General features: G+C 63.6%; 197 protein-coding genes (1 of these 197 running past the window's edge). 101 read left to right on the top strand and 96 right to left on the bottom strand.

Features of this window, described 5'->3' with window-relative positions; all coding sequences use genetic code 11:
• The 7 genes from HUK72_RS16865 to HUK72_RS16895 all read left to right on the top strand — a co-directional run.
• Positions 1–43: the 3' portion of a ShlB/FhaC/HecB family hemolysin secretion/activation protein gene (locus HUK72_RS16865; protein ID WP_176597976.1), read on the top strand. 1,730 nt of this gene lie to the left of the window's left edge; only the last 43 of its 1,773 coding nucleotides appear in the window; the start codon falls outside the window, past its left edge; the stop codon is at positions 41–43.
• The gene (locus tag HUK72_RS16870) at positions 43–7,524 is read left to right on the top strand and encodes a histidine kinase (protein ID WP_176597977.1); all 7,482 of its coding nucleotides are present in this window, start codon (positions 43–45) and stop codon (positions 7,522–7,524) included. The genes HUK72_RS16865 and HUK72_RS16870 overlap by 1 nt, the downstream gene beginning before the upstream one ends.
• Before the next feature lie 112 nt (positions 7,525–7,636).
• Positions 7,637–9,019: a multiheme c-type cytochrome gene (locus HUK72_RS16875; RefSeq protein WP_176597978.1), complete on the top strand. Its 1,383-nt coding sequence runs from the start codon at positions 7,637–7,639 to the stop codon at positions 9,017–9,019.
• The gene (locus HUK72_RS16880) at positions 9,016–10,986 is read left to right on the top strand and encodes a heme-binding protein (protein ID WP_176597979.1); all 1,971 of its coding nucleotides are present in this window, start codon (positions 9,016–9,018) and stop codon (positions 10,984–10,986) included. Before HUK72_RS16875 ends, HUK72_RS16880 begins: the two co-directional genes overlap by 4 nt.
• A 3-nt stretch (positions 10,987–10,989) precedes the next feature.
• Positions 10,990–12,813, top strand: a complete 1,824-nt coding sequence (locus tag HUK72_RS16885; protein ID WP_176597980.1) for a hypothetical protein — start codon at positions 10,990–10,992, stop codon at positions 12,811–12,813.
• A gap of 128 nt (positions 12,814–12,941) precedes the next feature.
• Positions 12,942–16,904, top strand: a complete 3,963-nt coding sequence (locus HUK72_RS16890) for a multiheme c-type cytochrome (protein WP_369806002.1) — start codon at positions 12,942–12,944, stop codon at positions 16,902–16,904.
• A gap of 411 nt (positions 16,905–17,315) precedes the next feature.
• Positions 17,316–17,723 carry a hypothetical protein gene (locus HUK72_RS16895; protein ID WP_176597981.1) on the top strand — a complete coding sequence of 136 codons (408 nt, stop codon included), beginning with the start codon at positions 17,316–17,318 and terminating at the stop codon, positions 17,721–17,723.
• A gap of 581 nt (positions 17,724–18,304) precedes the next feature.
• On the opposite strand, the gene HUK72_RS16900 is transcribed toward HUK72_RS16895, so the two are convergent.
• The 4 genes from HUK72_RS16900 to HUK72_RS16915 form a co-directional block, all read right to left on the bottom strand.
• Positions 18,305–19,153 (bottom strand): phosphodiesterase, encoded by an 849-nt coding sequence (locus HUK72_RS16900; RefSeq protein WP_176597982.1) that lies wholly within the window; start codon positions 19,151–19,153, stop codon positions 18,305–18,307.
• A gap of 86 nt (positions 19,154–19,239) precedes the next feature.
• Positions 19,240–21,096, bottom strand: coding sequence for a cytochrome c3 family protein (locus tag HUK72_RS16905; RefSeq protein ID WP_176597983.1), 1,857 nt, complete (start codon positions 21,094–21,096; stop codon positions 19,240–19,242).
• A gap of 8 nt (positions 21,097–21,104) precedes the next feature.
• Positions 21,105–21,992, bottom strand: a complete 888-nt coding sequence (locus tag HUK72_RS16910) for a hypothetical protein (protein ID WP_176597984.1) — start codon at positions 21,990–21,992, stop codon at positions 21,105–21,107.
• Positions 21,992–24,505, bottom strand: coding sequence for a cyclic nucleotide-binding domain-containing protein (locus HUK72_RS16915; protein ID WP_176598848.1), 2,514 nt, complete (start codon positions 24,503–24,505; stop codon positions 21,992–21,994). Before HUK72_RS16915 ends, HUK72_RS16910 begins: the two co-directional genes overlap by 1 nt.
• A 169-nt stretch (positions 24,506–24,674) precedes the next feature.
• On the opposite strand from HUK72_RS16915, the gene HUK72_RS16920 reads away from it, so the two are divergent.
• Positions 24,675–25,580: a tetratricopeptide repeat protein gene (locus HUK72_RS16920; protein WP_176598849.1), complete on the top strand. Its 906-nt coding sequence runs from the start codon at positions 24,675–24,677 to the stop codon at positions 25,578–25,580.
• Between the two features lie 123 nt (positions 25,581–25,703).
• Here HUK72_RS16920 and HUK72_RS16925 read toward each other — a convergent pair whose 3' ends face one another.
• The gene (locus HUK72_RS16925) at positions 25,704–28,136 is read right to left on the bottom strand and encodes a TonB-dependent receptor (RefSeq protein ID WP_255325838.1); all 2,433 of its coding nucleotides are present in this window, start codon (positions 28,134–28,136) and stop codon (positions 25,704–25,706) included.
• A gap of 629 nt (positions 28,137–28,765) precedes the next feature.
• Between HUK72_RS16925 and HUK72_RS16930 the strand changes: the two genes are divergently transcribed.
• The 4 genes from HUK72_RS16930 to HUK72_RS16945 all read left to right on the top strand — a co-directional run bounded on the left by HUK72_RS16930 (position 28,766) and on the right by HUK72_RS16945 (position 31,042).
• Positions 28,766–29,377: an SDR family NAD(P)-dependent oxidoreductase gene (locus HUK72_RS16930; protein WP_176597986.1), complete on the top strand. Its 612-nt coding sequence runs from the start codon at positions 28,766–28,768 to the stop codon at positions 29,375–29,377.
• 10 nt (positions 29,378–29,387) lie between these two features.
• A complete protein-coding gene (locus HUK72_RS16935; protein WP_176597987.1) occupies positions 29,388–29,525 on the top strand; it encodes an SDR family oxidoreductase in 138 nt (45 codons plus the stop codon).
• Between the two features lie 69 nt (positions 29,526–29,594).
• Positions 29,595–30,017, top strand: coding sequence for a nuclear transport factor 2 family protein (locus tag HUK72_RS16940; protein ID WP_176597988.1), 423 nt, complete (start codon positions 29,595–29,597; stop codon positions 30,015–30,017).
• Between the two features lie 137 nt (positions 30,018–30,154).
• Positions 30,155–31,042: an alpha/beta fold hydrolase gene (locus HUK72_RS16945; protein ID WP_218036155.1), complete on the top strand. Its 888-nt coding sequence runs from the start codon at positions 30,155–30,157 to the stop codon at positions 31,040–31,042.
• A 98-nt stretch (positions 31,043–31,140) separates the two neighbouring features.
• Here the strand turns inward: HUK72_RS16945 and HUK72_RS16950 are convergent, their stop codons facing one another.
• Entirely contained in the window at positions 31,141–31,647 is a 507-nt protein-coding gene (locus HUK72_RS16950; RefSeq protein ID WP_176597989.1) for a VOC family protein, read from the bottom strand.
• A gap of 367 nt (positions 31,648–32,014) precedes the next feature.
• On the opposite strand from HUK72_RS16950, the gene HUK72_RS16955 reads away from it, so the two are divergent.
• From HUK72_RS16955 to HUK72_RS16995, 9 genes are all read left to right on the top strand, one after another.
• Positions 32,015–33,007: an EthD domain-containing protein gene (locus HUK72_RS16955; RefSeq protein WP_176597990.1), complete on the top strand. Its 993-nt coding sequence runs from the start codon at positions 32,015–32,017 to the stop codon at positions 33,005–33,007.
• A 39-nt stretch (positions 33,008–33,046) separates the two neighbouring features.
• Positions 33,047–33,778, top strand: a complete 732-nt coding sequence (locus HUK72_RS16960; protein ID WP_176597991.1) for an SDR family NAD(P)-dependent oxidoreductase — start codon at positions 33,047–33,049, stop codon at positions 33,776–33,778.
• A gap of 112 nt (positions 33,779–33,890) precedes the next feature.
• On the top strand, positions 33,891–34,715 hold the full coding sequence (locus HUK72_RS16965; RefSeq protein ID WP_176597992.1) for an IclR family transcriptional regulator: 825 nt from the start codon (positions 33,891–33,893) through the stop codon (positions 34,713–34,715).
• 3 nt (positions 34,716–34,718) lie between these two features.
• Positions 34,719–36,227: a class I adenylate-forming enzyme family protein gene (locus HUK72_RS16970; protein ID WP_176597993.1), complete on the top strand. Its 1,509-nt coding sequence runs from the start codon at positions 34,719–34,721 to the stop codon at positions 36,225–36,227.
• Positions 36,224–36,979: a citryl-CoA lyase gene (locus HUK72_RS16975; protein WP_176597994.1), complete on the top strand. Its 756-nt coding sequence runs from the start codon at positions 36,224–36,226 to the stop codon at positions 36,977–36,979. Before HUK72_RS16970 ends, HUK72_RS16975 begins: the two co-directional genes overlap by 4 nt.
• A 23-nt stretch (positions 36,980–37,002) precedes the next feature.
• On the top strand, positions 37,003–37,869 hold the full coding sequence (locus tag HUK72_RS16980; RefSeq protein WP_176597995.1) for a dioxygenase: 867 nt from the start codon (positions 37,003–37,005) through the stop codon (positions 37,867–37,869).
• A gap of 5 nt (positions 37,870–37,874) precedes the next feature.
• Positions 37,875–38,168: a YciI family protein gene (locus tag HUK72_RS16985; protein ID WP_176597996.1), complete on the top strand. Its 294-nt coding sequence runs from the start codon at positions 37,875–37,877 to the stop codon at positions 38,166–38,168.
• Positions 38,169–38,200: 32 nt separating this feature from the next.
• Complete coding sequence (locus tag HUK72_RS16990; protein WP_176597997.1) at positions 38,201–38,587, top strand: nuclear transport factor 2 family protein; 387 nt, start codon at positions 38,201–38,203, stop codon at positions 38,585–38,587.
• A 1-nt stretch (position 38,588) separates the two neighbouring features.
• The gene (locus HUK72_RS16995) at positions 38,589–39,668 is read left to right on the top strand and encodes a maleylacetate reductase (protein ID WP_176597998.1); all 1,080 of its coding nucleotides are present in this window, start codon (positions 38,589–38,591) and stop codon (positions 39,666–39,668) included.
• 62 nt (positions 39,669–39,730) lie between these two features.
• Here HUK72_RS16995 and HUK72_RS17000 read toward each other — a convergent pair whose 3' ends face one another.
• Positions 39,731–40,672, bottom strand: coding sequence for a helix-turn-helix domain-containing protein (locus HUK72_RS17000; protein WP_255325840.1), 942 nt, complete (start codon positions 40,670–40,672; stop codon positions 39,731–39,733).
• Between the two features lie 530 nt (positions 40,673–41,202).
• On the opposite strand from HUK72_RS17000, the gene HUK72_RS17005 reads away from it, so the two are divergent.
• The 9 genes from HUK72_RS17005 (at position 41,203) to HUK72_RS17045 (ending at position 52,616) form a co-directional block, all read left to right on the top strand.
• Positions 41,203–43,653: a TonB-dependent receptor gene (locus tag HUK72_RS17005; protein WP_176598000.1), complete on the top strand. Its 2,451-nt coding sequence runs from the start codon at positions 41,203–41,205 to the stop codon at positions 43,651–43,653.
• 63 nt (positions 43,654–43,716) lie between these two features.
• Positions 43,717–45,447, top strand: coding sequence for an FAD-dependent oxidoreductase (locus tag HUK72_RS17010; protein WP_218036156.1), 1,731 nt, complete (start codon positions 43,717–43,719; stop codon positions 45,445–45,447).
• Positions 45,444–45,830 carry a c-type cytochrome gene (locus HUK72_RS17015; RefSeq protein ID WP_176598001.1) on the top strand — a complete coding sequence of 129 codons (387 nt, stop codon included), beginning with the start codon at positions 45,444–45,446 and terminating at the stop codon, positions 45,828–45,830. The genes HUK72_RS17010 and HUK72_RS17015 overlap by 4 nt, the downstream gene beginning before the upstream one ends.
• A 126-nt stretch (positions 45,831–45,956) precedes the next feature.
• The gene (locus HUK72_RS17020; RefSeq protein WP_176598002.1) at positions 45,957–46,688 is read left to right on the top strand and encodes an SDR family NAD(P)-dependent oxidoreductase; all 732 of its coding nucleotides are present in this window, start codon (positions 45,957–45,959) and stop codon (positions 46,686–46,688) included.
• Positions 46,689–46,723: 35 nt separating this feature from the next.
• Positions 46,724–47,200: a nuclear transport factor 2 family protein gene (locus HUK72_RS17025; protein ID WP_218036157.1), complete on the top strand. Its 477-nt coding sequence runs from the start codon at positions 46,724–46,726 to the stop codon at positions 47,198–47,200.
• Between the two features lie 53 nt (positions 47,201–47,253).
• Entirely contained in the window at positions 47,254–49,032 is a 1,779-nt protein-coding gene (locus HUK72_RS17030; RefSeq protein WP_218036158.1) for an FAD-dependent monooxygenase, read from the top strand.
• Positions 49,033–49,153: 121 nt separating this feature from the next.
• Complete coding sequence (locus HUK72_RS17035; protein WP_176596369.1) at positions 49,154–50,785, top strand: transposase; 1,632 nt, start codon at positions 49,154–49,156, stop codon at positions 50,783–50,785.
• On the top strand, positions 50,749–51,696 hold the full coding sequence (locus HUK72_RS17040; RefSeq protein WP_176598004.1) for a fumarylacetoacetate hydrolase family protein: 948 nt from the start codon (positions 50,749–50,751) through the stop codon (positions 51,694–51,696). The genes HUK72_RS17035 and HUK72_RS17040 overlap by 37 nt, the downstream gene beginning before the upstream one ends.
• Complete coding sequence (locus HUK72_RS17045; RefSeq protein ID WP_176598005.1) at positions 51,693–52,616, top strand: VOC family protein; 924 nt, start codon at positions 51,693–51,695, stop codon at positions 52,614–52,616. Before HUK72_RS17040 ends, HUK72_RS17045 begins: the two co-directional genes overlap by 4 nt.
• Before the next feature lie 211 nt (positions 52,617–52,827).
• Here the strand turns inward: HUK72_RS17045 and HUK72_RS17050 are convergent, their stop codons facing one another.
• Both HUK72_RS17050 and HUK72_RS17055 read right to left on the bottom strand, forming a co-directional pair.
• Entirely contained in the window at positions 52,828–53,805 is a 978-nt protein-coding gene (locus HUK72_RS17050) for an NADPH:quinone oxidoreductase family protein (protein WP_176598006.1), read from the bottom strand.
• Positions 53,806–53,882: 77 nt separating this feature from the next.
• Positions 53,883–54,743: an amidohydrolase family protein gene (locus HUK72_RS17055; protein ID WP_218036159.1), complete on the bottom strand. Its 861-nt coding sequence runs from the start codon at positions 54,741–54,743 to the stop codon at positions 53,883–53,885.
• A 156-nt stretch (positions 54,744–54,899) separates the two neighbouring features.
• Here HUK72_RS17055 and HUK72_RS17060 point away from each other — a divergent pair, with 156 nt between their 5' ends.
• Together HUK72_RS17060 and HUK72_RS17065 are read left to right on the top strand one after the other, a co-directional pair.
• Positions 54,900–55,853, top strand: a complete 954-nt coding sequence (locus tag HUK72_RS17060; RefSeq protein ID WP_176598008.1) for a fumarylacetoacetate hydrolase family protein — start codon at positions 54,900–54,902, stop codon at positions 55,851–55,853.
• A 129-nt stretch (positions 55,854–55,982) separates the two neighbouring features.
• Positions 55,983–56,888, top strand: a complete 906-nt coding sequence (locus HUK72_RS17065) for a VOC family protein (RefSeq protein WP_176598009.1) — start codon at positions 55,983–55,985, stop codon at positions 56,886–56,888.
• Between the two features lie 54 nt (positions 56,889–56,942).
• Here the strand turns inward: HUK72_RS17065 and HUK72_RS17070 are convergent, their stop codons facing one another.
• Positions 56,943–57,347: a nuclear transport factor 2 family protein gene (locus HUK72_RS17070; RefSeq protein ID WP_176598010.1), complete on the bottom strand. Its 405-nt coding sequence runs from the start codon at positions 57,345–57,347 to the stop codon at positions 56,943–56,945.
• 254 nt (positions 57,348–57,601) lie between these two features.
• Here HUK72_RS17070 and HUK72_RS17075 point away from each other — a divergent pair, with 254 nt between their 5' ends.
• A complete protein-coding gene (locus tag HUK72_RS17075) occupies positions 57,602–58,339 on the top strand; it encodes a GntR family transcriptional regulator (RefSeq protein ID WP_176598011.1) in 738 nt (245 codons plus the stop codon).
• Positions 58,340–58,359: 20 nt separating this feature from the next.
• Here the strand turns inward: HUK72_RS17075 and HUK72_RS17080 are convergent, their stop codons facing one another.
• Genes HUK72_RS17080 through HUK72_RS17100 form a run of 5 tightly spaced genes read right to left on the bottom strand, consistent with a single transcriptional unit; the run spans position 58,360 to position 61,590 of the window.
• Positions 58,360–59,112 (bottom strand): SDR family NAD(P)-dependent oxidoreductase, encoded by a 753-nt coding sequence (locus HUK72_RS17080; RefSeq protein ID WP_218036160.1) that lies wholly within the window; start codon positions 59,110–59,112, stop codon positions 58,360–58,362.
• 35 nt (positions 59,113–59,147) lie between these two features.
• On the bottom strand, positions 59,148–59,678 hold the full coding sequence (locus tag HUK72_RS17085; RefSeq protein WP_176598013.1) for an ester cyclase: 531 nt from the start codon (positions 59,676–59,678) through the stop codon (positions 59,148–59,150).
• Position 59,679: 1 nt separating this feature from the next.
• Complete coding sequence (locus HUK72_RS17090; RefSeq protein WP_176598014.1) at positions 59,680–60,108, bottom strand: heme-binding protein; 429 nt, start codon at positions 60,106–60,108, stop codon at positions 59,680–59,682.
• Positions 60,109–60,125: 17 nt separating this feature from the next.
• Positions 60,126–61,136 carry an alpha/beta fold hydrolase gene (locus HUK72_RS17095; protein ID WP_176598015.1) on the bottom strand — a complete coding sequence of 337 codons (1,011 nt, stop codon included), beginning with the start codon at positions 61,134–61,136 and terminating at the stop codon, positions 60,126–60,128.
• A 34-nt stretch (positions 61,137–61,170) separates the two neighbouring features.
• Complete coding sequence (locus HUK72_RS17100; protein WP_176598016.1) at positions 61,171–61,590, bottom strand: nuclear transport factor 2 family protein; 420 nt, start codon at positions 61,588–61,590, stop codon at positions 61,171–61,173.
• A gap of 276 nt (positions 61,591–61,866) precedes the next feature.
• Here HUK72_RS17100 and HUK72_RS17105 point away from each other — a divergent pair, with 276 nt between their 5' ends.
• The 7 genes from HUK72_RS17105 (at position 61,867) to HUK72_RS17135 (ending at position 73,673) form a co-directional block, all read left to right on the top strand.
• Positions 61,867–62,784 carry a fumarylacetoacetate hydrolase family protein gene (locus tag HUK72_RS17105; protein WP_176598017.1) on the top strand — a complete coding sequence of 306 codons (918 nt, stop codon included), beginning with the start codon at positions 61,867–61,869 and terminating at the stop codon, positions 62,782–62,784.
• 353 nt (positions 62,785–63,137) lie between these two features.
• Positions 63,138–65,618, top strand: coding sequence for a TonB-dependent receptor (locus HUK72_RS17110; protein WP_176598018.1), 2,481 nt, complete (start codon positions 63,138–63,140; stop codon positions 65,616–65,618).
• A gap of 90 nt (positions 65,619–65,708) precedes the next feature.
• The gene (locus HUK72_RS17115) at positions 65,709–66,857 is read left to right on the top strand and encodes a hypothetical protein (RefSeq protein WP_176598019.1); all 1,149 of its coding nucleotides are present in this window, start codon (positions 65,709–65,711) and stop codon (positions 66,855–66,857) included.
• Between the two features lie 126 nt (positions 66,858–66,983).
• Entirely contained in the window at positions 66,984–68,921 is a 1,938-nt protein-coding gene (locus tag HUK72_RS17120) for an AMP-binding protein (RefSeq protein WP_176598020.1), read from the top strand.
• 41 nt (positions 68,922–68,962) lie between these two features.
• On the top strand, positions 68,963–71,374 hold the full coding sequence (locus tag HUK72_RS17125) for a membrane-bound PQQ-dependent dehydrogenase, glucose/quinate/shikimate family (RefSeq protein WP_336950629.1): 2,412 nt from the start codon (positions 68,963–68,965) through the stop codon (positions 71,372–71,374).
• 68 nt (positions 71,375–71,442) lie between these two features.
• Positions 71,443–72,615 carry an acyl-CoA dehydrogenase family protein gene (locus tag HUK72_RS17130; protein WP_176598021.1) on the top strand — a complete coding sequence of 391 codons (1,173 nt, stop codon included), beginning with the start codon at positions 71,443–71,445 and terminating at the stop codon, positions 72,613–72,615.
• Positions 72,612–73,673, top strand: coding sequence for a phosphotransferase (locus HUK72_RS17135; protein ID WP_176598022.1), 1,062 nt, complete (start codon positions 72,612–72,614; stop codon positions 73,671–73,673). Before HUK72_RS17130 ends, HUK72_RS17135 begins: the two co-directional genes overlap by 4 nt.
• 21 nt (positions 73,674–73,694) lie before the next feature.
• On the opposite strand, the gene HUK72_RS27025 is transcribed toward HUK72_RS17135, so the two are convergent.
• The 6 genes from HUK72_RS27025 to HUK72_RS17160 all read right to left on the bottom strand — a co-directional run bounded on the left by HUK72_RS27025 (position 73,695) and on the right by HUK72_RS17160 (position 77,163).
• Positions 73,695–73,982, bottom strand: a complete 288-nt coding sequence (locus tag HUK72_RS27025; RefSeq protein ID WP_218036161.1) for a hypothetical protein — start codon at positions 73,980–73,982, stop codon at positions 73,695–73,697.
• A 45-nt stretch (positions 73,983–74,027) separates the two neighbouring features.
• Positions 74,028–74,348, bottom strand: a complete 321-nt coding sequence (locus HUK72_RS27030) for an NAD(P)-binding domain-containing protein (RefSeq protein ID WP_218036162.1) — start codon at positions 74,346–74,348, stop codon at positions 74,028–74,030.
• Entirely contained in the window at positions 74,345–74,548 is a 204-nt protein-coding gene (locus HUK72_RS17145) for a hypothetical protein (RefSeq protein WP_176598023.1), read from the bottom strand. The genes HUK72_RS27030 and HUK72_RS17145 overlap by 4 nt, the downstream gene beginning before the upstream one ends.
• Positions 74,545–75,210 (bottom strand): DsbA family oxidoreductase, encoded by a 666-nt coding sequence (locus HUK72_RS17150; protein ID WP_176598024.1) that lies wholly within the window; start codon positions 75,208–75,210, stop codon positions 74,545–74,547. Before HUK72_RS17150 ends, HUK72_RS17145 begins: the two co-directional genes overlap by 4 nt.
• Before the next feature lie 138 nt (positions 75,211–75,348).
• The gene (locus HUK72_RS17155) at positions 75,349–76,311 is read right to left on the bottom strand and encodes an SDR family NAD(P)-dependent oxidoreductase (RefSeq protein WP_176598025.1); all 963 of its coding nucleotides are present in this window, start codon (positions 76,309–76,311) and stop codon (positions 75,349–75,351) included.
• Positions 76,312–76,401: 90 nt separating this feature from the next.
• Entirely contained in the window at positions 76,402–77,163 is a 762-nt protein-coding gene (locus HUK72_RS17160; RefSeq protein ID WP_176598026.1) for an SDR family NAD(P)-dependent oxidoreductase, read from the bottom strand.
• A 146-nt stretch (positions 77,164–77,309) separates the two neighbouring features.
• Here HUK72_RS17160 and HUK72_RS17165 point away from each other — a divergent pair, with 146 nt between their 5' ends.
• Together HUK72_RS17165 and HUK72_RS17170 are read left to right on the top strand one after the other, a co-directional pair.
• Positions 77,310–77,912, top strand: a complete 603-nt coding sequence (locus tag HUK72_RS17165; protein ID WP_176598027.1) for a TetR/AcrR family transcriptional regulator — start codon at positions 77,310–77,312, stop codon at positions 77,910–77,912.
• A 423-nt stretch (positions 77,913–78,335) separates the two neighbouring features.
• Positions 78,336–80,795, top strand: a complete 2,460-nt coding sequence (locus HUK72_RS17170; protein ID WP_176598028.1) for a TonB-dependent receptor — start codon at positions 78,336–78,338, stop codon at positions 80,793–80,795.
• Between the two features lie 108 nt (positions 80,796–80,903).
• Here HUK72_RS17170 and HUK72_RS17175 read toward each other — a convergent pair whose 3' ends face one another.
• The 5 genes from HUK72_RS17175 to HUK72_RS17195 all read right to left on the bottom strand — a co-directional run bounded on the left by HUK72_RS17175 (position 80,904) and on the right by HUK72_RS17195 (position 88,353).
• Positions 80,904–81,305, bottom strand: coding sequence for a cytochrome c (locus HUK72_RS17175; protein ID WP_255325841.1), 402 nt, complete (start codon positions 81,303–81,305; stop codon positions 80,904–80,906).
• Between the two features lie 2 nt (positions 81,306–81,307).
• Positions 81,308–82,894: a flavin monoamine oxidase family protein gene (locus tag HUK72_RS17180; protein WP_176598030.1), complete on the bottom strand. Its 1,587-nt coding sequence runs from the start codon at positions 82,892–82,894 to the stop codon at positions 81,308–81,310.
• 30 nt (positions 82,895–82,924) lie between these two features.
• Entirely contained in the window at positions 82,925–83,428 is a 504-nt protein-coding gene (locus tag HUK72_RS17185; RefSeq protein ID WP_176598031.1) for a RidA family protein, read from the bottom strand.
• A gap of 83 nt (positions 83,429–83,511) precedes the next feature.
• A complete protein-coding gene (locus tag HUK72_RS17190; protein WP_176598032.1) occupies positions 83,512–86,460 on the bottom strand; it encodes an amidohydrolase family protein in 2,949 nt (982 codons plus the stop codon).
• Positions 86,461–86,472: 12 nt separating this feature from the next.
• On the bottom strand, positions 86,473–88,353 hold the full coding sequence (locus HUK72_RS17195) for a gamma-glutamyltransferase family protein (RefSeq protein ID WP_176598033.1): 1,881 nt from the start codon (positions 88,351–88,353) through the stop codon (positions 86,473–86,475).
• A gap of 454 nt (positions 88,354–88,807) precedes the next feature.
• On the opposite strand from HUK72_RS17195, the gene HUK72_RS17200 reads away from it, so the two are divergent.
• Together HUK72_RS17200 and HUK72_RS17205 are read left to right on the top strand one after the other, a co-directional pair.
• The gene (locus HUK72_RS17200) at positions 88,808–91,933 is read left to right on the top strand and encodes a TonB-dependent receptor domain-containing protein (protein ID WP_255325842.1); all 3,126 of its coding nucleotides are present in this window, start codon (positions 88,808–88,810) and stop codon (positions 91,931–91,933) included.
• Between the two features lie 69 nt (positions 91,934–92,002).
• Complete coding sequence (locus HUK72_RS17205) at positions 92,003–93,880, top strand: gamma-glutamyltransferase family protein (RefSeq protein ID WP_176598034.1); 1,878 nt, start codon at positions 92,003–92,005, stop codon at positions 93,878–93,880.
• A 6-nt stretch (positions 93,881–93,886) separates the two neighbouring features.
• Here HUK72_RS17205 and HUK72_RS17210 read toward each other — a convergent pair whose 3' ends face one another.
• On the bottom strand, positions 93,887–95,305 hold the full coding sequence (locus tag HUK72_RS17210) for a M20/M25/M40 family metallo-hydrolase (RefSeq protein WP_176598035.1): 1,419 nt from the start codon (positions 95,303–95,305) through the stop codon (positions 93,887–93,889).
• 250 nt (positions 95,306–95,555) lie between these two features.
• On the opposite strand from HUK72_RS17210, the gene HUK72_RS17215 reads away from it, so the two are divergent.
• The 3 genes from HUK72_RS17215 to HUK72_RS17225 are packed head-to-tail and all read left to right on the top strand — an operon-like array spanning position 95,556 to position 101,028.
• On the top strand, positions 95,556–98,447 hold the full coding sequence (locus HUK72_RS17215; protein ID WP_176598036.1) for a TonB-dependent receptor domain-containing protein: 2,892 nt from the start codon (positions 95,556–95,558) through the stop codon (positions 98,445–98,447).
• 56 nt (positions 98,448–98,503) lie between these two features.
• Positions 98,504–100,030, top strand: a complete 1,527-nt coding sequence (locus HUK72_RS17220) for a carboxylesterase family protein (RefSeq protein WP_336950624.1) — start codon at positions 98,504–98,506, stop codon at positions 100,028–100,030.
• 14 nt (positions 100,031–100,044) lie between these two features.
• Positions 100,045–101,028, top strand: a complete 984-nt coding sequence (locus HUK72_RS17225; RefSeq protein ID WP_176598037.1) for an alpha/beta hydrolase — start codon at positions 100,045–100,047, stop codon at positions 101,026–101,028.
• An 82-nt stretch (positions 101,029–101,110) separates the two neighbouring features.
• On the opposite strand, the gene HUK72_RS17230 is transcribed toward HUK72_RS17225, so the two are convergent.
• Positions 101,111–101,590: a pyridoxamine 5'-phosphate oxidase family protein gene (locus tag HUK72_RS17230; RefSeq protein WP_176598038.1), complete on the bottom strand. Its 480-nt coding sequence runs from the start codon at positions 101,588–101,590 to the stop codon at positions 101,111–101,113.
• 135 nt (positions 101,591–101,725) lie between these two features.
• Between HUK72_RS17230 and HUK72_RS17235 the strand changes: the two genes are divergently transcribed.
• From HUK72_RS17235 to HUK72_RS17300, 14 genes are all read left to right on the top strand, one after another.
• Positions 101,726–102,490, top strand: coding sequence for a histidine phosphatase family protein (locus HUK72_RS17235; protein ID WP_176598039.1), 765 nt, complete (start codon positions 101,726–101,728; stop codon positions 102,488–102,490).
• Positions 102,487–103,383 carry an NAD(P)H-hydrate dehydratase gene (locus HUK72_RS17240; protein WP_176598040.1) on the top strand — a complete coding sequence of 299 codons (897 nt, stop codon included), beginning with the start codon at positions 102,487–102,489 and terminating at the stop codon, positions 103,381–103,383. The genes HUK72_RS17235 and HUK72_RS17240 overlap by 4 nt, the downstream gene beginning before the upstream one ends.
• Positions 103,384–103,540: 157 nt before the next feature.
• The gene (locus HUK72_RS17245; protein ID WP_176598041.1) at positions 103,541–104,251 is read left to right on the top strand and encodes a Crp/Fnr family transcriptional regulator; all 711 of its coding nucleotides are present in this window, start codon (positions 103,541–103,543) and stop codon (positions 104,249–104,251) included.
• 56 nt (positions 104,252–104,307) lie between these two features.
• On the top strand, positions 104,308–104,505 hold the full coding sequence (locus HUK72_RS17250) for a hypothetical protein (protein ID WP_176598042.1): 198 nt from the start codon (positions 104,308–104,310) through the stop codon (positions 104,503–104,505).
• A 108-nt stretch (positions 104,506–104,613) separates the two neighbouring features.
• Positions 104,614–106,107 carry an ATPase domain-containing protein gene (locus tag HUK72_RS17255; protein ID WP_176598043.1) on the top strand — a complete coding sequence of 498 codons (1,494 nt, stop codon included), beginning with the start codon at positions 104,614–104,616 and terminating at the stop codon, positions 106,105–106,107.
• Positions 106,104–108,116 (top strand): ATP-binding protein, encoded by a 2,013-nt coding sequence (locus HUK72_RS17260; protein WP_176598044.1) that lies wholly within the window; start codon positions 106,104–106,106, stop codon positions 108,114–108,116. The genes HUK72_RS17255 and HUK72_RS17260 overlap by 4 nt, the downstream gene beginning before the upstream one ends.
• Positions 108,117–108,389: 273 nt before the next feature.
• The gene (locus tag HUK72_RS17265; protein WP_255325843.1) at positions 108,390–110,264 is read left to right on the top strand and encodes a TonB-dependent siderophore receptor; all 1,875 of its coding nucleotides are present in this window, start codon (positions 108,390–108,392) and stop codon (positions 110,262–110,264) included.
• The gene (locus tag HUK72_RS17270) at positions 110,252–110,833 is read left to right on the top strand and encodes a YfiR family protein (protein WP_176598046.1); all 582 of its coding nucleotides are present in this window, start codon (positions 110,252–110,254) and stop codon (positions 110,831–110,833) included. The genes HUK72_RS17265 and HUK72_RS17270 overlap by 13 nt, the downstream gene beginning before the upstream one ends.
• Positions 110,830–112,557, top strand: a complete 1,728-nt coding sequence (locus HUK72_RS17275) for an ATP-binding protein (RefSeq protein WP_176598047.1) — start codon at positions 110,830–110,832, stop codon at positions 112,555–112,557. Before HUK72_RS17270 ends, HUK72_RS17275 begins: the two co-directional genes overlap by 4 nt.
• Before the next feature lie 106 nt (positions 112,558–112,663).
• A complete protein-coding gene (locus tag HUK72_RS17280; protein WP_176598048.1) occupies positions 112,664–112,963 on the top strand; it encodes a hypothetical protein in 300 nt (99 codons plus the stop codon).
• Between the two features lie 52 nt (positions 112,964–113,015).
• On the top strand, positions 113,016–113,510 hold the full coding sequence (locus HUK72_RS17285) for an Hsp20/alpha crystallin family protein (protein ID WP_176598049.1): 495 nt from the start codon (positions 113,016–113,018) through the stop codon (positions 113,508–113,510).
• Between the two features lie 34 nt (positions 113,511–113,544).
• Positions 113,545–114,543: an efflux RND transporter periplasmic adaptor subunit gene (locus HUK72_RS17290; RefSeq protein ID WP_176598050.1), complete on the top strand. Its 999-nt coding sequence runs from the start codon at positions 113,545–113,547 to the stop codon at positions 114,541–114,543.
• Positions 114,540–115,790, top strand: a complete 1,251-nt coding sequence (locus tag HUK72_RS17295) for an ABC transporter permease (protein WP_176598051.1) — start codon at positions 114,540–114,542, stop codon at positions 115,788–115,790. The genes HUK72_RS17290 and HUK72_RS17295 overlap by 4 nt, the downstream gene beginning before the upstream one ends.
• Positions 115,787–116,479 carry an ABC transporter ATP-binding protein gene (locus HUK72_RS17300; RefSeq protein WP_176598052.1) on the top strand — a complete coding sequence of 231 codons (693 nt, stop codon included), beginning with the start codon at positions 115,787–115,789 and terminating at the stop codon, positions 116,477–116,479. The genes HUK72_RS17295 and HUK72_RS17300 overlap by 4 nt, the downstream gene beginning before the upstream one ends.
• Before the next feature lie 176 nt (positions 116,480–116,655).
• On the opposite strand, the gene HUK72_RS17305 is transcribed toward HUK72_RS17300, so the two are convergent.
• The 10 genes from HUK72_RS17305 to HUK72_RS17350 all read right to left on the bottom strand — a co-directional run bounded on the left by HUK72_RS17305 (position 116,656) and on the right by HUK72_RS17350 (position 125,086).
• Positions 116,656–116,946, bottom strand: a complete 291-nt coding sequence (locus tag HUK72_RS17305; RefSeq protein WP_176598053.1) for a hypothetical protein — start codon at positions 116,944–116,946, stop codon at positions 116,656–116,658.
• A gap of 83 nt (positions 116,947–117,029) precedes the next feature.
• Entirely contained in the window at positions 117,030–117,815 is a 786-nt protein-coding gene (locus HUK72_RS17310; protein WP_176598054.1) for a 2-keto-4-pentenoate hydratase, read from the bottom strand.
• Positions 117,816–117,851: 36 nt separating this feature from the next.
• A complete protein-coding gene (locus HUK72_RS17315; protein WP_176598055.1) occupies positions 117,852–118,586 on the bottom strand; it encodes an electron transfer flavoprotein subunit alpha/FixB family protein in 735 nt (244 codons plus the stop codon).
• Positions 118,583–119,263 (bottom strand): electron transfer flavoprotein subunit beta, encoded by a 681-nt coding sequence (locus HUK72_RS17320; RefSeq protein ID WP_176598056.1) that lies wholly within the window; start codon positions 119,261–119,263, stop codon positions 118,583–118,585. Before HUK72_RS17320 ends, HUK72_RS17315 begins: the two co-directional genes overlap by 4 nt.
• Positions 119,264–119,328: 65 nt before the next feature.
• Positions 119,329–120,678 (bottom strand): flavocytochrome c, encoded by a 1,350-nt coding sequence (locus tag HUK72_RS17325; protein ID WP_304413930.1) that lies wholly within the window; start codon positions 120,676–120,678, stop codon positions 119,329–119,331.
• Positions 120,675–121,475 carry an aspartate/glutamate racemase family protein gene (locus HUK72_RS17330; RefSeq protein WP_176598057.1) on the bottom strand — a complete coding sequence of 267 codons (801 nt, stop codon included), beginning with the start codon at positions 121,473–121,475 and terminating at the stop codon, positions 120,675–120,677. Before HUK72_RS17330 ends, HUK72_RS17325 begins: the two co-directional genes overlap by 4 nt.
• A 1-nt stretch (position 121,476) precedes the next feature.
• Positions 121,477–122,679 (bottom strand): acyl-CoA dehydrogenase family protein, encoded by a 1,203-nt coding sequence (locus tag HUK72_RS17335; RefSeq protein WP_176598058.1) that lies wholly within the window; start codon positions 122,677–122,679, stop codon positions 121,477–121,479.
• A gap of 42 nt (positions 122,680–122,721) precedes the next feature.
• Entirely contained in the window at positions 122,722–123,264 is a 543-nt protein-coding gene (locus tag HUK72_RS17340; RefSeq protein WP_176598059.1) for a flavin reductase, read from the bottom strand.
• Positions 123,265–123,269: 5 nt separating this feature from the next.
• Complete coding sequence (locus tag HUK72_RS17345; protein WP_176598060.1) at positions 123,270–124,157, bottom strand: alpha/beta fold hydrolase; 888 nt, start codon at positions 124,155–124,157, stop codon at positions 123,270–123,272.
• A 29-nt stretch (positions 124,158–124,186) separates the two neighbouring features.
• Positions 124,187–125,086, bottom strand: a complete 900-nt coding sequence (locus HUK72_RS17350; protein WP_176598061.1) for a VOC family protein — start codon at positions 125,084–125,086, stop codon at positions 124,187–124,189.
• A gap of 123 nt (positions 125,087–125,209) precedes the next feature.
• Here HUK72_RS17350 and HUK72_RS17355 point away from each other — a divergent pair, with 123 nt between their 5' ends.
• On the top strand, positions 125,210–126,112 hold the full coding sequence (locus HUK72_RS17355) for a LysR family transcriptional regulator (RefSeq protein WP_066559036.1): 903 nt from the start codon (positions 125,210–125,212) through the stop codon (positions 126,110–126,112).
• A 7-nt stretch (positions 126,113–126,119) separates the two neighbouring features.
• Here the strand turns inward: HUK72_RS17355 and tcuA are convergent, their stop codons facing one another.
• Entirely contained in the window at positions 126,120–127,571 is a 1,452-nt protein-coding gene (gene tcuA / locus HUK72_RS17360; protein WP_176598062.1) for an FAD-dependent tricarballylate dehydrogenase TcuA, read from the bottom strand.
• A gap of 141 nt (positions 127,572–127,712) precedes the next feature.
• Here tcuA and HUK72_RS17365 point away from each other — a divergent pair, with 141 nt between their 5' ends.
• The 7 genes from HUK72_RS17365 (at position 127,713) to HUK72_RS17395 (ending at position 134,447) form a co-directional block, all read left to right on the top strand.
• Positions 127,713–130,022, top strand: a complete 2,310-nt coding sequence (locus HUK72_RS17365; protein ID WP_176598063.1) for a TonB-dependent receptor — start codon at positions 127,713–127,715, stop codon at positions 130,020–130,022.
• 62 nt (positions 130,023–130,084) lie between these two features.
• Positions 130,085–130,678 (top strand): cysteine hydrolase family protein, encoded by a 594-nt coding sequence (locus HUK72_RS17370; protein WP_176598064.1) that lies wholly within the window; start codon positions 130,085–130,087, stop codon positions 130,676–130,678.
• 4 nt (positions 130,679–130,682) lie between these two features.
• On the top strand, positions 130,683–131,531 hold the full coding sequence (locus HUK72_RS17375; protein ID WP_176598065.1) for an oxaloacetate decarboxylase: 849 nt from the start codon (positions 130,683–130,685) through the stop codon (positions 131,529–131,531).
• A 4-nt stretch (positions 131,532–131,535) separates the two neighbouring features.
• Positions 131,536–132,951, top strand: coding sequence for an FAD-dependent oxidoreductase (locus HUK72_RS17380; protein ID WP_176598066.1), 1,416 nt, complete (start codon positions 131,536–131,538; stop codon positions 132,949–132,951).
• Entirely contained in the window at positions 132,948–133,700 is a 753-nt protein-coding gene (locus tag HUK72_RS17385; protein WP_218036164.1) for an SDR family NAD(P)-dependent oxidoreductase, read from the top strand. The genes HUK72_RS17380 and HUK72_RS17385 overlap by 4 nt, the downstream gene beginning before the upstream one ends.
• A 101-nt stretch (positions 133,701–133,801) precedes the next feature.
• Positions 133,802–134,044, top strand: a complete 243-nt coding sequence (locus HUK72_RS17390; protein WP_176598067.1) for a YdcH family protein — start codon at positions 133,802–133,804, stop codon at positions 134,042–134,044.
• Positions 134,045–134,069: 25 nt separating this feature from the next.
• The gene (locus HUK72_RS17395) at positions 134,070–134,447 is read left to right on the top strand and encodes a cytochrome c (RefSeq protein ID WP_176598068.1); all 378 of its coding nucleotides are present in this window, start codon (positions 134,070–134,072) and stop codon (positions 134,445–134,447) included.
• Between the two features lie 7 nt (positions 134,448–134,454).
• Here HUK72_RS17395 and HUK72_RS17400 read toward each other — a convergent pair whose 3' ends face one another.
• Both HUK72_RS17400 and HUK72_RS17405 read right to left on the bottom strand, forming a co-directional pair.
• A complete protein-coding gene (locus HUK72_RS17400) occupies positions 134,455–136,983 on the bottom strand; it encodes an FtsX-like permease family protein (protein ID WP_176598069.1) in 2,529 nt (842 codons plus the stop codon).
• Positions 136,980–137,699, bottom strand: coding sequence for an ABC transporter ATP-binding protein (locus tag HUK72_RS17405; protein WP_255325844.1), 720 nt, complete (start codon positions 137,697–137,699; stop codon positions 136,980–136,982). Before HUK72_RS17405 ends, HUK72_RS17400 begins: the two co-directional genes overlap by 4 nt.
• Here HUK72_RS17405 and HUK72_RS17410 point away from each other — a divergent pair.
• A complete protein-coding gene (locus HUK72_RS17410; RefSeq protein WP_176598071.1) occupies positions 137,698–138,399 on the top strand; it encodes an arylesterase in 702 nt (233 codons plus the stop codon). The genes HUK72_RS17405 and HUK72_RS17410 overlap by 2 nt on opposite strands.
• Before the next feature lie 89 nt (positions 138,400–138,488).
• Here the strand turns inward: HUK72_RS17410 and putA are convergent, their stop codons facing one another.
• From putA to HUK72_RS17500, 18 genes are all read right to left on the bottom strand, one after another.
• Complete coding sequence (gene putA, locus HUK72_RS17415) at positions 138,489–142,091, bottom strand: trifunctional transcriptional regulator/proline dehydrogenase/L-glutamate gamma-semialdehyde dehydrogenase (protein WP_176598858.1); 3,603 nt, start codon at positions 142,089–142,091, stop codon at positions 138,489–138,491.
• A 139-nt stretch (positions 142,092–142,230) separates the two neighbouring features.
• On the bottom strand, positions 142,231–142,371 hold the full coding sequence (ccoS, locus tag HUK72_RS17420; RefSeq protein WP_007688161.1) for a cbb3-type cytochrome oxidase assembly protein CcoS: 141 nt from the start codon (positions 142,369–142,371) through the stop codon (positions 142,231–142,233).
• Positions 142,368–144,500 carry a cation-translocating P-type ATPase gene (locus HUK72_RS17425; RefSeq protein WP_176598072.1) on the bottom strand — a complete coding sequence of 711 codons (2,133 nt, stop codon included), beginning with the start codon at positions 144,498–144,500 and terminating at the stop codon, positions 142,368–142,370. Before HUK72_RS17425 ends, ccoS begins: the two co-directional genes overlap by 4 nt.
• Complete coding sequence (locus HUK72_RS17430; RefSeq protein WP_176598073.1) at positions 144,500–144,976, bottom strand: FixH family protein; 477 nt, start codon at positions 144,974–144,976, stop codon at positions 144,500–144,502. Before HUK72_RS17430 ends, HUK72_RS17425 begins: the two co-directional genes overlap by 1 nt.
• 3 nt (positions 144,977–144,979) lie before the next feature.
• Complete coding sequence (ccoG, locus tag HUK72_RS17435; RefSeq protein WP_176598074.1) at positions 144,980–146,410, bottom strand: cytochrome c oxidase accessory protein CcoG; 1,431 nt, start codon at positions 146,408–146,410, stop codon at positions 144,980–144,982.
• Positions 146,411–146,413: 3 nt separating this feature from the next.
• On the bottom strand, positions 146,414–147,319 hold the full coding sequence (gene ccoP, locus HUK72_RS17440) for a cytochrome-c oxidase, cbb3-type subunit III (RefSeq protein ID WP_176598075.1): 906 nt from the start codon (positions 147,317–147,319) through the stop codon (positions 146,414–146,416).
• Entirely contained in the window at positions 147,312–147,479 is a 168-nt protein-coding gene (locus tag HUK72_RS17445; RefSeq protein WP_066562242.1) for a cbb3-type cytochrome c oxidase subunit 3, read from the bottom strand. Before HUK72_RS17445 ends, ccoP begins: the two co-directional genes overlap by 8 nt.
• Positions 147,476–148,222 carry a cytochrome-c oxidase, cbb3-type subunit II gene (gene ccoO / locus HUK72_RS17450; protein ID WP_176598076.1) on the bottom strand — a complete coding sequence of 249 codons (747 nt, stop codon included), beginning with the start codon at positions 148,220–148,222 and terminating at the stop codon, positions 147,476–147,478. The genes HUK72_RS17445 and ccoO overlap by 4 nt, the downstream gene beginning before the upstream one ends.
• A 14-nt stretch (positions 148,223–148,236) precedes the next feature.
• Positions 148,237–149,895: a cytochrome-c oxidase, cbb3-type subunit I gene (ccoN, locus tag HUK72_RS17455; RefSeq protein WP_176598077.1), complete on the bottom strand. Its 1,659-nt coding sequence runs from the start codon at positions 149,893–149,895 to the stop codon at positions 148,237–148,239.
• Positions 149,896–150,155: 260 nt separating this feature from the next.
• Complete coding sequence (locus tag HUK72_RS17460; protein WP_176598078.1) at positions 150,156–150,923, bottom strand: Crp/Fnr family transcriptional regulator; 768 nt, start codon at positions 150,921–150,923, stop codon at positions 150,156–150,158.
• 232 nt (positions 150,924–151,155) lie between these two features.
• Complete coding sequence (locus HUK72_RS17465) at positions 151,156–151,818, bottom strand: OmpW family protein (RefSeq protein ID WP_176598079.1); 663 nt, start codon at positions 151,816–151,818, stop codon at positions 151,156–151,158.
• A gap of 258 nt (positions 151,819–152,076) precedes the next feature.
• Positions 152,077–152,901 (bottom strand): SMP-30/gluconolactonase/LRE family protein, encoded by an 825-nt coding sequence (locus tag HUK72_RS17470; RefSeq protein WP_176598080.1) that lies wholly within the window; start codon positions 152,899–152,901, stop codon positions 152,077–152,079.
• 11 nt (positions 152,902–152,912) lie between these two features.
• Positions 152,913–154,409 (bottom strand): FAD-dependent monooxygenase, encoded by a 1,497-nt coding sequence (locus HUK72_RS17475; protein ID WP_176598081.1) that lies wholly within the window; start codon positions 154,407–154,409, stop codon positions 152,913–152,915.
• 45 nt (positions 154,410–154,454) lie between these two features.
• On the bottom strand, positions 154,455–155,396 hold the full coding sequence (locus tag HUK72_RS17480) for a VOC family protein (protein ID WP_176598082.1): 942 nt from the start codon (positions 155,394–155,396) through the stop codon (positions 154,455–154,457).
• 107 nt (positions 155,397–155,503) lie between these two features.
• Positions 155,504–156,463, bottom strand: coding sequence for a fumarylacetoacetate hydrolase family protein (locus HUK72_RS17485; protein WP_176598083.1), 960 nt, complete (start codon positions 156,461–156,463; stop codon positions 155,504–155,506).
• Between the two features lie 61 nt (positions 156,464–156,524).
• Complete coding sequence (locus HUK72_RS17490; RefSeq protein WP_176598084.1) at positions 156,525–158,807, bottom strand: TonB-dependent receptor; 2,283 nt, start codon at positions 158,805–158,807, stop codon at positions 156,525–156,527.
• A 90-nt stretch (positions 158,808–158,897) separates the two neighbouring features.
• Positions 158,898–159,926, bottom strand: coding sequence for an aromatic ring-hydroxylating dioxygenase subunit alpha (locus HUK72_RS17495; protein ID WP_176598085.1), 1,029 nt, complete (start codon positions 159,924–159,926; stop codon positions 158,898–158,900).
• A complete protein-coding gene (locus HUK72_RS17500; RefSeq protein ID WP_176598086.1) occupies positions 159,923–160,969 on the bottom strand; it encodes an aromatic ring-hydroxylating dioxygenase subunit alpha in 1,047 nt (348 codons plus the stop codon). Before HUK72_RS17500 ends, HUK72_RS17495 begins: the two co-directional genes overlap by 4 nt.
• 250 nt (positions 160,970–161,219) lie before the next feature.
• On the opposite strand from HUK72_RS17500, the gene HUK72_RS17505 reads away from it, so the two are divergent.
• Positions 161,220–162,170, top strand: coding sequence for an AraC family transcriptional regulator (locus HUK72_RS17505; protein WP_176598087.1), 951 nt, complete (start codon positions 161,220–161,222; stop codon positions 162,168–162,170).
• Between the two features lie 80 nt (positions 162,171–162,250).
• On the opposite strand, the gene HUK72_RS17510 is transcribed toward HUK72_RS17505, so the two are convergent.
• The 3 genes from HUK72_RS17510 to HUK72_RS17520 form a co-directional block, all read right to left on the bottom strand.
• A complete protein-coding gene (locus HUK72_RS17510; protein ID WP_176598088.1) occupies positions 162,251–162,742 on the bottom strand; it encodes a hypothetical protein in 492 nt (163 codons plus the stop codon).
• Between the two features lie 94 nt (positions 162,743–162,836).
• Entirely contained in the window at positions 162,837–163,478 is a 642-nt protein-coding gene (locus tag HUK72_RS17515; protein ID WP_176598089.1) for an NrsF family protein, read from the bottom strand.
• On the bottom strand, positions 163,468–163,971 hold the full coding sequence (locus HUK72_RS17520) for a sigma-70 family RNA polymerase sigma factor (protein WP_176598859.1): 504 nt from the start codon (positions 163,969–163,971) through the stop codon (positions 163,468–163,470). The genes HUK72_RS17515 and HUK72_RS17520 overlap by 11 nt, the downstream gene beginning before the upstream one ends.
• Positions 163,972–164,256: 285 nt before the next feature.
• Here HUK72_RS17520 and HUK72_RS17525 point away from each other — a divergent pair, with 285 nt between their 5' ends.
• A complete protein-coding gene (locus tag HUK72_RS17525) occupies positions 164,257–165,420 on the top strand; it encodes an iron-containing alcohol dehydrogenase (protein WP_176598090.1) in 1,164 nt (387 codons plus the stop codon).
• 166 nt (positions 165,421–165,586) lie between these two features.
• Positions 165,587–166,600 carry a fatty acid desaturase family protein gene (locus HUK72_RS17530; RefSeq protein WP_176598091.1) on the top strand — a complete coding sequence of 338 codons (1,014 nt, stop codon included), beginning with the start codon at positions 165,587–165,589 and terminating at the stop codon, positions 166,598–166,600.
• A gap of 49 nt (positions 166,601–166,649) precedes the next feature.
• Here the strand turns inward: HUK72_RS17530 and pabB are convergent, their stop codons facing one another.
• Genes pabB through HUK72_RS17545 form a run of 3 tightly spaced genes read right to left on the bottom strand, consistent with a single transcriptional unit; the run spans position 166,650 to position 169,930 of the window.
• A complete protein-coding gene (gene pabB, locus HUK72_RS17535; RefSeq protein ID WP_176598092.1) occupies positions 166,650–167,900 on the bottom strand; it encodes an aminodeoxychorismate synthase component I in 1,251 nt (416 codons plus the stop codon).
• 5 nt (positions 167,901–167,905) lie between these two features.
• A complete protein-coding gene (locus HUK72_RS17540) occupies positions 167,906–169,114 on the bottom strand; it encodes an acetyl-CoA C-acetyltransferase (RefSeq protein WP_176598093.1) in 1,209 nt (402 codons plus the stop codon).
• Between the two features lie 39 nt (positions 169,115–169,153).
• Positions 169,154–169,930: an IclR family transcriptional regulator C-terminal domain-containing protein gene (locus tag HUK72_RS17545; protein ID WP_255325845.1), complete on the bottom strand. Its 777-nt coding sequence runs from the start codon at positions 169,928–169,930 to the stop codon at positions 169,154–169,156.
• A 70-nt stretch (positions 169,931–170,000) separates the two neighbouring features.
• On the opposite strand from HUK72_RS17545, the gene HUK72_RS17550 reads away from it, so the two are divergent.
• The 3 genes from HUK72_RS17550 (at position 170,001) to HUK72_RS17560 (ending at position 172,603) form a co-directional block, all read left to right on the top strand.
• Entirely contained in the window at positions 170,001–170,720 is a 720-nt protein-coding gene (locus tag HUK72_RS17550; RefSeq protein WP_218036165.1) for a CoA transferase subunit A, read from the top strand.
• Complete coding sequence (locus HUK72_RS17555) at positions 170,720–171,358, top strand: 3-oxoacid CoA-transferase subunit B (protein WP_176598095.1); 639 nt, start codon at positions 170,720–170,722, stop codon at positions 171,356–171,358. Before HUK72_RS17550 ends, HUK72_RS17555 begins: the two co-directional genes overlap by 1 nt.
• 204 nt (positions 171,359–171,562) lie before the next feature.
• On the top strand, positions 171,563–172,603 hold the full coding sequence (locus HUK72_RS17560) for a hypothetical protein (protein ID WP_176598096.1): 1,041 nt from the start codon (positions 171,563–171,565) through the stop codon (positions 172,601–172,603).
• Between the two features lie 43 nt (positions 172,604–172,646).
• On the opposite strand, the gene HUK72_RS17565 is transcribed toward HUK72_RS17560, so the two are convergent.
• On the bottom strand, positions 172,647–173,297 hold the full coding sequence (locus HUK72_RS17565) for a glutathione binding-like protein (RefSeq protein WP_176598097.1): 651 nt from the start codon (positions 173,295–173,297) through the stop codon (positions 172,647–172,649).
• 395 nt (positions 173,298–173,692) lie between these two features.
• On the opposite strand from HUK72_RS17565, the gene HUK72_RS17570 reads away from it, so the two are divergent.
• Both HUK72_RS17570 and HUK72_RS17575 read left to right on the top strand, forming a co-directional pair.
• Entirely contained in the window at positions 173,693–174,742 is a 1,050-nt protein-coding gene (locus HUK72_RS17570) for a LysR family transcriptional regulator (RefSeq protein ID WP_176598098.1), read from the top strand.
• Positions 174,743–174,996: 254 nt separating this feature from the next.
• The gene (locus HUK72_RS17575; protein WP_176598099.1) at positions 174,997–175,422 is read left to right on the top strand and encodes a dihydroneopterin aldolase; all 426 of its coding nucleotides are present in this window, start codon (positions 174,997–174,999) and stop codon (positions 175,420–175,422) included.
• A 95-nt stretch (positions 175,423–175,517) separates the two neighbouring features.
• On the opposite strand, the gene HUK72_RS17580 is transcribed toward HUK72_RS17575, so the two are convergent.
• The 8 genes from HUK72_RS17580 to HUK72_RS17615 form a co-directional block, all read right to left on the bottom strand.
• Entirely contained in the window at positions 175,518–175,688 is a 171-nt protein-coding gene (locus HUK72_RS17580) for a hypothetical protein (protein ID WP_218036166.1), read from the bottom strand.
• A gap of 152 nt (positions 175,689–175,840) precedes the next feature.
• Positions 175,841–176,698, bottom strand: coding sequence for an IS21-like element helper ATPase IstB (istB, locus tag HUK72_RS17585; RefSeq protein WP_176597053.1), 858 nt, complete (start codon positions 176,696–176,698; stop codon positions 175,841–175,843).
• Positions 176,695–178,194 (bottom strand): IS21 family transposase, encoded by a 1,500-nt coding sequence (istA, locus tag HUK72_RS17590; protein WP_176597054.1) that lies wholly within the window; start codon positions 178,192–178,194, stop codon positions 176,695–176,697. Before istA ends, istB begins: the two co-directional genes overlap by 4 nt.
• Positions 178,195–178,242: 48 nt before the next feature.
• Positions 178,243–178,911, bottom strand: a complete 669-nt coding sequence (locus HUK72_RS17595; RefSeq protein WP_176598100.1) for a glutathione S-transferase family protein — start codon at positions 178,909–178,911, stop codon at positions 178,243–178,245.
• Positions 178,912–178,999: 88 nt separating this feature from the next.
• The gene (locus tag HUK72_RS17600; protein WP_176598101.1) at positions 179,000–179,935 is read right to left on the bottom strand and encodes a glutathione S-transferase family protein; all 936 of its coding nucleotides are present in this window, start codon (positions 179,933–179,935) and stop codon (positions 179,000–179,002) included.
• Complete coding sequence (locus tag HUK72_RS17605) at positions 179,919–180,932, bottom strand: LysR family transcriptional regulator (RefSeq protein WP_255325846.1); 1,014 nt, start codon at positions 180,930–180,932, stop codon at positions 179,919–179,921. Before HUK72_RS17605 ends, HUK72_RS17600 begins: the two co-directional genes overlap by 17 nt.
• A 277-nt stretch (positions 180,933–181,209) precedes the next feature.
• Positions 181,210–182,082 (bottom strand): methylenetetrahydrofolate reductase, encoded by an 873-nt coding sequence (locus tag HUK72_RS17610; RefSeq protein WP_176598103.1) that lies wholly within the window; start codon positions 182,080–182,082, stop codon positions 181,210–181,212.
• A gap of 62 nt (positions 182,083–182,144) precedes the next feature.
• Complete coding sequence (locus HUK72_RS17615) at positions 182,145–183,521, bottom strand: aminomethyl transferase family protein (RefSeq protein ID WP_176598104.1); 1,377 nt, start codon at positions 183,519–183,521, stop codon at positions 182,145–182,147.
• Positions 183,522–183,967: 446 nt separating this feature from the next.
• Between HUK72_RS17615 and gor the strand changes: the two genes are divergently transcribed.
• The 10 genes from gor to HUK72_RS17665 all read left to right on the top strand — a co-directional run bounded on the left by gor (position 183,968) and on the right by HUK72_RS17665 (position 194,058).
• Complete coding sequence (gene gor / locus HUK72_RS17620) at positions 183,968–185,317, top strand: glutathione-disulfide reductase (protein WP_176598105.1); 1,350 nt, start codon at positions 183,968–183,970, stop codon at positions 185,315–185,317.
• A 493-nt stretch (positions 185,318–185,810) separates the two neighbouring features.
• Positions 185,811–186,269 carry a MarR family transcriptional regulator gene (locus HUK72_RS17625; RefSeq protein WP_336952159.1) on the top strand — a complete coding sequence of 153 codons (459 nt, stop codon included), beginning with the start codon at positions 185,811–185,813 and terminating at the stop codon, positions 186,267–186,269.
• The gene (locus HUK72_RS17630; RefSeq protein ID WP_176598107.1) at positions 186,266–187,702 is read left to right on the top strand and encodes an efflux transporter outer membrane subunit; all 1,437 of its coding nucleotides are present in this window, start codon (positions 186,266–186,268) and stop codon (positions 187,700–187,702) included. The genes HUK72_RS17625 and HUK72_RS17630 overlap by 4 nt, the downstream gene beginning before the upstream one ends.
• On the top strand, positions 187,699–188,949 hold the full coding sequence (locus tag HUK72_RS17635) for an HlyD family efflux transporter periplasmic adaptor subunit (RefSeq protein ID WP_176598108.1): 1,251 nt from the start codon (positions 187,699–187,701) through the stop codon (positions 188,947–188,949). Before HUK72_RS17630 ends, HUK72_RS17635 begins: the two co-directional genes overlap by 4 nt.
• Positions 188,946–190,490, top strand: a complete 1,545-nt coding sequence (locus tag HUK72_RS17640) for a DHA2 family efflux MFS transporter permease subunit (protein WP_176598109.1) — start codon at positions 188,946–188,948, stop codon at positions 190,488–190,490. The genes HUK72_RS17635 and HUK72_RS17640 overlap by 4 nt, the downstream gene beginning before the upstream one ends.
• 70 nt (positions 190,491–190,560) lie before the next feature.
• Complete coding sequence (locus HUK72_RS17645) at positions 190,561–191,280, top strand: hypothetical protein (RefSeq protein ID WP_176598110.1); 720 nt, start codon at positions 190,561–190,563, stop codon at positions 191,278–191,280.
• 172 nt (positions 191,281–191,452) lie between these two features.
• The gene (locus tag HUK72_RS17650; RefSeq protein ID WP_176598111.1) at positions 191,453–192,013 is read left to right on the top strand and encodes a helix-turn-helix transcriptional regulator; all 561 of its coding nucleotides are present in this window, start codon (positions 191,453–191,455) and stop codon (positions 192,011–192,013) included.
• Entirely contained in the window at positions 191,982–192,326 is a 345-nt protein-coding gene (locus tag HUK72_RS17655) for a hypothetical protein (protein WP_176598112.1), read from the top strand. Before HUK72_RS17650 ends, HUK72_RS17655 begins: the two co-directional genes overlap by 32 nt.
• A 219-nt stretch (positions 192,327–192,545) precedes the next feature.
• Complete coding sequence (gene hemN / locus HUK72_RS17660; protein ID WP_176598113.1) at positions 192,546–193,853, top strand: oxygen-independent coproporphyrinogen III oxidase; 1,308 nt, start codon at positions 192,546–192,548, stop codon at positions 193,851–193,853.
• The gene (locus tag HUK72_RS17665; protein ID WP_176598114.1) at positions 193,843–194,058 is read left to right on the top strand and encodes a hypothetical protein; all 216 of its coding nucleotides are present in this window, start codon (positions 193,843–193,845) and stop codon (positions 194,056–194,058) included. The genes hemN and HUK72_RS17665 overlap by 11 nt, the downstream gene beginning before the upstream one ends.
• A gap of 140 nt (positions 194,059–194,198) precedes the next feature.
• Here the strand turns inward: HUK72_RS17665 and HUK72_RS17670 are convergent, their stop codons facing one another.
• Complete coding sequence (locus HUK72_RS17670) at positions 194,199–195,287, bottom strand: helix-turn-helix transcriptional regulator (RefSeq protein ID WP_255325847.1); 1,089 nt, start codon at positions 195,285–195,287, stop codon at positions 194,199–194,201.
• A gap of 84 nt (positions 195,288–195,371) precedes the next feature.
• On the opposite strand from HUK72_RS17670, the gene cysD reads away from it, so the two are divergent.
• The 3 genes from cysD (at position 195,372) to HUK72_RS17685 (ending at position 199,089) form a co-directional block, all read left to right on the top strand.
• Positions 195,372–196,283, top strand: coding sequence for a sulfate adenylyltransferase subunit CysD (gene cysD / locus HUK72_RS17675; RefSeq protein ID WP_176598115.1), 912 nt, complete (start codon positions 195,372–195,374; stop codon positions 196,281–196,283).
• Between the two features lie 128 nt (positions 196,284–196,411).
• Positions 196,412–198,322: a sulfate adenylyltransferase subunit CysN gene (gene cysN, locus HUK72_RS17680; protein WP_176598116.1), complete on the top strand. Its 1,911-nt coding sequence runs from the start codon at positions 196,412–196,414 to the stop codon at positions 198,320–198,322.
• Positions 198,319–199,089 (top strand): 3'(2'),5'-bisphosphate nucleotidase CysQ, encoded by a 771-nt coding sequence (locus HUK72_RS17685; RefSeq protein ID WP_176598117.1) that lies wholly within the window; start codon positions 198,319–198,321, stop codon positions 199,087–199,089. Before cysN ends, HUK72_RS17685 begins: the two co-directional genes overlap by 4 nt.
• A gap of 19 nt (positions 199,090–199,108) precedes the next feature.
• Here the strand turns inward: HUK72_RS17685 and HUK72_RS17690 are convergent, their stop codons facing one another.
• Complete coding sequence (locus tag HUK72_RS17690; RefSeq protein WP_176598118.1) at positions 199,109–199,729, bottom strand: methyltransferase domain-containing protein; 621 nt, start codon at positions 199,727–199,729, stop codon at positions 199,109–199,111.
• A gap of 205 nt (positions 199,730–199,934) precedes the next feature.
• Between HUK72_RS17690 and HUK72_RS17695 the strand changes: the two genes are divergently transcribed.
• Positions 199,935–200,231, top strand: coding sequence for a hypothetical protein (locus HUK72_RS17695; RefSeq protein ID WP_255325848.1), 297 nt, complete (start codon positions 199,935–199,937; stop codon positions 200,229–200,231).
• Positions 200,232–200,507: 276 nt separating this feature from the next.
• On the opposite strand, the gene HUK72_RS17700 is transcribed toward HUK72_RS17695, so the two are convergent.
• The 7 genes from HUK72_RS17700 to HUK72_RS17730 all read right to left on the bottom strand — a co-directional run bounded on the left by HUK72_RS17700 (position 200,508) and on the right by HUK72_RS17730 (position 207,601).
• On the bottom strand, positions 200,508–201,398 hold the full coding sequence (locus HUK72_RS17700) for a dioxygenase (protein ID WP_176598119.1): 891 nt from the start codon (positions 201,396–201,398) through the stop codon (positions 200,508–200,510).
• A gap of 77 nt (positions 201,399–201,475) precedes the next feature.
• Positions 201,476–201,694, bottom strand: coding sequence for a hypothetical protein (locus HUK72_RS17705; RefSeq protein ID WP_255325849.1), 219 nt, complete (start codon positions 201,692–201,694; stop codon positions 201,476–201,478).
• 5 nt (positions 201,695–201,699) lie between these two features.
• Positions 201,700–203,007 (bottom strand): acetamidase/formamidase family protein, encoded by a 1,308-nt coding sequence (locus HUK72_RS17710; RefSeq protein ID WP_176598120.1) that lies wholly within the window; start codon positions 203,005–203,007, stop codon positions 201,700–201,702.
• 30 nt (positions 203,008–203,037) lie between these two features.
• The gene (locus HUK72_RS17715) at positions 203,038–203,382 is read right to left on the bottom strand and encodes a hypothetical protein (RefSeq protein WP_176598121.1); all 345 of its coding nucleotides are present in this window, start codon (positions 203,380–203,382) and stop codon (positions 203,038–203,040) included.
• Positions 203,383–203,393: 11 nt separating this feature from the next.
• Positions 203,394–204,629 carry an aromatic ring-hydroxylating dioxygenase subunit alpha gene (locus tag HUK72_RS17720; RefSeq protein WP_176598122.1) on the bottom strand — a complete coding sequence of 412 codons (1,236 nt, stop codon included), beginning with the start codon at positions 204,627–204,629 and terminating at the stop codon, positions 203,394–203,396.
• A 33-nt stretch (positions 204,630–204,662) separates the two neighbouring features.
• The gene (locus HUK72_RS17725; RefSeq protein ID WP_176598123.1) at positions 204,663–205,142 is read right to left on the bottom strand and encodes a nuclear transport factor 2 family protein; all 480 of its coding nucleotides are present in this window, start codon (positions 205,140–205,142) and stop codon (positions 204,663–204,665) included.
• Positions 205,143–205,195: 53 nt separating this feature from the next.
• Positions 205,196–207,601 carry a TonB-dependent receptor gene (locus HUK72_RS17730; RefSeq protein WP_176598124.1) on the bottom strand — a complete coding sequence of 802 codons (2,406 nt, stop codon included), beginning with the start codon at positions 207,599–207,601 and terminating at the stop codon, positions 205,196–205,198.
• 292 nt (positions 207,602–207,893) lie between these two features.
• On the opposite strand from HUK72_RS17730, the gene HUK72_RS17735 reads away from it, so the two are divergent.
• Genes HUK72_RS17735 through HUK72_RS17750 form a run of 4 tightly spaced genes read left to right on the top strand, consistent with a single transcriptional unit; the run spans position 207,894 to position 210,322 of the window.
• Positions 207,894–209,153 carry an aromatic ring-hydroxylating dioxygenase subunit alpha gene (locus HUK72_RS17735; protein ID WP_255325850.1) on the top strand — a complete coding sequence of 420 codons (1,260 nt, stop codon included), beginning with the start codon at positions 207,894–207,896 and terminating at the stop codon, positions 209,151–209,153.
• Positions 209,154–209,166: 13 nt separating this feature from the next.
• Positions 209,167–209,535, top strand: a complete 369-nt coding sequence (locus HUK72_RS17740) for a hypothetical protein (RefSeq protein ID WP_176598126.1) — start codon at positions 209,167–209,169, stop codon at positions 209,533–209,535.
• Positions 209,505–210,023 (top strand): nuclear transport factor 2 family protein, encoded by a 519-nt coding sequence (locus HUK72_RS17745; protein ID WP_176598127.1) that lies wholly within the window; start codon positions 209,505–209,507, stop codon positions 210,021–210,023. Before HUK72_RS17740 ends, HUK72_RS17745 begins: the two co-directional genes overlap by 31 nt.
• Positions 210,020–210,322, top strand: coding sequence for a non-heme iron oxygenase ferredoxin subunit (locus HUK72_RS17750; protein ID WP_176598128.1), 303 nt, complete (start codon positions 210,020–210,022; stop codon positions 210,320–210,322). The genes HUK72_RS17745 and HUK72_RS17750 overlap by 4 nt, the downstream gene beginning before the upstream one ends.
• 167 nt (positions 210,323–210,489) lie before the next feature.
• Here HUK72_RS17750 and HUK72_RS17755 read toward each other — a convergent pair whose 3' ends face one another.
• Entirely contained in the window at positions 210,490–211,518 is a 1,029-nt protein-coding gene (locus HUK72_RS17755; RefSeq protein ID WP_176598129.1) for an AraC family transcriptional regulator, read from the bottom strand.
• A gap of 183 nt (positions 211,519–211,701) precedes the next feature.
• Between HUK72_RS17755 and HUK72_RS17760 the strand changes: the two genes are divergently transcribed.
• Positions 211,702–212,949: an NAD(P)/FAD-dependent oxidoreductase gene (locus HUK72_RS17760; RefSeq protein ID WP_255325851.1), complete on the top strand. Its 1,248-nt coding sequence runs from the start codon at positions 211,702–211,704 to the stop codon at positions 212,947–212,949.
• A 401-nt stretch (positions 212,950–213,350) separates the two neighbouring features.
• On the opposite strand, the gene HUK72_RS17765 is transcribed toward HUK72_RS17760, so the two are convergent.
• The 6 genes from HUK72_RS17765 to HUK72_RS17790 are packed head-to-tail and all read right to left on the bottom strand — an operon-like array spanning position 213,351 to position 218,066.
• Entirely contained in the window at positions 213,351–213,521 is a 171-nt protein-coding gene (locus HUK72_RS17765) for a hypothetical protein (protein ID WP_176598131.1), read from the bottom strand.
• Positions 213,522–213,537: 16 nt separating this feature from the next.
• The gene (locus tag HUK72_RS17770) at positions 213,538–214,710 is read right to left on the bottom strand and encodes a glycosyltransferase (protein WP_176598132.1); all 1,173 of its coding nucleotides are present in this window, start codon (positions 214,708–214,710) and stop codon (positions 213,538–213,540) included.
• Between the two features lie 4 nt (positions 214,711–214,714).
• A complete protein-coding gene (locus HUK72_RS17775; RefSeq protein WP_176598133.1) occupies positions 214,715–215,218 on the bottom strand; it encodes a DUF2141 domain-containing protein in 504 nt (167 codons plus the stop codon).
• Positions 215,215–216,165: a hypothetical protein gene (locus tag HUK72_RS17780; protein ID WP_255325852.1), complete on the bottom strand. Its 951-nt coding sequence runs from the start codon at positions 216,163–216,165 to the stop codon at positions 215,215–215,217. The genes HUK72_RS17775 and HUK72_RS17780 overlap by 4 nt, the downstream gene beginning before the upstream one ends.
• The gene (locus HUK72_RS17785) at positions 216,162–217,325 is read right to left on the bottom strand and encodes a glycosyltransferase (protein WP_176598134.1); all 1,164 of its coding nucleotides are present in this window, start codon (positions 217,323–217,325) and stop codon (positions 216,162–216,164) included. The genes HUK72_RS17780 and HUK72_RS17785 overlap by 4 nt, the downstream gene beginning before the upstream one ends.
• Positions 217,326–217,328: 3 nt before the next feature.
• Positions 217,329–218,066, bottom strand: coding sequence for a polysaccharide deacetylase family protein (locus HUK72_RS17790; RefSeq protein WP_176598135.1), 738 nt, complete (start codon positions 218,064–218,066; stop codon positions 217,329–217,331).
• A gap of 227 nt (positions 218,067–218,293) precedes the next feature.
• Between HUK72_RS17790 and HUK72_RS17795 the strand changes: the two genes are divergently transcribed.
• Positions 218,294–219,334: an endonuclease/exonuclease/phosphatase family protein gene (locus tag HUK72_RS17795; protein ID WP_176598136.1), complete on the top strand. Its 1,041-nt coding sequence runs from the start codon at positions 218,294–218,296 to the stop codon at positions 219,332–219,334.
• Here the strand turns inward: HUK72_RS17795 and HUK72_RS17800 are convergent.
• The 4 genes from HUK72_RS17800 to HUK72_RS17815 form a co-directional block, all read right to left on the bottom strand.
• Positions 219,318–221,684: a TonB-dependent receptor gene (locus HUK72_RS17800; protein ID WP_336952163.1), complete on the bottom strand. Its 2,367-nt coding sequence runs from the start codon at positions 221,682–221,684 to the stop codon at positions 219,318–219,320. The genes HUK72_RS17795 and HUK72_RS17800 overlap by 17 nt on opposite strands.
• Entirely contained in the window at positions 221,596–222,573 is a 978-nt protein-coding gene (locus HUK72_RS17805; RefSeq protein ID WP_255325853.1) for a FecR domain-containing protein, read from the bottom strand. Before HUK72_RS17805 ends, HUK72_RS17800 begins: the two co-directional genes overlap by 89 nt.
• Before the next feature lie 86 nt (positions 222,574–222,659).
• Entirely contained in the window at positions 222,660–223,199 is a 540-nt protein-coding gene (locus tag HUK72_RS17810; RefSeq protein WP_336952145.1) for a sigma-70 family RNA polymerase sigma factor, read from the bottom strand.
• Positions 223,200–223,306: 107 nt separating this feature from the next.
• The gene (locus HUK72_RS17815) at positions 223,307–224,191 is read right to left on the bottom strand and encodes a LysR family transcriptional regulator (RefSeq protein ID WP_176598138.1); all 885 of its coding nucleotides are present in this window, start codon (positions 224,189–224,191) and stop codon (positions 223,307–223,309) included.
• A 100-nt stretch (positions 224,192–224,291) separates the two neighbouring features.
• Here HUK72_RS17815 and HUK72_RS17820 point away from each other — a divergent pair, with 100 nt between their 5' ends.
• The 3 genes from HUK72_RS17820 to HUK72_RS17830 are packed head-to-tail and all read left to right on the top strand — an operon-like array spanning position 224,292 to position 227,346.
• Positions 224,292–225,791 carry a CoA-acylating methylmalonate-semialdehyde dehydrogenase gene (locus HUK72_RS17820; RefSeq protein ID WP_176598139.1) on the top strand — a complete coding sequence of 500 codons (1,500 nt, stop codon included), beginning with the start codon at positions 224,292–224,294 and terminating at the stop codon, positions 225,789–225,791.
• Positions 225,792–225,845: 54 nt separating this feature from the next.
• Positions 225,846–226,619: a nucleotidyltransferase family protein gene (locus tag HUK72_RS17825; protein WP_176598868.1), complete on the top strand. Its 774-nt coding sequence runs from the start codon at positions 225,846–225,848 to the stop codon at positions 226,617–226,619.
• Positions 226,603–227,346 carry a metallophosphoesterase gene (locus HUK72_RS17830; protein ID WP_176598140.1) on the top strand — a complete coding sequence of 248 codons (744 nt, stop codon included), beginning with the start codon at positions 226,603–226,605 and terminating at the stop codon, positions 227,344–227,346. Before HUK72_RS17825 ends, HUK72_RS17830 begins: the two co-directional genes overlap by 17 nt.
• Here the strand turns inward: HUK72_RS17830 and HUK72_RS17835 are convergent.
• Together HUK72_RS17835 and HUK72_RS17840 are read right to left on the bottom strand one after the other, a co-directional pair.
• Positions 227,325–228,407, bottom strand: coding sequence for a PepSY-associated TM helix domain-containing protein (locus HUK72_RS17835; RefSeq protein ID WP_176598141.1), 1,083 nt, complete (start codon positions 228,405–228,407; stop codon positions 227,325–227,327). The two genes, HUK72_RS17830 and HUK72_RS17835, sit on opposite strands and share 22 nt — an antisense overlap.
• Positions 228,407–230,557, bottom strand: coding sequence for a TonB-dependent receptor (locus HUK72_RS17840; RefSeq protein ID WP_176598142.1), 2,151 nt, complete (start codon positions 230,555–230,557; stop codon positions 228,407–228,409). The genes HUK72_RS17835 and HUK72_RS17840 overlap by 1 nt, the downstream gene beginning before the upstream one ends.
• Positions 230,558–230,686 lie beyond the last annotated feature (129 nt).

The following is a 230,686-nucleotide window of genomic DNA, read 5'->3' on the forward strand; positions in this document are numbered from 1 at the left end:
GCTCTTCTCGATCACCACGCAGCTTGTGCCGTGGAGGCGATAATGATGGATAAGTCCCGCACCCGTTCGAGGCCAAACCGTTCTGCCCTGGCCCTGTTGGGCGGTTGCGCCAGCGTGATCGCGCTTGGCTGGAGCATGCCCGCCGCCGCGCAGACCGCGTTCCAGGGCAATTATTCCGTGGTGTTGGGGTCGGCGTCGATCACGCGGGGTACGACCGACACCATCGCGGTCAACGGGTCGGAAACGGTGATCAACTGGACGCCGAGCGACACCAGCGGGACGGGAACGATCGACTTCCTGCCCAATGGGCGGACTGCGCAGTTCACCATCAATGTCAGCGCGCCCATCAGCGACTATACGGTGCTGAACCGCATCCTGCCGGTCGACGGCAACGGCCTGCCGGTGTCGCGCATCGTCGCGCTCAACGGCACGGTCCAGTCCGACCTGTTCGGCAGCGCGGGCGGGAAGGTCTGGTTCTATGCGCCCGGCGGGATCATCGCCGGGCCGACCAGCGTCTTCAATGTAGGGTCGCTGGTGCTGACCAGCAACGACATCGACCTGAGCGGGCCGAATGGCGGCAGCCTCTACGGACCCGGCGGCGAAATCCGCTTCCGGGGCGTGGCGGGCAGCAACGCGGCGGTCGAGGTTCAGGCGGGCGCGCAGATCAACGCGCTGGCGGCGGGCAGCTATGTCGCGCTGGTGGCGCCGCGGGTGGTGCAGGCGGGGGCGGTGAGCGTCGACGGATCGACTGCCTATGTCGGGGCGGAAGCGGCCGACATCACGATCAACGGCGGCCTGTTCGACATAGCGATCAGCGCGGGCACGACTGACGCCAATGGCGTGGTGCATAGCGGCACGACCGCTCCTCCCGCTGCGGGCGGGAGCGGCAATCCCCAGCGCGTCTATATGGTCGCGGTGCCGAAGAACAATGCGCTGACCATGCTGCTGTCGGGCGATGTCGGCTATACGGCGGCGGCCACGGCAACGCCGGTCGGCAGCGCGATCATATTGTCGGCGGGCTCGGACGTCGGTCACGACGGCTTCGGCAATGCCGTCACGGCGCCCAATGCCACCGCGAGCGCGGAGGCGGGCTTCAGCATCGGATCGGGCAACTGGCAATTCGACCTGACCGGCGTGGCGACCGGCGGCATCGTGGTGCGGCCCACCGTCGCCACCCATTTCATCGGCAATGTGACGCTCTCCGCTGACCAGAGCATCGCCCTGCAGGCCGATCAAGCGGGCGCGATCACGGCCGACAAGGATATGACTCTGAACGCGGGCTTCGGCGCCGTGGGCGGCCGGATCGACCTGCTCGCCTTTGGCGGAAACGGTTCGGCGGCGACCAACGGGCAGATCGACGTCACCGGCGGTCTGACGCTGAACGCCATCGGCAATGGCGAGGCCGGCGTCAGCGCGCCGCCACCGATCGGCGCGGACGCCAGCGGCGGCACGATCAACCTGATCGCGACAGGCGGCCTGATCAGGGCGGGGAGCCTGAGCGCCAATGCCATGGGCTATGCGGGCTATGGCAGCGACCGTTCCGGCAATGCGACGGGCGGCGCGATCACCCTGTCGGCGCTGACCGCCGCCGGACCGTCGGGGACGGAAGGGGGGACGCTGCGCTTTGGCGACACGTCGCTCGATGCGTCGGCGGGCACCGCCTTTCAGGTTTCGCTGCCGCCGGTCGATGGCGGCCATGCGACTGGCGGGACCATCGCCATCACCGGGACATCGGGCGCGGCGATTGCGGGCGGGCTCGATCTGGGATCGGTCGACGCCATCGCGCAGGCGACCGCCGGCGTCGCCAGCACCGGTAGCGCGGGCGACGCCACCGGCGGCAATATCGGCGTGACCATATCCAGCGGCACGCACCAATGGGCGAGCTTCTTCGCGGACGTCAGCGCCGCCCCCGGCTATGCGACCGAGGGCGGAAGCTATGGCGTGGTGATCCCCGGCGCGACCGGCATCGACATCGACATAGGCGGGACGGGCAAGCTCGACATCCTCAATTCCGTTTCGCTCTATGCCGATTCGCGGGCCTATGGCGGCGGCGCTTCGGGCGGGGTCTTGCGGGGCGGGCGGATCAACGTCTTCGCGCATGACGGGGGCAGCTTCTCCATCGCGCAGGATCTGTTCGCCAGCGCGGATGCCTCCAGCTATCCGGCCTTTGCGGGATCGACCTTCCTCTCGCCCCGGACGGCCGACGTCATTGGCGGGACCATCAGCATCGGCGCCTCGGGCGGCAGCTTCAGCGCGGCCGGGCTTTACGCCAGCGCCAGCGGGTCGGCGGGCGATGCGCCCGACGTCGCGGGCAGCGGATCGGGCGGCAGCGTGACGCTGTTCGCCAGCGCATCCGGCGGGCAGCGGGGCAGTTTCTCGCTCAGCGATTGCGTCAGCTATCTTTGCCGCGTCTATGCCGATGGCCGTGGCGCCGCGGGCGTCGACGGTTCGAACGGCACGGGTGGGTCTGTCCTGCTCTATGCCAGCGACGCTGATTTTTCGGCGGCGGCCGACCTTTCGCTGCATGCCGACGGCACGGGCGCGGGTGCGGCTTCCGACGGGATCGCCGGGCGTGGCGGCGACGGGCTGGGCGGCGGCGTGACGGTGGAAAGCCGCCTGGGCGCGGCCGGGACCGCCGACCTCACATTCGGCAATCTTTTCCTGTCGGCGGAGGGGAGTTCGGCCCCGTCGATCGACGGCATGTTCTTCAATGGCGGCGATGCCGGGAGTGGGACCGGCGGCACAGTTAATGTCAATATCCTCGGCGGCAAGCTGACCGCCACTCTGGTGGATGCGCGGGCGACCGGCTATGGCGGCGCCGCGGCCGAAAACTGCCTGACCTGCGAAGGCGGCGGAACGAGCCCGTTCCAGGCGGGCAGCGGGCAAGGCGGGTCGGCGGGCTTCCTGATGTCCGGCGGGACGGCGACCATCGCCACGCTCACGCTTCGCGCGCAGGGCACGGGCGGCGAGGCGGACGGCGCGAACGATCCCCTATCGGTGGCGGCGCTCGCCGGGAGCGGGCTGGGCGGCGGCGCACTGCTGGAATCGCGCGGCGGATCGCTGCAGGTGACGACGCTGACGATCGATGCGAGCGCCGCCGGGGGCGCTGGCTATTCCGTTTTCCAGGCGGATGGTGCGGATGGCGGGACCGGTACAGGCGGCAATGCGGCATTGCTGATGACTGCGGGTGGCACCGGGCAGGTCACGGTCGATGGCACCGCCATCGTGCGGGCGCTGGGCAAGGGCGGCATCGGGGCGGAGACGGGCGCGGACGGCGCCGGCAGCTATCGTGCGGGCGCGGGCGGCTTCGGCCTGGGCGGGATTGCCGATATGACGCTGGCCGGGGGCCGGTTGAGCGCGCCTTCGCTGCTGGTCTCGGCGGAAGGAATCGGCGGCGCGGGCGGCAATAATGGCAGCGACGGAGCGGGCGGCGCGGCAGGCGACGGCATGGGCGGCACGGCGCGTTTCTCCTATCTCAACGAAGGCCATGCGATCGACGCGATCGTGATCAAGGCCGACGGGCAGGGCGGTCAGGCGGGCCATAGCGGCTTCAGCAGCTTCGACATCAACGGCAATCCGACTTTCTTCTATGGCACCGGCGTCGGCGGCGCGGGCGGCCGGGGCCTCGGCGGCAGCGCGACCATGCTGGTCGACGTCGACCCCGTTTTCGCGGATCTGACCGTCAGCGCCGACGGCATCGGCAGCATGGGCGGCGGCGGCGGCACCGGCAGCATGGGCGGCATGGGGACGGGCGGCACGGCGACGCTCGACCTGGCGTTCGGCGCGACGACGGTGAGCGGCGCGCTGCGCGTGACGGCTTCAGGCCTGGGCGGCCTGGGCGGCACGGGCTACGACAATAGCGGCGGGCGTGGCGGCGATGCGCTGGGCGGGACTGCGACATTCGGTCTGGCGGGGTCGTCGACCGTGCTGGATGCGGTCGACATTGGGGTGCTGGCCGAAGCGCTTGGCGGTGCGGGGGGCCAAAGCGGCCTGCGCAGCGGCGCGGGGCTTGCCGGCGCGGACGGCGGCGATGCGAGCGGCGGCACGGCATTGTTCGGCCTCAACGCGGGCGCGAGCGCGATAACGGGCATTGCCTTGCGGGTCAGCGGCAATGCGACGGGCGGCGACGGCGCCTCCGGCACGGCGGGGCCGGTCGGCGGCTATGGCGGAGCGGGCGGCCATGCCGTCGCGGGCTCAGCCACCTTGCGGATCAGCGATGCGCATATGGCCTTCAGCAGCGGATTGCCCAAGGCGCCGGGGTACAGCATTACGGCTGTTGGCCAGGGTGGCCTGGGCGCTGACGGCAGCGCAGGCAGCAATGCCGGATTGAGCGGCGGGCTTGGCGGTCGCGGCGGCGATGGCGCGGGCGGCATCGCGGCGTTCGATGCCGGCAACGGTGATTATGTGCTGGGCGGCATAAACGTGCTGGCCGATGGGTTGGGCGGTCCTGGCGGAATCGGCGGTGCCGGGCCGGGCGGCGGTTCGGCCGGGGGAGCGATAGGCCTAGGCAGCGGCGGCACGGCCAGCTTCGGCAATGGCGACAGCGGCACGATGTTGCCAGGCGCGCAGCGGCTGATCGACTTGCTTTTCATGAGCGCGAGCGGCGACGCGAGCGGGCTCGTTCAATTTACCGACAGCAGCACGGCGGCGGGCGGCGGCCTGCGGGTCAACGGATCGATCGCGCTGGCCAGCCTGGGCGCGCCGGTCGCTGGATTCTCCGGCATTTCCGTCACGGCGAGCAACAGCGTGCAGATCGGCGGAAACGCTGATTTCACCAGCGACGGGCCGCTTGCCTTCGCCTTTGCCGGAACAGGCGGCATATCGGTGACGGGGGCGCTGACCGGCCTGTCGGCCACGCGCATCGACCTCAGCCATAGTGGGCGGCTCGCAGGCAGCGATAGCCTGTCCGCCGACAGCATATTGTTCACGACGCCGGGCGACGTGAGCCTGCTTTCGGCAGGCGCGTTGCGGGCGGTGAGCGGCCTGACAATCCTGAGCGCGGGCGGGAATATCAACCTGGCCAGCGGTAGCGAACTGGCCGCAGGCGGCGATGCGCGTCTCTTCGCGCAGGGCAGCCTGAACGGCACGGGCGCGGCCGTGCGGGCGGCGGGAACGGCCGCCATCGGCCTGGGGGGAGCGGGCGACATACTGCTGGGCGATCTGGCGTCTGGCACATTGCTGGATCAGGTCGATGCCAGCGGGAATCTCCTGGGTATGGGCGGGATCGCGATTGGCGGCGATTTCGCGGTCTCCGGCCGGCTGGACATCGGCGCGGGCAGCGGCACCCTTTCCGCCGCCACGATCGACATCGGCATCCTGGCCGCTGGCAGTCAGCAACTGACGGCGTCCAGCGGTACGGTCCGCATCGGCAACGCGCTGATGAGCGGCGATCTGATCGTCAACTCCAGCCTGCTGCTGGGCAATGCCGACATTGCCGGGCTGTTGCAGGTGCGGGCGCCTGCACCGACGGGCTTTGCGCAGCTCAGCGGCGCCGTGGCGGCGGGATCGATCGACATCGACGCGGGCGCGATCGCCAGCAACGGCCTGACGGCCCGCAATGGCGGCATAGCGCTGCAATCCGCAACGGACCTGACGGTCGTCGATGCGCGCGCGTCCGGAGCGATCGTCATGACCGCCAATGGCGGCCTGCTCACGATCGGCAATGCGGCGGCGGGCGGCAATCTGACGCTGACGGGGCTGGGAATCAATGCATCCAGCCTGACGGCTGGTGGCCAGAGCCTGTTGAATGCGGGCGCAGGCAACCTGATCGTGAGCGACATCGCATCGGCGGGCATGATCACGGCCAATGGCGGCATCGTCAGCCTTGGCGCGACCGGCGCCATGAACATCGCGCAGGCCAATGCCTCCTCCGGACCGCTCACATTGAATGCGGGGGGCGTTCTTTCCATTGTCGATGCAAGCTCCGCGGGCGACATGACCCTGGGCGGGGGAGTGATCGCTGCAACGACGCTCAATGCTGGGGGATTGCTGACGGCTACCTCGGCAGGCGATGCCAGCTTCACCAGCGTGACGTCGCAGGCAGGGGCCATCGTGATGAACGCCGGGGCTTTGCTGTCCGTCTTCGACGCCAGTGCGGCAGGCAATCTGACGCTGAGCGGCGGCACGGTCAATGCAACGACGCTCAATGCGGTGGGGCTGGTGACGGCCACCTCGACAGGCGATGCCAGCTTCACCAGCGTGACATCACAGGCAGGAGCTATCGTGTTGAACGCGGGAGCCTTGCTGTCCGTCTTCGACGCCAATGCGGCGGGCAATCTGACGCTGAACGGCGGCACGATCAATGCTACGACGCTCAATGCAGTGGGGCGGGTGGCGGCTACTGCGACGGCAAATGCGAATTTCGGCAGCGTGACGTCGCAGACGGGGGATATTGTGTTGAATGCCGGCGGGCTGCTCGGTCTGACCGCATTGATCGACGCGGGGACGATCACCCTTGGGTCGAGCGATATTGTCATCGGCGGGGCCGCCCAGATCGGCGGTCTGAGCAGGACCAGCCGCATCACCTTCAATGCGGTGAACCTGCAGCAACCCGCCTATATCGGCGGCAATGACGTGGCTGGAACCTACAGCCTTTCGGCGGCGGAACTGGCGCGGATCGCGGCGGCCGATCTTGCCATCAACGCTCCGGCACGGGGCGTCTCCGGCACGCCCGACCTCATCGTGCAGGATTTGACGCTCGGCACCGCCAATCTGGCGAGCGGCGGCGTGCTGGCGATCGGCACCAGCGGTCACCTGCGCGTTCAGGGCGCGGTGCGGCTGACGGGGCGGACGGGACAGGGCGGACTGACGCTTTCGGCGGGCCAGGCGCTGGAAGTGGTTGCGGGCCCCGGCCTGATCGACATCAGCGACGGCAATGGCGGATTGGGCGGCCTGCTGACGCTCGACGGCCCAAGCATCATCGTCGCGACCTTGCCCGCTATTGCGGACGTTGCGGCGGCCGGATCGCTCTACGCCCGCGAGCTGCGTCTGGCGCGAAATGACGGATTGGTGAACGACGCGGGCATGCTGCGCGCCGGAACCATCCGGGTCAGCGCAGCCCAGGCCTTCTTCATTCAGAATTCGGGCGTTTCCACCGCGATCCCTGAAAGGCGCGGCTTTACCGCCGGCAATTTGTTGATCGACGCGCAGGGCACTGGGCTCCAGATCGCCATTAACGGACAACTGGCTTTGCCGGCGGGCGGCTTCGCACGCGGGCTGGAGACGATTCCACTCGTCGCGGTCAACGGCGCCTATGCGCTGGGATCGAAGGTCAATGGCTGCCTGATCGGCAATCCCGCGGCTTGCCTCAGTTCCGGCTTGGATAGCCGGGACACCTGGAATGGCGTGCTCGATCCTTCGGTGCAGGTCGGACGCATCTTCACTCTCTCCCTGATCGAGCTGCGGGACATAGTGGCGCAAGGCTATCCGCCGCTGATCGACGAGCCGGTGACCGGCGCGGGCAATGAGGATTTGTGGGAGCGGTCCTGCGGCCGACCGGACGAACCGGCCTGCGATGCGCCTTGATGCGCGGTCTGGAGACAAAACGGGATTGAAACAACGGGTTGAACCCGTAGAGAGAGACGCGCGGTGGACGTAAGGGAAAGCGTCCGAATCAACCGGCACGGGGGCGTGACGAATGGGGGGCGGTAAGGGCAGGGTGATCGGCAGATCCTTGGGAGGCATGGCGTTGGCCGTCATGCTGCTGGGGGTGCTGTTGCTGTGCGGCTTGCCCGGCGGCGGAGCGGACGCGGCTCCCGCGAGCCGGACCTATATCGGCGTCGCCTCGTGCGCTGGGTCCACCTGCCACGGCCGGATGGAGGGCGACGGCAAGGTCGTCCGCCAGGATGAACTGATGCGCTGGCAGGAGCCTTCGACGCCGGGCGGGGCGCATAGCCGGGCCTTTGCGGTGTTGAACGGCACGCGGGGGCGGCAGATCGCGGCGACCTTGGGGTTGGGCGATGCGGCTTCGGCGCCGGCTTGCCTGGGATGCCATTCCACTCCGGCGGGGGCGCGGGGGGCGCGATTCCTGGCGCAAGACGGCGTCGGATGCGAAGCCTGTCACGGCCCGGCAAGTGGCTGGATCGCGTCGCATTATGCGGTCGGGGCGAGCCATGCCGGCAATGTCGCGGCGGGGATGACGCCGCTCGACCGACCGCAGGCGCGGGCGTCGGTCTGCCTCGATTGCCATTTCGGCAGTGCGCGTGACGGGCAGTTCGTTACGCACCGGATCATGGCGGCGGGTCATCCGCGCATTTCCTTCGAACTCGATCTTTTCTCGTCGATGCAGGCGCATCATGACGAGGACGCCGATTATGCGCAGCGCAAGGGACGAACGGACAGCCTGAAGCTCTGGGCCGTTGGTCAGGCGATGGCGGTCGAGCGGGCGCTGACCCTCTATGCCGGGGCGAAGGGGGCGGAAGGGGCTTTCCCCGAATTCTACTTCTTCGACTGCCAGAGCTGCCATCGGCGCATCTACGATCAGGGGGAACGGAGCAAGACGTGGGAGGTCAATCCGGGGCGGCCGATTCCGGCGGGCATGCCGCCCTTCAACGATGAGAATATGATCATGCTTTCGGCGGCGGCTCGGGTCGCGGCGCCGGGACTGGCGGGGCGGTTCGATGCCGATAGCCGAGCCTTCCATGCAGCGATCGCGCGGGACCGGCGGACGGCTGTCGCGGCGGCGGGCAAGCTGGCGGGAAGTGCGCGGGCCTTGGCCGACGCCTTTGCGGCGGGCGGAATGCAGGGCGACATGGCCTTCGCCATCGTGCGCGAGATTGCGGGCAGCGCCATATCGCCGCGCTTCACCGACTATGAAGGATCGGTGCAGGCCGTGATGGCGATCGACACGCTGCTTAACGGCATGGTCAAGTCGGGTCGCGTGACCGTGGGCGCGGCGGCGGGCATCAGGGCGGACGTCAATCGCGCCTATGCGGCGGTGAAGGAGCCGAACGCCTATCGCCCCGGCGATTTCCGTTCCGCCTTGGGCAGCGCGGCGCGCAGCATCGGGACGCTCCAATGAGGGGACGGCATCACCGGCTGAGCGCGCTGGCGGCGAGCGCGGCGCTGATCCTGTCGTCTTGCGGCGGCGGGGGAGGAGGAGGCAGCGGCACGCCGACGCCCAGTCCGACGCCGACGCCCACGCCGACCAGCCTTTATACGGCGCCCGCGCAGGAAGCGCTGACGGTAGCGGATGTGGAGTCGGTCGTTGCCCATGCCGTGGCAGAGGCGCGGGCGCGAAATCTGCCCGCCGTGATCGCCGTGACGGATCGGGTCGGCAATGTGCTGGCAGTGTTCCGCATGACCGGTGCGCGCGCGAGCGCTACCACCAGCGCGGCGCCCAATGGCGACAATATCGACGCGCAGAATCTGACGGTTCCGGCGGAGGCGGGGGCCATCGCGAAGGCGATCACCGGCGCCTATCTGTCAAGCGGCGGCAACGCCTTTTCCACCCGCACGGCGAGCATGATCGTGCAGCAGCATTTCCCGCCCGCGCCGACCACGGCAGGGCTGGAGAGCGGGCCGCTGTTCGGCGTGCAGTTTAGCCAATTGCCTTGTTCGGACTTGGCGGCGCGGTTCGTTTCCTCAGGCGCGACGGCGATGATCGGGCCGAAGCGTTCGCCCCTGGGGCTGGCGGCCGATCCGGGCGGGTTTCCGCTTTACAAGAATGGCGTGGTGGTCGGCGGCATCGGCGTGATGGCGGACGGCGTCTATGGTTCCGACACCAATATCCTCGACGACGACAATGATCCCGAGGAATATATCGCGCTCGCCGGGACTTTGGGGTTCGAGGCGCCGGAGGCGGTCCGCGCCAACCGCATCACCGTGGACGGCACGTTGCTGCGCTATTCCGATGCGGCCTATTCCGGCCTGATCGCGACGGGCGGGGTGAGCTTCGCTGCCATCAACGGCAGCGCAGGATCGCTGGTCGCGGTGCGCGGCTATTATGGCGATCCCGCGCCGATGATCCTGGCGGGCATCGCCTACGGCACCGAAGCATCGGGCGTGCGGCGGGCGCGAACCGCCGAATTTTCGAAGGCCGACGCCTTCGTCCTGACCGACGGGTCGGGCAATGACCGCTTCCCGATCCGGGCCGGGACCGATGCGGGCGACGTGGCGCAGCCGCTGACGGCGGCGGAAGCAGCCGCGATCCTCGAAGAAGCCTTCACCATCATGAGCCGGGCGCGGGCGCAGATCCGCCAGCCGCTCGACAGCAGGGCGCAGGTGACGATCAGCCTGGTCGACACCCGAGGGCAGGCGCTGGGCATCGTCCGCTCGCCCGATGCGCCGATCTTCGGCACGGATGTGAGCTTGCAGAAGGCGCGGACGGCGGCCTTCTTCTCCAATTCCCATGCCGCCTCGGACCTGCTGGCGAGCGGCAGCGCGGACGTCGCCGCATTTGTCGGCAAGGCGCGAACCTTCCTCAACGATCCCACCGCGCTGACCGGCCGGCATGCGTTCACCGACCGCGCCAATGGCAATCTGTCCCGGCCCTATTTCCCCGATGGCGAGGTCGGGCGGCCCAATGGCCCCTTTTCCCGGCCCATCGCGCAGTTCAATCCCTTCTCCACCGGCCTGCAATCGGCGCTGGTGGTGGGTGATCTCGCCGCACATCTCGCTTATGTGACGGGCGTCAGCGCGACCGACACGCCGCAGCGCTGCTCGGCGGTTCCGACCGTCTCCAACCAGAACCGGGTGCAGAACGGCATTCAGATATTTCCCGGTTCCGTGCCCATCTATCGCGGCACTATGCTGGTCGGCGCGATCGGCGTGTCGGGCGACGGCATCGATCAGGACGATATGATCGGCTTCCTCGGCCTCAACAATGCTGGGACGCGGGTGGGAGGAATCGGCAATGCGCCCGCCGCGATCCGGTCCGACCAGATCGTCGTCGATCTGGGCAATGCGACCGTGCGGCTGCGCTATGTGAGTTGCCCCTTCGCGCCGTTCCTCGACAGTTCGTCGCAAAATGTCTGCGCGGGGCTGTAAGGGATGGGCCTGGTCTCGCTCCTGCTGCTGTTCGCGCTGGCCCAGCCGGGGGAACCTGTGCCTCCGCCTCCGCCGGAAAACTGGCAGGAGATATTGGACGCCGACGGGCAATCCATCGAGGGCCGCCGCCGTCCCGGTTATGAAGCGCCGCTGCCCGATGCGGTTCGCCAAGATAATAAAGGCGCCGTTCGAGCGCCGCCGCCTGAGGCTTTCCCCACGGATCAGGTGCCGATCCCCGACCGCTGGCGGCTGATCGAGAGCTTGGGCGTGGTAAAGGAACGCTGGTTCGATCCCTATGGCCAGAACACGCTGAAGGGCGACCGGCCCATCGACCGCGAAAAGGTCAAGTGGCTGCCGATCAAGGGCGAGGACTGGTTCTTCGTCGCCAATGCGGTCAGCGACACGGTGCTGGAGCCGCGTACCTTCCCGATCCCGGTCGGCGTGCAGACGACCCAGCGGCCCGGCAGCCTGGACGTCTTCGGCAAGGATGCGAGCCTTGTGTTCAGCCAGACCTTCATTGGCGGCGTGGCGTTGATCAAGGGCGCGACCGCCTTCAAACCGCCCGAGATCGAATATCGGTTGACGCTGGCGCTCAACGTCAATCATGTGAATGTGCCCGAACGGCGCGTGCTGTTCGTGCAGCCGTCCAAGCCGTCGCACCGCACGGACCATTTTTTGGGCGTGCAGGAAGCCTTTGTCGACTATCACCTAGCCAACACCTCGGATCGCTATGATTTCCGGTCCGTGCGCGTGGGCATCCAGCCGTTCCAGTCGGATTTTCGCGGTTTCCTGTTCAATGACCAGCAGTTGGGTATCCGGCTGTTCGGCAATCGCGACAATAACCGTTTCCAGTTCAACCTGGCGGCTTTCTGGCGACTGGAGAAGGACACCAATAGCGGCCTCAATTCCGTTGTGCAGTCACCGCGCAAGGATTGGGTGTTTGTCGCCAATCTCTACCGGCAGGACTTTCTGATCCCCGGCCTCACCAGCCAGATCACCGCCGTCTACAATATGAACCGCGAGAAGCGGGACGTGGAGATTGACGATAACGGCTTTCCGGTGCGCCCGGCGCTGCTTGGCGACTTGCGCGGGCGGGAATATGATGTCGTCTATCTCGGCTATAATGCCGATGGACGGATCGGGCGGATGAATCTGACGGCGTCTCTTTATGGCGCGCTGGGGGAGGACCGGAACAGCTTCTTCACGTCGAAACCGGCGCAGATCCGCGCTTTCTTCGCGGCGGCGGAAGCGAGCTACGACAAGGACTGGATGCGGCTTCGCCTGTCGGGTCTCTATGCCAGCGGCGATGGCAACCCTCATGACAATCGCGAGAACGGGTTCGATGCGATTTTCGAGAATCCGGTCTTTGCGGGCGCCGATACGAGCTATTGGATCAGGCAGTCCATTCCCTTTGCCGGTGGCGGGCGCGTGATCGGGATCAACGGGCGCAACGGCATATTGAATTCGCTGCGCTCCTCCAAGGAGCAGGGGCAGTCGAACTTCAACAATCCCGGCACGATGCTGCTGGGTGCAGGGGCGGATTTCGACCTGATGCCGGAACTGCGTCTGTCGGCCAATGCCAATCATCTCTGGTTCCAGAACACGGCCACGCTTCAGGCGCTGCGCAATGAGGGCAGCATTCCCAAGTCGATCGGCTGGGACCTGTCGACGGCGGCGATCTGGCGGCCGCATGCGACGCAGAATATCGTCTTCCGACTGTCGGGCGCGACCTTGCTGCCGGGGGCAGGATTTCGCGACCTCTTCACCAATAGCGAGCGCAACCGGAATTATTATTCGGTGCTTGCCAATTTGATTTTGAGTTACTGATGCGCGCGCTCTTCGACACTCTTTCGTCCTTCCCGCGAAGGCGGGAATCCATCTCCCAACCTTGCATTCAGACGCAGCGCCGGAGATGGATGCCCGCCTTCGCGGGGATGACGGTAGTGGGGTTGAGCATGCTGCTCCTCGCAGCCCTCCTCCTGCCCGTCGCCATCCTCCACGCTTCCGACGCCGAAAAGCCGGTCGAGCGCCACTATATGCCAGCGCCTCCCGCACCGATGAGCCAGACCGCCGATCAGGTCGCGGCTAAATCGGACGGTTGCTACAGTTGCCACACCAAGACGGACGAACCGTCGATGCACGCGACCCCTGCGGTCATGCTGGGCTGCACCGACTGCCATGGCGGCAATGCGGCGGTGCGCGGCGATCCGGCGCTGGGCTTCGAAGACCCGGCCTATGTCGCCGCGCGGGAGAAGGCGCATGTGCTGCCCCGCTATCCCAAGAGCTGGCATTATCCCTCCTCGGCCAATCCGCAGCGCAGCTATACGCTGCTCAACCGGGAAGCGCCGGAGTTCGTGCGCTTCGTCAACCCCAGCGACTATCGCGTGGCGCGGGACGCCTGCGGTTCCTGCCATATGCAGGTGATCGAGGCGGCGGAGCGCTCCCTGATGGCGTCGGGCGCGATGCTGTGGGGCGGAGCCGCCTATAATAACGGCATCGTTCCCTATAAGAACTACATCTTCGGGGAAGCCTATACCAAGGACGGCCTCCCCGCGAAGATCGTCTCCCCCGGTAGTCCGCCCGGCACGCTGACCGCCGAACAGAAGGCGCGCGGCGCGCTGGCCGAACTCTATCCGCTACCGACTTGGCAGGTGACGCCGCCGGGCGACGTCTTCCGCGTGTTCGAACGCGGCGGCCGCAATATCGCCACGCAGTTCCCGGAAATCGGCCTGCCCAATCCGACCGGGTCGATCCAGCGGCTGGAGGAACCCGGCCGCCCCGACCTCAAGCAATCGAGCCGTGGTCCCGGCACCGGCCTGCGCGTGGCGATCCCGGTGCTGAACCTGCACAAGACGCGCCTCAACGATCCCTATATGTGGTTCATGGGCACGAACGACCAGCCGGGCGACTATCGCCATTCGGGCTGTTCCGGCTGCCATGTCGTCTACGCCAATGACCGCGAGCCCCGCCACAGTCTGATCTATGCCCAATATGGCCGCGACGGGGAAACCGCCACGGTCGATCCCACGATCACGAACAAGATGAGCCATGGCGGGTTGAAGGGTCCTCATGGCGAAACGATCGAGCCGGATCACCCGGTCGGGGCGGTCAAGGAAAGCGGCCATCCGATCCGCCACACATTCACCCGCGCGATTCCGACCGCCCAGTGCATGAACTGCCACATGCACCAGCCCAATATCTTCCTGAACAGCTATCTGGGCTATACCATGTGGGACTATGAGTCCGACGCGCCGTTGATGTGGCCGGAAAAGCAGAAATATCCCACCGCCGCCGAAGTGCATCAGACTTTGGAGCGCAATCCGGAGGGTGCCGGACCACGCGGCAAGTGGTCGGACCTAGATTTCCTGCGCAACGTCTATGATCTGAACGACAAGGCCCAGGATACGCAGTTTGCGGACTATCATGGCCATGGCTGGAACTTCCGCGGCATCTTCAAGCGCGACCGCGAGGGCAATCTGCTCGATGCCGACGGCAAGATCGTTTCGCCCGACGATCCGGAAAAATGGCGCAAGAAGGGGGAAGGCAAGTTCGTCCAGCCCGGCACCAATCCGGGCAAGGCCGTGCACCTGATGGACATCCACGCTGAAAAGGGCCTGCAATGCGCCGACTGCCATTTCGCGCAGGACAGCCACGGCAACGGCTTTATCTATGGCGAGGTGGCGAACGCAATCGAGATCGGCTGCAAGGATTGTCACGGCACGGCGGACGCCTATCCGACGCTGCTGACGTCCGGTCCCGCCGCACCGCCAAAGGGCACCAATCTGGCGCTGCTGCGCAATCCGGACGGCAAGCGGCGGTTCGAATGGTATTTCGATGCCAGCGGGCGTCAGCGGCTGATCCAGCGGTCCATCGTCGATCCCAAGCTGGAATGGGAAGTGTCGCTGGTGAAGGATTCGGTCGATCCGGCCAATCCGCACTTCAACGCCAAGGCCGCCCGCGCCAAGCTGATGAGCCGGTCGGGCGCTGAGGATGGCAGCTTCACCTTCGGCCCCGGCGTCGCGAAGGAAGATCGTGCGCATGGCGACGACAACATGGCCTGCTTCACCTGCCATTTGAGCTGGACCACCAGTTGCGGCGGTTGCCATCTGCCGATCGAGGCGAACTGGAAGACGTCGCTCCACCATTATGACGGGGAGGAGACACGCAATTTCGCCACCTACAACCCGCAGGTGGCGCGGGACGAAATGTTCCAGCTTGGCAAGCATATGACGACCAAGGGCAATGAAACCGCCCCGGTGCGCTCGACATCGGCGCTGGTCCTGTCCTCCACCAACATCAATCGCGAGCGCATCTATATCCAGCAGCCGCCGGTGTCCGGCATCGGTTTCTCATCCCAGGCCTTCGCCCCGCATTTCCCCCATACGGTGCGCCGGACCGAGACGAAGACCTGTAGCGACTGCCATTTGTCGGTGAAGGACGACAATAATGCGATCATGTCGCAATTATTGTTGCTCGGTACCAATTTCGTGAACTTCGTTGGGCTGAACGCCTGGACCGGCTTGGAGGGCGGGTTCGAGGCGATCCGCGTCACCGAATGGGACGAGCCGCAGGCGGTGATCGGCAGCTATCTCCAGAAATATGCCTATCCCGATTATTGGAAACTGCATGTCGAGCAGAACAAGCGGGAATTGAAGAATTGGGTTCGCGGCAAGTTCTTCGACAAGAAGGCTTCGGGCGAGACCCATGCCGTCGAGGAATTCCGCAATGTCGTGAAGGGCACGGCGGATCGCGTCGGCTGCCTGCAACTGCGCGGCGAATATATGTATGTGGCGGAAGGGAAGGGCGGTTTCCGCGTCTATGACGTAGCGTCGATCGCGAACAAGGGCTTTTCCGAACCGATCGTGAGCGGACCTTTCTCGAAGCTTGGCCATAATACGGGTGTGCCGTCGAAGAACGCGACCTGTATGGCGCTGCCGACCAACCAGCCGATCAATCCGCTGCGCAACACCAAGGAACTGCGCGAGATCAACCAGGAGCAGGCCTTCCTGCCGATCTACAGCTATGCGGCGGTGACGGATAGCGTTGAGGGGCTCATCATGGTCAATATCGAGACCATGGCCGATGGCGAGTTCCGCAACAATTTCCTGAAGCGCGCCGTGACCTGGAACCCCGACGGTGTGCTGAACGGCGCAAAGCATATCCAGTTGGCTGGGCAGATCGCCTATATCACCGCCGATGTGGGGCTGGTGGTGGTGGACCTCAGCGATCCGCTGCATCCCCGGCTTGCCGCTGTCCGACCACTGAAGGATGCGCGGGCGAGCGCGATCCAGTTCCGCTATCTTTGGGTGACGGATGCGGAAGGGCTGAAGTTGTTCGACGTGACGCGGCTGACAGATCCGGTGGCGGTGCCGTCCGCGACGGTGAAGCTGGCCGATGCGCGGCGCATCTATCTGGCGCGGACCTATGCCTATGTCGCCGCCAAGGCGGAGGGGCTGGCGATTGTCGACATCACCAATCCGTTAAAGCCGTCCGTCTATGCCAAGGAGACCTTCGGCGGGCAGATGACCGATGTGGAGGATGTGATCGTCGGCACGACCAATGCGTCGCTCTTCGCCTATGTCGCGGATGGGCGGAACGGCATGAAGGTGATCCAGCTCACCAGCCCGGCAAGCCAGCCCAATTTCTACGGCTTCTCGCCCGCGCCCAAGCCGGAACTGATCGCCTGGGCGCGGACGCCCTCGCCGGCGGTTGCGCTGTCCAAGGGGCTGGACCGCGACCGGGCAGTGGACGAGACAGGCGGGCAGATCGCGGTGTTCGGGCGATTGGGTTCACGACCGTTTACGCGGCCTGAGATGGAGCGGCTGTTCCTGACCTCGAAGGGGATTCCCTATAAGGTCAGCGATGAGGTGGATATGAAGGGTTGGCGGCCGCCGCTGAAGGTTCCGCTCGGCCTGTAGGACAAAGAGATTTACGCCGGATTTCGGCCATTTCATGCCGAAGTTCACACCATTCGCGCGCGTGTGCCTGCGCGCGCGTGTACGAAGGCGGGATTTTATCGGACGTTTCAAAGAGGCATGTGGGATAGAGCGGTCGGCGTGAAATAGGACAGGCTAAATCGAGATATGTTGGAAAAATAGGATGTTTTTTTGAAAAGCCTGTGGTCATTGGGTTACGTTTGATCCTAGGCCACGCCTTCATTTAAGGGAGGCGTATCCGGTTGGCTTTGTCGATTTGGAGAGCAGCGGGTTTCCGGCTCAAGGCCGTGATGACTGTAAGAAGAGGGTCTGAAAACGACCAGTTGTTGCCGTTCAACAGGATTATGTCGCCACCCCATTGCGGAAATTATCGATCAATAGATAAGGTCGGGAATGTTTAGACCGCTGATCGCATTTTTGCTGGCTCCGTTCCCAGCGGCATTCTTTCAAGCCATCATCGTGGCGATATGGCCGAAGGAAGGCATGGGCGTGTTCCAGCATCCGGCTTCCATGTTTGCGGCCATATGCCTGTTATTTTACATTTTTGGCTTTTTGCTGGGCTTACCTTTGCTTCTGCTCTCACGCAGACGGTTCCAATCAACGTTGCGAGGTTACGCCTGGGGAGGCGCTGTCGCCATCTCTTTACCGATTGTGATCGCCCTCGCTGTCGTTGCGTCTCGCGGCCAACTTTCCGTTTATGTCGCCCTCTATAATTTGATTTTCTTTATCATAGGAGGCGCTGTCGCTGGCACTTTGTTCCGCTATATCAAAGACCCTCTGCGGGTGGCACAAGTGAAATAATCGATAAATGCCCTCCCGTCTGCAAGCGACCATTCGTTGCCTCTTTGGCACCAATTTTTCATTTCAAGGACCGGACCGGCAGCTTCTTAATTCTGTCTCTCAAACGGCCATTCCGAAATAGCGACGAACGACATGGGCTGATCTCTAGGTTCCGACGCCCATCGCTTTTCCGATGAGAGCCAGAAACATGAAAATCAGATACATAACTGCCAGCCATCCCAAGGGCGCAAATATGCTCACCAAAATCAGAACCGAAATACGTTTCCAAGTTGGTGCGGATCGGAGAAAAGGGGCAGCCCTTCTTGTGGGAATTAACGAACTAGCCAGTTCAAATATGCCGGAAATTGCAGGACCCAACCAGTCAGCCATTCATTGATGCTATCACCCTAAGCGGACGGTAGATACATCTTAATTCGATGTCGGCTATCGATCCTACCGACCCCGAACCTGCCAGTCCGCAATCCACCCATCTCCGCCAAAGACCATCATGCTCCCGCGAAAGCAGGATTCCAGTTCTGCTGTCGGGGCTGGGTTCCCATCTTCGCCGGAACATGGTGGTCCACAATGGTTGGGCGCTTCAGCTAGACCGGCCGTTCATCGATCAGCGTCCGCACCAGCGGCTGCATTCCGGCGTCGAACTTGGCCAGCATCACATGCTCATCGGCCGTTTCGAAATGGGTGATCAGGCCATGGTCCGTCCAGCGATGCAGCGCGTAGGCGGGTGGGTCCGCGACGATCATCGGGCGGTTGTCGGGGCTTTCCGGGTCCATGGGCCGCATGTCGAGCGCCAATTGGGGCGCGGTCGAGGAGCAGATGGCGATGGTCGTGCCCCGCCATGGCGCGGTGATGGCGCGGTGGATGTGGCCGCAAAGGATGGCCTGGATATTGGGTCGGCCTGCGATGGTGGCCGTGAAGCGCTGGACCCACGGTTCTTCCGGGTGGGTGTTCATCCAGTCGATACCGACTTCCACCGGGGGGTGGTGCATGACGATCAGCGTCGGCGTGGCGCCGTCTTCATCCAGTCGGGCGGAGAGCCATTTCGCGCGGCGTTCGCAGAAGGCGCCGCCGTGGCGGTCCGGCTCCAGCGTGTCGAGCATGATGATCCGCCGGTTCTCCAGTGGGATCACATATTGGACGAAGCCGTCTTCCTGGGGGATGTGAGGGAAGTGCTGGGCGAAATGGGCGCGGTCGTCATGATTGCCCATGCAGGGCCAGACCGGGAAATCGCATTGGCTGAAGGCATTGGCGAGGCGGCGATAGCTGTCCGCGTCTCCCCGATCGGTCAGGTCGCCGGTCGCCAGCAGCAGGTCCGGGCGGTTGGGGCCATCGTTCAGGGCGCGGAGCACCTGGTCCAGCCGCTTGCGGTTGAACTCGGCGGGGTTGTCGGGGTCGAAACCCAGATGGATGTCCGTGACCTGTGCGATCAGCATTGGCCTTTGCTCCCCATTTTTATGCGTCTTTGTCTACCCTTAAGAGCGGCATGCTCCTGCGAAGGCAGGAGCCCAGTTCCGTCGTTTCAACTGTGCTCCTGCCTTCGCAGGAGCACATGATAGGCTGACATAGTCGGCTCTTTCTGCCTGTCTGCTCCATCTTTCCCAATCGAACGGTTGGCGGGTGCCCATGGGGCTCCCTCACCGCTATGATAGCTATGGCACATGGCGCAACCGGAGGGTACGTTCGCCTTGGACTTTTCCCCGCCATGGCAGGTGCGGCAACTGTCGAGGCCGGGCAGCAGCAATTGCTTCGCATCGTGCGATTTGGGCGCGGCGTGGCAGCTTTCGCATTTTTCTGTGCGATGTGCGGCATGGTCGAACCAACCGTTCATCATATAGCGCATCGGTTGGTGCACCGGCAGCACTTGCCAGTTGGCGTTGCCGTTGGCGCCCGGAGGGGTGACGGTGTGGCAGTCATAGCAAGCGCCGCCCTTGGAGAAGACCGTCCGGATGGCGTCGTCGGCGCGGGAGGGGCGGGCTGCGACCGCGCCGAAATAGGCGTGGTAGATCTGCCCCTGCGCATAGTCGCCGGGCCGCCGCCGGGTCATGCCGCCCAGAGCGATGGGCTGGGCCGGGCCGGTCGAGCGGTAATAGGCGCGCAGGTCCGCGATCACCTGATCGGGCTGGCCGTGGCGGAGCGTGCGGACGGTGCCGCCGATCGTCTCGAAGGCGAGGCTGTGGCACATCTGGCAGTCGCGTTCCATGTCCACCGGCAGGAAGCGCACGCCATCGGCGGTCGGCTTGTGGCAATCCTTGCAGGCGAGGGCGTTGCCAAAGCCAGTTTGCGCTTTCATCGTGCGCGCCATTTTCGCGACGCCGCCAGTGGCCGACAGATGGATGTCGTGCGGGAATTTGAGGCCGCTGTCGTCCATCGGCTTGCCGTCGAGCGAGGCGCGGGTGAAGCGGGGGTGCTGGCCGGGCACCGTCTGGACGAGGGCCGAGAATTGCGGGTGACTGGTGCCGAAATCTCCGGCATTGCCGAGTTTCGTGTCCTTGAGGCGATCCTTCAGCGTGCCGTGGCAGTCGGTGCAGAAAGCTTGCGGAGCGGGCTGCATCGGGCCTGCGCCCTCATGTTCGCGGTGGCAGTCGACGCAGGCGCCTTCGGGCGGCTTGCCGAAGGCGCTGGCGACCCCCGCCAGCAATTGGCCGCCCAGGCCCGGTTCGGCGCGGGCCATGGCGATGCGGGTCGCGGGGGCGTGATCGTGCACATCCTTGTGGCAGGTCTGGCAGGCATTGTCGCGAACCGAGACGAAGGCCTTTTGATGGCAGGTTTCGCAGCGGCCCTCCAGCGCGTGGTGGGCTTGGCTGAGCGGGCCTGAGGACCAGCTCTTGTCGCCCATGACCGTGTAGATGTTGCGGCTGTCGTTGGTCGGGCGGTTGGCGTAGCTCCAGATGGGCAGGGCAAGGAAGCCGATCAGGATCGCCAGAGCCATACCCCATGCCGTCAGACGCTTGCCGGGCAGCAGGCTGCGCAGGGAAAAGACCTTTGTCTCCTCCTTTTCCTCCGAGGCTTCCGACACGGCGTCGACGCGGCGGATGGAGAGGATGGTCGTGCCGTCCGCTTCTCCGTCACTGGGCCTCGACACGGTGATGCGATGGCCGCCGAAGCGCAGTTCCGCGCCCTTGGCGGGGTCGATCTCGGCGCGCAGGACGGTGCGACCTTCAAGGTCGAAGCCCAGCGTGCCGGTGGCGCGGACGCGGATGGTGCGCTCGTCGACCTGCTCGATCCGGGCATGGTCCGGCTCCAGCGCAAGGTCGGGCAAGTGGATGTCGTTTTCCGCCGAGCGGCCCAGCGAAAGCTGCGGCTTGGGCAGGGTGGCGGCGCGGACGATCTCGCGGCCATCGGCGGTGAGACTGATCTGACGGACTAGAAAGCTCATTGGCGCGCTCACCAGTAGAAGAAGACGCTGACGATATGCGCGGTCAGCGCGGCCAGCAGGGCAAAGGTGGCGGGCACATGGACGTAGAGCCAGATTTCCAGCAGCGCCTTGAGCTTGAGGTGCCGTCGCAGGCGCGCCAGCATCGCCTGCTTGCGTTCCAGCAGGGCGTCGATGCGCTCCAACGGGTGGTTGCTGGAATTTGGCCCGGTGTCGGGCTGGTCGCCAGTCCAGTGGCGGAGCGCGGCTTGCGCTGTGGCGGTGGCGCAGCGGGGGTAGCCGCCCGACAGGCGGTTGAGCAGGCTGCCGCCGAAGGGGTCCTGTTCCAGCGACTGGCGGACAAGCGTGGCCTTGTCGTGGGGGAGGGGCTGGGCGGCGTCATGGAGTTGGCGGTCGATGGCGCGCACGGCGTCCAGCATCTGCACCTGCGTCATTTCGGCGCGGTTGTTGCTGAGCGCGGCGGGCAGGGTGGCGTAGACGGTGATGCCGAACAGGCCGGACAGGATGACCAGCATCATCAGCGCATAGGCCAGCGTGTGGACGTTCCAGCCAAGCTGGAAGCCGGTGTGCAGCGTGGCGATGACGATCAGGCTGAGGCCGAGATAGACATGGGCGGAAGTCCAGGCCTTCAGCGACCAGCGGCCGCGCGTCATGGCGCGCTTGCGCAGGCCCAGCAGGGTCAGCCAGAGGATGAGCAGTACGCCGATCGTGCCCATGGTGTAGCCGTACCAGCTACCGCCATTATGGTGCGGCGTGACGTCGACCAGCATATAGCTGGCGATGGCGAGGACGCAGATCAGCGTCGCGATCTTCAGCCAGCGGAAACCGGCATGGCGCAGGAAGCCGTCATGCAGCACTTCACCCTTGGCGCGCCGGGTGGGGGCGGCTCTCGTCGCCATCAGTTCGCCTCCCGATCCAGGCGGGCGACGGTCAGGAAATCCTCCGGCGCGACGCGGATCGCGGCGCCGGTGGGGCAGGCGCGCACGCAGGCCGGGCCGCCCTCAATGCCGGAACACATGTCGCATTTGATCGCCTTTTTGGGCTTTTCGACGCCGGGTTCGGCGTTTTTGTAGCGCCATTTCTTCGACGGTTCGCCGGGGCCGGGGCCTTGGCCGAAGAACATCCAGCTCAGCAGGCTGGGCTTCTTGGGCGGGACGCTGTCCATGCGGATGACGCCATAGGGGCAGTTGCGCTGGCAATTGCCGCAGCCGATGCAGGTTTCGTCGATGAAGACCTCTCCATCCGGGCCGCGATGGATGGCGTTGGGCGGGCAGTCGGCCATGCAGTGCGGATGCTCGCAATGGCGGCAACTGGTGGGGACGTGCAGATGGGCGTAGGTGCGGCCCGCTTCCCGGTCGAGGCGGGAGAGACCGTCATGGCTGTCGGCGCAGGCCTTTTCGCAATTGTCGCAGCCGACGCAGAGATGTTCGTCAATCAGCAGCACGTCGGTCGCTTCGCCAATGCCGTTGTCGACTAGGAATTTCGCGGTTTCCGAATACATGTCGACGACGTTCGAGAAGCTGTCCTTGCGGCTTTCGATGAAGGCGTTGACGTCCTGGCGGGAGGCCATGTCGCGGCGGGCTCGCTCCAGCAGGGCGGGCTTGGTGGCCATCAGCCGGGCGAAGGCCTCGCCGTTCAGCTTGATGACTTCGGACTTGACCGTTGCCTTGACCGTAGCGGTGCGCGGGCCGCCTGCGATAAGGGCCATTTCGCCCACATAGCTGCCGGCGGGGAGGTAGGAGAGGAAGACGTTCTTCCCGCCGATCTTCTTCTCCACGATCATGGAGCCGACGCGGATCACATAGATGTCGTTGCCGAGGTCGCCTTCGGTGATGATAGGCTCGCCCGCCTTGACGGTCTGGATTTCCGCCGTGTCGAGCACTTCGGCAAGGTCCGCCGGGGTCAGGCCCGCGCCGAAAAGTTGCAGCAATTGCCGCTCGGTCGATATGCGGGTGATGGCGCGCTTGGCCGGGGGGTTGGAGGACATGAGCTTCAGCGCCGCGGTGCGCGACACTTCCACCATGATCGAATCCGCGCCCGCCCGCACCGTGGCGCCGCGGCGGCGACCGGAGATCAGGCCGACCTCCCCGAAGATCGATCCCTGGCCGATGGGGACTTCGAGCGTGGGGCTGACCTCGACCAGTGCCTGGCCCTGCGCCACGCCGAAGAGGGAGGAGCCGGGGTCGTATTTTTCGAAGATCGTCTCGCCCTTGCGATAGGCGCGTACTTCGCTGTCGAGCATGAATTCGCGCATCTGGAGGGGGGAGAGGCCCTCCAGGATGGAGACGTTGGAGCGGAGGAACTCCAGCCATTGGTCGACGCTCTTCCTTTCCGGCAGGGCGGCGAATTTGGCGGCCAATATGGGTTCGTCGGCGGGCTTCAAATCCCTGTTGCCGTTGATGAACTCGACGACGTCATAGCCCTGGTTCATGCAATGCTTGATCAGCGGATAGCCCGCCAGCGCGCCGATCACGAAAATGCCGGGCGCGGTGCTTTCGAAGACCGGGGACAGTTTCGGGAAGGCGAGGCGATCGCCGCTGGTGAATTCGATGCCGCAGCTTTCCACGAAGGCGCGGGGCGGGGCGGAGCCCATGCGCGCGATGATGCGGTCGCATTTCAGCTTCACCTCGCCGTCGCGGCTGTCGAGCGTGACATATCCCGGCTCGATCTTCGCCGTGGTGGCTTCGGTCATGATGGAGAGGCGGCCAGCCTCCGAAGCGGCCATCAGCGCCTTGACGTTCGCGGCCTTGGCGCTGGCGAATTCGGTCGAGCGGTTGAGGATGGTGACGGCATTGCCCTGCGCCTCGTCGGCGGCGAGGCCCAGCGCATTCTCAATGCCTGCGTCCCCGGTGCCTACGACGAAAATATGCTCGTCATTATAAGCGGCTGGATCGTCTAGTTGATATTGTACATGAGGAAGGTCAGCGCCGGGCACGCGCATCAGGTTGGGGTTGCCCTGCGTGCCGATGGCCATGATCACCGCGTCGGCTATGACTTCCCGCCCGTCGCTCAGCGTCAGGCGGTAGGGCGGGGCGAGGCGCTGGATTTCCTTCGTGTCGGTCGTGCCGTCGCGCTTGCGCTCGACGATCTTCTGGACGCTGCCGGGGATGGGATCGCCGGTGCCGGCGATTGCCTTCACTTCGGCGTTATAAGCGACGTTGACGCCCTGCTCGGCGGCCTGCGCGTTCCAGCGGTCGAGAATCGATTCGCGCTTCCCAGCCTCGAAATCGCAGTCGGAACGCAGCACGAGCTGGCTGGGCGTCGCCATCACATGCTTGCCCTTCTGATATTTGAAGATGGTGTCGGACAGATGGTCCGTCTTCTCGATCAGCAGGTGCGAAAGCCCCAATTGCGCGGCCCGCGCGGCCGCACTCAGCCCCGCCGGCCCCGATCCGACGATCGCGATACGCACGCGGTCAGTCAATGATTATCCCCCAAAATACCCCTGTGCTCCGGATGTTACCGGATGCGCGTTACGGGCGGCACTCTATCATTTCCGCAGCGTCACGCTAGAGAGGATCGGCAGGGATTGGCCGGGGAGTGGAAGAATAATGGGTTGGAGCTGGGGGCGGGTCGTGTTGATGGGCGCGGTCGGCATTGCCGCCGTCTCGATCGGCTATAATATGATGCAGGCACCCGACGAGGCGAAGGCGCCCGCCGCCCCCTCGATGCTGACGGCCGATCGGGCGGACGATCCGGAAGCGGTCATTCGCGGACTCCAGGACCGGGTCGGCGCCAATCCCAACGATGCCGAAGGCTGGCAGAGGCTGGGCTGGGCCTATTTCGAGAGCGGCCGCCATGCCGATGCGGTGCGCGCCTATCGCCATGCGGCGAAGCTCGTGCCGGGCAATGCGACCTTCTGGTCCTCCCTGGGCGAAGCGGCGGTGATGGCGAGCGAGCACGATCCCATGCCGAGGGAAGCGACGGACGCTTTCGAAAAGGCGATCTCGCTCGATCCGAAAGAGCCGCGGGCGCGCTATTTCCTGGCGGTGCGCAAGGATCTGGCGAAGGATCATGAAGGCGCGATCCGCGACTGGCTGGCCTTGCTGGGCGATACGCCGCCCGGCGCGCCGTGGGAGGCCGATCTGCGCCGGACCATCGAGCAGGTGGGAAAGATCAACCGGATCGACGTGGCCGGGCGGCTGGCGGCGGTGAAGCCGCAAGCGCCGCATCCGCCGATGGGTGGCGGCATGTCGGTGGCGGCGGCGGCGATTCCGGGGCCCAGCCGGGAGCAGATGCAGGCGGCGGCGCAACTTCCCAAGGGGCAGCAGGACGCGATGGTCGAGGGGATGGTTTCCGGGCTTGAGGCGAAGCTGAAGGCGAATCCGGGCAATGTGGACGGCTGGATCATGCTGATGCGCAGCCGGATGACATTGGGCGAGACCGCGAAGGCGGCGGCGGCCTATGCGGCGGCGAAGGCGGCCAATCCGGCGCAGGCCGGACGGATCAGGGATGAGGCGCGGATTTTGGGCGTGCCGGGGGTTTGAGGTTGGACGCTCCGATGCTGCATCGGGGCCTGCATGATCGCTTTGATCATTGGCGGCGCGCGCATCGAACCATGGCCCGATGCGCGCATCTCCAATCCAGTGCGTGATGGCAAAGGCAGGCGGTCAGTATTTCCAGCTGACGGATATACCCCACTCGACGGGGCGTCCCGCATATTGGACCACCGTGTCGAAATTGCGCAGGCGATTGGTCCAATAATAGGAGTTGGTCACGTTCTTCCCGTAAACCGTCACGTTCCAGCGATCATTTTCATCTCTCAAACCAGCCCTCAGGTCGAGAATGGCGTACCCCTTGATATAGGCATCGGAGATTTTTTTCGGATCGATCTCAGGGGAACCATAGCTCTTGGTCTGTGCTGAAAGCGTGCCGCCGACGAAAGCCTCCATCCCATCGTTGATCAGGAAAGCATAGTCGGCCCCCAGTGACCCCTGCCATTTGGGCGAGAAGGGCAGGGGCACACCGGCATATGAACCATAGACCGGAAGGAGCAGCCCGTTGACCGATTGAGTGCCAGTGACGCCGTTATATTTCTTGATCTTGGCATCCAGATAGGTGGCCGCGACGCGCAGCGTCAGATTTCGCACCGGCGCGATGGTCGCGTCGATTTCGGCGCCCTTGATGGTCGATTTCGGAATGCCGACCAGATGGTCGAGCGCCCCGAAGAAGGGATTGACCAACTTGCCGCGCAATTGCTTGTTGCGATAGTCGTAATAGAAGGCCGCGCCGTTCACGATGCCCAGTCCGCCAGGCAGCGTAGCCTTGAACCCCGCTTCGTAATCCGTAAGATATTCCTGCCTCACCGGATAATAGGCTTCCCACGAGCCTGCGGATGCCGCCGGGAAGGCGCCTGCCTTATATCCCTTCGACACATTGGCGAACAACAGCAGTCCGGGAATGGGCTTATAGTCTATGCCCGCGCTCCAGGAAGTGTTCTCTTCCCTCAGGACATCGCTGTAGACGCCCGACTGGCAGGTCACCGGATCAATCGCAATCGCACCGCCGGGCGCGATCGGCTGGAAAGTCGTGCCCGGACAGAATAGAGGGACGTAAGCGTTGGCGAACGCGTTGTTGGCAAAGGCGGCAAAGCCATTGGCGCCCGGTATCTCAGTATAGTTGCGCGCGTCATATTCGCCATCGATCGCGCTGTGCCGCCCGTCCGTGTAGCGGACGCCGCCTTTCAGCGTCAGATCGTCAACGACTTCCCACTGTAGATTGGCAAAGCCGGCAAGATAGCGCTTCTTCTGCTTCGACGTATAGGTGTCGGCGGTGAAACCGATCGTGCAGCAGCCGGTCGACGCTTCGGGATAGACAAGAAGCACCTCCTGGCTGGATTCGCTCAGGGCCAAATTCGCGCCGACCACCCAGCGCAAGCGCCCTGGATTCGAGTTGGAAAGGCGGATTTCCTGGGTGAAATCGTGCGTCTGGGCAACATCGGCGGCATTTTCTACGTCAAGAAGCGCAAGACCGGAAAGATTGCTTGTCTTGAACTGATCATAATGAATGTAATTGGTGAGTGAAGTCAGGCTTATGTCGTCTGCAACCTCATAATTCATCGTCAGGATGGTCTGGAAAAATTTATTGTCCTGCTTCGGGCGATACCGCTGGATCGGTGACCAGTCCGCGGCGCGCCCGTTGCGCGGCGCCGGGGCATAGAGAAGAATGGGATGGTCAGCCGTAACGCAGCCCGTTGGGCCGCATGCTCCGACCGGAGCCTGAAGATCATCGGGCAGGATAGGACGCGCAAGTTGAGGGGCTTGCGTGTCCGAACGATCCAGCCAGCCATTGACGTTCAGCGAAACGTCAAGCTTGTCCGTTGGCTTCCAATCGAACAGGAGGCGCGCCGCGATCGTGTCCTGCTTGCCCAGGCGGTCATCGCGCGTATAGCTTTTCTGCCATCCGTCGCTGCGGGATGCTTTTATGGCGAACCGCGCCGCCAGCGTATCGGAAAGCGGCCCGCTGATGAACGCGTCCACGCCCAGGGCGTTGAAACGCCCATAACTTAATGTTGCGCCAGCCGCCAAAGTCTGTGTCGGCTTCGCTGCAATGAAATTGATCGCCCCTCCCGTTGCGTTGGCGCCGAACAATGTTCCTTGCGGCCCCTTCAACACCTCGACCCGTTCGAGATCGAAGGCGGTCAAGCTTGTATAAACAGGCAAGGATAGGGGAGCCTGGTCAATATAGACCGCGACGTTGGGCGATGAACTGACAGAACTTTCGAAGAAACCAACGCCGCGTAGCGTGAATACAGGCGTATTCGTGGGACTTGGCGTAGCTGTCAGCCCAGGAACGATCTTGGTGAGGTCAGTTACATTCTCAACCCTGTTCTGCGCCAGCGTTTCGGCTCCAAACGCCGCAACGGAGATGCCGACATCCTGAAGTCGTTCTTCCCTCTTTTGCGCGGTCACAATGATTTCACCGGCGGCAGGAGCCTGCAGTTCGGCCGAGTCCGTGTCGGCAGCGGCGCCCGGTTGAGCGGATTGCGCCCAGGCGGCAACGGAAGTCGTGAGAAAAAAGAAAGCTAAAGATTGCCTTATCATGGTCCCTATCCCAGATGTTTTGATTATGATTTATCATCTTCATCCAATAATCATTGTCGATCTTGATGAATGAATTTCAATTTCAATGATTTATATCGAATATAAGTTTCGATTTTGGGTGATTGATGCGATGAATTTATATTCAGCTACCATCGGGACCGGATAATGAAAATAAAAAATCGATTTTTATCAAAAAGTGATAATGCACGCTCTTTGGGAAAATCCGCCATAACAACGATGGCAGGAGAGCGACGAGTGCGTGAGCGAGGGATGGGGGATCGTCTCCGCTGCGAATTTGGACGTCCTATTTTGGCGTCCGCGACGGCGACCTTCAGCCCGCCGGATGGGCTGGGCCGGACACAACTGCTGTTGCAACCTCCCCGACTTTACCGCACTCATCATCCCGTTGCGAAGCGCTGACTCGCGCGGATGAATTATTACATTGTGATTATTTCTGAATTTCAATCGACATATTCTGATAGTGGTTTTAGCTTTCGGTTCAAATATCCAGGCCTGAAGCGCGTCATCTATTGAATTCTGCTCGCGTTGCGGGATCAATGCGGGATGTGCCGCCGGGCCACGGCCGATGCGCGCCGGACGTCGGTCCGCCCCGATAGGAGAGGTAATCAATGAACGATAAACGTCTTGCGCTCGTGACCGGCGCCGCGACAGGTTTGGGCGCGGCAATTGCAATCGAACTGGCGCGCGTCGGCATGGACATTGTGCTCGTCGATCGCGACGACATGTCGCAGACTGGCGCGGCCCTCGCGAAGCTGGATGCAAAGGGGCATGCGATCGTGTGCGACATAACCGATCAGCAAGCTGTCCTGGCGCTTCGCGATGAGGTGGAGGCGCTGGGCGGCGTCGATGTCCTGGTCAATAATGCCGGCATCTACCCCTTCATCGCGTTCGAAGATCTCGACTTCGAAAAGTGGCGGACGATCCAGTCAACCAATCTGGACAGTGTCTTCCTGCTCTGCAGAGCCCTGCTTCCGGGGATGAAGGCACGGGGATGGGGGCGCATCGTCAACATCGCGTCCAACGCCTATATGAACGGCGCCGATCCGATGTTGACGGGCTATGTTTCGAGCAAGGGCGGCATGATCGGCCTCAGCCGCGCTCTTGCCAACGAATATGGCGCTTATGGAATCACCGTGAACGTGGTTGCTCCCGGGCTTCTGGTGACCGACAACCACGATCAGGGCGATTGGCGGCCGTCCGGGCGACCCCGGCGCGGATAAATGGGGCCATATGACGGCGCTGCAGGCGATCAAGCGATCCGGCACGCCGCAAGATGTCGTAGGCGCCGTCGCCTTCTTCGCGTCGGAGCAAGCAAGTTACATCACCGCGCAAACCCTTGTCGTCGATGGGGGGCTGGCGCGGATTTGATTTCGACTGGCCGCCGGATATGCGCGATCATGGGAAAACGATCAATCCAGAAAATTGCGAGCTGAAATCATGCAGGAAACCAAGCACCGCACCGCGATCGAGATACTCAGCGACTTCTATGAGAAGGAGTCGATCTTCCTTTCGCCCGAGGGTGGCGACTTTTCGATCCTGGCCGAAAATATTCATCCCGACTGCGTGATGTACCAGTCTACATCGCTTCCTTATGGCGGCGAGTGGAAAGGCCCCCAAGGCTTTCACGATTGGATGAAGGCATTTGGCGAGACCTTTTCGCGGGTCGATGTGATCGAGAGCGAAATGCTTGACTGCGGGGATGTCGTGGTTAGCAGGATCACCGCTGATGCCACGGCCCGCGCGACCGGCAAGGATCTGACCTACCAGGTTCTGCAATATGTCAAATGCGTGGACGGCCAGCTTTACGAATTCCGGCCTTATTATTGGGACATTCCCGCGCTTCTGGAAGCGCTCGGCTGATCCCACGCGCCGACCGAAAACAACGAAAAAGGAAGTGGAGAGAAGATGAATCACCCGCACAAGGCAGTTCTGGCCACCGGACCCGGCGGCGCGGTCGCCGGCCAAAGCGTTGCCCGATGAGCTGAAGGAAATTGACAATGACTTTTCAACTGGATGAACGTTTCGAACATCATATGGAGGACGTCGAAGACCTACGCCTGCATTATGTGCGCGGAGGAACCGGGCCCACGCTGGTCCTGCTGCATGGCTGGGGTTCGACCTGGTATATGTGGCGCCACCTTCTGTCGAAACTGGCCGACCATTATGACGTGATCGCGCCGGACATTCGCGGCCTGGGCGATTCCGGCGTGCCGCAGAAGCCGCTGAACGGTTATGACAAGAAGACCGTCGCCAAGGACATACGCCAGCTTCTCGACAAGCTGGGCGTGGAGAAGGCCCATATCATGGGGCATGATCATGGCGCGGCCACAGCCTATGCCTTCTGCGCGCAATATCGCGACGTCGCTCGCTCGCTGATATTCTGCGACATGGCGCTGATGGGCATGGGCGGCGAGACCGGGCTGGAATATTTCATGAACCATGGCGACCAGTTGCGCCTGTGGCACATATCCTTTCATGCCGCGAACCATGTCGCTGAAATGTTGATTCGCGGCAAGGAACGCGAATATCTGCGCTATATGTATCGCACGCAAATCTATAATGTCGATGCGATCAGCGATGAGGATATTGAGGTCTATGCACGCTCCTACGCTGCGCCGGGCGGTTTGCGGCTGGAACTTTACCGTTCCTTCTATCAGGATGCGGAGGATTTCCGCGAATTCGCGAAGAACAAGCTGACAATTCCGGTCCTTGCGGTTGGCGGGCAGCAGAGCATCCGGGAACTGTGCGCCGGATCGATGCGCATGGTGGCGGAAAATGTCGAGGGCGTCGTCATACCGCGCTGCGGGCATTGGGTGCCCGAAGAACGCCCCGCAGAACTGCTCGCTCATGTCCTGCCCTTCCTGAAAAGCGCCGAACAGGCCTGAGCAATGCCAAGACGACCGGCCTATCCTTATCGGGAAGGGCCGGTCTTGTCGGCGGCAACGCCGTGAATGGGGCTACGCATTGCGCCGCCCGCATCGCTTCAGATATAATCGAGCACCAGCTCGCCGCCGTCCATCCAGCGTTGCATCGCCGGCTTGTCGCTGGCGCGCTGCAATTCGATGCGGGACCCGGCCGCGTTGCGGAAATAGGCAAAGCCACGGAACGGGCCGTCGGTCGCGGGTTCGCCGTCCGACACCTGGGGCGTGAGTTCAAGATCGAAGCCCAGCTTGCCGAGTTGATTGGCCTGACGTTCCATGTCGAATGCCCAATAGCAGACATGGTCGAAGCGCATGGTCCCGCTCGGTACATTCCATGGCGATCCGGGAGGGCCTTCCCACAGTTCGACTGGGACGCTGGGGCCGACCAGCCATCGCACGCGGCCCTGGATATGCCGTGTTTCCGTCCCTTCCAGAGAGGTACGCCAGATCGCGTCCACTTGCAGCGGCTTGGTCCAGCGCCCGCCCATCGCCTCGTCAAAACGGTCCATCCAATTGTCGATATTATCCACCGCATAGCAAATATGCGACATTTCCCAATCTGTTATCATAGCAACCTTCTCCATTTCTACAGCGCCGCCTGGACGGAATTCCCAATGTTCGGCTCGGGAGCATGTGGCTTTGCATGAAGTTCCAGGGACATATCCTAGAGACGATCGTTCCGAACATTCCAGTCGACGAGTTACCAGAATAGCTGAAGGCGCGCGAGGCTCTGCGCAACGGAAAACAGGCAGCGCGCACATTATGAGAAAAACCATTTTCGCATTGCTCCGGCGCGCAAGCCGGTGTGCAAACGGCATGCATGGTCCGTCATAAGAAGGCCAAACGCCTTGCCGCCGCCAGTGCACCGATCAGGCTGGCCGTTCCATGCACCCGCAACCTCCTTCGCATGAACGTCTCGATCCGCCAGGAGTATGAATGACCGACATGACCATGATTGCCCCGGACGGCAGAGCTGCCGACGCTTCGAAAAGCCTGTGCTTTTTCGTGCCGGTCAAGCGCCGGATGCTGCTTCCTTACGATGTCTGGGACGCATATTGGAAAGACATCCATTCCCAGATCGTCACCAGGCTTCCCGGCATCCGCGACTATACGCAAAGCCATACCCATCGTCCCCGCGCAGACCTGTGGCCCCAGATTTCCGGAGTGGAACACAAAGCCGCCGAAACGCAGATGTGGGATGGTAGCGCGGAGCTTTCGTTCCGCGATGAAGACGATCTTGCCCGCTGGATAGCGTCAAGCGGCGTGCTCGCCGCCGACGAGGCCAATGCGTTCGAGCGAACGGTCGGCTATTTCACGGCGCCTGGGACAGCACGCGATTTTGTCTCGCAGGCGCGGAGCGGTTTGGCCGGACCCACCCGGAATTTCGTGCTGCGGCTCCTGCTGACGGGAAAGTCGCCCGAGGATCGCGAGACATTGCACGCCAGGATCATGGACGATGTCTGCCCGATATGGGCATCGTCGCCTCTTGTGGAGCGGCTTCGGGTGCTGCCTCTCCTCGAACATGACAATCATGCCGAGACGGGCGGCGCGGCCAAGGGCGGCAACAATGTGGAGCCGGTTGAAATTCAGCACCATGCGTCAGTCGAGATCGGCTTCGACAGCCATCTCGCATTCCGCCAGTTCCTGGCTTCGCCGGCCTATCTGTCGACCGAGCGGATTTTGCAGGATGCCCTGTCCCGGCTGACGGCCATGCAAGAATATTCCGCCTATCAATGCGTCAAGGACGGCCGGCCGACATTGGCCGGAATGTACGGCGCCACCAACGCAGCCATCATAGAATCCGTCGGCGCGGCCAGCATGCTGTCGCATGAGGTGCGCCGCCTCTTCGGCCATAGAGTTGCCCGAATAGATCGTTCAGCCCCGGCGCCATGCGCGCCGCGATCGAAGCCAGGCCAAGCGGTCTCTTGATCCACCAAAGCATAATGATCCAATTTTGGGAGAAGGATAATGGGAAGTCTCGACGGCAAAGTAGCAATCGTCACCGGCGGCGCGCGCGGCCAGGGCGCATCGCACGTCAAGGGCCTGATGGGCGAGGGCGCGCGCGTCTATATCACCGACATTCAGGATGAGGACGGCAGGCGGCTTGCCGAAACGCTGGGCGAGGGCTGCGTCTATCTGAACCACGACGTATCGTCCGAGGAGGATTGGACCCGCGTGATCGATACGGTCGGGCACGATGAAGGCAGGCTGGACATATTGGTCAATAATGCGGGCATCTATCATCCCTATCCGATGGCCGAGACCACATCGGCCTTTTTCGAGAAGATATTCCGCGTCAACCAGCTCAGCGTCTTCCTGGGCATGAAAGCGGCGGCCGATCTGCTGCGCAAGTCGGGTGACGGGGCGATCGTCAACATCGCTTCGGTCGTGGCCATGCGCGGCTTCGCCCAGATGATCGGTTATGGCAGCACGAAATGGGCGATTCGCGGCATGACCCGCACTGCCGCGCAGGAACTGGCGCCCTATGTGCGCGTCAACACCGTCTGCCCCGGTTTCGTCGACACCAGCATGCTTGAGGTGAACGCGCAGGAGTTCAACCAGTCCGGCTTCGACGCCGCGCTGCTCAAACGGCCCGGACGGCCTCAGGAAATCACTGATCTCGTCCTGTTTCTGGCCTCCCCCAAGGCCAGTTTCATCACCGGATCGGAGTTTGTGATCGACGGCGGATTGAATGCCTGACGGAGAGGCATGCCAGCTCCGCCGTTCCAACGCTATCGCTATGCGATAACTGGTTATCTCATGTTGACACTTTTCTCGCGCAATCGCACCTTCGCCAACAAGGAGAAGATCAGTGGCAGACAATAAGACAATGGCTCAAGCACCGGTCGATGGCGGGCAAAGCATAGCGCGTGCCGTCGAATTGTTGATCGCAGTGGCGAAGCGCGGTGAGGCGGGCATCCGTCTTTCGGACATGTCGGCCGAAACTGGCTTGCACATCGCAACCGCGCGCCGGATCATGCAGGCACTTGTTTCGGGCGGGCTGCTGTCCTTCGATATGCGGACCAAGCTCTACTTCGTTGGACCGGCGGCATTTTCGGTGGCGGTGCTGGGCAATGCGTGGTTTTCCCGCCGCGAAGATTTCACGCCCGTGCTGGAAGCGATCGCTGCCCGCACGCGCGACACGGTCATGTTCTCGATCCGCAGCGGCTATGAAGCGGTTTGCCTGGAGCGCTGCGAGGGCGCATTCCCGATCAAGGTGATGAGCCTGGAAAGAGGCTCGCGCCGTCCGCTTGGGGCAGGATCGGGAAGCCTGGCGATTCTCGCTTATCTGGACGACGAGGAGCGCGAAACCGTGCTGCGGCAATGCGCGCCGCACTATGAAGCGTTCGGCCTCAGCAAGGAATTCCTCGCCAAAGAGGTGCGCGCGACGCGGTTCAACGGATATGCCGTCAATCTTGGGCACATCATCGAAGGCGTCTACGGCATTGGCGTTCCCATCCTGGCCGACGGCGTCGCGGTCGCCTCCATCAGCGTCGCCGCCATCGCCAGCCGCATGGACGAGGAGCGCCGCAAGGACATCATCAAGATCATCGGAGAGGAGGCCGCTGCCTTGCCTGACATCGAAATGCCGCCCGGTATTCTCAGACGCGGCGTGAAGCCGGGGAAGGTTGCCTGAACAATGTATCCGATCGAATTTTTCTGGCGCGCCGTCGCGCGCCACCCGGATCGCTTTGCCGTCCTGGGGAATGGGACAGAGATCAGCTTTGCCGAATTGGGCCGCCGGGTCATGGCGCGAGCGGGCATGATCCAGAAGCTTGCCCCTGAACCGTCCACGCCGGTGGGGATTGGCGCGCACAACTCGGTGGAGCACCTGATCGGCATTCTCGGCGTGCTTGCGGCGGGCAAGGTCTGGGTTCCGCTCAATCCGCGCAGCGGCGACCCGGAGATCGCCCGGCAAATCGAATTCGCGCAGCCGGGTCTGGTGTTGGCCGATGCCGAAATGACGGCCCGGATCGGATCGCCCGCCTGCCCGGTCCATCTTCTGGAGGATAGCCCGCCGGAATGCTCCGAAGAGCTGGCGATGGGGCCAAGGCCAAGGACCGCCGTACCGCTTCATACCACGCAGGCGATCAAGTTCACCGGCGGCAGCACGGGCTTTCCCAAGGGGGTCAAGCAGCCGCTGCGAGCATGGACGACCAATATCGTCACCCAAATCCAGACTTTGGGGCTGACGGCTGATGACCGCTATCTGGTCGCGGCTCCGCTCACCCATGGCACCTCCACCTACATGTTGCCGGTTCTCGCGGGCGGTGGCGCGCTGATCTTTCCGGACTATCCCAAGTCCGCCGCCTTGCTCGACGCAGCCGAACGGTTTCGCGCCACGCTGTTTTTCGCCCCGCCGGCATTGGTGCTGGCGCTTGTCGAAGAGCAGACGGCCCGGCCACGCGATCTGGGCGCGCTGCGTTATCTGATCTATGGCGGTTCACCCATGCCGGCGGAACAAATTCGCGACGCGCAGGCCTGCTTCGGTCCGATCCTGTGCACCTCTTATGGCCAAACCGAGGCGCCTCAGATCGTCACCTTCCTGCCGCCCGACCAGATGCAGGGCAGGAACCTGCGATCGGTCGGCAAGCCCAGCCTCTTGACCCAGGTGGCCATTCTGGACGAGGACGGGCTGCCCGTGCCCGATGGCGAGGAGGGCGAAATAGCGGTGCGCGGCGATCTGTGCATGACCGGCTATTTCGAAGCGGCCGAGGCGTCGGAGGCGGTTCTCATCGATGGTTGGTTGCGTACCGGCGATGCCGGTTTGTTCGATGAGGACGGTTTCCTGTTCTTGAAGGACCGGCTGCGCGATGTGATCATCACGGGCGGCTTCAATGTCTACCCCAGCGACGTCGAAGGCCAGATCGCGCAAGAGCCAGCGGTGCTCAACTGTTCGGTAGTGGGCATCCCGGACCCCAAATGGGGCGAAGCCGTGCACGCCGCGATCGAGGTGCGCGAAGGGCATAGGCTCGACCGGGCGGCTCTGCAGGCCAATATAAGGGCTGCGCTGGGACCGGTGAAGACGCCCAAGGAAATCCATATCTTCGACCAACTGCCCCGCAGCGCGGTGGGCAAGCTTCTCAAGCCCGCCATTCGGGAGGAAATCATGCGCAGACGGCAATCCTCTGCGGAGGAAAGCGCGTGAAGACCCCGCGGAGCCAGCTTAGCCGATATGACAGCAGCTCGGTGCATTATCGCGACCACAATCTGGTGGAGGATTTGCTGGGGCAGGCATCCTTCATCGACGTCTTCGCCTATCAGACGCTGAACCGCCAGATCGATGCCGCCGAACGCACCGTGATCGAAGCCGTTCTTATCTGCCTCATGGAGCATGGCCTGACGCCCAGCGCCATCGCGGCGCGGATGGTCTATTCCAGCTCGCCCGAGAACATCCAGGCGGGCGTCGCCGCAGGCCTGCTTGCCGTAGGCAGCCGGTTCGTTGGCACGATGGAAGGGTGCGCGGCATTGCTGGAAAACATTGTTGCCGACCCCGATCCGGAGGGGCGGGCACAGGCCATCGCTGCCGGCCATCGCGACCGGCGCAGCCCCGTGCCAGGCTTCGGCCATCATCTGCACAAGCCCGACGATCCCCGCGCCGCTGCCCTCCTGGACCTGGCGGAGAGGGTCGGGACCGCCGGTCCCCATGCCGATGCGTTGCGCTGCCTGGCCCGACAGGTCGACCATGTTGCGGGACGCCACGTCACCATCAACGCGACGGGGGCCGTCGCTGCCTTGCTGGGCGACATCGGCGTGCCGGTGCGCCTCATGCGTGGCTTCGCCGTGCTGGCGCGAGCCGCCGGTCTCATCGCGCACATAGCCGAAGAACAGCTCGATCCGTCCGACCGATTTGTCTGGGCGCTCGTCGACGGCGCGATGTCGTCGCAGGACGCGGATTGAACAAAAAATTCAGGGAGTTGAATATGCGTAACATGACCGAAACCCAACTGACCGACGTGGTGGTCGAAAGATATGCGAGCACGCCCGACGCCCGGCTTCGCTATTTGCTGCAGACCCTGATCGTCGCATTGCACGATTATGTCCGCGAAGCGCGACTGACGGAAACGGAGTGGATGGAGGCGATCCAGTTCCTGACTCGCACCGGCCAGATGTGCGATGACAAGCGGCAGGAAATGATCCTGCTGTCCGACAATCTGGGCATTTCCGCCCTTGTCAATCTGGTCAGCGCGGGTGCCCCGGAAGGCGCGACGGAAACGACGGTGGTCGGCCCCTTCTACGTTCCCAACTCGCCGCAACGGGAATGGGGCGAGACGATTCTGCTGCGCGAGACCGACGAACCTTCGCTGATCGTGCGGGGGCGGGTCGTCGATTGCCAGGGCGCTCCAATCCCGGATGCCGGGATCGAAGTCTGGCAGACAGATTCGAACGGGATGTACGATATTCAGGACCCGACCCAGGCGGTGGACAATCTGCGCGGCCATTACCGGACGAACGCCAAGGGCGAATTTCTCATCCGCACTATCCGTCCTACATCCTATCCCATCCCGACCGACGGGCCGGTGGGCGAACTGTTGGAGGCCACGGCCCGCCATCCCTGGCGGCCCGCGCATATCCATGCGATTGTGACCGCGCCCGGCCACCGGCCACTGGTGACGCATCTTTTCGACGCGGAGGACGCCTATCTCGATTCCGACGTGGTCTTCGCGGTCAAGGAGTCCCTCATCCGCAACTATGCGCAAAACAGCTCCGAAGAAGATGCGGCCCGGTTCGGCGTTTCGGCTCCGTTCTGGGAGCTTGAGACCGACTTCATCCTGGCTGCGCAGGATTGACTGGCATGTTCTTCATCATCATCGCCCGCGACAAGCCGGGGATGCTTCAGGTGCGGCAGGACACCAAAAGCCTGCATATGGCCCATCTCGATGCCGGAGCGCCGGGCGTCGAAGTCCTCCAGTCCGGCCCCTTGCTGGACGAGGGGGGAGACGAGGCGGGATCGCTCATCATTGTGCGCGCGACGGACAGCGGCAGCGTGGAACGGTTTCTTGCGAATGATCCCTATGTCGCGGCGGGGCTCTTTGCCGAGCATAGCGTCCAGCGCTGGCTGTGGCGCCGGGGCAATCCATTTCTGTGACGATTGAAACGATGAAGCGAAACGGGACCAGAGTGAACGACGAGCTCAAGCAGCAGATCAGGGACGCGGAAGATGCGCGCTTTGCCGCCGTCATCGGCGCCGATATTCCCGCATTGGAGAGCCTGCTCCACAAAGAGCTGCTTTATAGGCACTCCAGCGGGTTTGCGGACACGCGCGAGACCTATATTGAGGGCCTGCGCGCGGGCCTATGGGTCTATCGCGCGGTCGACCGGTCGGAGGAGACGATCAGCGTCAGCGGACATACCGGCCTTGTGTTCAACCGGCTGTGCATCGATCTGCTCTTCAGGGGCGAACGCAAGCATGTCAACGCCAGGGCGCTATCGGTCTGGGTTCGCGATGACGGACAGTGGCGTCTGATCGCCGTGCAGTCCGGCGCCGTTCCTCGGGAGGATGTCTGACATGCCGGACAGCTCCCTTTCGTTCGTCCATGAACCGGCGGCGCAGCGCGTCCTGTTTCAACCCGGAGGCTTTTCCCGCATGGGCGAGGAAGCCGACCGTCTGGGGCTGCGGCGGCTCCTCGTCCTGACGACGAAGGGACAGGCGCGGTTGGGCGAAGCCGCCGCCGATCTGCTTGGGGAGCGGGCCGTGGCCTTGTACCCCGGTGCGGTGATGCACACGCCGGTCGAGGTGACCGACGACGCCTGCGCCCTGGCGGCGGACCGAAAAGCCGACGGGATCGTCGCCATTGGAGGCGGCTCGACCGTAGGGCTGAGCAAGGCGATCGCCCTGCGCACCGATATGCAGCAAATCGTGCTTCCCACCACCTATGCCGGATCGGAAATGACCGACCTCATCGGGCAGACGGCCCATGGCGAGAAGAAGACCGAACGGACCCGCAAGGTTCGCCAGGAGACGGTCATTTACGATGTGCACCTGACAATGTCGTTACCGGCCAGCATTTCCGCCCTGTCCGGGATGAACGCGATAGCCCATGCGATGGAAGCGATGTACGCGCCGGACGGCAATCCGATCGTTTCGCTGATGGCCGAAGAGGCCGTTTCCGTGCTCAATGCCGCGTTGCCGGCCATCATCGATGCCCCCGCGTCGGTAGAGCATCGCAACCGCGCCCTTTATGGCGCCTGGCTTGCCGGTACGTGCCTGGGGTCGGTGACGATGGGACTGCATCACAAGCTATGCCATGTGCTGGGCGGCAAATTCGACCTGCCGCATGCGGAGATGCATACGGTTCTTCTGCCCTATTCGCTGGCGTTCAACGCGAAAGCCGCAGGCGATGCGATGGAGCGCATGGGGCGGGCGATGGGCGCGCATGATCCGGTTTCGGCCCTGCGCGATCTGCAGGCCCGTTGCGGCGCGCCCGCCGGGCTTCACGCGCTGGGCATGCCGGCGGAGGGGATCGAAGATGTTGTCGCGCAAGTGGCCCATGCCGATTTTCCCAATCCCAGGGCGGTCGAAGCCGATCCTTTGCGGGTGATGCTTTGGGCCGCGCATGCCGGCAACCCGCCGCCGGACCTGCTCTGACATGTTGGCGGACCGGCGGCAAACATGGTTTCGTGCTGCATCCGCATAAGCCAACCGGACAGCTAGGCGGTCTGCCGCAAGGATTGCGCCTTGAAGCGTCTGGGCGAAATTCCGTAGAAGGTCTTGAATGCCCTTGAGAAATGAGACGTGTCGCTGAAGCCCCACCGATAGGCGATGTCGCCAATCCGCGCATTGGGGTTCCGACGAAATTCCTCCGCGCAAAATTTCAGTCGGCCTTCGAAGATGCGCCGCGAAACCGGTCCGCCAGACCTTACCAGCACGCGATTGAGATAACGCGAACTCACGCCCAGTTCGTGCGCCAACGTCTCCACATTCAATTCGGAATCCTGCAACCGATCGGCCAGAAGCTTTTCAAATCGTCTGGTGAGCGCAAGTTCAGCCGGCGTCAGATCGAGCGGCGTCAGAAAGCCAGCGACCGTTTCCGAGAGCAGATTGACCACGGCAGCGATCGCGCTGTCCCTTTTTTCGGTGGCGACATCGTCTGCGGCGCAACTGTCGAGCAGGGCCAGAGACGCAGCGCCCGCGATGTGCAAAAGCGGCTCGCCATTCGAGGCGCAAATGGAGTCCCGCAGGGCCGGAGGGGCATTATATCCCCATCGGCTCCACGGGGCCCTGATGAACAAATGCCGGAACGAGCCGGGAAAATCGAGGGCGACGGGGGTTCGCGCGTCGTAAAAGAACATGTCTCCAGGTCGCACGACATGCTCCCTGTCGCCTGTTCGAACCCGCATCTGTCCTTCCAACTGAAGAAAGGCGACCGCGAACTCGTCATCGTCGCGCGCCAGCCCATAGGGATGCCGTTCGGCCACGTGCGACGACGCCTTGAGTTCCGCGATCGAGATATTGTCGCAGCCTTCATATCGAATGCTGCCGACGAAATCTCGCGAACCTTTGCAATCAACGCGCAGCAAATCCGAGCAAACAACCTCTTGCCAAAAGGACAAAGAGTGATTGGAACTGACATCCGTTGAAAATTCATGCATATTATTCGCAATCTTGTTTCTGGACTTGCTAAATAATTACATCGCCAGCGTTAAACCGAAGACATTGAGGCGAACAGAGATAGCGCAAGCACAAAAAGCGTCGCATGCCGTACCAGGTGCAAAGCGCATTCCCTGACTCCTCTCATCCAGAACTTCAGGGCGCCGGGAACGGGCGGCGCCTTTTCGAGCCCTGATTTTCAGGGACGTTAACATGCCTGTTTGCAATCGCAAAGCCTCTCGCGCTTTCCCGGCCGCCGGCGCTGCCCTCTGCAGTGGCCTGCCGCAGCCCGTTCCGACGCGCCGCCAAGTCAGGTCGCGAATCCGGCCGTCACCATCGCGGCGGTGACGGATCCACGCCTTGGTTCCGAATCTGACGCAATGGGTCCGGTCCGGTCATGAAATTAGCCCGGCTCGATCAAGAAATGCCCGCGGTTTGGATGTAGGTATCCCCCCAGGAAAAAATTCCGCGAGCCAGGACCGGCGGAGCGGAAAATCCAAGCTCGTGCATCAGGAAAATAGGGGAGGGTAGTATGAAGGGAACTGCAATGTTAAGGCGCGGTCTGGCCGTCTTTTTGCTGACGACAGCGACGGGCGCCTGGGCGCAGGATGCCTCGGCCAATCGCGCCGCCGTGCCGGAAGCGGAAAATGAAGGAGGGGTGCCCGACATCATCGTCACGGCCCAGAAACGCGAAGAGCGCCTTCAGAAAGTCGGCATTTCGGTCAGCGCATTTACCGGAGAGACGCTCGCCAAGGCCGGGGTCGCCAGCATCACCGATCTGACCAAGATCGTGCCCGGCCTGACCGCGACGCCCAGTCCCACGAACACGCCCGTCTTCACCTTGCGCGGTATCGGCTTCTTCGAAAGTTCCGTCAGTTCTTCACCGAACGTTGCGGTTTATCTGGACCAGGCGCCGCTGTCCCTGCCTGTTTATGCGGCGCAAACCGCTTTCGATCTGGAACGGGTCGAAGTCCTCAAGGGGCCGCAGGGCACGCTGTTTGGCTCCAACGCGACAGGCGGGGCGATCAACTTCGTGGCGGCCAAGCCGAGCGATACATTCCATGCCGGGGTCAAGCTGGGATATGGGCGTTTCAACACGGTCGACGTCGACGCCTTTGTGACCGGGCCCTTGAGCGATACGCTCAACGCGCGGCTTGCGGTCAAGTCCAGCAAGAGCGACGATTGGCAGAAAAGCTACACGCGCGCCGATACGATCGGGAAGAAGGACGTGACGGCCGCCCGTCTTCTTTTCGACTGGCGCCCCGCCGATCGCCTCCGCTTTCAACTTGACGTGAACGGCTGGCTCGACCGGTCCGATCCGACCACGCCGCAACTGGCTCGCGCAGTGACGCCGGACGATCTCTCTGCGCGTCTGGGAACCTGCTCGGTGCTGGGCTGCGTGACTTTGGACAATCCGCTGCTGCTTTATCCCGCCGCTCCCAACAACCCCCGCGCCGCCGACTGGCCTTCGGACCCCCGATACCGGCCCAAGCAGGACAATGGATTATATCAGGCGATCCTGAACGCGACCTATGACGTGACGGATAATATCGCCCTGACGTCGCTCAGCAACTACATCCATTATACGCAGCATCGCACAAGCAGCCTGTCCGGTCTCAACCTGTTGGATGTCGAAAATGCCGCCGATGAGGCCACGGCGCATGACTTCACGCAGGAACTGCGGCTCGCCAATACGGACAATGGGCCAGTCCGCTGGGTGGTCGGCGCCAATCTCGCCCTGAGCAAGTCCAGCCAGGAAGTCTTGCTGGTCTATCCGGATGCTTCGACCGGTTGTTGCCAGAATGGATTCACAGCGAACACTTATACATCGGATCAGAAAAAACGGTACATTGCAGGCTTCGCCAACGCGCAATATGACGTCACGAGCCAAATTACGCTGAAAGCGGGCATTCGGTACACGGACTCCCATCATACCGCAGTATCCAGCGAATATGGCCCTCGCAATTATGCGGAAAATCCGCAACTTGTGGGCTTTGAGGAGTTCGCCAACTTCCTGTTCACGACCTATTATGTGCCAAGCCCCGGCCTGTGTCCCGCCGGAACGGTTTTCCAGCCTATCCCGCCGGGCGGAGGCATTGCGATCGACCCCGTCACCTGCCAGTCGGGCGTGTATCGCGGCACGCTGAACGAGCATAATGTCTCGTGGAGCTTGGGCGCGGACTTCAAGCCGACTCAGAATGTGCTTCTTTATGCCAACGTCGCCAAGGGCTATAAAGCGGGCGCTTTTCCCGCCACATCGACCGTCACCTGGACCGCTTTCTATCCGGTCAAGCAGGAATCCGTTCTGGATTATGAGGCGGGCTTCAAGCTGACGCTGCCTGGCGGCCGGGCGATCATCAACGGTGCCGGTTTCTATTACGACTATTCCAACAAGCAATTGCGCGGCAAGTTCGTCGATCTTTTCTTCGGACCACTCGACCAGTTGATAGGAATCCCGAAATCGACGATCAAGGGCGCGGAAATCGATGCGACGGTTTCTCCGATCCAAAATCTCACCCTGCGCGCGGCGGCGACCTATCTCGACGCGAAGATCAAGACATATCAGGGCGTTGTGGGGGAAACCGTGGTCAATGGCCTTCACTTCCCGGTGAATGCGTCATTTGCTGGCGTGCGCCTTCCCTTCTCTCCGTCATGGCAGGGCAGCTTCAGCGCGGATTACAGCTTCGGGATCAATGATCGGATGGACGCTTTCCTGGGAGCATCCGTCATGGGCCAAACCAAAAGCTATGGATCGCCTCAGCTTTCGGCTGCCGGTCGAGCGGATGCGTTCATCCCCAGCTATGCCCTTCTCGACCTGCGCGGAGGTCTCCGGAGCGCCGACGGCCGTTGGGAACTGACGCTGTGGGGCAAGAACGTCACCAATAAATTCTATTGGACCAATCAGTTGCGGAACTTCGACACCATAGCCCGCTACGCCGGAAGACCTGCGGAATATGGCGTGACAATTGGCTGGAAAATGTAATTTTGATCAAGCGCGGCGGTATCGTCGATTGAGCGATACCGCCGCGCAGCAGGAGGGCGATGCATGGAAGACGGAAAAGGTCCGGGAATCTCGCGAAGAGCCATGATCGCGGGGACGGGAATGGCCGGCGCTTTTGCCGCCAGCGCTTCCCAGGGTTTTGCGCAATCGACCGCCGAACCCAGCCCCGCATTCGACATGGAGACTGACGTCGTCGTCTGCGGCGGGGGCGCTGGCGGTCTGGCTTCCGCCGTCTTGTGTCGGTCGCAGGATCATGAAGTGGTGCTGTTGGAAAAAGCGGGTAGCCTGGGGGGCACAGCGGCAAAGGCTGCCTTCTGGTACTGGGTTCCCAATAATCCCGCGATGAAGGCGGGCAATATTGCCGACCCCAGGCAAGGCTTCCTGCAATATGTCGCGCGTCTTTCCAGTCCTGACATCTATGATCCCAGTTCACCAACTCTGGGTCTCGACCAGTGGCAATATGATATGTGCGCCGCATTGTACGACAGCGGGGCGGATGCGGTGGAGGCGCTGGCCGGTCAGGCGGACCTGCCATTCCGGCATGTAGCCGGCGCACCCGATTATTGGGCGGAACTGGCCGAAAACAAGGCGTCGCTCGGACGCGTCCTGGTGCCGGAAGGCACGAACGCCACTCTGTCGGATGGCGGCAGGGTCGCAATCAGGAACATGACGGCGGCGGCCAGGCGCAAGGGCGTCAGGATCGCCACATCCCATCGTGTCGAGCGTCTGATCCGGGACGGCGAGGGCAGGGTCATCGGGGTCGAGGCATCCCGTTTCGACGATTCCAAAGTGAGGATACGGGCCCGCAAGGCCGTGATCTTCGCGACGGGCGGCTTCACCCATAATGCCGCGATGCGCGCCAGTCATCTGCGCTTGCCCATTCAGGGCGGCTGCGCCGCGCCCACCAATGAAGGCGATATTCTGAATATCCTTGCGGATGCAGGGGTTCAACTCCTGAACATGAAGAATGCCTGGGCCGCGCCGGCATCATTGGACAAGATCGCGGCCGGTGACGGAGCCTTGATCGATACGTTCAAGATGGGCGGCGATTCCATGTTGATCGTCAACAAATATGGGCATCGCGTCGTCGACGAAAAACTGCCCTACAATGAATTGGCTGAAATATTCGGGGCCTGGGATGCCGTCCGTGGCGAACATCCGAACCTATGCCTTTTTTCCATATGGGACGAACGCGCGCAAAGGAAATGCGCGTCGGCTGAGTTCGGCAATCTGATCGTTCCGGAGGGCACGGATAATCGGCATGTCATCAAAGGCCAGACGCTCGAAGAACTGGCCAGCGGCATTGCAGCCAGACTGGCCAGCTTCCGCACTACCGTGTCGACCCAATTGGATGCGAACTTCACGGCCGGTCTGAAGGCCAGCATCGACCGGTTCAATGCATTGGCCGTCGCGGGCAAGGACAGCGATTTCGGCCGTGGCGAGCGCATAATCAGCAAATTCTTCAACGGGCCGGCATTGGAGGCAAATCAGCCCAACGCGACGATGTGGCCGCTTGCCGATACAGGGCCATATTATGCGGCCTTGATAGTGGCGGCGTCCCTGGACACGAAGGGCGGTCCGAAGACGGACGTCGACGGGAAAATATTGGACCTGCAGGATAAGCCCATTCCTGGGCTATATGGCGTCGGCAACTGCGTCGCGTCATGCAGCGGCTCCGCATATTGGGCGGGCGGCGCCACGATCGGACCGATCCTGACCTTCGCTTATCGGGCCGCGCAGGCCATCTCTCGGGAAAACAAGGCGATTCCGGCATGAGATACATTGTCCTGTTGATGGGATTGATGGCGATCCCCGCCGCATCCTTCGCATCCGCCAAGACGCAGCCTCCATCCCCAGGGGAGAGGTTGTTCCAGCGAGATTGCGCCGCATGTCATACCATTGCCCGCGGTTCTGGGGCGGCCGAAGGGCCAAGTCTGTACGGCGTCATCGGGCGAAAGATCGGGTCGATGAGCGGATTCCGCTATTCGCCCGCATTGCGAGCGAAGAGTGGCAAGGTCTGGACAGCCAAGCTGTTGGACCAGTGGTTGACCGATACGCAAAAATACGCGCCCGGCGCCAACATGGTCTATTTTTCCGAAAATCCTCGCGAGCGGATGCTATTGATAAATTATATGCAAGAACAGAGCGTCGGTCGTTAGGGCAGCTTTGTTCCATTCAATGTCATGATGACTTTCCAAGCGATAGACATGGCTTGAATTTCGATATTCGAAGTAGCGCGAACGTTCGTGAAACAGATCATCGCAGCTATGCAGCAGGAGGCGAGAATGAACAGGTTGAAGGATAAGGTTGCCATCATCACCGGGGCGGCGAACGGCATGGGTCATGAAACGGCCAAATTGTTCGCTGAAGAGGGCGCTCTCGTTATAGCAACCGACGTTGCCGATGGACCTTCGACGCCTTACGGCAATTCCAACATTCAATTCATGCGTCATGACGTGACGTCCGAAGCCGATTGGCGCTCAGTCGTTTCGGATGTCGTTGCGCAGCATGGCAGGATTGACGTGCTGGTCAATAATGCGGGCATCGTCGGTTCCTATGCGTCCATCGACGATTTCACGCTGGAAGACTGGAACAAGGTGATCGCCGTCGACCAGACGAGCGTGTTCCTGGGCATTCGCGAGGTCGGGCCTCATATGCGGAAGGCGGGGAAGGGGTCCATCGTCAACATCTCATCCGTCTGGGGCATCACCGGCGTAAGCGGCGTGCCGGGTTATCAGGCCGCCAAGGGCGCGGTGCGCACGCTCACGAAGAATGCGGCCATCACCTATGCGAAGGACAATGTCCGGGTGAACTCCATCCATCCGGGCATCATCTTCACGCCGCTGGTGCAGGCGCAGGCGGAAGAACTGAATGCAGCGGTGATCGCGGCAACGCCGCTGGGGCGCGCAGGACAGCCGCGGGAAATCGCCTATGGCACATGTTTTCTCGCAAGTGACGAAGCGAGCTTCGTGACCGGAGCCGAATTGGTGATTGACGGCGGACTTGTCGCGCAATGATCGAACCGCACGGCTTTGACGGAAAGGATGATGACATGACGACGCAGACAGATGGTCATTTCAATATTGTCGAAATGAGCGGCGATCAGAGAAAAGCGGTCGCACTGGAATATTTCCTCCGCATGGATCGCGGCGACGACTTTCTCGAATTGTTTGACGACAACGCCACCGTATATTTCCCCAAATGGGGCATTGCCCGAGGCCGGTCCGAATATAGCAGGCTGTTCTCGGAGTTGATGGGCATCCTCAAGCAGATAGAGCATCATTCCGCCTATTCCAACTTCATCATCCAGGACGATAGGGTGGTGGTGGAGGGCACCAGTTCAGGCGTCACGGCAACGAATGTGGAATGGCGTGTCGGCGTGACGTTCGCCGGCAGGTGGTGCGACGTCTTCGAAATCCGCAATTTCAAGATACAGCGGCTCTTCATCTATCTGGACCCCGATTATAGCGGCGAAGATGTCGAGCGCTATCCTTGGCTGGCAAATCAGGACGCCAATCATCCGAGATAATGCATGGCGCGATTATTTCGGGAAAGGGCGAATCGAAATCGGGAGCTAATGAAGTGAATATTCTGACAACCGATGTGCTGGTGGTGGGTTGCGGCCCCGCCGGGCTGACCATGGCGCTGGGGCTTGCGCGCGCGGGCATCGACGTGCTGGCCGTCGCCAAGCATTCCGGTACGGCCAATTCGCCGCGCGCGCACATCACCAACCAGCGGTCGATGGAGGCGTTTCGTCAGCTTGGCGTGGAACGGGCCGTGGCGGCGGCGGCGGTGCCCAATGAATTGATGGGCAATAATGTCTGGTCCACCAGCTTTGCCGATCCGGAAATCGGCCGGATGCAGGCCTGGGGATCGGGCGAGAAGCGGCGTACCGATTATGATGCCGCCAGTCCGAGCGAAATGTGCAATATAGCCCAGCACATCATGGAACCCGTCCTGCTCGACGCTGTCGTGGCCGAGGGCGCCCGGACGCGTTTTCGCAGCGAGTTTGTTTCGTTGCGCGAGGTTGGGGATGGCGTGGAAACGCGGTTGCGCGATCGCGACACTGGCGAGGAGTTTCTGGTCCAGTCGCGCTTCGTCATCGGCGCGGATGGGGCCAATAGCGCCGTCGCTTCTTCGATCGGCATCGATTTCGAAGGGGAGATGGGGCTTGGCGCGTCCGTCAACGCCTGGCTTGAGGTCGATCTCACCCAATATACGGCGCACAGGCCGGGCGTGCTTTACTGGATGACTCGCCCAGGCAATGATTATTGGGTGGGCAGCGGCACCTGGATCTGCGTCGAACCCTGGAAGGACTGGGTCATGCTGTTCATGTATGACCCGAACGGCCCGGAGCCCGACCTTAGCGACGAGGGCATCATTGCGCGGGCGCGCGCCACCATCGGGGACGATTCCATCCCCGTACGCGTCAAGGCGGTCAGCAAATGGCAGATCAACCATGTCGTGGCGAGCCATTATCGGATCGGCCGCACCTTCATTGCCGGTGACGCGGCGCATCGCCACCCTCCGGCGAACGGCCTGGGCACCAACACCTCCGTGCAGGACAGCTTCAACCTCGCCTGGAAGTTGGCAATGGTCATCAAGGGGCAGGCCAGCGCCTCCCTGTTGGACAGCTATAGCGCCGAACGCCAGCCGGTTGGCCGTCAGGTCGTGGACCGCGCAATGAAAAGCGTGGGCGGCATGCGTCCCATTGCGGATGCTCTTGGCTTCCGTCCCGAACAGAGCGAGGCTGAGGGGTGGGCCAGCCTAGAAGAACTGCGCGGCGATACGCAGCGGGGGCGCGAACGCCGCGAGCAACTGTCCAAGGCCATCGAACTTCAAAATTATCAGTTCAATTGCCACGGCGTCGAAATGGGGCAGGTCTACGCCTCCGACGCAATCCTGCCCGACGGAAAGAGCGCGCCGGTGCCGACAAGAGATGCGGAGCTCTTCTACCATCCCAGCACATTCCCCGGTGGACGCCTTCCCCATGTCTGGCTGGAACAGGACAAGCGCCGCATATCGTCGCTCGACCTGTGCGCTTGGGACGGCTTCACATTGCTGACCGGCACTGGAGGAACGGCCTGGGTGGATGCCGCGTCGCGGGTGGCGCGGGATTGCGGCATTCCCCTATATGCCCACCGTATCGGGCCGGCGTGCGAGGTGACCGACATTTACGGCGATTGGAGCGCGATCAGCGAGGTGTCCGACAGCGGGTGCGTCCTGGTTCGGCCCGACCATCATATCGCCTGGCGATGCGCCGATATGCCATCCGACCCTGCGGCGGCGCTTGAAACGGTCATTCGCGCGATTACCGGGCGGGCCGTCGCTGCGGAACGCCAACTTGTCGCGCCCCGGTGAGTGCGCAGCAGCCGTTATTTTATCCATGATTATTCGAGGGTTTGTATGAAGCTGATGTAAGCGGGGCAAATTTCCGTGCAGGGGTCTTTTCAAGCTTCACGGTTTGTGATTCACACTTTGGATGACTCCCGGTGGATCTGGCCCTGACGACGATGGCGGTTTTGCCGATTTACGCCGTGTGGTTGGTGCGCTGGCGGCGCAGGTGAAGTCGCTTCAGGATTCTCAGGACGAGCATGCTGCGGTAGTAGCACTGAAAGATGCCGAGATTGCGGCCCTGAAGGACGAGATCGCGCGGCTGAAAGGGCTGCCGCCGCGACCGAAGTTCAAGACGAAGCCATCGGGGATGGAGCAGGCAACATCGAAGCCGAAGAGCAAGAAAGGCCGTAAACGCGGCCGGGGATCGGTGCGTGACAAGCTGGCTGTAACGTCAGAAGTGAAGCTGAAGGCGGATGCGCCTGCCGGATCGAGGTTTCGCGGCTACGAAGACGTGCTGGTGCAGGATCTGAAGATCAGCGTCGAGGTGGTCCGCTATCGCCGGGAACGCTGGGAGGCGGCGACGGGCGAGCGGATATTGGCGCCTCTGCCGCCGGGCATCCTGGGTGGCTTTGGCTCCGAGCTTCGCCGCTTCATTGCCGCAGGTCACTTCCAGGGGCAGATGACGAGTGAACGGCTGACAGCCATCTTGAACGGAATGGGCCTGCAAATCTCCAAGCGGCAAGTTGTCCGTCTTCTGAGCAGGGGACTTGAAGCCCTGGTGGCTGAAGATCAGGCCGTTTTGCGCACAGGACTGGAGACCGCCCGGTGGATCAGCGTCGATGACACCAGCGCTCCCCATGCCCGGCGCAATGGCTATGTCACGCAACTGGGTGACCAGCGCTTTGCGGTGTTCCGGAGTGGCGTGTCCAAGTCCCGTGCCGCCTTTCTGGGTCTGCTCCAGGCCGGGCGCAGCGAGCATGTCGTCAATGACGTGGCAGTGGCCCGGATGCGCGAGATGAACATGGCGGCGGCCCAGATCGATGCCCTTGCAAGCCATGGTGACAAGCGCTTCGCTTGTGCCGAGGCCTGGGCTGCCCACCTTGCGGCGCTGGACTTCGACAAGCTCAACGTCCAGCCCGATCCGGTCAAGGTCGCTACCGAAAGTGCCCTGTGGGGTGCCATCAGCGAACAAGGCTTGCTGGGCGACACGGCGATCGTCTCCGATGGTGCCGGCCAGTTCCGGGTCGGAGACAATCATGCTCTGTGCTGGGTCCATTGCGAGCGGCTGGTGCACAAGCTCCAGCCCAGCTCGAAGAAAGATCGTGACGCCGTCGAGCTCAAACGCACCCTGATCTGGTGGCTTTATGCCGACCTCAAGGCATGGCAGCGCTATCCCGATCCCAAACGGGCCAGAGCCCTGCGGGTCCGCTTCGACCGTATCTTCACCAGGCGCACCGGTTACGTGATGCTCGACCGGCTGCTCACGCGCCTCCATCGCCAGAAGGCACAGTTGCTTCGCGTCCTCGAGCGCCCGGAAATCCCCCTGCACACCAATGGTTCGGAAAACGATATCCGCGCCTTCGTCACCAAGCGCAAAATCTCCGGCGGCACCGTCAGCCAGGCCGGAAGGATCGCCCGCGACACCATGATTGGCCTGCTCAAGACATGCGCCAAGCTGCGCATCTCTTTCTACCAATTCCTCGGCGACCGCTTCGCTGTCCCCGGCGCACCACACGTCCAATGGCTACCAGACCTCGTCCGGCACGCCCCAGCCTGAACGCCCGGGAATCTGCCCCGGTTACGAAGCTGATCAGGTTCGTTGCGGGGGATGGAAAGCCGCATCTGGGTGTCGTGCAGGACGGCGGCGTCGTGGATCTCACCAGGGCGGGCATCGGTTATGCGACGATGCTGGAGCTAGTCGGGGCGGGGTCCGCGGGACTTGAGGCGGTCCGCGCAATCCTTGCGACGAACCCGGCAGTCGACGCGTTCGATCCCAAATCCTTGCTCGCCCCGATTGAGAGGCCGGGAAAATATCTCGCGATCGGCATGAATTATCAGAAGCATGTTGAGGAAGCCGACAAGCTGGGCGTTGCGCGTTCCAAGCATCAGGTGTGGTTCAACAAGCAGACCACATGCCTGTGCGGTCCCCATGATCCGATTGAACCGGGGGTGACCGAAAAGCTGGACTATGAAGTCGAACTTGGCGTCGTGATCGGGAAGGCCGCCAAATATGTCGATGCCGCCGACGCCTATTCCCATATATTCGGCTATTTCGTGGCGAACGACGTGTCCGCGCGCGATTGGCAGTTCCATTCACCGACCTTCACCATGGGCAAGTCGTTCGACACCCATGGGCCCATCGGCCCCTGGATCATAACGGCCGATGAAATCGCAGACCCGCAGAAGCTGGACCTGTATTGTTATGTCAATGGAGAGCTTCGCCAAAGCAACAATACGGCGAACATGATCCACAGGATCGACGAGCAGATCGCTTATCTTTCGACCGCGTTCACGCTTGAGCCCGGCGACCTCATCGCCACCGGTACGCCTGAAGGCGTTGGCGTCGGCATGGAACCGCCGTGTTTCCTGCAGCCAGGCGATGTCGTGCGGTGCGAGGTGGAGGGGATCGGCGTCATCGAAAACCGCGTGGCCGATGGTTCGGTCCCTGTGGAGCGGAGGGTGTCATGACTGTAACGGGGTTGCTGTCGGTAACGTTGGAAGTGCCCGATCTCGAACCCGGCATTCGGTTTTACGGGGATGCCGGGCTGGAGGTATCGGTCGAGGGAGAAACGGCATTCTTCCGGTGCAAGGGCCAGGCTGAAGCCGCGATCGTGCTCAAAGGAGGGCATGGGCGCAAGCGCCTCCACCACCTCGCCCTGCGGGCGCAAGAGCTGGATCGGCTTCCCGCCCTCGTTTCGCGGGCGGGCGGCGCCGTTGTCCCGCCGCCGGAGGGTCACTCGACCGCAGGTCTTTGGGTGACCGATCCGCACGGGATGCTGATCCATCTGCTCGACGTGCCGGCTGCGCCAGCATTGACGCCGAACGACCGGCCTTTCACGATCAATGAGCCCGGCCGTGTTGGCCGGGTTCGCCGGTCGGCCATTCTGCCGGCTTCGGCTTATCCTTCCGTGCAGCCGCTTCGGCTGGGCCATGCATTGGTTTTCACGCCGGACGTGAGCGCCAGCGTCGCCTTCATGACAGAGGGACTCGGCATGGGCCTGGCCGACCGAGCGCAGGACGTGATCGCCTTCTGCTGCGCCCGCCGGGACAGCGACCATCATGTGATCGCCTTCGCCAAGTCGCCCGGCGTGGGCTTCCATCATGCGAGCTTTCAGGTGGCGGACCCGGATGCCGTGGGCAGGGGCGGGCGCAGCCTGACCAAGAAAGCGGGAAAGGGGGATTGGGGCTTTGGCAGGCATACCATCGGCTCCAACTTCTTCCACTATATTCAGGATCCCTGGGGGAGCTGGTTCGAATATTTTTCGGACATGGATTTCATCGACGATTATGCGCTCTGGACGCCGACAAATTACGGCATGGAAGATAGTCTGGCGAGTTGGGGGCCGGATGTTCCCCATGACTTCGTGCATAATTACGAGATGGATTGAGCGGTCGGGGAAAGGGCCTGTTGCACGGATGATGCGGGATGCCGCAGGCCCTTGGCGGAACATTTTAATCGATAATATATATTATGTTAAACTCACCATCATCCAACACCCTCCGCCGTCCACCACCATCCCCCCCAGGCTCAATCCTCCAATATCCGGCTATGCCGCTGCGTGTCGCGCATCCGGACATGGCCGATCAGCAAGCGGCTAGCTATTGCATCGACACAACGACCTTGCCGGTGGCGCGGCGGTCGCGAAGGTCGCTGATCGCTTGCGAGGCCTGATCCAAGGGATATACGGCGGACAATTGCGGTCTTGCGACGCCCGTCGCATAGAGCGCCGCCAGCGCTTCGGCATGCGCGCGCCCATTTTCCGGTTCGCGGTCAAGGAATCCGCCCCAGAACACGCCAACGACCGAAACCCCTTTGAGCAGGACGAGGTTGAGAGGAATTTTGGGAATCTCGCCGCTGGCAAAACCGACGACCAGATAGCGCCCATTCCACTTTGTCGATCGCAGGGCCGTTTCCGCGAGCGCGCCGCCGACCGGATCGAATATGACGTCGACCCCCTCTCCTCCGGTCAAAATCTTCAACTGCTCCCGCAGATCGCCGTTCGCATAGTCGATGCAGTCGTCGGCGCCGATCGACCGGCAATAGTCATTCTTCTTCGCGGACGAAGTGGCGGCGATCACCCTTGCGCCGATCGCCTTGCCGACCTGAATCGCGGCCGTGCCGACGCCGCCTGCGGCCCCAAGCACGAGCAGCGTTTCGCCCCGGCGAAGCCCACCGCGATCTTCCAGAGCATGCAGCACCGTCCCATATGTCAGCAGAGAGGCCGCCGCCTCCTCATAGGGCATCCCCGCCGGCTTGGCGATCAGCCGCTTTGCATCGACCACCACCTCTTCAGCGAGCCCGCCCCATATGATGAAGGCCATCACCTCGTCGCCAACGGACCATCCGTCGACGCCGGGGCCGACCTTTGCGATGATGCCCGAAATCTCGCCGCCAGGCGCAAAGGGAAGGTCCGGCTTGAACTGATATTTATTCTCGATGATCAAGGCATCGGGGAAATTAATCCCGCATGCCTTGACCGAAACCACGACCTGGCCCTTCCCCGGTTCCGGCGAAGATAATTCGGTAAGTTGCAGGGTTTCAGGGGGACCATATTCTTTGCACAGAACCGCCTTCATGGTGGCTTTCTCCAAGATAATTGCTGGTGCGGTCAGAGGTGAATCACCGGGCATGGGCAATTCAGCCCGCTCGTCGGTCAGATGTCCATGCCCAGTTTCTGGAAGAACCGCCGGGCGTTGTTCGACCAGATGTCTTCCAGCACGTCGTCCGACAGGCCCAGACCCTTCCAGTCTTCGACAAGGCGACCATAGTTGAACAAAGGGTAATCCGCGCCGAACATCGCCTTGTCGCGCAGGCGCCGCGACAGGTCGTAGACAAGTTCCGGAGTAAAATAGCGCGGCGACCAGCCATGCAGTTCATACATGATGTTCGGCTTGTGGAGCAGGATCGCGATGGTTTCCGACTGCCACGGCCAGGCGGGGCGCCCGGCGATCAGGGTCAGATCGGGGAAGCGCGCGGCGACCTCGTCCAGATGGCGTGGATGGCATGAATCGAGCAGGATGCCGCCGCCGCCCGGCAATCCGGCGCCCAGCCCCGTCGTCCCGACGAAGATGAGGGCAGGCACGCCGGCCTCTATGCACAGATCATAGAAGGGCTTCCAGCTAGGGTCGCTGGCAGGCGGCCCGTTCGAGCCGTTGACCGCCAGTCCGACGAAACCCACGCGCGCCTCTATGCAGCGGCGGAATTCCTCCAGCGAACCGCTGACGCCGGGCTGGCCGTGAATCCAGTGCCCCAGCACCACATCCCTGTTCGCCCGTTCGAAATCCATGCCATATTCGTGAACCTCACGCGCCTCCGCCGGGGGGAGCGTTTTCGTGAAGCCGAAATCCAGGATCGTCCGAACGCCGGCGGCACGCAGATCGTCCGCCATTTCCTCTTCGGTCCGGTAGAATGGCTTGGACCGAAAATAATTCTCCTGATGCTCAAGCTCCTCCGCCGAGCGAGCGACATACCCACGGCGAGTCGCCCAATGTGAGTGCATGTCGATTAGAGGCATTTCCTAACTCCTGTCCGTGGGCCGGCTTCTCTGCGGCTGCCTCTCAATACAAATTTATCTCATTTGTGTAAAGATAGATAGATTTTCGATTATTTATTGACGCTTCGAACAGGGTGTGTTTGAAGAGGGAGAATGATAAGCCCGGAGGCGCAATTTATGACATTTTCACTCGCCACCTTGCGGAGCGACGGGGCAGCGATCCCAGCGATTGAGATTGAGGGCCGGTTCTGGCCGATCGAGGGATTGTTCCCGGAATTGAAGAGCCTGACGGCCGATGGCGGCCTGCTGGGCCTGTTCCGGCAATGGGACAGGGTCGAGGCGATGCTGGTCGCGGCATTGAGCGACCCCGCCTTCGTTCCCAACGCATCGGTCGAACCGCTCGACCCGGCGGAGGACGATTTCCTCGCCCCCCTGCTCTACCCCTCCAAGGTCGTCCTGATCGGCGGCAACTATGCCGACCATGTCCAGGACGATGCCGGCGAGACCTTCAACAAGGAGGATAATCTTCCCCTCCTCTTCCTCAAGCCGCCGACGACCAGCCTGGTGGGCAGTGGAAAGTCGGTGCGCTATCCCACCCAGTCCCAGAAGCTGGACTGGGAGCTGGAACTGGCGGTCGTGATCGGTCGCGGCGGCCGCAAGATCAAGGCGGACGAAGCGATGGACCATGTCGCGGGCTATACCATCGGCCTGGACCTCACCGTGCGCGACTGGCAGATGGACGCGCGCCATCTGGGCACGTTCGACATGGTCACCGGCAAGGCCTTCGACGACAGTTGTCCGCTTGGCCCCAAGATCGTGCCCAAGCGCTTCGTCGATCTCCAGGCGCTCGACATCAGGCTCACCGTCGATGGCGAGCTCAAGCAGAACGGCAATAGCGGCAATATGACATGGACCGTGCCCGAAATCATCGAGGCCGTTTCGGAGCATATCACCCTCGAACCTGGAGACGTCATCCTCACCGGCACCCCGGCCGGCGTCGGTTTCCCAACCGGAACCTTCCTCAAGGTCGGATCAAGGCTCGTCGGGGAAATCACAGGCCTCGGCAAACTCGCCGTCGAAATCGCCGGGGACGAGGGCGCGGCTCTTCCAAGGGATCTGGCGGCTGCCTGAAAAAACGATCGCGCTCTTGCGCCTTGCCTGCACCTTTCGGCTCCGTCACCATGGTCCGTTGCAGGCAGGGCCGCGGGCGAGACCGGTCGGAATATAAGAATCTTCGGAGAGGAAGATGGAGTCATTGACATGGTAGGCATTACGGAACTCGGCTATATCGGCATCGGCATATCCAACGAGGCGGCCTGGAAGGAATATGCGGCGGCGGTCATCGGCATGGAGGTCTGGGACGGGGAGCGCGACGACCGTTTCTACCTGAGGCTCGACAATTGGCATCACCGCATCGTCGCGCACAAGGACGGCAGCGACGACCTCCTCTATCTCGGCTGGCGGGTGGCTGGCCGGAAGCAATTCGAGGAAATGCAAGATCAACTCGCCGCCGCCGGCCTGGAGTTCCGCCAGGGAACGCGGGAGGAGGCAGAGGAGCGGCACGTCCTTGAATTGCTGAAATTGACCGATCCGGCGGGCATCCAGACCGAAATCTTCTATGGCCCCGAGGTCTGCATGAATCGCCCGTTCCATCCCGGACGGCCGCTTCATGGCCGCTTCCTGACGGGAAATGCAGGCCTGGGCCATTGCATCGTCGCGCAGCCGGATCATGAAGCGGCCTATCGTTTCTACAGCGCCTTGGGCTTCGAAGGCGGCGTGGAGGTCAAGATCGGACCGCCCGAAGTGCCGGTCTATGCCGAACTGACCTTCATGCATTGCAATGAACGGCAGCATTCGATCGCCTGGGGCGCGCCGGGCGCCGCGAACAAGATGATGAATCATCTGATGATCGAATATGATGACGTGAAGGATCTGGGCGCCGCGCATGATCGCGTCCGGGAGCGCCAGATAGCGGTGGCGATGAATCTGGGCATCCATGCCAATGATCGCGTGCTGAGTTTCTATGCGGCCAACCCGTCCGGCTGGCTGATCGAACTCGGCGCGAGCGTGGGCCAGCCCTTCCCGTCGCAGAGCGAATATTATCGCGCCGATATTTTCGGTCATAAGGTCGAGAAGGCTGGATTCATCTTCGCGGAGCGCGAATGACGGTGGCCCCGGCGCACGGCATCCCGCCTTGCGCCGGGGTCGGGGATCGAGTCTTCAGGTGCACGCCCAGGCCACGTTGAAGCTGTCTTCCAGAAGATGGAAGGATTTGATGCGGCCGTGTTCGACGATGATGTTCGCGGCGATCTCCGTCTCTATCAGCTTGCCGGTCCGCAACACGCGGGTTGCGAGTGCGCCCAGCACGACCACGCGATTGCCCTTCACCAGCATGTCGGTCAGTTCGAAATGCTCGGATGCCGTCTGGGCGCGCAGCAGGGCGTAGCATTCGGCAACGGCGGCCTTCGAAGTCCGGTGGCCGATCCAGGGCACCACGCTGGTGTCCCCCGCGACAAGCCAATCGACATCGTCGCTGATCATCTCGGCTATCTCCGCCACATCCTCCGCCGTTCCGACGCGGCGGAAAAACTCTTCGACGACGGCTTGGGGATCTTGCGTCTGCATCAAGGGCCTCTCCATTGGGAAAAATTCGGTTGCTGCCGGATCTTGCCGGTCATCGGATCGAAGGCTGCGAAAAGGAATTGCGACCTTTCCGTCAGCCATTTTCAGGCCCTTATCAGTGGCACAGGCCGGACATGGCGTCAAATATATTCGATAATAATATCTGTTATATATAATTTCACATTATAAACAGACTAGTTGAGGAGTTGGAAATAGGCTAGAAAGCGATAAAAGCGCGCATTTAAGAGGTAGTCGCATTGAAAATCGACAATCAGGTCAAAAGCTCTCCCGAAACCGCTGCGGGAGGCAATGACAACGGCGCCACGCGTGCCCGGGACACCTACCATATCATCAAGCGCGACATACTTGAGTGCCGGCTGCTGCCGGGCGCCAAACTCAAGCTCGATCAGTTGCGGACGCGCTACGACGTCGGAGGAAGTCCCCTTCGGGAAGCGCTGGTGCGTCTGTCGGCCGATGGACTGGTCGTGCTGGAGGATCACCGCGGATTTTACGTCGCGCCGGTATCGCGCGCTGATCTTGTCGACGTCACGAAGATGCGCATCATGCTGGAGACGCGCGCCCTGTCGGACTCGATCGAGCATGGAAGCGACGAGTGGGAATCCCGGGTGATCGGCGCCTATCATTATCTGTCCAAGACGGAGACCTTCATCGACGGCAACCGGATCATGGGCCAGGATTGGGAAAGCCGCCACCGGGACTATCACACGACGCTGGTCGAGGCCTGCGCCTCGCCCTGGCTGCTGCGCCTTCGCGGCTTGCTTTACGACCAGGCGGATCGCTATCGCCGCTTGTCGCTCTTGTCGCAGCGCGCTTCGCCGCAAAGCCGGCCCGCCAATACGGAGCATAAGCAACTGCTGGACACGGTTCTGGCGCGGGACGTGGACGCGGCCTGCGCCATATTGGCGAAACATATCCAGAAGACGACGGATATTCTGATCGATGACCCAGAACTGCAGCGTTATCTTTCGCCCTGAGACGGCATTTCTGGCCAGCCTCAGGCCATCATCGCCCCGTCGATCGTGATCTCCGATCCGGTGATGTAGGACGCCTCGTCGGACATGAGGAAACGCATGAGCCGCCCTATATCCTCCGGCTTGCCATAGCGCCCGATCGGAATGGTTGAGAGAATATGGGCCTGTTCCTCCGCCGTGTGCGATTTCAGCATGTCGGTCTCGATCGAACCGGGCGACACTGAAACGACCCGGATGCCGAAGGGAGCGAACTCCCTCGCCGCGCAGCGCGTCATCCCGCGAACCGCCCATTTGGATGTGGCATAGGCGAACATCCCCGGAAATCCGCGCTGTCCGACGATCGACGCCAGGTTGATGATGACGCCGCCGCCGGCCTTCTTCATTGGTTCCAGGACGGCCTGCATGCCCAGGAAGACGCCAAGCTGATTGACCCTGTAGATGCGGTCCATCAGCTCGACCGTCGTATCCGCAAGGTCGCAGCTCTTGAAAATGCCGGCATTGTTCAGAAGCCCGTCAATGCGGCCGTGATCGCGCAGAACGCTGGCGACCACGCTCGTCCAGGAGGCGGGATCGGACACGTCATGGCGGAGGTAGCCGATATGGGCCGCTGCGTCCGCAGGCAGGCCGGCATGGTCCGGCTCCTCGACGTCTAGGACGACGACCTTCGCCCCGCTTTCGGCAAATGCCAGGGCCGCCGCGGCGCCCAGTCCGCGCGCGCCGCCGGTGACCAGGATGACCTTGCCCGACAGATCGTCCTTCTCCTTCATTCCCATCATTTTCCTCCACTATATCTTGACGGCAGCGCGCATGGTCACGGGATGCGGGCGAGCTGCCTCGCCACGGCGGGAACGTCCATCAAGAACCACATTTCCGAAAAGCGGCCATCGACAACCTTGTAAAAGCAGAATTCGGTAAACTCGACCGAAGCGCCGGTCGGGCTCAGGCCCACCCATGGCCTGGCAGGCGTGCCCGTGTCGCGCAGCTTGGCGACCAGGCGTCCGCCCTCGACCACCAGTTCCTCAAGATGCCATGTGAAGTCCGGCACCGCATCGATGATCCCCTTCAGCGATATGATGACATCGTCCCGTCCGCGCTCAACGCCGTTCATCAGGACTTTGTCGTGGATCAAGGTCGCGACGAAGTCATAGTGGCGGGCATTCACGGCTTCCAGATAACGCGCATAAAAAGCATGCAGTTCGGCGGTGGACATGTCGTTGTTCCTTGGCGTCTTCGATGGCTTGAGGCCGGATGCGGCGAACGCCATGCACGGGGCGATCAACATGGCGGCCAGCGCTGCGGCGCCCGCGTGGACCAGGCTGCGGCGGTCGATATTCCCGGTCATTTCAGGCCTGGCTGGCCAGGCCGGCGGCGGCGATGCCCTCCAGCGCGCAAATCTCGTCATTGTCGCTGGTATCGCCGGTTACGCCGACGGCGCCGAGCGGCGCGCCGCCGTCATCGACAACGATGATCCCGCCCGCCGCCGGAATGACGCCAAGCGGACTGATCGGCCCCAGCGCACCGATAAAGGCCGGGCGCTCCGCCGCCATATCTCCGATCTTGCGGCTTGAGACGCCAAGCGCGAGCGCCCCGCCCGCCTTCCCGCACGCGATCTGCGGGCGCAGCGTCGAGGCGCCGTCCTGACGTTCGAAGGCGATCAGATGGCCGCCCGCATCCAGCACCGCCACGCTGAGTGGCTTGAGGCCAAGCGCCCCCCCCTTGGCGAAAGCGGTGGCGATGATGGTGCTGGCCTGTTCAAGAGTGATGCGGCTCATACGGAAATCCTTTTGTTTCAGGTGATTGCGTGCGGATGAGACAGGCCCATCGGATCGCGCATATTGTCGCTATGCGCGGGATTGTCCTTTCGGTATCCCTCCAGAAATTCCATCGTCAGCGCCAGAAATTCGGCCGGCTTCTCTTCGGCCGGATAATGGCCGCAATCGGCAATGACCTCCGATCGCAGATGTTCGGCCAGCGTCGCCATCTCCGCTTCGATCATCTCGCCGCAACAATATTCCCCAGCAATCGTCAGGACGGGCATTTTCAGCATATCCCCCTCCCCCCGCCGACGATGTTGCGGAAGCGACAGGTCGAGGGCGCGATAAAATTCGAAACTGGCGCGAAGCGCGTCAGGATTGCGGAGCTGTTCGATATAAAGGTCTTGCGCGTAACGCGGGACAGCATCCGGGCTGGCCGCCTTCGTTGCGAATTGATGGCGGAAATACAGATCCTCGCGACCGCGCACCAATTGCTCGTTGATCCCTATCGCCCGATTGAAATTATGATGCCAGAGCATATCGCTCAACCGCCGGTCGTCCGGAAGGAGGGGCGGCGAAGGCGAGACCCCCAGGATCAGGGATTCGCTGAGGATGATGCGCTCGATCCTGTCAGGGCGGTCGGCGGCCATGGCATAGCCGGTCCACATGCCAATATCGTGACCCAGCATGGCGAAATACTGGTGCCCCAGCGCGTCCATCAGCGCGAACATGTCGGCAACCCGGCTATCGGTGTCATAGCCCGTCTCCGGCTTGTCGGACAAGCCGACTCCGCGAGGATCGGCCGCGATCACCGTGAAATGCGCGGCGAGAGGGCGCATCAGATAGCGGAAGGCGAACCAGTTTTGCGGCCAGCCCGCGAGCAGCAGCAAGGGGCGACCCGATCCCCCGATCACCGCATGAATATGGCCATCGTCGACCGGGACGAGATAGCTTTCGAACAGCGCGTCCAGGCGCAAATCTCCCGGCACGTCATGCACGGAGCCGCGGCCTGTCGCCGTTTCGAACGTATATTCTGGACTGGCCATGTGAAGCTCTTCCGCTCTATTCATCGGTATCGGCCTATTGTTGCGCGCATGCCTCAAGGATCTGAGCCGTGTCCCAATAAAATGGCCGGAATTCGATCAGGCGATCATCCTCGGCGCGGACATATTGAAAACAGTCCAGCGGAAAGGATTTTCCCGAATTGCGCGACACCGCGACCATCTTGATCTTGGTGATCACCACCAGACCGCAATCGAACTGCTCGGTTTCGAGAAGCTGGACGCTGGAGAATGTCCGATCAAATGCTTCAAGCCAGGCCTTGAGGCCGTCGACACCTTTCCATTCCCCGCCAAAAGGCAGCGAATCCGCCTGATGCATGATGCAATCGGGGTGAATGAGATCGGCCATGATGGAGAAATCGCCTCCATCCGGGGAGAGATAGTGATATTCCTTTTCGTAGAATTCGTTGAGAATCTCTTTTGCGCTTCGCCCTGCCATAGCCTTGTCCTTCAGATGCGCCGTCTCGGCCGATATGACCTCTCCGATAGGCCCGGATCGCGCCGGATGACCCGGCGGAAGTGCGTGCCGTCGTGTCGAAGGCCGCTTACCCCATCAGATGCATATCGCCTCTCCTGCCCGACCTTATCGCGACGGGATCAGTCATACATAAAGCATCTTAACTTGTAAATAAGATCATATTTTCGATTATTCGTTGACGAATCGATCAAGCCGTGCTTCAAGGCTGGCAACGAAAAGCCTCGGAGATGGATCGGCATGACATTTTCACTCGCCACCTTGCGGAGCGACGGGGCAGCGATCCCAGCGATTGAGATTGAGGGCCGGTTCTGGCCGATCGAGGGATTGTTCCCGGAATTGAAGAGCCTGACGGCTGATGGCGGCCTGCTGGGCCTGTTCCGGCAATGGGACAGGGTCGAGGCGATGCTGGTCGCGGCATTGAGCGACCCCGCCTTTGTTCCCAATGCATCGGTCGAACCGCTCGACCCGGCGGAGGACGATTTCCTCGCCCCCCTGCTCTACCCCTCCAAGGTCGTCCTGATCGGCGGCAACTATGCCGACCATGTCCAGGACGATGCCGGCGAGACCTTCAACAAGGAGGATAATCTTCCTCTCCTCTTCCTCAAGCCGCCGACGACCAGCCTGGTGGGCAGCGGAAAGTCCGTGCGCTATCCCACCCAGTCCCAGAAGCTGGACTGGGAGCTGGAACTGGCGGTCGTGATCGGTCGCGGCGGCCGCAAGATCAAGGCGGACGAAGCAATGGACCATGTCGCGGGCTATACCATCGGCCTGGACCTCACCGTGCGCGACTGGCAGATGGACGCGCGCCATCTGGGCACGTTCGACATGGTCACCGGCAAGGCCTTCGACGACAGTTGTCCGCTTGGCCCCAAGATCGTGCCCAAGCGCTTCGTCGATCTCCAGGCGCTCGACATCAGGCTCACCGTCGATGGCGAGCTCAAGCAGAACGGCAATAGCGGCAATATGACATGGACCGTGCCCGAAATCATCGAGGCCGTTTCGGAGCATATCACCCTCGAACCTGGAGACGTCATCCTCACCGGCACCCCGGCCGGCGTCGGTTTCCCAACCGGAACCTTCCTCAAGGTCGGATCAAGGCTCGTCGGGGAAATCACAGGCCTCGGCAAACTCGCCGTCGAAATCGCCAATGGTTGAGGCAGTCCCCGAAATGTTGGACCGAGCTTAAAAATGCCGAACCGATGCGCGCCTCCGCCGCAGAGTGGCCTGGTTTAGAGGTGAGCACAGGCGAGTGAATATCGTCCGGTCGTTTTCGATCGCGACAGGGAAAAGGCCATGCATGGGCCAGATTGTCCGCCCGAGCGCATTGCTTGCGCGTCGATGGCGCTGGTCCCGCCCCTGTCATTGCCCCGAAAAACCGTGAACCAGATACGCAGAAAATAATCAGAAGCAAAAATCAGTTTCGATCGGAGCGTCACCCGACGCTCATCTCGTTAAATGGAAGGCGAAATACGTTCTCATTTCGTCCCATTATTGAAGGGGAGGATAGTATGATCAGAAAAAAGGCACTATTGATTGGCGGCATTTCCGCCATAGCTGTCCTCGCTGGACCAGCGCAGGCCCAGATCGCGGCGGAAACTGATGCCGGCAAGACGACAGTCGGCGCGGCACCAGCCCCGCAAGATCCCAATGTCGGTGAAATCATCGTCACGGCGAATAAGCGCGAACAGAATTTGAACAAGGTCGGTCTGTCGATCACCGCATTGGGCGCGTCCGATCTTGCCGCCCGGCGCATCGCCAATGTCGCGGACCTTGCGCTTGCGACGCCGGGCCTGACCTTCGCCCCAACCCCGGACAACACGCCGATCTATACCCTGCGCGGCGTCGGTTTCTTCGAATATTCGCTGGGCGCTTATCCGGACGTCAGTCTTTATCTGGATCAGGCGCCGCTTCCATTGCCGGCGATGGCTACGCTGACCGCCTTCGACCTGGAGCGCGTCGAAGTGTTGAAAGGGCCGCAGGGAACCCTGTTCGGCAACAATGCGACCGGCGGCGCGATCAACTTCGTCGCCGCGAAACCGACGAAGGATTTCTCCGGCGGCGTGGAAATCGGCTATGGCCGCTTCAATAGCCTTGAGGTTTCCGGTCATGTGAGCGGGCCGCTGACGGACACGCTGAGCGCCCGGCTGGCGGTGAAGGCGGCCAAGGGCGACGACTGGCAAAAGAGCATCACCCGCGACGACACCATCGGAAAACAGGACAATATCGCCGCTCGCCTCATCGTCGACTGGGAACCGACCGATCGCCTGAAATTCTCGCTCAACCTCAATGGCTGGCGTGACAGAAGCGATCCGCCGAGCCCGCAACTGATCGCCTTCAACCCTCAGGGTTCCACGGTGGGCGTTCCGCTGTTCACCTCCCCGATCGCGCCCGCCAATGCGCGGGCGACGGACTGGGGACCGGGTCAGCGCCCCTATCAGGACAATCGCTTCAAGCAGGCGACGTTGCGCGGCGATTATGATTTCGGCTTCGCTTCCCTGACTTCCGTGACCGGCTATTCCGACTATAGGATGCAGGCGTCGACCGACAATGACGGGTCGTTTTACCGCGACCAGCAAGCCACCAGGATCGATGGCCGCGCCAAGTCCTTCACCCAGGAACTGCGGCTGTCCAATGGAAGCCGGTCGGGATTCCGCTGGGTGATCGGCGCGAATTACGAGCACACCACAGTCTATCAGGAAACGCGCGTCAATTTCGAGGAAGGAACGGCCGCCGCAGACCTTGGCATCGTGCGGAACGTGAACATCAGCGACAGCAAGATGAACAATTATGCCGGCTTTGCGAACGCCGAATATGACATCACCGACGAGCTGACATTGAAGGCGGGCGTCAGGCGCACCCGGGCGACACGCGACTTTTTCGCTTCCAACGCCGACAGTCCCGATTTCGTGGCCACGCCCGCCGACATCAGGCCGCGTGTCGGCACGCCAGCGATCTCCCTGACGGATTTCCTGAACGCGGCATTCGGCGCGGTATATGGCAACAGGCCGGATGGAACGCGGGTGGTGCCGCTCATTCAGCCTTTCGCCTCCTTCATTCTGGACAACAGGACCAATCCGGACGGCACCCCGGTCGATCCCGCGACCTATTTGACCACCGGCGTGGTCAATAATCGCCTGGTGGAGCATAACACGGCCTGGAGCGCGGGCGTCGATTACAAGCCCAGCAGTTCGCTGCTGCTCTACTTCAACGTGTCGAAGGGCTATAAGGCGGGCAGCTTCCCGCATCTGTCCGGTTCGACCGCCCTGGCCTATGGCGCCGTGAAACAGGAATCGATCCTCGATTTCGAGGGCGGCTTCAAGGCGCAACTGTTCGACCGCATGCTGTCGGTCAACGGCGCCGCCTTCTATTATGATTACCGGAACAAGCAGCTTCGCGGCAAATTCGTCGATCCGCTATTGGGCTCCCTCGATCGCCTGATCAACGTGCCCAAGTCGCGCATCACCGGCGGCGAACTGGACATTCAGGCGAGACCGATGAGGGGGCTGAGCCTTTCCGCCTCGGCAACCTATGTCAAGGCGGAGGTCATCGATTATGAAGGAACGGTCGGTCAAACGACCGCGCCACTGCCGGGCGGCGGAAGCATCAACGTGCCGATCCTCGCTGACTTCAAGGGCGCGCAGCTTCCGCTCTCCCCGAAGTTCCAATATTCGATCCGGGCGGATTATGATTTCCCGCTGACGACCGATCTCAACGGATTTGTCGGAGCGGGCGTGAACGGTCAGACCAAGTCCATCGGCATACTGACGGTCGATCCGGCGAAGGAAAAACTCTATGAGGTGAACGCCCGCGCGCTCGTGAGCGTGAATGCCGGCCTTCGCTCCGCCGACGACACTTGGCGACTGACATTCTGGGGCAAGAACATCTTCAACAAATATTACTGGACCAGCGCGATCCAGGCCTATGACACCGATGTCCGCTATGCGGGCCGTCCCGCCGAATATGGCGCGTCCTTCGCCTATAAATTCTGACGATCGGCCAACACCATGCCGCCGCTCCCCCATGGAGCGGCGGCATGGGACGGAATGCTACCCATCGCGTTCAGAACCGGGAGACGACCAATGGCAAGCCAGTCCTTTCCGAAAAGCCAGACGATCGCGGTCGTCACCATCGCCGTCGTCGCCGGTTGCGTCCCTCCGCTGCAGCCCATGCTGCTCGGCGGCCTGCTGGCGGAGGGCAGGATCGGCGCGGCCGCCATGGGCTATGCCGCCGCGGCCGAAGGGCTGGGCATGGTGATCGGCACCACCCTCGCAAGCGCCTTGCTCGCCCCCCGGCGGCTGCGGCTCATTGCGGTCCTTGCGCTGCTTGCGGTGATGGCCGCGAACGTCATGACCATCGCCATGCCCCCGCCGGGCATCATCGCGGCCCGCGGCTTGAGTGGGCTTGGCAACGGCATCCTGTTCTGGGTCTTTGTGGGCATGCTCGCTCGATCCGAACTGCCCACGCGGCTGTTCGGCACTTATTACAGCGCAAACGCCGCGCTGGTCTTCCTCACGTCGGTGTTCCTCGCATCCTCCGCTGCGGGCCGCTCAGCCTCGCTCCTTGGCTATGGCTTTCTGATCGCCCTCTATGTCCCTCTCCTGCTGGCGATCCGCTTCGCGCCGAACGACTATGCGGACCTCCGTCAAGGCGATGGCGACCTTGCGCTGCCCCCGCTTTGGGGCTTTTCAGCCCTGGCCGCCGTCATATTGTTTCTGGCCGGCGTGATGTCTTTCTGGATCTATTCAGTCCCTCTTGGCCATCAGGCGGGGATAGCCACGCAATCGATGAAAGCGATCGTCGGCGCGGGTACGGGCGTCCAGATATTGGGCGGCCTGGCGGCGATTTCGCTGGCCACGAGGCTGTCCGGCACCGGCGTGGTCATCTTCACGGCGGGCGGCGGGCTTCTGGCCGTGATGGCGACGCTGACCAGCAGCGACATGCTGGTTTGGGCATCGGCCGTGTCGATCCTGGCATTTTGCTGGATGTTCGGCCTTCCATTCCACATCGCTTTCCTGAACGACGCTGATCCGACCCGGCGCGCCTCCATGTTCGTCGGCACCGCGCAGCTCGTGGGCCTTACGATCGGGCCGCTGCTGGCGTCACCGATGATCTCTGCCCGCAACTATGTTCCCGCGAGCTACGCGGCGATTGGCTGCTTCGCTCTCGCGCTGCTGTTGGCGGTCGGCATAGGCGCCAAGGGCAGGTTTCGGCGGTTTTCCCCGGCTTGATTAGTATGTTTAAATTTTATAATATTCCATTATTTTATGAATTATCGAATATGTTGCAATCGCCGCACCAGCTTGGAATGACGGTTCCATCTCTCGGCATTTGCCTGTCCATCTGGAGATAATATCGTGCTCGACAATGACGGCGTTTGGTATCCCAGCCCCAAGCAGGTGAGTGATGCTCGGGTGACCCGACTTGCCGAACTGCTCGGCGTGGACGGCTTCGATGCGCTTTACGAACTCTCGCTTGCGGACCCGGAGCGCTATTGGCGCGGGCTGGGCGAGCTTGCGGGCTTTCAATGGTCGCGCCCCTTCGACAAGCTTCTCGACCAATCGGAAGGAAAGCAGTTTCCGCGATGGTTCGTCGGCGGAGAGCTCAATTTCGTGGACAGCATCATCGCCAAGGCCAGCGAGATCGGCACGCCCGCTCTGATCGTGGAACTGGAAGACGGACGAACCTCCCAGATCGGCTATTCCGAACTCGCCACTGGAATCCTTCGCCATGCTGCCGGGCTGCGAGAAGCGGGCGTGGCGCGCGGCGACAGCGTGGGGCTGCTCATGGAACCAGGCGTGGAGGTCGCGACCTCCTTGCTGGCGCTTGCGGCGCTGGGCGCCATCGCCGTGCCGATGTTCAGCGGGTTCGGTCATGAAGCGATCAGCGCGCGATTGAAAGCATGCGATGCGAGGGTGCTGATCGCGACGACCGGCTTCAAGCGTCGGGGCCGGACGATTGATCTGAGGCCCACGGTGACGGAGGTCGTGACCGGCTTGCCCGGCATCGAAACGCTGATCGTCAGCGACAAATATGGGCTGGGCGACTTTCCCCTTTCGACCCCCGTCACGGTCCTGCCATGGGCGTCCGTGGACGCGGAACCGGCGGACGCCATTCCAGCCCGCATGGACCCGAACGACCCTTTCCTGATCCTCTACACGTCCGGAACGACTGGCGCGCCCAAGGGCACCGTCCATGTGCATGGGGGCTTCCCGCTCAAGATCCTCAACGATGCGGCCTTGTATTTCGATCTGGGACCGGGGGACCGTTGGCTGTTCCCGGCGGACATGGGGTGGGTCGCGGGATCGGTGACCCTGCTGGGCGCCTTGCTCAACGGCGCGACGCTCGTCCTTTTCGACGGCGCGCCCAATTGGCCCGATTGGTCGAGGATCGGCCAGATCATAGAAAGGTCCAGGGTCACGCATCTGGGCTCTTCCCCCACGCTGATCCGCTCCCTGGCCGCCAATGAGGATGAGGCGCTGCGGTATGACCTATCTTCGCTCCGCCTGATCATCACGGCCGGCGAAGCGATCGCTCCGGAACATTTCCTCTGGTACAGCCGGGCGTTTGGACGCGGCGAGGCGCCCGTCATCAACTATACGGGCGGGACAGAGGTCTCCGGCGGGTTGCTGGGCAATATTCCGGTGCGTCCGATCAGGCCCTCCTGGTTCAATTCCGTGACACCCGGCGTCGTCGTCGATGTTTTCGATCCGGACGGGAAGCCGCTGGAAAACGGGGTGGGCGAACTCGTCGTCCTGGAACCGTGCGTCGGCATGACCCAGGGTTTCTGGCAGGACCCGGCCCGCTATCTCGAAACCTATTGGGAGACATTCCCTGGAATCTGGGCGCATGGCGACCTTGCCCTTCGGGACGAGACGGGATGTTTCCAGCTTCTCGGGCGTTCCGACGACATGATGAAGATCGCGGGCAAGCGCCTGGGTCCGGCGGAGGTCGAAGACAGCCTCGCCGCCATAGCGGGCGTCGCGGAGGTGGCGGCCATCGGCGTGCCCGATCCGATCAAGGGGACGGCGCTGGTCGTCTTCTTCGTCGGGGACGGCGAAGAGGCGGCGACCGGCCGGCAAGTCGTCGAAATCCTGGAGAACAGCCTGGGGCGCGCGTTCAAGCCCGCCGCGGTCCACGCGCTTCCCGAATTTCCCAAGAACCGCAGCGGCAAGATCCTGCGCCGCATCCTGCGGCGGGCCTATCTGGGCGAACCGCTGGGCGATGTCACCGCGCTCGCCAATCCCGACATGCTCGACATCGTGGCGCGCAAGGGCGCAGCCCATCGATCATAGCAGGACGCCGGCTGACAAGAATGATTCGGAGGGGATAGTGAGTGTCCGATAGCAACGCGTCAAAGGCTGTCATCGTCATCCTGCGCATCTACGCGCTGCTGCTTCTGCTGATCGGCGCGACGCTGGCCATGGGCGGCGCCTATCTGCTGACTCTGGGCGGCTCCCCCTATTATCTGCTGAGCGGTCTGGCGGTCGTTGCAAGCGCCGTCCTGCTTGGGATGAAGCGCTTCGAAGGCGCGCAGCTCTATGGCCTGATGCTGCTGGCGACGACGGTCTGGGCGCTTTGGGAATCGGGTTTTGACGGTTGGGCTCTCGCGCCGCGCGTGGTCGCGCCGGGGATCATGGGGCTGATATTGCTGATCCCCGTGATCCGCCGAACGCTGATCCGGCGGCGGCCTGCCATGCGGCCCAGCCTTGCGGCTTCAGCGATAGCGGCGGCCCTGATCGGCGGGGCGTCGCTGCATCTTCTGGCTCCCCCATTCCGGCACGCCGATCCGCAATATCAAAATGGCATGGGCATCGCGCCGTCCGCCGTGTCGCTGACCAATAGCCCGGCCGCGGCCGCCGCTGGTCCCGCCGCGGGCGATTGGCCCAATTACGGCAATGATTCCTATGGAACGCGCTTCAGTCCGCTGACCCAGATCACCCCCGCGAACGTATCCAAGCTGAAGCTGGCGTGGAGCTTCCGCGTAGGGGAATTCGGGAAGGGTTTCGAGGTGACGCCGCTCAAGGTCGGTCGGGCGCTCTATCTCTGCAACAACAGGAATGAGGTCATGGCGCTAGATGCCGAGACCGGCAAGCAGCTATGGCGATTCAACCCTGAGGTCGATACCCGCCCCATCTCCATCGCGGTTTGCAGAGGCGTCGCCTATTTCCGCGCTCCCGATGGCGGCGACGGCGAATGCGCCGAACGCATCCTGACGAACACGCTCGATGCCCGGCTGATCGCGCTCGACGCCCGGAGCGGCAAGCGCTGCCGTGATTTTGGGAATAATGGCGAGGTTTCCCTGCTGACCGGCATGGGCGAAGTCCGGCACGGCTATTATCATGTGACGTCCGCGCCCACGATAGTCCGGGGCAAGGTCGTCCTGGGCGGCTGGGTGATCGACAATCAGAAGGTGGATGTGCCGTCGGGCGTCATCCGCGCATTCGACGCGATGACTGGCCGGCTGGCCTGGGCGTTCGATTCCGGCCGCCCGGACCGCCGCACCGAACCTGCCCCCGGCGAAACTTATACGCGTGGTACGCCTAATAGCTGGGCGCCGATGAGCGCGGACGAGGAGCTTGGCCTGGTCTATGTGCCGACGGGCAATTCCAGCCCGGATTATTTCGGCGGCCAGCGCCGTCCCTTCGACGAGAAATATTCGGGCGCCGTCGTCGCCATCGACGCGGACACGGGCGGCGTGCGCTGGACATTCCAGACCGTCCACCACGACCTGTGGGATTATGACGTCGCGTCCCAACCGACGCTGGTGAATTATCCGTCGCCCGCCGGTATCGTTCGCGCACTCATACAACCCACGAAGCGTGGCGAGCTTTTCGTGCTCGACCGCGTTACCGGGCGCCCTTTGCGCCAGGTCGTGGAGCGCCGCGTGCCGACGCGGGGCGCGGCGCCGGAAGAACGGGTTTCCCCGACCCAGCCTTTCTCCGTCGGCATGCCGTCCTTTGGGGGCGCCGCTTTCACCGAAGGCGAAATGTGGGGGATAACGCCGCTCGACCAGCTTTATTGCCGGATCAAATTCCGGCAGGCCCGCTATGACGGCACGATGGAGCCGCCGGGCATGACGTCCGCGATCGATCTGCCGGGTTTTCTGGGCGGGATCGACTGGGGCGGAGTTTCGGTCGACGCGGATCGCGGGATCGTGATCGTCAATTCGAACAAAATGGGCTTCCTTACCCGGCTGGTTCCCCGGACAGAAATCAATCGCATCGGGCTGAAGGCCTATAAGGGCGATACGGTGCCGCCGAATTTCGATACGGTCATCTTCGCTCCGGGCGAGGGCGCGCCCTATGGCGTGTCGCAGCCGCCCTTCCTGTCGCCTCTGAACGTCCCATGCAATCAGCCGCCTTATGGCACGATCAGCGCTGTCGACCTGAAGAGCGGGAAGCTGATCTGGACCAAGACCCTGGGCACCGCGCGCGACAGCGGCCCGATGGGCATTCCATCGATGCTGCCGCTGCCCTTTGGCACGCCCAATATCGGCGGTTCGGTCACGACCAGAAGCGGGCTGTTCTTCATCGGCGCGGCTTCGGATGATTATCTGCGCGCCTATGATACGGCTTCGGGCCGGATATTGTGGCGGCAGCGTCTGCCAGCGGGCGGACAGGCGACGCCGATGACTTATCTTTCGCCTGCCAGCCGCCGCCAATTCGTGCTGATCGCCGCCGGGGGCCACCATGCGGCGGGGACGACGAAGGGGGACTATATCCTCGCCTATGCCCTGCCGAAATGACGGGCGCGGCGAAAGGCGAATATGCGGCCGGGACCATGCCGCAGGACCGGATAATCAGGAGAATATCGATGAGCGAACGGGCATTGGCGATTGCCGCGAAGATCGAGGCTTTCGTGCGCGAGACGATCATCCCCTATGAGAAAGATCCCCGGGCTACGGCGCATGGGCCGACCGACGAACTGGTGCAGGAAATGCGGGCGAAGGCGCGCGCCGCGGGTATCCTAACGCCCCATATTCTGGCGGACGGATCGCATTTGACCCAGCGCGAGACGGCGATGGTGCTGATCAAGTCGGGCCTTTCGCCATTGGGACCGCTGGCGGTGAACGGCATGGCGCCGGACGAAGGGAGCATGTACCTGCTCGGCCGCGTGGCGACGCCCGAACAGAAAGCGCGCTTCCTCGAACCGCTCGTGTCGGGCGAAGCGCGTTCAGCCTTCTTCATGACCGAACCGGCGGCCGATGGAGGCGCCGGTTCGGACCCGTCGATGATGAAGACCAGTTGCCGCCTGGAGGGCGATCATTGGGTGATCGACGGGCGCAAGGCCTTCATCACCGGCGCGAAGGGCGCGAAGGTCGGGATCATCATGGCCAAGTCCGACGAGGGCGCATGCATGTTCCTGGTCGACCTGCCCGATCCCGCGATCCGGATCGAGCGGGTGTTGGACACGATCGACAGTTCCATGCCCGGCGGCCATTCGATGGTGGCGATCGACAATCTGCGCGTCCCGGCGGGTCAGATGCTGGGCAATGCTGGCGACGGGTTCAAGCTGGCGCAGATCCGGCTGTCCCCGGCGCGGCTTTCGCACTGCATGCGCTGGCTCGGCGCGTGCATCAGGGCCAACGAGATCGCCACCGACTATGCCTGCCGGCGGCACGCCTTCGGCAAGGCGCTGATCGACCATGAAGGCGTCGGTTTCCAGCTTGCCGAAAATAGGATCGATCTCAAGCAGGCCGAACTGATGATCGATTGGTGCGCCTCTGTCCTGGACGAAGGGCATCTGGGCACGGCGGAAAGTTCGATGGCCAAGGTCGCCGTGTCGGAAGCGCTGTTCCGCATCGCTGACCGCTGCGTGCAGATCATGGGCGGAACCGGCGTTTCAGGCGACACCGTTGTCGAACAAATATTCCGCGAAGTCCGCGCCTTCCGCATTTATGACGGCCCGACCGAAGTCCACAAATGGTCGCTCGCCAAGCGGATCAAGGGCGAGCACCGGTCCCGCATGGAGGCCCAGGCGGCATGAGCGGGGGCGCGAGCCAGGAAGAGAATGAAGGCACGATCCCGGTCCGCGCTGGCTCCGCCTTTGACGAGGGGGGCCTGGCGCGCTGGATGGCAGCGCATGTGCCGGGCTTCGCCGGGCCGATGACCGTCGAGCGGTTCAAGGGCGGCCAGTCCAATCCGACCTACAAGCTGGTCACGCCCGGCGCTTCCTACGTGCTCCGCCGCAAGCCGCCCGGCCCGATCCTCCAGGGCGCGCATGCGGTGGAGCGCGAGGCGGCCGTGCTGGTCGCGCTGGAGAAGGCGGACTTCCCCGTGGCGCACGTTCATGCGCTGTGCACGGACGATGCGATCATCGGCACCGGCTTTTATGTCATGGACATGGTGGAAGGCCGCATCTTCTGGGATGCGACCCTTCCGAACATCGCGGCAGTCGACCGGCCCGCCTATTTCGACGCGATGAACGAAACGATCGCGGCGCTCCATAAGGTGGATTACCGGGCGATCGGCCTTGCGGATTACGGGAAAGCCGGAAATTATTTCGCCCGGCAGATCAGCCGCTGGTCAAGGCAATATCTGGACGACGAACTCGCCGGCCGCGATCCGAACATGGACAGGCTGATCGAATGGCTGCCCGCCAACATCCCGCCGGGCGAGGAGGTGTCGATCGTCCATGGCGATTTCCGCATCGACAATATGATCTTCCATCCGACCGAACCCCGCATCCTTGCGGTGCTCGATTGGGAATTGTCTACCCTAGGCCATCCGCTCGCTGATTTCGCCTATCATGCGATCATGTACCACATGCCGCCGCACATCGTCGCGGGGCTGGCAGGCAGCGATCTGGCTGCGCTCAACATCCCGCGCGAGGCGGACTATATCGCCGCCTATTGCGCCAGGACCGGCCGCGACGGCATCGCCGGCTACCGTTTCTACACGGCGTTCAATTTCTTCCGGCTCGCGGCGATCTTCCATGGCATAAAGGGCCGCGTGCTGCGGGGGACCGCCGCTTCCGGGCAGGCTGCGGAGCGGGCGAAGATGTTCCCCGAACTGGCCGCGATCGCGCGGCGCCAGATGGAATGAGCGGCGACGCCGGATCGGCCGTCAGGTCAGGATCAGGCGCCGCGCTTTGGCGAGGTTCGCGACGAGTTCCGGCTTGGTCTGGTGATTGAGCGCCACCCATGCGGGCTGACCGGGGGCGCTGCGCCAGGCTTCGCTGAGGGGGCTGTTGTCGACGGTGTCGAACCCTATCCGATCGAACAGTTCCGCGACCAGATCGATCGCTTCGGGAAAGTTGCTGGAGATCGGCACCGCAATTCGGTCCGGCGCGCCCGCCGGTCTTGCCGCCGTGAGGATGCGGGGAGCCTGGATATGGGTGAACGCCTGGATCACCCTGGAGGTCGGAAGCTGTTCCTGGCGCAGTTCATAGACGGTCTTTCATCCGGAATCGATTTCCGGATAATTGCCGTCGCGCCAGATCATGTAATTGTTCGTGTCGAGGACTATCTTGCCCGCCAGTTCCTCCACGGGCATGTCATTGACGGGTTTGAGCGGAACCGCAATGACGACGAAGTTGCCCGCTGCCGCCGCCTCGGCGGCTGTCGCGGCGCGCGCCGAGGGGCCGAGGTGACGGACAAGCTGCTTCAACGTGTCGGGCCCGCGTGAATTGGCGATGACGACCTTGTAGCCGAGATTGATCGTCGCGAGCGCGACATGGGCGCCGATTTCGCCTGCGCCGATGATGCCGATGGTCGTCATTCTGTCGTCTCGCCTTTGTCCACATTCGCGGCCGGCGTGCCGCCGCCCTCCGTTGTTTCAGAAATAGAGTCAGGCCCCGGCAACCGATCGCCCCCCTCCCCGCCCGCCGGCGCGCCAGCGATGAAGCAGGCGACGTCAGAACAGATCGGAGCGAAGGAATGACCCAGGTCGATCCAGGCGAGCGAAGGGCGTCTGGTCATGCGCGCCCCTCCTTTCCCTTCCCGGAATCCGCCAGGGTGCGGCGGATCACCTGCTCCAACGGCGGCTGTGCGCCGGAAACGGCATAGAGCCCGTTGAAGATCATCGCCGGCACTGACCGCACGCCGGCATCCAGCCAGACCCGTTCATCGGCGCGAACCTCCCCGGCATAAGCATCGCCCGCCAGAATGTCGCGCGCCCCGCCCGCGTCCAGTCCAACCGATTGCGCGACATGGGAGAGCATGTCCTGATCCCTGAGATCTTTGCCCTGGGTAAAATGAACCGTGAACAGGGCCTGCTTTAGCTCTTTCTGCTTGCCATGGATGCCCGCCCAATGCAGCAGCCGGTGCAGGTCGAAACTATTGTAGACATGACTGTCCCGATCGATCCGGAAGTCGATGCCGACCGGCTCGCCGCTGCGGCGCACCTGTTCCATGGCCTCGACCGTATAGGTTTCGTCCCAACCATATTTCTCGCGCAGATGTTCGAAAAGATTCTGGCCGCTCGCCGGCATTTGCGGATTCAGTTCGAACGGACGGAAACGGATTTCAACCTCCACTTCGCCGCCAAGATTGCCGATGGCCTGCTCCAGATTGCGCAAGCCGACGGCGCACCAACTGCACGACACGTCGGACACGAAATCGATATGCAGCTTCTCCGGCATCGCACTTCCTTAATCTCTGGCCTTGACCTGCGGCCGGGTTTCCCTGTCCCAATGCAGGCAGGCCGAATTTGTGCCGGGCGACAAGCGCCGGACAAGGAATGGGATGGCGAGCCCCCTCGCCATCCCACCCAAACCAGTTCAGGCGGCGGCGATCAGCTCTTCGCTCTTCGTCCAAAGCTGCCTGGCCTTGTCCGCATCGAGCGCATAGGACCGCACGCCATCCGCGAAGGGGTTCGGCGCATCCTCGATGGGTGCGACCGCGACATCTTCCAGATATTGGCCGCCAATCTCCTCTCCGTCGGCCACGACCGCCGCCCATACCGACGTGGCGGCCGCCTGCGAAATCTCCTTCAGTTCCAGGGGCGGCAGCCCAGCCTCGACGCGGGCGTTCCCGACGGTCGTGAGAAGGCCATGCAGTTCTTCTTCCGTGAAATTGCGGGGCAGATCGGTAATGCTGTTCCCCGGCATGACCGATGCCGCGCGAATGCCGCGAGCGCGGTGACGGCGGTCGAATTCCATCGCGAAGAGCGCATTGGCGGTCTTTGATCGGCCATAGGCGACGAAGGGTTCATAATCCTGACGCTCGAAATTCGGATCATCAAGGTCGATGTCCGAGACGCGATGCGCTTGCGACGACAGCACGACCAGTCGTCCATTGTCGACCAGCAACGGCTCGATCTGGTTGACGAGCGCGAAATGGCCAAGATGGTTGGTCCCGAACTGGGTTTCGAAACCATCCGCCGTCTTGCCGAGCGGCGTCGCCATGACGCCGGCATTGGCAATGACGGCATCGAACGGACGGCCGTCGGCCAGCAGCTTCTCCGCGCTCGTGCGAACGCTCTGCAGGGACGCCAGATCGAGTTCGATCAGTTCGAAGCTGCCGCCGCCTTGGGCAGCGGCGTCGCGGACCTGCGCGGTGGCGGGCTCGGCTTTCGCGATGTCCCGGACGGCGCCCACGACCTGGGCGCCATGAGCGGCCAGCGCCCGAGCGGTTTCGCGCCCGATGCCTGCGGCCACGCCCGTGACCAGATAGCGCTTGCCCTTGAGATCGACTCCGGAAAGCACGTCATCGGCGGTCGACTTTGCATTGAACTTGGTCATTTCTATTCCTGACTTTTTGGTAGGGGGAAGGGTTTCGGCCATGGCCCGGAACGTCCGGTCGGGCGGTTCCGCAAGCGCTGGCCGCGATGGTCAGATTCCAAGCCCGCCGGCCACGTCGATCACGCCGCCGGTCATATAGCCCGCGTTCGGCCCGGCCAGGAAGGCGACGACGGCCGCCACTTCCTCCACCGTCGCGATCCGCCTTATGGCGTGGAGGTCGAGGAACGCGTCGGGCGCGACCGTGCCACCCATGACTTCCGCCATCATGTCGGTCGGCATGGCGCCGGGCTGCACGACATTGACCGTGATGTTGCGCGGGCCCAGATCGCGGGCGACGCCCCGCGCATAGCCGTTCAGCGCGGCCTTGGTGCCGGTATAGTCGGCAACGCCGGAAACCAGCGAGTGCGTGCCGTTGAGGGAGCCGATGAAGATGATCCGGCCGCCGTCGGAAAGGACCGGCGCCGCCGCGCGCGTGGTCGCCACCGGGCCCTGGACGTTGATCCGCCACTGACGGTCCTGGGTCTCCGCGTCGAAAGCGGGATCGTCGACCAACTGGCCCTTGGCCACGACCGCCGCGTTGTTGACGAGGATGTCGAGTTTCCCGAAGTGCGAAACAACCCCCTCGATCAGCGGCTTGGCGGCGGCGCTGTCGCCCTGATCGCTCTGGATCGCAAGAGCTCGAACGCCCTTCGCCTTCAGCTTTTCGACAACGGCCTCCGCCTTCGCGGCAGAGGCGACATAGCTGATCGCCACGTCCGCTCCCTGATCGGCAAACGCCTCCGCAATGGCGGCGCCAAGACCGCGCGAACCGCCCGTGACCAGGGCGACCTTGCCCTTCAACTCATTCGACATATTGACCCTTCCGTTCGGCCGCCAATCGCATCGCGGGCGGCAGGATGATTTAATAACGATCGTTATGGTAACGGGTAATATGGAATCTGGACAAGCCGTGTCAAGCGTCATATAACGATCATTATGAAAATGACGGAATTGTCCTGATGGGCCGCCATCGCGAGTTCGACGTCGAGAAGGTTCTCGACGCCGCGCTCTGCGTCTTCTGGCGCAAGGGGTATGAGGGCGCGAGCTACGCCGATCTGGTCAAGGCGGCTGGGGTCGAGCGCCCCGCCCTTTACTCGGCCTTCGGCAACAAGGAGGCGCTGTTCCTGAAGGCGCTGGCCCGTTATGACGAATTATATCTGGACTATATCCCTGAGGCGCTGGCGCAGCCGACGGCGCGCGGTGTCGCGGCGCACATGCTGTACAAGGCCATAGAGCTGAACACGCGCTATCCCGATCGCATGGGATGCCTGGGCATCAACGGCGCCTTGGCGGGATCGGATGACGCCGAACCTGTGCGTCAGGCGCTGGTGGAGTTCCGGAAGGCCGGTCAGGAGCGGCTTCGCGAGCGGTTCGACCAGGCGAAGGCCGATGGCGATCTCCCCCAATCGGCGCGATCCGATGTGCTCGCCGCGTTCGTCATGGCCATCAACCAGGGATTGGCGGTGCAGGCCAAGGCGGGATTGAACCGCGCAATGCTTGAGATGGTTGCCGAGCAGGCGCTTGCCTCCTGGCCCGCCAACCCCCTGCCCTCCGCGGCGTAACAAGCGTGATTTTCGCGATCCGCCGCCATTAAGGCGGCGATGGGCGCGCTGGGTGGGCCGTGTACGAATGTCCATGCCCGGCGCTTGGCGACTCCGCCGAGTCTTCTCCCTCTCGTCTGTTCGACAGCCCTATCCAACCACGCCGCGGAGCCGTCATGGCCTCCATCAAGGGATTATCAGGTCTGTAAATCGCCGCTTATTTTCGATCATAACGATCATTATCGAATTTCCTTGACGAAATATCACGGCTGTGCGAATGAGAGGATGAGAGCGAACGGTAGTCACCGATTTTTCGAGTCCGCTCTGAACCATGTTGCGACTGTCAGCGGGTATCCACCTGAAAAGGTGACGAAGACAAGCGCACTGGAAACATATAATATTGGAGAGGGGTAAATGAACGTGCAAGTTCATGATGCATCGCGCATGTCTTTAAAAGCTGGCGTCGGATTGGCCGCGCTTATTCTCGCTTGGGCGCCGAGTGCGCTCTATGCGCAGTCGGGTTCGACATCTTCGACATCAACTTCACCCGAGGTGCAGGATTCCTCTGGAACGACTGCGGCCGGCATTGGTGACATCATCGTCACCGCTCAAAAGCGCGAGCAGAGCCTGAACGACGTTGGCATGTCGATTACGGCCTTGAAGCCCGACAGTCTGGCCGTTCGCGGCGTGCAGAGGCCCGAAGATCTCATCCGCGTCATCCCCAGCTTTACCGTGACGAAGCAGGAGTTCGACATCCCGAACTATACGCTGCGCGGCATCGGTTCCCAGAATTCGAGCCTGGCCGCATCGCCCACCGTCAGCATGTATGTGGATCAGGTTCCGCTGGCCTATCCGATCATGGCGCGCGGCGCGACGCTGGACTTGGCGCGCGTAGAGGTGCTGAAGGGTCCGCAAGGAACGATCTTCGGCCAGAACTCCACCGGCGGCCTGGTCAATTACATCGCCGCCCGGCCGACCAAGACGTTCAGCGCCGGCGCGAGCGCGAGCTATTCCCGCTTCGGCCTGTTCGAAGGCGACGGTTTCGTCAGCGGCCCCATCACCGATAAAGTACAGGCCCGCCTTGCGGTCGCGACGTCCCAGGGCGGCGCGTGGCAGGTCAGCGCCACCCGCCCCGACGATCGTCTGGGCAACCAGCGATTTTCCCGCGCGCGGCTAAGCCTGGACGCGCAGCCGAGCGAGGCGCTGCGCATTGCGTTCACCTTGAGTGGATGGACCGACCATGGCGACACCACCGCGCCGCAGGCGATTGACGACTTCCCCTCGACCAACGGCCAGTACGTCAATCCCCTCCTCGACATCTCCCGCAATCTCCAGAAGCTGCAACCCACCAATCCGCGCATCGCGGACTGGAATGATACCGGCCTGCTGCGGAGGAACGATTATTTCTTCCAGCCGGCGCTTCGGATCGATCTCGACCTGTCGTCGCAAGTCACGCTGACGTCGATCACCGAATATGCCCAGTTCAAGCGCAACAGCCTTCAGGATGGCGACGGTGTTGCCGCCGAAAACCAGGGTGGCCGTCTGATCGGGCATATATATGACTTCAATCAGGAACTTCGGCTCGGCGGAAAGGCGTTGGACAGCAAGCTGAACTGGTCCGTCGGCGGGAATTTCCAGCACTCGATCATCCAGGATGATATTCACTTCCAGCAGAATGCGGATGCGGGCGGCTTCCAGCTTCCGGGTCTCGGCGCCTTCATCTTCGGCCGTACCGAGGCCAATTCCCGCATCCGGACCCTGGCCGCCTTCGCGAATGGCGAATTCGCGCTGACCGACAGCCTCACCATCCTGGGCGGCGTCCGCTATACGGAAAGCCGGACCGCCTTCAAGAGCTGCACCGGGGATGAAGGACAGGGCGATCTCGCGGGGGTCGTGGGGAATCTTCAGGAAGCGCTCGGCGTGCCGCGCACGACCGTTCCCGGCCAGTGCATCCTGCTGCTCGATCACCCCGGCGTGTCTTCGTCCGAATATCTCACGACCGGCTATTATCGCGACACGCTCAAGGAACATAATCTGTCCTGGCGCGCCGGGATCAACTGGAAGCCGTTCCAGAACAAGACCCTTATCTATGCGAATGTGAGCCAAGGCTACAAGTCGGGCTCCTATTCCTTGCTGCCGGGTTTCGTGTCGAGCCAGCTCACCCCCGCCACGCAGGAAAAGCTGCTCGCCTATGAAGTCGGCGTCAAGGCGCCGATCGGCAGGCGCTTCCAGATCAACGGTTCCGCCTTCTATTACGATTATAGCGATCAGCAGGCCCATGCCAATGTGACGACGATCCTGGGCCAGCTTCAGAAGCTGGTGAATATCCCGCGGTCGCGCCTATGGGGTCTGGAACTGGAAGCGCAGGCCAATCCGTTCGACGGCCTGTCCATCAACGGCAGCGCGACTTATCTCAACTCCAGGATTCTCAAAAATCCGGACGGAACCGACTTCACGGTGCCGCCAGCCCGGCAACATGATCCCGATGCCTCGGTGCCGGTCACTGGCAGCAGCTTCCCGGTCACGCCCAAATATTCCGCCACCGCCGACATGCAATATGATTGGAAGCTCTCTTCGCAACTCGGCGCCTTCGTCGGCGGCGCGCTTACCTATCAGGGCCGGTCGCAGGCCAGCCTGATCCCGGCGGACCCGGGCAAGCCGGTCGACATCTCCCCCTCCGCCACCACCAGCTACAATGATCCCGTCTTCTCGCTTCGGCCTTATACGCTGATCGACCTGCGGGCGGGCATCAAATCCGAAAGCGGCGGCTGGACCCTGACGGCCTGGGGGCGCAACATCTTCAACACCTATTACACGCCTTCCATCTCGCGCGATTTCGACACGATCGTCCGCTATGCCGGGCAACCCGCCACCTATGGCGTGACTTTCGGCTGGAGGATGTAGAACGCCTCGCAAGAGGATCCTCCGCCCGGCGCCGATCGACCATAGGCAGAGTTGATCGGCGCCGTCCCCTTTCCTGCGCCATGTAGCGGGAAAGGGCGGCGTCTTCCCTCACTCCGCGCTTCGGACCGGCTTGGCGATGCGCTTGACGTCCGCTTCCGTGACGGGCTGGGGATAGGCGTTGCCGAAATGGGTCCGCACATAGGTAATGACCGCCGCCACCTGCGCGGGCGAGAGCATGTCGCTCATCGGCGGCATCGCGCCCTTGCCCTTCATCACGATCGTGATCGGATAGGCGGGATCGGCCAGCTTCTTGTCCTTCGCCAAAGCCGGAATGGCGCCGCCGCCGCTGCCCATGGCGTTGGGCATGTGGCAGGCGGCGCAAATCTGCTTGTAGATCTTCTCCCCGTCGACGGCCTTGTTCTTCGCCTGCACGCCGCCAGGCGTGTCGGCGTGGCCCGGCGCGGCCAGAAGGGCCAGGAGCGGCGGGATCAGGATCAGGGCCCGTCGCATCGTCATGCCGCCTGCGTCCGCTGGTGGATGCGGGCGATAGCGTCGAGGCCGGAGAGCAGCGATCCTTCCATCCAGCCACCATAATAGCTGGCATGCTCGCCCGCCAGCACCACGCGTCCGTCGATAGCGACCAGATTCTGGTAATGCGCCGTCCGGTTCTCCTCGCTCCAGCGCGAGGTGCAGCCCAATATCCAGGGCACGCGGCTCCACGGCACCGACACGCCGTTCAGAAACTCCTTGCGATATTGGGGATGGAAGATCTCGCCCTGCGCCAGCGCGGCCTCGATCCGCTCCTGCGGGGTCATGCCGGTCAGTTCGAAGGCCCCCGCATCGCGCGCGAAGGCGCCCAGCAGCACCGCCGGTCCCGGCGCGAAGAAGCGGTCATTGGGATAGGATAGCTGCGCAATCGGCTGGTCGGTGAAGCTGTGGCCGCCATAGATATTATCGTCCTCCTCCCAGAAGCGGCGCTTGAACTCCAGCCCCATTTTGAGCTGGCCCGCATAGGGCACCGCCTTCATCGCCGCCGCCAGCTTCGGGCCCACCTGCATCTCGACCTGGCTGATGATCGACAGCGGGATGGTGCACACGCACCAGTCGGCGCTGACGCTGCTCATCTTGCCGCTCGGCACGTCCTTGTAGCTGACGGTCACGCCCTTGCCGTTCTGGGCGACTTTCATAACCTTTGCATTATAGGTTATCAGCTTGCCGACTTTCGCAGCGAAGGCCTTGCCGATCATGTCCATGCCGCCCACCGGCTGGAACATCGTCGTCTGCATCACATAGTTGAAATAGAAGCTCATCGCCGTCCAGACCTGCGGGTCGAGCACGTCGCCCAGCTTCGCGATCTGGGAAGGCGTGGGCGCGCCGCCGACGCCACCGCCGGGCGGGCGGTCATAGCCGCGCTGGGCGGAGACGGCGACGCTGCTGGTATAGGCCATATTGCCGTCGAGCACGCCCCAGTGGCGGAGCGCCTCCAGCAGCTTCTCCTTGTCCTCCGCGCTCACGCTGCCGTCCAGCGCCTTGGCGTTCGCGGCCTTCGCCAGCAGTTCCGACGTGTGGCCCCGAAAGTCGGTCGCCACCGCCTTGTAGCGCTGCGGCGTGCCGCCAAAGGCTTCGCTCGAATGGATGAAGCCATTGTGATTGAGCTGGATGAAGGGCTCCAGCGCCACGCCGAACTGCCGGCAATAATGCAGCAGGCAATTATGGTGATGCGGGATGCGCCAGGGGCCGGGATTGATGTAATTGCCCGGCGCGAACTGCACCTTCTGCACGGTGCCGTCGCTTTCGGTGAAGCTATCGCCGCCGCGCAGCGTATAGTTGCGGCCGCCGGGACGGTCCTGGAACTCCAATAGCTTGACCTGATAACCGGCCTTTTCCAATTCATAGGCGGCGACCATACCGGCAAGGCCCGCGCCCAGCACGACGACCGACGCGCCCGGCTTCGCGCCGGAGAGGACGGGCGGTCCGTCGAACTGGGTTTCGGCGGCGTGGCCCAGCGCGGTCATCGCCTGGTACATGGCCGCCGTGCCGCCCACCTTGCCGATCAGGCCCAGGAGCTGGCGGCGGCTCGGCTGCGTGCTATTCTCCATAAATACCCCCTGTGCGCGGCGGCGGAAGGTTCAGTTGCCCTTGGCCGCGATCGCCTCGATCTCGATCAACTGTTGCGGCCGGGCGAGACCCGCAATCTGGAAGGCCGACCGCGTCGGCAGATTGGGCTGCTCCGCCGTGCCGAAATATTTCTTGTAGGCCCGGGTCATGCCGTCGCGGTCCATCTTCCCGCCCAGCTTGGGGTCTCCCACCAGGAAGACGGTCAGCTTGACGACATCGCCCATGGTGAGACCCATTTCCGCAAGCTGCGCTTTCATCTTGGTGAAGATCGACAAGGCCTGCGCCTCGGTATCGCCAAAGGCGTTCGGGCTTTCCATGTCCTTGGCATCGATGGGCGCCCCTGTCGCGCCGGACAGGAAATAGAGCGTGCTGCCGGGCGGAACCACGGCGGCGCTGGCGATCATCGCGCCGGGGGTCTGTTTATGCTCGACCGGCGCGGCATGGGCCGTCGATGACAAGGAAGCGGCGGCCATGATGCCGACAAGAGAAAGCCTGAACGCCGACGGATTTGCCATGAACGCCCCCAATCCCATATTGCTGATGTCTGTATCCGGGAGAACGAGGCGGGGAGGAAAATCCGCCATGCTTATGTTGCGATCTATTGCCCGCCGGAAATAAGTTCTCCGACGTCATAATATTTCCCATTGGCGATCACCTTCCTCACGTTGAAAGTGTTCGCGATATTCTCACGCGGATCGCCCGCCAGCAGGGTAATGTCCGCCAGCTTGCCAGCCTCCAATGTCCCCGCATCCAGATTGAGCGACTTGGCGGAATTGACCGTCGCCGTCTGCAAGGCCTGGAAGGGCGTCAGCCCCGCATCGACATAGGAGGCAAGCTCCGCATGCAGGTTGGTCGCGATCATCGTGTCGGTGCCCGCCGTGACCAGCGTACCCGCGTCGAACATCTTCTTCAGGCTTGTCAGGCTTCCCGCCATCATCGGCCGCAGCATGGCCGCCATCGGGTCGCTTTCCGTCACCGTCTTGCGCGCCCAGACCGGATAGAGGTTCAGGCGCGGATCGTCGCGATAGGACGGATTCTTCTCCAGATAGCTGACGAGCGCGCCGAAATTGGTGGGCGTCAAGGTCCGGCCGCTCCTGCCGAAAAGCTGGATGACATCCTCATAGGCCATGCCCATCGGACCCTGCTTGGGCGAATAGCCGCGGCGGCTGGTCGCGCCCAGATGCTCGGTCGCGTCAACGCCCGAATAGGCGGCGGGGAAGATTTCATGGCCCGTGACCGGCACGCCCATCTGGTGCGCGGCCTCCACGATGCGGCGCTGGTAGATGTCGGGCATGCGGACATAGCTTTTCAATATGTCATATTTCAGGATGCGGGCACGCTCGAGTTCCCGCTCCAGATGGGCCGGGCCGGAGACGGCGACGCCCATCTTGTAATAGACGCGCTGCCATTCAAACAGTGGACCGTTGACATAGAGGCGCGGACTGATGCGCACGCCCGCTTCGGCCGCCTCCCGGTCCTCTATCGCGTCATAGACCTGATTGCCGGGATCGCGCACGGTGGTGATGCCATAGGCCAGCCATGCGCGCTCCAGATTGGAGCCGAAATCCTTTTGCAGATGGGCATGATGCTCGATCAGGCCGGGAATGGCGGTCAGGCCGGTGCCGTCGACAAAATGCTCCGCCTGATGCAGCGCCGGATCATGATCGCGGATCGCGGCTATCCGGTTGCCCTCGATCACGATGTCCTTGTCATGCTGGGTCTCGTCATGGACGGAGTCGACCAGATTGCTGACATGAATCACCGTCCGCCCGGTGGGATTGGCGAGGCGGTAGGTAAGGTTGACCGGAACCTCCCGGATCACGCCGGTTTCGGTATCGATGGCCTTCAGCTTGTCGGAAGATTGATAGAGGATGGTGCGGCTATCCGCGGTCCAAGTCGGGAAATAGGAGATTTCGGAGGTATAGCTGCGCGGCGGCCCCATCGGCTTGCCGTCGGCGGCGACGGGCCAAATCTTCAGCAGGCCTTCATAGATCGCCGCCATCTTCGTGCCGTCCGGCGACCAAGCGGGACCGCCGCCGCCCCGCGTGTCGGTTCCGGCATTGGGCTGCGGGATCTGCCAGAAGGGCTCGCCCTTGCCATCGGCGGGGATCACATAAATCTGGTTGGTGCCCTCACGGAAGCTGTTCGAATATTTATAGGACAGCGCGATGGCGACATATTTGCCATCCGCCGACCAGGTGGGGCTGCCCGGCTGGCCGAGCGAGGCCTGAAGCCGCGTCACCTTCCCGCTGGCCACATCCACGACGCAGACGCCCGCGACGCCCCAGCGCCCGTCGACATCGAGGAAGGCGATGCGGCCGCCGTCATGCGACCAGGCGGCGCCCAAAGGCTGGGTGTCGATATTGGTGAGCTTGCGGTCCTTGCCGCTCTTGAGGTCGCGTATCCAGAGTTGCGGCAGACCGCCGCCCTTGTCGGAGGTGTAGACGATGCTTTGCCCGTCAGGCGACCATGCGGGATCGGCATCCAGCGCGGCGTCCTTGGTCAGATTTTCGGGCATCCCGCCCTTGGAGGATAGGAGGTAGAGATCGCCCAGCGCCACGAAGGCGATGCGACTGCCGTCGGGCGAGATGGCAGGATGGACGATGCCCAACGCCTTGCGGGGCGCGGTGGAATCCCAGTCGCGTTTCGCCCGCGCATAGCTGGGCTTCACCACCTCCAGCGTGGCGGCAAAATCGACGGTGGAGAGGCGTCCGCCGCTACGCCGCCTGATCTTGCCGTCCGAGACATAATAATAGCCGCCCTTCCCCCAGCTTATGCGGAAGGGAAAGACATTTTCGGTTCCGCTGACGGCCTTTCCGTCCAGTTCCAGATGACTGCCCTTGGCGTTCTGCACCACATAGGCCAGTTCGCCGCCGGGGCCGAAGGAGGGCGCGTCGACCTTCCCCTCGACCTGCTTGAGCAGGCTTTCCTGCCCATCGGCCAAAGTGACCGCATAGAGCGCCGTCTTGCTGCCCTCTATCCCGGCATAGGCGATCCTTGCGCCGTCGGGCGACCAGTTCGGTATCCGGTCCTCGCGCCCATTGCTGCTGATCTGCTTCACCGCCCCGCTGGCCACATCCAGCGTCCAGATGTCGTAATTGCCGCTGCGGTCGGAGGAAAAGGCGATGGTCTTGCCGTCCGGCGACCAGGCCGGTTCGCGATCATCCCACGCGCCTTCCGTCAGCTTGCGCATGTCGCTACCGTCCGGTTTGATCGTCCAGAGGTCATAGCCGCCGTCGCGATAGGCGAAATAGGCGAGCCGCGACCCGTCGGGCGACCAGACCGGCTGGCGCGCATCGTTGAAATAGTCGGTGATGCGCTTCGCCTGTCCGCCCTTGGCCGGGATGATCCAGAGGCTTCCCTGAAGGTCCACCGCCAGCCATTTGCCGTCGGGGGAGACGGACACGGCCATGGAGGTGCCCTCATGCACGTCGAAGGTGACGGGCTTTTCCCCACCCGGCGGGGGCAGATTGGCGGGCTGGGCATAGGCCTGCACGGCGCAGGCCGACAGCAGGGCGATGGAAAACAGCTTCAGCGGAGACTTCATGTACGCGCCCTCTTACCAACCAAAGACATAGCGTTCGCGGCGCACATCCGCCCCGCCGCGCAGGGTGCCGCTGCCGGGCACGACGCCCGCAGCGACGATGCCGGTGGAGACGGCGAAAGGCCCCAGCACGTCGAGCTTGTGCCCGCGCGCGGCCAGATCGTCGCGCACCGCCTGCGGCACGCGATTTTCGATCTCCAGCACGCCCGGCTCATCCTTCTTGATCGCGAAGGAGGCGTGGAAATGGTTGCTGTTGATGCGTGGCGCCTCGATCGCGGCCTGGAGCGGCTGGTCGAAGGCCAGCACGCGCAGCAGCACGTTCATGATCTGCTGGTCCTGATTGTCGCCGCCGGGCGTGCCGATGGCCAGATAAGGCGCACCGTCCTTCAGCACCATGGAGGGGGAGAGCGTCGTGCGCGGCCGCTTGCCCGGCACCAGCACATTGGGGCTTTCCGGATCGAGATCGAAGACGGTGAGCCGGTTGCTCATCGGCACGCCGGTATCGCCCGCAATATAGGCGCCGCCCAGCAGCCAGCCCGAACTGGGCGTGGCGCTGAACAGATTGCCGTCCTTGTCGACCACTTCGATGGCGGTGGTGTCGGCGGTCGGGCGCGGCGGGGCCTTCAGCATATGGGGAGTGAAGGCGGGCGTGGTGCGCGCCTTGCCTTCGAACGCCCACGGATCGCCATAGCGATGCTCCATCGATGCTTTCGGCCCGATCTGCTTCGCCCGCTCGGCGGCATAGGCCTTGGACAGCAGGCCCTGCATCGGCACGGTCGCGAAATCCGGGTCTCCGAAAAAGGCGTTGCGGTCGTCGAAGGCGAGCTTGATCGATTCCGCGACGATGTGGAGATAGGGGGCGGACCCCGGCTCCATCGACGCGATGCCCGCAGCCTCCGCGATGTTGAGCGCCATCAGCATGGCCGGGCCCTGGCTCCAGAAGCCGCCCTTGTAGACTTCATAACCAAAGACGCTGGTCATCGTCGGGGTTTCGACCTTGCCCTTATAGGCGGCGAGGTCTTCATAGCGCATCAGGCCGCCGTCGCGCTCCATCGCCGCGCCGATCCGCCGGGCGATGTCGCCCTTGTAGAAGGCATCACGCCCCGCCTGGATCGCGGCCTTGCGGTTCTTCGTCTTCTTATAGGCGGCCCGGTCCGCTTCCGCGATGGTGCGGATAGTCCTCGCCAGATTGGGCTGGCGGAAGATTTCGCCCACTTTCGGCAATGCCCCACCCGGATAATAGGTGTCATAGGCATCCTTCCACTTGGACGTCGCTTTCTTCTGGCTGACGAAGACTTCGGCCAGGAAATTATACATGACGAAACCGTCGGCCAGCTCGATGGCGGGTTGCAGCACCTGATCCAGCGTCATCGTGCCATTGAGCTGCAACGCCAGCGCCATGGCGTCGACCATGGCGGGCACCGTGCCGCCATTGGGGCCATTGCCGGGAATGACGCCCGCCTTGGCGAACTTGTCCGGCGTGGCGAGCATGGGCGCGACGCCCTGCCCGTTCACCAGTGAGACCTTCTTTGCCTTCGCGTCATAGATGATGGTCGGCGCTTCGCCGCCAAAGCCGAAATGCGAAATCTCCGTCACGGCCGCCGCGAACACCGCCGCGACGCCTGCGTCCGTGGCGTTTCCACCCGCCATCAATATGCGCGTCCCCGCCGCCACCGCATAATGGCGCCCGGCGGCGACGATGCCGAAATTGCCGACAATCTCCGGCCGCAGCGTTTCGCCGGCGCTGACCAGCCGGGTCGGTTCCAGCGGCGCCTTGGCCGTGGAGGCCGCCTCTTGCGCCGAAGCAGGCGCCCCGGCCTGGGCCAGAACGGCGCCCCCAACAGCCAATGCCGCGAAGTCGCGACGGCTCAATCCCTGCTTTGCGCTCTCGCTCATGAATGAAGATCCCCCTTAATCGGCATAGTCGGAGCTATCCGAGGGAAAGGACGCGCCTGCCTTGCCGGTCTTCCTCCCTGTAACGAGGTCGGTCCCTATTTCCACTATGCTTCAGAAAATTTCACGGAATTTAAAAAATATTCATCCCAGCATGGCGGAAATTATGATCTCATCAGTTCTACTATGTTGAACGGGCGCGGAAGTGGGCGCTTCGTCCGTCAATGCATGCTGCCAGCGTGGGGCTGGAAGCAAAAAGCCCATGCGGGGGATGGTGCCGGAACTCCAGTTATCGGGGGATCCGCGAATGCACAGTCTGGGCAAATTCCCGTTTTCCAAGAATAATAGCCTGTCGTGCACCGGATTCATCGGCGCGCACCTGCCCGATAGCTGAACCGCGCAAAGCCCTTTCGCCGGAGGGATCGACGACAGGGCTTCATCACAGGGGAACAGCAAGATGAGGGTGAGAAGAAACAGTATTTCGACGCTGGCGGGAGCCAGCCTTTGGGCTTTGACGGCAGGCGCCCTCCACGCGCAGACAGCGGCCGACACCGCTCCGCAGAGCGAGGCTGACAAGGGCGCCGAAATCGTCGTCATCGGCTCCCAGATCAGGGGCGCGAACACGACCGGCACCCTGCCCGTCAGCGTCGTGGGCGAACAGCAGATCGAGGCGGTGGCCGCGGTTTCCGGCGCCGATCTCTTCCGGTCCATCCCGCAATTGGGCGGCGTGACCTTCAACGAACAGGTGCTGGGCGGCGGCAACGCCAATGCCGCGCGCGGCGACGTTTCCACCGTATCGCTGCGCGGTCTGGGCCAGGGCAACACGCTGCTGCTGATCAACGGCCGCCGCACCGTGCTCCACCCGACGTCGCAGGCCATTACCGGCGTCATCGATTCCGGCGTTCCAACCTTCGGCTATAATGCCAACACCGTCCCGGTCGGCAATATCGCGCGCGTGGAAGTGCTGCGCGACGGCGCGGCGGCCCTCTATGGTTCGGACGCAGTCGCCGGCGTCGTCAACAATGTCCTCAATTCCGATTTCAACGGCGCGAAATTCGACGCGCAATATGGCGGGGCCGAAGGCACCAATCTTCGTGAATTCACCGTCAACGGCCTGATCGGCAAGGATTTCAGCGAAGGACGCGGCAACATTACGCTGTTCGCGGGCTATGCGCAAAAATCCAAGCTCTATCTCAGCGATCAGGATTATACCGCCAATGTCGACCGCCGCGGCTATGTCGTGGGCACGCCCTTCGCCAATGTCGCGGCGTTCAACGGCACCAGCACCAGCACGCCATGGGGCACGTTCCGCGCGCTCAGCCCCGCTGCGAACGGCACTTTCCTGAACCGCACCATCACCAGCAATGGCGTCGCTTTCACCAACAGTTCCAGCCAGTTCCACATTCAACCCAGCGCCAACAGCGGGTGCCGGATCGCTTCGGGCACGCCGGGAACCTGCTATGACGACGGCAACGGCGCGACGGAAATGGCGACCGTCGATACCAATCTGCGCTTCAATTCGCCGGCGACATTCGACGAGCTGACCACTCAGCCCTCGGTCAAGCGCATCAACCTGTTCGCCAACGCCCATTATGACCTGACCGACGAGTTGACCATCTATGGCGAAGCGGGTTTCTATCGCGGCAAGACGGAAGCGATCATCGGCGCACCCGGCTCGCTCGCGAACATTCCGATCACCGTCGCCGCCAATGCCTATTGGAACCCGCTCGGTCCGGTCGGCTCGCCCAATCGGCTGCCCGGCCTGAGCACGGCCGTGGTTTCGGCCACTGGCCTGCCGATCCAGATCACCTCTTTGAGCTATGTCGACGTCGGATCGCGCAAAGTCGATGTCACCAATTACCAATATCGCTTCCTGGGCGGCCTGAAGGGCAATATCGGGGACTGGGACTGGGATACGGCCGGTCTCTATACCTGGGCGACCGCCGCGGATACGCAGGAAAACTTCTCCAATACTTTGCTGCAGGCCGCGATCAACCGCACCACGCCCGACGCCTATAATCCGTTCAACGGCGGCTGCGTGGATGCGCCATCCATCGGGGATTGCACGCCGAACAATGCGGCGACCATCGACAGCTTCCGCATCAAGGCGACCCGCAAGACGCGCACATCGCTGGCCCTGTGGGATTTCAAGATTTCCAACGCCCATCTGCTGGGCCTGTGGGCGGACAACAGCATCGGCATCGCGGCAGGCATCGAATATCGCCGCGAAACCTATCATGACAATCGTTCGACCTATCAGGGCGGCATCAGGGGGGTCGACACCACCTATACCGACGCCGTCACGGGCATTTTCTACGGCTCCGACCTAGGCGGCGCCAGCCCCAGCCCCGACGTCCGCGGCAAGCGCAATGTGAAGTCGGCCTATGCCGAACTCGCCATCCCGATCTTCAGCCCGGACATGGAAATCCCCTTCTTCCGCAGCCTCGATTTCCAGATCGCCGGGCGTTACGAAGATTATAGCGACGTCGGATCGGTGGCGAAGCCCAAGATCGCGGGAAGCTGGGAACTGCTTCAGGGCCTGCGCCTGCGCGGTTCCTGGTCGCAGGGTTTCCGCGCCCCGAACCTGGAGGTCATCAACACCTCCACGCTGGACCGCGTGAATACCGGCGTCGACTATGTGCTGTGCGAAGCGGACCTGCGCGCCGGGCGCATCGCCAATTTCTCCCAGTGCAACCGCAGCATCTCCGTCCTACGGCGCAGCGGCGGCAATCCGAACCTGAAGCCGGAGGAATCCCAGAGCTGGAGCTTCGGCGCGGTCTTCTCCCCGCAACTGGGCGATGGCTGGGGCAAGGTGACGTTCACCGTCGACCGCTGGAAGATCAAGCAGAAGAATGTGGTCGGTCTGCTCGACTATCAGAACGGCCTCAACCTCGACTATCTGCGGCGCGTGCAGGGCAGTAGCAACCCCAATGTCGTGCGCCGCGATCCGACCGCGGATGACGTCGCGCTGGTGGCGGGAACCGGCCTCGCCCCGGTGGGCGAGCTGCTCTATGTCGTCGCCAATTTCGAGAATCTGCTGCCGGTTACGGTGCAGGGCATCGACTTCAACCTCGACTATCTGCTGCCGACCGCATCGATCGGTACCTTCTCGCTCAACGTCAACGCATCGCGCCTGATCAGCTATTATGTCGACGCCCCGGCCGGGGTGACGGCGGTGATCGACGGCCGCTCGGCGGGCCTGGTTAATGCGGGCGTGCCGATCCAGGGCGGCGGCGATGTCGTCGGTCGCGACGGCCAGCCGCGCTGGCGCATCGCGGCGACGCTGGACTGGACTTTGGGACCGGTGAAGATCGGCGCCTATACCCAGTTCATCGACAGCGTGTATGAAAATGCGGTGCGCGACGCGGCGACCAATCCCTGGATCGTGAAGGGTCAGACTACCGTCAATCTCTACGCCCAATATACGTTCAAAAATGGCGGGCCGCTCAACAACACCAGCTTCCAGATCGGTGCGCGCAATATCTTCGACAAGGACCCGCCATTGTCATCGGGCGGCTATCTGTCGAACCTCTATCAGCCGCAGGCGCGCTATTGGTACACCAGCATCAAGAAATCCTTCTGATGCCGCAATATGGGGCGCCCTGATTGGGGCGCTCCATTTTTTCGCTCTACCAGGATTGAAAGTTCCTCCATGACCGCTCCCGATCAGCCCCAGCGCTCGGAAGCGCTCGACCGTCGCGAATTGCTCGCCGCCAGCCTTGCGGGGCTGACGCTTGCCAGCCTTCCTTCCGTAGCCCGCGCCCAATCGGGCGCCCGCGCTCCCGATGCGCCGCGTTCGGGCGGCGCAAGCGTCGCGGCGCACCGCGTCGAGGTGCCGATGCCGCATGGCGGCGTCACCGCCGGTCATCCGCTCGCCGCCATGGCGGGCACGCGCATGCTGATGCAGGGCGGCAGCGCCGCCGATGCGGTGGTCGCCGCCATGGCGGTGATGAACGTCGTCGAACCCTGGGCATCGAGCGTGGGCGGCAACGGCTTCGCGACCTGCCTCGACCGCAAGGCGGGGAAGGTCCATTCGCTCGCCTTCACTGGCGGCGCGCCCCGACTGCTCGATCCGCAGGTCGATCCCAAATTGCTCGACCATGGTCCCAAGGCGCTGACCGTGCCGGGCGCTTTCGGCGGCTGGATCGCGCTCGCCCGGCGGTTCGGCAGGCTGCCGCTCGCCACATTGCTGGAACCGGCGATCGGCTATGCCCGCGACGGCCATCCATTGGACCCCTCCATCGCCCTGTTCATCGCCCGAGCGCAAAAGACGCTCGCGCTTTATCCCACCAGCGCCGCCCTGTTCCTGCCGGGCGGACAGCCGCCCGCGCCCCGCTCCATCTTCCGCAATCCCGGCCTCGCCCGCACCCTTCAGGCACTGGCCGATGCCGAGAGCATGGCGCTGAAAGGCGGCGCTGACCGCGACAGCGCCCTGCAAGCCGCCTATGACCATTTCTACACCGGCCCGATCGCACAGGAATTCGCCCGCTTTTCCACCGAGGTCGGCGGCTGGCTGCGCCTCGACGACCTTAAAGCCTATCGGCCGCGCTGGAGCGATCCGGTCAACACCAGCTATCGCGGCCTCGACGTCTATAGCAGCCCGCTGACCTCCCGCACCGGCCTTGAACTGTGCGAGCAGCTCAATCTGGTCGAAGGCTTCGACCTGGCCGCCCTGCCCGCCGACGGGCCGCAATTCACCCATTTGCTGATCGAGGCGATCAAGGTCGCCAAGGCCGATGTCTATCGCTATGCGGCGGACCCCCGTTTCGCGCAAACGCCGGTCGAGGGGCTGCTTTCCAAACGCTTCGCGGCGGAGCGGCGCAGGCTGATCGATCCGGCCAGGGCAGGACTTTATCCAGAGGGCGGCAATGCGGCGGCTTTCGATCATGCCGCGCTGGAACAGGCCCGGCTGCGTTTCGCGGCGCGGGGCGAAGACCGCACGCGCGGCGGCGACACCACCAGCCTGCCCGCCGTCGACGCGGACGGCAACGCCATTGCCGTCACGACCACGGTCGGCGGCGGCTTCGGCACTTTCCTGGTGATGGGCAATACGGGCATCCTCTTCAACAACGGCCTGCGACTGGGATCGACCGCACCCTATGACGGCCATCCCAACAAGGTCGCTCCCGGCAAGGTCGCGCTGCTCGGCAACGGCCCCACCATTGTCCTCGACAAGGGCCGCCTGCACCTGGTGTTCGGATCGCCCGGCGGGGAGACGATCGGCCAGACGCAATTCCAGTTTCTGGTGAATGTCGTCGATCGCGGCATGCCGATCCAGGCGGCGATCGAAGCGCCCCGCTTCGCGCTGGATGCCGATCCGAATTTCTACAAGCCCGGCGCGGCCATTACCGTGCAGGCGGAGGGGCGCTTTGCCGATCCGGTGCTGCAAGGCCTGACCGCCATGGGCCACCAGATCGAGAAAGTCGGCCCCTATGCCATAGGCAGCGTGCAGGGCATATTGGTCGACCCGTCGGGCGCGCGCATGGGCGGGGCCGACCCCCGCCGCATGGGCTATGCTATGGGCTATTGAAGCATCTCAATCCTTCTGATCGGCATAGGCCTTGACCAGCCCATAGAGGAATTTCCGCCCCTCCATCACCGACCGCACGCGGATGCGTTCGTTCAGGCCATGGACGCCATTGCCGTCGGGATCGCGGAACAGCCCACTCACCCCATAGGTCGGGATGCCCGCCGCGTTCATCGTCACCGCGTCGGTCGCGCCCGTCGCCATATGCGGCACCACCGGCACGCCGGGCCAGACCAGCGCCGACATCTTGATCGCCGGGCCCAGCACCTTGTCCGTCACCGGCGCGGGATTGGCCGGACGATAGCCTCGCGATGCCGTCACCTTGACCTCCGGATCGTCGACGACCTTGGTGAGCGTCGCCAATATCTCATCCGTGGTGACGCCCGGAATGACCCGGCAATTGACCGTCGCCGTGGCCCGCTGCGGCAGTGCATTGGCGGCGTGCCCAGCCGACAGCAAGGTCGCCACGCAAGTGGTGCGAAGCATCGAATGATAGCTGGGCGATGTGTTGAGCAGATCGCTGGCCGCCTTGTCCTCCGGATTGGCGACGATCGCGGTCATGGCCGCGCCTTCCGCGCCGCCGACCACCTTGGCCATTTTGGTGAAATAGCCGCGATTGGCGTCGATGAACTGCACCGGGAAATCATAGCGGCTCAGCCGGTCCAGCGCCCGCGCCAGGCTGTAGATCGCATTGTCCGGGCGCGGCAGCGACGAATGGCCGCCGGGATTGGTCGCCTCCAGCGCGAACTGCATCACCAATTTCTGCGCGGCCTGGAATGTCTGGTCGATCCGGTTGCCCTTCTCGTCCAGCTCACCATAGCCGCCTTCATTGAGCGCGATGCTCGCGTCGACCAGCTCCTTCTGATTGTCCACCAGCCATTTGGCGCCGTTCAGGTAAAGCCCCTCCTCCCCGCAGGTCAGCGCCATCTTGACGGTGCGCAGAGGGCGGTATTTCTCGGCCTGGAAGCGCAACAGAGTATCGATCCAGATGGCGTCCTGCGCCTTCATGTCAGCAACGCCCCGGCCGTAATAATAGCCGTCCTCCTCGATGAAGGCATAGGGATCGCGGGTCCAGTCGGCGCGGCGGGCATTGACCACGTCGATATGCCCCAGCATCAGCACGGCCTTCAGCCTCGGGTTGCGCCCCGGATAGACGGCGACCAGCGCGCCCGCCTTGGGGTGCCCCTCCGGCACGAAGAGATGCAGATTTTGCTCCGGGAAACCCGCCGCCTTCATCCGCGCCGCGACCTTTTCCGTGACGGCGGTGCAATTGCCGGTATCGAAGCTGCTGTCGGTCTCCACCATCTCCTTCAGCAAGGCGCGGAAGGACGCCTCGTCCGGCGGCGCGGCATGGGACGGGGAAGCAGCCAGGTTGGAAGTCATGACCACCATCATCGCGGCGGCACGCATCAGCACGGATCGGCTCATCTGATTTCCCCTGTCATCAAACCCACATGGTCAAACGCAGAACGACCGTCTTTCCACGCCCGCGATGCATATCTTCGCGCAAATAAGTGGTTCCGGCCTTTCGAGCGAAGCATCTTTGCCACAGCGCCGATTTTTCCGCCTGCCCATATCGTCTATTTCTAAATATGCATTGACATGCACTTTTTAGCGCTCTAGCCAAATATGCATCACCGTATATATTTGAATAATAATCACCATCAGGATAGGAGATATGATGAGGCTGCCCGTCGCTTCCGCCATGTGCATCAGCGTGAGTTTGCTGGCGTTGACCGCCCCGGCCATGGCCCAGGATGCTCCCCAGACGGGCGGTGCGGAGGCTCAGGGCGAAGGCCCGGCCAGCACGGGCGACATCATCGTCACCGGGTCGCGCATCGTCCGGGACGGCTATACCGCCCCCACCCCCGTGACGGTCGCCACAACCGAGGATCTGGTGAAGGCGACGCCGACCAACGTCCCCGACGCGCTCAACAAGCTGCCGCAATTCCAGAACAGCTCCAGCCCTTCGCGCAGCTCGCATAATTTCGCCAACAGCGCGAGCCATGGCAACGTCCTCAACCTGCGCGGCGTGGGCGGCAACCGCACGCTGATCCTGTTCGACGGCATGCGCGTGCCGCCGACAACCTATGTCGGCACGGTCGACACCAATGTCATTCCCAACGCTTTGCTTCAGCGCGTCGACATCGTGACCGCGGGCGCATCCGCCGCCTACGGGTCGGACGCGGTGGCGGGCGTGGTCAATTTCGTCCTCAACCGCAAATTCACCGGTCTGACCGGCAGCATCCAGGGCGGCGTGTCGCAGCGTGGCGACAACGGCAATCAGCGCATCAGCCTGGCCGGCGGCATGGACCTGTTCGGCGGGCGCGGCCATCTGCTGCTGTCGGGCGAATATTATAATAATGACGGCATGCTGCGGTCGGACCGCAAGGGCGGCAATTCCAATTACGTCTATGTCGGCAGCGTTCCCGGCAGCGCGGCTGCCCCAGGCTCGAACGCCAATCCTCGCGTGCTTCAGGACAATATCCACCTGATCTTCGCCAGCGACAACGGCAAGATATTGGATGGTCCCTTCGCAAATTATCAGATCAACGGCGACGGCACGATCCGGCCCTTCAATAATGGCACGACGACAGGCACGGCCGCGTTCAATATTGGCGGCGACGGCTTCGTTATCCCGTCGGACGTTCACGCCGTCGCGCCGCTGCGCACTTATCAGACCTTCGGCCGTTTCAGCTATGATGTGACCGACGACATCAATTTCTTCGTGCAGGGCAATTTCACCCGCAGCGAACTCAATTATATCAGCCAGTCCAACGCCTGGGTCGGCACGCAAAATGCGCCGGTCTTCCAGGGCAACCCCTTCATCCCCGCGCAGATCGAAGCGGCGCTGACGCCCGGCCAGCAGTTCAACATCGGCAAATATTCGGGCGACAGCTCGAAGAAGCCGTTCACCAACGAACGCACCGATTTCTGGATGGCGACGGCCGGCCTTGAAGGCAATCTGGGCGACAGTTGGAAATGGTCGGTCAACTATACCCATGGCGATTCCAAGCACAGCGTCGACCAGCATGGCCTGTACGACTATCAAAAGGCCTATGCCGCGCTGGACGCGGTGCGCGACACCAACGGCAATATCGTCTGCCGCCCGACTCTGAGCGCCGATCCCGTCGTCCGGGCGCGCTTCGCCGGATGCCAGCCGCTCAACATCTTCCTGACCGGCGACGCCTATACCAACCAGCCGGGCTATGATTATGCGACCGGCACCATGTCCTATGATGCGCGGATCAAGCATGACGCCGCCGCATTGCAATTCCAGGGTTCGCCCTTCAGCCTGCCGGGCGGGCCGGTCGACATCGTGGTCGGCGGCGAATGGCGCAAGCAGTCGCTGGACCTCACCAGCAACAGCGACCCCTCGCTGCTCGACACCGCCGCCGAACGCAGCGAATATTTCGCGGGCCTGCGTGGCGTATCCTCGACCTCGCTCTTCTACTGGCTGACCAATGTCGGTCAGGCGCAGGGCAGCGTGACGGTCAAGGAAGCCTTTGGCGAAATCAACCTGCCGATCGTCAAGGACATGCCGTTCCTCAACTCGCTGGAACTGAACGGCGCGGGCCGCATCACCGACTACAGCACCTCCGGCCAGGTCGAGACGTGGAAGGTCGGCCTCACCTGGAAGCCGGTGCAGGACATATTGCTGCGCGGCACCATCTCCCGCGACATCCGCGCGCCCACCCTGTTCGACCTTTATGCGGGCGACCAGAGCGGCATCGGCCTGCTGACCGATCCGGTATCGGGCCAGACCGGCAACGTCTCCACCGTGTCGGGCGGCAACCGCCTGCTCGAACCGGAAAAGGCGAAGACCAAGACCTTCGGCTTCGTGTTGACGCCCAGCTTCCTGCCCGGCTTCAGCCTGTCGGCGGACTATTTCGACCTGAAGATCGAAGGGGCGATCGGCACGCTCAACACCGGGCAGATCGTACAGAACTGCGTCGCCAACGCGGCGGCGCCCGAATGCGCGCTCATCACACGGCCAACGCCGACCGCCTTCCCCAGCCTGATCCGCGTCGCGGCGGCCAATATCGCCAAGCTGGAAACGGCGGGCGTCGACATTGACGCCAGCTATACGACGCGGCTGGGCAACGGCAATTTCAGCGCCCGCGCCTATGTGAGCTGGCTCGACAAATATGTGACTCAGCAGAGCGCGGCAGTGGCCGCCTATGACTCGGCGGGTTACGGCATCAACAACGGCCCGATCGCCCGGCCGAAATGGCGGGGCACGCTGAACCTCAATTATGTGAGCGACGGCGGCCTCACCATCTTCGTTTCGGAACAATATACCGGGCCGGTGAAGGTCGGTTCGCGCGAACCGAACAATAATTATTCCGGGGCGAAGGCGCCTTCGGTCTGGTACACCGACCTCACCATCAGCCAGAAGATAGAGGGCTGGGGCGGCAGTCTGGAGCCTTTCATCACGATCAACAATCTGTTCGATCGCGATCCGCCGCTGATCGCCGCCGATATTCCGGGCGTGAACCTGCCGACGATCATTTCCACTTATGACACGGTGGGACGGGCGTTCACCGCCGGGGTGCGGTTCAAATTCTGATATGAAAGCCGGGCGGCGATCCAACAGGTCGCCGCCCTTTTTCCGGGAGAGGCAGGGTGAAGGCAGCACAATTTCTGGCGGGCATGGCCGCCCTTTCGCTCATCGGCGGCAGCCTGATTGCGGCGGCTCCGGAACGGCCGGTGGTAATGACCGCATCCGGCCCGGTGCGCGGGGTGGCGCAGGGCGCGGGCGGCGTCTTCAAGGGCATTCCCTTCGCCCAGACGACCGGCGGCGATCACCGCTGGACCCCGCCGCGGCCGGTCGCGCCCTGGACCGAGCCCTTCGACGCCTCGCAATTCGGCCCGATCTGCCCGCAGCCCGAAACGCCCAATGAACGTAGCGCCCGGCAAAGCGAGGATTGCCTGTCGATCAATGTCGCCACCCCTTCGCTCAAGGGCAGGATGCCGGTTCTGGTGCTGATCCATGGCGGCGCTTTCTTCGTCGGCTCAGGCGCGGAACTGTTCGACGACGCCGCCAAGGCCTATAACAAGCGCGGCATATTGGTGGTGTCGCTCAATTACCGGCTAGGGCGGCTCGGCTTCTTTTCCCATCCCGGCCTGCGCGCCGAACAGCCGGGGGTGCCGACCGGCAATTACTGGCTGATGGATCAGGTCGCCGGGCTGAACTGGGTGCGCGACAACATCGCGCGCTTCGGCGGCGATCCCGACAAGGTGACGATCATGGGATGCTCAGCCGGTGGTTCCAGCATCAACGCGCTGGTCGCTTCGCCCAAGGCACGCGGCCTTTTCGCCCGCGCCAGCGCGCATAGTGGCGGTGGCATCAACAACGCGACCCGTCCGCAGGCACAGGCGGAACAGGAAGGCATCGCCTTCGCCAGCCGTGCAGGCGTGACCGGCGAGGGCAAGGATGCCATCGCCGCGCTGCGCAAGCTCGATCCGGCGGCGGTTATGGCCGCCGATCCCGGCCCGCCCAATTTCGGCGCGGTGGTCGACGGCGCGATGATCACGGAGGAAACCGCCGTCGCCTTCGCGAAAGGTCATATCGCCCGCGTCCCCTATATCGCCGGATCGACCAGCAATGAGGCAAGCATTTTCGGCCTGATGGGCTTTGATGAAAAGGTGCTGAAGGACCGCTTCGGCATCGACATGGCGGCGGTACGGAAGGCCTATGATCCGCAGGGCAAGCTGCCCCCGGCGGAACTGCTGCGGCAGGTGCAGACCGATTTCATCTTCACCTCGGCGGCGACCGCGACGGCGGGTCTCGCGGCGCGCTGGCAGCCAAGCTGGTCCTATCATTTCGCCTATGTCTCCCCGGCCGAGCGCGGCAAGGCGGCGGGTGCGCCGCATTGCGCCGATTTCGGCTATACGTTGGGCGCGGCCAAGGCGTCGCAAGGCGCGGAAAATGCGCGGCTTGCGGCGATGATGCAGGATTATTGGGCGAATTTCATCCAGACCGGTAATCCCAATGGTCCCCGCCTGCCGAAATGGCACGAATATAAGGGGCCGCATCGCGGGCCGCTGCTGATCGACGGCAAGACCGCCGTCGCTCCGGATTTCCGGGCGCGGCAGATCGCCTATTGGTGGCAGCTCTGGGCCGACCGCACCGGCCAGCAACTGCCCTGAACGAAGGGAAGACGATGCCGAAAAACTGGCTCCGCATCCTTCCCCTGCTGGCGCTGATCGGCGCGGGACCGCCGCCGCCGATCCATTTCGAGGTCGGCCGCCTTCGCCCCGAACCCTGGCCGGAGACCATCACCCGTTTCCCCGGCGGCGTCACGGCCACAGCCGACATCATCTACAGCCAGCCGCTCCACTATCGTCCCCTGCGGCTCGACCTCTACCGCCCTGAAAGCCGCAAGGGTCCGCTGCCCCTGATCGTCCATGTCCATGGCGGCGCCTGGGTCACGGGCACCAAACGCCATGGCGGCCCGATCAAGGACTTTCCCGCCGTGCTGGCGCAATTCGCCGCCAGAGGCTTTGTTGTGGCGTCGGTGGAATATCGGCTCGACGGCGAAGCCCCTTTCCCCGCCGCCATTCAGGACGTCAAAGGCGCCATCCGCTTCCTGCGGCTCCATGCCAAGGATTATGGCATCGATCCGGCCCGCGTCGGCATATTCGGCGGATCGGCGGGGGGACAGCTTTCCGCTCTGGCATCCACAAGCTGCGGCGTCGACAAGCTCGATCCTCCTGCCGACGCCGGGACGTCTGGCGCGGCCGCCTTGTCCGATTGCGTGCAGGCGGGCGTGTCCTGGTATGGCGTGCACGACTTCGCGACCGTGCCGACGCCGCCCGGCCAGACCGGGCCCGCCCCCTATCTCGGCTGCAAGGGCCGGTGTTCGCAGGATGTCCTCGCCTTCGCCAGCCCCATCGCTTATGTCGATGCCACGGACCCGCCGATGCTGCTGATCCACGGCCTGGCCGATACGCTCGTCGCCGTCTCGCAGACGCGGGAGTTCGAGGCCGCGCTGAAAGCCGCGCATGTGCCTGTCGAGGCGATCTACATCGCGGACGTCGACCATGGCTTTGTCGGGAAAACGGATGCGGACACGGCGCGGGCCAATGCCAGGGCGCTTGCCGCTACCTTGACGTTCTTCGAACAAAGGCTGGGCGCGAAGCGCTGATCCCGGATCAGTCAGACGCTCGGACCCCTGCTCCAAAAGCCGTTCCGCGTCGATCTTCGCAGGGGACCGCCCGGCGCAATCGTCATTTGGCGGTCGTTTCGACCCTGGCGTGGCTGCCTTCCTCGCTTGGCCTGATCTTGCCGCCGAACAGCATCTTGAGCTTGCCGGTCAGCGACACGTCCGCCTCCCACAATTCCGCCTCGTCAATGTCGAAGCGCAACAGGGCAAGATCGGGGTCCGACTTGCCGCCGGGAAACCATGCCTCCACCGTGGTCGACCACAGCTTGTCGATCATCGCCGGATCATTGTCGATGCGCACGCTACCCGCAAGGCAGGCGAAGAAATCATGCCCCTTGGAAATGAACTGGCCCATCGCCGCGCCGCCGCCCGCAAGACGATTGTCCTTGCCGACGAAGAACCACAGCCGGTCCACCTGATCTTTGTCCAACTGGACGGTGAGCGGCTCGCTATGCTGCCCGCTGCCCGTAAGGCCCAGCATCATGAACGGGCTGTCCGACATGCGGTCCCAAAAATGTTCCTTCAGCTTGTGCGCGTCGGTCATGATCATCTCCTGAAAGGGTGAACCGACTATACGAACGGCGGGCGGGAAGGGTCCGTCCGCATCATGGCATGAAGCCGATCCGCCGTCCGGGCGTTGTCCCCCTTGCTTCACGGCTATGGGAGGAGAATGTTCGAGATGACGATCCGCTGGCCAGCCCAATTGATCATCGCCCGCCACGGCCAAAGCGCGGGCAATGTCGCGAGGGACGCGGCGCATGAAGCGGCGGCCGACCGCATCGCCCTGTCGGTGCGCGACGCCGACGTGCCGTTGAGCGATCTGGGTCGCGAACAGGCCGCCTCGCTGGGCCGCTGGTTCGCCCGCCAGCCGCAGGAAAACCGCCCGGAAGTACTGCTGTCTTCGCCCTATTTGCGGGCCTGCCAGACGGCCGCGACATTCCGGGACCATGGCGGCTCGGCGGGGGACGAGCCGATCTGCTTCGATGAGCGGCTTCGCGAGAAGGAGTTCGGCATATTGGACGGGCTCACCACCGGCGGCGTCCGCAACCTCTACCCGCAACAGGCGGAATTCCGGCACATATTGGGCAAATTCTATCACCGTCCTCCAGGCGGGGAGAGCTGGTGCGACGTGATCCTGCGTCTGCGTTCCGTCATGGACACGATCTCTCTGCATTATGCGGGGCGCCGCGTGATGATCTTCAGCCATCAGGTCGTGGTCCTCTGCATGCGCTACATATTGGAAAATCTGGCGGAGGCCGACATATTGGCGATCGACGGACAGGGCGATGTCGCGAACTGCGCGGTCACCGATTACCGGCTCGATTCCCAGGCCGGCCGGGACGGACGCCTGGTGCTCCAGCGCTACAATGTCACCGCGCCGATGGAAGACGACCAGACGCCCGTCACCAAGGCGCCCGACGCCATTGCAGGAGCGCGGGGATGAACCGGCCAAGGATCGACGAAAGCTGGCTGCGCGATCATCCGCTGCCCGCCGTGGCGGATGGATCGGACAAGAATGCGCGCGGCCGGGCGATGGTGATCGGCGGGGCCGAATTCGTGCCGGGCGCCCTGCGCCTGACCGGGGAGGCGGCGCTGAGGGCGGGAGCGGGAAAGGTCCAGTTGGCGACGGTGGGTTCGGTCGCGACCGCCCTGGGCGTGCTCGTGCCGGAAGCGGCGATGCTGGCGCTGCCGTCCGACCGCAATGGCGAGATCGCCGCGGAGGCGGTGGAGATGCTGGAGGAGCAGGTGGCGCGATGCGACGCCCTGATCCTGGGACCGGGGATGAGCGTCAGCGATCGCACCGACCGGCTCGTCGCCGGGCTGCTCGCCTCGCCCAGAAGCGGCCTTGGGACAGTGCTGGACGCCGCGGCCCTCACCTCCGCCCGCGGCCTGGCCAATGTCATAGCGGCGCATGACGGGCGCGTGATCATGACGCCCCATCGCGGCGAAATGGCGATATTGGCGGGGATGGACGAGGCGGGGATCGCCGCCGATCCGGCACGCGTCGCCATCGACATGGCCCGGCGTTTCCGGTCCGTCATTCTGCTGAAGGGGCAGGAAAGCATCGTGGCCGATCCGCTGGGACAGGCGCTGCGCTTCGACGGGGGATGCGTGGGCCTTGCCACGGCAGGTTCCGGCGACGTGCTGGCGGGCGTCATAGGCGGCCTGCTCGCGCGCGGGACCGAACCCCTGCTGGCCGCCGCCTGGGGATGCTGGCTGCACGGCAAGGCCGGGCAGCTCCTATCGGACGAGATCGGCAAAGTCGGCTTCCTGGCCAGGGAGCTAGCCCCCATTATCCCCCGCCTGCTGGACGGAAATTGGACCCGTCCTTGCTGAAAGGGGCCGCCACCCTCCATCACGGCGCGCAAGAAGTCGCTGGCCGGCGGAGAACCCTGCTGATAAGCCTTTCCGATCCGGCAACGGGGCAAGGCATGCGCGCTGAACCCTGGCCGGATTTCGCGCTCGCACCCTCGCGCTCCGGGACAAGCCGCCGATGATCTTTGCCGACTTCCTCCGCAACCGCCGCCGCGACCAATTGTCGGACGCGGACCTCGCGGCGCTCGAAGCCAGCATCGGCCAGGTCCGCAAGACGCACGCCCGGCAGGTCATCGCCCGCGCCGGCGAGCCGATCAGGATGAGCACCTATCTGATGGAGGGGTTCATATGCCGCTACATGGACGACCGGAACGGTCTTCGCCAGCTCGTCGCGGTTCATGTTCCCGGCGATTTCGTCGATCTCCATGGCTATCCGCTGGGCCGGCTGGACCATGACGTCGCCACTCTGGGCGTCTGCAAGATAGCCTTGGTCCCGCACGAAGCGCTAGACGGCTTGCTGGTCGAGCGCCCCAATCTGACGAAGCTGCTATGGTTCAGCACGCTGCTGGACGCCGCCATGCATCGCGAGTGGATTTTCCGCCTCGGCCGCCTCGACGCGGTCGCCCGGATCGCGCATTTCTTCTGCGAGATCGAAGCGAAGCTGCGCGCCGTGGGGCTGAGCGACGGCCGCGACTTCGCCTTCCCTCTCACCCAGGCCGATCTGGGGGAGGCCTGCGGCATGACGCCGGTGCATATCAACCGGATGCTGCGGGATTTGCGGGAGAGGAAGCTGCTGGAGGTGCGGCGCGGCAAGGTCACCATCCACGACCTCGCCGCCCTGCGCCGGCTCAGCGATTATGATCCGTCCTATCTGTTCATAGAGGGATGATGGAACCGCATCGGCGTGCAATGCGTCCTTCGTATCCGAGCAACAAAGGATGATCCATGCCCCGAGACGGCGTATTCGACGAATCCGGCAAAGCCTTTGCCGAGGAAGGACAAGTGATGCTCGATGGCCCCGATGGAGTCGCCATCAGCATGACGCCCGACGCCGCGGAAGAGACCGCGCATGAACTGATCCGTGCCGCATCGGAAGCGAGAAGGCAGATCGATGGGCATGAAGGGATGAATTCCGGCCTATGAGGCGTCCTATCCTGGCCCCGTTGCTTGATCGAAATCAATCTGAGACTCATTCAGGCCGGGCCTTTCCCATGGTAATCGCGAACGTTCCCGCTCTGAAAGGAGAATGACGTGCCGCCGACCTATTCGACCGAACAAGCGCTTGCGGGCGTGGATGGGCTTGACGACATTCTCTCCGGCGGGCTGACGCGCGGCCGGGTGTTTCTCCTCGAAGGCAGCCCGGGCACCGGCAAGACCACCATTGCGATGCAATTTCTGATCGAGGGCGCCAAACGGGCCGAACGCTGCCTCTACATCACCCTGTCCGAAACCGAGGATGAACTGCGCGAAAGCGCGCAGTCGCACCGCTGGGATCTCGCCGGGGTCGACCTTTTCGAACTGGTGCCCCCCGAAAGCCTGTTGGATGAGCAACAGCAGCAAAGCCTGCTCTATTCGTCCGACCTGGAACTGGGCGAGACCACGCGCCGCATCTTCGACGCGTTCGAGCGAGTGAAGCCCGACCGGGTGGTGCTGGACAGCCTGTCGGAAATCCGTCTGCTGGCGCAAAGCTCACTGCGCTATCGCCGCCAGATATTGGCGCTGAAGCATTTCTTCTCGAAACAGAACACCACCGTGCTGATGCTAGACGATCTGACGGCGGAGGTCGCGGACAAGACCGTCCACAGCGTTGCCCATGGGGTTATCCGGCTGGAGGAGCTGTCGCCCGGCTACGGCCCGGAACGGCGGCGGCTGCGCATCATCAAATATCGCGGCCGGCACTTTCGCGGCGGGTTCCACGATTTCGTCATCGAGGAAGGGGGCGTCCGCGTCTTTCCGCGCCTGGTGGCGGCGGAACATAAGACCAGCTTCGTACGCGACCTCCTGAAAAGCGATTCCGCCGAATTCGACGCGCTGTTGGGGGGTGGCGTCGAACGCGGCTCCAGCGTGCTCGTCCTCGGTCCCGCGGGCACCGGCAAGTCGCTGCTCGCCCTGACCTTCGTGAGCGCGGCGGTGGCGCGGCGGGAAAAAGCCGCCATGTTCGTCTTCGATGAGGAGATCGGCCTGCTCTTCAACCGCGCAAAGGGGCTTGGCATCGACATGCAGGCCATGACGGATGCAGGACATCTGGTGATCGAGCAGGTGGACGCGGCCGAATTGTCCCCCGGGGAATTCTCCCAACGCGTACGCAACTGCGTGGAACGCCATGGGGTAAGGACCGTCGTCATCGACAGCCTGAATGGTTATCAATCCTCCATGCCGGAAGAAAACGCGCTGGTCCTGCATATGCATGAACTTCTGCAATATCTGAACCGGCAAGGCGCCACGACCTTCCTGACGGTCGCGCAACATGGCCTGGTGGGCGACATGAAGGCGCCGGTCGACGTTACCTATCTGGCCGACACGGTCATCCTCCTGCGTTATTTCGAGGCGTTGGGCCGGGTGCGGCGTGCCATATCGATCATCAAGAAGCGGACGGGATCGCACGAAGACACCATTCGCGAATTTCGCATCGGTTCTTACGGCATCCGCCTGGGCGAACCGTTGACGGGCTTTCAGGGCGTGCTGCGCGGCGTGCCCCATTTCGTCGGAAGCCCGCCGGTGCTGCTCGAAGACGACAAGGCGTGATCCCACATCTCTCCGAACGGGCACTCATCCTCGCTCCGGTCGGACGCGATGCGGAGATCGCCGCCTCCATGCTGGGCGAAGCGGGATTGCGGTCGCAGGTCTGCGCGGATCTTCCCTCCCTGCTCAGCGGAATCGACCATGGGTCCGGCTTCGCGCTCGTCACGGAAGAGGCGCTGCACAATCGCGATCTCCATCCTCTGGTGGGCTGGCTGCAGAAACAGCCGGAATGGTCGGACTTCCCGTTCATCCTGCTCACGCGCAGAGGGGGCGGGCTGGAACGCAATCCGTCGGCTTCCCGCTATCTGGAGATGCTGGGCAACGTCAATTTCCTTGAACGTCCCTTTCATCCCACCACTCTGATCAGCCTGGCCCAATCGGCCCTGCGCGGCCGGCGCCGGCAATATGATGCAAGGGCGAGGCTGGAGGACCTGCATCGCGGCGCGGAAAAATATCGGTCGCTGTTCGATTCGATCGAAGCGGGCTTCTGCATCATAGAGGTGATCTTCGACGAGACGGGCAACCCCGCCGACTATCGCTTCATCGAAACCAATCCGGCCTTTTCGCGGCATATGGGTCTGACCGACGCCGTGGGGAAGACGATGCGATCCCTGGTGCCGGGGCATGAACAGCATTGGTTCGACATTTACGGCCGCGTCGCCCGAACGGGGGAAAGCGTCCGTTTCGAGGATCAGGCTGAAGCGCTGGGCGGCTATTGGTACGATGTCTACGCCTTCCGCGTGGGCGGGCCGGACACGCCGCAGGTCGCGGTGCTGTTCAACGACATCACCGAACGGCGCCGCATGGAGGCGGCCTTGCGCCAAAGCGAGGAGCGATTGCGCGCTCTCAACGAGACGCTGGAAGAGCGGGTGCAGCAGCGGTCCCGCGAACTGGAACTGGCGCAGGAGGCGCTGCGCCAGTCGCAGAAGCTGGAATCCATGGGGCAGCTTACCGGTGGCGTCGCCCATGACTTCAACAATCTGCTGACGCCGATCGTCGGCAGTCTCGACCTTCTCCATCGCCGCGGCCTGGGAACGGATCGGGAGCGCCGGCTGATCGAAGGCGCGCTGCAATCGGCGGACAGGGCCAAGATGCTGGTGCAGAGGTTGCTCGCCTTCGCCCGGCGGCAACCGCTGCAACCCACCGCCATCGACATTGGCGGGCTGGTGCGGGACATGCGCGACCTGATCGTCAGCACGTCCGGCCCCCGGGTGCAAGTCGATCTGGCGATCACCGACGGTCTGCCCGCGGCCCATGCCGACGCGAACCAGATCGAAATGGCGCTGCTGAACCTGGCGGTCAATGCGCGCGACGCCATGCCCGATGGCGGACAACTCCGGATCGACGTGACATGCGAGGTCATGGCGCCCGAAAACGGCCTGCGTCTGCGGGAAGGCCGCTATATCCGGCTGTCGGTCGCGGACAATGGCATCGGCATGGATCAGGATACCGCCGAAAAGGCGATCGAACCCTTTTTCACCACTAAGGGCGTGGGCCAGGGAACGGGGCTTGGCCTGTCGATGGTGCATGGACTGGTCGCGCAGTTGGGCGGCGCGCTGACGATCGAAAGCGCCATCGGTCAGGGCACGACGATCAGCCTCTGGCTGCCGACGAGCGCGATCGAGATAGGGCAGGATGCCGCCGGACCGGAGCTGTCCGCGGTCAAGCTCGATCACGGCATGGCGCTGGTGGTCGATGACGAGGATCTGGTGCGGGCAAGCACCGTGCACATGCTGCGCGAACTGGGTTACGACGTGCTGGAGGCCAATTCCGCCGAACATGCGCTGGCGATCATGAAGACCGAACCGGACATCGACGTGCTCGTCACCGACCATCTGATGCCCGGCACGACGGGCACCGACCTGATCGAACAGGCAAGGCTACTCAAGCCGGAGATACGTGCATTGCTCATATCGGGCTATGCGGAGAATGCCGGCATTTCGGCGGAGCAGCCGCGACTGACCAAACCCTTCAAGCAGATCGACCTGGCCAAGAGCCTGGCAGCGCTGTGAAGGCTTGGATGAGAGAGGGAGGCGGACGCGGGAATGATGGGCGAGACGACCGATGCAGGATCGGCTATCCCCTTGCGATCGCATCAGTCAGCGAGTGGGAGATCATGGTCAATGGATCAAAGAAGCTGCATGGGAACTTTTCCAGCGCGCCTGCGTAACGACCGGTGGCGCGCGGGAGACCCTGCTTAGGGGGCAGTCCGGATGCATGCGCAGGGGGGAATGATAGAGATGTCTCGGGCTTGGGCTTTTGGCAATGCGGCGTGTGCGGCTTTCATGGCCATGGGCCTTCTGCCATCATCTTTCTCCATCGCGCATGCGCAGAGCATCGAAGAGCTGCGCGACATGCCGATCTCCGCCCTGTCGAAGCTGGACGTCACATCGGTCACCCGCTCGACCGCGTCGCTGGCGGACGCCCCCGCCTCCATCTATGTCATCACCCATGACGACATCGTGCGGTCCGGCACGCTGACGTTGCCGGGCATATTGCGGCTCGCGCCCAATCTGCAGGTCATGCGCGGCGGTCCCAACAATACGGTCGTCGCCGCGCGCGGGCTTAGCGGCAATGACCAGGCGCAGAATTTCTCCAACAAGCTGCTCGTCCTGATCGATGGCCGCAGCGTCTATTCGCCGCTCTATTCGGGGGTCTATTGGGACATGCCGGACATCCTGCCGGAGGATGTCGAACGGATCGAGGTGATCTCCGGCCCCGGCGCCACGCTATGGGGATCGAATGCGGTCAATGGCGTGATCAACATCATCACCCGCGATGCGGGGGCGTCGCAGGGCCTGTACGGAACGGGCGTGATCGGGAACAGGACCTATGATCTGGGCCTGCGCTATGGCGGCCATGCGGGGGAAAATGCCAGCTACCGCCTGTTCGTCAAACGCCACGAAAATTTCGAAAGCGCGTCCGGCCTGGACGACGGCAACCGCCGGACGCAGGGCGGCTTCCGCTTCGACTGGAATGCGACCCCCGCCGATGCGTTGATGGTCCAGGGGGACGGCTATTACGGCTCCCGCTCGCAAGGCGCGGCGGCGGACGAGAATTTTCACGGCTATGACCTGCTCGCCCGCTGGCGCCATGCCGCGGCATCGGGCGCGACCCTGCAACTCCAGGCCTTTTACGATCACACGGCGCGCAGGATCGAGAATGACGGAGGCCGCTTCGCCCTGGATACGTTCGACGTCGAGGGGCAGCACAGCTTCACCCTGGGCGACGCCCACAACATCGTCTGGGGCGGCGGGGCGCGGATCAGCCATTATGTGATCGAGAAGATCCCCGGCCTGGACTTCGTGCCCCGCCAGCGCGACCTGTTCGTCGGCAATCTGTTCGCACAGGACAGCATCGCCATCACCCCGTCCCTGACGGGCACGATCGGCGCCAAGCTGGAACAGCGGAGTTATACGGACCTGACCTTCCTGCCCAGCGTCCGCCTGTCCTGGAAGCCGGCGCCAACCACGCTGATCTGGGGCGCTGTGTCCCGCGCCGTGCGGTCGCCCACGCCGTTCGACGAGGATGTGGTGGAGACCATCGGCCAGACGGTCATCCTGACCGCCCTCTCCAGCTTCCGCTCCGAAAAGCTGACCGCCTATGAGCTTGGCACGCGGCTGACGGTTTCGCCCCGCGCGTCGCTGTCCCTATCGACCTTCTACAATGTCTATGACGATCTGCGGTCGGTCGAACCCGCTCCCGGCGGTTTCCTGCCGCTGCGCTGGGGCAATGGGATAGAGGGGCACAGCTATGGCTTCGACGCCTGGGCCGACATTCGGGTGGCGGACTGGTGGCGGCTGAAGCCGGGTTACAGCCTGCTGATCCAGAAATTCCGCTTCAAGCCGGACGCGGTGCCGCTGCTGGGCGTTTCCCAGGTGGGCAATGATCCCAAGCATCGCGCAACCCTGCGGTCCTCCATGGACATCGGGCCGGAGGTGAATGTCGATTTCGACCTGCGCTATGTCTCCGCTTTGCCGGACCCGCATGTCCCGGCCTATGTCGAGCTGGGCGCCCGGCTGGGCTGGCAGTTCGACGAACGGGCCGAATTGTCGGTTTCGGGCTTCAACCTCCTCCACCGCCGCCATCAGGAGCTGCCCGCCTCGCAGGCGACGCCGCTCGGCCGCAGCGCGTTCGTGGCGCTCAAATGGACGATCTGACCCCTCCCCCCCGCAAGAGGCGTCCGGGCCGCCTGCGATGGGCGGCCCTGTTGTGCCTGTCGGTTCTGGCCGGGGGCGCGCCAGCGGCGGGAGCGGCCAATTCACCCTCCTCGCTGGAACGCGCCATCCAGGCGAATTTCCTGTTCAAATTCGCGCCCTTCGTGGAATGGCCGCCCGGAGCCTTTTCGGCCACGGACAGGAATTTCATCATCTGCGTCGTCGGAGAGGACCCTTTCGGCACGCTGTTGAACGACGTGGTGCGCGGCCAGAAGATGGTGGGCCGCCCCGTCGTGGTGCGGCGGACCGGCAATGAAACCGGCCCCGCGGGATGCCATATATTATTTGCGGGCGCATCGGCGGACCCCGGCTATGCGCCCTTCGCGACGACCCAGGGACAGCCGGTCCTGACCGTCGCGGACAGGAGCGCGGGGCCGACCGGGGCGATGATAGAATTTGTCAAGCAAAGCGGCCGCGTCCGCTTCCAGATCAACGACGGCGCGGCCCGCGCCCATGGCCTCAAGATCAGTTCCAAATTGCTTGGCCTTGCAATCGCGGTGGACAGGAAATGACGCAAGTACCCCAAAGCCGGCTCAGCCTGGGTAATGTCATTGCCCAGATGGCGACGCCCCTTTCCGCCGTGCTGATCGCCCTGATGCTGCTCGCCGCCGGTCTGGCGGCCACCTTCCAGCTCGAACAGCTCGCCCGCATCGAAAAGCTGCGGCAGACCACGGCCCAGGCGCAAATCCTGGCCAGCGGGATCGCCGCGCCGCTGGCCTTCGACGACGATGTCGCATTGCAGGAATATCTGAACGCGTTGAAGGCCGATCCTCAGATCGTCGCGGTAGCCGCCTATGATGGTCAGGGCGGCCTGGCGGGCGGTTTCGCCCGCGCGCCCGCCCGGCTGCCCGGAAGCGCGGAGGACGCCAGGCGGGACGCCCCCTCAAACGCGCTGGCCGTCGCCGTGCCGGTCAAGCAGGGCAGCACGCGACTGGGTTCCGTCTATCTCATGTCCACCCTGGACAGCCTGTCGCGCCGTCTGACGCGCTATCTGGGCATCGCGGTCATCGTGCTTGCGGCATCGGTGCTGATCGTGATGCTCGCGGCATCCTATTCTTCCCTGCGCCGGGCGCATCAGACGCTGCAGGCGGAAATTGCCGGCCGCCAGCAAGCCGAGGAGGCGCTGCGCCAATCGCAGAAGATGGAGGCGATGGGCCAGTTGACCGGCGGCGTCGCGCATGATTTCAACAATCTGCTGATGGTCGCTTCCGGCGGGCTCGACCTGATGGAACGCACCAGCGATCCGGTCAGGCTGGAGAAGTTGAAGGCCGGGATACGCCAGGCCGTCGATCGCGGCGCGAAACTGACGCGGCAGCTCCTCGCCTTTTCTCGCCGCACGCCGCTGAACCCGGAGGTCATCGATCTGCGCGAGCGGATCAAGGGCATGGACGCGCTGCTCGAACGCTCCCTGGGCGAAAGCATAGAGGTCGCCATGCACCTTCCCGCCGGTCTCTGGCCGGTGGAGGTGGATGCGTCGGAACTGGAAGTCGCGATCCTCAACATCGCCCTCAACGCGCGCGACGCCATGCCCAGGGGCGGCACCATCGTCATCGAGGGCGCGAACCTGCCCGGCGGCGGCGACCTGCCCGACCGGACGCAGATCGCCGTGACGGACGGCGGCGCAGGCATCGCGCCCGATCTGATCAACAAGATCTTCGAACCTTTCTACACGACGAAGGAAGTGGGCCAGGGAACCGGCCTGGGGCTCAGCCAGGTCTATGGCTTCGCGCGCGCATCGGGCGGCGAGGTGCTGGTCGACAGCATCGTCGGCCAGGGGACGACCATCACCCTGCTGCTGCCCCGCTCCCTGCTCCCCGCCCGGCACAGCGACAGCCTGGCCGAACCGGTGGCCGCTTTCGGCAAGCAGCGCATCCTGCTGGTCGAGGATGACGACAATGTGGCCGATACGGTCGGCGGCATGCTGGTGGCGTTGGGCTATGAGGCGGAACGGGTCGACAATGGCGACGAGGCGCTTCGCCGGCTGGAGGAAAATGGCGAGTTCTCGCTGATCCTCTCCGACATGATCATGCCGGGGGAGGTCAGCGGCATGGACCTGGCGCTGAAGATCAGGCAGCTTTGGCCGCATCTGGGAACGATGTTGATGACGGGCTACAGCGCGGCGGCGGCCTCCGCCGCGAAGGAGGGCATACCCCTTCTGGCAAAGCCGTTCACGATCCAGGATCTCTCGGTCCAGCTCATGACCGCGCTGGATCAGACGGGAGCAGGCAGGGCATAGCGCAGCCATGCCGGGGCGGCGGCGCCCACGATGCGTAACTCTACCTATAGCGCCGGAGGGCGCGCTGATCGAAGCTCGTCCTTGGTCTGACGAGGAGGATCGCTTCATGCGCCGTTTCCTGAGCATCTTGAGTCTGTCGACTCTCGTGATCGCCAATGCGGCATTCGCCCAGTCCGCCGTAACCGGCGGCCATGCCGGCCATCATCCCGCCGATGCGGCGACGCCCTCCCCCGCTCCGGCCTGCGACGCGGCGCATCCCTGCCCGATGATGAAGGGCGGGCATGACGCACAAGGGCCGGATGGAACCCAAGCGGCGGACCCCCATGGCCGGGCCGGACCTATGGAGGACTGCAAAGCCATGCATGGGCCGGACCATGACGCGAAGACCCGCCCCTCCGCGCCATGAGCAAACAGGCGGCGGCTTTCATCTCGCACAAGGATAGGCAAGGAGAAGGACAATGGCTGAATATCGCTCGTTGATACCCTTTGGCCGCGGCAACCTGTTGCGCGGCGGCTTTGATCCCTTTGTCGATTTTCGCAAGGAGATGGACCGGCTGGTCGATGATTTCGGCCGGGGCTGGACCGCCCCGCAGAGCGGCGACACCAAGGGCTTCCTGATCCCCAAGGTCGACATCGCTGAAACGGACAAAGGGCTTGAGCTGACCGCCGAACTGCCGGGCTTCGATGAAAAGGACGTATCGCTGGACATTCACGAGGGCATGCTGACGATCAAGGCCGAGCATAAGGAAGAGCGCGAGGAAAAGGACGAGAAGAAGCATTATCATCTGGTCGAACGCAGCCAGGGCAGCTTCCTGCGCCGCTTCGCCCTGCCGTTCGAGGCTGACGCCGACAAGGCGACCGCTCAGCTTCAGAAGGGATTGCTGAAGGTCATCGTGCCCCGTCTTGCGACCGCGGAAAAGAAGCCGACGTCGATTCCGGTCGGGGGGGCATAGAAGCGCCTGACCGCATGATGCTATAGCAAGGGGAATGAAACGCATCACGCTCTGGCTGTTGCTGCCGGTGCTGCTGGCGGGCGCGGCGGCCTATGCGCTGCTGGCCGGACGGACGCGCGAGGTGACGACCGCGACCGCGCGCGTCGGTGAGGCGGTGGAGCTGGTCTATGCCACCGGCTTTGTCGAGGCGGAGCATCCCGTGTCCGTCGCCGCTCGCCTCACCGCGCCCGTGCGGCAGGTGCTGGTGGACGAAGGCGACCGGGTGCGACGCGGCCAGCCGCTGATCCTGCTGGACGATGAGGAACAACGTCACGCGCTGCAACAGGCGGGCGCGCAACGACGGGTGGCGATGCAGGACGAACGGCGCGTGGTCGCGCTGTTCGCCAAGGGCTGGGTCACGCGGGCGGCCCGCGATCAGGCGGTGGCGGCGGCGGACGGCGCCAGGGCGGCGGAAGACAGCGCCGCCGCCCGGCTCGACCAGATGGCCGTGCGGTCAGGCATGGACGGCATCGTGCTGCGCCGGGATGTGGAGCCGGGCGACCTCGCCATACCCAGTCGCACGCTGATGACGCTGGGCGACCCCGCTCGCATCCGCATCACCGCCACGGTCGACGAGCGCGACGTGCCGCGCATCCATGCCGGACAGGCCGCGCTGATGTCCAGCGACGCCTGGCCCGGCCGGGTGCTGCGCGGTCATGTGCGGGAGGTGACGCCGGGCGGCGACCCCGAACAGCGCGCTTTCCGCGCCCGGATCGTCACCGACGCGCCCATGGCGTTGCCGCTCGGCCTGACGCTGGAGGTCAATATCGTGACGCGCCGGACGCCTGGGGCGCTGCTGATTCCGTCGGCGGCGGTGGTGGATGGCAGGGTCTGGGTGGTGCGCGACGGGCGCGTCCACAGCCGGGCGGTGCGTACCGGAATCGTCGGCTCCAGCGATACGGAGATACTGGCCGGCCTGTCGCGAGGCGCAACCGTCATCGCCAAGCCCGACGACAGTCTACGCGAGAACAGCCGCGTACGGGCCAGACGATGACCGGGCAATCCGGCCTGCTTGTCGCCATCGCGCTCCGCCATCTGGCCGGGCGCCGCCGCCAGACATTGGTGGCGGTCAGCGGCGTCGCGGTCGGCGTCGGCTTTTTCCTGGCGGTGTCCGCGATGATGATCGGCAGCCAGAATGATTTCGTGAAGACGCTGATCGACGCCGCCCCCCATATCGTCATTTCCGACGAGCTGCGCAGCCCCCCGCCCCAGCCGGGCATCCGCGCCTATCCCGGCGGCGCGGTCGACCTGCGCCATTACAAGGCGCGCAACGAGGTGCGGGGGCTGAAAGGCTGGCCCCAGATTCTGCGCGCCATCGATGCCGAGCCGGGCGCGATCGGATCGCCCAGCCTGACCGGCGCCATCACCCTGCGCAGCGGCGGGCGGGAGGAAGCGCTGACCATCATCGGCGTCGACCCGGCGGTCGAGGAGAAGGTCAGCACCATCGACGACAAGCTCCGCACCGGGCGGCTGCGCGATCTGGAAAGCACGCAGGGCGGCATCATCATCGGGGAGGAAATGGCCCAACGCCTGGGTCTCGCCATGGGCGACGTGGTGGGCGCGACCCCGGCTTCGGGCCAGAGCCGGTCGCTGCGCATCGTCGGCCTGTTCAAGCGGGGCCAAAGCCAGTTGGCCGCGACGGCGGGCTATGTGCTGCTGCGGGAGGCGCAATCGCTGCTGGGCCGCCCCTTCATCATCAACCGCATCGGCGTGCACCTGAACGATCCCTATGCCGCGCAGCCGATCGCCCGGCGGCTGGAGGCGCGCTTCTCCTACAAGGCGGAAAGCTGGCAGGAACGTTCCGCCGACTTCCTCTCCCTGCTCGTGACCCGCAACGTCATCATGTACAGCGTCGTGTCCGCGATCCTGCTGGTGGCCAGCTTCGGCATCTACACGGTGGTGTCGAACAGCATCAACGACAAGCGGCGCGACATCGCCATCATGCGCTCCATCGGCTTTTCGGAGCGCGACCTGCAACTGATCTTCGTGATGGAGGGGTTGATGCTGGCGCTGATCGGCATCGCGGCGGGATGGCTGCTGGGTTATGGACTGATGGCGATCCTCGGCTCGCTGGAATTTCCGATTGCGGGCGAGGACCAGCGCCTGCCGCTCGACCGTTCCGCTCGGCAATATGCGATCGCCGCCGCCGCGTCGCTGCTGGCCGGGGCGGTCGCGGCCTGGCTGCCGGCGCGCAAAGCGGCGCGGGTCGATCCCGTCGACATATTGCGGGGCGCGATATGAGCGCGATCATGCAGGCGGAAGGACTGTCGCGCAGCCTGCCGGGCACGCCTCCGGTCACACTGGTGACGGACGTGGCGATCGCGATCGAGCCGGCCAGCTTCGTCGCCATTGTCGGGCCTTCGGGCTGCGGCAAATCCTCTCTGCTCTATCTGCTGGGGCTGCTCGACAGGCCGACTGGCGGCCATGTGCTGTTCCAGGGCAAGGATATGAACCCGCTGACCGGCGATCAGCGCGCCCATATCCGGTTGGCGAGCTTCGGCTTCGTGTTCCAATTCCATTTCCTGTTGCCGGAATTCACCGCGCTGGAAAATGTCATGTTGCCCATGCGGCGGCTGGGGTTGCTGAACCAGGCGCAGGCGCGGGACAAGGCGCAGGCGTTGCTGCAGACGATGGGCCTTGGCGCCAAGAGCGGCAAGACGCCCGACCGGCTGTCTGGCGGGGAACGGCAACGCGTCGCCATCGCCCGCGCCATCGCCAATGATCCCGTATTGGTGCTGTGCGACGAGCCGACCGGCAATCTCGACAGCCAGAACAGCGCCCGCGTGGTGGAGTTGTTCCGCAGCCTTGCCCATGATCAGGGCCGCGCCGTGGTCTGCGTGACCCATGATACAGATGTCGCCGCCGCCGCCGATGTGCAAATTTCAATGCTGGATGGACGGATCAGCGAAACCAGTATCCGGGCGCGGTGATGGATGGGGTTCAACTGCCTGCTTCCATCGCTTCGTCGATCGCCTTGACTGCATGAACTTATTGCAGATGTCCGAAACATTGGATGCGTATTCGGATATTCCTATGCGAATATCCGAATACGCTCAAAAAGCTGGCCCGAACCGAAATTTACGCAAACGACCGAAAGCGAGAGAGTTTATTTCTCGCCATTATCCTTCACGCCCACGGTCGGCACGTCGATGGTTTCCTTCTTGGTTCCGACCACCACGGCCTTGGAATCGACATCGACCTTGGGCAATTCACCGCCCTTGACGCTGACCTCAGGAACGTCGCCGCCTGAAACATCGGCTTTCCAGAATCCAGTGGCGAACAAGATGCCGACAATCGCCAGAATGATTACCAGCACCGCCGCGATGGTCCAGCCGCCGCGATTCTTGTGTACGACAACGCGATCGCCCGTATAGGGATCCCTATGCACTTCAGCCATGTCCATCCTCCTCCTTTAGAGACTGAAGGAACATACAGCTTCCACTCTTGTTCCATAAGCCGACCAACGGCTGGTCATTACGCTCAGGCCTTTGCGCAGGAGAAATGCGTTTCACCGATGCCGCTGACGACAGCCCGCACATGATCGCCAGGATGGAGCGCGACCATCGGCCCCAGAGCGCCGGCCAGCAGAATATCCCCCGCCTTGAGCGGTTCGCCGCGCCGCGCAAGCGTTCGGGCGAGCCAGGCCGCGGCGTTCAGGGGATTGCCCAGCACCGCCGCGCCCGCGCCAAAGGAAACCGGCGCGCCGTTGATTTCCATCACCATGCCGCAACTGTAGAGATCAAGCCCCACCAGCGGCCTGCCATCGCGGGCAAGGACGAAGAAAGCCGAGGAACCATTATCCGCGACCGTATCGGCAAAGGCGATCTTCCAGTCAGCGATGCGGCTGTCGACAATCTCTATGGCAGCGTGGACACTGGCAACCGCCTTCGCGACGGCCGCGACGGCGGTTTCGGGATCGGGCAAATCCTCGCCTAGGATGAAAGCGATCTCCGCTTCCGCCTTTGGCTGCAAGGTCCGCGCGGGGTCGAGCGTGCCGCCATCGGCAATCCGCATGTCATCGAACAGGACGCCGAAATCCGGCTGATCGACGCCCAATTGCTGCTGAACCGCCTTGGCCGTCAGCCCCGCCTTGCGGCCGACGACGCGGCGGCCCTGCCCCTCCCAATAGCGCGTGTTGATCGTCTGGATCGCATAGGCGCCATCGGCATCACCAGGGTCCAGCCCATCGCGCAACGGCGGCACCGCGCCCCCGGCATAGGCAGCCCGCAGGCGGCTGGCGAGATCTTCATGACTGGGGGAAGGCATATTTTCCGTTCCTCTTTCTTTGCGCCGACTTGCTTCTCATGCGCCGATGGATCGCAGCAATTCGGGGAGCAATTGCCGGGCGTCGGCCACCACGCCGACCTCCGCATACCGGAAGATCGGCGCATCGGGATCGCTGTTGACCGCGATGATCCGGGTCGCGGCGCCGATACCGGCCAGATGCTGCGGCGTGCCCGATATGCCTGCGGCCAGATAGACATGCGGCGTGACGAAATGGCCCGACTGGCCGATCTGGCGGGACACGGGGGCCAGGCCCAGGTCGACCGCAGGCAGGCTGGCGCCGATCGCGCCGCCAAGCCTGTTCGCGATAGCTTTCAGCGTCAGGAAACTTTGGGCGTCCAGCCCTCGCCCTCCGCTCACGATCAGCGGCGCGCCTTCCAGCGCGGCGTCACGCATGGGCAATTCGACGCGTTCGAAGGCCGGAACCTCCGGCGCGGCAAGCGCGATCAGCCCGTCGCAGGCGGGTGGTTCGTTCATGGTCGCGACGGCGATGCCCTGCATCAACCGCAGGTCGAGCAGGATACGTCCGCCATAAGCGGGGCGCTTCACGATCAGCATGTCGCCATCCACGCCGACGTCGGACAGTCGGCCCAGCAAGACTGCGCCAAGGGACGCCGCCAGCAATCCCGCCAGCGCCTCCCCTTCGGGCGTCGCCGGGAAGATCAGCAGGCTACGGTCCCTCCGCCAGCCCGGCGCCGCCTTTCCCTCGCTGGCGGCGCCAAGCTCCACCCTCACCAACTGCCAATCGTTCATACCCGTTCACCCCTTAGCAGGGCTGCAAGCGCATGTGCCTGTTCCTGGACATCGCCTTCGATCATCCGGCAGTCAGTGATCGACCGCATGCCGGCCAACGCGGCGCTGCCCGCCAATTGCAGGCCGGTGGCGGCGACCGGCCGGGCGTCCCGATGCGCGATCCGCGCCTGGCGGGCCTGCATGACATTCTTCATCAGCGGCTTGCGCAGCCGGTTGCGACGGTCATTCGTCGCGCTGACGACAAGCGGACGATCGACCGTCAGCCATTCCTCATGGCTGCCCGCCTCGCGCATCAGGCGCACGTCCGGCTCTGCCTGCACCACCTGCGCCCGCCCGAAAAAGGGCAGGCCCAATATGGCGGCCAGCATCGGCGGCACCAGCCCATCGTCGCAATCCCCAAATTCGCGGCCTATGAGGATCAGGTCAGCGCCATGCGCCGCCTGAGCCAGCCTTTGCGCGGTCGCTGCCTGATCCCAGGCGTCCGGCAGGGCCAGGGTCGACACGTCCGCCACACGGAGCGCGCAAATCGAGCGGGCAAGCTTCTCTCCTTCGGAACCGCCCGCCACAATGGCGCTCAGCTCGACATCGGGCCGCGCATCGCGGATCTTGAGCCCAAGTTCCAGCGCCGCCTCATCGAAGGGACTGAGCAGCAGCCGGTCGCCACTGCGCAGGGGCAATCCTCAGGCCACGGGCTTCACCGGCCATTTAGGGTCTAGCACCCCCGCGATCAGCACCATGATCTTCATGGGGCCGCCACCGCCTGTCCCGCGATCAGCCCGAATACCACCGCCTTGCCGAGCGCCGAACCGGTCATATAGGCGACGCCATGAAAGCCGCCCGTGACTTCGCCAGCGGCGTAGAGTCCCTCGATCCAGTGACCGTCAGTGCGCAGGACGCGCGCTTGGCTATCGATACGCAGGCCGCAATAGGTGCCGAACACCACGGCGGTCGAGGGATAGGCGTAGAAGGGCCCCCGATCGATCCTGCGCAACGCGCCATGGTGATGGACGAGATGCGATCGCCCGAAATCGGGATCATGCCCGGCGTCGACATGGCCGTTGTAGCGATCCACGGTCGCCGCCAGCGCATCGGGATCAATCTCGATCTGCGCGGCGAGGTCCGCCAGCGTCTCCCCGACATAGAAGAGTCCTTCCTCCAGCCGCCGCCCGAAATCCAGGATGCGGACGAGGTTGTTGCCGGTATCGAAAATCGCCTGGTCCATGATCTGATAGGCGCAATGCCAGGGCTGGGCCATGACCGCATCGCCCAGCAGCTTGTAGGAAATGCTCTCATCGACGAAGCGCTGACCGTCCTGATTGACGGCGATCGCGCCCTTGTAGACGGCTTGCAGGCTGTGGTCGTTGCTCTCGTCGGTCGGATGCTTGCCGAAGGTGCCCTTCACATAATCCATGTCGCGCAGGTCCGCGCCCAAGGCCTGCGCCATCTGCAAACCGTCGCCCTGCGATCCTGCTCCCGCAACGAACACGGCTGGGGCATATTGAGGGGCATAGCGATCAAGCAGCGCCGGATTCTTGGCAAAGCCGCCGCTGGCGATGATGACGCCGCGTGCCGCTTCCAGCGTTTCGCCATTTTCGAGAACGACGCCAATGACACGCCCGTGCGGGCTCTGTAGCAGCGAGCGCGTAGCCATGCCGGGGCGATAGCCGATATGGCCGGTTGCTTCCGCCGCCGCATGAAGGGCGCGGACCATATCCGCGGGATCGACGCTGTGCACACGCGGCACCGACTGGCCCGCCGCCGTCTCGATCACCGGGCTGAACGCCACGCCTGCGGACTTCAGCCATGCATAGGTGGCAAGCTGCGCATCGCAATAGGTCCTCACCAAATCCGCGTCGTTTACCCGCTGGCCCACTTCGCGCAGGTCGGTGAACAGCAGGTCGGGACTGTCAACCACACCCTGATCTGCCTGAAGATCGGTGCCCGCAAAGGCGAGGCACCCACCGCTCATGGCCGAGGAACCGCCGGATTCAGCCAGTTTTTCCAGCAGCACGACGCTGAGGCCCTGCTGCGCGGCGGACAGGGCGGCGGCCCAGCCAGCCGCCCCGCCGCCAATGACGATCACATCCATCATGCCGGGTTCAATCCGTAGAAATCGAGTATCTCGTCGCGTCGGATCGGATCGGGAATCGCTCCGAAATAGCCTGTCCCCGCCGCTTGCCTGCCAGCCCGGCGGGCATCCACCGCCGCTTCCGCAGCCCGCACCCAGGCGCCAAGGGAATCGATCACCGGCACGCCATCCACTTCACTGACGCCGTTCATGGCAAGCAGCACATTGAGCGGCGCCTCACCCGGCACGATCGCCTCCGCACCCTTGCCGATCAGATCTCGGGCAGCGACACGGAAGCGATCGATCAACGGGCCGGGGCTCGCAAAGCCCGCAAGCACATCCGTGAACCGGAAGCCGACGTCGCAGGCGCCGACGAGCCGGCAACCGATGCCGTGGCGGCGGACATTGTCGCGATAGAGTTCGGCCAGTTCCGGAATGAAAACCAGCGCCCCGAACCGCCGCCCGTCGTCCACCGCCGCCCGTGCCGCGCATTCGCCATAGCCCACCACCGGAATGTCGACCAAGGCGCGGATTTCCCGCAGCCCCGGTTCCGGCAGGGTGCTGAGTGCGAAGGCATCATAGCCCTGCCGTTCCGCCATCAGCGCGCCCTGCATGAACTGGATCGCGTGCAGGAACTGGAAGCCGACATGCTTGATGTCGTCGCCCGGATAGTTGGTCCGATAGGTGCCTTCGCGCATGCCGTGCATGTCGATCACCGTGCCGGGCCGCGCCACCCGCTTGAAATGCGCCTTCAGCGCGTCATCATAGGCCGCAAGGTCGCTGAGGACGGTGAAGCTCTGGTGCCAGATGCGGATGCCCATCTCAGTCGGCCTTCGGCTTTTCGTAAAGCAGCGGCGGCAGCTCGCCGCTCAGCAGATAGCCGCCCAGGGCACCGGCATTATTGTCGGCATCCTGGGTGACATGGTTGGCGGCGACCAGCGTGTCGCGCAGATAGCGCTGGATCGGGTTGGACTTGTACACGCCCCGCGCCCCGGTGCATTTGTAGAGCGTCAGCACCGCTTCCTCGCACTCGCGGCCGATGCGCGCCATGTCGAGCATATAATGGATGCGATCCTCGGTGGAGACCAGTTCGCGCCGTTCGACGATCTGCGTGCAATGCGCCATCATCTGTTCCATGCGGGCCTGCGATGCGCGGACCTTTGCAACGGCATTGGCGAGGCGATCCTTGACATAGGGGCTGAGCCGCGTCGCCGCGCCCGATCCATTGTCGACCCGCACCTGCATCTGGTCGATGAAGACGTCGATCGCCCCCTGCGCGAAGCCGATGATGACCGAAGAGACCGACGAATAGAAGACCATCGCAAAGGGGAAGAGATAGTTGGTCGGCCGATCGTCCATCTTGTAATCGATCATCGAATGGGCGCGGTGATCGGGGATGAAGGCGTCCTTGATCAACAGGCTCTTGGAGCCGGTGCCGGACAGGCCGAACGTGTACCAGTCGTCGATGATCTCATAATCCTCGCGCTTCACCAGCAGGGCATGGCGGTCGATCGGCACGCCCTTTTCATTGCGTTCCAGCGCGCCGATAAAGGCCCAGGCGCCATGGTCGCTGCCGCTGGAGGTGGGCCAGCGGCCCTTGAGGCGCCAGCCGCCCTCCACCTTGGTCAATTCGCCCACCGGCGGATAGGAGGATGCGATGATGGTCTGGTCATCCTCGCCCCACACATCCTGCGCGGCGCGATCGTCCATGACGCCGAATTCCCAGTTATGGACGCCCAGGATCATCATTGCCCATGCGCTGGCGCAGCAGCCTCGGCCCAGTTCGCCCAGCACCCGCATGAAGACGATCGGGTTCATTTCCCATCCGCCATATTTTTTCGGCTGGAGGATGCGGAAGAAGCCGGCTTCGCGGAACATGTCGATCACATCGTCCGGCACGCGGCGCGCCTCCTCAATCGCGTCGGCGCGGGCGCGCAGGCCGGGAACCATGGCGGCGGCGCGGGCGACAAGTTCCTTGGCTGTAGGAATTTCACTGGCCTTCTGGTCCAGTACGGCAACGGACATGGCGGGCTCTCCTTGTATCTTGTTATTCACGTATCTTGTTGTTCACTGGATCGGGCGTTCGGGCAGGAATGCCCCGTCGAAATAGATGAGCGGGTCGCCCCCCGGTTCGCGCAGCAGCACGCCCAGCACATCGCAGATGAAGATGTCGTGCGTGCTGGCTTCGATGCTTTCGCCCACAAGGCAGTCGAAGCTGGCGAGCGCGCTTCCGAGCAAAGGCGCGCCGCTGGTGGCGGTGAGCCAGTTGCCTTCCGCGAATTTCTCCTCCGGCGGGACGCCTCCGGCAAAGCGCTTGGCCAGCGGCAGGGCATCATCACCCAGCACATTGACGCCCAATATGCGCGACTGGCTGATGATATTATGCGCCCAGGTGGAGCGGTTGATGCAGACCAGCAGCCGCGCCGGTTCCGCCGTAACGGACGCCACCGCCGTCGCCGTCAGCCCGGCCCACCCCTCACGCCCCTGCCCTGGCGCGACCGAAGTGATGATCGTGCACGCCCCGGCCAGGCGCCGCATGCCCTGCCGAAACAGGTCGGGCTTGGGCGCCATGGGCGACGACGGGATGGAATGGGCGAGCGCGGCGGCCATGGCTGTCAGACCTCTCCGGTGGTCAGATATTTGACCACCACGGCATCGAATTCCTCGGGGCTTTCATATTGTGGCCAGTGACCGCAATCCTTCCGCATGACGTAGAGCTTGCCTTTCTTGAGGCGCGGCAGGGCGGCCTCGGCGGCGGGGACGTCATGGATCGGGTTGTGCGTGGTCCACAGCAGCAGGGCTTCCTGCTCGATCTTTTCCAGTTCCATCGCGTCGGGCATCGCCTTGCCGCCGCCAGCCTTGGCCTGGTTCAGACGGGCGAAGACGAGTGGGGCGGACTTCTGAAAATCGGGCCGCGAATAGATGGCGAGGCGGGATTCGATCAGCTCGTCGGTCAGAAGATCCCAATTGCCTTCATAGATGAGCCACTGCATCCGTTCCTTGATGCTCTCGAAGCTGGGCGGCTTACCGTAATTCTTCTCGGTCAGCGTGGCGAGGTTGACCAGATCCTGGCGGCCCTTGTCAGTCATGATCGGAATGCCGCCGGCGGTATTGAGGATCAGGCGCAGGCAGCGTTCGGGATATTTGACCGCGAACAGGCCGGTTACCAGCCCGCCCAGAGATTCGCCGGAAATATGCGCCTTCTCGATGCCGAGCACGTCCATCAACTCCTTGAGTTGATCGGCATAGATGCTGGCGGGATATTCGATGTCGGTCTTCTTTTCCGACAGGCCGTGGCCGACGAAATCGAAGGCGATGACGTGGAAATGCTCGCCCAATGGCACCACATTTTTGGAATAGGCCTCGATATGGCCGCCGATGCCGTGCATCAGGAACAGGGCTTCGGGTTTGCCCTTGCCCGCTTCGGCAATGCGTACGCGGCCGAAGCTGGGCGTGTCGACATAGCGGATTTCGGCGCCGAGAAAATCGATCCAGATAGACATAATCACTCCCTGATTGGATTGGCCACTATTCAGTCGGCCATGTTCATGTTGCGGGCATGGCCCCAGTCCGACATGCGGTCGTAGATTTGCGGCTCCCAGTTCGCCTCGTCGATCACCAGGCCGCCATGACCCAGTTCCATCCCGAAGCCCGAGGGAGTCCGCATGTAAAAGCTGAACATCTGGTCATTCGGATGGTGCCCGAGTTCCAGCACGATCGGGATACCGGCCTTCTTGGCGCGATCGCAGGCCAGGCCGACATCATTCATGTCCCGATATTCCAGCATCAGGTGATTGAGCCGCTTGGACGACGGGAAAGAGCCTGTCGCGAGCGAGTGGTGACGCCCAGTGGCGCTGTGGAAGAAGGTCGCGTCCGCGTAGACGCCCGGCGCGATGAGCTGCCGGATGCGGTCGCTGTAGCGCAGACCCAATATGTCGCGATACCAGGCGACGCCTTCGTCATAATCACGCGAGACCGGCAGGATATGGCCGATGCCAAGGTCGCCGGTCGTGAAGCCCGCGCCGCGCAAGATGGGCGAAAGATGGCCGCCATCCTGAACGAAACCAGTGCGCCCGCTGAAAAATTCGTGGGTGACGCCATTCGGGTCGGTGAGGCTGTAGAGCCGGACAACGCAGCGCGCCGCCGCTCGCCCGGCATCTTCCTCACGCACGTCCGCACCCTTAGCGCGAAGCGCGGCGACATAGACGTCCAGTTCCTCCGCCGAGCCGACATCCCAACCCGCATGGGTCAGGTCATCGTCAACCCCCTGGGTGGCGAGCATCCGCCAGGGATGATCGTCCATGCGCAGGCCAAGGCCGCCGTCGGGTGTCGTCACCGTGCCCAGGCCAACGATGTCGGTTGCAAAGCTGCGCCAGGCGTCAAGATCGCTGACGCTGAAAACAACATAGGCGAGATTTTGCAATTCTGCCATCGATCCACTCCTGCCTCTCGCTTGCCGCGAGCTGATGGGACTGGATTAGCGCCGCCAGACTATTGCCAGAAACGATATATTTGGATAGTCACTATTGTCATAAACGATCACTGGGCGAGAGCGATGCAACTGAGGGATTTCGACGTCAACCTGTTGGTCACGATGGAGGCGATCTGGACCAACCGCAACGTATCCAACGCTGCAAGGACGCTGAACCTGGCGCAGTCCACGGTCAGCGCCGCGCTCAACCGGCTGCGGCAGGCGCTGGACGATGAACTGTTCACCTGGTCGGGCAGCGAAATGGTGCCGACGCCGCTGGCCGAACAAATCATGCCGGACGTGTCCCAATTGCTGAATGGTGTGCGGGCAGTCATCACCAAGTCACGCGGCCAGATCGATACTGTCGAGCGGCGGCTGGTGATTGCGACGGCAGACTATGTCGCGGCGCTGGTCGGCGGGCCGTTGCTGACGCGGGCGGCTATAGAGGCTCCACAACTGTCCTTCGACTTTGTCGAGATCCGGCCGCAATTCCTCAACCGCTCGACCCGGCCAGACATCGACCTGTTCGTCTTTCCGGCCAATGCGCTGCGCGTATCGGGCATGGAACGGGAATTGCTCTATCGCGACACTTATGTCTGCATCGGCGCGGAGGATAATGACGCGCTCTACCCCGGAATGTCGGCCGATGAATTTCTGGCGCTGCGCCATGTCGGTTATTCGGCGCTGCCCCGCGTGTCGTTCAACCATGAAACCATGTTGTGGGACGAGCTGGGCAAGGCCGCGAACCTCCGCCTCACCATGGGCAATTATCTGATCTTCGCCCGGATCGTCGCAGGCAGCGACGCGGTCGCCATCCTGCCCAGGCGACTGGCCACGACGCTGAAGGGGGAATGGAAGCTCAAATGGATCGAGCCTCCCCTTCCCACCCCGGAAATCGACATCTCGGCCACCTGGCGGCCCGATCAATCGAAGGACATTGCGCTGACCTGGCTGCGTCAGGCGCTGGTCGACATCATGGCTATGTAGTCCGGCATCAGCCCATGGCGGCGTGGGCACCGGCGATCCGGCCGAACACCGCGCCGCTGGTCAGGCCCGCGCCGCCGGGATAGCGATCATAATAAAGGCCGCCGACCAGTTCGCCCGCCGCGTAGAGCCCGGCGATCGCCTCGCCTTCCTCGCTCTGGACGCGGGCCTGCTCGTCGATCGCCAATCCGCCGAAGGTCAGCGTGATGCCGCATGTGACCTCATAAGCGACAAAGGGCGGCTCGCGCAGCGCCCGCGCCCAATTGCTCTTGTTGATCGCAAGACCCCGGGTGCCGCGTCCATCCTTCACCGCAGGGTTGAAGGGCACGTCCTCATCCACCGCTGCATTGAATTCCGCGATTGTCCGCAGCATGGCGTCGCGATCAATGCCTTCCAGCTTGGCCGCCAATCCTTCCAGCGTATCCGATTCGAACCGCGCCGCTCGCGGCACGCGATATTCGTCGGGCAGGATAGGGATCGACTGGGCGTCGAACAATTGCCAGCCCGTGCCGCCGGGCTGGCGCAGAATCGCCGCGCCCATTTTCGAGTAGGTATAGTTGCGGAAATCAGACCCTTCGTCGAAAAAACGTTCGCCATTTCGGTTCACGACTATACCGAGCGTGAAATAATTTTTCTGCTGGTTGAGCATGGCGATATTACCGAAGTCCTCGGCTCCCGCGTCGAAGAAGACGCTGTGGCAGCCCGACCAGTTGCCGTGCGACCGCGCCCCGATGGCGAAGGCGGCCTGGATTACGTTGCCCGTATTGTAGCGCGACCCTCGGACCTTCGCCAGATCCCAGCCCTGCCCCAAAGTGCGCACCCGCCATTCGGCATTGGCATGATAGCCGCCCGCCGCCAACACGACCGCATCGGCCTGCAGCGCCTCGCCATTGACGATGACGCCCTCCACCCTATGCCGATTGCCGATCAATTGTTCGACCTTATGGTCATAGCGGATCGTGACGCCCAGCGCTTCGGCACGGCGGAACAGCGCGTCCACCAGGCCGACTCCGCCGCCTGCCGTCTCGACCGTCAGGCCGCCCCAGAAGATGTTCCGCCCGTCGACCTTGAAGGATTGCCGGCCATAAGCGGGCAGGAAGCGCACGCCCTGATCGCGCATCCATGACAGGGTCGGCAGGCTTTGCTGCACCAATATGTCGATCAGCAGCGGGTCGGCGCGATAGCCGCTGAGTTCGCACAGATCGAGGTAGAATTTCTCCGCATCATAGCGCCCGAAGTCGCTGCTGTCCCGTTCCTGCTCGGTAAGGTCGGGGACGAGGCGGACAATATCCTCCACCCCGTCATAGACGGTGCGGAACGCCCCGCCGGTAAAGGCGGAGTTGCCGCCCCGCGCCGTTTTCGGCGCCCGTTCCAGCACGGTGACCTTCGCGCCGCCCTCCGCCGCGGCGATCGCCGCGCAGAGCGCCGCATTGCCCGCGCCCACCACCAGGACATTCCGCATATAGTCTCTCCTATCATGAATGACGATAATCGCTATCGATAATTATCGCTTCACTCGATGATGGCGATGTTCTAGCCCTGTGGTCAAGGGGAAAGCCGAGGCATCGTCAAAACAAGCCGACGGCCAATGGGAGAGAAGAAGATGACGTTCGCGCGCCTAGCAGCAGCCGTGTCCAGCACCGCAATTGCCATGTCCTTTCTGCCCGCCGGGGTCGCTCTGGCGCAGGAGGCGGCGCAGCCCGACATGGGCGCCGACATCATCGTCACCGCTACCAAGCGGGCGGAATCGATCAACGATGTTCCCATGTCGATCAGCGCCGCTTCCGGAGACGAGCTGGTCAAGGCGGGCATCCAGAGCGCCAATGATCTGGGCAAGATCGTGCCGGGCTTCACCTTCACCCAGTCGGCCTACAGCACGCCGGTCTATTCGCTGCGCGGCGTGGGCTTCTACAATTACGACATCGGTTCCACGCCGACCGTGACGGTCTATCAGGACGAGGCGCCCCTGCCCTTTTCCGCGATGACCCGCAGCGCCAGTTTCGACCTGGAACGGGTGGAAGTGTTGAAGGGTCCACAGGGCCTGTTGTTCGGGTCCAATTCGACCGGCGGTGCGGTGAACTATATCGCCGCCCGCCCGACCGACCATCTGACCGCCGGGGCCGACGCCAGCTATGGCCGCTTCGATAGCTGGGATCTGGGCGGCTTCGTGTCCGGCCCCCTGAGCGATACGGTTGCGGTGCGGATCGCGGCCCGGCATGAAGGATCGGGCGAATGGCAGCGCAGCGCAACCCGGCCCAATGATCGCAACGGCAAGCGCGACTTCACCCAGCTTCGCGGCCTCATCGATTATAAGGGAGAGCGTTTGAAGGCGAAGATCGGCTTCAACGCCTTCTGGGACAAATCCGACGTGCAGGCGGCGCAGCTTATCCAGGTCAATCCGCTGATACCGCCCTTCGTCGATCCGCGCCTGGCGAACCAGCCGATCGTCACATCCGACGCCCGTGTGGGCGACTGGACGGCGGGCCTCAATCCCCGCCGCGACGACCGCCAGTGGCAGGTAACGGGCCGGTTCGACTATGAGCTTAGCGACAGCGTGACGCTGACCTCGCTCACCTCCTATTCCGACTATAAGCAGCATGACGTGGTCGACCCTGACGGCACCGCGCTGGTGCTGGTCGACACGATCGACAGCGGGCGGATCAAGGCCTTCTTTCAGGAAGTGCGGCTTTCGGGCGAGTTCGGCTCCGGCAGTCGCTGGATCGTGGGCGCCAACCATGAAAACAACAAGGTGGATGAAGTCCAGCGGCTGACTTCGACCGAAGCGTCCGGCTTCGCGCCCTTCGCCGTCTTCTTCGGCCTGCCGGTGCCCGACCAGATCCCGATTTCTTCGGAGCAGCGGTTCAAGACCTATGGCGTCTTCGGCAATGTCGACATGGTGCTGAGCGATACCATCACGCTGCATGGCGGGCTTCGCTATACCGACACGTCGGACAAGTTCACGGGCTGCACCGGCAACAGCGCCAATGGTAGTCTGGCGGTCGGCCTGGGCATCATCACCCAGGGCGATCCCCTGGCGCTCGGTCCCAATCCGCAATGCACGCAGCTCAATGCCGCTCTGCAACCGACGATCACCCGGACCAAGCTGGCGCAGGACAATCTGTCCTGGCGCGGCGGCATCGACTTCAAGCCCAATAAGGACACGCTGCTCTATGCCAGCGTCAGTCGCGGTTATAAGGTCGGCGCCTTCCCGTTGATCCCGGCATCGTCGGACTCGCAATATACGCCGGTGACGCAGGAAAAGCTGACCGCCTATGAAGCCGGTTTCAAGCTGACGCTGCTGGATCGGAAACTGCAACTGAACGGCGCGATATTCCACTATGACTATCGCGATAAGCAGACTCTGGGCAGCGTTATTCTGACACCCAATATATTCGGCCCGCTGAACCTGCTGGTCAATATTCCCAAGTCGAAGGTGACGGGTGCCGAACTACAGGCGGTGCTGCGTCCGGTGCGGGGGCTGACACTGAATGCAGGCGTGACTTATGTCCGAAGCCGCATCGGGGACTTCGTGAACTTCGATCCCTATGGCGTGGTCGAGAATTTCAAGGGCGAATCCTTCCCCAACACGCCGCGCTGGCAATGGTCGGTGGCCGCCGATTACGAATTCCCGGTATCGCAGACGCTCAACGCCTTTATTGGCGGCAATATCAACGGCCGCAGCAAGACCAACGGCGCACTCGGGCAAAATCCGACGCTGGCGATCGACGGCTATACTCTTATCGACCTGCGCGCCGGAATTGCCAGCGCCAACGACCGCTGGCGCTTCAGCATCTGGGGCCGCAATGTCGGTGATAAATATTATTGGACCAATGCCTACAAGATCGCGGACGTATCCGCCCGCTTCGCCGGTATGCCAGCGACCTACGGCGCGACGCTTTCTGTCCGTTACTGATCCTTTCCGCCGGTCGGTGACCTGTCCCCGCCCGGCCTGTCCCGAAACCCGGAGAATGATGAATGACGTCCGCGCTTCTACTGCTCGATCTGCAAAATGAAATGGTCGACCCCAAGGGCAAGGTCGGAGCGCATGGGCTGGCCAAGATCGTCGAGGAACGGGGCGTGCTGGCCAATGCCCGCCGCTGCCTCGACGCGGCACGCGGCGCCGGCATGGCGGTGGCCCACGTCCGGCTCGGCTTTCGTCCCGACTATGCTGATTGCCTGAGCGTCGCCGCCCGGATCGGCGGGCTGAAATCCAATCGCGCCGCGATCGTCGGGGAGTTCGGCACCGAATTCCATCCCGACGTCGCGCCGACCGATGGCGAGCTGGTGATCACCAAACAGTGCGTCAATCCCTTCTTCAACACGGGCCTGATGACCTGGCTGATGCAGAAGGGCATCAAGCGGCTCTATATGGGCGGGGTCGCCACCCATCTGGTCGTGGAAAGCACCGCCCGTTTCGCGGACGATGCCGGCTTCGCGCCCGTCGTGATCGAGGATATCTGCGCCGCCCCCAATCCGGCGCTGCATGATCATTTCATCACGATGATCGCCCCCGCCGTCGGCACGGTCAGCAACAGCGGCCAGTTCGTCCAGGCGGCGCGGGAGGGCTGATCCCATGGCGCTGCGGGACATCGCGTCGCGCCGGGAAGCCGTGCTGGCGCCCGGCGCCGCCAACGCCCTCTTTGCGCGGATCATCGAGGATCTGGGCTTCGAATGCGTCTATGTGACCGGCGCCGGCATCGCCAATATGGCATTAGGCGCGCCCGACATTGGCCTGACGACGCTGGACGACATTGCCGGGACGGTGTCGCGCATGGCCGACGCCGTCAGCCTGCCGCTGATCGTCGATGCCGACACCGGCTTCGGCAATGCCGTCAACACGTTTCGCACGATGAAGGTGCTGGAGCGGGCGGGCGCATCCGCCATCCAGTTGGAGGACCAGCTTTTCCCCAAGCGCTGCGGCCATTTCAACGGCAAAGGCGTGATTCCGCTGGGCGAGATGCTACCCAAGATCCGCGCCGCCGCGGATGCGCGGACACGTGACACCCTGATCATCGCCCGCACCGATGCGCTGGCGGTAGAGGGCATCGACGCCGCACTGGAGCGGGCCGAGGCCTTTGTCGAGGCAGGCGCGGACATCACCTTCGTCGAAGCGCCGCGCGATGCGGCGCAGATGCGGCGCATCGCAGCTCTGCCCGTGCCGCAGATCGCCAATATCGTCCATGGCGGCAAGACCCCGCCCTTGCCCCAGTCCGAGCTGGCCGACATGGGGTTCGGTCTGGTCCTCTACGCCAATGCCGCCTTGCAGGTGGCGGTGCGAGCAAGCGCGACCGTGCTTGGTTCGCTCAAGGTCACCGGCTCGCTCGATGCCGTCCACGACCTGCTCGCCTCTTTCGAGGAACGGCAAGCAGCGGTGGCGAAACATCATTGGGACGCGCTCGAACAGCGGTTCAAACCGGAGTAAAATCATGCACCTGATCGTTGTGGGCAGCGGCATTGCGGGCCTGAGCGCCGCGCTGACCGCGGCCGAAGCCGGAGCGCGGGTCACGCTCATCGAACGCGCTGCGGAGGGCGAGCATGGCGGCAACACCCGCTATACCGAAGCCTATCTGCGCATGAAGTCGATGGACGAGGTGGCCGACGATTTCGTCGATCATTTCATGGCCAATGCCGGGGGCTATACCGACCCCAGCATCGAACAGGAAATGGTGCGTGACCATGCCGACTGGTCACCCCTTGCGCGCAGCCAGTCGATGGTCGACCCGGACCTGCTGTCGGCCTTTGCCGACCATGCCGGGACGACCCTGCGCTGGCTGGAACGAGCCGGATTGCGCTTCGATTTCCTGCCCACCGCCTTCATCACCACCACGACCACGCGCCTGCTGCCGGTCGGCGGCGGGCTGGCGATGGTCGAGACGCTGACGGAGGCGTGCAAGGCGAAGGGCGTGGAGTTCCGCTTCGAAACCACCGCCCGGTCGCTGCTGATGCAGGACGGGCGCGTCACGGGGCTGGCGACCAGCCGGGGCGCGATCGAGGGCGACGCCGTGATCCTCGCCTGCGGCGGGTTCGAGGGCAATCCGGAAATGCTCGCCCGCTATGTCGGCCCGCAGGCGATCAACCTGCGTCCCGTGGCGCGGGGAGGCCATTATAATAAGGGCGAAGGCATCCGCATGGCGCTGGACATCGGGGCCGCGCCCAATGGCGATTTCGGCAGCTATCATGCCGAACCCATCGATCCCCGTTCAGGTCTTGCGGAACCGGCGATCTTCACCTTCCCCTATGGCGTGCTGGTCAACAAGGACGGCCTGCGTTTCACCGACGAAGCGCCCGGCACGGTCGATGCCCATTATGAAAATGTCACCCGGCGCATCTATCAGCAGCGCGACGGCATCGCCTGGTTGATCGTCGACGCCCGGATCGAGGATGTGCCCAACTGGCAGAAGGGCAGCCGTACCGACCAGCCGCCGGTCAGGGCCGACAGCATAGAGGCGTTGGCGGATGCGATCTGCGTGCCCCGCGATGCGCTGGCCGACAGCATCGCCCGCTATAATGCAGCCTGCGGGGCAAGCGAATTCAAGCCGTTGGAGCGTGACGGTCTCGCCACCCAAGGCCTCACGCCGCCCAAGTCCAACTGGGCGCGGCCAATCGACCGGGCGCCCTATCTCGCCTGGCCTATCATCTCGGCCAATGTCTTCACCTTCGGCGGATTGAAGGTCGATCGCCACGCCCGTGTGCTGGACCAGGACGGCCGCGCCATCGATGGCCTTTATGCTGCCGGGGAGACGATGGGCCTCTATTATCGCACCTATACCGGGTCGACATCCGTGCTGCGCGGCGCGGTGTTCGGGCGGCAGGCCGCGCTCCACGCGAGCGCAGGCGCATGAAGACGCGGTTCGCGCTGGACGATATGGTCGTGCTGGTCACTGGCGCGGGCGGCATGATCGGCGACGCGATCGCACGGCGTCTGGCCGAAGGCGGCGCGCGGCTGGCGCTTGCCGACCGGGAGGCGCCATCGTCGGCGGGCAATGGCCGGGGCTACGCGCTCGACCTTGCCGACGCGGCGCAGGTGCGCGAACTTGTCGATTTGGTGATCCGCGATTTCGGCCGGATCGACGCCCTCGTCACCGCGGCGGGGGTCACGTCGCTGGGATCGTTCGAGGACATCAGCCTGGAGGAGTGGGACCGGGTGCACGGCATCAACCTGCGCGGCCTGTTCCTTGCCAATCAGGCGGTGATCGCGCCGATGAAGGCGGCGGGTTTCGGCCGGATCGTCAATATCGGGTCCGTCCTTGCGAAGAATGGCGGCAATCCGCGTCCCTGGATCGACCCGCAGGAACAGGCGCGCGCCGGCAACGCCGCCTATGGCGCGGCCAAGGCGGGCGTTCATGCGCTGACCCTCTATCTCGCCAAGGAACTGGCGGCGCACGGCATCACCGTCAACGCTGTCGCCCCCGGCCCGATCGCCAGCCCAATGACGGCCAGCTTCCCCACCGCGCTGGCGCAGCAAATCCCGGTGGGCCGGATGGGCCGGTCCGATGAGGTGGCCGGGGCGGTCGCCTGGCTCTGCACGCGCGAAAGCGCCTTTATCACCGGCGAGATTATCGATGTGAACGGCGGCCTCTGGATGGATTGACCGCAAGATCCATCCCCTTGGCGGAAGATCAGGGAAGCTACTTATGGGCGCATTCCGGCGCGCCTTCTATCATGCTCCGGCAGTCATCAACGGAGCAAGACATGTCGAATACGCCGCATATGCTTGGCGAGGAATTTCCCGGTCAGATGGAGAAGATACACAGGCTGAAGATGTCGGATGCGCGCTTCATGCAACTCCTTGCCGATTATGACGAGGTGAACGATGCAATCCACCTGGCCGAGACGAATGTCAGACCCACGTCGCAGGATCATGAAACGGAGCTGCGCAAACGCCGCCTCGCGATCAAGGATCAGATCGCTGAGGCGCTGTCGCAAGCGGCTTGATCTGAACGGGAGAGGAGTGTTCGGCATGTGGAAACCCATATTCGGGATCGGTCTGTTGCTGACCGGGATCGCCGGCTATGCGGCGACCGGCCGCGGAGATGCGGGCCGGGGCCGCGAGCTGGCGGAGCGGCAATGCGCGAATTGCCACGCCATCGGGGAAAGCGATGCGAGCCCGAACGCCGTCGCGCCGCCTTTCCGGGATCTCTACAGGCAGTATCCGGTCGACGCCTTGCGGCCCGCCTTCATGAAGGGCCTGGAAGTCGGCCACCGCGATATGCCGCGCTTCGTCCTGGCGCCTCAGCAAGTGACGGACGTCATCGCCTTCCTCCATGGCCTCAATCCCTGCGGCAAAGCGTCATCAGACAAGAAAGCCATGGCGCGGTGCTTCGCGCCTGCGGAGTAAGGGGCCCTTATAGCGCCCGCAACGCCCGCGCCGGTCGCACCGACATCAGCGGGATCGACCCCAGCAGCCCGATCCCCAGCGTCAGCACCGCGCCTGCGCCCAGAGTAGAGAGCACCAGCAGCCAATCCGGCGCCCAGTGAAAATCGAATATCCGCACGATCACGAACCAGGCCGCGCCCAGCCCCAACCCCAACGCCACCAGCGCCAGCACCCCAGCCAGCAGCGCATATTCGATGCTCTGCGCGCCCAATATCTGCCAACGGGTCGCGCCCACCGTCTTCAGGATCACGCTGTCATAGGCCCGCGCCTGCCGCGACGCCGCGATGGCGCCGATCAGCACCGCGATCCCTGCCAGGATCGCCACCGATCCCGCCAGCACGATCGCGGTCGACATCTGCCCCAGCAGCACTGTGACCTGCGCCACCACCTCTCCCACGGCGATGATCGATACGGAGGGGAAGGCCGCCAGCAGCGCGCGCGTCATCGCCCCTTCCGACGCGCCTTTCATCGTGATCGTCGCTGACAGGCTGTGCGGCGCGCCACGCAGCGTGTCGGGGGAGAAGACCATGATGTAATTGAAGCCCATCGTCTCCCAATTGACTTGCCGCAGGGAGGCGATGCGCGCCTCGATCTCGCGCCCGAGCACCGACACGGTGAGCGTGTCGCCAATGCCGACCCCCATCACCTCCGCCGCCTCGCGGTCGAGCGAGATCAGCGGCGGCCCGGCATAGTTTCGCGGCCACCATTGCCCCTTCACCAGCTCCGATCCCTCGGGCAGCGTCTCGCTATAGGTGACGCCCCGCTCGCCGCGCAGGAACCAGGCGCCTTCGGGCAGCGTCTTCAGGTCCGCCACCCGCTGCCCGCCATAGGCGACGATCGTTCCGCGCAGGGTCGGCACCATATTGACCTTCGCAGCCGGCGCTTCCTTGGCGACCAGCGCAAGGAACCGCTCCTTCGCGGCGATGGGAATGTCCAGCACGAACTGATCCGGCGCGGTGCGGGGCACGGTGTTGCGGATTTCGGCGCTGAGACTCGACTGGATCGCCGCCAGCGTCACGAACAGCGTCAGGCCCAGCCCCAGCGCCACCACCAGCGCCGAAGTCTGCGCGCCCGGCCGATGGAGATTGGCCACCGCCAGCCGGGCAAGCGGACGGCGCGGCGCGGGCAGTCGACGGGCGACGTGCCGGACCAGCAGCCCGATTCCGGTCAGCAGCGCCAGCATGGCCGCGACCGCGCCCAGCATCGCCGCCGCGAACCACGGTTCCCGCGCCGTGCCCAGCGCCAGCGCAAGGGCCGCCGTTCCCGCCGCGCCCACGGCGATCATGCTCGCCCGGTCGACGCCGCGCCGCCGGTCCACCATCTCGCGGAACAGGGCGGCGGCGGGCAGGGTCCGCGCATGGGCGAGCGGCGGCATGGTGAAAATGAAGGCGATCAACAACCCGTAAAGCGCGCTGGTGAAAAGAGGCCAGGGCGCGACGGCGAAGCCCGGCTGCACCGGCAATATGTACCGCATCGCCGTCACCAGCCCCAGCGGCAGCACGACGCCCGCCGCCAGCCCGCAGCCAATGGCTAGCATGGCCACCGCGCCGATCTGCATCAAATAGATACGAGCGATGTCGGCAGAGGAAGCGCCCAATATCTTCAACGTCGCGATGCCGTTGCGCTTGATCGCCAGATAGGAGGCGACCCCATTGCTGACCCCGATTCCCGCAATGGCGAGCGCGGCGAGGCCGATCAGCGAGAGGAACTGCCCCATCCGCTCCAGGAAACGGCTGGTCCCCGGCGCCGCGCCGTCGCGGTCCTTGATCTCGAACCCGGCAGAGGGGAAGGCACGCTGCAGCCGCTCGCCCGCCGCCCCGGCATCCCGGTCGGCACTCAGCCGGATGCGATATTTGCTCTCATACAGGCTGCCCGGCTGGATCAGGCCGGTGCGCCTGATACCTTCCATGGAGGTGAGCGCGACCGGACCCAGGGTAAAACCCTCGCCCACCCGGTCCGGCTCATCCGCGATGATGTCCCGAATGTGGAAGGTCGCCGCGCCATAGCGCAAGCCATCGCCCGGCTTCACGTCCAGCCGGTCCGCCAGCGCCTGTCCGATGACCAGCTCGTCGGCGCACGTCGGCCCGGTCCGGCCGCCTTTCAGCGTCAGTGCGCCGTAAAGCGGATAGGCCCCATCCACGCCCTTGAGTTCGGTCAACACGGCGGAGGGACCAGTGCCCTCACCCACCCGCTGCGCCATCGCCCGCAGCCTGATCGTCTCGCTCAAAACACCCTCGCGTCGGAAGGCCGCCTTCTCCGCCGCGCTCGCCTCGCGCTGGGACATCGCCACCTCGACATCGCCGCCCAGCAGCACCTGCCCCTTGCTCGCAATCTCGCCGGTGATCGCGGCGGTCAGCCCGCCGATGGTCGCCAGCGTCGCCACGCCGAGGAACAGGCAGATGAACAGCAGCCGCAGCCCCCGAAAGCCGCGATGCAGGTCGCGCCGCGCGATCCGCCAGCAGCCGCGCCAGCCCAGCGCAGTTTCGGGCCCCTTCACAGCCTCCGGTCCGCTACAATCAGACCATCGCGCATCTCCACGATGCGATCGCACCGCTCCGCCAGTCCGGGATCATGGGTGATGATCACCAGCGTGGCGCCATTCGCCGCCCGCCGGGCGAACAGCAGTTCGACGATCGACCCGCTGGTCGCGCCGTCCAGATTGCCGGTCGGCTCGTCCGCGAAGATGATGTCCGGCCCCGGCGCGACGGCGCGGGCGATGGCCACACGCTGCTGCTCGCCGCCCGAAAGCTGGGCCGGATAATGGTGCAGCCGGTGCCCCAACCCGACCGCCTCCAGCTCGCTCGCCGCGCGGGCAAAGGCGTCCCCGAAGCCCGCCAGTTCCAGCGGCACGGCGACATTTTCCACCGCCGTCATGGTCGGCAGCAGGTGAAAGCTCTGCAACACGATGCCCACGCGCCCGCGCCTCGCCCGCGCCAGCGCATCCTCGTCCAGCGGCCCATAATCGATCCCGGCGACTCGGACCTCGCCGCCGCTGGCGCGCTCCAGCCCCGACAATATCGCCATCAATGACGACTTGCCCGATCCCGACGGACCCAGGATCGCCAGGCTCTCGCCCCTGGGGATGGAAAGGTCGACGCCCTTCAAAATCGGCGTCGGCGCTTCGCGCGTGCCAAGCGAGAGGATGACATTGCGCGCTTCAATCGCAATATGGGAAAGGGTGGACGAACCGTGCATCAGCGAAAGGAACCCCATGAAGGCGGGAAGATGGTCGATATATGTGGGCGCCGTGGCGATTGTGCAATTGCTCACCGCCTGTTCGGGCGAACCAGCCGCCAGCAACAGCGCCGCCCCGTCCGCGCAGGCGCAAAATAGCGCCGCCCCGGTCGAAGATGGCAAGCTCGTCCTCGTCTTCGGCGACAGCCTCTATGCAGGCTATGGCGTGGCCCAGAATGAAAGCTTCCCCTTCCGCCTCGAACAGGCGCTGAAGGCCAAGGGTCTGGCGGTTCAGGTCCGCAATGCCGGGGTTTCAGGCGAAACCTCTTTGGGGGGCATGCAGCGCCTCGCCTTCACGCTCGACGGCCTGCCGCGCAAGCCCGACCTGCTGCTGCTCGACCTTGGCGGCAACGACATGTTGCGCGGTCTGGCGCCGGAGGACAGCGAAAAGAATCTGCGCGCCATATTGGACCAGCTCAAGCAGCGGCAGATCCCAGTGCTGCTCACCGGCATGCTGGCCGCGCCCAATATGGGCAAGGATTATGGCGCAAAGTTCGACGCCATCTATCCCCGGCTGGCCAAGGATTACAGCCTGCCGCTCTACCCCTTCTTCCTTGAAGGCGTGATCGGGAATCCCAAGCTGATGCAGGCCGATTCCATCCATCCCAATCCGGCCGGGGTGAACATCATCGTCGGCAAGATCGCGCCAGTCGTGACGGGTTTACTGAAGAAAAGCTGAGCGCACCGTGCTCCTGCGAAGGCAGGAGCCCAGTTCTACCGGCTGATCTGGGCTCCTGCCTTCGCAGGAGCACGGTGCGTTTTAGCCCCTCACCCAATCATCATCAGGCTGGCATTACCCCCGGCAGCCGTCGTGTTGATGGAGGTCGACACCTCCTCCAGCAGCCAGTCGAGCGGATACCCCCCATCCGCCCCCACCGCATGGACGCTGACGACCGGCCCCGGCAAGTCGGCCACTTCCTGAACCACCGCACCAATCCGCCCGGCACCCCCCTCAACCAGCACCGCCCCAAGCGGCCCGTCCGCCTGCGACGTGAAATGCGCCGCAATATGCGCAGGCAACCCCAACGGCAGCCTCATATCCCACAAAACCCCGCGATTGCCGGTCGCCAGCACCGCCGCCATCTGCTGCAACAACCCCTGCCGCGTCGCGGGCCGCATCCCGATCTGCCCACGCGGATGCAGCGCATAGAGGTTGCGCTCCCCCACCGGCCCCGGCAGCGCCATCTCCACCCCCAGCGCCGACGCATCGCCACAGCGCCGCGCCATGGCCGAAGCCTCCTCCTCGCCCTCCGCCGCCAGCCAGTCGGCAAAATCGCTGAGCGGCGACCGGAGCGAACCGGCCCGCTCGGCAAAGACCGGCGGCACCGCCACCAGCCGCCCCAGATAAAGCGGCCCGCCCGCCTTCGGCCCGGTACCCGACAGCCCCCGTCCGCCAAAGGGCTGCACGCCCACGATGGCGCCGATCACATTGCGGTTCACATAAAGATTGCCCGCCTTCACCCGCCCCGTCACCTGCGCAACGGTATCGTCCAGCCGCGTATGCAGCCCGAAGGTCAGGCCATAGCCGGTCGCATTGATCGCATCGACCAGCGCGTTCAACCCGGCGCGGGGAAAGCGGATGACATGCAGCACCGGCCCGAACACCTCGCGCTGCAATTGCGCGATGTCGTCGATCTCGATGATCGTCGGCGGCACGAAGCTGCCATGCGCGGTTTCCTGCGGCAGCGGCTGCTGTTCCACCGCGCAGCCCAGCGCCCGCATCGCCTCTATATGCCGCTCTATCCCTTCCTTCGCTTCGTCCGTGATGACCGGGCCTATGTCGACCGCCAGCCGGTCGGTCCGCCCGATGCGCAATTCCCTGAGCGCGCCCTTCAGCATCGCCAGCGTCCGGTCCGCCACATCCTCCTGCAAGCAGAGGATCCGCAGCGCCGAACAGCGCTGCCCCGCGCTGTCGAAGGCGGAGGCGATGACATCCGCCACCACCTGCTCCGCCAGCGCGGAGCTGTCGACAATCATCGCATTCTGCCCGCCCGTCTCCGCGATCAGCGGAATGGGCCTGCCCGAAGCGGAGAGGCGGGAGGCCAATTGCCGCTGGATCAGCCGCGCCACCTCAGTCGATCCAGTGAACAGCACGCCCGCAGTCTGCGGCGCCGCCACCAGCGCCGCGCCGATCTCGCCCGCGCCGGGCACAAGCTGCAACGCATCGCCCGGCACCCCAGCCTCATGCAGCAACCGCACCGCCTCCGCCGCGATCAGCGGGGTCTCCTCGGCAGGCTTGGCCAGCACCGCATTGCCCGCGACCAGCGCCGCCGCAACCTGCCCGCTGAAGATCGCCAGCGGGAAATTCCAGGGCGAAATGCACACGACCGGCCCCAAGGCGGTCTGCGCCGGGCCGAAGGCCGCCCGCGCCTGCGCCGCATAATAGCGCAGGAAATCGATCGCCTCCCGCACCTCCGCTATGGCGTTGGGCAGCGACTTGCCCGCTTCCCGCACGATCAGGCCCAGCAGGATCGGCATGCGCGCCTGCATCGCGTCGGCGGCCCGCTCCAGCATCGCGGCGCGCTCGGCCACCGGCACCTGCGCCCAGCCGCTTCCATCCGCGCGCATGACCGCCGCCCGCGCATGGTCCGCCGACGCCTCGAACACCGTCCCCACGACATCGCGCCGATTGGCGGGGTTCAGCACCAGCCGCGCCATGCCTTCCTCGCCCTCCGGCGCCGCCGTCCAATTGATTTGCATGCTTTCCGCCAACGCCTGCGCCAGCATCGCCAGCGCATTCTCGTCGCTAAGGTCGATTCCGTCCGAATTGCGCCGATCCGGATACAGTCCGGACGGCGGAGCAATCTCCGCATGCCGCGCCCCCGGATGCGGCATCCCCAGCACCTGCTCGACCGGGTCCGCGATCATCTCCTCCACCGGCACCGCCGGATCGGCAATGCGGTGCACGAAGGAACTGTTCGCGCCATTTTCCAGCAGACGCCGCACCAGATAGGCGAGCAGCGTCTCATGCGTGCCGACCGGCGCATAGATGCGGCAGGGCCGGTCGAGATTTCCCTTCCCCACCACCTGCTCGTACAGCGGCTCGCCCATGCCGTGCAGGCACTGATACTCATAGTCGCCCAGCGTGAAATCAGGCCCCGCCAGATGATGGACCGTCGCCAAAGTCTGCGCATTATGCGTCGCGAATTGCGGGAACACCCGGTCACGCGCCGCCAGCAGCTTCTTCGCGCAGGCGATATAGGCAACGTCCGTATGCAGCTTGCGCGTATAGACCGGGAAGTCCGCCATCCCATCGACCTGCGCCCGCTTGATCTCCGCGTCCCAATAGGCGCCCTTGACCAGCCGCACCATGATCCGCCGCCCGGCGCGCTGGGCCAGATCGACGATCCAGTCGATGACGAAGGGACAGCGCTTGCCATAGGCCTGCACCACGAAGCCCAGCCCGTTCCATCCCGCAAGCTCCGGGTCCAGCGCCAGACTCTCCAGCAGATCGAGCGACAATTCCAGCCGATCCGCCTCCTCCGCGTCGATATTGAGGCCGATGTCATAGCCCCTGGCAAGCAGCGCCAGTTGCTTCACGCGGGGCAGCAATTCCTCCATGACCCGCTCCGCCTGTGCGCGGGAATAGCGCGGATGCAGCGCCGACAGCTTGATCGAAATGCCCGGCCCGGCATAGACGCCGCGCCCGTCCGACGCCCGGCCGATGGCGTGGATCGCCTGCCGGTAATCCTCCAGATAGCGGGCCGCGTCCGCCGCCGTCGCCGCCGCCTCCCCCAGCATGTCATAGCTGTACTGGAAACCCTTGGCCTCTTCCGTCCGCGCCCGCTTCAGCGCTTCCCCGATGGTCTCGCCGGTCACGAACTGCTCGCCCATCATCCGCATGGCGAGGTCCACGCCGCGCCGGATCACCGGCTCGCCCAGCCGCGCCACCAGCCGGGTCAGAGCCGCGCCCAAGCCCCGGTCGTCCACGCTGCCGACCAGCTTGCCCGTCACCACCAGTCCCCAGGTCGCCGCATTGACGAACAGCGACTTGCCGCCGCCCAGGTGCCCGCCCCAGTCGCCGTCAGCGATCTTGTCGCGGATCAGCGCGTCGCGGGTCGCATCGTCGGGAATGCGCAGCAGCGCTTCGGCCAGGCACATCAGCGCCACGCCCTCCTGGCTGGAGAGCGAATATTCCTGCACCAGCGCCTCGACCCCGCTGCCTTTGCCATTGGCGCGCAGCGTCGTCACCAGCCTGCGCGCCATGTCGCGCACCCCCTGCCGCATCGCGTCGGGCAGCGCGGCGGCTTCCAGCAGGGGCGCCATGCACTCTGCTTCATCGCGGCGATAGGCGGCGGTGATGGCCTGGCGGAGCGGCGATTGCGGCCGGATGGCGGGGGCGAAATCGGTGAAGGGGGGCGGGTTCGTCATGCGCGCCATGATAGGGAAATCATGGCATGCAATCCGACTTATGAACAGCCGATAGTAAGGTGATATGACTTATTATTGTCCATTATTCCGGTAAATAGACCATATATTCGGGCATAAATGGACGAAAATCCGCCTACCATCAATCCTCGTCAATCAGGATGCGCACAGCCGCCCCGTCCGTATCCTCGAACTGGCCATTGCCCAGCGCCCAGAAAAAGGCCGCCAGCCCCAGCAGCCCCAATCCAAGCGCGATCGGAATCAACAGGCTGAGACCAGTCATTTCACAGCTCCTTTCAGGCGAAGCGCATTGGCGATCACGATCAGCGAGGATGTCGACATGGCGACCGCCGCGACCAGCGGCGTCACCTTCCCCGCTATGGCCAGCGGCACCGCCAGCACATTATAGCCGATCGCCAGCGCGAAATTCTGCTTCACCACGGCCACCGTCCGCCGCGCCGCATGCACGGTCAGCGCCACTGGCGCCAGCCTGTCGCCCAGGAACACGGCGTCGGCGGTAAGCTGGCTCGCATCGCTGGCGGAGGCGGGCGCCATGCTGGCATGACCCGCCGCCAGCGCCGGGCCGTCGTTCAGCCCGTCCCCGATCATCAGCACCTTCTCGCCATTGCCCTTCAACCGGCCGATCAGCGCCAGCTTGTCGGCGGGGCGCAGATGGCCGATGGCGGTGGTGCCGGTCGTCCGGGCGATCTCCTCCAGCGCGTCGGGGCGGTCGCCGCTGGCGATCAGTATCTTCAGCCCCATGCCACGCAGCACGTCCAGCGTGTCCGCCGCATCCGGTCGCAGCGCGTCGGTGAAGCTCAGCAGCATGGCCTGATCGCCGCGCCGATATTCCGCCGCCAGCCCGAACAGGTTGATCAGGCTGCGCGGACGCGCCAGCGACACGGCCACGCCCCCATAGTCCGCGAACACGCCCTCCCCCGCCACTTCGCGGACATTGTCGAGCGCGGCGGGCGTCACCCCCCGCGCCTCCAATGCTTGCCTCAAGGCTACGCTAAGCGGATGGCGGGACGCCCGCGACAGGGACAGCAGGATCGACCGGTCGTCGCGCCACAGACGGCGCAAACCCTGCGGCACCGGACGGCCCAGCGTCAGCGTGCCGGTCTTGTCGAACACCGCTTCGCTGACCTCCGCCAGCCGTTCCAGCGCCGACCCGTCCTTGACCAGCACGCCCCGCCGCATCAGCGCGCCACAGGCGACGATCTGCGCCGCCGGCACCGCCAGCCCCAGCGCGCAAGGGCAAGTGATCAGCAGCACGGCGACCGCGATCAGCAAGGCCTGATGCACGCCCGCCCCCGCGATCATCCACCCCGCGAAGGAGAGCGCCGCCAGCAGATGGACGCAGGGCGCATAGAGCCGCGCCGCCCGGTCGGCCAGCCGCACATAGCGCGACTTGCTCTGCCCCGCCTCCTCCATCAGCCGGGCGATGTCGGCAATAACGGTGTCAGGCCCCGCCGCCGTCACCTCCACCTGGATCGGCCCGTCGATATTGAGCGCACCCGCCTGCACATTATCGCCGGGATGCACGCGCACTGGGGCGCTTTCCCCCGTCAGGAAGGCGATGTCGAGGCCGCTTTCGCCCTCCACCACGCGCCCGTCGGCAGCCAGCCTTTCGCCCGCAGCCACCAATATCGTCACGCCCGGTCGCAGAGCGTCGGCGCGGGTCCAGCGGCTGCTCCCATCCGCCGCCAGCACCAGCGCGCCGGGCGCGGTCTGCTTGAGCAGCGCCGCCACCCCCGCCCGCGCCCGCCCACGCATCATGCTGTCGAGCGAACGCCCCGCCAGCAGGAAGAACAGCAGCATCACCGCCCCGTCGAACCAGGCATGGGCGCCGCCGGTCACGGTTTCATACAGGCTCATGCCCGTCGTCAGCAGCACGCCGATGCTGATCGGCACGTCCATATTGGTCCGCCCCTGCCGCAACGCCGCCCAGGCCGAACGGAAGAAGGGCTGGCCCGCATAGGCCACCGTCGGCAGGGCGATCAGCGCGGAGAGCCAGTGGAACATCTCCCGCGTCGCGCCCGCCGCCCCCGACCAGACCGACACCGACAGCAGCATGATGTTCATCGCTGCGAAGCCCGCCACCACCAGCGCGCGCGTCAGCCGCCTGCTTTCGGCCGCCGCGACATCCAGGCCCGCATCGGCCAGCGGCTCCGCCTCGAACCCCAGCGCGGCGATGGCGGCGCGCAGGTCGGGCGGAGTGAGGGCCGGATCGTGCCGGATGGCGACCCGCTTCGCCCCCATATTGACCCGCGCCGACACTATGCCGGGCTGGCGGGGAAGCCCCTCCTCGATCTTGGCGATGCAGCCGACGCAATGGATGCCGGGGACGGCGAACAGGCTTTCCGCTGTCTCCTCCGTTGCGGGATCGGGGATCAGCGCTTTCGTGGCCATCAGTCGACCTCCCTCAACAGATGTTCCTCGCGCCCGGTCAGGCGCAGATCGAAGCGGATTTGCCAGCGGCCCAGGGGCAAGGCGCGGTCGCTGGCGTAGACACCCGGCGCCATTTCGTGGAACGCCAGCGATAGGTCAGGCGCCCGCCCCAGCGGATGCTGCGCGACCGCCATCACGCCGCCGCCCGCCATCGGCGCCCCCTTTGCGTCGGTCAGGGTCAGGCGGACATGCCGCGCCGCATCCATCGTCACCTTATCCTGCCATCCCAGCCGCCGCTGTGCGCGGGCTTCGGCCAGCCAGCCATTGAATTTCTGGCTGGCGACATAGCTGTTTTCGACCACGGTGCCGCCGAAGGACCGCACCGCAATGGTCGCCATCAGCATGTTGACCGCGATCACCACGGCGAAGAACGCGACCAGGATCGCGGTCATGTGCCAGCCAGTGAAGCGGCGGATGGAGGATGGAGCAGGGGTCATGCTTCAGGGCCTTTCAAATCGGGCGGGTTCGCTGGCGCTGCCGCCTTCGCGATCCATGGCGCGCACAGTGAAGCGGAAATCCTGCCGCGCCGGGCCGCCGGACGGCAGCGTCAGGAAGAGGCGCAGTTTCGCCACCCTGTCGGCGGGCACGGTGGTCCGCACCGTCGTCGCAGCGGTTTCACGCGATCCCACGTCGGTCCACATCCTGCCGCCGGGCAGGCCGCTGAAGCCAACTTCCATCTGGCGGGGCCGCGCCTGCATGTTGCGCAGCTTGACCGTATAGGCGTTACGGATCGCGCCGTCGGACAGGCGCACGAAGATCGGGTTGCGGTCCTGCTGCGCGCTGATCTCCAGCCGCTCGCGTGCACCGAGCGCGAACAGCATGGCCGCGCCGATGCCGGCCCAGACCGCGAAATAGGCGATGGTGCGGGGCCGCAGCAGCGTCCTCAGCACCGGGCGCGGCGCGGCGCCTTTCTGCTCCGCCTCCGCATCGTCCTGCGTGCAATAATCGATCAGCCCGCGTGGCCGCCCGACCTGCGCCATCACCTTGTCGCAGGCATCGATGCAGAGCGCGCAGGTAATGCAGCCGATCTGCGGCCCTTCGCGAATGTCGATGCCGGTCGGGCAGACGGCGACGCACTGGTTGCAATCCACGCAGTCGCCAAACTCGCCCGGATGCGCCTGAGCCTTCTTCAGACTCCCGCGCTTCTCCCCGCGCCAATGCTTGTAGGTGACGATCAGCGATTTCTCATCCAGCATCGCGGTCTGGATGCGCGGCCAGGGACACATGTAGATGCACACCTGCTCCCGCATGAACCCGCCCAGCACGAAGGTCGTGGCGGTCAGCACGAAAGTCGTCGCATAGGCGACCGGCGCGGCGGTCCCGCTCCAGAACTCCCGTTGCAGCGTCGGGGCGTCCGCGAAATAGAATATCCATGCGCCCCCGGTGACGAAGGCGATCTCCAGCCAGACCGACCATTTGACGGTCCGCCGGGCGATCTTGGCCGCACCCCAGGGTGCCTTGGCGAGCCTCAACTGCGCATTGCGGTCGCCGTCGATGAAGCGTTCGACATGCTGGTAGAGGTCAGTCCAAACCGTCTGCGGACAGGCATAGCCGCACCAGGCCCGCCCCACCGCCGACGTGACGAGGAACAGCCCGATCCCCGCCATGATCAGCAGGCCCGCGACATAATAAAATTCCTGCGGCCAGATCTCGATCGCGAACATGTAGAAGCGGCGATGGGCGAGATCGACCAGCACCGCCTGATCGGGCGCATAAGGCCCCCGGTCCCAGCGCAGCCAGGGCGTGCCCCAATAGATGGCCAGCGTCACCGCCATGATCGCCCATTTCAGGCGGCGGTAGAAGCCGTCCACCGCCTTGGGATAGACGCCCTTGCGCTTTTCATAAAGCGAGGCGGAACCGGACATCAGCATGGCTTAGCGGCCCGCCCCCGCTGCTGCCGGGACAGTGGTCTCTCCACCGCCCAGGCTGTGCACATAGGCCGCCAGCATGCGGATGGTCGCCTTGTCCAGCTTGTCGTCCCAGCGCGGCATCACGCCATGGCGGCTGTTCCAGACGGTTTCACGGATCGTCCCCGCATCGCCGCCATAGAGCCAGATGGCATCGGTCAGATTGGGCGCGCCCAGGCTCCGGCTGCCCTTGCCCGCCGGGCCGTGGCAGACCCCGCAATTGTCGACAAAGACCTTGTCCCCCCGCCGCGATGCTGCACTTGGCCGGTCCTGCCCGCTGATCGTGCGGACATGCGCCACCACATCGTCGACCTGCGCCGCCGTCAGCAACTGATCCTTGCCGAAGGCGGGCATCAGCGACTGGCGCGAGGCATCATGGTTCGGGTTTCGGATGCCGTCGGTGACGGTCTTCTCGATCGTCGCCAGATCGCCGCCCCACAGCCAGTCGTCGTCATTGAGGTTGGGATAGCCCTTCGACCCTGCCGCGCCCGATCCATGGCACTGGACGCAATGGACGCGGAAGGCCGCCCGGCCACCCTCGACCGCCGCCTGCATCAGTTGCGGCTTGCCCGGCAGGGCGACGATCGGCGTCTGAGCGATCGCCAGCCGGATCGGCGCGATCTGCCTTTCCCGCGCCGCCAGTTCCTTTTCCAGCGCGCCCCGGCTCGACCAGCCGAACATCCCGCCGGTCGCCCGGTCGATCATCGGAATGGCCGGATAGGCAATCACATAACCGAGCGCGAACAGGATCGTCGCGTAGAAGGTCCAGAGCCACCAGCGCGGCAGCGGCGTGTCCAGTTCCTGGATGCCGTCCCATTCATGATGCTTGATCTCCGTCCCGGTGGCGGGATCGATGCGCTTTTCGTCAGCCATGGTCGGCCTCCGTTTGGTCCTCGAAGATGGCGAGCGCGGCTTCCGCGCTGCGCTGTCGTCCATGGGGCAGGAAGTGCCAGCCGATGAGGGTCACATAGACCAGCCCCATGAACACCAGCCCCCAGCTATCGGCAAAATGCCGCAAGGCGTCATAGCTCATCTCTCGACCTCTTGCGGTTTCGCGCTATCCACATCGACCAGCGTGCCCAGCATCTGGAGATAGGCGACCAGCGCATCCATCTCGGTCAGCTTGGCCGGATCGCCGTCGAAATCGCGGGCCTGCGCCTTGGGATAGCGCTTGACGAGGTCGCTGCTGTCCGCATCGGGATCGGCCTGGGCTTTCAGGTCGTCATTGGCCTTGGCGATGTCGTCCTTGCTGTACGGAACGCCGACATCGTTAAGCGCGGTCAGATCCTTGCGCATGTCGGGCAGCTTCAGTTCGCGCTCGGCCAGGAAGGCATAGCCCGGCATGATCGATTCCGGCACAACCGCGCGCGGGTCTTTCAGATGCTGGACATGCCATTCATCCGAATATCTGCCGCCCACGCGGGCCAGATCCGGCCCGGTGCGCTTCGATCCCCATTGGAAGGGATGATCGTACATGCTCTCGGCCGCGAGGCTGTAATGGCCGTAGCGTTCCGTCTCGTCCCGGAAAGGACGGATCATCTGGCTATGACAATTATAGCAGCCCTCGCGGATGTAGATGTTCCGTCCCGCCAGCTCCAGCGGCGTATAGGGACGCACGCCCTCCACCTTCTCGATCGTATTGTCGATCCAGAAAAGCGGCGCGATCTCCACTATGCCGCCGATGGCGACGACGATGAGAGACGCGATACCCAGCAGGGAGACATTCCGCTCCAGCCTGCCATGGTCGAAGAATTTGCTCTTGGTCTTGCTTGCCATGTCCGAATACTCCTTCAGGCAGGCTGGGTGACGAGCGGCCGGTCGGCGTCGGCGTCATAGGCGGCGTCGTTCATCGGCTTTTCCTCGCGCAGCGGGCTGCCCGCGATGGTCTTGCCGATGTTCCAGGCCATGATGATCGCGCCGCTCAGGTACATGAGGCCACCCGCCGCCCGGATCAGGTACATGGGGAACATGGCGCTCACGACTTCGGAGAAGGCGTAGACGAGATAGCCGTCGCTACCATATTCCCGCCACATCAGCCCCTGCATGATGCCCGCGACCCACATCGACGCGGCGTAGAGCACGATCCCCAGCGTCGCCAGCCAGAAGTGCCAGTTCACCAGGCGAAGACTGTACAGCCGCTCGCGCTTCCACAGTCGTGGCGTCAGATAATAGAGGCAGGCGAAGGTGATCAGCCCGTTCCACCCCAGCGCACCACTATGCACATGGCCGATGGTCCAGTCGGTATAATGGCTGAGACTGTTGACCGCCTTCACCGACATCATCGGACCTTCGAAAGTCGACATGCCATAGAATGCCAGCGCCATCACCATCATGCGGATGATCGGATCGGTGCGGATGCGGTCCCAGGCGCCGTTCAGCGTCATCAACCCGTTGATCATCCCGCCCCAGCTCGGCATCCACAACATGACCGAGAAGACCATGCCCAAAGTCTGCGCCCAGTCGGGCAGCGCGGTATAGTGGAGATGGTGCGGCCCCGCCCAGATATAGAGGAAGATCAGCGACCAGAAGTGGATGATCGACAGGCGATAGCTATAGACCGGCCGCTCGGCCTGCTTGGGCACGAAATAATACATCATGGCCAGGAAGCCCGCGGTCAGGAAGAAACCGACCGCATTATGCCCGTACCACCACTGCGTCAGCGCATCCTGCACGCCCGCGAAGGCGCTGTAGCTCTTGGAACCGAGCAGGCTGACCGGCATGGAAAGATTGTTGACGATGTGCAGCATCGCGATCGTCAGGATGAAACTCAGGTAAAACCAGTTCGCCACATAGATATGCGGTTCGCTGCGGCGCAAGATGGTGCCGCCGAACACGACCAGATAGGCGACCCAGACGATGGTCAGCCACAGGTCGACATACCATTCCGGCTCGGCATATTCCTTGCCCTCGGTAATGCCCAGCAGATAGCCGGTCGCCGCGAGCACGATGAAAAACTGATAGCCCCAGAAGACGAACCGCGCGAGCGCCGGAAAGGCCAGCCGCGCCCGGCAGGTCCGCTGCACGACATAAAAGCTGGTGGCGATCAGCGCATTGCCGCCAAAGGCGAAGATCACGGCGGAGGTATGCAACGGCCTGAGCCGCCCGAAGCTGGTATATTCAAGCCCCAGGTTCAGCGCTGGAAAGGCGAGTTGAAGCGCGATGTACAGCCCCGCGAGAAAGCCCGCCAGACCCCAGAAGACGGTCGCGATCACGCCCCAGCGGATCGGATCGTCGTCATATTTCCCCTGGCTTTCGGGCATCTTCAGCAGCCCGCGCGTGATCGCCTCATAATCGGCATGCCGCATCGTCAGCACGGCCACGGCCAGCGCGGCGGCGCACACGATCCCCATATGCACGGCAAAGCCGAAGTCCGCCGCCGCCAGCGCCGCCAGAAAGGCCAGCGTCGCGAGCGCGAACCAGCCGCCCGTCTTCCAAACCAGTTGCTCCATAGCCAACTCGCTTTTTAAATGATTTCCCCGTCAAAGGCTTTGCGGCGTCCTTCGCTGCGGAACCGCCCTTCTGCATTGACCTCTGTCAAAGCCGGCGTCGTAGGTATGTAGGGGAATGTCCGTAGGGCGGCACGCCCCCCTTTTTCCGTCATCCCCGCGAAGGCGGGGATCCATCTCCCAACGATGCAGATAGCCTTAGCGTCAGGGAAATGAATCCCCGCCTCCGCAGGAACGACGTCATGAAATAAAGGCCCGGGGACTCACTCCCCCTCGGCCATGCCTTCCAGCCGATCGGCATCGACGATGCGCACGCCCCGTCGCCCGGAAAGCGCAATCACACCCAACCGCTTCAAATCGCTGATCTGGCGGGAAACCGTCTCGATGGTCAGCCCCAGCACATCGGCTATCTGCTGCCGCGACAGGGGCAGTTCGATCACCCCGTCCCGGTCCGCCCGCAGCCGCCGGTGCATATCGAGCAGCAAGGTCGCCACCTTCTCCCGCGCATTCTTCCGCCCCAGCAGCAGCATCCACGCCCGGGTCCGGTCGAGATCGTCCAGCGTCCGCTGCAACAACCGATGCTCCAGCGCCGGATGTTCGCGCGCGAAGCCGTCGAAGGCGCCCCTCGGATAGAGGCACAGCCGCGCATCGGTCAGCGCCGTGACGCTATGCGGCGTCCGCGCGCCGAAGGGGCGGCCGATGAAATCCGATGCATAGACGACACCGACGATCTGCTCGCGCCCGTCGCCGGTGGAGGTGGACAGCTTCAGCGTCCCCTCGATCACATTGGCGACCAGCGTGGAGCTGTCGCCTTCCCACATCACGGTCTGCCCAGCTTGCAGCGACACCCGCCGCCCGATCCGGTTCAGCGCCACGCGCTGCTGTTCGTCAAGGTCGGCGCAGATCGCCTGATCGCGCACCTCGCACCGGTCGCAATATTGCCCGCCACAGCCCTTGGCCGGCGGCGCCGCCGCCATGACGAAGGCCGCATCGTCCTGCGCCTTTTGCGCCAGATCAAATCGCATATCCATGCGCCGATCCATGCCGCCGCCGCACGCCGCAACCTATCCGTAATTGTCCCTACGAGGCGAAAGTGGGTGGTTGGCGGACCGTCCGCTGCTTGAAGCAAAACGTGCTCCTGCGAAGGCAGGAGCCCAGTTCAGACGGTTCGAGGACACACTGAGGGCAGGACTGGGCTCCTGCCCGCGCAGGAGCACGTCGCTCTTAGTGGCGGCAATTGGCCAAAGCCGCCACCCCACCCCATCAGAACTTCATCCCCACACCCACACCGAAGACGAAGGGATCAAGCTCCAGCTTCACCCTCTGCACGCCTGCAGCAGCGGTCGACAGCCGCGCCGTGGTATCGATGTCGATATATTTGACGTCCAAATTCAAAAACATCCGCTCGTTAAGGTCAATGTCGACCCCGACCTGCCCCGCCCAGCCAAAACTGTCGGACATATGCACCTTGGTCGCGCCCACCGCGCCCTCCAGCGCGTTCGACGCCTTCTCATTATAGAATAGCGTATAGTTCACGCCCGCGCCGACATAGGGCCTGATCTTCCCTTCGGGCAGGAAATGATATTGCGCCGTCAGCGTCGGCGGCAGCACCCAGGTCGATGCAAGCCTGCCGATACCCCCGGTCGTGCCGGCCTGCCCGCTCGCGCTATGCTTGGTGGTCGCGGCGATCAGCTCGAAACCGATATGGTCGGTCGCCATATAGGTGACATCGACTTCCGGCATCACGCTGTTGTCGACCTTCACCTTCTCACCCGGAAAGGCGGGCAGCACGCTCCCGCTCTTCTCGTTGGGCGCGACCATGATGCCGCGCAGCCGCAGCAGCACATCGCCCTGCGCCGCCTGGGCAGGCGCGGCCAGAACAGCACAACCGGCAACCGCGCCCAGCAGGATCGTCTTGATGGTCATGTCCTTGAAACTCCATCCCTGTTGTCAGTGGCGCCCTTCTGCCGCGCCGCGACACGCCCGGCATTGATCCCGCGCAACCGGCAATTTGACCTGCCTCAATGCCGGAAACCGCCATCCATATGATCAGGTACGGGAGCTCCATATGCGTCGATCATGTCACCGAATTTCACGGCATCGGCGGTTTCCAGCCCTCACGAGCCGCTGCACGGATTCGCCCTCAAAGTCGATTTGCCGGGGGCGACCCGTCATGATCCGCGTCTAAAGATCGAATGCCACCACGCTTGTCGAGATGTTTCTGCTCCGCACGGCATCCATCAACGGCTGCCTTCCGGTGTCCACCGCCGTAACGAAGAGGCGGCTTTCAGCGTCATCGACACAGCAGGCGATAGGACTGAGATGGCCGACCGACAGCGAAGTCAGTACCTGGCCGTCACGAATGAGGCAGACGGCGTTATTTTCAAGTGTCGCCACCCAGATGCCGTTCTTCGTGGCGCAGATTCCGTCAGGCTTGATCGGTCGCGCCAGCAGCGCAGTCAGATCCGCGTAAAGCCTCTTGTCATGAAGCCCGCCCTCTTCATCAACGCTGAAGCAGCAGAGGCGCTCGCCTCCGCTTTCCGCCACGACAAGCGTCTTGCCCTCGTCCTGGAAAGCAAGCCCGTTGGGAAAGTCCAGATTTTCGGCGGCGACCCTGGCCGTTCCGTCCCGGCCGACGAACAGAAGGCGTCCGGGCCGTGGTGCTTCGCCCTTGGGAAGAGAATAAGCGACATCGTCCACATAGAGATTGCCTCTGGCGTCACCGACCATGTCACCCAGCGGGCCGGGGTTCAGATGGCCAAGGTCAACAAAGGCTTCCCAGCCCGATCCGTTCCAGAGTCCGATGCGCTGTTCATTCATCATGGCTCCGACCAGACGGCCATCGGGCAGGAACCATAGGCCATTGGACACCGATCGGGTCTCATGAGCGGTCCAGACGCCATTCGCATCGGTCCAGAGCTTCCCTCCCTGCGTGTCCGACAGCCACAATGCGCCATTGTGCCAGCGCGGACCTTCCCCCCACATCATTCCAGAAGCGTAGAGTTTCAACCCAACCTCCCTTATCGCAGCGTTTCCGTCAGCTTCCGCACCATGTCATCGACCTCGGATGCCGACGAACATATGCCAAGAAGGTAGCGGTCGGGGCGAAGGAACATCACGGAACCGCCCAGCCCACCTATGGCGTCCCGCACCGCCTTGCTATCGTCGGCCACCACGACGGCGTCGAGGTCGCGCAACAAGGCCGTGGTGGACGCGGAAAGCCCGGACAACACGGCCGGATCGCCCACAAGCGCGAAATTATACCCGACATGGTAATCGAGCAGTCTCCCATCCGCCAGCACGGGCTGGGGCGATAATTCCCCTCCCGCGATCGCGGTGGCCATGTGCAGCCCTCCGCCCACATGCGGCCTCGCCTGCGTGTGATCGAACTGCTGCCCTTTCATGGCCGCCAGTTCTGCTTGTGTGGCGGTGGCCATCCATTTCAGATTGTCGCCAATTTCTCCAGCGATCCTCGTCAGCGCATGGGCATGCGGATAGCGGTCGGCAAAATAGCTGTCCAGCAGCGCATCAGACGAACGCCCATGCACCACGCGCTCCAGTTTCCAGGCCAGATTCACCGCGTCGCGGATCGCGGTACAGACACCCTGGCCCAGAAAGGGAGGCGCGCGATGGGCCGCATCGCCCGCGATCAGGACCCGCCCTTTCCGCCATTGACAGGCAACCAGAGAATGGAAATGGTAGATGTGCGCCCGCAGAAGATCATAATCCTCCCTGGCGAACCACTTTGCGATGAACCGCTCGATCGCTTCCGGGCTTCCCACCGCCGCCTCATCGAGATCATCGGGGATCGAGAATTCGAAACGCTTCATATTCTTGGCCATGGGCACGAAGGTGATCGTCTCCTCGGCCGTCACCTTCGTCCACGAGTCCTTGGAAAGATCGGCGCCCAGCCCCTCATGCAATTGAATGTCGCAGATCATCCAGCGCTGCGGCTCGGCCAGTTGCTCCATTTCGAACCCGAGCAAGTCGCGCACGAAGGAGTTCGCGCCATCGGCGCCCACCGCATAATCCACGACGACATGCCGGACCCGATCGGGAGATGCCGAATTGCCATCCTTGAAACTTATGCGAACGCCGTCGGCTACCTCCTCAACATTGGTCACCTCGCAATTGAGCTTTATCGCCGCGCCGCGCTCCGCCGCCTTCTTGCGGAGATAGCGTTCGATATCGGGCTGAAAGAAGAAATAGTCGCTCAGATAACCCTGGGGCGTGCGGTCCCGGGTCATCTCGGTGAAACCGCCGACCACCTCGTCCATGGCGTTGTAGACATAATAATTGTTCGAAGCTTCGATCGCATCCGGTATATCGTCGATGACCCCGACCGCCTGGAAGTTCCGCATCGTTTCATCATCGGCGTGGGCGGCCCGTGGAATTCCCAGAACGTCCGGCCATTTGTCGAACACGACGACATTCACGCCCTTTTGAAGCAGAAGCTCGACGAGAACGGCGGCGCACGCGCCATAGCCTATGATTCCGACGTCATATCGATCGGTCATGTATTTCAATCTTTCTGCATATATTTGCTGTGATGGAGATGATGATCAGTCTTTTGTATTCAGCCGCGTGAAACTATCCGAAAGGGGAGGAGACCAGATCGAGAGGATGTCATCCTCGATCGAAACCGTGACGGCTTCATGATCATCGTTTACCAGATCGCCGTCGAAGCAATGTTCGAGCTTGTTACCGAACGGGTCTCGCCAATAATCGAATATCTCGCTCCCCATTATATGGCGGCCGATTCCCCAATCATGGACATGGCCGGCGGCTTTGAGATGCTGATGGCCCAGCATCAGGTCGTCCCAGTCCAGCGTCACGAAGCCGGCATGGTCGATCGCGCTTTCGGGGTAGCGCATGATCGCCACGGTGTGATGGTCGGTATAGGCGTTGCCAAGGCCGCAATGCAAGAATATGGCAACGGCTTCGCCGCCCTCGCCCGCGGTGATGACGTCGGAAATCTTCATCCCCAGGATCGTCTGGTAAAAGGACAAGGCCTCTTCGAAATTCGGACCGGCCAGCACGGCATGTTCGAGCCGGACGACATGGGACGGCCCGCGCATTGGGCGCTGATATATGCCGCGACGCTCGCTCGACCGGGAATCATTGAGCGTCAACGGCGCCCGGATCGGCAGCGGGTCCGCCTGGGGCATGCCGTAAACTATGTCCACTCTCAGGCCGTTAGGATCGACAAGCGTCGCGCGCTTGCCGCCCTGATGTTCCGGAGCAGCGCACAGCTCCACGCCCGCGGCATCCGCAATGGCGCGCAGATCGTCGAGGCTGGCGGCTTGCAGGCCGATACCGAAGCCGCGCCTTTCCGATCCGATTTCCGTGATGTGGAGAACCGGTTCTTGTCCGGCGCCCCGCATCCATAGTTCCTTGTCGGTTCGACGCGACAGCACCAGGCCAAAGTCTTCAAGAAACCCCTGCATGACATCCAGATCGGGCGCTGAATAGCGTACATATTTAATGCCGGAGACTATTCCCATGGGATACTTCCCCTCCATTGCGCGAAACCTAGTGGCGCCCATATTTTGATCGTTCTTGCATTGGCGTTCCGGCGCAGCGCCCGGCGATCACATGGCTGAACGATCATTTATCCAGCCTCGGGGAAAAGGACGCGATTGCGCAACACGCCGATACCCTCGACCTCCAGCTCGACGACGTCGCCGTGCGCAAGACGCTTGTCGAGTTCGAGACCGCAACCGCCCAGCACAGTACCGGAACCGATGATCTCTCCCGCGAAAAGCTCCTTGCCCCGGCTGAATTGCACCAAGGCATCTTCGAAACGATGGTGCATGCTCGACGTCGTGCCGCTCGACCAGATCTCGCCATTGATGCTGGCGGTCATCCGCAGCTTATACGGGTCCGCGAACTCGTCGATCGTCGCGATGCAGGGGCCGAAGGAGTTGGCGAAGTCCTTGCCCTCTCCGGGGCCGAGATTGGCCTCCATGAAGGGAATCTGCAGATCGCGGGCAGACCAGTCGTTGAAGATCGTGAAGCCGAAGATATGCGCGCGCGCATCGGCGGGATCGATGTCGCGGCCGCCCCTGCCGACGACACAGGCCCATTCCAGCTCATAGTCCGCCCAACCGGGCTGGACCGGCCACACTATGTCATCCTTATGCCCATGGACGTGCAGATGATCGGCATTGTAATAGATGACCTGCTTGTAGAACTGATCGTTCAGCCAACGCCCGTCTTTACCCTGCGGCTGAGGCGCGGCGCTGCCGGCCGCCTCCGCTTGCGCCCTCGCAATCTTTCCGACGGAGATTTCCATATGCTCCAGGAATAGGCAGCAATCCCGGAATCTCACCGGTCGCGGCAAGGGCGCGAGCAGTTTGGCGTCCGTGACAAGGGCCTCTTCCGGCATCGCTTCCACCAGCGCCTGCACCATCGCCAGCCCCTTGTCACCGGCGTCGATCAACGCCTGCATCGACTGAGGGCAATCCATGCGGCCCAGGATGACGGCCGCCTTTTCAACGTCGATGATCAGATCGCCGGCGATCGCGCCGAGCTTGGCCGCCCCGCCCATCGAAAATGTGACAAGCTTCATGATGATGATCCCAAATTATCGCGTGAGGGCGCGCTCGAAATGGCGCTGAACGGCCCCAATGTTAAAATGATCTGGTAAGATTGACGCCGATTGTCCGCGGCGGGCCGTATTGACCGGGCATGGGCGAACCAAGCGCGGTCGTCGCGACGATCAAGCTCGACACATAGGTGTCGTTGGTCAGGTTCTTGATATAGGCCGATCCCGACCAGCGCGTGTCTGGAGAGGTCCACCCCAGATAGAGATTGACCAGCGTGCGCGCAGGCTGACGCGCCTCCACCGTATTGAAATGGGTGAAATACACCTTGTCGAACCATGTCGCGCTGACCCTGGGAACGATCTCGCCAATGCCGGTCCCGATCGCGTAGCTGATCTGTCCGCCGATCTGATATTGGGGTGCGCTCGGCAGGCGATTGCCTTCGAGATTCTGGAGTCCCAACTCCGGGTGGGAGGGGTCCGTATCAAAGAAGCTCTTGAACTTGGCGTCGAGATAGGCGCCGTTGAGCGAGATCGTGACGGCATCGACCGGACGGGCCGTCAGCTCCGCCTCCAGGCCGCGCACGCGCGCGCTGGTTGCGTTCTTCGTGACCAGCGAAACAAGTTCCGCAACGCTTTCCTGAAGGTCCTTATAGTCGTAGCTGAAGGCAGACAGGTTGAGCCGGAGCCGCCGGTCGAACGCGTCGAGCTTGAAGCCCGCCTCATAATTTGTCAGCTTCTCGGGCCGGAAAGCCGGCTGCACGTTGCCGATGTTAAAGCCGCCGGACTTGAACCCTTTGGAATAGGTCGCATAGACGAACAGGCCTGCGCTTGCCTGATAGCTCATGGTGATCTTCGGATCGAACGAACTGGCTTTCGTCTTCTGGTCCGCCCGTCCGAGCCCGAGAAGGCCCTGAGTGGGGTCGAAAGCCACATTCAGTCCGTTATCAAGGACGAATGGCGACAGGATGTCGAGCTGCTGCTCTTCTGCGATCCGCTTCTTCTCATGGCTGTAGCGCGCCCCTATATCCAGCTCCAGCTTTTCGGTGAGGTGAATGCTCGCCTGGGCGAAAACCGCCTGCGCGTCAGTCTTCACCCGCCCGAACGATCCGTAGAACTCGTAAAAGACGTCGGGATCGACAAGGGCGCCCACGCCAAACGCGGGACCGAGCACCGAACCCTTCAGCGGAACCTGATTACTGGCCGAATTGGTCTCATGGTAGAGATAGCCGCCCAGGATGAGGTCGGCAAAGGCGCCGATCTTCTGCGACAAACGAAGCTCCTGCGTTATCGTCTCCGACCGTTCGGTGATGTACATGCGGCTCAGCTCCGCGGTCGATCCGTCTATGTTGGTCTGCTGGGACGCGAAGAAGTGGCGGTATGCGGTCAGAGAGGTTATCGTCGTGCGGTCCGACAATTCGAGGTCGGCTTGACCGGTGAAACCGTAGGTCTCAAGATTCTGGCGAGGGCCAAAACCCGCCGCATCCTGCTTGTCCGACGGAACCGTCCCACCCAGCGCAAGCGCGACGGGGACGACCGACTGATTGCCGCGCCCGGCGAAGCGGTAGCCCCCGGAATTGTCCCTTTCCTTGGAATAATCGGCGGAGAGCCGGAATGTCAACGCAGCGGAAGGCCTGAACTCCATCTTCGCGCGAACGCTGCGGCTCCGTTCGTCGTTCACGTCTTCCCCGGTGCTGAGATTGCGGCCGTAGCCGTTGCGATCCACCGTGCGGAAGGACAGCCGCGCTCCGACGGTGGAAGACAGGGGACCGCCAATGGCCCCTTCCGTGCCGATCAGTCCATAATCCCCGACGGTTCCCGTGAAATAGCCGTTCAGATCGGACCCCGGCGCCCGCGTCAGGATATTGATGGTGCCGGCAATGGCGTTCCGCCCATACAGCGTACCCTGTGGGCCACGCAGCACTTCCACGCGGTCGACATCGTAGAAGCCAAGGAGCGCAGCCTGGTTGCGGCTCTGGTAGACGCCGTCGGCATAGAGCGCGACGCGGGCTTCATTGCCGGGTGCGATGCTGTTGTAGCCGATGCCGCGGATGAAGATGAGGGCATCGCCATTGTTGCGCTGGAAGGTCAGATTGGGGATTCTGTCGCCCAAACCTTCCAGATTGCTGATGCCGCTCTTGCGCAAGGTGCCGCTGTCGACGGCGGATATGGCGATCGGCGTCCGCTGGACCGAGGACGAACGTCGTTCCGCCGTCACGACAATGTCCGCAATACCGCTTTCGGGGACCGCGCGACCGTTGACCTGACGATCGTCCGAAGCGCCCGATGCCGTCTGTGCAGCCGCCTGGTACATGGGCGTCAACGCCGCCGCTGCACACACCGACATCCGCGTAATCACACGCGTTTTCATGAAAATCCCCTCCTTTATCACTTGTTCTGCTTTGCTTCTCGGAAAACGGGATCGCCCCATATCGCAATGTTGAATGGCGTTCCCGATCAATCAAATCGGCCCGGACATCGCATCAACGAGCCTTTTATACATGCGACGTGCCCGCGTTGAGGCATTGTCGATACTCAACATGACGGGCGAGCAGTCAAATATATCACTTTCTCCAACACGCATCTGCTGAGCTTCTATCATCGGCTTGTCTTCCGCGCCGAACGCGATGGCCAAGCTCTCCGTGAACATCGCATTATATTTCTCGTCATCGACTCTGTAGTTGCGGCTATTGCAATATAGATAATGAGTGGAAAATGCGGATTCAGGCGTCATGATGTGCGCAGCCGTGCTTTTGATCATTCTGTCGGAACGGCCGATCGGCTCCAGATCGGTGGTCAAGAGCATCACCCCATTGGGATGCCAGCGCACCATGGTTTCCATGTTGACCAGCATGTCCGGGTCCGGCAATTCCGACCGCCAGATCGGGATCGCCTTCTCGTCACGGGCGATCCATGTCACCTGAACCATATCGTCGATCTCTTCGACGCGGGGCTTCGCCCTGGAGAACGAGCCGCCGCCAAGCGTCTCGGCATGAAGATAATCGCCATGGCTCAAATCAAGGATATTGTCTTCGAGCAGGCGGTGATCGGCTTTCGTCGGCATATAGCCTTTGCTGAAGGCATGCCGCGGCGTCCTGTCTATGAAGGACAGGTCCGGTATCGCGGCCTGGTCGACCAGGTCGGCGTTGCCGATCCAGATCCAGAGGATCCTATGGCGCTCGACCACCGGATATGGCTTGACAGCCAGAGCCGAAACGATGGGGCCATGCGGATTATCGACGCAATTGCCGGTTTTGCCGTCATAGGCAACGCCATGATAGCCGCATCGCACCACATCGCCAGCGATGCTGCCTTTGCTGAGTGGCGCGCAGCGATGAGCGCATCGATCTTCGACAGCGCGCGGTTCGCCTTCCCGGTTGCGCCATATCAGGATCGGTTCCGAGACGATCGTCCGCGCCAGCCGATCATCGTTGCCGAGTTCGTCCGCCCAGGCGGCGGCATACCAGCAATTTTTCAGCCATTGGGTCATAGCTTTTCACCTTCACGGGCTTGGCCCTCTTCGGCGGCGATCATGCGCGCCAGGACACGGCGGGCGCGCACGCCACCCGCATCGCCAGGCAGCAGAACGGGTCTGAGCGAATCGAAATGCGCATCACCGATCATCGCCTGCTGCGCTTCCAGCACGGGCAGATCCTCCTCCTCGAACGGGATTCGAAGCGCTTCTGTCTGCTTCCGGGCGATGTCATGGGCGCTCGCGCCGAGCGACAGAGGCGCGCACATGCCGTAGAAATAATGCGTCGTCCCCTGACTCTCGGGCGTGAAAAAATGAATGCTGGGAGTCACGACCCCTTCTTCGGGCGGGCGGCCAGCCGACACGGCCCCTCCCCAAAGCTCGATCAGCGCAGGCGCGCGCCAGCGGCAGTCGAGCCATCGATCCGCCAGCGTGCCAGGCGGGATGTTGAAGACATCGGCCAGGTAGGGCGGCAGGTGATCATCGGTCATGAAGCGCTTCGACCACACGATGTCGCCTTCCTGATAGGACTGGATTTTGGCCCGCCGCACCGCTTCGGTCGAGAAAAGCGGATGAAGAAATTCGATATGGCTCAAATCCATGATGTTGTCGGATTCGAGTTCATAATTGGCGTGCACCCTCAGATAGCCATGGCCCACCGCGTAAAGATCAGGCTCCAATATCGAAAAGACCGGAATCTTGGCCGGATCGGCCAATTCAGGGTCGCCCAGCCAAATCCAGACGGCGCCATATCGTTCGACGACCGGGTAGGCAGGAACATGCAGCGCCTGGACGATGGAACCGTGCGGGTTGAGTACGCAGCGGCCGTCACCGCCAAATCGCAGGCCATGATATTTGCATTGGATCGCGCCCTCGACGAGATCACCGATATGCAACGGCACGAACCGATGGGGGCAGCGGTCGCTCAAGGCTTTGACGGCGCCTTCCTGGTCGCGGAAGAGGACAACGGGCTTTTCCAGAAAGATGCGATGGAGAATGTCACCCGCATTGAGCTCTTCCGCCCATGCGGCAACATACCATATATTTCTAAGCGCACGCATTTAAATCCTCACCAAAACCGATTATTAAGCCGCAAGATAACTTCATAAAAACCGGGAAATATGATTTTATCATTGAGTCATGATTTTATTTTGAATTTTTCATTTCATCGATCCATTTCAAATCGGTGATTTGAAAACTTTCGAATAATTAAATATGAAACCGGATTACCATTCCAGGTTTACAGGCAGCACGGACGGACGTATAGCCATTGAGTGTCCGTTTTTTTGCACATATCGTCCGGAACTCGTCATGGATGTGCTGAGTGATATTTTTCATTCCGTTCGCGTTAACGGGTCGGCGCTCGTGGAGACCCGATGCGGTGGCGATTGGGGCATCGACATGGTGCCAAGCACCAGCGGAATACCATTTCACTACATAACCAAAGGCGAATGTTGGCTATTGAGCGAAGATGGGCCGGTTCCGCTGCACGAAGGCGACCTGGTCGTCGCAATGCATTGGCCGCCCCATGCACTGGCGGCTAACATAAAAAGCAAGCTGATGACGGCCGAGGAACTGGTAAGCTCGAACAATTCGGAATTTTGGAAAGGCGGAACATTACAGCGCCCGAACACCTTGACCGCGGGAACGGGCAGGAAAACGGTCACGATATTGTCCGGACTTCTGGCCCTGGAGGGAAGAGGATCGGCGGCGTTGATCGATCAGCTTCCCAGCCTGCTTCACCTGCGGGCGAAGGATGACAGCCTGGGCCTGCAACTTCGCATGGCGCTTCAGTTCATACAGCATGAAAGCAAGAACCTTACCCCCGGTTACATGGCGGTCGCAGATCAGATGACCAAGCTGCTGTTCATCCAGATTCTTCGATCAGCGCTGTCGCAACCGACAGTTCCCATCGGTTTGTTGGCCGGACTGGTCGATCCGCACATCAAACAGGCTCTGGCCGCGATCCATGCCCATCCTTCCAACCGGTGGACGGTTGCCAACCTTGCCAAAAGCTGCGGCCTCTGCCGGACCGTTTTCGCGGAGCAGTTCAAGAGCCTCATCGGGATCACGCCGATCCACTATGTCACGCGATGGCGGATGACGCTGGCGGAAGAGATGCTGATGCAATCCGATCTCAGCATAGAGGGTGTCCGACAAAAACTCGGATTTTCAAGCGGCTTTTCCTTCACGCGCACCTTTCGCGCCCATAGCGGACTTTCGCCGCGCGAATATCGACGGTCCGGTCCAGGAAAAGAATAGAAGTCGTCAATTTTGGCGCGAGCAATTGCCAATTCTAAACGAACGACATCCAAATCGCCAAATCCGACGCCCTCTTTCCATTACTCTTTTTCGACCGAATTTTTCCGCCGGCGCAGCAATAGGATCTGCGCCGCAACCCCCAGGACGAGCGCCAGAAGCAGAGCCGCCTGCGCGCCAAGCAGAAGTGGGGATTTCATGTCCGTCACCAGCGGATGGCCATCTGGCACCCGGCGAAGCGTTTCGGATACGGTGGGCGCCATCAGCAGGAAGACGGTGACGCTCAGGAAAACCGTCTCCAGATAGATGGCAGCCCATCCGAGGATGGGCAGCCGGTCGAAGCCATATCCGGCGAGCAGAAGCGCGATCGTCGCAATGCCGATGCCATAGCTCACCGGCTGGTGGGCGACGAGGAAGACCGATACCGCGCCGATCGCCATGGAGGCGAAATAGATTTTGCCCGCCATGCTTCGCGGAACGATCCGGCCGTGACGGGCCAGCATGTAGAGGGCTGCGGGAATGGCGGGCAGGCTCCCGATCGTATGGACCCAGCCCAGGGGAGATATTCCGAACATGTCTTCTTCCTTTAAAGCGTGGACGAAAATGCGCGCGTTTGCGATCCCGAACAGGCCGGGACAGCGGGTTCAACAGGATGTGAAGCGCAAAGGACTAGAGGCGGAAACGCCCCGGCAGCAGCCATCGCGCCATGGTGGTGACGGTCGCGCACCCGGCGGCATACCAGATGATCACATAGAGCGGATCATTGACCGGGCAGCAGAAGGCGAAGATCAGCGCCCCTGAAGTCGCCGCCGCCATGCCGGCCGCCAGCGCGCTCCCTTTGGGATAGGTCGGCGCGCCCCGCCGCATCAAATGAGTCATGACCGCCAGGATCGGCAGCGACATGACCAAGATGGACGAGGCGCATAGCAGGCCATGGACCGGCGCGAGACGATGGACAAAGGGGCTTCCAACGCTGTCCGCCGATCCCACCAATGCTCCCGCGCTCATGGTCATGCCCGTCAGCGCCAGCATAAGGAGCAGACCCCGGCCAGGCGTGGTCATCGGGGAAAAGGATCGAACCGCGATCGCGCAACTGACCACCGCCAGCAGGGCGAGGCTGCCCAATTTCCAAAGCATGTAGGCGGAGCCGATCACCTGCCCCATATCCGGCCGCATCAGGCCCAGCCCCAGGATCGCGGCCAGTTCGGCCGCCCAGAACAGGAGCAGAAAGGCGGCATCGCGCCACGGGCTGCGGCGCTTGACCGGCATGAGATTGGCGGACAGGCGGAGGATGAGGGCGTCATTCGACATCGGGCGTCTTTTCTATGAATGCGGTCAGGCGGGCGAGGCCGCGATGAATGTTCATCTTTACGGCGGACGGAGAGAGGCCGGTTTCCCGGCTCGCCTCTTCGATGCTGTATCCATGCAACTTGACCAGGGCGATGACCTGGGCTTGCGCGGGGCGGAGTTGTTCGAGCAGGCTGGCGAGGACCGAGGCGCTTGTCACCGATGCCTCATGATCGACGACGGAGAGGGTGTCGGGCAACTCCCCGGTCGGACGGCGCTCCAGGCTGCGCAGTTGGTCGATCCATTTGCGTCTGGCTATGGCCGCCAGCCACAGTCCCAGTGGATAGGCCGGATCATAGGTATGGCGGCGGCGATGCACCGCCAGCAATGTCTCCTGCACGGCATCGTCGACGTCGCCATGGGGCAGGCGGCGCTGGAAATAGCGATGCAGCCATGGGGATATTTCGCTGAGCAGGCGGCGATAGGCCCCGCCATGCCCACCCTGCGCCGCGACCATCCATTCGCCCCATTCATCCGCGGCCTTTGCCGGCTCGCCACGCATCCTGGGACGGGACGGATCGGGGGTCCGCATCATGATCGAAGGCAGGCGCATGATGCGATATTCGGTGAAGAGACGGGATAAGTCACCGCAGGGCGGAATTTTTTGAAATTTTTCCCGCCACCGGGCTTCACGGTTTCTTGCGGGCCCATATCCATGTCCACGGTTTCGCCATGGATGAGGGCCTTGTCCGCTTCGTCGAAATCATCCAGATTTCGCTGAAATGGATGGCGGAGAACAGAGATGAGCTTTCAGGCGGCGCTTCCGCGAATCCTGCGTGTCGGTGGCGGCATCTCACGCGAATTGGCGCCGTTGCTGGGCACGCTGGGCCTGTCGCGGCCGCTGATCGTGACCGATCGCTTCCTGCGGGATAGCGGGCGCTCCGATGCGTTGATGGACGATCTCCGCGCGGCCGGGATGACCGCCCGCTTATTCGCGGACACCATGGCTGAACCGACGGCCGCCTCCATAGAAAGCGCCCGCGCCTTTTTGGCGGAGGGCGATCATGATTGCGTCGTCGGCTTTGGCGGCGGAAGCCCCATCGACAGCGCAAAGGCGATTGCGGTGCTCGCGATCCATGGCGGCGCCTGCCGCGACTATAAGGCGCCCTGCCTCCTGGATGCGCCGGGCCTGCCCATCATCGCGATACCGACGACGGCGGGCACCGGGTCGGAGGCGACGCGCTTCACGATCGTCACGGACGAAACGACCGACGAGAAAATGTTGCTGGCCGGGCTCGCCTATCTGCCGATTGCCGCGCTGGTCGATTTTGAACTGACCTTGACCATGCCGCCGCGCCTGACGGCCGACACCGGGATCGACGCGCTGACCCATGCGATGGAGGCGTATGTGTCGCGCCGCGCCAATCCGTTTTCGGATAGCTTTGCGCTCTCGGCCATGCGGGCCATTGCCACCAATTTGCGGCGCGTATGGGCCGATCCGGAGGACCGGGCGGCACGCGAAGCGATGATGTTCGGTTCGACCCAGGCCGGCATCGCCTTCTCGAACGCCAGCGTCGCGCTGGTCCATGGGATGAGCCGGCCGATCGGGGCGCATTTCCATGTGCCGCACGGCCTTTCCAATGCGATGCTGCTGCCCACGGTCACGGCCTTCTCGGCGCCGGGCGCGCTTGGACGCTATGCCGATTGCGCGCGGGCCATGGGGATTGCCGCACCGGATGAGGGAAACCAGGGCGCCGTCGGCAAGCTGATCGACGATCTGGCTCGCATCAACGAGGAACTTCGCGTCCCCACGCCTGCCGCATTTGGCATCGACCCTGGCGAGTGGGAGGCGATCCTGCCGCTCATGGCCGAGCAGGCGCTCGCTTCCGGATCGCCCGGCAACAACCCGGTCGTGCCGGATGCCGATGAAATCCAGGCGCTCTATCGCCGGGCCTGGAACCATTGACATGGCCTAGTGACGGGCGCGCTCCGGCAAAAGCCGGGCAGTCTTTCGCTTTGCCTGCCGCTACTCCGCGGAAAAGGGCGCCGTGCATGGAACCGGAACCCTTGACGCTGGATCGCCCCAATCATAGTCCGTCACAGGTTGATGCGGCATTCGGAGACATATTCCCATGGAAGACATCGCCAAGGATCGTCCGCCCGGATACCGTTACCCACGGCGGGACTCATTGGCGCTGATCCGGCAGCTTTCCGTCATCGACGACCGCCGCAACGCCCTGCTGCTCGTGCTGCAATGGCTGATCATGATCGCCGCCGGCGCGATCGCGATACACGTCGACCGGATTCCGGTTTACCTGGCTGCCGGATTCGTCATCGGATCGCGCATTCAATGCCTGGCGGTGATGATGCACGATGCATGTCACGGCATGCTGTTCAGCAATCGCCGCGTCAACGATCTGATTGGCGACATTTTCGTCGCCTATCCGCTCCTCATGAGCATCGATCTGTACCGCGCGAACCACATGCAGCATCACCGCTACACCAACACCGTCCGCGACTATGACTATCGCGTCCAACGGAAGGACCCCGACCAGCATTTTCCGAAAAGCCCCGGCGCCATGGCCTGGCTGCTGGTTCGCAGCGTGACCGGCCTCAATTTTTATCGCGTGGCGCGGGCCGGCCGGGTCTGGGCGCCCTTCGCCAATTTTCACAATCCCGGCCGCTTCGGTTTCGATTATCGCCTGACGCTGCGGCTCCGCTATGCGGCCTGGGCCGTGCTGGTCTACGGCCTGATCCTGTGGTCACCCCTGCGTTGGCAGATATTGGGCCTTTTCATGATCCCGCAATTCATCTGGGCCAATGTCTTCAACCGGATCCGGGCCATAGCCGAGCATAATGGCGTGGCCGACGAGCGGGAGCTCAACGGCACCCGCACCGTCATCCCCACCCTTCTCGACCGCTTTCTGATCGCGCCCTTCCATGTGAGCTATCATCTGGAACATCATCTGTTCCCGTCGGTGCCATGGCCCAACCTGCGCCGGCTGCACATGCATCTGATGACCGATCCCGCCTATGCGGCGGAGGCGCATGTCACGCGGGGCTATTGGGGCGTGATCAAGGAGTTGATGCCGCCCGCCGCGACGGACGCGACCATGCTCGTCGCGCATTCCGAGGCAAAACCGTAACACTGGGCGTCCAACGGCGGGAGAGACGTCCGCTTCCCTGCAAGGCGGACTATCCGACTTTGCGCCCTTGCACCTGTTCGGATATGCGTCGGGCAAGCCCCCGCTCGACGAAGCGCGCTTTGAGAAGGCACTCTTCCCATTCCTCTTCCAGCACCGAATCCGCCACGATTCCCGATCCGACCCCGAACAGCGCCGTGCCGAGGCGGCCGTTGACCCCCGGCCGCAAGCGCAGCGTCCTTATGGCGACATTGAAGCGGCCGCGCCAACCCCGGACCTGATCCGAACCTTCGCCCCGTTCCGTCCGAGCGAATGCCCCGATGGCGCCGCAATAGGGGCCCCTGCTCCAATGTTCCACCTCATGGATGATTTCCATGGCCCTCATCTTCGGCGCGCCCGTGATCGATCCGCAGGGAAACATCGCCTGGAGGATTCTCGACATTGCGGGAGGGCCGTCGACCCGGGACGAGATGCCCGTCGTCATCTGAAAGACGGTGGGATAGGTTTCGACCCGGAAAAGCCGATCGACTTTCACGCTGCCGGGTTGGCTGATGCGGGAAAGATCGTTGCGCATCAGGTCGACGATCATCAGATTTTCCGCCCGGTCCTTGACGCTTTCCGCCAGTTCGCGGGCAAGGCGCCTGTCGCTTTCTGCATCGGCGCCGCGGGGCCGTGTGCCCTTCATCGGGCGGACCTTAAGGGTATCGTCGCTGAGCGAGAAGAAAAGTTCGGGCGAAAAGGAGAGCAGCCAGTCCCGGCCGTCGAAGATCAAGGCCGCAAATCGGGCGTTCGCCTCCGGGCGGATGGCGCGGTACAGGGCGAGCGGATCGCCCCGCCATCGTCCCTGCAGCGGAAATGTGAGATTGGCCTGATAGATGTCGCCCGCCTCGATCGCGTCCTTCACGCGACGGAAAGCGGCGGCATAGTCCTGGAAGCCAATGACCGGCTCAAGCGGGTCGAGATGCGCGTCGCGACGGGCCATTCCCGAAAGCCAATGGTCCACGGCGTCAGCGGGAAATATCCGCGGCTGCGGGAAGGCGAACAGGCGCAACAGCGGCGACTTGCGCCATTGCCGGTCCAGCAAGGGATGAAGGCGGGGCTCCAGCGCATAGCCCGCCTCATACCCTATCCAGCCGGCGAGGTGCGCACCGTCCTCCACCAGCGCGTCGGCATGCCGCAGCGCGTCGGCCACCTCGCTTATGGTCGCGGCGGTGACGGTCGCATAGGGACTCTCGTAAAGAGCGGCCGTTCCCTTTTCGAGATCCTCCAACAGCACGAAAGGCCGACGGCCCAGCGCGCTCATCGCCGTCAGCGCTCGAAAATGGCGGCGAGACCCTGACCGCCGCCGATGCACATGGTTTCCAGCCCATAGCGCGCCTCGCGACGGCGCATCTCGTTCAGCATCGTCGCGGCGATGCGCGCGCCGGTGACGCCGATCGGATGGCCGAGGGAAATGCCCGAGCCATTGACGTTGAGCCGGTCGAGGCGGCTGTCATCCTCGCTCCAGCCCCACGCCTTGACCAGCGCCAGCACCTGCGCCGCAAAGGCTTCGTTGATTTCAATGAGGTCCATATCGTCCCAACCGAGTCCAGTCCGCGCAAACAGCCGCTCGACCGCGCCAACCGGGCCGATGCCCATGCGCGAAGGGTCACAGCCAGCCGCCGCCCAGCCGACGAACCAGCCGCTCGGTTCCAGGCCAAGCTTGGCGAGCTGATCTTCGGCAACGACCAGGCAAGCGGCGGCCGCGTCATTCTGCTGGCTGGCGTTGCCGGCCGTCACCACGCCGCCCTCGATGGGCTTCAACGCGCCGAGGGTTTCCAGCGACGCATCTTCGCGGAACCCTTCGTCGCGGTCGAAGATCACGGACTCGCCGCGCTTCTGCGGCAAGGCGACAGGGACGATCTCGTCAGCGAACTTCCCCTCGCGCCAGGCGGCGGCGGCGCGCTGATGCGACCGGACGGCATAGGCGTCCGACTGCTCCCGCGTGATCCCATAGTCGCGGGCGAGATTTTCGGCGGTCTCGATCATGCCCGTGATCACGCCGTAACGCTCGATCGGCTGCGACATCAGACGGGCGCGGGTGAGCCGGTCGTGCAGTTCGACGCTGCCCATGCGCGCGCCCTTGCGCAGCGCGGTCGAATAATGTTCGACATTGGACATGCTTTCCGCGCCTCCCGCGACGACCACGTCGGCAGCGCCGGTCTGGACCATCATCGCAGCCTCGATGATCGCCTGGAGACCGGAGCCGCAGCGGCGGTCGAGCTGGAAGCCCGGCACATTCTGGGGCAGCCCGGCGGCGAGCCAGGACCAGCGGCCGATGCTGGGCGCCTCGCCGCTAGGGTAGCCATGTCCGAAGACGACATCGTCGACGCGCTCGGGGTCGATGCCGCTCCGCTCGACAAGCGCCTTGATGATGGTGGCCCCAAGCTGTCCCGCCGTGAGGGAGGACAGCCCTCCCCCGAACTTGCCGACGGCGGTCCGAAGAGGCGAAACGATCGCGGCGCGGCGCAGTATCATGATGTCAGCTCCTGAAGTTCTGTAAATTGGTCGATGGCTTTAGATCGCCCGCTCGAGTTGGCCGGCGGCAGCCCTGAGGTCGGGAAGATATTGGTCGATCAGATGCTCGCGGCTGTGCGCCTCGGAAAAGGTCGCCACGTTGAGCGCGGCGAGGATGTTGCCGTTCCGGTCGCGGATCGGCACGGCAAGCGAACGCAGCCCGATCTCCAATTCCTCCTCGACGAGACTCCAGCGCTGTTCGCTGACCGCGCGCAATTCGGCGCGCAGCGCCTCGGGCAAGGTGATCGTTCGCTCGGTCCGCGCTTCAAGCACGGCGCCCGACAACCATTGTTCGAGCCCGCCACTCGCCAGCGAAGCCAGGAGGACGCGCCCCATGGAGGTGCAATGGCTGGGCAGCGTGCTGCCCACCATGAGCGGCGCGGCGATCACCTGATTGCGCTCGGCGCGGGCGATGTAGATGATGCGGCCGGGGTCGGAGGGGTCGAGAGCGCCGACCGAAACCGTTTCCTGAAGCCGGTCGCGCAGCGCGTTGGCGACCGCCTGGCTGGCGCTGGCCAGGGGCGTGGAGGTCAGGAACCCCGCCGCCAGCGGAAGCAGCTTGGGCGTCAGCGAATAGCGCCCGCCATGCTCCCGGACATAGCCCAGGCGCATGAGCGTGTGCAGACAGCGGCTCGCGCTCGCCCGGTTCAATCCGCTCAGGCGGGCCGCCTCCGCTATGCTGAGCGAGGATTTCCCCTCGAAGGCGCGCAGCACGCCCAGCCCCCGCGCAAGCGAAAGCATGAAGTTCGGGTCGGCGGTTTCGCTCGCGGCGGACATGAGCATTGACCTTTTACCAATGAACGATTATTGATTCTTATGTTCGATAATCGGACAGATAGAGGTTTTTATGGCAAAGCGCAAGATATTTCCCGACGCCGATGCAGCGCTGGAGGGAATCCTCTTCGACGGCATGACGATCATGTCGGGCGGGTTCGGGCTTTCCGGCAATCCGGAGCATCTCATCGCGGGCCTGCTCCGGAACGGGGTCAAGCAACTCACCATCATCTCGAACAATTGCGGCGCGGACGGGTTCGGCCTCTGGACCCTGCTCAACAACGGCCAGATCCGGAAGATGGTCTCCTCCTATATCGGGGAGAACAAGCTGTTCGCTGAACTCTATCTGTCGGGGCAGCTTGAACTGGAACTCAATCCGCAGGGCACGCTGGCGGAGCGCATCCGCGCGGGCGGGGCCGGCATTCCGGCCTTCTATACGAAGACCGGCGTCGGAACCGTGGTCGCGGAGGGCAAGCCGGTCGAGGAATTCGAAGGCGCGCTCTACGTGCGCGAGACCTGGCTGCGGGCGGATGTCTCCATCGTGAAAGCCTGGAAAGCCGATCCCGAAGGCAATCTCGTCTACCGGAAGACGGCCCGGAACTTCAATCCGAACATGGCGACCGCGGGGAAGATCACGATAGCCGAGGTGGAGGAAATCGTTCCCGCAGGCGCGCTTGATCCCGACCAGGTCCATACCCCCGGCATCTATGTCGACCGCGTGATCCAGGGGCCATCCTACGAGAAGCGGATAGAGTTCCGAACCACGCGGCCCCGCCAGGAGGAGAAGGCCTGATGCCCTGGACACGCGAGGAAATGGCGGCCCGCGCCGCCGGCGAGCTGCAGGACGGCTTCTATGTCAACCTGGGCATCGGCATTCCGACGCTGGTCGCCAATTATGTGCCCACGGACATAGAGGTCGTCCTTCAGTCCGAGAATGGCCTGCTCGGCATCGGCCCCTTCCCCTATGACGATGAGGTCGACCCGGACCTCATCAACGCCGGCAAGCAGACGGTAACGACCCTGCCAACGTCCAGCTTCTTCAGCTCGGCGGACAGCTTCGCGATGATCCGCGGCGGCCATATCGACCTGGCCATATTGGGCGCGATGGAGATTGCGGGCAATGGCGACCTCGCCAACTGGACGGTGCCGGGCAAGATGATCAAGGGCATGGGCGGCGCCATGGACCTGGTCGCAGGCGTGAAACGTGTGGTCGTGGTGATGAGCCACAGCGACAAGGCGGGCAATCCCAAGATCGTCGAACGCTGCACCCTGCCGCTGACCGGCACGGGCGTCGTCGATGCCGTGATTTCCGATTTCGGCCAGTTCCTGCTCGATCGGGATCGTGGCGAATTGATCGTGCAAGAACTGGCGTCAGACCTCGACATCGCATTCGTCCGCGCTCGAACCGGCATTCCCGTCCGGTCGGCCTGATCCTCTTTTCGCGACCGCGATGCAAAGCCCCCGCAGACGGCCTGGCGGTCGTCTGCGGTCGTTCTTCCGAAATCCGGATAGGAACTATCCGCCCTCACAATGTTCCGTACGACGCGCCGCGGCTCTAGGGTGGTCGAAACTTTGCAAGGCATGTCGGGCCGACATGCCTGCTGAGTTCGACCGAAAGCCAATGAGGGTTCCAGAATGAGCGACGCCGCGCCAACCCCGATTCTGCTCGTGGGCAGCGTTCCGTTAAACGATGAAGAACTGGTCTTCTCCACTGTCGCCCAAACCTTGGGCAGCCGCATCAAGGCGATCCCCGATGGAGAGACCGGCGATCGCACCAACTGGATCAACTGGCAGAAAGGCGTCATGGACAAGGCGCCGATGCTGGAACGCCGGCAGCATGTCGAGGGATATGGCGCGGTTCAGGTCGACCTCTATTCCAGACGTGCGGACTGCGCGGGGGACGCGGCGTTTCCGCCACTGGGCTATGCCAGCGCCGCGATCGCTTCCTATCGCACCTTCGAACGGCTGGTCGCTGAAGGCAGGATCGGGAGCGACACCCGCTTCATGGTCGCGCTGCCGACCCCCTTCGCGCCGATGATGTCGTTCATCGAGCCGGATAGCTTCGATGCGGTCGAACCGCTTTACGCTGCGGCGATGCGGCGGGAACTCAGCGAGATTCTCGCGGCGGTTCCGTCGCACCGCCTTGCCATCCAGTGGGACGCCGCACTGGAATTCGCGGTGCTGGAGGGCGTGTTCCCGGCGCCGGTCACGGACTTCGATCCGCTCGTCAGCCGGATGGTGGAGTTGGCCTCCTGGGTTCCGTCATCCGTGAAGCTGGGCTTCCACCTCTGCTATGGCGACGCGAACCACGCGCATTTCAAGGATCCTGAGGACACCGCGCTAATGGTAAGCGTCATGAACCATCTTGCGACGCTGGTGGAGCGCCCGATTGACTGGTTCCATCTGCCGGTTCCGATCGACCGGGCCGACGATGCCTATTTCGCCCCGCTGTCGAAGCTGGCGACGGAAGCGGGCACCATCATCTATCTCGGCCTGGTGCATGCCCGCGACGGAATCGAAGGCGCATTGCGGCGGGCCGCGCATGCCAGAACCTATCTCCCGGCATTTGGCATCGCGACCGAATGCGGCTTTGGACGCCGCCCTGCTGAAAGCGTGGCCCCGCTTCTTGAACTCCAGGCGGAAATCGCCCGCCACCTGGACATGGTTCCGGCCTGACCGGCCATTCCATGGACCTTGTGGCGGGCGCCCCCTCCCGCGTCTAAACTGCCCTGCGCTCTTTTGGCCAGTTAAGGCCTTCCTGAGACAGGGCAGTGCTGATCGACGGGCGAACAACGATTCGCTCAGCGAAGGCATCGAGATGGGGAAGCGCGCCGAGCTTGCCGTCGAGAACGGGCCGCCGCGACCACAGGACGAAGACGAAGAGGTACAGGTCGCAGAGGCTGAACCGGTCGCCAAGCGCATAAGGCTGATCGCCAAGACGCCCGTCCAGCAGGGCCAGGACGGTCCTCAGGTTGTTCAGTCCCGTGGCCGCGACGTCCTTCTGGCCATCGATCGTTTCAGCGATGCGGTTCGGCCGGAAGATCGGCCGGAAAGCGACGTGAATGGTGCTGGACAGCAAGGCGAGCCACTCCATGGCCCTTGCGCGGGCCAGGCCTGCCTTGGGAAGCAGTTCCTTTTCGGGCGCAAGCTCAGCGATATAGCTGAGAATCGCGATGTTCTCGGTCAATATGTCCTGGCCGATCTGCAGTGCGGGAACACGGCCCCAAGGGTTCTTCTGCCGATAATCGTCGGAAAACTGCACATTCTGCGTAAGATCGACCAGCTCGGTTTCATAGGCCAGCCCCGCCTCCTCCAGCGCGGCGTGGGAAGCCAATGAGCATGAACCGGGATTATAATAGAGCTTCAACATGTCCCTTAACTCTCCTGCCGATTTTTGCATTGCGTGCGGCCGCTTTGATGGGAGCGCAAGTCAAGATTCCGAATATCCAAAATCTTGATCTTGCATCCTTATCCGATACCATGGGGGCGCCCCATGGCCTCTTGCCCCCTTCGGACGGCGATCATCGCCAAATCAGCGGCCACCCCGCCTTGACGATGAAAAACCCACGCAATTGGCCCCCTTTTCCTCTCCGCAGCGACGCGTCATTGATGATCCGCGAACCAATATCCGATATTCGGATTTAGATTATGCAAATTCCGGGCTTGCGATACACCGCTGATCAGTATCCACTCTGCGGAAAAAGGTGCTCCCCACATACGCTGGATAGCAGCGCGCGTGGACGGGCGAGGAGAGAGGCGAACGCCATGAACATGTTGCCCACCAGCCGCGACCAGGCGGCAATGCTGTCCTTTTTCCACCTGACGGTGTTCGAGGCGATGATGCGGCTGAAAAGCGTGACGCTCGCGGCGGATGAGCTGGAGCTGCCGCAATCCTCTCTCAGCCGCAATCTGCAGACGCTTCGCGATCACTTCAATGATCCCCTGTTCGTGCGGACCCGCAACGGCATGGTGCCGACCTCCGTGGCCCAGTCCATCGCCAAGGGCGTGGAGGAGGCGTTGCGCATCTATCGCACGGGCCTGTGCGAACGCCGCCGCTTCGACCCTTCCTCTTCGGAGCGGAACTTCCGGATCGCGGCGTCCGATCTGGGCCATTATTGCATCATGCCGCTGGTTCAGAAACATTCGGTCGAAACGGCACCGAACGTCACCTTCACCGCGGTTCCGATCGGCCGAGGCAAGCTGATAGCGGAGCTGGAGGCGGGCGCGGCCGACATTGCCGTCGGCAGCTATCCAAGCCTGTACGCCAATGTGAAGGAACAGACGCTCTTCCGGGAAGATTATGTCTGCATTCTTCCCAAGGCCCTGGCGCCCGATGGGGTTCTAAGCCTCAGCGATTTCAAGGCTCTCGACCATATCGTCGTCGATGGCCGCCACTATAGCCACGGGCATCAGGAAGCGGAACGGCTGATTCTGGAGACGATCGACCAGCGCAGGGTACGGATGGTGTCAGAGACCTTCATGGTCACCGCGCTGATAGCCGAGACGAACGATCTCGTCCTGACCGTCCCGCGTTCGGTCGCGCGGGTCGTCAGGTCACCCCGCATGACCATCGTCGCGCCGCCGCTGGATCTGCCGACGATCGAAGTGAAACAATATTGGCATGAACGCTTCGATCATGATCCGGGCAATATGTGGCTCCGTTCGCTCATCGCGGAATGCCGGACGGATCACCAGATCGAAGCGCGCCAGATCACCGTGTTGCCCTCGATCGAAACGGCCCGCCTGGGCTCCCATGAGCTGGGCGCGAAGACCATAATTTCTCCGGACACGCGGGTCAGGGCCGCCGCTGGCTGATCGTCCACGTCGCTGCGGCCAGATTATCCCGATGACGGAACCATCAAATCCGGATTGCAAGTTAGGTTGAAAGCCGCCTTTCCAGTAGGCTTTTGCTCAGGACGAGTGAGGGCAGAAAAGGCGGATCATTGCCATTGGCCATGTGAACATGCGGGATAGGGCGCAGCGCAAATGGCTGCCGCCCATATCATCAGGCGATGCCCCTCCCCTCAATTTCGTCCACTGGCTTGTCATATTCGGTTGGACGCGAGTGCATGAACGAACATATCAAAATCGCCATGGCAGGCGTGGAGGAATTGGAATCCTTTTACGAGCAAAAGCTTTGGGTCAGGGCCGAACAGGTTTCGCTCATGGCGAGCGTCGGCATCTATCGCGGCGAGAAGGCATGCGCGCAGGAAATCATCTTCAATATCGCTGCCGAGGTGGTGGAGCCGGAAGATGACAGGATTTGCGATACGATCGACTATCGCACCTTGGTCGAGCAGGCCCGGTCGCTGACGCAGGAAGGTCATTTCGAGCTGATCGAAACGCTCATCTGCGAACTGGGCCGCCGCCTGATCGCCCTTGAGCGCATTCATTCCGTGGACATCGAGCTATACAAACCGGGCGCCATCCCGCCAGCCATGGCTTCCGTGCGCTACCAGATCGCCAAACCGAAGATGCGGCGGGAGGCGGATTGAGCCCGCCGGAATCATCTTCGATCCCGACGTGACAGGATCACAGGCATCATGCCGGTAAGGAAGCGCCTTTGCGCGAACGCCTTCGATCCGGAAATCTAGGCGGAGGCGTTCGCATGCCCATCGGCTTCGAACACTTTCCTGGCCCGCTCCTCGATCCGGTCGGCAAGCGATCTGCGGAGCGGCATGCCGGTCGAGACTTTCTTCAATGTGTTATAGCTGAAGCCGAATGTCTCGAATATCTCTTCATTATTTCTTATCGTCGACAAGGACGTGATCCGGTCCGCAATCGACGGGTGTCAACGGCGGTCGGATTCCAGGCCAGCGTGGCGGAGTAAAAGCAGGCCATTGATGGGGCGCTGTGAAGATATGCAAAGGGCCCCGATCGGGGCCCTTTGCATATCTTGGCCGTGATCGGGGATCAGGGGGCTGTAATTTCGCCGGTGTCCGGGTCGACGACAGGGGTGGCCTGTTTTTGCTCCGCCCCGGCAGCACGGCGGCGGGCGGACTGCTTGAGACGGTAGCTGTCGCCGTTCATGGCCAGGATGCTGACGTGGTGCGTGAGCCGATCGAGCAGCGCGCCGGTGAGCCGCTCGGATCCCAGGACCTGCGTCCAGTCCTCGAACGGCAGGTTGGATGTGACGATCGTCGATCCACGCTCATAGCGCTGCGAGAATGTCTCGAACAGCAGTTCGGCGCCCGTGGGGGAGAGCGGCACATAGCCCAGTTCATCGACGATGAGCAGCTTCACCGCCGCCAGCTCGCGCTGCATCTTGAGCAGCCGCTTTTCGTCTCTTGCCTCCATCAACTGGTTGACCAGCGCGGCCGCGGTCGTGAACGCGACGGTGAAGCCTTTCTGGCAGGCCGCCAGTCCCAGGGCGAGCGCCACATGGGTTTTGCCCGTGCCACTGTTACCCAGCGCAATGATATTTTCCCGCCGCAGGATATATTCGCAGCGCGCCAGTTCCAGCACGAGCATCTTGTTGAGGCTGGGGATGGCCGTGAAGTCGAACGTGTCGAAGCTCTTCACCGCCGGGAAGCGGGCGGCACGGATCCGGCGCTCCACCGTGCGGCGCTCGCGGTCGATCAGCTCCAGTTCGATGAGCCGCAGCAGGTAGCGGCTATGATCCACCCCATCGCGCGCGCATTCGCGGGCCAGCTTCTCATATTCGCGCAGCACCGTAGGAAGTTTGAGCTGCTTGAGATGATGCGCGAGCAGGATCTGGGGCGTCCCCGCCATAGTGCCGGTCGGCATCCTGTCCTCAGGAACCCGGTTCATGCCGCCAGCCCCGGCACGAGCGCAGCATAGTCAGCAGCGCGCGTCGTCTTCACGTCCATTCTGGGCAGGTGGGGGTAAGCCGCCAGATCGAGGCGGGCGGGCCGCCGTTCGATGCGCGCCAGCGCGATCTGCTTGACCGCGTCGAAGCCGATCGCGCCGATATGGATCGCCTCGTTCACCGCGAAGGTGACGGTATCCATCGGTATCGCCTCCAACAGGCGCAGCACCTGGATAAACTCGCGCTTGCCCTTGTTGCCCATGCGCGCCTCGAGAAGATGGCGCAGATGCTGGAACGCCTCGGGCAAGGCCCAGTCCTGCAGCGCGGCGGCCTGATCGAGCGCATTAGGCTTGGTCTCGATCAGCGCCAGATAATGGAGCGGGTTCGCCACGAACATGGCTTCACCATAACAGCGGGCATGTCGGGCGATCTCCTGATTGCCGCACAGGATGACGACCGTGTCGACAAAGCCCTTCACCATGACATCCTGGAAGCCGTAACGGGTCGGCACCGAGTAGTCGTTGGTCCGGTAGCGCACCAGCGCCGTTGATGACACGCGGGCCGCCCGTGTCTCGCACGGCTCGAACAGCCCTGCTGGCAATGCCCGCATCGCCGCCAGATCGGCCATGAGCCGCGCACCGATCGCCTCGCTGTGCCGACCGGCCCGCTCCTCCTGTCGGACCCGGCAACGGCGTTCCAGTTCAGCATTGAAGTCGTCGAAGCTTGCCGTATGCGGGATCGGCACCATGAAGTGCGACCTGGCATGCTTCACCAGTCCTTCCACCTTCCCCTTATCGTTCCCCTTGCCGGGACGACCGAACCGATCGGTGAAGAGGTAGTGACTGACCAGCCCCGTAAATGCCCGCGTCCGCTCACGCTTGCCATCGCCGCAGATCTTCGCGACCGCGACCTTCGTGTTGTCATACAGAATCGATAATGGCACGCCGCCAAAGAAGGCGAACGCCGATACATGGCCGTCCAGAAAGGCCTCGGTGGTCTCCGCCGGATAGGCCTTCACGAAGCAGGCATCCGACTGAGGCACGTCCATGCAGAAGAAGTGGATCTTCCGGCGAACGCCGCCGATCACTCCCACCGCTTCACCAAAATCCACCTGTGCATGTCCCGGTGGATGGGCCAGCGGCACGAACGTCTCGCGCCCCCGCGCCCGGCAAAGCCGGACATAATCCTTCACGACAGTGTAACCGCCGCCAAAGCCATGTTCATCGCGCAGTCGCTCGAAGATCCGCTTGGCACTGTGTCGCTGCTTCACGGGCGCAACGCGATCCGCCGCCAGGATCGCGTCAATCACCGGCAGCAACGGTCCCAGCTTCGGCTTCGCCACAGGCTTCGTCCGCGTGTAGCCCGGCGGCAGCGAAAAACGGCACATCTTCGCTATCGTGTCACGGCTCAGCCCGAAGACCTTCGCCGCTTCTCGCCGGCTGTTACCTTCCACAAACACAAAGCGCCGAACGGCGACGTAGCTCTCCACGGCAAACATCCCCGGCCGCCCCCCTTAAAAAGGAGCAACCTATCCAATGGCTGGTTTTTAAACCGCCACGCTCAGCAAATCGCCGGCGTTCCATTGGCCTGGTTTGTCACCGCCCTCTACAACCGTCCACATGATGTCCGCGATGCTGTATATATTGCCAGCGATGAACGGCTTGTCCGCAAGATGCGCGTCGAGTTCGTCGAGACGTGCCTGCAGGTCGATTTCCGCCTGGGCCACCGTATCAGCGTCATAGGCGCAATTGCCATGCTCCACGATACGATCATGCGCAGCCTGATAGATCGAGCGCAGCTCGGGATATTTATCGGCATATTCCTTGGCCCGTTCGCGGCGCGCGATCAGCAGTTCGTCCCCGCGGGGCACGCCCTTGTGGCCATAGGTGATAACCTGGAAATTGACCTGATCGCCCTTCTTGAACCAATCGAGCGCCGCCTTGTTTTCGACGGGATCGGACGGAATGCCGGCCTGGCCCAGCTTGGCGGCCTCCAGCACGATGTTGTAGGAATTGGTGACGACGCGATCACCAACGACAAGGGTAGGCACGACCGCCCGTTCGTTCAGCCGCACATAGTCTGGTTCGAAATTTTCGAGAGCGAATCCAATATCCACCTGCTTGTCATTATAATCCACGCCGAATTCTTCCATCGCGAGACGGGTTTTCATCGAGCAGATCGACATTGTGTAATTGTAAAGACTGACTTCAGACATCTTATATTTCCTCAGCGATGGTGCCGAAGGCAACATATCCCCAGGGGACAAGGCCCTCCATCGTCCAATCTGAATAACCGGATTCCATTTACCGGATGGCCGGGCCCAATGGTTCGGCCGGACCAACGGGCACGATCCCCGTGGGATTGACGCTCAAATGGCTGCCATAATAATGCGCCTTGGCATGGCGGAGATTGATGGTCGGCGCCACGCGCTCATCCGACGCGAGCTTTCCGGTAAGCCGTGAAAGATTGGGATAATCCGCAATCCGGCGCAAATTGCATTTGAAATGCCCATGATAGATCGCGTCGAAGCGCACCAGGGTCGTGAACAGGCGGATGTCCGCCTCCGTCAATCTTTCTCCGGCCAGCCACTCCCTGCCCGTCAGACGGGCTTCCAGCCAGTCGAGCGTGTCGAATAGAGGATAGACCGCTTCTTCATAGGCTTCCTGCGTCGTCGCGAAGCCCGATCGATATACGCCGTTATTCAGCCTGTCATATACCCGCGCATTGATCTCGTCGATTTCGGAACGAAGCTCTTGCGGATAATAATCGCCCGGGATTGCTCCTACATGGTCGAATGCCGAATTCAGGATGCGGATGATTTCCGACGACTCGTTATTGACGATCCTTTTCTCGCGCTTGTCCCACAGGATGGGAATGGTCACCCGGCCAGTGTAGGCCGGATCGCCCGCCAGATAGACTTGATAAAGATAATCCGCACCGTTTATGCTGTCGGGAACGACATCTTCTCCGGGAAGGAAGGTCCATCCATTCTCTCCCATGAAGGCATTGACCATGGAGAGGGAGATCATATCCTCCAGCCCCTTGAGCGCGCGCATGATAAGGACGCGGTGAGCCCAGGGACAGGCAAAGCCGGCATAGATATGGTAACGGCCGGGCTCGGCCTGGAATCCACCGTCCAGCCCGCCGCGATATTGCGACTCCTTCCTGACGAATCTCCCGCCGCTGGACTTGGTATCGTACCAGGCGTCGCGCCAGACACCGTCAATTAAGAGGCCCATAATTCTCTTTCTCCATCTTCCCCCGATCGGCCCGATCCTCCAAGGAGCCGGACATGTCCGCGCGCGATCCGCGGGAGACGAACTCGCTCATGGCCTGGATATGATCGGAGCTGCTGTCGAAGACCAAAGTCCTCAGCCATTCATGGCCGGGATCATGGTCGAAACGTTTGTGCCAATATTGCTTGATGGCAATATCAGGCAGGTCGATCGGCGGTTGCACGATCGCGGCCTGATTGGAATGCACGACCCGCGCCACGGAGAGCGGGACGGTAAGGACAAGGTCGGAAACCTCGGCAATCAGCGCGCTGACGATGAAGCTCTCCGTCGCGATGCGCAGACGCCTGGGATCGATCACCTCCAGAATGCGCTGCTCAGCCTCTTTGTGCGCATGCCCCTGGCAAGAGGCGCCGACGACGATGTGATAGAGGGATTTGAAGTCGCTCAGACCTAACTGGCCGTTGCGCACCAGACGGGCGGGCGCGATGCAGACATAGGGTTCGTGGAAAAGCGTCTGCTCGCGGACAGAGGCGTAGAGAGCCGGAAAGTTGCCAAGGACAATATCCGCGATTCCCATCTCCAGGTCCGAAACAAGCTTGTCCTTGCGAACCGAAACGGGATTGAAGTGAATGTTCGGCGCATCCTTGACGGAACGCCTCTGCATCAATGGAACGATGTAGAGCTGCCCGAGATCCGATGCGGCAACGCGGAAGGTGCGCAGCGAGCTTCGCGGATCGAAGGTGCGTCGCCTGGACAGGCTGCTGTGGTAGACGTTGAGCGTTTCCTCGACGCTGCGCGCCACGGAAAGCGCCACGGAGGTCGGCACCATGCCATTGCGGGTGCGCACGAACAGCACGTCGCTGAAATGTTCCCGAAGCGCCTGGACGTAGCGACTCATGGAGGATTGCGGCAGGTCGAGTTCATCCGCCGCGAGGGTGACGCTGCGCAAACGCATCATCGCGTCGAAAACCGTCAGGTCGAAAAAAGACAATGAGGCCATATGATCTTGGCCGGACGGACGAGAGGCCATTCTCACTCTCCCACGATTTGCTTCTTAAAGCCAAGAGAGGCTCCCAAGCCTCCGGTTTCAAGTGCGGGATACGGAAACCCATTATCCGTTTTCCGGATATAATAAGGGGTCGGCCGTCCGCCATGGCTCGGCCCGTGTGAGATTAACCCTGGCCTGCTTCAGAACGTCCGCTTCGCCACCTCCTTGTTGGGGAGCCACCAGGCCAGCCGTGCTGCATCAAGGCTGGCCCGGTCGGCACCGCGACCGGTCAGGCCTTAGTGACGCCGTAATTGTCCGCTATGAACTTCGCCGTATCGACGAAGGCTCCGAACGGATAAAAATGGAGCAGGGCGTCGCCATGAACCGCCGGATCGATACGATCCGCCAGTTCCTGGATCAGCTTTTCCGGTCCCGCCGTGCTCAGCAGTTTCGTGAGCGACGTGCCATATTTGAGCATGACTTTCGCTGAAGCCCCCACGCCGCAGCGGGCGGCGAAACGGACGAGCTTCTTGACGCTTGCTGGGCCGGGTATGCCGATGCGCACGGGAACGGTGACGCCCTCCTGACGGATTTGCTCCAGCCAGTTGAGAACGGCATCGGCGTCGAAGGCGAATTGCGTCATGATCTCGGCTTCCAGGCCCTGCTCCGCAAGCGCGGCGAGCTTGTCGTGCATCGCCTTGGCAAGCTTGGCCTTGTCGATATCCGGATGCCCTTCGGGATAACCCGAAATGCCGACCTTCCGGACGCCGACAGCAGTCAGCAGACCGCTGCGGATAATCGCCAGCGCATCTTCAAAAGGGCCCATGGGCGCGGCGGGATCGCCGGCTATGACGAAGGCCCGTTCGATGCCGACATGCTCGTGCAGCATCGCCAGGAAGCTTTGCAGATCGTCATGGGACAGAACGCGCCGGGCCGAAATATGCGGCACCGGCACGAAGCCCAGATTCTTGACCGCCTGAGCGGCAGCGACGCGGGCCGGCATCTCCTCGCCGGGCAGATAAGTGACCGAAATCGGCGTCCCCGCCGGGATCAGCGGCGCGGCGTCGGTCAGGCTCTCAATGTCCTTGGCGGTCATTTCGAGGGAAAAGGATTGGATCAGGTCAACGACGGGCGCGTGCTGATCCGCATAGGCGAGTTTCATGGGCGGCCTTTCCGCATAGGCCCGGTCTCGCGCAGGCACAGCCCGGCGAGACCGGATGGACATCAGTCCTTCTTGATGATCTTTTCGAAGTAAGGCGCCGGGGCGACCGTAACCCGCACTTCACGGAGCGTGTTCTTCTCGATCGTCGGACGGCGCATTTCCTGCTCGCCCCAGAGCAGGGTCAGCTCTGTACCCGGCGTCGCATGTTCGAGGTCGACGATGGAGAGCGAGACAAACTCGTTCGCATTGGCCGTGAAGCCCGAATATTGGGCGATGCCGACGCTCTTCCCGTTCTTGCTGCGCACATCATCGACATGGAAAGTCGAATAGGTGGCAAGCGGGAAGTTGACGAAACGCGCCGGCGGATCGGCATAGAGCGAGTCATGGATGACCTTCATCAGGTCGTCGCGGTTCCACACCAGCGTCACCTTGGTGCGGCGCTGGTTCGCCACCCGGCCCTTGAGCGCTTCGCAGCCGATATAATCGTCGCGCTGCTGATCGATGAGCTTGGTATAGCCGACCTCGACCGGGTCCATATAATAGTCTTCGATATTGGTGGAGGCGAGGCTGCCGCCCACCGAACCGAGTACTTCGATGTGCGGGATCGTCAGCCATTCGCGGAACGGCTTCATCTGCTCGCCATGATAGACGGCGGGAACCGGAAGCGGCATCCAGGACGATTCGAGCGTCGTCGTGGGATAGGCCAGCGAGCCGATCTTCTTCATGCCATATTTCGCGCCGACTTCTTCCAGCGCGTCCATGATGACTTCCTGGTCTTCCCAGGGGCCGAACATCTCGAAACCGGCGGTGCCGGCCATGCCGTGACGCAGTGCGCGGACCTTCTTGCCGCGAATTTCAAAGTCACCGATCGCGAAGAAGCCGATTTCCGGCAGCGTGCCCTCGGTCACTTCCTTCATCATTTCCAGCGCATTGGGGCCCTGGATCTGATAGATGTAGATGCGCGGCTCACCAGGCCGGAAAGCGACCGTCTCGTCCCGATCGATCTCGATGTCATAGCCGCTGGTTTCGGCATGATACTGAGTCCAGTCGACGATGACGGGCGGGCCGACGACGCGGAAATAATCCTGCTCAAGATGGAAGACGATGCCGTCTCCGATCAGATAGCCGTCCGGGCTGGACGCGATGAGTTGCTTGCCCCGGTTGACCGGGAAAGTCGTCATCTTGGTGAGGCCGACCTTCTGAAGAACCTTCAGCGCATCGGGACCGCGCAGGTAGAGATCGGTCATGTGGTAAGAAAGGTTCAGCAGCGCCACGCCATTCTTCCAGGCGCGCTGTTCGTCGCGCCAGTTGGTGTATTCGGGCGCCGCTACCGGAAATACATAAGGGCCCGTCTGGGAGCCGCGAAGAAGATTCACCGGTCCACCGACCCCCTGAAGCGCTTCTTCCAGGTTCTTATATCTAAGTAACGGACTCTTCATAACATCCCTTCCTGTGGTAACGGAAAGCCAATCTTCCCGATCATGTCGAGAATTGGCGCGTCTCGATTTCACATCTTCGAAGACAACAGAAATCCGCTTGCGGAATTACATTCCGGTCCGTCGCATCATCTGTGTCCGCGATGTCATTTTGTGATAAAGGAGGTTGCGGGGTATTGACAGAACGCGGACTGGATAGGCGCAATCCACTCTCTGGATTTCAGAGACGGGCAACGTCCGGCGCCGCCTGCACCATTATTGAGGGCGAAGACCGCCGCGAAAATGGCCGGCGCGAGGCGCGCCGAACCCAAATCCGGATATTGGATAAGCAACGCCTCACAGCCGCGATTTTTGATCCTGGCGTCATGCGATAGACCTGCGTCGGCAAGTATATCCTCGCGATCGTCGAGAGGAGATACCAAATCAATAAGTGAAGCGTAGTGAGAGCAATGTCTGATTTCGACTATGATTTGTTTGTCATCGGTGCAGGGTCAGGTGGTGTTCGCGCATCGCGTGCTTCCGCAGGATATGGAGCCCGGGTCGCAATAGCAGAAGAATATCGGGTTGGCGGCACATGCGTCATACGGGGGTGCGTTCCGAAGAAGATGCTCTTCTATGGCGCGCATTTCGCTGAAGATCTGCACGATGCGCAGCGCTTCGGCTGGGACATCGAAAAGCCGCGATTCAACTGGAAGGTGTTGCAGAAGAATGTTCTTGACGATGTCGACCGCCTGAACGGCCTGTACCAGAAGACGCTCGACAACCATTCGGTAAAGGTCTTCCACGGCCGCGCCACAATCGCCGGGCCGAATGAAGTCGCGCTCTCCGACGGCTCGACCATCACGGCTGAACGCATACTCATCGCGACGGGCGCAACGCCGGTAATCCCTGCGTTCGAGGGGGCCGGGCTGGGGATCACGTCCAACGAAGCATTTCATCTGGAAAATGTGCCCCAGAGCATCGTCATTGCCGGCGGCGGCTATATAGCCAATGAGTTTGCCGGCATCTTCAAAGCCCTTGGCTCCAACGTCACGCTGGTCAATCGCACGGATCAAATATTGCGGGGATATGACGAGCAGATTCGGGACCGGCTTCTCCAGATCAGCCTGGCCAAAGGCATGGAGTTTCGTTTCAACGCCAGGTTCGAACGCATCACGAAATCCCATGACGACATGCTGCTTGTCGAACTCGACGACGGCAAAGCGCCGATCGCGTGCGATGTCGTGCTCTATGCGATGGGGCGTCAGCCGCTGACGGCTGGTCTCGGGCTCGAAACGGCAGGCGTGGAGACCGATGAGAACGGCGCCATCAGGGTTGACGAGCACAGCCGCACCAATGTGCCGTCCATCTATGCTGTTGGCGACGTGACCAACAGGGTTCAGCTCACCCCTGTCGCCATCCGGGAAGGCCAGGCATTTGCGGACACGGTCTATGGCGGAAATCCGCAGACGCTTGACTATGAATGCGTACCTTCGGCGGTATTCAGCCATCCACCGCTCGCAGGCGTGGGCTTGACCGAGAGCGACGCGCGCAAATCATTGGGCTCCGTGAAGATCTACACGTCGGATTTCAATCCGATGAAGAATGTGCTGGCCGGACGCGACGAGCGGGCTTTGATCAAGATGGTCGTCGATGCCGACACGGATCGGGTGGTCGGCGTCCATATGATCGGCCCCGACACCCCGGAGATACTGCAAGCCGCGGCGATCGCCGTCAAAGCCGGTCTGACGAAGAGTCAATTCGACGCGACCGTCGCGCTCCATCCGTCCCTGGCCGAAGAATTGGTGCTCCTGAAATGACGGGCGTCGACCCGCTCTATCAGTTGGAAATCCGCGACCTATCCGCCGGGACGGCGGCTGGATCGCGATCACCATCCTCCAATAGCCATGGAGCGAAGAGGTCATCTGGATTGCTCGCCGCTTTTCTTCAGGAAGCCGTACACGGAATGATCTTGATGGCCTGCGCCAGCTATCCCTCCGACTGGTTCGTGCACCATCTGATCGGTGACACGGCGCCTACGCCCCATTGGCCCCCTGGACAGGGACGATAAATCCCTCGTCGCACTGAACGGCAGAGCCAGTCGCCCGGACCTGTGCTGGCCCATTTTTCGCGCCCTCCATGGGCATCCCGCCATGCGGACGGCATGCGCTCCGGCAATCCCTATTCGCAAAAATTTCAGTAGCAGAAGAAAATCTTTCTAAGCCTGCCTTGTCAGCTTCTGCATGCGCATTATCTGCATATGCAACTAAATGCAGGACAGGGTTTATGGCGCGACTTGGAATAGACATATGCGTGAGCTCCAGCTCACCCGGCCGCATGCTGCGGCGGTTGGCCAAGCTGGCCACCGCTCATGTGGAGGCGCGGCTCGCTGCGCGGGCTGGCGAGCTGAATCTCAGCTACACCCAATGGATCGCGCTCAAGGTGATTCACGACGGGATTGTCACGAATGTGGGCGAGCTCGCCCGGGAACTGGGCATCACCACGGGCTCCGCCACCCGCCTGGTCGACACTTTGGAGGAGCATCGCCTCCTCAATCGCGACCGCGGCAGCGATGACCGGCGTGTCGTCAAATTGATGCTGACCCAGGCAGGGGTAGAGGTGACCAAGGCTGTCGGCCCCGATGTCGTTGGCGCCTGGGGCGACATTTTCGAGGATGTCGATCAGGCGGAGGCCGAAGCCTTTATCGCGACGCTCGCCAAGCTGTTCGCGAAGGCGGAGCAGATCACGGAAGCCGAAGGACTGGTCGCATGAGCCGGGCCGCCGCTTTTCCGGCCTTCGCCGCGCTGCTGCTGGCCGGTTGCGCCAATATTCCGCATATCGATCCGGAGGTGGCGCGGGTCAATCCCGCTGCAATCGGTCTCGACGCCGCCGCGACGGCGAACATCTCCGGCAATTGGTGGACGGCATTTGGCGATGATCAGCTCGATCGGCTTATCGCCATGGGCCTGGCCGGCAATCCCGATCTTGATAGCGCCCTGTCCCGCGTTCGAATCGCTCAGGCGCAGGTCGAAGCGGCCAATGGCGAGCTGCTGCCCAGCGTCAACGGCTCCGGCCAGCTCAGCCGCGCCCACATTGCTGAACGGCTTCTGCCGCCGCCCATAGGGGGAAGCACGGCCAATATGGGCATCGCGGTCGCCTCGCTCGGCTGGGATCTCGACCTGTTCGGCCGCCATCGCGACCTGCTGCGCCAGGCGGCCAACAACGTCCAGGCGGCGAAGCTCGATGCCGAAGCCGCACGGCTCGCCATCTCCGTTTCCATCGCGCAGACCTATGTGGGCCTTGCCCAATCGGAACAGCTTATCCAGGTGGCGGACGGCTTCGTCCAGACGCGGCAACAGGCCCTTAGGCTGGTGGAGAACCGCGTCCGCAGCAATCTTGCCAGCGAATTCGACCGGACTCAGGCGCAAACCTTGCTGGCGGAGGCGCAACAGGCGCGTACCCGCGCCGTCCAGCAGCGGGACGTGCTGGTCCATGCCCTTGCCGCCCTGGCCGGTCGCGGCGCTGAATTCTATCCGCAGATCGCTCCCCCTGCCCTCAAGCTGACGGAGCCGCCGGCCGTGCCGGATACGCTCCCGGCCGATCTGCTTGCGCGGCGTCCGGACCTGCTGGCCGGTCAGGCGCGGATCGAAGCGGCGCTCCAGGGCCGCAAGGCGGCGGCGGCGGCGTTCCTGCCGGATGTCAGCATCACGGCCCTCGCCGGCTTCACGGCTATCGGCCTGGAGAATCTCGTCAAGGGCGGCGCCATATCCGCCCTGGGCGGCGTGGGTGTATCGCTGCCCATTTTCGAAGGCGGCAAACTGCGCGCGCAATATAGAGGGGCGACGGGCGATCTCGATCTGGCGGTCGCCAGCTACAACAAATCAGTGCTCGGCGCGGTTCGCGAAGCATCCGATTCCATCACCGATGTCCGTGCCGTCGATGCGGACGTCACCGCGCAGCGAGCCATCGTGGACGGGTTGCGCAAGACTGTCCGTCTCGATCAGGTCCGCGTCGATACCGGCCTGGGTTCCAGGCTGGACGCCGTGGAATCGGGTTTCCGCCTGCTCGAAGCCGAACAGGATCTCGTCACGCTGCAGGCGCAGGCGCTCGCCCGCCGCATTCAACTCATCGCCGCCTTGGGCGGCGGTTTCGATCCCGCCGCGCCCTTTCAGGCGTCGGTTGCGAAAGGGGACAGCCAATCATGACCGATTATTCTGACGACAAGTTCGATCGCGACAGCCACTTCGGGCAAGAGCTTGAGGATGTCGCGATCACCGAGTCCGCCGCGCTCACCGCGCAGGCCGCCTCCCTCCCCCGGGGCAAGCCTCGGGCGCGGCGGCTCGGTTTCCTGCTTCTGGGCGCCGCCGTTCTGCTGGGGGGAGCCGGTTATGGCGCCTCGCTGCTGCTGGCTCCGTCGACCGAGGAAACGGAAGACGCCTATGTTGGCGGCAATGTCGTCGCCATCACGGCGCGTCAGGGCGGCACCGTGCTGGCCCTGCATGCCGACAATACCCAGGCGGTGACCCGCGGCCAGACGCTGATCGAGCTGGATCCCGCCCAACAGGACGTCGCGCTTGCGGCCGCGCAGGCCAAGTTGGGCCTTGCGGTGCGCGACATACGCGCAACGCAGTCGGCGGTCGCGGAAGGCTCCGCCGAGATCGCGAAGGCGCACACCGATCTTGCGCGGGCACAATCCGATTACGCCCGGCGAAAGACAGCCGCCGCATCGGGCGCGATTTCGGGCGAAGAACTCAGCCACGCAGCGGATGCCGTGGCGGCGGCACAGGCCACGCTCAATCTGGCCCTCGCCCGGCGCGATCAGTCGCAAAGCACCATCGCCGGCGCCAGCGTCGCGAACAATCCGCAAGTGCTGTCCGCGGTGGCCGACGTGCGGCGGACGGCGATCGACCGTTCCTATATGACGATCAAGGCGCCGGTTGCCGGCGTCGTGGCGCAGCGCAACGTCCAGCTTGGCCAGCAGGTCGCGGCCGGAACGCCGCTCATGGCCGTGGTGCCGCTCGACTCCTTGTGGATCGATGCCAATTTCCGCGAAACGCAGCTTGCGGACCTGCGCGTCGGCCAGCGCGCGACCATCGTTGCCGATGTCTATGGGGGCGCGGTGACCTATCATGGCCGGTTATTGGGTCTTGGCGCCGGATCGGGCAGCGCCTTCTCTCTGTTGCCGCCGCAAAATGCTTCGGGCAACTGGATCAAGATCGTGCAGCGCGTGCCCGTGCGCATCGCGCTCGACCCCAGGGAATTGCGGGCCCATCCGCTGCGGATCGGCCTGTCCGCCCATGTCACGGTGGACACGTCGGACCGCTCCGGCCCGCTCGTCGCGTCCAGCACGCCGCCGGCCGGGGGCACGCAGCAGAGCCTGGATGGCGGCCCGCAGGTCGACGCCAGCGTCCGGCGGATCATCGCCGCCAATCTGGGTGGCGGCGTCCGGTGAGCGGCGCTCCGGAAGCGGCCGGATACCCGCCGCTCAGTGGCGTCTCGCTTGGCCTTGCGGCCACGGCGCTGGCGCTGGGCACCTTCATGCAGGTGCTGGATTCGACCATCGCCAATGTCTCGCTGCCGACCATTTCCGGCAGCCTGGGGGTCTCGACCAGCAGCGGCACCTGGGTCATCACCGCCTTCGCCGTGGCGAACGGCGTCACGGTGCCGCTGACCGGCTGGTTGATGCGACGATTTGGCGTGGTGCGGACATTCTGCTTTTCCGTCCTGGCCTTTACGATCGCATCGCTTCTGTGCGGAATCGCCTGGAGCCTGGAAAGCCTGATCTTCTTCCGCATCCTGCAGGGTGGCGTATCGGGCCCGATGATCCCCGGCAGCCAGACGCTGCTGATGACCATCTTTCCCAGCCATAAGCGCGGTTCCGCGCTCGGCCTGTGGTCGGCCATGACGCTGGCCGCGCCGATTTTCGGACCGGTCCTGGGCGGCTATATTTCCGATAATTATCCCTGGGGTTGGATTTTCCTGATCAACCTGCCGATCGGCCTTGTCGCTGGCGGCATCAGTTGGTTCATGCTGCGGAAGCGGGAGACTCCGACGGCGAAAGTGTCCGTCGATACGATCGGCCTCGCGCTGCTCGCTTTCTGGGTCTTCAGCCTGCAGACGGTGCTCGATCTGGGCAAGGATCGGGACTGGTTCCAGAGCGGACTGATCGTCGCGCTGGCGATCGGCGCGGTCATCGGCTTCGTCGCCTGGGTCATCTGGGAAACGACGGAGGAGGAGCCCGCGGTCGATCTGAGCCTGTTCGCCCGCCCCAATTTCGCCCTGGGGGTGATCGCGCTTTGCCTGGGCTACGCGCTGCTCTTCGCCAATAATCTGCTGCTGCCGCTGTGGCTGCAGGAGCAGATGGGCTATACCGCGACCTGGGCGGGCCTGGTCGCCGCCCCGGCGGGGATCGTCGCGGTGATCTCGACCCCGCTGATCGCCCGCTTCAAGATCGATCCCCGCATCATGGCGACCGTCGCCTTCCTCAGTTTCGGCGGGTCTTTCCTGCTGCGCAGCCAATATGCGCCCGATGCCAGCTTCCTGACGCTGGCGGCGCCGATGCTGCTGCAGGGCATCGCGATGACGACCTTCTTCGTCCCTCTCATCACCATCACCCTGGACGGTTTGCGAACCGACCAGATACCCACTGCCAGCGGCCTTTCGAACTTCACGCGGATCACCGCCGGCAGCTTTGGCGCCTCGCTGGTGACGACCTTCTGGGACCGCCGCGAAGCGCTGCATCAGGCGCGGCTTGCCGAAGTCGGAACGCCCTTCTCCTCCACCTTCGACAAAGCGCTGACCCAGCTTCAGGAGGTGGGCATGAGCCAGCTTCAGGCGATGGGGTCGATCGGGCGATCGGTCGTCAACCAGGCCTATCTCCTCTCCACGCTGGATCTCTTCTGGATTTCGGGATGGCTGTCTTTCGCACTGATCGGCCTTGTATGGTTCACGCGCCGGCCCGCGCCGAGCGATCATGTGGTGGCGGCGGATTGAACATATCGGCCCGGAAGGCGCGCCGCGAAGGTCGGACATCTCTGCAAGCATCTTTCATTGGAGGACGGAAATGAGCGATCTTCTGGAGCAAGCCATCGCCGCACATGGGGGATGGGAACGCTGGCGACAGCTCAAGACGCTGAATGCGCATGCCGCGATCGGCGGGGCATTGTGGCATCTCAAGGCCTGGCCGGATGTGTTCGCGGACGTGAGGGTGGTTGCCGATCCCCATCGGCCCCGCGCCCAATATGCCCCCTTCATCGACATCGGGCGGCACAGCTTGTTCGAGCCTGACCGGGTCGCCATCGTCGCGGCCGACGGCAAGGACATCGAATCCCGCGAGGCGCCGAGGGACGCATTTTCAGGCCATGGCATGACGACCCCATGGGACGCGCTGCATCTCGCCTATTTTTCGGGCTATGCGATGTGGACCTATCTGACCACGCCATTCCTGCTTAACCTGCCGGGCTTTCAGACGCAGGAAATCGAACCGTGGGACGAGAATGGCGAGACCTGGCGCCGTCTCAAGGCGATCTTTCCTCCCAATATTCCGAGCCATGGCCGCGAGCAGATCTTCTATTTCGACGCTTCCGGCATTCTGCGGCGGCACGACTATAGCGTCGACGTGATCGGCGGCTCGTCCAGCGCCAATTACGCGCTGGAGCCCAAGACATTCGGTGGCATAGTCTATCCGACCAAGCGCCGCGTCTATGCGACCGGACCCGACAACCGGCCAAATCTCGACCGCGTCGCCATCGCCATCGATTTTCGCAGCATCGAACCTGGCTGAAGGGCCGCGGGTCTCGCGCGAGAATCGTTCCGGTTGAAGACCGCCGGCGGCGTTGCACGCACCGAAGCAGGAGGGCCTGAAAAAACCAGGCTGGCATGGCGAAGCCGACCTGGCCAAGCCCGGAAATTTCCGCCACTGACATGATTCATAGGGAGAGACTGTTGGAAGGCGCATGTTGGACGATCGGATCAGCAAATTATCCGATGCGCAAAAGCGGTGTCTTCGCCTGGTTGCGGAGGGACGAAGCTCGAAGGAGATCGCCCCGCTGGTGGGCCTGACGCATCAAACCGTCGACCAGTATCTTCATCGCGCCCGGATCATTCTGAACGCGGAAAATCGGCGCGACGCTGCCCGGATTTTCACGAAAATCGATGGCGCAGTTCGATTCAAACAATTTGAATTGAAACCGTCGGACGTTGAAATCCTCCAGGATATGGGCATTTCCCTGGAACGGGTCGAGCAACGAGAGGCGCTGTCCAAGCTGCTCGGCCTTCCCTTCATCGGAGGCCCGCCAAATGACCTGACATACGCTCAGCGCCTCATCGAGATCGGCAAGATCGCGCTCCTGCTGACGATCACCATCCTCGCCATCGTCATTCTGTTTGCTGGAGCACTGGACGCTCTATCGCATCCAGACTCCGCTTCCCGGACAAGCCAATCTTATAAACGCACACCGTTTGCGGTTGCGCGAAGGAAACCTCATGATCGAATTCAATCCGCAGCAGGCCCGTAAGATCGTCACCGATCTTGGCCGGACGCAACTTCTGATCGATGGCACGCTCCAGAAATTCTCCGTGCTGATGACTCATGTGATCAAAGCCTTTTCCGACGCGAAGCTGAGCGATGCAGCAAGTCAGCCGGCGCTTGAAACGCTGGCCGACGGCTTCAAGACGTTCGTCGAGGGCCGGCGTCACTTCGTTAACGCCCATCAAATGCTGATCGATATGAAAAGGGATTCGAACCTGCGCAATACCGAGATCGGCTGCGCGCCTGGGCCTTCGCCCTGTTGCCCTCCTCGAACGATCAGAAGTTCCGACAAAATTTAGCGATTGCCCCCGCGCTCGCCCCACCCCGCTGAAAATTCGACTCTGATTGCGATAAATCAAGATGCAGGCGCGCCCGGCGTCATACATTCCTCTCTGCGCTTATGGCCGGGTCCGGCTCAAGCGGCAGCGGGATTTTAGCCGGAGCGAGTGAGCATGTTTATCGCAATCTCTCATGAAATGATGAACGCCGCTCTTCCGGCGCGGTTCTGAGTCAGGATCATGTGGACCTATCATCCCGACCTGCTCGACCGGCCCGTGCCGCGCTACACCAGCTATCCCACCGCCGCGCAGTTCAGCGGCGATGTCGGCGCGGCGGAGCTTGCCGCCCGGCTGGACGGGGTGGAAAGGGACAGCGCTCTCTCGCTCTATGTCCATATTCCCTATTGTCACGACATTTGCTGGTATTGCGGCTGCAACACGGGCGCGGCGAACCGCGTTCAGCGCCTCACCGCCTATGTCGAGTCGCTGGAGCGGGAAATCGCGACGGTCGCCGGGCGGCTGAACGGCAAAGGGCGGGTGCAGCGCATCGCCTTTGGCGGCGGCAGCCCGAACAGCCTGCCGCTGGTCGATTTCGTCCGCCTGCTCCAGCAACTGCTGCTCTGTTTCGACGCGCATCATGCCGAATTGTCGGTCGAACTCGATCCCCGGCGCCTGGACGCGCAATGGATTTCGACCATGGCGGCCATGGGCGTCGACCGGGTCAATCTGGGCGTGCAGACCTTCACCCCGCATGTCCAGGCGCGGATCGGCCGCATCCAGCCGCTCGACATGGTGGAGCGCGCCGTCGACCAGCTTCGCGCAGCCGGGATCGCGACGGGTTTCGACCTGATGTACGGCCTGCCCGGCCAGACGGCGGACGACCTCGCCGCCACGCTGGAGGCCGCCATTGCGATGCGGCCCGCCCGCATCGCCCTGTTCGGCTATGCCCATATGCCCCGGCTGCTGCCCCGCCAGCGCCGCATCGACGCCAGCGACCTGCCCGATCTCGCCACCCGCTTCGCCATGGCGGCGCAGGGCCATGAGACGCTGACCGGCGCGGGCTATGCCGCCATCGGCTTCGACCATTTCGCCCTGCCCGAAGACGGCATGGCCCGCGCCGCCCGCGAAGGCCGCCTGCGCCGCAATTTCCAGGGCTTCACAGACGACCCGGCGGAGATATTGCTGGGTCTGGGCGCCAGCGCGATCAGCCAGTTCCCCGACCTCATCGTCCAGAATGAGAAACAGGCCGGCCCCTGGCGCGCGCTGGCCGATGCGGGCCAATTATCCGCCACCCGCGGCACGCTGCGCACGCCGGAGGACCGCCGCCGCGGCCGCATCATCGAAGCCCTGCTCTGCCAGGGCGAGGCGCATGTCGGCACCGCCCACCCCATGCCCGATTTCAGCCGCTTCGAAGAATTGGGCCTTGTCCGCATCAGCGAGGGCCGGGTGGCGCTGACGCGGGACGCGCTGCCCTATGCGCGCAGCATCGCCGCCTGTTTCGACGCCTGGCTGGAACCGGCGGAAAAGCGGTTCAGTCATGCGGTCTAGCGCGCTGGCCCTGCTGGCCGTCATCCCGCTGACGACGGTCCACGCGCCCGCCGCCGCCATGCCGAACCCCTGGTATTGCGGCTCCGCGCCGCCGGGCTGGACGCCCCCCTGGCAGCGCAAGCCCGCCAACCCGGACGACAAGAACGCCCCCTGCCATGTCATCCCCTGCGACCGGAAGAAAATCCGCAGCGAAACCTGCCAGTGAAGTGGATTCCGTGCTCCTGCGAAGGCACTCGAACGAGACAAGTGGCTCGTGAGAGCCCAGTTCAGACGGCAGGACTGGGCTCCTGCCTTCGCAGGAGCACGTACCGCTCAATGGCAACCGCCACCCATAGCCGAGCAAACTCAAGCCAAGGCCAGCACACTCGTCAAAATATTCCGCACCAGTTCCGCCTGCCCCCGCGCCCCTGTCTTGGCGTAGATCTTCTTCGAATAGTTGCGCGCCGTCTCCACCGTCAGCCCCAGGTCGACGGCCGCCTCGCTGATCGACATGCCCTGCGCGATGGCCCAGGCCAGCCGCGCCTCGCTGGGCGACAGGCCGAACAGGTCGACCAACTGGTCGCAACGATCCGCCTGCGACCAGCGGTCCCCGCTGATATAGGCGATGGCGACCGGCACCGACTGGGCGGACAGCGACCGATCCTGGATCGGCCGCACCAGCATGTCCATCAACGGATCGCGGCTCAGATTGATCGCCCGCGGCCGCGCCTCGCCATCCGCCGCGAAGCTCTTGACCAAAGCGGTCAGTTCCCGGTCGACCGCCGGGGAAGCCGGCGTCAACCGGTCGTAGCGCCCCCGGCGCAACAGCCGCGACCGTTGGAAAAGCTGCTCCAGATGCGGCGTCATGTCGACGATGCGGCACTGGGCGTCCAGCGTCAGCCAGCCGAAATTGAGCCGCCCGAACGCCTCCGAATTGACCGAAGATCGGAACTTCTCCCGCTCGAACGCGACGAAGCTGCGCAGCGCGATCCGCAGATGCGGCACCAGCGCGGTCAGCAGCGCGCCGACGGCGGACCCCACCTCCCGCCCGCCCGCGCTGCTCAGCCAGGCATCCATGCCGCTCGGCTCGGTGACGCGCACCGATCGCATGTTGGTGATGCCCAGCGGCTCCAGAAATTCGGCGCGATAGCTTTGCTGCACCGCGTCGCCGGGGTCGAGCAATTCGTCCAATGTATAGACCCGCGCCTCCCGCATCCGCCGGTACGGCAGGGGATCGCGCACATATTTTTCGTTGAACAGCCGGTCGAGATGCAGCGGCGTCGGCGGCCCGGCATATAGTTCGACGATCCGCTCCTCATCCACCGGGCGGAAGGCCAGGCTGGCATAGGCGGCCCCCGACCGCGCCCGCAGCTTTTCGAGGAACCCGTGCCAAAGGGGTTGCTCGAACATACCCTCATGGAGAGCCGCCAATAATCCGCCATCGTCCAGTCGCATGGCTAATATGTATATCCTCCCATATGGGAGGTCCAGTCCTCTCCCGCTTCTGCCATCAGGCTGTCATAAACAAGGCGGTGAACGATGATCGATTCGAAGAGACTGACGCATCTGGAGCGTCTGGAGGCGGAGAGCATCCATATCCTGCGGGAAGTGGTGGCGGAGGCCGAGAAGCCGGTGATGCTGTACAGCGTGGGCAAGGACAGTGCGGTGATGCTGCATCTGGCGCGCAAGGCCTTCTACCCCTCGCCGCCGCCTTTCCCGCTGCTGCACGTCGACACCACCTGGAAGTTCAAGGCGATGTACGACCTGCGCGACCGCATGGCGCAGGAGTCGGGCATGGAACTGCTCGTCTACCACAATCCCGAAGCGCAGGAACGCGGCATCAACCCGTTCGACCATGGCCCGCTGCACACCGACATGTGGAAGACGGAGGGCTTGAAGCAGGCGCTCAACCTCTACGGCTTCGACGCGGCCTTTGGTGGCGCGCGGCGCGACGAGGAGAAGAGCCGGGCCAAGGAGCGCATCTTCTCCTTCCGCACCGCCTCGCACGGCTGGGATCCCAAGAACCAGCGGCCCGAACTGTGGAACCTCTACAACGCCCGCAAGAACAAGGGCGAGAGCATCCGCGTCTTCCCGATCAGCAACTGGACCGAGCTGGACATCTGGCAATATATCCACCTCAACGACGTGCCGATCGTGCCGCTCTATTTTGCCGAGGAGCGCCCGACCGTGGAGCGCGACGGCATGCTGCTGATGGTCGATGACGAACGCTTCCCCTTGAAGCCGGGCGAGGAGCCGGTGATGCGCTCGATCCGCTTCCGCACCCTGGGCTGCTACCCGCTGACCGGCGCGGTCGAGAGTGAGGCAAAGACGCTGCCGGAGGTCATTCAGGAAACCCTGCTCACCACCACGTCCGAACGCCAGGGCCGCGCCATCGACAAGGATGCAGGCGGCGCGGGCATGGAGAAGAAGAAGCAGGAAGGGTATTTCTGATGTCGGGGCGATCCCTGTCCTTTCATCGTCACCCTGAACTTGTTTCAGGGTCCATCCTTCCCCACGCCCCCACGTCGCCAAAGGCGCGATGGATGCTGAAACAAGTTCAGCATGACGGAGTGAACTAAATGTCCGATATTGCAGAACCCATCTACAAGACCGACGCCCTCATCGCGGAGGACATCGACCAGTATCTGGAGGTGCACCAGCACAAGACGATGCTGCGCTTCATCACCTGCGGGTCGGTGGACGACGGCAAGTCGACGCTGATCGGCCGCCTGCTCTATGACAGCAAGATGATCTTCGAGGATCAGCTCGCCGCTCTGGAAGCCGACAGCAAGCGCGTCGGCACACAGGGGCAGGAGATCGACTTCGCCCTGCTGGTCGACGGCCTCGCCGCCGAGCGCGAACAAGGCATCACCATCGACGTCGCCTATCGCTTCTTCGCCACGGAAAAGCGCAAGTTCATCGTCGCGGACACGCCCGGCCATGAGCAGTACACCCGCAACATGGTGACCGGCGCGTCGACCGCCGACCTTGCCGTCATCCTGATCGACGCGCGCAAGGGCGTGCTGACGCAGACCCGCCGCCATAGCTATCTGGCGCACCTCATTGGCATCAAGAATATCGTCCTCGCCATCAACAAGATGGATTTGGTCGACTATGACCAGGCGGTCTATGACGGCATCGTCAAGGATTATACCGAGTTTGCCCATAGCATCGGCATCAAGGCCTTCACGGCCATGCCCATTTCCGGCTTCAAGGGCGACAATATCACCGGCCCGTCGGCAAACACCCCCTGGTACAAGGGGCCTGCGCTGATCGAGCATCTGGAAACGGTCGAGGTCGATCAGGTCTCCGACCAGCTCAAGCCCTTCCGCATGGCGGTGCAGTGGGTCAACCGTCCCAATCTCGATTTCCGCGGCTTTTCCGGCCAGATCGCCACCGGCACGGTGTGCAAGGGCGACGCCATCCGCGTCCTGCCTTCGGGCAAGACCAGCACGGTCAGCCGCATCGTCACGCTCGATGGCGATCTCGACGAAGCGGTTGCCGGCCAGTCGGTCACGCTCTGCTTTACAGATGAGGTCGACTGCTCGCGCGGCGACGTGATCGCGGCGTCCGACAATCCGCCCCAGGCCGCCGACCAGTTCGAGGCGACCATCGTCTGGATGGCGGATGAGGAGATGCTGCCCGGCCGCCCCTATTGGCTGAAGATCGGCACGCAGACCGTCACCGCCACGATCCAGCAGCCCAAATATCAGGTCAACGTCAATACGATGGAGCATCTGGCGGCCAAGACGCTGGAGCTGAACGCCATCGGCGTCGCCAACCTGTCAACCGACCGCCAGATCGTGTTCGAACCCTATGAGACGAACCGCACGCTCGGCGGCTTCATCCTGATCGACAAGATCACCAACGCCACCGTGGCGGCGGGCATGCTGCACTTCTCGCTGCGGCGCGCGCAGAATGTCCATTGGCAGGCGACCGACGTCACCCGCGAATTCCATGCGGGCCTCAAGAACCAGAAGCCCGCCGTGCTGTGGTTCACCGGGCTTTCGGGGGCAGGCAAGTCGACCATCGCCAACCTTGTCGAAAAGAAGCTGGCGCGGATGAACCGCCACACCTTCCTGCTGGACGGCGACAATGTGCGCCATGGGCTGAACAAGGATCTGGGCTTCACCGACGCCGACCGGGTGGAAAATATCCGTCGCGTGGGCGAGGTGGCGAAGCTCATGACCGATGCGGGCCTGATCGTCATCACCGCCTTCATCTCGCCCTTCCGGGCGGAACGCGAGATGGTGCGCCAGATGATGCAGCCCGGCGAGTTCATAGAGGTGCATATCGACACCCCCCTGGCCGATGCGGAGGCCCGCGACGTCAAGGGCCTCTACAGGAAGGCGCGTTCCGGCGAACTCAAGAATTTCACCGGCATCGACAGCCCCTATGAGGCGCCCGAAGACCCCGAAATCCGCATCGACACGACCAGCCTCACCGCCGAAGAAGCTGCTGACGAGATCGTGAAGAGGCTGATCCCATGAGCGCGGCGGTCGAAAGCATGAACGACGCCGACCTCGCGTCGCATCTGGCCGAGATCGCCGGGCGCATATTGGTCAATGTGCGGGAAAGCGGCCTGTTCAGCCCCAAGGCGCTGGGCAAGGCGGGCGACCAGACCGCCAACCAGTTCCTCTGCCACGCCCTGCGCGAGACGCGGCCCCAAGACGGCCTGCTGTCGGAGGAGGAGAAGGACAATGAAGACCGTCTCGCCAAGAGCCGGGTGTGGATCGTCGACCCGGTCGACGGCACCCGCGAATATGGCGAGGAACGCGCCGACTGGGCGGTGCATGTGGGGTTGGCGATCGACGGCAGGCCGGTGATCGGCGCGGTCGCGCTGCCGGGGCTGGATGGCGGCACGTTGCTGCGCTCCGACCGTCCCGCCGCTTTGCCGCCCGTGCCCGAAAAGCTGCGCATGGTGGTGAGCCGCACCCGCCCCGCCAAGGAAGCGGTGGCGGTGGCGGAGCGGCTCGGCGCGGAACTGGTGCCGATGGGATCGGCGGGGGCCAAGGCGATGGCGGTGATATTGGGCCAGGCCGACATCTATCTCCATAGCGGCGGGCAATATGAATGGGACAGCATGGCCCCGGTCGCGGTCGCATTGGCCCATGGCCTTCATTGCTCGCGCATCGACGGTTCGCCGCTTATCTACAATCAAAGCGACGTCTACCTGCCCGACCTGCTCATCTGCCGTACCGAACATGCGGGCCAGGTGCTGGCGCTGATCGCGGAGCTGGCTGAGGTCAACGGCTGAAGGGGGTCCATTTCCCGCCTCACAACGGACGGGACGCCCAATAAAGATGGCAGGGCGGCATGTTGCGCCATTCGAAACCGGTCACGATCTGCGCGAACCGGCGCTCCAGCAGCGGCTGCACCGCCTTGCGCATCTGATAGGCGAGAAACCGTCCATCCGGCGCCAGGGCGCGCGCGCTCGCCTTCATCAACCGCTCGGCCCGCTCCGGCGCCAGCGTGGAGAAGGGCAGGCCGGAAAGGATGCAGTCGGCCCGGCCCAGCCCATGATCGGCCATGATGTCGAGCACTGCATCGGCTGAACCGGTCACGGCAATCAACCGCCTGTCGCCGGTCGCGCCGCGCAGATGGTCGATGAAGGCGGCGCTGCTATCGATGGCCAGCAGCCGCGCATCGCCCGGCAGCCGATCCAGCAGGGCGCGGGTGAAGATGCCGGTTCCCGGACCATATTCGACGACGCAGGCCATCCGGGTCCAATCGACCGGGGATAACATGCGGTCCACCAGGAAGCGCGACGCGGGGAAAGCGGAGCCGACAGCTAGCGGGTTCCGGAAAAACTCCCGAAAGGCGAGAGCCAGGAATGCCGGGCCGCGCTGGTCCGCCAGCAGGCCTTGCGCCGCCCTGTTTTCGAACGATGTCGCCACGATTGCGTCACTCTCCGATCATTTTTGCCGCCGCAGCCGCTGCGCGTCGGGCTTGCCGGGGAAACCCCCGGGGCCAAAGTCAAGTTCCTGAAAAAACGCCTCACCTGGATCAAGTCTCCCTCCCGGTCGGCGCAAGAAGGGTGACAGGCGCCGATATTCGGCTATCGAATGGAGCCGGCTTCCGGGATTCGACAGACGGGAGCCGATGGAGATTATCGAGATGCGGCAGATCGACCCCATGACGGTTGCGTTGGGTTATTGGAGCCTTGGTCTGGAAGCCGCCATGGTGATTGGCCTGCGCGTGCCGAAATTGCTGGCCGGCAATCCGGCGGCGGCGGTCGAGGCGCAACGGATGGTGGCGGAGAAGATCGAGGCGGCGGCCCTGTTGCAATGGAAAGCGATGACGGGCGCGCTGGGCACGACGCCGCTTTCCGTCATGCAGGCATCGACCGCCCATTATCGCAAGGCCGTTGGCAAGAACCGCCGGCGGCTATCCCGCTAAGGCCGCAGCTTAAGCCTGATCGCCTGAGTCCGAAATTCGCCATATTGATCGTCCTCCCGGGTTTGACCAGGAATGACGGTGATGAAGCGAATTTCGATTCCGCCACGCTGGGCCGCGCAGACAAGTCCGGAGTGTCGGGAAATGGCCAATAGGGGACGTTAAGTGCACCGTGCTCCTGCGCAGGCAGGAGCACGGTGCACTTCAAGGAAAGCGGACTGTCTGCCAACCACCCAAATCGCCCAGTCCGGCGACCCAGAGTCCACCCCATGGCCACTCTCAGGCCATAGCGCGAGCCCGCATCGAAAAGCCCTCATCGCTGGAAGCGCCCGCCTTCTGCAACTCGAAATCAAAGGCGATGGTGGCGGTGTCGCCCTGCCGGTTGGGCATGGGCAGCAGGCCTTCCCGCGTGGCGAAGGCGAAATCGTCCGCCGCGAACGGATCGTCCCCGAAGTTGATCTGCGTCGTCAACGTGCGATAGCCCGGCGCCTCGACGAAGAAATGCACATGAGCCGGGCGGTTGCCATGGCGGCCCAGCGCCCGCATCAGCCGGTCGGTCGCCCCGCCGGGCGGCACGCTGTAGCCATTGGGCATCTTCGAATGGAAGCTGTAGCGCCCATCGCTGCCGATCCGGATGCGGCGGCGGTTGTTGAAGGGCGTCTGCTCGCCGGTCGGGTCGAAATGCGAATACCAACCCTGCGAATTGGCGTGCCAGACATGCAGGATCGCGCCCTGCACAGGCTCCCCGTCCGGCCCCCTGATCACGCCGCTCATGTAGAGCGTGCCGGTGTCGTCGGCATCGTCGGTAAGGTTGACGTCGCCCTCCGCCAGCGGCGCGCCCGCGACATAGAGCGGCCCCTCGATGGTGCGGGGGGTGCCGCCGGTCCGGCCCGCCTCGGCATCCCTGGCGTCCATCAGCAGGTCCATGAAATGCTCCAGCCCCACGCCCGGCACGATCAGGCCGAATTCGGCGGCGCCGTCCTGGAAATATTGGATCGCAGCCCAGAACTCACTTTCGCTCACATCATGGCGGACGATGGTCTTCATCACCGCTTCGGCCAGGTCGCGAACTATGCTCTTCAGCCGCCCGTCACCGCCCTCGGCGTCAAGGCCAGCGGCCCGGTCCAGCAGGGTCTGAACCGCCGGGCTGTTCACGAAATCTTCGGTCATTTTACCTCTCCGGAAGGGGGAATATCAGCGATCATCATTGCTGTTCGAGGGGGTTTTCTGGACGCCGCCAGCGCATTTCAACCCGCATGCCGCTCGATGCTTTCGACCCGACGCACCAGCCGGGCGGCCATGGACGGCCTGACCGGCCGCCCCGCGATGATCTTGCGCCAGCTATTATAGCTGATGCCGAAACGCGCGTTCAGCGCCTCGTCGGTCCGGCCGGTCGCCAGATGCAGCATTCGGTCCACTACATCCCGGCCGATGACGACCGATCCCGGCATTTTCGCCCCGCTCATGGCGATCACGCCTGCGCGCCATATTGCTGGCGGACCAGCTCCGCCACGCCCATGCGCTCCAGGATCGGCGTCGGGCAGAGGAAGGTGACGCGGACGACCCCCGGCAACCGGCTGATCTCGATCGACCCGGCGATGGTCGCCCGATTGAGTATCTCGTCATAGGGCAATCCCGTCACCTCGGCGGCGCGGGTCAGCCCGTTCTTGGTCGCGTCGTTCAGCGTCGGCCCCGAACCGATGAAGGTGATCGGCGCATTATCCTCGACCGTCTTCTGCCCATAGCGTTCGGCCAGACGCTCGACCGCCGCGCTCTCCTCCCCGCTCATCGGCTGAGCCAGGAAGGGCAGGTCGTCGCGATGCTGCAACAGGATCGGGCCGTCCAGCTTCAGCCCCTTGATCACCTTCACTTCCAGCTCAACCACGCCCGATACGTCGGTGGCATGGCCCGCAATCTCGCCATTGCCCTGCTGCGCATGCATGTCGCCCATATAGACGCCGCCGCCGGGCACCTTGACCGGACAGATGAGGATCGCGCCCTCCCCCACCGAATTGGTGTCCATATGCCCGTCCGTCTTGTGCCGGTCCAACTCCTCCTGCGTGAAGCTGTAGCCATGGGGCGCATCGATCAGGAACGACCCGAAATCCCCCGCATTATGCGAATCCGGCAGGTCGCGGGACGGCACCGTGCCGATATTGCCCAGGAAAGGCCGCATGCGGCTGGCCAAGCCCGAAATATCCGCCCGCGCCAGCGCCAGGATCGAATGCTGGTCCGCCCCGTCCGGAATGGCCGCGATATTCCGCGCATCCCCGGCGATCCGTTCCGCGACATCCTTGCTCACGGTCAGCGACACATTGTTTTCCCGGTCCAGCACGATGACATAGCCGTTGGAAAAGCGGAACGCATTCACCTCCGCCCCGCAATTGTCGCAGCGCACCGCCTCGTCCCCGATCCCTTCGATATGGCTGGACGGCGCGGTCGTTCCACAGTTCGGGCACAGCTTCGCCACGAAAGGATCGCCCACATAGCGCCCCTCGACAAATTCCATCACGCCCGAAGAGGTGGCGAGCGACGTCACCCGGACGGTCTTCAATGTGATGGCGATGGCGTCCCCGACCTCCGCCCCTTCAACCAGCACGGGGCGCGTGACTTCATGCCCGCCCTGGAATTTCGGCGTGATCATCGGTCCCCAGCAGCCCGGCGGCGTGCCGGTGCGGATGGTGCCGCCGTCGCGAACGGTCCCGGCCGGCGCGATGCCCGGCCCGACGATCCCACCGCTATAGTCGTAAACCTCGATATGCGAACGCGCGTCAGACATTGGAACTACCCTTTGTTTCTGTGGGACCGCTCAGAGCGCGGCATCGCCATCCATGCGCACGAAGCGCCGCGCATCGAAGCTGAAGGGAACGGCGCTGCTGCCCCCGTAAAGCTCATGATGCGGCGACGCCTCGGCAAAGGCGCAGGCGAGCAGGAAGAGATTATGGACATCCTCCGGCATGCCGGTGGCGGGATGGTCCGACAGCAGGCGCAATATCTCATCGAGGCGCGGCATCATCGCGTCGTATAGCGCCTTGAAGTCGGCGGCGGTGGCGGTCCAGCGGATTTCGCTGCGTTCATTCTCGCTCGGGCGCGCCCAATGGGCGGCAAGCGGCGCCAGATCGGCAAAGGGCGCGGGAAGGATGGGGTTCGTCATGCTATGGTTCCTCAGGCCGCGAGATAGGTGTCGAGCGTGCGCGCCGCGTGGCGGATCAGGAATTCCTGGTCCATCAATTGCATCGCATCGATCGATCCGGACATGATGCCGGCGAAAGTGTCTTCCATGGTGGCGGTGTCTTCCAGCCAGGCGTTGCGGTGCAGCGCGTTCACATGCTGCTGCGCCACCTGCTCCGCCGCGCTCTGGGCAGGCCGGAAATAGTTGATGCCTTCCCACAGCGTCCGCCCATGGTCGAGCGGCCAGAACTGGTGGGTGAAGAAGGACATGCCCGGATAGCCGCAGCCCGACGCCAGATGGATGATGAAATTGGGGAACAGATTGGGCAGCTCGAACTGGAAATCCGCCCGCCGTTCCGGGTTGATCGCGGGCGGCAACTGGTCGGGCCGCGGCCGGTGGCGCTCGGTCGTACTCAGCATCGACGCGAAGGCCAGCGTCGAGGGCGCGGTGTCCATCCCCGCCCCATAGATGGTGGAGGAGGCATGCGGCCCCATCAGCTTGAAATCGCTATGCTCCACCCCTTTGAAGCCCGGCAGCGACCCGGCGTGGATGGTCGGCACATGATAACCTTCGCTGAAGGCATAATGGGCGACCTTCCAGTTGCAGTTCAGCACCGTCGAATAGCGGAAGGCTGTAGTCGATTCCGCATAGGGATAGCCGCCGAACAACCGGCCGAAGTCACCCAGATATTCGGTCAGCGTCTGCGCCGGTTCGGCGTCGAAATGGATGAAGGCGAAACCTTCCCAGCTATCGCAATGAATTTCGCGCAGTCCAAGACAGGCGGTATCCAGCTTGCCGAACTTCTCCTTCATCGGCACGGAGCGCAATGGCCCGTCGGTCGAAAACACCCAGCCATGGAAGCGGCAGGTGACGACATTGGCACGCGACCGCCCGAAAGTCTCGAAACCGCTGCTCGGAACGACCTTGTTCCCGCGATGGGTGCAGACATTGTGGAAAGCCCTGATCCGTCCGTCCTTGCCCCGCACGATCAGCACGGATGCGTCCGCCACCGGCAGTTCCTTGACCTTATAGTCCCCGACATTGGGCAATTCCCAACTTGTCGCGACCTTCAACCAGGTTTTGCGGAAAATTTTCTCGCGCTCCAGTTCGTAAATGGCCGGATCGCTGATTGCCCGCACCGATACCGGGTCGACGCCAAGTTCTTCGCGAATATCATCGACGCTGCGGTTGATATGGCGCAAGTCTTCTGCCGTGCATGTCGTGGTCATCTTACTCTCCGAAATTCCCGTAAATTTTTCAGGTCATGCTTCGGCCAGGGTGGCGGGCTTGTCGCGCCAGCCGTCCGGATAATGGGAGATCAAATCCGCCTGCAGTTCCAGCGCACCGAACCGCCAGCCGCCCTCCACCTTCCGCACTTCCGCGACGTACCGCCCCCCGATCCAATAGGCCCGCCCGCTGGCTGAGGTCGCGACCTCCCACAGCATGAATTCGACGTCCGCCCGGTCGTGGCCGGGATCGATAGTCACCTTGGGCGAGACCAGATAATGCAGGGTCCATCTGAACCCCTGGTCGGCATTGCCCGCCACACCCTCAGCGATGGCCTCGCCCCCCGACAGCGTGCCATAATGATCGATCCGGAAGACAGCATCCGCCGTGAAAAGCGGCCGTAGCATCTCCGCCGAAGGCCCCGCGTCGAATGCCCGCGAAAGATCGACGATCAGCGCATCGATGTCGCGCAGCGCTTCCAACCGTGCGATCCTGCATTCCAATGTTCCCGGCATGCCGTCCTCGTCCGCTAAGGCGGGCGCCGGAAAAACCGGCACCCGCATGATTGTCAGAAGGTCCGGCGCGCGCTCAGGAACCATTCGCGGGGCCGCCCGAACGCCCCCTCCGTGATCCCGCCGAAGGAATCCACGAAGCACGAACCCAGATAGACTTCCTTGGTCAGATTCTTGACGCCCAGCGTGATCAGCCAGCTTTCCGGCTCATCGCTATAACCGATGGAGGCGTTCACCAGATGATAGCCCTTCTGGATCAGCAGCGGGCTGTTCACCGCGTCATTATAGACCTTCGACCGGTAGGACCAATCGACCCGCGGCGTGAACCGGCCCACGCCGTCGACCCGAATGTCGTAGGAAGCCCCCGCGCTCAGCGTCCATTTGGGCGCATTTTGCAGGTGAGAATCCTTTGTCACGCCGCTGTTGAGGGCGCGGATGTCCACCTGACGATATTTGGCATCGAGATAGCCGAGCCCCGCCTCCAGCCTGAGCGCCTCGGTCGGGCGCGCCTGCAATTCGAGTTCCAGACCCTTGATCCGCGCCTTCGCGGCGTTCTGGATGATCGGCGCGAAGCCCAGGCGCGGGTCGTTCACCGTGATCTGCAGATCGTCATAATCGTTGATGAACGCCGCGCCGTTCAGCCGCAGCCGCCGGTCGAACAGGTCGGACTTGAAGCCGACTTCATAGGTGGTGCTGGTCTCCGGCCGGAAGGACGGAATGTTGGCGAAGGGCGGGAAGACGCGCTGGGTGAAGCCGCCGCCCTTGAACCCCTGCGAATAGGATGCGTAGGTCAGGAATTCGGGCGACCAGCGATAGGAAAGGCTGGCCATCGGCGTCCAGGCGCGGTCCTTGATCGTCGTCCGTCCGGGCGGGCCCATCAGCGGATCGCCATCCTGCAACCCCGACCCGTCGGGATTGAAGGGCTGCCCCGTCAGGAAGCCCGCCGCCACGACATATTGATTGCCATTGTCGAAGGTCTTCTTGTCCTCGGTCCAGCGTATGCCACCGGTCAGGCTGAGATTATGGACGATTTCGAACGTCGCCTGACCGAAGGCGGCAAGGCTCCGCCCATCGAGGATCGCACCGCTCATGAAGACGGCGTCGACAATGTTGACCAGATCCTGGTGATTGCCGCTTTCCTTCGAATAATAGCCGCCGACGACCCAGTTCAAACGGCTGTCGAGGGCATCACCGATCAGTTGCAATTCTTCGGAGAACTGATCCTGCTTCCAGTCGCTCTTGGTCTGGACGATGCTGGCCGGGCTATGATCGGAATCACGGGTCCAGAAACCCGTCACCTTGCGATAGGCGGTGATGGACTTGGCCGTTACATTATTGCCCAGCCGCCATTCCACCGTGCCGGAAACACCCCAGATATTGAGGTCGGACGCTGACTGGTAACGCCGCTTGCCGAAATTGTCGAAGGTGCTGGAAATCGCCCGGAACGTGCCGCCATGGCGATAGGGCGCCTGCGCCCACTGGCTGTTGTAGCAGCGCGTGTCGGAAAGCCGGGCCGGATTGGAAAGATCGGTGCAGATGCCCGCCGCGCCCGAATAAAGGCCGTTCCACACCTGCGCCGCCGGGGCATTCTCATCGACCGCGAGCATGACGTTGGGCGCGGTTTCCTCCCGCGAACGCGTGCCGTCGACGGCGATGTTGATGGAAAGCTTGCTCGTCGGCTCCAGCCGCAGCGCGAAACGCCCCGCCATGGTGTTGGTGTCGCCCAGATTCGGCGCCAGCGGCACCGTGCCTTTCACATAGCCGTCGCGCATATGATAGAAGCCCGAAAGGCTGGTATAGACCCCCTCGGCCAGCGGCACGTCGATGGAGCCCTTGATCTGCACCCGGTTGTAGCTGCCGGTCGTCAGCTCCAGGCTGGCCCCCAGATCGTCGGCGGGCTTCTTCGTGACGACGCTCACCGCGCCGCCAATGGTGTTGCGGCCGAACAAAGTCCCCTGCGGCCCGCGCAGCACCTCGATCCGCTCGACATTGAGGACGTCGAGCACGTTGCCGACACCGCGTGAAATATAGACGCCATCCAGATACAGTCCCACGCCCGGATCGGCGGAAAGCTGATAGTCATTCTGCCCGATGCCGCGAATGAAGATCGCCGCCGTGGCGTTGCTGGCCGATACCGGCACCGAACTGTTGAACTTCACGTTCGGGGTGAAGTCACCGATCTGCGTGACGTTATCGATCCCGCGCTGCGCCAGACCTTCCGACGTCACGGCGGAAATGGAGATCGGCGTGTCCTGAAGCGACTCGGCGCGGCGACGAGCGGTGACGGTGATTTCCGCGATACCGCTATTCTGGCTCGCCGCCGGGTCTTCCGGCGCCTGCTGCGCCAGAACAGGCGCTCCGGATGCCAGCGCCAGCCCGGCGATCAAGGCGCGCAACGAACCGGATTGCAGGCACCGGGCCACGCGGCCGGACGATATGGGTTTGCAGCTTTCGTCTTCCATTTTTTGACTCCCCGTCTCGATTGGCATTTTGTTTTTCTGGTACCGCCAGCCCCCGGCAGTTGGTTCCGAAAGGCACGGTCACAGCGCCTGTTGGACGCCCGCACCTAATCGAACCCAGATCGGCCATGCGCGCTAGCCTGATCCTGCGAGGTTCGACATCTGAGCGCGACGGAGTGCGGCACAACGAAAAAGGCATTCCGCACCCCTTTTAACCCCCCGCGCCTTTGATGCGCCCCCAGGCTAAGGTGCACCGGATCGGGCTAGCGGGGCAATGCGCGCGCCGACATCATCCATGGCGAATTCAGGCATTCGGAAGCCCCTAGACGCGGCGACCGATCGCAACAGCAAGGACAGGATGATGAACGACGCGCATCGCTGGTTACACGAACATCCCGAACTGGGATCGGGGCCGATCTCCATCGAACCCTATATCGACCCGGACTGGTATGAACGAGAACGAGAGAAGATATTCAAAAAGGTCTGGCTCTGCGTCGGCCGCGTCGACGAAATCCCCAACAAGGGCGATTACAAGGTCAAGCGCCTCGCCGCCGCCGACACGTCGGTCATCCTGATGCGCGGCAAGGACGACGTCGTGCGCACCCATCACAATGTCTGCGCGCATCGCGGCAACACCGTCGTCACTGAAACCGGCCCGGAAACCTTCGGCCGCAGCAAGGCGGCCATCGTCACCTGCCGTTTCCACGGCTGGGTCTATGGCGCGGACGGCGCGCTGAAGCATGTGCCGAGCGAAGAACGCTTCTACCAATGTTTCGACAAGCAGCGGAACGGCCTGACCCCCATCCACACCGATGTCTGGGAAGGCTTCATCTTCGTCAACCTGGCCGAAAAGCCGGACAACAGCCTGGCCGACTTTTTGGGCGACTATGCCGCGCATTTCGCGGGCTTCCCCTTTGCCGAACTCAACTACCAGTTCACCTACCACACCGAACTGGAATGCAATTGGAAGGTCGCGCACGACGCCTTTGCGGAGGCCTATCATGTCGACACCATCCATGCCGGCTCCTTCCCCAACACCTTCTCCACCGGGCTGCAAAATGTGAAGCTGATGGGCCCGCACCGCACCTGCGCCGTCTGCCTGACGTTGGGCGCGAAGCCCACCCCGGTCGCGGGCATCGCCAATAACATTGCAGGCGCCTCGCTCGTCACCCAGCGCGCCGAAACCATGCTGCCCCCCGCGATCAACCCGGACAAGCGCGACGATTTCGCCTTCGAACTCAGCGTCCTTTTCCCCAACACGCTGATCCACGTGTCGGAGGGCATCTGGTTCACCCACCAATTCTGGCCCATCGCCCATAACCGCACGCTCTGGGAGGGCCGCTATTATGTCCGCCCGCCGAAGACCAACGCGGAACGCTGGGCCATCGAACATGCGATGACGCTCCAGCGCAACGCCTGGCTGGAGGACACCGCCACCATGGAGGACACGCAAAGGGCGATGCAGTCCCGCGCCAAGCTCGTCCAGAATCTCCAGGACGACGAAATCCTCATCCGCCACAGCGCCGCCGTGGTCGACCAATATGTCAATGCGTGAGGGGGAAAAGACCATGACGCAAACCATACTGCCTGCGGGCTTCGAAGACCTCTCCCTTTGCCTCGACTGGAACCTGCCGACGGCCGACCAGCGCCAGCGCAAGCGGCAGGCATCGAGCGCGGCGGAACTGCGCACCTTCTACGACCGCATGCTGCCCCGCCTGTCGGACGCGCTGGCGGAGGTCGACCGCTTCCCGCTCGGCGCGCTGCCGGAAAGCCACCATGCCCTCTACAATCTCGCCCTCTCGCTGGCCGAGGTCGCCCCGCATATCGAGCTGTATTCCGGCTCTCCCGGCGTCCCCTATGCGTTCGAGGAAGAGCGCTTCCTCGCCGTCCATGGCGGGCAGGAGACATGGCGCGGGCTGCACCCGATGGCCGCCTGACAATGGCCCGCCTGCCCATGGAGGAACGGCTGTTCCGCATCGAAGCGCGCCAGGAGATGGAAGGTCTCGTGGCGCGCTACGCCCACGGCGCGGACCGGAGGAACGACCCGGCGATCATGCGACCGCTGTTCCACGCGGACGCCACTTGGTCGGCGGAGGGCTTCGCCACCTTCCACGGCGCCGCCGCGATTGCCCAGGGCCTCGCCCGCATCGCCGCCGAACAGGTGCTATGGTCGATCCACTATATGGTCGCCCCCTATGTCGAATTTATGGAAGACGCCCGCTCGGCGCGCTGCCGCTGGTATCTCTGGGAACTCTCCACCATGGCCGGGGACTCCGGCCCGGAAGATCGCTGGCTGGGCGGCTGGTACGACAGCCTGACAACTTATGAGGAAGAAGAATGGAAATTCACGTCCGTGAAGCTGGACCTGCGCATCCAGGGTGTGGCAACGCCCCCCTGGGCGATCAAGAAGGCGTTCGCCCCATGATCCGCCTCTGCGCCATCGACGATCTCAGCGAGGAAGAGGTGCACCGCGTCGAACTGGAAGACGGCCACGGCATCGCCGTCTATCTGCTGGACGGGCAGGTGTTCGCCACCGACGACCTCTGCACCCATGGCGAAGCCTCGCTGGCGGAGGGTGAGATAGAGGACGGCAAGATCGTCTGCCCCTTCCACCTCGGCAGCTTCGACATCAAGACCGGCGCGGCCTGCGCGGCCCCCTGCTCGATCGCGCTCAAAACCTATGCGGTGGAGATGATCGACGGCGCGGTGCATATCGCGCCCTGATGGTCGGTGCGGCCACTCATTGTCGATCGCGGTGCGCTTGAGCAAAATCTGAACCGTGTTCCTGCGAAGGCAGGAACCCAGTCCCGCCGCTGGAACTGGCCTCCTGCCTTCGCAGGAACACGCTGCGCCTCAACCCCACCGGAATAGAACTAACACGCCCCCATCCTTCACCCCTTCAACTGCCGCAAGGTAGCCGAAGGCCTCTCCCCAAAGCGCTCCGCATAATCGCGGGCGAATTTACTCAGATGGCTGAACCCGCAGGCCAGCGCGACATCGGTCACGCTATGCCCCTCCTCCACGCCGCCCAGCAGCATCTTGCGCGCCAGGTCCAGCCGCACATTCTTGAGATAGACCATCGGCGTCACCCCGCGAAACCGCCGGAACCCCGCATGCAGCGACCGTGCGCTGACCCCGGAAATCTCGATCATGTCGATCAGCGAGATCGCCTCGCACGCATGGCCCCGCACGAAATCCTCGACGCGCCGCACATAATAGGGCGCCGGGGCCGAGGGCGATGAATCGTACAATTCGGAATGATTGTGCGGCACCGCCGCCAGCAGCAGGCGCTTCAGCGTATCCTCCACCGCTCCGCTCGCCCGGGGATGGGTATAGCCCGTCAGCCCATAGTCGATGTCGTCGCAGATCGTGCGGACCAGATGAGCAAAGGCCTGCGCCGCCCCCACCAGCGGCACCGGTCGGGTGGAGAAGACCAGATCGTCCGGCCGGAACCCCAGCTCGTTCGCCAGCACCTGCTCCAGATCGGCCTTGGGTATCTTGATGGTGAAATGCTTGTAGCCCGCCTCGAACGTCTGGCGGAAATGCGAATCGGGAGCCAGCACGCACATCTGGCCGGGCGCCAGGCTGAAACTGTCTCTGTCATGGGTGATGAAGGACGTGCCCGTCAGCGAGAATTGCACCAGATAAATGTCCCCCATCTGCGGCACGTCTATCGAAATCCGGCCGAACGGGTTGCCATAATCCTGCGCGTTGAAGGTCAGCGCCTTGAGCTGGGCCTGATTATGGCGGAAATCGATCGGCGGCCGCCCGCCATGGACATCCAGCCGATGGGGGCAGAACATCCGGCTCATATGCGCTTCTACATCGCCCGCGTCAGTGCTGCTGAACCGGTTCCACTGCACGAGCGGAAGCGCCTCTCCATTCCAGAAGCGGCTCGGCGTGGCCATGTGCGTCAGCATGCTCGTCCTTCCCTCGGTCCCTTGGAAGATGACACTCTCATTACGGAGCCGGGTCAAGCCCGACGCGCCAAAAGGCCGCGCCAGGGGGGCAGGGGCTGCGCTAACGGGATAGTTGCCGGGCGCCTTTTCCCCCAATTTCCCCGGAACAACGGAAAGACGGACGCGCACCAGGGGAGAATCGGGTTGAACGAACATATCGCCGTGGACGTCCTTATCATCGGCGGCGGCCATGCGGGCGCGCATCTGGCCATCGCCCTGCGGCAAAAGGGCTTTGCCGGGACCATTGCCGTCGTCAGCGACGAAAGCACATTGCCCTATGACCGCCCGCCCTTGTCCAAGGCCTATCTGATCGGCAGCGTCCAGATCGACCGGCTGCTGCTGCGGGACAGCGATTATTGGGCCGAACAGCAGGTGCGCTTCGAACTGGGGTGCAGGGTCGCTTCGCTCGATCCCGCGAACAGGCGCGCCGAACTGGACGATGGCCGGGCCATCCGGTTCCGCTGGTGCGTGTTGGCCACCGGCGGAAGCGTGCGGCGCCTCCGCTGCCCCGGCGCGTCGCTGCCGGGCATCCATTATCTGCGCACCGTCGCGGATGTGGACGCGATCCGCGAAGGGCTCAGCCGCGGCGGACGCGTCGGCATCATCGGCGCGGGCTATGTGGGGCTGGAGGTCGCGGCGGCGGCGCGCGAAATGGGCCACCCGGTCGTCGTCATCGAAGCACAGCCCCGCGTCCTCCAGCGCGTCACCTCGCCCGCAATCTCCGCCTTTTTCGAGCGGCAGCATCGCGCCCGGGGCGTCGAGCTGCGCCTGGGCGAACAGGTCGCGGGCTTTTCCAGCGAAGACCGGCTGACGGCCGTGCGTCTGGCCTCGGGCGAGGAAATCCCGATCGACCTCGCCATCGTCGGCATCGGCATCGACGCCGACACGGCGCTGGCGGAAGCGGCGGGCATCGCCTGCGACGGGGGCGTGCTGGTGGACGAATATTGCCGCACGTCGGCGGCAGGCGTGCTGGCGATAGGCGACTGCGCCCGGCATCCCAATCCCTTCGCCGGAGGCTTGTGGCGGCTGGAATCCGTCCAGCATGCGATGGATTCCGCGACCGCCGCCGCCGACACCATTCTGGACGAACCCACCGAATATCGGGCGCTACCGACCTTCTGGTCCGACCAGTTCGACCTGAAACTGCAATCGGCCGGACTCAACAAGGATGCCGACGACATCGTGCTGCGCGGCGATCCGGAAAACGGCCCCTTCACCGCCGTCTATCTGCGGCAGGGCCAGGTGATCGCGGTCGACGCGATCAACAGCCCGAAGGATTTCATGGGCGCCCGCACATTGATCCTGAAGGGCACTCCCGTCGACCGGGCAAAGCTGGCCGACATCTCCATTCCGCTGAAAATGGCGGCACAAACCGACCGGATGGCGTCATGAGCTGCATCGACATTCCGAAGATGACAAACCGAAGGCCCGCATAGTTAAAATGGCGGTCTTTTCAGGCCGATTGGATTAAAGCGCACCGTACTCCTGCGTAGGCAGGAACATGGTGCAACGGGATAAACTCCAGGCTGCGTGGACGGATTCGGAACGTAGGGCAATGGCCAATGGCTGACATCAAATCCTCCCTGCGCGAAGCGTGGGGAGGGTCGAAGAGAGTCACGTGCCTCTCTTCGACATGCGAAGCATGGTGGAGGGGAAATACGCAGGTCGTGCCATTTTCCCCTCCACCAGCCTTCGGCTGGTCCCCCTCCCCATCTCTCGATGGGGAGGATTAGAAACGTCCGCCTTCCACCCAAATCGCTCAGTCCGGCGCGCCCTGAATTTGTCCACGCCGCCTAAGACCGCAACAACCACCACAATATCCCCGCCCAGAAGGACCAGCATTCGCAATCGGACCGATAGCGCAAGCCGCAGGCATGGGCTTCCCCCGCCTCCTTCATCTCCTTCGCCCGTTCGCCGGAGCGCGCCTGCCGCCTGTCGTCGGCGGCCATCCCGGATCGTCGCATCAGCGGCAAGCTTCCTTTAAGCTGCATGGCGGCGACCCGGCGCGAGGCGCTCATAGGCGGAGAATAACCGGCCGAAATGATCGTCCATGGTCATGACCGATGGCGCCAGCGCGGCGGCGCGGTGGCGCTGCTCGTCAGGCCCGCCCTTCACGAAATCGACGATGGCGGCCGCCAGGCTGTCGGCCTGCGCCGCGCGGTAAAGCAGGCCCCCGCCGCTGCGCGCCTGGTCCGACGCGCCGCCCTCGTCCGGCACGATGACCGGCAGGCCGCTCGCCCGCGCCTCCGCCGCGACCATGCAGAAGGTTTCCGCCTCGCAGCCATGGACCAGCGCGTCCGCGCTGGCGAGCAGTTCGGCCAATGCGGGCCGGTCATGCATCGGCGCCAACAACTGGATATGCGGATTATTGGCGGCGGCGCGACGCACCCGCGCCCGTTCCCGCCCGTCCCCCACTAGCACCAGCCCGACCGGCGTGCCGAATCCCGCCGATGTCACGGCCTCTATCACCATCGGCCAGCGCTTTTCCGGCGCATGGCGGCCGACCCCCAGCAGCAACGTCGCCTCCGGCCCCAGGCCGCAGCGCTCCAGCAATCGGGCGCGCAGCCGTTCATTGCGCCGCGCCGGGCTGAAATGGCCGGGCTCCACGCCCATGGGCAGGGTCACGACGCGCTTCAGCCGTCCTGCCTCCAGCCGTTGGGACAGGCTGTCGCTGGCGCTGACGACCATGTCGAAACTCTCGTCCAGCCGCCGCAAATGCCGCCAGAACCAGTCGAAGCCCCGGTCGATCCGCTCCCGGCTCAGCACCTGACCGAACCAGCGATAGGCATAGGCGGACAGCGGATCGGCATGCATGATGAGGGCGCGGGGCGCATCCCCCCGCCAACGCGCCACCATCGCGGCGCTGCCCCAGGGAGAGGACGCCTCGACCAGATCGGGTTGCAGCCGGTCGAGCATGGCGTGGAGCGACTGTTCATCGTCGAAATAGGAATAGCGCCGGTCCAGCGGGAAACGCCGCGCGGGCAGCATGACGATCTTGCCGCCGCCCGCCTCCACCACCCGGTCGCTGTCGGACGGGGCCAGGATGATGATCTCATGCCCCGCCTGCGCCCCGGCGCGCAGCTTGCGTTCCACATAGGTCTTCACCCCGCCGCCGCTGGGCGCGTAGAAGGCGCAGACATCGACGATGCGCATCGGATTATTTCTCCGCTGGGCCGAAGGAAAAAAGCCCCCGGCGATAATTGACGGTGATGGCGATGCGGGTAGGGCCGCTGCCCACGGGCGCGCTGGCAGCGGCGGCATGGGGCTTGGACCAGCCGATCTTCGGATTGCCCGCAAAGCCGATGCCGTCGATCGACAGGGAAAAGCGGCGATTGGCGTCGCGGTCATGCAGCAGGCTGAGCGCATAGCTGCCGGGGCCGGGCGCGCGAATGCACAACTCCACCGGGCCGGATGGCGGCACCGGCTCCTCGACCCGGCGGAACGGCTTGCCCGCGGCGATCAGAATATTGTCGTCCGCCAGGAAATCCGCGTCGTTCGCGGGATAAAGTTCCAGCTTCAACCGCCCCTTGCGGTCCTTGAGGCCCGCCACCTCCACCAGATAGGCGGAGCCTTTTTCGTCCGGGCGGCATTGCCCCTCGGCCTTGCCCAGATCGGGCGTGGAGGGGATCGCCGCGCTGGCGAGGAAGAGGGTCGCGATCATTGCGCCCGGCTTTCCCGCAGCAATCCGGTCGCCCCCAGCGTGATGCCGACCAGCAGATGCGCCGCCAGGATCAGCGACGCCATCAGCGCCATGGCCGACACGATCTCGCTGTCGCGCCCGATCAGGAAGGCGGCCATGCCTGCGAACACCACATCCTTGTTCGGCAGGAAGGGCAGGCGCGAGACCAACTGCCGCAGCGTGCCGAGCAAAATCCACCAGCTAAGCGCTATGTCGGGCAGCAGCATGTGCCACATCATCGCCGCCAGCACCGTCGTCGCGACGATGCGCAGCAGATGGATCGCCGCGACCATCCACAGCGCCTTGCGCGGCAGGGTGAACAGCCGCTTGCGCAGCAGCATGGCGACCAGCGACGTCGCCAGCACGAAGAGTATCGACCCGCCGACTTCCCAGGTGTTGAGCCGCGCATCGACCGCGCCCAGCAGCGGCACGGCGAAGGCCACCATCACCAAGGTCACGCCATTGCCCACCAGCGCGGACAGGATCGTCACATCCTTGATCGCGCCGAAGGGGGCGGTGGTGATCTTCGCATGGCGCCGGGCCCAGGCGTAGAAATAGACCTCCCCCAGATAGCCGAGCAGGATTTCATTGCTGACCAGCTTGCGCAGCAGTGCCGCGAAGCCGTCCGCCGGGATCGACCAGAGGCGGCGGAAGATCACCCATTCGGACAGCGGCCCGGCCAGATAATAAAGCGCGAAGGCGGCCCAGAAGGCGATGCCGCCCGGCACCAGCCCCCAGAGGCTGGCCGGATCGATGCCGCGAAACTGGTGCAGCGCGACCACCAGGATCAGCACCGACACCAGCGGCCCGGCCCAGCGGGTCCAGTTGCGGCCCGATTGGATCAAGGGCCGGGGATCGAGCATGGCCGGGACCGCCGGATCGAGCGGCCGGGACGCAGGCAGAAGGCCGGTGGAACTGTTGCCAATCATAGGGGGCTCGTCATTGTTGACTGGATGGGATGACGGCGCGGCCGGGCATGCGCCTCAGTCGCCATCGCCGCGAAACTGTCGAGATAGGCGTCGGATGCCGCCTCCAGCGTGAAGCGGCGCGCCTGCGCCAGACTGGCGGGCTCGTCCTGCGGAAAGGGCGCATCGGCCAGGGCAGCAGCGAAGGCGCGCAGGTCGCCCACCGGGACAAGGCAGCCAAGCGCCCCGTCGCCCAGCAGCGACCGCATCGCCGCGCTGCATTGCGTGGCGATGACGGGCAGGCCGACGGCTAGCGCCTCCAGCAGCACGGCGGGCACGCCCTCATAGTCGGAGGAGAGCAGGAACGCGTCGGCCCCGCCGATGTGCAGCGCCGGGTCGGGCACATGACCCATGAAACGGACCCGATCCGCGATGCCCAACCGTTGCGCCCGGCCTTGCAGCGCCCTACGTTCCGGGCCTTCACCGAAGATCAGCAGACGGTCCTCCGCGCCCGCCGCCCGCGCAAAGGCTTCGAGCATCAGCGGCAGATTCTTCTGCCGCGCCAGACGGCCGATGGCGACGAAGAGACGCCCCTCGCCCTCCCCTTCCGGCTGGCGGACAGCCCGCAGCCCGTCGATCTGCGCCAGCGACAGGGCAGGATCGGGAATGACGCCGATCGCCTGTTTGCCGGGCCGGACAAGCGCCTCGATCTCCCGCTCCAGCCCCGGCGCCATGGCGACGAAACGGTCGATGAACCGCCCCTGCACCCGCAGCCAGACCCGATAGGCCATGCGCGCTGGCCACACCATGTCCCGCCGCTCCAGATCGTTGCTGATCTTGGCCAGAATGGGCGGACAGGCCCGCCCCAGCAGCAGCTTCATCGCCACCGCAACTACCGCATAGCTGTTGCCCGCGCAGAACAGCGCATCGGGCCGCGTCCGGCGGATGAAGCCGGGCAAGGTCGCGATCATCCACAATGTTTCGAACCAGGCGACGGAAAAACCCGGCCGCCGGGGCAGATGATGCTCCAGCCCCTCCCCCAGCTCCGCCCGCATCGCGCCGTCGCCGCGCCCCAGGAACAGCGGCGCGTCGACGCCTTGCTCCCGCCAGCGCCGCACCAGCCGCAGCGCCACGCGCTCAACCCCGCCCGGCTCGAAACTGTGAAGGAAGGTCAGGATGCGCATGGATCAGCCCGTCAACAGATCGCCATAGCGCGCAGGCCGATGCGTTCGCCCCAGCCGCCGCAACACCCGGTCGATGCTGCCGAGCAGCGCGGGCACATGCGCGTCGCCCGGATGCACCGCAACCCTGGCGACCGGCGCATGGCGCAGCACTGTCGGCAACAGCCGCGCCGCGAGCAGCGACGACGCGATTCGCGCCCGGCTGCGGCTGGCCCAGGTGATGACCGGCCCCCGCGCCAGCACCTTGCCCGACGGCGGATGCCAGACCTTCATATGATCCTCCGCCAGCGCAAACCCGCATCGCCCCAGCGCATCCAGCGCGCCCGCGCCATACAGCCAGGCCGGCGCGACGAACCCTGTCACCGACCGCCCGGTGATCTGCTCGATCAGGTCGCGCCCGTCCCGCATCCGCCGCGCCGCCGTCTCGCCGTCCAGTGCCAGAAACTCGCCTTCCCCGGCGGTCATATGCCGCGCCTTGAAGCGTGCGGCGGCGCTGTCGTGGACGGCCATGTCCTTGTGGAACCAGCCATGCGCGAACATGCTGACCCCCGCATCGGCCCAGGCCCGCAGCCGCGCCGCGAAGGGCGATCCCACGGCCAGGGGATGCCCCCCCCAATGGTCCGGCACCACCAGCATCGCCAGTTCGGAAAGCCCGACATAGCGCGTCGTCCGATCCAGCAGCAGCTCCACCTCCGTTTCGAAACGGGGGCCAACATCATGAATTGAAAGAAGAAGCCGCTTCATGACAGGTCAACGCCCCCCGAAACCCTGTGCATTACCAGCGGCCCTATGATTGTCGGGGATGACGCCATTATTACAAAGTCGGCCACAAGCGCTCTTTCACTCTTGCAGGGAAGACGCCATGGCCGGAAAGCGCCGCAGTTCCTTGGCCGTTTATTTTTTCGACTTGCGACAACTGAGGTGACATCGACCCGCTGCCGTCTTTCCGCCATCGCGGCAGGAGAAGAGGCGTGCGCATTTTCGGATATGCCCTGCGGACGATGGCGGTCGCGGCGCTGATCGCGGCGGCGCCGTCGGCGGACAGGCGCGATCCGCCGCCCCCCGCCGGTCCGCCCCGTTTCGGCGGCGAGCTGTCGGTGATGACCTATAATATCCACGGCCTGCCCTGGCCGATGGCCTGGGGCCGCCCGGCGGATTTCGCCCGCATCGCCACGACATTGCAGAGGCTGCGCACAGAGAGGCGCAACCCGCAGATCGTGCTGTTGCAGGAAGCCTTCACCAGCGAGGCGCGGACGATCGGCCGCGCCGCGGGCTATCGCTACATTCTCGACGGTCCAGGGGAAGATGCCGCCAGCCTGCAGCCCCCCGCTCCCGCCGATCTGCGATTCGCGGCGGCGGAAAGCTGGTCCCATGGCGAGGGGATCGGCAAATGGGTCGGCAGCGGCCTGCAGATCCTGTCCGATTTCCCGATCGTCGGGGCGCATGCGATGGTCTATCCCGGCTATGCCTGCGCGGGGTTCGACTGCCTGGCGAACAAGGGCGCAATGCTGGTGCGGATCAGCCTGCCCGGCGGCGGCGATCCGGTGGACGTCGTCACCACCCATCTCAACAGCCGCCGCGCCTCCGATGTGCCGGACGAGCGGTCGAACCAGGCCCATGACCGGCAACTCGCCTGCCTGACCGCCTTCATCCGCCGTTTCCACGACCCGCGCGACGCATTGATCGTGGCGGGCGATTTCAACGCCGGGCAGACGCAGGCGCGGCGCGGCGACCTGATCGGGCAGGCCCGTTCTTGGAGCCTCGGCGCCCCCGCCGACAATGCCTATGCGGCGGCGGCAAGGCTGCATCTGCCTCTGTCCGCCGATGCGCGGCTGTCGGCGCGGCGCGGCCGGGATTGGGAATTTTTCGCGTCGGGCCGGGACACCGATGTCGCGCTGCGCCGGATCGAGGTGCCCTTCGGCCATGCCGCCGACGGCAGCATGTTGTCGGACCATGTCGGCTATGCCGCCGTCTATGCGCTCCGGCGGCGGCCCGTCACCACGACCTTGTGAAGCCTACCGTCCATTGCCGGGGCCGCAGCGGCGTATATTGCGGCCCCTCGCCCAGCGAGAAGGGATTGCCGAAGGCGAAGCTGTCCGCCCTGCAATCGAACAGGTTGCTGCCCGCCATGCGAATGCCCCAGCCCCCCTTGTTCAGCAGCAGATCGGCATCCGCCAGCGCATAATCGCCCATTTTGCGGTCCAGCCCCGGATCGAAGCTGAGGCGCGAACGGCCCAGATAATTGACCCGCACCCCGGCGCTCCCGCTCCATCCCCCCAGATCGAAGGACCGGCGCAATCCCCATCGCGCCGTCCAGCGCGGAATGACGGGCAGATGCCGGTCCTCGATCCTCGATCCGTCGCTTTCCCTCGTCAGCAGGGCGCTTTGCACCACCACCCCGGCGGTCAGCGCCCAGCCGCGCCCCGGCGTCCAGTCGACCGACGCTTCCGCCCCATGGATGCGCGCATCCCCGACATTGCGGGTGCCGATCAGCCCGTTGGACAGCAGATAGTCGGACTGGAGATGCGACCATGTCGTCAGGAAGGCGTCGGCGTTGATCGTCAGCCGCGCCGACGCGCCATGACGCCAGCCCGCCTCGAAGGTCTGCAATTCGTCGGATTCGAAGCGCTCCGCCGATCCCGTGCCGGTCTGGGAAAGCCCGCCCGGACGCAGCGCCCCGGCATAGCGCAGATAGAGGAAATCGCCGCCCCCCGCCTGCCAGGAAAAAGCGAATGACGGGGTGAAGCCGCTGCGCGACACCGAAACCTCGACCCGCGCCCGTTTCGCGCCCCGCTCCTCCTCGGTCCGCGAATGGAACAGGCGGCCCCCGACATTCAGCGACAGCGTGCGGGACAGCGGCACGCTGACGTCGCCAAAGGCCGACAGCTCAAGCACCCCCTGAATGCCCGTGGCCACCGTCATGTCGCCCGCCGCGCCCCGGACCGTGCCCAGCAGATGGTTGCGCACGTCCATGAAGGACAGGCCCGCCAGCCAGGACAGGCCGTCCCCGTCGCTGCGGGACAGGCGCAATTCCTGGTCGAACAGGCGGTTCCTGCGCTGCTCCACATAAAGCGCCGGGGCCGGAACGCCGAAGGCCGAAGCCGACAGCGCGCTCGCGTCCAATGTGCTGGACACGTCATGGTCGACCCAGTTGCCCGCATAAACCAGGTCCGCGTCGCCCAGCTTCCCCGCGATCCGCAGCGACGCCATGGCGAAGTCATTGTCATGCGGCTCGGCGGGCTGGGACGGCCGTACCAGCCGGTGCCGGGCATAGACATATTGGCTGTCCGCCACGTCCTGCAACTGGAGGATGCCGTTCACGTCGACGGTCCAGTCCCCCGGCAGCGCGCGCAGCGCGAGGCGAAGGCCGCGCACCTGCCCCCGGTTCGAATCGCCCCGCCCGGCTGTGTCGATCCAGCCCGGCTCCCGCGCCGCATAGGCGACGCCGCGCAGCGCCAGCCGGCCCGCGACCAGCGGCAGGTTGACCATCGCCTCCGCCGCGCCGCCGACATCGCCATGGGTCGCGAAAGACCCGCCCGCGCCCACCATCGCCGCGAACCGCCCGGCATCGGGCGGCCGGGTCACGATATGGAAGACCCCGCCCAATGTGCCCGTGCCGTAGAGCGACCCTTGCGGCCCCTTCAGCAGCTCCACGCGCTCCACATCGACCAGCCGCAGGTCAGGATCGGGCGCGTTATAGGTGGCGCGGGCGTCGTTCACCAATATGGCGACGGTCGACTGGCTGTTGCCGTTGAATGGGCTATCCGCCACGCCCCGGATGAACTGCCGGTTGCGCCCCGGCCCCAAATTGGTCAGCGTCAGCCCGTCGAGCTGCCGCGCAATATCGGCGGTTCCGGGCAGCAATGTGCCGCTCCGTTCGCCCGGCCCGTCCGCGATGGCAACCGATATGGGCAGGCTCGACAGGTGTTCGGCCCGCTTGGTGCCGGTGACGATGATGTCCACCCTGCCGCCGGGCTGGGGCGAAGGGCGATCCGCTGGACGCGGCAGCGGCGCCCGCTCGGCGCGCACCAGGCGGAAGGTCGTCGGGGACAGGCGCTGGGCCGTCAGCCCCGTTCCTTCCAGCAGCTTCGCCAGCGCCTGCCGCGCCGTCAGGCGGCCACTGACCGGGCGGGACCGGATGTCCGGCAAGCGCCCTTCGAAACCGACCGCTATGCCCGTCTGCCGCGACAATTCCGCCAGCGCGGCGGGCAGCGGCGCGGCGTCGATGCTGATCTGCCGGGCCTGCGCCCAGGCGCTGCCCGGCGCGGCGAGTTCAGCCGCCGCCAGCGCGCAGCAGGACAGCGCCGTCCTTGCGCCCCTCCTCGCGCACGATCCGAAGATCCATGAGCTGCGCCACTTCACCGACAAGACTCGATCCGTCCCCCACGATCAACACGCCGGAAAAGCGCCGGCCGGCGACATCCGCCCCGGCCCTGACAGGCACCCCTGCATAGCGGCTGATGTCGGACGCGACCAGTGACAGCGGCACGCCTTCATAGACCAGCCGTCCCTGCCGCCAGCTCCCGACCGCGGCGGGCGCGACCGCGCTGATCTCGCCCTGATGCGCCGTCCGGTCGACGACCATCTGCCGCCCGGCCGGCAGGCGGATCGCGGCGTTGCCGCCGCCCGCCGGGCGCAGCGCGATCACGCCCTCCGCCACGGCGACCCGCATCGTCCGGGCGTCGGCCAATATGTCGAAACGGGTGCCGATGTCGCTGATCTCCTGCCCGCCCGCCCGGATCGTCATCGTGCGGCCGGGGCGGTGGGGAATGTCGAATAGCGCGCCGCCCTCCAGCGCCAGCCGGTCCTGGCCCTCTCCCTCCACCCGCAAATGGCTCGACGGGGCAAGGGCGATCCGCGAACCGTCCTTCAGGGCGACGATGCGGCTCTGCCCGGCGGCGGTGCGATAGTCGGCCACGGGCGATGCGGACGGCAGCAGGGCGGGCATGGCGACCGCCAGCGCGATCGCGGCGGCGATGCCGCCACCGGCCCAGACGCCCCAGCGGCGCTGGGCGGGAACCGGTTTCTCCACGGCGGGAAGCGCCGCCGGGGCGCTCTCGACCGGCGGCAACAGCGCGGCCAAAGCAGGGCGATGCGCGTCGATCCGGGCGTCCAGCAACGCGATCTCATCGAAGGCGGAACGGTGCACGGGGTCGGCCTCCAGCCACAGCGTGAAGCCGTCCCAGTCGAAATCCGCATCGTCCTGCGCCCGGTGCCAGGCGACCGCCTGGTCGATGATCGTCTCCGTCATGGTTCCGTCCCGTACCGGGCCCCGTCCGGGCATGGCCCGTCCGCGCCCTTCTGTCTCCCCTGTGACGTTACCATTACAGCATTGCCTCAGTCCTCGCTCAACGCTCGGCGCAAATATTTCATCGCGACCGCCATATGCTTTTCGACGCCACTCTTGCTGATGCCCAGCCGCGCCGCGACCTCGCCATGGGGCAGGCCCTCGATCTTGTGCAACTGAAAGGCGCGCCGCGCCCCAGGCGGCAGATTGGCGATGGCGGAGGCGAGCCGGGCCACCTCCTCCCGCGCGGTCATCTGCTCCAGCGCATCGGCGCGGCTGTCGGCAGGATCGGCGTGCCGCAGATCGGCGCCGGAGGCCAGCTCCATCCACGCCCGGTCGCGCACCTCGCGCCGCTTCGCCTCGCGCAGCCGGTCGAGCACCAGATTCTGCGCGACGCGATAGAGATAGGCGCGGGGATTCGCGACGGGTCCGCTGCCCCCCTCCCCGATGCGCAGCCACATGTCGTGCAGCACATCCTCCGCCTCCGCGGCATTGCCGGTGCGCGCGACCAGGAACCGCAACAGCTCGCCGCGAAGCGCGTGATAGACAGTTTCCAGCCCGCCTTCCATTCTGGCGCCCTTCCGATCCACGCCCCTTCATTCCCCCCAAGCGCGGGGCTTTGCAATTTAATTGCCCGTAATGTTGCGGTAAGAGGGCAATGTGCTCCTGCGAAGGCAGGAGCACGTCGCGCTTCGGTCTACAACCGCTCCCGCACCCCTCGCATCACCTCATCCAGAAAATCCGCCGCCGCCCGCACCCTCGGCAAGCGCTGCAAATCCGCATGCATCACCAGCCAATAGCTGCGCCACACCTCCATCGACTCCGGAAATAGCTGCACCAGCCGCTCATCCTCCGCCGCCGCGAAGACATGCAGCACGCCCAGCCCCATGCCCGCCGCGACCGCCGCATGCTGCGCCGCGCTGGAACTCGCCCGGAAGACGATGGCCGCCCCCGGCAACAACTGATCAAGCGCGATCATCTCCGCAAACCCGGCCAACTCCTCGATATAGGAAACGAAAACATGCCGGCCGAGATCGGCCCGCCCCGTCGGCACCCCCTCCCGCGCCAGATAGGCTTTCGACGCATAAAGCCCCAGCCGGTAATCGGCCAGCTTGCGCGTCACGAACCGCCCCTTGGGCGGCGGTTTCAACATCACGGCGATCTCCGCCTCCCGCCGCGACAGGCTGGCCGCCTTGCTTTCGGACGCAAGCTCCAGCGTCAGCCGCGGATGCCGCTCCCGCAGCTTGGCCACGCGGGGCGCGATCAGATGGCTGGCGAAGGCCTCCGGCGTGGCGAGCCGCACCGTCCCCTCCACCTCCCGGTCGCGTCCCGCGACGCTGCTCATCGCGGCGAGCAGTTCGCTCTCGATCCGCTCGGCATGGGGGACCAGCGCGAAGGCGGCGGGCGTCGGCGTCACCCCGCGCGGGCTGCGGTCGAACAGCCGCGCTCCCAGCGTCGCCTCCATATTGGTCACCCGCCGGGCGACCGTGCTATGATCCACCCCGACCCGGCGCGCAGCAGCCAACATATTGCCCTCCCGCATCACGGCGAGGAACAGGCGCAGCTCATCGGAATTCAGCATAGGCAAATCCGCACAACCAATGTGTCCACATACCCGTATATCTGCAAAGCTGACCCGTCTATACCAAAGCCATCCCACCGGCAGGAGAGGAACCGGAAAAATGCGTTCAATTACTCATTTCATTCATGGACAATCCGCCCCGCTGGCGGGCGCCCGCCTGTCCGACGTGCTGAACCCCGCGACCGGCGCGGTCCAGGCCCAGGTCGAACTCGCCACCGCCGCCCATCTTCAGAAGGCGGTCGATTCCGCGCTTGCCGCCCAGCCCGAATGGGCCGCGACCAACCCGCAGCGCCGCGCCCGCGTGATGTTCCGCTTCAAGGAACTGATCGAGCAGAATATGGACGAACTCGCCGTCCTGCTCTCCTCCGAACATGGCAAGGTGGTGGCCGACGCCAAGGGCGACATTCAGCGCGGCCTGGAAGTCGTCGAATTCGCCTGCGGCATCCCCCATCTGCTGAAGGGCGAATATACCCAGGGCGCAGGGCCAGGCATCGACGTCTATTCGATGCGCCAGCCGCTGGGCATCGCAGCGGGCATCACCCCGTTCAACTTCCCCGCGATGATCCCGCTCTGGATGAGCGCCATGGCCATCGCCTGCGGCAACGCCTTCATCCTCAAGCCCTCGGAACGCGACCCGTCCGTGCCGGTGCGCCTGGCTGAACTGGCGATCGAAGCGGGCATGCCGGCGGGCATCCTGAACGTCGTCCACGGCGACAAGGAGATGGTCGACGCCATCCTCGATCATCCGGCCATCAAGGCGGTCAGCTTCGTCGGATCGTCCGACATCGCCAACTATGTCTATGCCCGCGGCGCCCAGAACGGCAAGCGCGTGCAGGCGATGGGCGGCGCCAAGAATCACGGCATCATCCTGCCCGACGCCGACATGGACCAGGCGGTGGCCGACATCGTCGGCGCAGCCTATGGCTCGGCGGGCGAGCGCTGCATGGCGCTGCCGGTGGTCGTGCCGGTGGGCGAAGCCACGGCGGAAACCTTCCGCGCCAAGCTGATCGACGCCATCGAAACGCTGCGCCCCGGCATCCCCACCGATCCCGACGCGCAATATGGCCCGCTGGTGACCGGCGTGCACAAGGCCCGCGTCGAAAGCTATATCCAGATGGCCGCCGATGAGGGCGCGGAAATCGTGGTCGACGGGCGCGGTTTCTCGCTCCAGGGCTATGAGGAGGGCTTCTACCTCGCCCCGACGCTGATCGACCGGGTGACGCCGCAGATGAAAAGCTATCAGGACGAGATTTTCGGCCCGGTGCTCCAGATCCTGCGCGCCCAGACCTTCGAGGAAGCGCTGAGCTATCCGTCGAAGCACCAATATGGCAACGGCGTCGCCATCTTCACCCGCAACGGCGACTATGCCCGCAAGTTCGCCGCCGATGTCGAAGTCGGCATGGTCGGCATCAACGTGCCGATCCCTGTGCCGGTCGCCTATCACAGCTTCGGCGGCTGGAAGCGCTCGGGCTTCGGTGATCTCGACCAGTACGGCATGGATGGCGTGCGCTTCTACACCCGCACCAAGAAGATCACGCAGCGCTGGCCCGACGGCGGCGCGGTGATCGACCAGAGCTTCGTCATCCCGACGATGAAATAAGCCTCCGGCGGCGGAAGGGGGAACGGAAGCACCGGCTTGTCCGTTCCCCAGGGGATGAGCCACGAACCCGCCACTTTCGATCCTCCACCGGACGCGGCGGAATTCTACGCGGAAAGCCTCGCGCATCTGGTCCAGTCCGGCATCCCCTTCATGCTGTCGGGCACCTACGCGCTGGGATGCCATACCGGCATCACCCGGCCTACCAAGGATCTGGACGTCTTCTGCAAGCCGGGCGATGCACCCCGCATCCTCGCTTATTTCAAGGCGCTGGGGCATCGCGTCGAGTTCGAGGATGAGCGCTGGATCGGCAAGGTCTGGCGCGGCGATCATTTCTTCGATGTGATCTACAACATCTCCTCGGCCAGCCTGCCGGTGACGGAGGAATGGTTCCGGGACGTCTCCCACGCCGAAGTCTATGGGACGAGGGTACGGATCACCCCACCCACCGAATTCATCCTCTCGAAAGTCTTCATCCAGGACCGCTACCGCTATGATGGCGCGGATGTCGCGCACATCATCCTGCGCCAGCATGAGCATATCGACTGGCAGCGGCTGCTGGACGCGATGGAGCTGCATTGGGAAGTGCTGCTCATCCATCTGCTGAATTTCCGCTTCATCTATCCGACGGAGCGCCATTGTATTCCGCTCTGGCTGTTCGAGGAGCTGCTAGGCCGGTTGCAGACCCGCGCCGAACTGCCCGTGCCCAAGCTGCGCGTCTGCCGGGGGCGGCTGCTGTCGCCGCGCGACTATCTGATCGACATCACCGACTGGGGCTTTGCCGACGTGGTGGGCAAGGGGCTGGAGGAGAGCCATGACCGCAACCAGTGAAGCGCGGCCCAAGGACAGCCTGGTCCTGGCCGCCGTCGGGGACCTGCATGTCACCGATATGTCGGAACATCGCTACCGGGCGATGTTCGAGGAGATTTCCGCCCAAGCGGACATATTGGCGCTGTGCGGCGACCTCACCAATTTCGGCAAGACGCGGGAGGCCGAGATATTGGCCGAAGACCTGCGAAGCTGCACCATTCCGACCGTCGCGGTGCTGGGCAATCACGATCATGAATGCGGCCAGCCCGAAGTCGTGGCGCAAATCCTGCACGGCGCGGGCGTCACCGTGCTGGACGATCAGGCGGTCGAGATAAAGGGTGTCGGCTTTGCCGGGGTGAAGGGTTTCGTCGGCGGTTTCGGCCGGGGCGAGCTGGGCGCCTTCGGGGAAAGCGCGATCAAAGGCTTTGTCGAGGAATCGATCAACGAGGCGCGCAAGCTGGAAAATGCGCTGCGCTCGCTGCGGACGGAGCGGACCGTGGCCGTGCTGCACTATGCCCCGGTGGTGGACACGGTGCAGGGGGAACCGCCGGAGATTTTCCCCTTCCTCGGTTCGTCGCGGCTGGCTGAAGCCATCGACAGGTTCGACAATGTCCGCTTCGCCGTGCACGGCCACGCCCATCGCGGCGCCTTCGAAGGGACCACGCCCGGCGGCGTCCCGGTCTATAATTGCGCGCAGTTCGTGCTGTCGGAGCGGTTCGACCGGCCCTATGCCCTGATCGCGATCTGACGCGGGCGGGCTGCCTTGGCGGGACGCTTGAACCAGAAGGTCCAGACCGCCAGCGTGCCGAGCAGCGTCATCGCAAGGCCTGACAGCGTCATGACCAGCCTGAACGCCAAGCCGCAGACCTTCGCCGCGTGGAGCGGATAGAGCAGATTATAGCCCTTCACCGCCGTCGGCAGCGTGGCGGCATCGCGTGCCACGACCAACGCGCCGCTGTCGGCCGCGAACCACAGCGTCGTGCGGCCATTGGGCAGCCATTCCTGCGGCCGCCGCATGCGGATGGTGATCAACCCGCTATCCTTGCGCGGCAGGCTCAGGCTGCGCAGTTCCGCATCGGGAAAGCGCGCCTTCGCCGCCACGATTATCCCGGCCCAGTCCAGCCGCTCGGCCAGTTTCGCGTCGCGAGGCGGCGGCGGAGCCAGAGCCTTGTCGATCTGCGCAGGCGCGCCCGGCCCGAACAGCAGCGCCGCCATCGGGCGGAACACCAGCACGACCCCCGTCACCAGCGACAGCAGCAACAGCGGCGCGACGACCACCCCCAGATCGCGATGATGCCGCACGATCGCCGGACGACTCATCCGCGCAGGCCATAGCCGCCATTCGAATGTCCGGCGAGTGCGCCACCAGAGGATGAGGCCGGAGCACACGAAGAACAGCCCGCAAAGCGCGGCGATGCCGATCACCCAATCGCCCGCCTCGCCGGAGAAGAGATGGTGGTGGAAGTCGAACAGCCACAATTCGGGCCGCTCCCATAGGCTGTTCCATTGCGCCACCACAGCACCCCGCTGGTCCGCATAGGCGCCCCGACCACCCTCGAACAGCAATTTCAAAAGCCCGAAATCGTCGGACGCATAAGTGATCGACTGCGGCCGCGCCGCCGGATCGGCCATGAGTCGCTGCGTCACATCGGCCAGTTGGCGGACATCCTCCACCCGCGGATCGCCGGCATGGGGCGCCAGCGTCCAGGCGTTCTTATGCACCAGCAGCGCGCCGCTAACGCCCAGCAGGGCCAGCAGTAGTCCGATCAGTCCGCCGGTCCAGCGGTGGAGGGTGTCGAGCAGTTTCACTAGAATCGATAATCCCAGGACAGGGTGAAATTGCGTCCGCGCCCCGCGAAATAATGGGCATTGTCGTTGGGCCGGACGGTCTGGCTGTAATAATCGATGTAGAATGTGTCGAAGATATTCTGCGCCGCCAACGTCAGGGCGCCGAACCGGGTCTGGTAACGCAGCGACAGGTCAGTCACGTCATAGCCATCGAAGCGATAGAGCGGCGGATAGGCGCCGGGCGTCCGTTCGAACTGGCGGGACAGGAAGAATTGCGTCTGGATGCGCGCCGAGATCGGCCCCTGCACATAGCTGGCGGCGACGTTCACCCTGTCGGGCGAGATATTGGCGCCGTCCAGATCGCGGTCGACCTTGTCGATGCCATTGTCCGATCCGTCGGTGCGGCCGATCAGATGGGCATAGCCGGTCGACAGGGTCAGCCCCGGCAGCGGCATCTTGGCCGACAGGTTCAGTTCCAGCCCCTGTATCTCCACCCGTTGGCGCTGAACCTCGAACACGCCGCCGCTCTGCACCAGCAGCGACCCATTTTTGCTGGTCGACCCGAAATAAGCTAAACCGGCGTCGATCGGGCCGCGCTTCACCTCCACCCCGATCTCGCGATTGTTGGAGACGATCGGGCTGATGTTCATATAATCGTCGATGTCGACGCCCGGCGTCGCCACGGCGCGGGCGATGCGACCGACGTCGGGCACGGTATAACCCTCCGCATAGCTGGCATAGGCGCGGATGCCGGTCCAGGGTTCCAGGATGACGCCGCCGTTGAACATCATGTCGCTGAAGGTCGGCGCGCCGCCCGCCACATCGACGCCGCCGCCATAGGTCCAGAGCGTATGATAGTCGTCGATGCTGATGCGCACATCCTCATAGCGCAGCCCGCCCGCCAGGCGCAGCTTCTTGTCGAACAGCGCCAGGTTGAACTGCGCAAAGGGCGCGAGGCTGCGATAATCGGTCGGCGGCACCCAGCTTCGGCCGGTCGCGATCAGCCGCTGTTCGGTCAGGTCGTAGAGCGCGTCGAAGCCGATGGTGGCGGTCAGCGCCTCGAACCCCGGCATGGCGCGCTCATAGCTGATCTTGCCGCCATATTTGCGGCTGCGGTTCTGCGACTGGTCGAACAGCGTGTTGACAGGCGCGATGCGCGGGTCCTGGAAGCTGGCGATCGGCGCTACCTCCCCGCCATAAGTGTCCCGCGAGCGGTTGAAGAAGAGTTGCGCGATGAAATTGCCGCCCCACAAATCGCTGTCGGTCAGTGTCAACGCCGCGCTTTCGGTACGGTTGGTGGCGGGAACGCCCGGCGGCGTGCCGCGCGCCGAGCTGGTCGGCCGGTCGACGCGATAGTCACCGTCCGCTGCGACATAATCGCCCTCTCCCTTCAACTGGAAGCGGCTCATGGTCAGGTCCAGCCGGGCGCTGTCGCTGAGCGCATAGCCGAAGCGGCCGAACAGCGACCAGCTCCGGCTGTCCTGCGTCTCGCCCTGAGTCAGATCGGTGCCGACGCGATTGCCATGGCCGTCGTAGAAAGCGCCGCGCTTCTCATAGGCCGCGCCGACCATCGCATCCCAGCGCCCGGAACGCCAGCCGATCAGCCCCGCCACCTTGCCGCCGATGCCGTCGCCGCGAAAGCCGGTGTCGGCATTGCCCTGCACCAACACCCGGCCCGACAGGCCGTCATTCTTTGGCGGCGTGACCGTCACCTGATTGACGATGCCGCCCGTGCCGCCGATTCCCTGCAAGGCGTTGGAGCCATAGATCAGCTCCACCCGGTCGATGAAGAAGGGATCGATGGTGAAGCCGTCCCGCGCGCCGTCGCGCAGCGGCGCCGTCTGCGGAATGCCGTTGATCGCATAGAGCGGCGAGCGGCCGCGCAACGTCTCGCCCGCGCCGGACAGCTTCTGCCGCGTGGGCGAAAAGGACGGAGTCAGCGCCGACACCGCATCGACGATCGACCCGCCGATCGCGACCTGCTGGTTCAGCGTTTCCTGATCGATGACGTCGATCGTCAGCGGCAGGGCGTTGGCGGGCAGAATCGTGCGCGCCGCGGTCACTATGATCGGGCCAGCCTCCTCGGCAGCGGGTTCCGACTGGGCCAACGCAGGCAGGCTGGTCAACGCGAAGGCGGTGGTGGCGAGCAGGACAGACGAGCGGATGTGCATTCATTCCCCCAATTGGCTGCCCTCCCGCTAGCCAAGAGAATGAGATGTTGCAAGTCATTATCAATATAAATTAACCGCTTCGCAAGGAAGCGCGTGGCTCGCCTTACCTCCATCGGCGGAATAAGATTT

Origin of the sequence: Sphingobium sp. 15-1 (genome assembly GCF_013375535.1) — a bacterium.
In the GTDB taxonomy this organism is placed as follows: domain Bacteria; phylum Pseudomonadota; class Alphaproteobacteria; order Sphingomonadales; family Sphingomonadaceae; genus Sphingobium; species Sphingobium aromaticivastans.

Excerpts from the sequence above, each read along its gene's own strand:
- HUK72_RS17330 (WP_176598057.1), bottom strand. The coding sequence starts at position 121,475 with ATGGGCATCCGCATCTGGCACCAGAGCTTCACCGTCCTCAGCGACCTT.
- HUK72_RS17310 (WP_176598054.1), bottom strand. The coding sequence starts at position 117,815 with ATGCCTTCCCCCAGTCATGAAGATCTCGCCAGCCGCCTGCGGGCTGCC.
- cysN (WP_176598116.1), top strand. The coding sequence starts at position 196,412 with ATGTCCGATATTGCAGAACCCATCTACAAGACCGACGCCCTCATCGCG.
- HUK72_RS16925 (WP_255325838.1), bottom strand. The coding sequence starts at position 28,136 with ATGATAAGGCAATCTTTAGCTTTCTTTTTTCTCACGACTTCCGTTGCC.
- putA (WP_176598858.1), bottom strand. The coding sequence starts at position 142,091 with ATGACGAACCCGCCCCCCTTCACCGATTTCGCCCCCGCCATCCGGCCG.
- HUK72_RS16920 (WP_176598849.1), top strand. The coding sequence starts at position 24,675 with ATGGGCGCGGTCGGCATTGCCGCCGTCTCGATCGGCTATAATATGATG.
- HUK72_RS17070 (WP_176598010.1), bottom strand. The coding sequence starts at position 57,347 with ATGCAGACGCAAGATCCCCAAGCCGTCGTCGAAGAGTTTTTCCGCCGC.
- HUK72_RS17510 (WP_176598088.1), bottom strand. The coding sequence starts at position 162,742 with ATGTTCGGAATATCTCCCCTGGGCTGGGTCCATACGATCGGGAGCCTG.
- HUK72_RS16995 (WP_176597998.1), top strand. The coding sequence starts at position 38,589 with ATGCCGGACAGCTCCCTTTCGTTCGTCCATGAACCGGCGGCGCAGCGC.
- HUK72_RS17785 (WP_176598134.1), bottom strand. The coding sequence starts at position 217,325 with ATGCGCATCCTGACCTTCCTTCACAGTTTCGAGCCGGGCGGGGTTGAG.
- HUK72_RS17215 (WP_176598036.1), top strand. The coding sequence starts at position 95,556 with ATGATGAGGCTGCCCGTCGCTTCCGCCATGTGCATCAGCGTGAGTTTG.
- HUK72_RS17325 (WP_304413930.1), bottom strand. The coding sequence starts at position 120,678 with ATGATGGATGTGATCGTCATTGGCGGCGGGGCGGCTGGCTGGGCCGCC.
- HUK72_RS17305 (WP_176598053.1), bottom strand. The coding sequence starts at position 116,946 with ATGGCTGAAGTGCATAGGGATCCCTATACGGGCGATCGCGTTGTCGTA.
- HUK72_RS17750 (WP_176598128.1), top strand. The coding sequence starts at position 210,020 with ATGATCCGCCTCTGCGCCATCGACGATCTCAGCGAGGAAGAGGTGCAC.
- HUK72_RS16945 (WP_218036155.1), top strand. The coding sequence starts at position 30,155 with ATGACTTTTCAACTGGATGAACGTTTCGAACATCATATGGAGGACGTC.
- HUK72_RS17095 (WP_176598015.1), bottom strand. The coding sequence starts at position 61,136 with ATGGCCAGTCCAGAATATACGTTCGAAACGGCGACAGGCCGCGGCTCC.
- HUK72_RS17665 (WP_176598114.1), top strand. The coding sequence starts at position 193,843 with ATGCGGTCTAGCGCGCTGGCCCTGCTGGCCGTCATCCCGCTGACGACG.
- HUK72_RS17610 (WP_176598103.1), bottom strand. The coding sequence starts at position 182,082 with ATGAAACTCGCCTATGCGGATCAGCACGCGCCCGTCGTTGACCTGATC.
- HUK72_RS17245 (WP_176598041.1), top strand. The coding sequence starts at position 103,541 with ATGATCTTTGCCGACTTCCTCCGCAACCGCCGCCGCGACCAATTGTCG.
- HUK72_RS17570 (WP_176598098.1), top strand. The coding sequence starts at position 173,693 with ATGAACATGTTGCCCACCAGCCGCGACCAGGCGGCAATGCTGTCCTTT.
- HUK72_RS17160 (WP_176598026.1), bottom strand. The coding sequence starts at position 77,163 with ATGTCGAATGAGTTGAAGGGCAAGGTCGCCCTGGTCACGGGCGGTTCG.
- HUK72_RS17615 (WP_176598104.1), bottom strand. The coding sequence starts at position 183,521 with ATGAAGAGTCCGTTACTTAGATATAAGAACCTGGAAGAAGCGCTTCAG.
- HUK72_RS17605 (WP_255325846.1), bottom strand. The coding sequence starts at position 180,932 with ATGGCCTCATTGTCTTTTTTCGACCTGACGGTTTTCGACGCGATGATG.
- HUK72_RS17715 (WP_176598121.1), bottom strand. The coding sequence starts at position 203,382 with ATGACGAACCCCATCCTTCCCGCGCCCTTTGCCGATCTGGCGCCGCTT.
- HUK72_RS17730 (WP_176598124.1), bottom strand. The coding sequence starts at position 207,601 with ATGGAAGACGAAAGCTGCAAACCCATATCGTCCGGCCGCGTGGCCCGG.
- HUK72_RS17645 (WP_176598110.1), top strand. The coding sequence starts at position 190,561 with ATGAGCGATCTTCTGGAGCAAGCCATCGCCGCACATGGGGGATGGGAA.
- HUK72_RS17485 (WP_176598083.1), bottom strand. The coding sequence starts at position 156,463 with ATGAAGCTTGTCACATTTTCGATGGGCGGGGCGGCCAAGCTCGGCGCG.
- tcuA (WP_176598062.1), bottom strand. The coding sequence starts at position 127,571 with ATGCGGAATGTCCTGGTGGTGGGCGCGGGCAATGCGGCGCTCTGCGCG.
- HUK72_RS17055 (WP_218036159.1), bottom strand. The coding sequence starts at position 54,743 with ATGCCTCTAATCGACATGCACTCACATTGGGCGACTCGCCGTGGGTAT.
- HUK72_RS17745 (WP_176598127.1), top strand. The coding sequence starts at position 209,505 with ATGGCGCGGGCTGCACCCGATGGCCGCCTGACAATGGCCCGCCTGCCC.
- HUK72_RS17275 (WP_176598047.1), top strand. The coding sequence starts at position 110,830 with ATGACGCAAGTACCCCAAAGCCGGCTCAGCCTGGGTAATGTCATTGCC.
- HUK72_RS17080 (WP_218036160.1), bottom strand. The coding sequence starts at position 59,112 with ATGATGGGAATGAAGGAGAAGGACGATCTGTCGGGCAAGGTCATCCTG.
- HUK72_RS17015 (WP_176598001.1), top strand. The coding sequence starts at position 45,444 with ATGAGATACATTGTCCTGTTGATGGGATTGATGGCGATCCCCGCCGCA.
- HUK72_RS17250 (WP_176598042.1), top strand. The coding sequence starts at position 104,308 with ATGCCCCGAGACGGCGTATTCGACGAATCCGGCAAAGCCTTTGCCGAG.
- HUK72_RS17065 (WP_176598009.1), top strand. The coding sequence starts at position 55,983 with ATGGTAGGCATTACGGAACTCGGCTATATCGGCATCGGCATATCCAAC.
- ccoO (WP_176598076.1), bottom strand. The coding sequence starts at position 148,222 with ATGGCAAGCAAGACCAAGAGCAAATTCTTCGACCATGGCAGGCTGGAG.
- HUK72_RS17500 (WP_176598086.1), bottom strand. The coding sequence starts at position 160,969 with ATGCGTGCGCTTAGAAATATATGGTATGTTGCCGCATGGGCGGAAGAG.
- HUK72_RS17695 (WP_255325848.1), top strand. The coding sequence starts at position 199,935 with ATGGAGATTATCGAGATGCGGCAGATCGACCCCATGACGGTTGCGTTG.
- HUK72_RS17335 (WP_176598058.1), bottom strand. The coding sequence starts at position 122,679 with ATGTCCGTTGCCGTACTGGACCAGAAGGCCAGTGAAATTCCTACAGCC.
- HUK72_RS17350 (WP_176598061.1), bottom strand. The coding sequence starts at position 125,086 with ATGGCAGAATTGCAAAATCTCGCCTATGTTGTTTTCAGCGTCAGCGAT.
- HUK72_RS17735 (WP_255325850.1), top strand. The coding sequence starts at position 207,894 with ATGGCGAATTCAGGCATTCGGAAGCCCCTAGACGCGGCGACCGATCGC.
- HUK72_RS17050 (WP_176598006.1), bottom strand. The coding sequence starts at position 53,805 with ATGAAGGCGGTTCTGTGCAAAGAATATGGTCCCCCTGAAACCCTGCAA.
- HUK72_RS17110 (WP_176598018.1), top strand. The coding sequence starts at position 63,138 with ATGATCAGAAAAAAGGCACTATTGATTGGCGGCATTTCCGCCATAGCT.
- HUK72_RS17475 (WP_176598081.1), bottom strand. The coding sequence starts at position 154,409 with ATGACCGATCGATATGACGTCGGAATCATAGGCTATGGCGCGTGCGCC.
- HUK72_RS17225 (WP_176598037.1), top strand. The coding sequence starts at position 100,045 with ATGCCGAAAAACTGGCTCCGCATCCTTCCCCTGCTGGCGCTGATCGGC.
- HUK72_RS17520 (WP_176598859.1), bottom strand. The coding sequence starts at position 163,971 with ATGGTCGCGGCGCAGGGTGGGCATGGCGGGGCCTATCGCCGCCTGCTC.
- HUK72_RS17205 (WP_176598034.1), top strand. The coding sequence starts at position 92,003 with ATGACCGCTCCCGATCAGCCCCAGCGCTCGGAAGCGCTCGACCGTCGC.
- HUK72_RS17770 (WP_176598132.1), bottom strand. The coding sequence starts at position 214,710 with ATGCGCATCGTCGATGTCTGCGCCTTCTACGCGCCCAGCGGCGGCGGG.
- HUK72_RS17840 (WP_176598142.1), bottom strand. The coding sequence starts at position 230,557 with ATGCACATCCGCTCGTCTGTCCTGCTCGCCACCACCGCCTTCGCGTTG.
- HUK72_RS16985 (WP_176597996.1), top strand. The coding sequence starts at position 37,875 with ATGTTCTTCATCATCATCGCCCGCGACAAGCCGGGGATGCTTCAGGTG.
- HUK72_RS17100 (WP_176598016.1), bottom strand. The coding sequence starts at position 61,590 with ATGGCAGGGCGAAGCGCAAAAGAGATTCTCAACGAATTCTACGAAAAG.
- HUK72_RS17825 (WP_176598868.1), top strand. The coding sequence starts at position 225,846 with ATGAGCCACGAACCCGCCACTTTCGATCCTCCACCGGACGCGGCGGAA.
- HUK72_RS17135 (WP_176598022.1), top strand. The coding sequence starts at position 72,612 with ATGAGCGGGGGCGCGAGCCAGGAAGAGAATGAAGGCACGATCCCGGTC.
- HUK72_RS17130 (WP_176598021.1), top strand. The coding sequence starts at position 71,443 with ATGAGCGAACGGGCATTGGCGATTGCCGCGAAGATCGAGGCTTTCGTG.
- HUK72_RS17370 (WP_176598064.1), top strand. The coding sequence starts at position 130,085 with ATGACGTCCGCGCTTCTACTGCTCGATCTGCAAAATGAAATGGTCGAC.
- HUK72_RS16870 (WP_176597977.1), top strand. The coding sequence starts at position 43 with ATGATGGATAAGTCCCGCACCCGTTCGAGGCCAAACCGTTCTGCCCTG.
- HUK72_RS27030 (WP_218036162.1), bottom strand. The coding sequence starts at position 74,348 with ATGACGACCATCGGCATCATCGGCGCAGGCGAAATCGGCGCCCATGTC.
- HUK72_RS17505 (WP_176598087.1), top strand. The coding sequence starts at position 161,220 with ATGGATGTGCTGAGTGATATTTTTCATTCCGTTCGCGTTAACGGGTCG.
- HUK72_RS16905 (WP_176597983.1), bottom strand. The coding sequence starts at position 21,096 with ATGAGCTTTCTAGTCCGTCAGATCAGTCTCACCGCCGATGGCCGCGAG.
- HUK72_RS17445 (WP_066562242.1), bottom strand. The coding sequence starts at position 147,479 with ATGAGCTATGACGCCTTGCGGCATTTTGCCGATAGCTGGGGGCTGGTG.
- HUK72_RS16955 (WP_176597990.1), top strand. The coding sequence starts at position 32,015 with ATGACCGACATGACCATGATTGCCCCGGACGGCAGAGCTGCCGACGCT.
- HUK72_RS17340 (WP_176598059.1), bottom strand. The coding sequence starts at position 123,264 with ATGGCCGCCGCGCTCGCCCATTCCATCCCGTCGTCGCCCATGGCGCCC.
- HUK72_RS17600 (WP_176598101.1), bottom strand. The coding sequence starts at position 179,935 with ATGGGCCTCTTAATTGACGGTGTCTGGCGCGACGCCTGGTACGATACC.
- HUK72_RS16970 (WP_176597993.1), top strand. The coding sequence starts at position 34,719 with ATGTATCCGATCGAATTTTTCTGGCGCGCCGTCGCGCGCCACCCGGAT.
- HUK72_RS17425 (WP_176598072.1), bottom strand. The coding sequence starts at position 144,500 with ATGGCCACGAAAGCGCTGATCCCCGATCCCGCAACGGAGGAGACAGCG.
- HUK72_RS17685 (WP_176598117.1), top strand. The coding sequence starts at position 198,319 with ATGAGCGCGGCGGTCGAAAGCATGAACGACGCCGACCTCGCGTCGCAT.
- HUK72_RS17010 (WP_218036156.1), top strand. The coding sequence starts at position 43,717 with ATGGAAGACGGAAAAGGTCCGGGAATCTCGCGAAGAGCCATGATCGCG.
- HUK72_RS17530 (WP_176598091.1), top strand. The coding sequence starts at position 165,587 with ATGGAAGACATCGCCAAGGATCGTCCGCCCGGATACCGTTACCCACGG.
- HUK72_RS16885 (WP_176597980.1), top strand. The coding sequence starts at position 10,990 with ATGGGCCTGGTCTCGCTCCTGCTGCTGTTCGCGCTGGCCCAGCCGGGG.
- HUK72_RS17315 (WP_176598055.1), bottom strand. The coding sequence starts at position 118,586 with ATGAACGATTGGCAGTTGGTGAGGGTGGAGCTTGGCGCCGCCAGCGAG.
- HUK72_RS17725 (WP_176598123.1), bottom strand. The coding sequence starts at position 205,142 with ATGCCGGGAACATTGGAATGCAGGATCGCACGGTTGGAAGCGCTGCGC.
- HUK72_RS17595 (WP_176598100.1), bottom strand. The coding sequence starts at position 178,911 with ATGTCTGAAGTCAGTCTTTACAATTACACAATGTCGATCTGCTCGATG.
- HUK72_RS17175 (WP_255325841.1), bottom strand. The coding sequence starts at position 81,305 with ATGCGACGGGCCCTGATCCTGATCCCGCCGCTCCTGGCCCTTCTGGCC.
- HUK72_RS17355 (WP_066559036.1), top strand. The coding sequence starts at position 125,210 with ATGCAACTGAGGGATTTCGACGTCAACCTGTTGGTCACGATGGAGGCG.
- HUK72_RS17630 (WP_176598107.1), top strand. The coding sequence starts at position 186,266 with ATGAGCCGGGCCGCCGCTTTTCCGGCCTTCGCCGCGCTGCTGCTGGCC.
- HUK72_RS17635 (WP_176598108.1), top strand. The coding sequence starts at position 187,699 with ATGACCGATTATTCTGACGACAAGTTCGATCGCGACAGCCACTTCGGG.
- HUK72_RS17410 (WP_176598071.1), top strand. The coding sequence starts at position 137,698 with ATGAAGGCGGGAAGATGGTCGATATATGTGGGCGCCGTGGCGATTGTG.
- HUK72_RS17195 (WP_176598033.1), bottom strand. The coding sequence starts at position 88,353 with ATGAGCGAGAGCGCAAAGCAGGGATTGAGCCGTCGCGACTTCGCGGCA.
- HUK72_RS17240 (WP_176598040.1), top strand. The coding sequence starts at position 102,487 with ATGAACCGGCCAAGGATCGACGAAAGCTGGCTGCGCGATCATCCGCTG.
- HUK72_RS17180 (WP_176598030.1), bottom strand. The coding sequence starts at position 82,894 with ATGGAGAATAGCACGCAGCCGAGCCGCCGCCAGCTCCTGGGCCTGATC.
- HUK72_RS17565 (WP_176598097.1), bottom strand. The coding sequence starts at position 173,297 with ATGTTGAAGCTCTATTATAATCCCGGTTCATGCTCATTGGCTTCCCAC.
- hemN (WP_176598113.1), top strand. The coding sequence starts at position 192,546 with ATGTGGACCTATCATCCCGACCTGCTCGACCGGCCCGTGCCGCGCTAC.
- HUK72_RS16960 (WP_176597991.1), top strand. The coding sequence starts at position 33,047 with ATGGGAAGTCTCGACGGCAAAGTAGCAATCGTCACCGGCGGCGCGCGC.
- HUK72_RS17670 (WP_255325847.1), bottom strand. The coding sequence starts at position 195,287 with ATGCGACTGGACGATGGCGGATTATTGGCGGCTCTCCATGAGGGTATG.
- HUK72_RS17280 (WP_176598048.1), top strand. The coding sequence starts at position 112,664 with ATGCGCCGTTTCCTGAGCATCTTGAGTCTGTCGACTCTCGTGATCGCC.
- HUK72_RS16880 (WP_176597979.1), top strand. The coding sequence starts at position 9,016 with ATGAGGGGACGGCATCACCGGCTGAGCGCGCTGGCGGCGAGCGCGGCG.
- HUK72_RS16910 (WP_176597984.1), bottom strand. The coding sequence starts at position 21,992 with ATGGCGACGAGAGCCGCCCCCACCCGGCGCGCCAAGGGTGAAGTGCTG.
- HUK72_RS17375 (WP_176598065.1), top strand. The coding sequence starts at position 130,683 with ATGGCGCTGCGGGACATCGCGTCGCGCCGGGAAGCCGTGCTGGCGCCC.
- HUK72_RS17295 (WP_176598051.1), top strand. The coding sequence starts at position 114,540 with ATGACCGGGCAATCCGGCCTGCTTGTCGCCATCGCGCTCCGCCATCTG.
- HUK72_RS17765 (WP_176598131.1), bottom strand. The coding sequence starts at position 213,521 with ATGCGACGATCCGGGATGGCCGCCGACGACAGGCGGCAGGCGCGCTCC.
- HUK72_RS16950 (WP_176597989.1), bottom strand. The coding sequence starts at position 31,647 with ATGATAACAGATTGGGAAATGTCGCATATTTGCTATGCGGTGGATAAT.
- istB (WP_176597053.1), bottom strand. The coding sequence starts at position 176,698 with ATGAACCGGGTTCCTGAGGACAGGATGCCGACCGGCACTATGGCGGGG.
- HUK72_RS17705 (WP_255325849.1), bottom strand. The coding sequence starts at position 201,694 with ATGAGCGGGGCGAAAATGCCGGGATCGGTCGTCATCGGCCGGGATGTA.
- HUK72_RS17555 (WP_176598095.1), top strand. The coding sequence starts at position 170,720 with ATGCCCTGGACACGCGAGGAAATGGCGGCCCGCGCCGCCGGCGAGCTG.
- HUK72_RS17780 (WP_255325852.1), bottom strand. The coding sequence starts at position 216,165 with ATGATTGGCAACAGTTCCACCGGCCTTCTGCCTGCGTCCCGGCCGCTC.
- HUK72_RS17390 (WP_176598067.1), top strand. The coding sequence starts at position 133,802 with ATGTCGAATACGCCGCATATGCTTGGCGAGGAATTTCCCGGTCAGATG.
- HUK72_RS17550 (WP_218036165.1), top strand. The coding sequence starts at position 170,001 with ATGGCAAAGCGCAAGATATTTCCCGACGCCGATGCAGCGCTGGAGGGA.
- HUK72_RS17145 (WP_176598023.1), bottom strand. The coding sequence starts at position 74,548 with ATGACCAGACGCCCTTCGCTCGCCTGGATCGACCTGGGTCATTCCTTC.
- ccoG (WP_176598074.1), bottom strand. The coding sequence starts at position 146,410 with ATGCTGATGTCCGGTTCCGCCTCGCTTTATGAAAAGCGCAAGGGCGTC.
- HUK72_RS17575 (WP_176598099.1), top strand. The coding sequence starts at position 174,997 with ATGAACGAACATATCAAAATCGCCATGGCAGGCGTGGAGGAATTGGAA.
- HUK72_RS17465 (WP_176598079.1), bottom strand. The coding sequence starts at position 151,818 with ATGACCATCAAGACGATCCTGCTGGGCGCGGTTGCCGGTTGTGCTGTT.
- HUK72_RS17365 (WP_176598063.1), top strand. The coding sequence starts at position 127,713 with ATGACGTTCGCGCGCCTAGCAGCAGCCGTGTCCAGCACCGCAATTGCC.
- ccoP (WP_176598075.1), bottom strand. The coding sequence starts at position 147,319 with ATGGCTGACGAAAAGCGCATCGATCCCGCCACCGGGACGGAGATCAAG.
- HUK72_RS16895 (WP_176597981.1), top strand. The coding sequence starts at position 17,316 with ATGTTTAGACCGCTGATCGCATTTTTGCTGGCTCCGTTCCCAGCGGCA.
- HUK72_RS17525 (WP_176598090.1), top strand. The coding sequence starts at position 164,257 with ATGAGCTTTCAGGCGGCGCTTCCGCGAATCCTGCGTGTCGGTGGCGGC.
- HUK72_RS16935 (WP_176597987.1), top strand. The coding sequence starts at position 29,388 with ATGACGGCGCTGCAGGCGATCAAGCGATCCGGCACGCCGCAAGATGTC.
- HUK72_RS17040 (WP_176598004.1), top strand. The coding sequence starts at position 50,749 with ATGGCTACCAGACCTCGTCCGGCACGCCCCAGCCTGAACGCCCGGGAA.
- HUK72_RS17020 (WP_176598002.1), top strand. The coding sequence starts at position 45,957 with ATGAACAGGTTGAAGGATAAGGTTGCCATCATCACCGGGGCGGCGAAC.
- HUK72_RS17210 (WP_176598035.1), bottom strand. The coding sequence starts at position 95,305 with ATGAGCCGATCCGTGCTGATGCGTGCCGCCGCGATGATGGTGGTCATG.
- cysD (WP_176598115.1), top strand. The coding sequence starts at position 195,372 with ATGATCGATTCGAAGAGACTGACGCATCTGGAGCGTCTGGAGGCGGAG.
- HUK72_RS16930 (WP_176597986.1), top strand. The coding sequence starts at position 28,766 with ATGAACGATAAACGTCTTGCGCTCGTGACCGGCGCCGCGACAGGTTTG.
- HUK72_RS17185 (WP_176598031.1), bottom strand. The coding sequence starts at position 83,428 with ATGGCAAATCCGTCGGCGTTCAGGCTTTCTCTTGTCGGCATCATGGCC.
- HUK72_RS17830 (WP_176598140.1), top strand. The coding sequence starts at position 226,603 with ATGACCGCAACCAGTGAAGCGCGGCCCAAGGACAGCCTGGTCCTGGCC.
- HUK72_RS17105 (WP_176598017.1), top strand. The coding sequence starts at position 61,867 with ATGACATTTTCACTCGCCACCTTGCGGAGCGACGGGGCAGCGATCCCA.
- HUK72_RS16875 (WP_176597978.1), top strand. The coding sequence starts at position 7,637 with ATGGGGGGCGGTAAGGGCAGGGTGATCGGCAGATCCTTGGGAGGCATG.
- HUK72_RS17700 (WP_176598119.1), bottom strand. The coding sequence starts at position 201,398 with ATGACCGAAGATTTCGTGAACAGCCCGGCGGTTCAGACCCTGCTGGAC.
- HUK72_RS17005 (WP_176598000.1), top strand. The coding sequence starts at position 41,203 with ATGAAGGGAACTGCAATGTTAAGGCGCGGTCTGGCCGTCTTTTTGCTG.
- HUK72_RS17480 (WP_176598082.1), bottom strand. The coding sequence starts at position 155,396 with ATGGGAATAGTCTCCGGCATTAAATATGTACGCTATTCAGCGCCCGAT.
- HUK72_RS17190 (WP_176598032.1), bottom strand. The coding sequence starts at position 86,460 with ATGAAGTCTCCGCTGAAGCTGTTTTCCATCGCCCTGCTGTCGGCCTGC.
- HUK72_RS17170 (WP_176598028.1), top strand. The coding sequence starts at position 78,336 with ATGTCTTTAAAAGCTGGCGTCGGATTGGCCGCGCTTATTCTCGCTTGG.
- HUK72_RS17235 (WP_176598039.1), top strand. The coding sequence starts at position 101,726 with ATGACGATCCGCTGGCCAGCCCAATTGATCATCGCCCGCCACGGCCAA.
- HUK72_RS17200 (WP_255325842.1), top strand. The coding sequence starts at position 88,808 with ATGAGGGTGAGAAGAAACAGTATTTCGACGCTGGCGGGAGCCAGCCTT.
- HUK72_RS16940 (WP_176597988.1), top strand. The coding sequence starts at position 29,595 with ATGCAGGAAACCAAGCACCGCACCGCGATCGAGATACTCAGCGACTTC.
- HUK72_RS17345 (WP_176598060.1), bottom strand. The coding sequence starts at position 124,157 with ATGTCTATCTGGATCGATTTTCTCGGCGCCGAAATCCGCTATGTCGAC.
- ccoN (WP_176598077.1), bottom strand. The coding sequence starts at position 149,895 with ATGGAGCAACTGGTTTGGAAGACGGGCGGCTGGTTCGCGCTCGCGACG.
- HUK72_RS17460 (WP_176598078.1), bottom strand. The coding sequence starts at position 150,923 with ATGGATATGCGATTTGATCTGGCGCAAAAGGCGCAGGACGATGCGGCC.
- HUK72_RS17775 (WP_176598133.1), bottom strand. The coding sequence starts at position 215,218 with ATGATCGCGACCCTCTTCCTCGCCAGCGCGGCGATCCCCTCCACGCCC.
- HUK72_RS17045 (WP_176598005.1), top strand. The coding sequence starts at position 51,693 with ATGACTGTAACGGGGTTGCTGTCGGTAACGTTGGAAGTGCCCGATCTC.
- HUK72_RS17545 (WP_255325845.1), bottom strand. The coding sequence starts at position 169,930 with ATGTCCGCCGCGAGCGAAACCGCCGACCCGAACTTCATGCTTTCGCTT.
- HUK72_RS17650 (WP_176598111.1), top strand. The coding sequence starts at position 191,453 with ATGTTGGACGATCGGATCAGCAAATTATCCGATGCGCAAAAGCGGTGT.
- HUK72_RS17490 (WP_176598084.1), bottom strand. The coding sequence starts at position 158,807 with ATGAAAACGCGTGTGATTACGCGGATGTCGGTGTGTGCAGCGGCGGCG.
- gor (WP_176598105.1), top strand. The coding sequence starts at position 183,968 with ATGTCTGATTTCGACTATGATTTGTTTGTCATCGGTGCAGGGTCAGGT.
- HUK72_RS17090 (WP_176598014.1), bottom strand. The coding sequence starts at position 60,108 with ATGAGCCGCATCACTCTTGAACAGGCCAGCACCATCATCGCCACCGCT.
- pabB (WP_176598092.1), bottom strand. The coding sequence starts at position 167,900 with ATGAGCGCGCTGGGCCGTCGGCCTTTCGTGCTGTTGGAGGATCTCGAA.
- HUK72_RS17560 (WP_176598096.1), top strand. The coding sequence starts at position 171,563 with ATGAGCGACGCCGCGCCAACCCCGATTCTGCTCGTGGGCAGCGTTCCG.
- HUK72_RS17000 (WP_255325840.1), bottom strand. The coding sequence starts at position 40,672 with ATGCATGAATTTTCAACGGATGTCAGTTCCAATCACTCTTTGTCCTTT.
- HUK72_RS17290 (WP_176598050.1), top strand. The coding sequence starts at position 113,545 with ATGAAACGCATCACGCTCTGGCTGTTGCTGCCGGTGCTGCTGGCGGGC.
- HUK72_RS16980 (WP_176597995.1), top strand. The coding sequence starts at position 37,003 with ATGCGTAACATGACCGAAACCCAACTGACCGACGTGGTGGTCGAAAGA.
- HUK72_RS17405 (WP_255325844.1), bottom strand. The coding sequence starts at position 137,699 with ATGGGGTTCCTTTCGCTGATGCACGGTTCGTCCACCCTTTCCCATATT.
- HUK72_RS17815 (WP_176598138.1), bottom strand. The coding sequence starts at position 224,191 with ATGCTGAATTCCGATGAGCTGCGCCTGTTCCTCGCCGTGATGCGGGAG.
- HUK72_RS17155 (WP_176598025.1), bottom strand. The coding sequence starts at position 76,311 with ATGACCAAGTTCAATGCAAAGTCGACCGCCGATGACGTGCTTTCCGGA.
- HUK72_RS17230 (WP_176598038.1), bottom strand. The coding sequence starts at position 101,590 with ATGACCGACGCGCACAAGCTGAAGGAACATTTTTGGGACCGCATGTCG.
- HUK72_RS17515 (WP_176598089.1), bottom strand. The coding sequence starts at position 163,478 with ATGTCGAATGACGCCCTCATCCTCCGCCTGTCCGCCAATCTCATGCCG.
- HUK72_RS17265 (WP_255325843.1), top strand. The coding sequence starts at position 108,390 with ATGGCCATGGGCCTTCTGCCATCATCTTTCTCCATCGCGCATGCGCAG.
- istA (WP_176597054.1), bottom strand. The coding sequence starts at position 178,194 with ATGTTTGCCGTGGAGAGCTACGTCGCCGTTCGGCGCTTTGTGTTTGTG.
- HUK72_RS17035 (WP_176596369.1), top strand. The coding sequence starts at position 49,154 with ATGACTCCCGGTGGATCTGGCCCTGACGACGATGGCGGTTTTGCCGAT.
- HUK72_RS17025 (WP_218036157.1), top strand. The coding sequence starts at position 46,724 with ATGACGACGCAGACAGATGGTCATTTCAATATTGTCGAAATGAGCGGC.
- HUK72_RS17395 (WP_176598068.1), top strand. The coding sequence starts at position 134,070 with ATGTGGAAACCCATATTCGGGATCGGTCTGTTGCTGACCGGGATCGCC.
- HUK72_RS17710 (WP_176598120.1), bottom strand. The coding sequence starts at position 203,007 with ATGTCTGACGCGCGTTCGCATATCGAGGTTTACGACTATAGCGGTGGG.
- HUK72_RS17165 (WP_176598027.1), top strand. The coding sequence starts at position 77,310 with ATGGGCCGCCATCGCGAGTTCGACGTCGAGAAGGTTCTCGACGCCGCG.
- HUK72_RS17060 (WP_176598008.1), top strand. The coding sequence starts at position 54,900 with ATGACATTTTCACTCGCCACCTTGCGGAGCGACGGGGCAGCGATCCCA.
- HUK72_RS17755 (WP_176598129.1), bottom strand. The coding sequence starts at position 211,518 with ATGCTGACGCACATGGCCACGCCGAGCCGCTTCTGGAATGGAGAGGCG.
- HUK72_RS17300 (WP_176598052.1), top strand. The coding sequence starts at position 115,787 with ATGAGCGCGATCATGCAGGCGGAAGGACTGTCGCGCAGCCTGCCGGGC.
- HUK72_RS16900 (WP_176597982.1), bottom strand. The coding sequence starts at position 19,153 with ATGCTGATCGCACAGGTCACGGACATCCATCTGGGTTTCGACCCCGAC.
- HUK72_RS17805 (WP_255325853.1), bottom strand. The coding sequence starts at position 222,573 with ATGACGGAGACGATCATCGACCAGGCGGTCGCCTGGCACCGGGCGCAG.
- HUK72_RS17820 (WP_176598139.1), top strand. The coding sequence starts at position 224,292 with ATGCGTTCAATTACTCATTTCATTCATGGACAATCCGCCCCGCTGGCG.
- HUK72_RS17430 (WP_176598073.1), bottom strand. The coding sequence starts at position 144,976 with ATGACCCCTGCTCCATCCTCCATCCGCCGCTTCACTGGCTGGCACATG.
- HUK72_RS17655 (WP_176598112.1), top strand. The coding sequence starts at position 191,982 with ATGATCGAATTCAATCCGCAGCAGGCCCGTAAGATCGTCACCGATCTT.
- HUK72_RS17115 (WP_176598019.1), top strand. The coding sequence starts at position 65,709 with ATGGCAAGCCAGTCCTTTCCGAAAAGCCAGACGATCGCGGTCGTCACC.
- HUK72_RS17385 (WP_218036164.1), top strand. The coding sequence starts at position 132,948 with ATGAAGACGCGGTTCGCGCTGGACGATATGGTCGTGCTGGTCACTGGC.
- HUK72_RS17285 (WP_176598049.1), top strand. The coding sequence starts at position 113,016 with ATGGCTGAATATCGCTCGTTGATACCCTTTGGCCGCGGCAACCTGTTG.
- HUK72_RS17720 (WP_176598122.1), bottom strand. The coding sequence starts at position 204,629 with ATGACCACGACATGCACGGCAGAAGACTTGCGCCATATCAACCGCAGC.
- HUK72_RS17380 (WP_176598066.1), top strand. The coding sequence starts at position 131,536 with ATGCACCTGATCGTTGTGGGCAGCGGCATTGCGGGCCTGAGCGCCGCG.
- HUK72_RS17740 (WP_176598126.1), top strand. The coding sequence starts at position 209,167 with ATGACGCAAACCATACTGCCTGCGGGCTTCGAAGACCTCTCCCTTTGC.
- HUK72_RS17790 (WP_176598135.1), bottom strand. The coding sequence starts at position 218,066 with ATGAAGCGGCTTCTTCTTTCAATTCATGATGTTGGCCCCCGTTTCGAA.
- HUK72_RS17085 (WP_176598013.1), bottom strand. The coding sequence starts at position 59,678 with ATGACCGGGAATATCGACCGCCGCAGCCTGGTCCACGCGGGCGCCGCA.
- ccoS (WP_007688161.1), bottom strand. The coding sequence starts at position 142,371 with ATGACTGGTCTCAGCCTGTTGATTCCGATCGCGCTTGGATTGGGGCTG.
- HUK72_RS17150 (WP_176598024.1), bottom strand. The coding sequence starts at position 75,210 with ATGCCGGAGAAGCTGCATATCGATTTCGTGTCCGACGTGTCGTGCAGT.
- HUK72_RS17540 (WP_176598093.1), bottom strand. The coding sequence starts at position 169,114 with ATGATACTGCGCCGCGCCGCGATCGTTTCGCCTCTTCGGACCGCCGTC.
- HUK72_RS17495 (WP_176598085.1), bottom strand. The coding sequence starts at position 159,926 with ATGACCCAATGGCTGAAAAATTGCTGGTATGCCGCCGCCTGGGCGGAC.
- HUK72_RS16890 (WP_369806002.1), top strand. The coding sequence starts at position 12,942 with ATGCTGCTCCTCGCAGCCCTCCTCCTGCCCGTCGCCATCCTCCACGCT.
- HUK72_RS17270 (WP_176598046.1), top strand. The coding sequence starts at position 110,252 with ATGGACGATCTGACCCCTCCCCCCCGCAAGAGGCGTCCGGGCCGCCTG.